This is a genomic window from Erysipelotrichaceae bacterium 66202529, assembly GCA_017161075.1.
Taxonomy (GTDB): domain Bacteria; phylum Bacillota_I; class Bacilli_A; order Erysipelotrichales; family Erysipelotrichaceae; genus Clostridium_AQ.
Genome location: CP046174.1, coordinates 2,710,557 through 2,941,242, shown reverse-complemented (window position 1 = coordinate 2,941,242; position 230,686 = coordinate 2,710,557). Strand labels below are relative to the sequence as shown.

General features: G+C 42.1%; 220 protein-coding genes, 11 pseudogenes and 1 other annotated feature (2 of these 232 only partly in view). Of the genes and pseudogenes, 199 read left to right on the top strand and 32 right to left on the bottom strand.

The window, feature by feature from the left end; all coding sequences use genetic code 11:
- Positions 1-1,333: the 5' portion of a GntR family transcriptional regulator gene (locus tag GKZ87_14075; GenBank protein ID QSI26532.1), read on the bottom strand. It extends 134 nt beyond the left edge of the window; 1,333 of the gene's 1,467 nt are visible here — the first part of the coding sequence; the start codon lies at positions 1,331-1,333; its stop codon lies beyond the left edge, outside the window.
- Between the two features lie 134 nt (positions 1,334-1,467).
- Here GKZ87_14075 and GKZ87_14070 point away from each other — a divergent pair, with 134 nt between their 5' ends.
- Positions 1,468-2,910 carry an EAL domain-containing protein gene (locus GKZ87_14070; protein ID QSI27976.1) on the top strand — a complete coding sequence of 481 codons (1,443 nt, stop codon included), beginning with the start codon at positions 1,468-1,470 and terminating at the stop codon, positions 2,908-2,910.
- Between the two features lie 114 nt (positions 2,911-3,024).
- Here the strand turns inward: GKZ87_14070 and GKZ87_14065 are convergent, their stop codons facing one another.
- Both GKZ87_14065 and GKZ87_14060 read right to left on the bottom strand, forming a co-directional pair.
- Positions 3,025-5,256: an EAL domain-containing protein gene (locus GKZ87_14065; GenBank protein QSI26531.1), complete on the bottom strand. Its 2,232-nt coding sequence runs from the start codon at positions 5,254-5,256 to the stop codon at positions 3,025-3,027.
- Positions 5,240-6,535, bottom strand: a complete 1,296-nt coding sequence (locus GKZ87_14060; GenBank protein QSI26530.1) for an extracellular solute-binding protein — start codon at positions 6,533-6,535, stop codon at positions 5,240-5,242. The genes GKZ87_14065 and GKZ87_14060 overlap by 17 nt, the downstream gene beginning before the upstream one ends.
- A gap of 412 nt (positions 6,536-6,947) precedes the next feature.
- Here GKZ87_14060 and GKZ87_14055 point away from each other — a divergent pair, with 412 nt between their 5' ends.
- Positions 6,948-7,688 carry a hypothetical protein gene (locus GKZ87_14055; protein ID QSI26529.1) on the top strand — a complete coding sequence of 247 codons (741 nt, stop codon included), beginning with the start codon at positions 6,948-6,950 and terminating at the stop codon, positions 7,686-7,688.
- Complete coding sequence (locus tag GKZ87_14050; protein ID QSI26528.1) at positions 7,682-8,068, top strand: PTS beta-glucoside transporter subunit IIB; 387 nt, start codon at positions 7,682-7,684, stop codon at positions 8,066-8,068. The genes GKZ87_14055 and GKZ87_14050 overlap by 7 nt, the downstream gene beginning before the upstream one ends.
- A gap of 357 nt (positions 8,069-8,425) precedes the next feature.
- Here the strand turns inward: GKZ87_14050 and GKZ87_14045 are convergent, their stop codons facing one another.
- Together GKZ87_14045 and GKZ87_14040 are read right to left on the bottom strand one after the other, a co-directional pair.
- Positions 8,426-8,656, bottom strand: coding sequence for a hypothetical protein (locus GKZ87_14045; protein QSI26527.1), 231 nt, complete (start codon positions 8,654-8,656; stop codon positions 8,426-8,428).
- Positions 8,657-8,945: 289 nt separating this feature from the next.
- Positions 8,946-9,170 (bottom strand): hypothetical protein, encoded by a 225-nt coding sequence (locus GKZ87_14040; GenBank protein ID QSI26526.1) that lies wholly within the window; start codon positions 9,168-9,170, stop codon positions 8,946-8,948.
- A gap of 253 nt (positions 9,171-9,423) precedes the next feature.
- On the opposite strand from GKZ87_14040, the gene GKZ87_14035 reads away from it, so the two are divergent.
- Positions 9,424-9,951 carry a YfcE family phosphodiesterase gene (locus GKZ87_14035; protein ID QSI26525.1) on the top strand — a complete coding sequence of 176 codons (528 nt, stop codon included), beginning with the start codon at positions 9,424-9,426 and terminating at the stop codon, positions 9,949-9,951.
- 73 nt (positions 9,952-10,024) lie between these two features.
- Positions 10,025-11,335 carry an MFS transporter gene (locus GKZ87_14030; GenBank protein ID QSI26524.1) on the top strand — a complete coding sequence of 437 codons (1,311 nt, stop codon included), beginning with the start codon at positions 10,025-10,027 and terminating at the stop codon, positions 11,333-11,335.
- A gap of 584 nt (positions 11,336-11,919) precedes the next feature.
- Here the strand turns inward: GKZ87_14030 and GKZ87_14025 are convergent.
- Together GKZ87_14025 and GKZ87_14020 are read right to left on the bottom strand one after the other, a co-directional pair.
- Positions 11,920-13,242: a serpin family protein gene (locus tag GKZ87_14025; GenBank protein QSI26523.1), complete on the bottom strand. Its 1,323-nt coding sequence runs from the start codon at positions 13,240-13,242 to the stop codon at positions 11,920-11,922.
- 410 nt (positions 13,243-13,652) lie between these two features.
- A complete protein-coding gene (locus GKZ87_14020; GenBank protein ID QSI26522.1) occupies positions 13,653-15,575 on the bottom strand; it encodes an aconitate hydratase in 1,923 nt (640 codons plus the stop codon).
- A 120-nt stretch (positions 15,576-15,695) separates the two neighbouring features.
- On the opposite strand from GKZ87_14020, the gene GKZ87_14015 reads away from it, so the two are divergent.
- The 6 genes from GKZ87_14015 (at position 15,696) to GKZ87_13990 (ending at position 20,050) form a co-directional block, all read left to right on the top strand.
- Positions 15,696-17,030: a citrate synthase gene (locus tag GKZ87_14015; protein ID QSI26521.1), complete on the top strand. Its 1,335-nt coding sequence runs from the start codon at positions 15,696-15,698 to the stop codon at positions 17,028-17,030.
- A 1-nt stretch (position 17,031) separates the two neighbouring features.
- Positions 17,032-18,027 carry an NAD-dependent isocitrate dehydrogenase gene (locus GKZ87_14010; protein ID QSI26520.1) on the top strand — a complete coding sequence of 332 codons (996 nt, stop codon included), beginning with the start codon at positions 17,032-17,034 and terminating at the stop codon, positions 18,025-18,027.
- Positions 18,028-18,283: 256 nt separating this feature from the next.
- Positions 18,284-18,475, top strand: a complete 192-nt coding sequence (locus GKZ87_14005) for an AAA family ATPase (protein ID QSI26519.1) — start codon at positions 18,284-18,286, stop codon at positions 18,473-18,475.
- A 31-nt stretch (positions 18,476-18,506) separates the two neighbouring features.
- On the top strand, positions 18,507-18,893 hold the full coding sequence (locus tag GKZ87_14000) for an AAA family ATPase (GenBank protein QSI26518.1): 387 nt from the start codon (positions 18,507-18,509) through the stop codon (positions 18,891-18,893).
- Positions 18,894-18,926: 33 nt separating this feature from the next.
- On the top strand, positions 18,927-19,520 hold the full coding sequence (locus GKZ87_13995; GenBank protein ID QSI26517.1) for an AAA family ATPase: 594 nt from the start codon (positions 18,927-18,929) through the stop codon (positions 19,518-19,520).
- Positions 19,469-20,050 (top strand): hypothetical protein, encoded by a 582-nt coding sequence (locus GKZ87_13990; protein ID QSI26516.1) that lies wholly within the window; start codon positions 19,469-19,471, stop codon positions 20,048-20,050. The genes GKZ87_13995 and GKZ87_13990 overlap by 52 nt, the downstream gene beginning before the upstream one ends.
- Before the next feature lie 428 nt (positions 20,051-20,478).
- Here GKZ87_13990 and GKZ87_13985 read toward each other — a convergent pair whose 3' ends face one another.
- Positions 20,479-21,726 (bottom strand): glutamate-5-semialdehyde dehydrogenase, encoded by a 1,248-nt coding sequence (locus tag GKZ87_13985; GenBank protein ID QSI26515.1) that lies wholly within the window; start codon positions 21,724-21,726, stop codon positions 20,479-20,481.
- Positions 21,727-22,521 (bottom strand): glutamate 5-kinase, encoded by a 795-nt coding sequence (proB, locus tag GKZ87_13980; GenBank protein ID QSI26514.1) that lies wholly within the window; start codon positions 22,519-22,521, stop codon positions 21,727-21,729.
- A gap of 614 nt (positions 22,522-23,135) precedes the next feature.
- Here proB and htpG point away from each other — a divergent pair.
- The 29 genes from htpG to GKZ87_13835 all read left to right on the top strand — a co-directional run bounded on the left by htpG (position 23,136) and on the right by GKZ87_13835 (position 49,575).
- The gene (gene htpG, locus GKZ87_13975) at positions 23,136-25,079 is read left to right on the top strand and encodes a molecular chaperone HtpG (GenBank protein QSI26513.1); all 1,944 of its coding nucleotides are present in this window, start codon (positions 23,136-23,138) and stop codon (positions 25,077-25,079) included.
- 430 nt (positions 25,080-25,509) lie between these two features.
- Entirely contained in the window at positions 25,510-25,836 is a 327-nt protein-coding gene (locus GKZ87_13970; protein ID QSI26512.1) for a DUF4234 domain-containing protein, read from the top strand.
- A 1-nt stretch (position 25,837) separates the two neighbouring features.
- Positions 25,838-26,242 carry a DUF2752 domain-containing protein gene (locus GKZ87_13965; GenBank protein QSI26511.1) on the top strand — a complete coding sequence of 135 codons (405 nt, stop codon included), beginning with the start codon at positions 25,838-25,840 and terminating at the stop codon, positions 26,240-26,242.
- Between the two features lie 562 nt (positions 26,243-26,804).
- Positions 26,805-27,374: a cupin domain-containing protein gene (locus tag GKZ87_13960; protein QSI26510.1), complete on the top strand. Its 570-nt coding sequence runs from the start codon at positions 26,805-26,807 to the stop codon at positions 27,372-27,374.
- A gap of 99 nt (positions 27,375-27,473) precedes the next feature.
- Positions 27,474-28,388: a glycyl-radical enzyme activating protein gene (locus tag GKZ87_13955; GenBank protein QSI26509.1), complete on the top strand. Its 915-nt coding sequence runs from the start codon at positions 27,474-27,476 to the stop codon at positions 28,386-28,388.
- A gap of 3 nt (positions 28,389-28,391) precedes the next feature.
- A complete protein-coding gene (locus GKZ87_13950) occupies positions 28,392-30,773 on the top strand; it encodes a formate C-acetyltransferase/glycerol dehydratase family glycyl radical enzyme (protein QSI26508.1) in 2,382 nt (793 codons plus the stop codon).
- A gap of 30 nt (positions 30,774-30,803) precedes the next feature.
- Complete coding sequence (gene proC, locus GKZ87_13945) at positions 30,804-31,610, top strand: pyrroline-5-carboxylate reductase (protein QSI26507.1); 807 nt, start codon at positions 30,804-30,806, stop codon at positions 31,608-31,610.
- 205 nt (positions 31,611-31,815) lie between these two features.
- Positions 31,816-32,730 carry a TSUP family transporter gene (locus tag GKZ87_13940; GenBank protein ID QSI26506.1) on the top strand — a complete coding sequence of 305 codons (915 nt, stop codon included), beginning with the start codon at positions 31,816-31,818 and terminating at the stop codon, positions 32,728-32,730.
- Positions 32,731-33,161: 431 nt separating this feature from the next.
- Positions 33,162-33,779: an HAD-IA family hydrolase gene (locus tag GKZ87_13935; protein QSI26505.1), complete on the top strand. Its 618-nt coding sequence runs from the start codon at positions 33,162-33,164 to the stop codon at positions 33,777-33,779.
- Positions 33,766-35,127, top strand: a complete 1,362-nt coding sequence (rlmD, locus tag GKZ87_13930) for a 23S rRNA (uracil(1939)-C(5))-methyltransferase RlmD (GenBank protein ID QSI26504.1) — start codon at positions 33,766-33,768, stop codon at positions 35,125-35,127. The genes GKZ87_13935 and rlmD overlap by 14 nt, the downstream gene beginning before the upstream one ends.
- A 197-nt stretch (positions 35,128-35,324) precedes the next feature.
- A complete protein-coding gene (locus GKZ87_13925) occupies positions 35,325-35,771 on the top strand; it encodes a GNAT family N-acetyltransferase (protein QSI26503.1) in 447 nt (148 codons plus the stop codon).
- A 308-nt stretch (positions 35,772-36,079) separates the two neighbouring features.
- A complete protein-coding gene (locus GKZ87_13920) occupies positions 36,080-36,436 on the top strand; it encodes a transcriptional regulator (GenBank protein ID QSI26502.1) in 357 nt (118 codons plus the stop codon).
- Between the two features lie 89 nt (positions 36,437-36,525).
- Positions 36,526-36,960 (top strand): pyridoxamine 5'-phosphate oxidase, encoded by a 435-nt coding sequence (locus GKZ87_13915; GenBank protein QSI27975.1) that lies wholly within the window; start codon positions 36,526-36,528, stop codon positions 36,958-36,960.
- 305 nt (positions 36,961-37,265) lie between these two features.
- Positions 37,266-37,763, top strand: a complete 498-nt coding sequence (locus GKZ87_13910; protein QSI26501.1) for a GNAT family N-acetyltransferase — start codon at positions 37,266-37,268, stop codon at positions 37,761-37,763.
- Between the two features lie 386 nt (positions 37,764-38,149).
- Positions 38,150-38,476 carry a helix-turn-helix domain-containing protein gene (locus GKZ87_13905; GenBank protein QSI26500.1) on the top strand — a complete coding sequence of 109 codons (327 nt, stop codon included), beginning with the start codon at positions 38,150-38,152 and terminating at the stop codon, positions 38,474-38,476.
- 15 nt (positions 38,477-38,491) lie between these two features.
- A complete protein-coding gene (locus GKZ87_13900; GenBank protein QSI26499.1) occupies positions 38,492-38,704 on the top strand; it encodes a hypothetical protein in 213 nt (70 codons plus the stop codon).
- A gap of 287 nt (positions 38,705-38,991) precedes the next feature.
- Positions 38,992-39,663 carry a response regulator gene (locus tag GKZ87_13895; GenBank protein ID QSI26498.1) on the top strand — a complete coding sequence of 224 codons (672 nt, stop codon included), beginning with the start codon at positions 38,992-38,994 and terminating at the stop codon, positions 39,661-39,663.
- Between the two features lie 88 nt (positions 39,664-39,751).
- Positions 39,752-40,666, top strand: coding sequence for an ATP-binding cassette domain-containing protein (locus tag GKZ87_13890; GenBank protein QSI26497.1), 915 nt, complete (start codon positions 39,752-39,754; stop codon positions 40,664-40,666).
- Positions 40,659-41,399, top strand: coding sequence for an ABC transporter permease (locus tag GKZ87_13885; GenBank protein QSI26496.1), 741 nt, complete (start codon positions 40,659-40,661; stop codon positions 41,397-41,399). Before GKZ87_13890 ends, GKZ87_13885 begins: the two co-directional genes overlap by 8 nt.
- 14 nt (positions 41,400-41,413) lie before the next feature.
- Positions 41,414-42,322 carry a sensor histidine kinase gene (locus GKZ87_13880; protein ID QSI26495.1) on the top strand — a complete coding sequence of 303 codons (909 nt, stop codon included), beginning with the start codon at positions 41,414-41,416 and terminating at the stop codon, positions 42,320-42,322.
- Between the two features lie 124 nt (positions 42,323-42,446).
- On the top strand, positions 42,447-43,223 hold the full coding sequence (locus GKZ87_13875) for a Cof-type HAD-IIB family hydrolase (protein QSI26494.1): 777 nt from the start codon (positions 42,447-42,449) through the stop codon (positions 43,221-43,223).
- A gap of 52 nt (positions 43,224-43,275) precedes the next feature.
- Positions 43,276-43,524, top strand: a complete 249-nt coding sequence (locus GKZ87_13870) for a DUF2700 domain-containing protein (GenBank protein ID QSI26493.1) — start codon at positions 43,276-43,278, stop codon at positions 43,522-43,524.
- A gap of 28 nt (positions 43,525-43,552) precedes the next feature.
- Positions 43,553-43,987: an NUDIX domain-containing protein gene (locus GKZ87_13865; protein ID QSI26492.1), complete on the top strand. Its 435-nt coding sequence runs from the start codon at positions 43,553-43,555 to the stop codon at positions 43,985-43,987.
- 173 nt (positions 43,988-44,160) lie between these two features.
- On the top strand, positions 44,161-44,502 hold the full coding sequence (locus GKZ87_13860; protein ID QSI26491.1) for a transporter: 342 nt from the start codon (positions 44,161-44,163) through the stop codon (positions 44,500-44,502).
- A gap of 344 nt (positions 44,503-44,846) precedes the next feature.
- On the top strand, positions 44,847-45,368 hold the full coding sequence (locus GKZ87_13855; GenBank protein QSI26490.1) for a methylated-DNA--[protein]-cysteine S-methyltransferase: 522 nt from the start codon (positions 44,847-44,849) through the stop codon (positions 45,366-45,368).
- A gap of 297 nt (positions 45,369-45,665) precedes the next feature.
- Positions 45,666-46,439: a 4Fe-4S dicluster domain-containing protein gene (locus tag GKZ87_13850; protein QSI26489.1), complete on the top strand. Its 774-nt coding sequence runs from the start codon at positions 45,666-45,668 to the stop codon at positions 46,437-46,439.
- An 11-nt stretch (positions 46,440-46,450) separates the two neighbouring features.
- Positions 46,451-46,813, top strand: coding sequence for a metalloregulator ArsR/SmtB family transcription factor (locus tag GKZ87_13845; GenBank protein ID QSI26488.1), 363 nt, complete (start codon positions 46,451-46,453; stop codon positions 46,811-46,813).
- Positions 46,810-47,574, top strand: a complete 765-nt coding sequence (locus GKZ87_13840; protein ID QSI26487.1) for a flavodoxin — start codon at positions 46,810-46,812, stop codon at positions 47,572-47,574. Before GKZ87_13845 ends, GKZ87_13840 begins: the two co-directional genes overlap by 4 nt.
- Before the next feature lie 849 nt (positions 47,575-48,423).
- On the top strand, positions 48,424-49,575 hold the full coding sequence (locus GKZ87_13835; GenBank protein QSI26486.1) for a DUF349 domain-containing protein: 1,152 nt from the start codon (positions 48,424-48,426) through the stop codon (positions 49,573-49,575).
- Positions 49,576-50,183: 608 nt separating this feature from the next.
- Here GKZ87_13835 and GKZ87_13830 read toward each other — a convergent pair.
- Complete coding sequence (locus GKZ87_13830) at positions 50,184-50,837, bottom strand: helix-turn-helix domain-containing protein (protein ID QSI26485.1); 654 nt, start codon at positions 50,835-50,837, stop codon at positions 50,184-50,186.
- A 379-nt stretch (positions 50,838-51,216) separates the two neighbouring features.
- Here GKZ87_13830 and priA point away from each other — a divergent pair, with 379 nt between their 5' ends.
- From priA to GKZ87_13725, 21 genes and pseudogenes are all read left to right on the top strand, one after another.
- A complete protein-coding gene (gene priA / locus GKZ87_13825) occupies positions 51,217-53,385 on the top strand; it encodes a primosomal protein N' (protein QSI26484.1) in 2,169 nt (722 codons plus the stop codon).
- Positions 53,386-53,396: 11 nt separating this feature from the next.
- Positions 53,397-54,176 carry a phosphatase PAP2 family protein gene (locus GKZ87_13820; protein ID QSI26483.1) on the top strand — a complete coding sequence of 260 codons (780 nt, stop codon included), beginning with the start codon at positions 53,397-53,399 and terminating at the stop codon, positions 54,174-54,176.
- Positions 54,173-55,420, top strand: a complete 1,248-nt coding sequence (gene rsmB / locus GKZ87_13815; protein QSI26482.1) for a 16S rRNA (cytosine(967)-C(5))-methyltransferase RsmB — start codon at positions 54,173-54,175, stop codon at positions 55,418-55,420. Before GKZ87_13820 ends, rsmB begins: the two co-directional genes overlap by 4 nt.
- 140 nt (positions 55,421-55,560) lie before the next feature.
- Positions 55,561-55,743 (top strand): AAA family ATPase, encoded by a 183-nt coding sequence (locus GKZ87_13810; protein ID QSI26481.1) that lies wholly within the window; start codon positions 55,561-55,563, stop codon positions 55,741-55,743.
- Positions 55,744-55,788: 45 nt separating this feature from the next.
- Positions 55,789-56,454 carry an AAA family ATPase gene (locus GKZ87_13805; protein QSI26480.1) on the top strand — a complete coding sequence of 222 codons (666 nt, stop codon included), beginning with the start codon at positions 55,789-55,791 and terminating at the stop codon, positions 56,452-56,454.
- The gene (locus tag GKZ87_13800; protein ID QSI26479.1) at positions 56,448-57,302 is read left to right on the top strand and encodes a hypothetical protein; all 855 of its coding nucleotides are present in this window, start codon (positions 56,448-56,450) and stop codon (positions 57,300-57,302) included. The genes GKZ87_13805 and GKZ87_13800 overlap by 7 nt, the downstream gene beginning before the upstream one ends.
- A gap of 108 nt (positions 57,303-57,410) precedes the next feature.
- Positions 57,411-58,691, top strand: a complete 1,281-nt coding sequence (locus tag GKZ87_13795; protein QSI26478.1) for a hypothetical protein — start codon at positions 57,411-57,413, stop codon at positions 58,689-58,691.
- Positions 58,692-59,067: 376 nt separating this feature from the next.
- Positions 59,068-59,247: pseudogene (locus GKZ87_13790) on the top strand (hypothetical protein).
- Between the two features lie 41 nt (positions 59,248-59,288).
- On the top strand, positions 59,289-61,325 hold the full coding sequence (locus GKZ87_13785) for a DUF1430 domain-containing protein (GenBank protein QSI26477.1): 2,037 nt from the start codon (positions 59,289-59,291) through the stop codon (positions 61,323-61,325).
- Positions 61,325-61,966, top strand: a complete 642-nt coding sequence (locus GKZ87_13780; GenBank protein ID QSI26476.1) for an ATP-binding cassette domain-containing protein — start codon at positions 61,325-61,327, stop codon at positions 61,964-61,966. Before GKZ87_13785 ends, GKZ87_13780 begins: the two co-directional genes overlap by 1 nt.
- 275 nt (positions 61,967-62,241) lie before the next feature.
- A complete protein-coding gene (locus GKZ87_13775) occupies positions 62,242-63,111 on the top strand; it encodes a DUF4261 domain-containing protein (protein QSI26475.1) in 870 nt (289 codons plus the stop codon).
- 226 nt (positions 63,112-63,337) lie between these two features.
- Positions 63,338-64,738, top strand: a complete 1,401-nt coding sequence (locus tag GKZ87_13770; protein QSI26474.1) for a TldD/PmbA family protein — start codon at positions 63,338-63,340, stop codon at positions 64,736-64,738.
- The gene (locus GKZ87_13765) at positions 64,731-66,062 is read left to right on the top strand and encodes a TldD/PmbA family protein (GenBank protein QSI26473.1); all 1,332 of its coding nucleotides are present in this window, start codon (positions 64,731-64,733) and stop codon (positions 66,060-66,062) included. The genes GKZ87_13770 and GKZ87_13765 overlap by 8 nt, the downstream gene beginning before the upstream one ends.
- Before the next feature lie 118 nt (positions 66,063-66,180).
- Positions 66,181-66,507 carry a hypothetical protein gene (locus tag GKZ87_13760; GenBank protein ID QSI26472.1) on the top strand — a complete coding sequence of 109 codons (327 nt, stop codon included), beginning with the start codon at positions 66,181-66,183 and terminating at the stop codon, positions 66,505-66,507.
- Positions 66,508-66,996: 489 nt separating this feature from the next.
- Positions 66,997-68,052: a 23S rRNA (adenine(2503)-C(2))-methyltransferase RlmN gene (gene rlmN, locus GKZ87_13755; protein ID QSI26471.1), complete on the top strand. Its 1,056-nt coding sequence runs from the start codon at positions 66,997-66,999 to the stop codon at positions 68,050-68,052.
- Complete coding sequence (locus tag GKZ87_13750; protein QSI26470.1) at positions 68,049-68,798, top strand: Stp1/IreP family PP2C-type Ser/Thr phosphatase; 750 nt, start codon at positions 68,049-68,051, stop codon at positions 68,796-68,798. Before rlmN ends, GKZ87_13750 begins: the two co-directional genes overlap by 4 nt.
- Positions 68,791-70,524, top strand: coding sequence for a Stk1 family PASTA domain-containing Ser/Thr kinase (gene pknB, locus GKZ87_13745; protein ID QSI26469.1), 1,734 nt, complete (start codon positions 68,791-68,793; stop codon positions 70,522-70,524). Before GKZ87_13750 ends, pknB begins: the two co-directional genes overlap by 8 nt.
- Positions 70,521-71,390, top strand: coding sequence for a ribosome small subunit-dependent GTPase A (gene rsgA / locus GKZ87_13740; GenBank protein ID QSI26468.1), 870 nt, complete (start codon positions 70,521-70,523; stop codon positions 71,388-71,390). Before pknB ends, rsgA begins: the two co-directional genes overlap by 4 nt.
- Positions 71,391-71,436: 46 nt before the next feature.
- Entirely contained in the window at positions 71,437-72,102 is a 666-nt protein-coding gene (gene rpe / locus GKZ87_13735; GenBank protein QSI26467.1) for a ribulose-phosphate 3-epimerase, read from the top strand.
- Complete coding sequence (locus tag GKZ87_13730; protein QSI26466.1) at positions 72,090-72,695, top strand: thiamine diphosphokinase; 606 nt, start codon at positions 72,090-72,092, stop codon at positions 72,693-72,695. The genes rpe and GKZ87_13730 overlap by 13 nt, the downstream gene beginning before the upstream one ends.
- A 308-nt stretch (positions 72,696-73,003) precedes the next feature.
- On the top strand, positions 73,004-74,629 hold the full coding sequence (locus GKZ87_13725) for a nucleoside kinase (GenBank protein QSI26465.1): 1,626 nt from the start codon (positions 73,004-73,006) through the stop codon (positions 74,627-74,629).
- Between the two features lie 460 nt (positions 74,630-75,089).
- On the opposite strand, the gene GKZ87_13720 is transcribed toward GKZ87_13725, so the two are convergent.
- Complete coding sequence (locus GKZ87_13720) at positions 75,090-75,281, bottom strand: 50S ribosomal protein L28 (protein ID QSI26464.1); 192 nt, start codon at positions 75,279-75,281, stop codon at positions 75,090-75,092.
- A gap of 487 nt (positions 75,282-75,768) precedes the next feature.
- Positions 75,769-76,710 carry an Rpn family recombination-promoting nuclease/putative transposase gene (locus GKZ87_13715; protein QSI27974.1) on the bottom strand — a complete coding sequence of 314 codons (942 nt, stop codon included), beginning with the start codon at positions 76,708-76,710 and terminating at the stop codon, positions 75,769-75,771.
- 559 nt (positions 76,711-77,269) lie between these two features.
- On the opposite strand from GKZ87_13715, the gene GKZ87_13710 reads away from it, so the two are divergent.
- The 16 genes from GKZ87_13710 to GKZ87_13635 all read left to right on the top strand — a co-directional run bounded on the left by GKZ87_13710 (position 77,270) and on the right by GKZ87_13635 (position 99,164).
- Entirely contained in the window at positions 77,270-79,042 is a 1,773-nt protein-coding gene (locus tag GKZ87_13710; protein ID QSI26463.1) for a cell wall-binding protein, read from the top strand.
- Between the two features lie 4 nt (positions 79,043-79,046).
- Complete coding sequence (locus GKZ87_13705; protein QSI26462.1) at positions 79,047-80,465, top strand: hypothetical protein; 1,419 nt, start codon at positions 79,047-79,049, stop codon at positions 80,463-80,465.
- A 174-nt stretch (positions 80,466-80,639) separates the two neighbouring features.
- A complete protein-coding gene (locus GKZ87_13700) occupies positions 80,640-81,896 on the top strand; it encodes a cell division protein FtsA (protein ID QSI26461.1) in 1,257 nt (418 codons plus the stop codon).
- Between the two features lie 22 nt (positions 81,897-81,918).
- Positions 81,919-83,016, top strand: a complete 1,098-nt coding sequence (ftsZ, locus tag GKZ87_13695) for a cell division protein FtsZ (GenBank protein ID QSI26460.1) — start codon at positions 81,919-81,921, stop codon at positions 83,014-83,016.
- 5 nt (positions 83,017-83,021) lie between these two features.
- Positions 83,022-83,468, top strand: a complete 447-nt coding sequence (locus GKZ87_13690; protein QSI26459.1) for a hypothetical protein — start codon at positions 83,022-83,024, stop codon at positions 83,466-83,468.
- A 267-nt stretch (positions 83,469-83,735) separates the two neighbouring features.
- Positions 83,736-86,309 carry an HAD-IC family P-type ATPase gene (locus GKZ87_13685; GenBank protein QSI26458.1) on the top strand — a complete coding sequence of 858 codons (2,574 nt, stop codon included), beginning with the start codon at positions 83,736-83,738 and terminating at the stop codon, positions 86,307-86,309.
- A 110-nt stretch (positions 86,310-86,419) separates the two neighbouring features.
- On the top strand, positions 86,420-87,754 hold the full coding sequence (locus GKZ87_13680) for a uracil permease (protein QSI26457.1): 1,335 nt from the start codon (positions 86,420-86,422) through the stop codon (positions 87,752-87,754).
- 86 nt (positions 87,755-87,840) lie between these two features.
- Positions 87,841-88,173, top strand: coding sequence for a hypothetical protein (locus GKZ87_13675; protein ID QSI26456.1), 333 nt, complete (start codon positions 87,841-87,843; stop codon positions 88,171-88,173).
- 100 nt (positions 88,174-88,273) lie between these two features.
- A complete protein-coding gene (locus GKZ87_13670; protein QSI26455.1) occupies positions 88,274-89,113 on the top strand; it encodes a radical SAM protein in 840 nt (279 codons plus the stop codon).
- A 17-nt stretch (positions 89,114-89,130) separates the two neighbouring features.
- A complete protein-coding gene (locus GKZ87_13665; GenBank protein QSI26454.1) occupies positions 89,131-90,096 on the top strand; it encodes a hypothetical protein in 966 nt (321 codons plus the stop codon).
- Positions 90,096-90,755 carry a non-canonical purine NTP pyrophosphatase gene (locus GKZ87_13660; GenBank protein QSI27973.1) on the top strand — a complete coding sequence of 220 codons (660 nt, stop codon included), beginning with the start codon at positions 90,096-90,098 and terminating at the stop codon, positions 90,753-90,755. Before GKZ87_13665 ends, GKZ87_13660 begins: the two co-directional genes overlap by 1 nt.
- A 129-nt stretch (positions 90,756-90,884) precedes the next feature.
- The gene (recG, locus tag GKZ87_13655) at positions 90,885-92,894 is read left to right on the top strand and encodes an ATP-dependent DNA helicase RecG (protein QSI26453.1); all 2,010 of its coding nucleotides are present in this window, start codon (positions 90,885-90,887) and stop codon (positions 92,892-92,894) included.
- 39 nt (positions 92,895-92,933) lie between these two features.
- Positions 92,934-93,617, top strand: a complete 684-nt coding sequence (gene rnc, locus GKZ87_13650; GenBank protein QSI26452.1) for a ribonuclease III — start codon at positions 92,934-92,936, stop codon at positions 93,615-93,617.
- A gap of 451 nt (positions 93,618-94,068) precedes the next feature.
- Positions 94,069-97,353 (top strand): hypothetical protein, encoded by a 3,285-nt coding sequence (locus tag GKZ87_13645; GenBank protein ID QSI26451.1) that lies wholly within the window; start codon positions 94,069-94,071, stop codon positions 97,351-97,353.
- A 147-nt stretch (positions 97,354-97,500) separates the two neighbouring features.
- Positions 97,501-98,829, top strand: coding sequence for a 6-phospho-beta-glucosidase (locus GKZ87_13640; protein ID QSI26450.1), 1,329 nt, complete (start codon positions 97,501-97,503; stop codon positions 98,827-98,829).
- 2 nt (positions 98,830-98,831) lie between these two features.
- Positions 98,832-99,164, top strand: a complete 333-nt coding sequence (locus GKZ87_13635) for a hypothetical protein (protein QSI26449.1) — start codon at positions 98,832-98,834, stop codon at positions 99,162-99,164.
- An 82-nt stretch (positions 99,165-99,246) separates the two neighbouring features.
- Here the strand turns inward: GKZ87_13635 and GKZ87_13630 are convergent, their stop codons facing one another.
- Positions 99,247-99,792: a hypothetical protein gene (locus tag GKZ87_13630; GenBank protein QSI26448.1), complete on the bottom strand. Its 546-nt coding sequence runs from the start codon at positions 99,790-99,792 to the stop codon at positions 99,247-99,249.
- 131 nt (positions 99,793-99,923) lie between these two features.
- On the opposite strand from GKZ87_13630, the gene GKZ87_13625 reads away from it, so the two are divergent.
- From GKZ87_13625 to GKZ87_13580, 10 genes are read left to right on the top strand one after another with little or no spacing between them, the layout of a single operon-like run.
- Positions 99,924-100,922, top strand: coding sequence for an FHA domain-containing protein (locus tag GKZ87_13625; protein ID QSI26447.1), 999 nt, complete (start codon positions 99,924-99,926; stop codon positions 100,920-100,922).
- Positions 100,919-101,422, top strand: a complete 504-nt coding sequence (locus tag GKZ87_13620; GenBank protein ID QSI26446.1) for a protein kinase — start codon at positions 100,919-100,921, stop codon at positions 101,420-101,422. The genes GKZ87_13625 and GKZ87_13620 overlap by 4 nt, the downstream gene beginning before the upstream one ends.
- Positions 101,382-101,633 (top strand): hypothetical protein, encoded by a 252-nt coding sequence (locus tag GKZ87_13615; GenBank protein QSI27972.1) that lies wholly within the window; start codon positions 101,382-101,384, stop codon positions 101,631-101,633. Before GKZ87_13620 ends, GKZ87_13615 begins: the two co-directional genes overlap by 41 nt.
- Complete coding sequence (locus GKZ87_13610; protein QSI26445.1) at positions 101,621-105,745, top strand: FHA domain-containing protein; 4,125 nt, start codon at positions 101,621-101,623, stop codon at positions 105,743-105,745. Before GKZ87_13615 ends, GKZ87_13610 begins: the two co-directional genes overlap by 13 nt.
- Positions 105,738-105,992 (top strand): hypothetical protein, encoded by a 255-nt coding sequence (locus tag GKZ87_13605; protein ID QSI26444.1) that lies wholly within the window; start codon positions 105,738-105,740, stop codon positions 105,990-105,992. Before GKZ87_13610 ends, GKZ87_13605 begins: the two co-directional genes overlap by 8 nt.
- 59 nt (positions 105,993-106,051) lie before the next feature.
- Positions 106,052-106,354, top strand: a complete 303-nt coding sequence (locus GKZ87_13600; GenBank protein QSI26443.1) for a WXG100 family type VII secretion target — start codon at positions 106,052-106,054, stop codon at positions 106,352-106,354.
- A gap of 10 nt (positions 106,355-106,364) precedes the next feature.
- Entirely contained in the window at positions 106,365-106,658 is a 294-nt protein-coding gene (locus GKZ87_13595) for a type VII secretion protein (protein ID QSI26442.1), read from the top strand.
- On the top strand, positions 106,636-106,854 hold the full coding sequence (locus GKZ87_13590; GenBank protein ID QSI26441.1) for a hypothetical protein: 219 nt from the start codon (positions 106,636-106,638) through the stop codon (positions 106,852-106,854). Before GKZ87_13595 ends, GKZ87_13590 begins: the two co-directional genes overlap by 23 nt.
- Positions 106,855-106,871: 17 nt before the next feature.
- Positions 106,872-107,786, top strand: a complete 915-nt coding sequence (locus tag GKZ87_13585) for an amino acid transporter (GenBank protein ID QSI26440.1) — start codon at positions 106,872-106,874, stop codon at positions 107,784-107,786.
- A 16-nt stretch (positions 107,787-107,802) separates the two neighbouring features.
- Positions 107,803-108,096 (top strand): DUF4176 domain-containing protein, encoded by a 294-nt coding sequence (locus GKZ87_13580; protein QSI26439.1) that lies wholly within the window; start codon positions 107,803-107,805, stop codon positions 108,094-108,096.
- A 35-nt stretch (positions 108,097-108,131) separates the two neighbouring features.
- Here GKZ87_13580 and GKZ87_13575 read toward each other — a convergent pair whose 3' ends face one another.
- The gene (locus GKZ87_13575) at positions 108,132-108,692 is read right to left on the bottom strand and encodes an HD domain-containing protein (protein QSI26438.1); all 561 of its coding nucleotides are present in this window, start codon (positions 108,690-108,692) and stop codon (positions 108,132-108,134) included.
- Between the two features lie 184 nt (positions 108,693-108,876).
- On the opposite strand from GKZ87_13575, the gene GKZ87_13570 reads away from it, so the two are divergent.
- Positions 108,877-109,878: a nucleoid-associated protein gene (locus tag GKZ87_13570; GenBank protein ID QSI26437.1), complete on the top strand. Its 1,002-nt coding sequence runs from the start codon at positions 108,877-108,879 to the stop codon at positions 109,876-109,878.
- A 56-nt stretch (positions 109,879-109,934) separates the two neighbouring features.
- Here GKZ87_13570 and GKZ87_13565 read toward each other — a convergent pair whose 3' ends face one another.
- On the bottom strand, positions 109,935-110,165 hold the full coding sequence (locus GKZ87_13565; GenBank protein ID QSI26436.1) for a NifU family protein: 231 nt from the start codon (positions 110,163-110,165) through the stop codon (positions 109,935-109,937).
- Positions 110,166-110,181: 16 nt separating this feature from the next.
- Positions 110,182-110,637 carry a divergent PAP2 family protein gene (locus tag GKZ87_13560; protein ID QSI26435.1) on the bottom strand — a complete coding sequence of 152 codons (456 nt, stop codon included), beginning with the start codon at positions 110,635-110,637 and terminating at the stop codon, positions 110,182-110,184.
- 112 nt (positions 110,638-110,749) lie between these two features.
- Here GKZ87_13560 and GKZ87_13555 point away from each other — a divergent pair.
- Positions 110,750-112,393, top strand: a pseudogene (locus tag GKZ87_13555) (glucose-6-phosphate isomerase).
- 108 nt (positions 112,394-112,501) lie between these two features.
- On the opposite strand, the gene GKZ87_13550 reads toward GKZ87_13555, so the two are convergent.
- The 4 genes from GKZ87_13550 to GKZ87_13535 all read right to left on the bottom strand — a co-directional run bounded on the left by GKZ87_13550 (position 112,502) and on the right by GKZ87_13535 (position 115,359).
- Entirely contained in the window at positions 112,502-113,614 is a 1,113-nt protein-coding gene (locus tag GKZ87_13550) for a tyrosine-type recombinase/integrase (protein ID QSI26434.1), read from the bottom strand.
- 139 nt (positions 113,615-113,753) lie between these two features.
- Positions 113,754-114,506, bottom strand: coding sequence for a hypothetical protein (locus GKZ87_13545; GenBank protein QSI26433.1), 753 nt, complete (start codon positions 114,504-114,506; stop codon positions 113,754-113,756).
- 1 nt (position 114,507) lies between these two features.
- On the bottom strand, positions 114,508-114,828 hold the full coding sequence (locus tag GKZ87_13540) for a helix-turn-helix domain-containing protein (GenBank protein QSI26432.1): 321 nt from the start codon (positions 114,826-114,828) through the stop codon (positions 114,508-114,510).
- A gap of 3 nt (positions 114,829-114,831) precedes the next feature.
- Complete coding sequence (locus GKZ87_13535) at positions 114,832-115,359, bottom strand: helix-turn-helix domain-containing protein (protein QSI26431.1); 528 nt, start codon at positions 115,357-115,359, stop codon at positions 114,832-114,834.
- Between the two features lie 141 nt (positions 115,360-115,500).
- On the opposite strand from GKZ87_13535, the gene GKZ87_13530 reads away from it, so the two are divergent.
- The 5 genes from GKZ87_13530 to GKZ87_13510 are packed head-to-tail and all read left to right on the top strand — an operon-like array spanning position 115,501 to position 116,979.
- Positions 115,501-115,719, top strand: coding sequence for a hypothetical protein (locus GKZ87_13530; protein ID QSI26430.1), 219 nt, complete (start codon positions 115,501-115,503; stop codon positions 115,717-115,719).
- A 31-nt stretch (positions 115,720-115,750) separates the two neighbouring features.
- The gene (locus tag GKZ87_13525; GenBank protein QSI26429.1) at positions 115,751-115,960 is read left to right on the top strand and encodes a hypothetical protein; all 210 of its coding nucleotides are present in this window, start codon (positions 115,751-115,753) and stop codon (positions 115,958-115,960) included.
- 15 nt (positions 115,961-115,975) lie between these two features.
- Positions 115,976-116,446: a hypothetical protein gene (locus GKZ87_13520; GenBank protein ID QSI26428.1), complete on the top strand. Its 471-nt coding sequence runs from the start codon at positions 115,976-115,978 to the stop codon at positions 116,444-116,446.
- A 4-nt stretch (positions 116,447-116,450) separates the two neighbouring features.
- A complete protein-coding gene (locus tag GKZ87_13515; GenBank protein QSI26427.1) occupies positions 116,451-116,726 on the top strand; it encodes a hypothetical protein in 276 nt (91 codons plus the stop codon).
- 4 nt (positions 116,727-116,730) lie between these two features.
- Positions 116,731-116,979 carry a hypothetical protein gene (locus GKZ87_13510; GenBank protein ID QSI26426.1) on the top strand — a complete coding sequence of 83 codons (249 nt, stop codon included), beginning with the start codon at positions 116,731-116,733 and terminating at the stop codon, positions 116,977-116,979.
- Positions 116,980-117,121: 142 nt separating this feature from the next.
- Here the strand turns inward: GKZ87_13510 and GKZ87_13505 are convergent, their stop codons facing one another.
- The gene (locus GKZ87_13505; GenBank protein ID QSI26425.1) at positions 117,122-117,757 is read right to left on the bottom strand and encodes a hypothetical protein; all 636 of its coding nucleotides are present in this window, start codon (positions 117,755-117,757) and stop codon (positions 117,122-117,124) included.
- Between the two features lie 65 nt (positions 117,758-117,822).
- Here GKZ87_13505 and GKZ87_13500 point away from each other — a divergent pair, with 65 nt between their 5' ends.
- From GKZ87_13500 to GKZ87_13250, 51 genes and pseudogenes are all read left to right on the top strand, one after another.
- The gene (locus GKZ87_13500) at positions 117,823-118,545 is read left to right on the top strand and encodes a hypothetical protein (protein QSI26424.1); all 723 of its coding nucleotides are present in this window, start codon (positions 117,823-117,825) and stop codon (positions 118,543-118,545) included.
- Between the two features lie 102 nt (positions 118,546-118,647).
- Positions 118,648-118,803 (top strand): hypothetical protein, encoded by a 156-nt coding sequence (locus tag GKZ87_13495; GenBank protein ID QSI26423.1) that lies wholly within the window; start codon positions 118,648-118,650, stop codon positions 118,801-118,803.
- Entirely contained in the window at positions 118,796-119,041 is a 246-nt protein-coding gene (locus GKZ87_13490) for a hypothetical protein (GenBank protein ID QSI26422.1), read from the top strand. The genes GKZ87_13495 and GKZ87_13490 overlap by 8 nt, the downstream gene beginning before the upstream one ends.
- Positions 119,042-119,053: 12 nt before the next feature.
- On the top strand, positions 119,054-119,761 hold the full coding sequence (locus tag GKZ87_13485) for a hypothetical protein (protein ID QSI26421.1): 708 nt from the start codon (positions 119,054-119,056) through the stop codon (positions 119,759-119,761).
- A gap of 11 nt (positions 119,762-119,772) precedes the next feature.
- Positions 119,773-120,618 carry a phage recombination protein Bet gene (gene bet / locus GKZ87_13480; protein QSI26420.1) on the top strand — a complete coding sequence of 282 codons (846 nt, stop codon included), beginning with the start codon at positions 119,773-119,775 and terminating at the stop codon, positions 120,616-120,618.
- On the top strand, positions 120,615-121,007 hold the full coding sequence (locus GKZ87_13475; GenBank protein ID QSI26419.1) for a hypothetical protein: 393 nt from the start codon (positions 120,615-120,617) through the stop codon (positions 121,005-121,007). The genes bet and GKZ87_13475 overlap by 4 nt, the downstream gene beginning before the upstream one ends.
- On the top strand, positions 120,985-121,311 hold the full coding sequence (locus tag GKZ87_13470) for a hypothetical protein (GenBank protein ID QSI26418.1): 327 nt from the start codon (positions 120,985-120,987) through the stop codon (positions 121,309-121,311). The genes GKZ87_13475 and GKZ87_13470 overlap by 23 nt, the downstream gene beginning before the upstream one ends.
- Positions 121,304-121,774 (top strand): hypothetical protein, encoded by a 471-nt coding sequence (locus tag GKZ87_13465; protein ID QSI26417.1) that lies wholly within the window; start codon positions 121,304-121,306, stop codon positions 121,772-121,774. Before GKZ87_13470 ends, GKZ87_13465 begins: the two co-directional genes overlap by 8 nt.
- Positions 121,774-122,151 carry a DUF1064 domain-containing protein gene (locus GKZ87_13460; protein ID QSI26416.1) on the top strand — a complete coding sequence of 126 codons (378 nt, stop codon included), beginning with the start codon at positions 121,774-121,776 and terminating at the stop codon, positions 122,149-122,151. The genes GKZ87_13465 and GKZ87_13460 overlap by 1 nt, the downstream gene beginning before the upstream one ends.
- A 177-nt stretch (positions 122,152-122,328) precedes the next feature.
- The gene (locus GKZ87_13455) at positions 122,329-123,150 is read left to right on the top strand and encodes a hypothetical protein (protein QSI26415.1); all 822 of its coding nucleotides are present in this window, start codon (positions 122,329-122,331) and stop codon (positions 123,148-123,150) included.
- 19 nt (positions 123,151-123,169) lie between these two features.
- A complete protein-coding gene (locus GKZ87_13450; GenBank protein QSI26414.1) occupies positions 123,170-123,310 on the top strand; it encodes a hypothetical protein in 141 nt (46 codons plus the stop codon).
- Positions 123,307-124,269, top strand: a complete 963-nt coding sequence (locus tag GKZ87_13445) for a hypothetical protein (protein QSI26413.1) — start codon at positions 123,307-123,309, stop codon at positions 124,267-124,269. Before GKZ87_13450 ends, GKZ87_13445 begins: the two co-directional genes overlap by 4 nt.
- Positions 124,269-124,589 carry a hypothetical protein gene (locus GKZ87_13440; GenBank protein QSI26412.1) on the top strand — a complete coding sequence of 107 codons (321 nt, stop codon included), beginning with the start codon at positions 124,269-124,271 and terminating at the stop codon, positions 124,587-124,589. Before GKZ87_13445 ends, GKZ87_13440 begins: the two co-directional genes overlap by 1 nt.
- 11 nt (positions 124,590-124,600) lie before the next feature.
- Positions 124,601-124,789: pseudogene (locus GKZ87_13435) on the top strand (hypothetical protein).
- Complete coding sequence (gene ssb, locus GKZ87_13430) at positions 124,786-125,247, top strand: single-stranded DNA-binding protein (protein QSI26411.1); 462 nt, start codon at positions 124,786-124,788, stop codon at positions 125,245-125,247. The pseudogene GKZ87_13435 and the gene ssb overlap by 4 nt, the downstream one beginning before the upstream one ends.
- A gap of 20 nt (positions 125,248-125,267) precedes the next feature.
- A pseudogene (locus GKZ87_13425) lies at positions 125,268-125,351 on the top strand (30S ribosomal protein S18).
- Between the two features lie 74 nt (positions 125,352-125,425).
- Entirely contained in the window at positions 125,426-125,614 is a 189-nt protein-coding gene (locus GKZ87_13420) for a hypothetical protein (protein ID QSI26410.1), read from the top strand.
- Entirely contained in the window at positions 125,607-125,975 is a 369-nt protein-coding gene (locus GKZ87_13415; protein ID QSI26409.1) for a hypothetical protein, read from the top strand. The genes GKZ87_13420 and GKZ87_13415 overlap by 8 nt, the downstream gene beginning before the upstream one ends.
- A gap of 338 nt (positions 125,976-126,313) precedes the next feature.
- Positions 126,314-126,739 (top strand): hypothetical protein, encoded by a 426-nt coding sequence (locus GKZ87_13410; GenBank protein ID QSI26408.1) that lies wholly within the window; start codon positions 126,314-126,316, stop codon positions 126,737-126,739.
- Between the two features lie 487 nt (positions 126,740-127,226).
- Positions 127,227-127,799, top strand: coding sequence for a hypothetical protein (locus GKZ87_13405; protein QSI26407.1), 573 nt, complete (start codon positions 127,227-127,229; stop codon positions 127,797-127,799).
- Between the two features lie 68 nt (positions 127,800-127,867).
- Positions 127,868-128,293 carry a hypothetical protein gene (locus tag GKZ87_13400; protein ID QSI26406.1) on the top strand — a complete coding sequence of 142 codons (426 nt, stop codon included), beginning with the start codon at positions 127,868-127,870 and terminating at the stop codon, positions 128,291-128,293.
- A gap of 430 nt (positions 128,294-128,723) precedes the next feature.
- Positions 128,724-129,524: a hypothetical protein gene (locus GKZ87_13395; protein ID QSI27971.1), complete on the top strand. Its 801-nt coding sequence runs from the start codon at positions 128,724-128,726 to the stop codon at positions 129,522-129,524.
- Positions 129,521-130,861 carry a terminase gene (locus GKZ87_13390; GenBank protein ID QSI26405.1) on the top strand — a complete coding sequence of 447 codons (1,341 nt, stop codon included), beginning with the start codon at positions 129,521-129,523 and terminating at the stop codon, positions 130,859-130,861. Before GKZ87_13395 ends, GKZ87_13390 begins: the two co-directional genes overlap by 4 nt.
- A 14-nt stretch (positions 130,862-130,875) precedes the next feature.
- Positions 130,876-132,420, top strand: a complete 1,545-nt coding sequence (locus GKZ87_13385) for a capsid protein (protein QSI26404.1) — start codon at positions 130,876-130,878, stop codon at positions 132,418-132,420.
- Entirely contained in the window at positions 132,420-134,093 is a 1,674-nt protein-coding gene (locus GKZ87_13380) for a capsid protein (GenBank protein QSI26403.1), read from the top strand. Before GKZ87_13385 ends, GKZ87_13380 begins: the two co-directional genes overlap by 1 nt.
- Entirely contained in the window at positions 134,071-134,265 is a 195-nt protein-coding gene (locus tag GKZ87_13375; protein ID QSI27970.1) for a hypothetical protein, read from the top strand. The genes GKZ87_13380 and GKZ87_13375 overlap by 23 nt, the downstream gene beginning before the upstream one ends.
- Positions 134,266-134,762: 497 nt before the next feature.
- A pseudogene (locus GKZ87_13370) lies at positions 134,763-135,386 on the top strand (hypothetical protein).
- A gap of 13 nt (positions 135,387-135,399) precedes the next feature.
- Complete coding sequence (locus GKZ87_13365; protein QSI26402.1) at positions 135,400-136,305, top strand: capsid protein; 906 nt, start codon at positions 135,400-135,402, stop codon at positions 136,303-136,305.
- Between the two features lie 2 nt (positions 136,306-136,307).
- Entirely contained in the window at positions 136,308-136,532 is a 225-nt protein-coding gene (locus tag GKZ87_13360) for a hypothetical protein (protein ID QSI26401.1), read from the top strand.
- Position 136,533: 1 nt separating this feature from the next.
- Positions 136,534-136,893, top strand: a complete 360-nt coding sequence (locus tag GKZ87_13355) for a hypothetical protein (GenBank protein ID QSI26400.1) — start codon at positions 136,534-136,536, stop codon at positions 136,891-136,893.
- Entirely contained in the window at positions 136,878-137,225 is a 348-nt protein-coding gene (locus GKZ87_13350; GenBank protein QSI26399.1) for a hypothetical protein, read from the top strand. Before GKZ87_13355 ends, GKZ87_13350 begins: the two co-directional genes overlap by 16 nt.
- Positions 137,222-137,614, top strand: a complete 393-nt coding sequence (locus GKZ87_13345; GenBank protein QSI26398.1) for a hypothetical protein — start codon at positions 137,222-137,224, stop codon at positions 137,612-137,614. The genes GKZ87_13350 and GKZ87_13345 overlap by 4 nt, the downstream gene beginning before the upstream one ends.
- The gene (locus GKZ87_13340) at positions 137,611-138,006 is read left to right on the top strand and encodes a hypothetical protein (GenBank protein ID QSI26397.1); all 396 of its coding nucleotides are present in this window, start codon (positions 137,611-137,613) and stop codon (positions 138,004-138,006) included. The genes GKZ87_13345 and GKZ87_13340 overlap by 4 nt, the downstream gene beginning before the upstream one ends.
- A gap of 3 nt (positions 138,007-138,009) precedes the next feature.
- Positions 138,010-138,477 (top strand): hypothetical protein, encoded by a 468-nt coding sequence (locus GKZ87_13335; GenBank protein QSI26396.1) that lies wholly within the window; start codon positions 138,010-138,012, stop codon positions 138,475-138,477.
- Between the two features lie 10 nt (positions 138,478-138,487).
- Positions 138,488-138,841, top strand: a complete 354-nt coding sequence (locus GKZ87_13330; GenBank protein QSI26395.1) for a hypothetical protein — start codon at positions 138,488-138,490, stop codon at positions 138,839-138,841.
- 38 nt (positions 138,842-138,879) lie between these two features.
- Positions 138,880-139,179 (top strand): hypothetical protein, encoded by a 300-nt coding sequence (locus GKZ87_13325; protein QSI26394.1) that lies wholly within the window; start codon positions 138,880-138,882, stop codon positions 139,177-139,179.
- A gap of 63 nt (positions 139,180-139,242) precedes the next feature.
- Positions 139,243-139,593 (top strand): annotated as a pseudogene (locus GKZ87_13320) (hypothetical protein).
- 717 nt (positions 139,594-140,310) lie between these two features.
- Positions 140,311-143,190, top strand: a pseudogene (locus GKZ87_13315) (hypothetical protein).
- A 12-nt stretch (positions 143,191-143,202) separates the two neighbouring features.
- Entirely contained in the window at positions 143,203-143,559 is a 357-nt protein-coding gene (locus GKZ87_13310) for a hypothetical protein (protein ID QSI26393.1), read from the top strand.
- Between the two features lie 10 nt (positions 143,560-143,569).
- Positions 143,570-143,836, top strand: a complete 267-nt coding sequence (locus GKZ87_13305) for a hypothetical protein (GenBank protein QSI26392.1) — start codon at positions 143,570-143,572, stop codon at positions 143,834-143,836.
- A complete protein-coding gene (locus tag GKZ87_13300) occupies positions 143,826-144,194 on the top strand; it encodes a hypothetical protein (GenBank protein QSI26391.1) in 369 nt (122 codons plus the stop codon). Before GKZ87_13305 ends, GKZ87_13300 begins: the two co-directional genes overlap by 11 nt.
- Positions 144,195-144,211: 17 nt before the next feature.
- Positions 144,212-146,410: pseudogene (locus GKZ87_13295) on the top strand (hypothetical protein).
- A 1,811-nt stretch (positions 146,411-148,221) separates the two neighbouring features.
- On the top strand, positions 148,222-148,632 hold the full coding sequence (locus GKZ87_13290) for a hypothetical protein (GenBank protein ID QSI26390.1): 411 nt from the start codon (positions 148,222-148,224) through the stop codon (positions 148,630-148,632).
- Positions 148,633-148,637: 5 nt separating this feature from the next.
- Complete coding sequence (locus GKZ87_13285) at positions 148,638-148,865, top strand: hypothetical protein (GenBank protein ID QSI26389.1); 228 nt, start codon at positions 148,638-148,640, stop codon at positions 148,863-148,865.
- A 13-nt stretch (positions 148,866-148,878) separates the two neighbouring features.
- Complete coding sequence (locus GKZ87_13280) at positions 148,879-149,706, top strand: CHAP domain-containing protein (GenBank protein ID QSI26388.1); 828 nt, start codon at positions 148,879-148,881, stop codon at positions 149,704-149,706.
- Positions 149,707-149,803: 97 nt separating this feature from the next.
- On the top strand, positions 149,804-150,358 hold the full coding sequence (locus tag GKZ87_13275) for an SIS domain-containing protein (GenBank protein ID QSI26387.1): 555 nt from the start codon (positions 149,804-149,806) through the stop codon (positions 150,356-150,358).
- Positions 150,359-150,375: 17 nt separating this feature from the next.
- On the top strand, positions 150,376-151,533 hold the full coding sequence (locus tag GKZ87_13270) for a hypothetical protein (protein ID QSI26386.1): 1,158 nt from the start codon (positions 150,376-150,378) through the stop codon (positions 151,531-151,533).
- 239 nt (positions 151,534-151,772) lie between these two features.
- A complete protein-coding gene (locus tag GKZ87_13265) occupies positions 151,773-152,285 on the top strand; it encodes a hypothetical protein (GenBank protein QSI26385.1) in 513 nt (170 codons plus the stop codon).
- Positions 152,275-152,586, top strand: a complete 312-nt coding sequence (locus tag GKZ87_13260; GenBank protein QSI26384.1) for a hypothetical protein — start codon at positions 152,275-152,277, stop codon at positions 152,584-152,586. Before GKZ87_13265 ends, GKZ87_13260 begins: the two co-directional genes overlap by 11 nt.
- A 257-nt stretch (positions 152,587-152,843) precedes the next feature.
- A complete protein-coding gene (locus tag GKZ87_13255) occupies positions 152,844-153,008 on the top strand; it encodes a helix-turn-helix domain-containing protein (GenBank protein ID QSI26383.1) in 165 nt (54 codons plus the stop codon).
- 217 nt (positions 153,009-153,225) lie between these two features.
- Positions 153,226-154,074, top strand: a complete 849-nt coding sequence (locus GKZ87_13250; GenBank protein QSI26382.1) for a DUF2262 domain-containing protein — start codon at positions 153,226-153,228, stop codon at positions 154,072-154,074.
- 252 nt (positions 154,075-154,326) lie between these two features.
- Here the strand turns inward: GKZ87_13250 and GKZ87_13245 are convergent.
- Positions 154,327-155,238 (bottom strand): annotated as a pseudogene (locus GKZ87_13245) (helix-turn-helix domain-containing protein).
- Positions 155,239-155,550: 312 nt separating this feature from the next.
- Between GKZ87_13245 and GKZ87_13240 the strand changes: the two are divergent.
- The 19 genes from GKZ87_13240 (at position 155,551) to GKZ87_13150 (ending at position 187,529) form a co-directional block, all read left to right on the top strand.
- Positions 155,551-158,184: a pyruvate, phosphate dikinase gene (locus GKZ87_13240; protein QSI26381.1), complete on the top strand. Its 2,634-nt coding sequence runs from the start codon at positions 155,551-155,553 to the stop codon at positions 158,182-158,184.
- Positions 158,185-158,895: 711 nt separating this feature from the next.
- Entirely contained in the window at positions 158,896-159,756 is an 861-nt protein-coding gene (locus tag GKZ87_13235) for a tyrosine-type recombinase/integrase (GenBank protein ID QSI26380.1), read from the top strand.
- 704 nt (positions 159,757-160,460) lie between these two features.
- On the top strand, positions 160,461-161,300 hold the full coding sequence (locus GKZ87_13230) for a hypothetical protein (GenBank protein ID QSI26379.1): 840 nt from the start codon (positions 160,461-160,463) through the stop codon (positions 161,298-161,300).
- Positions 161,278-161,463 (top strand): hypothetical protein, encoded by a 186-nt coding sequence (locus GKZ87_13225; GenBank protein QSI26378.1) that lies wholly within the window; start codon positions 161,278-161,280, stop codon positions 161,461-161,463. The genes GKZ87_13230 and GKZ87_13225 overlap by 23 nt, the downstream gene beginning before the upstream one ends.
- 41 nt (positions 161,464-161,504) lie before the next feature.
- Positions 161,505-172,868, top strand: coding sequence for a hypothetical protein (locus GKZ87_13220; GenBank protein ID QSI26377.1), 11,364 nt, complete (start codon positions 161,505-161,507; stop codon positions 172,866-172,868).
- 8 nt (positions 172,869-172,876) lie between these two features.
- Positions 172,877-173,377, top strand: a complete 501-nt coding sequence (locus GKZ87_13215; GenBank protein QSI26376.1) for a hypothetical protein — start codon at positions 172,877-172,879, stop codon at positions 173,375-173,377.
- 71 nt (positions 173,378-173,448) lie between these two features.
- Complete coding sequence (locus GKZ87_13210; protein QSI26375.1) at positions 173,449-174,069, top strand: hypothetical protein; 621 nt, start codon at positions 173,449-173,451, stop codon at positions 174,067-174,069.
- A 67-nt stretch (positions 174,070-174,136) separates the two neighbouring features.
- Positions 174,137-174,670 (top strand): hypothetical protein, encoded by a 534-nt coding sequence (locus GKZ87_13205; GenBank protein ID QSI26374.1) that lies wholly within the window; start codon positions 174,137-174,139, stop codon positions 174,668-174,670.
- A 4-nt stretch (positions 174,671-174,674) separates the two neighbouring features.
- On the top strand, positions 174,675-175,169 hold the full coding sequence (locus GKZ87_13200; GenBank protein ID QSI26373.1) for a hypothetical protein: 495 nt from the start codon (positions 174,675-174,677) through the stop codon (positions 175,167-175,169).
- 12 nt (positions 175,170-175,181) lie between these two features.
- Entirely contained in the window at positions 175,182-176,240 is a 1,059-nt protein-coding gene (locus tag GKZ87_13195) for a hypothetical protein (GenBank protein ID QSI26372.1), read from the top strand.
- Between the two features lie 151 nt (positions 176,241-176,391).
- A complete protein-coding gene (locus GKZ87_13190; GenBank protein QSI26371.1) occupies positions 176,392-178,185 on the top strand; it encodes an EAL domain-containing protein in 1,794 nt (597 codons plus the stop codon).
- 15 nt (positions 178,186-178,200) lie between these two features.
- Positions 178,201-178,365 (top strand): hypothetical protein, encoded by a 165-nt coding sequence (locus GKZ87_13185; GenBank protein ID QSI26370.1) that lies wholly within the window; start codon positions 178,201-178,203, stop codon positions 178,363-178,365.
- 227 nt (positions 178,366-178,592) lie between these two features.
- Positions 178,593-178,859, top strand: a complete 267-nt coding sequence (locus GKZ87_13180) for a hypothetical protein (GenBank protein ID QSI27969.1) — start codon at positions 178,593-178,595, stop codon at positions 178,857-178,859.
- A 444-nt stretch (positions 178,860-179,303) separates the two neighbouring features.
- Positions 179,304-180,821 carry a DNA methylase gene (locus GKZ87_13175; GenBank protein ID QSI26369.1) on the top strand — a complete coding sequence of 506 codons (1,518 nt, stop codon included), beginning with the start codon at positions 179,304-179,306 and terminating at the stop codon, positions 180,819-180,821.
- Between the two features lie 11 nt (positions 180,822-180,832).
- Positions 180,833-181,258, top strand: coding sequence for a hypothetical protein (locus GKZ87_13170; protein ID QSI26368.1), 426 nt, complete (start codon positions 180,833-180,835; stop codon positions 181,256-181,258).
- 586 nt (positions 181,259-181,844) lie between these two features.
- Positions 181,845-183,992 carry a diguanylate cyclase gene (locus GKZ87_13165; GenBank protein QSI27968.1) on the top strand — a complete coding sequence of 716 codons (2,148 nt, stop codon included), beginning with the start codon at positions 181,845-181,847 and terminating at the stop codon, positions 183,990-183,992.
- Positions 183,993-184,510: 518 nt separating this feature from the next.
- Positions 184,511-185,659 carry an aldo/keto reductase gene (locus GKZ87_13160; GenBank protein QSI27967.1) on the top strand — a complete coding sequence of 383 codons (1,149 nt, stop codon included), beginning with the start codon at positions 184,511-184,513 and terminating at the stop codon, positions 185,657-185,659.
- Positions 185,660-186,183: 524 nt separating this feature from the next.
- A complete protein-coding gene (locus tag GKZ87_13155) occupies positions 186,184-186,585 on the top strand; it encodes a cupin domain-containing protein (GenBank protein ID QSI27966.1) in 402 nt (133 codons plus the stop codon).
- A gap of 437 nt (positions 186,586-187,022) precedes the next feature.
- Positions 187,023-187,529: a hypothetical protein gene (locus tag GKZ87_13150; protein ID QSI26367.1), complete on the top strand. Its 507-nt coding sequence runs from the start codon at positions 187,023-187,025 to the stop codon at positions 187,527-187,529.
- A gap of 443 nt (positions 187,530-187,972) precedes the next feature.
- On the opposite strand, the gene GKZ87_13145 is transcribed toward GKZ87_13150, so the two are convergent.
- The 3 genes from GKZ87_13145 to GKZ87_13135 are packed head-to-tail and all read right to left on the bottom strand — an operon-like array spanning position 187,973 to position 191,517.
- A complete protein-coding gene (locus GKZ87_13145; GenBank protein ID QSI26366.1) occupies positions 187,973-189,391 on the bottom strand; it encodes an ABC transporter permease subunit in 1,419 nt (472 codons plus the stop codon).
- A gap of 37 nt (positions 189,392-189,428) precedes the next feature.
- A complete protein-coding gene (locus tag GKZ87_13140; protein QSI26365.1) occupies positions 189,429-190,637 on the bottom strand; it encodes an ABC transporter permease subunit in 1,209 nt (402 codons plus the stop codon).
- On the bottom strand, positions 190,627-191,517 hold the full coding sequence (locus tag GKZ87_13135; protein QSI26364.1) for an ATP-binding cassette domain-containing protein: 891 nt from the start codon (positions 191,515-191,517) through the stop codon (positions 190,627-190,629). The genes GKZ87_13140 and GKZ87_13135 overlap by 11 nt, the downstream gene beginning before the upstream one ends.
- 840 nt (positions 191,518-192,357) lie before the next feature.
- Between GKZ87_13135 and GKZ87_13130 the strand changes: the two genes are divergently transcribed.
- From GKZ87_13130 to GKZ87_13120, 3 genes are all read left to right on the top strand, one after another.
- The gene (locus GKZ87_13130) at positions 192,358-193,005 is read left to right on the top strand and encodes a hypothetical protein (GenBank protein QSI26363.1); all 648 of its coding nucleotides are present in this window, start codon (positions 192,358-192,360) and stop codon (positions 193,003-193,005) included.
- Between the two features lie 42 nt (positions 193,006-193,047).
- The gene (locus tag GKZ87_13125) at positions 193,048-193,905 is read left to right on the top strand and encodes a helix-turn-helix domain-containing protein (GenBank protein ID QSI26362.1); all 858 of its coding nucleotides are present in this window, start codon (positions 193,048-193,050) and stop codon (positions 193,903-193,905) included.
- Positions 193,906-193,983: 78 nt separating this feature from the next.
- Positions 193,984-194,484, top strand: a complete 501-nt coding sequence (locus tag GKZ87_13120; GenBank protein QSI26361.1) for an AraC family transcriptional regulator — start codon at positions 193,984-193,986, stop codon at positions 194,482-194,484.
- Positions 194,485-195,122: 638 nt separating this feature from the next.
- Here GKZ87_13120 and GKZ87_13115 read toward each other — a convergent pair.
- Together GKZ87_13115 and GKZ87_13110 are read right to left on the bottom strand one after the other, a co-directional pair.
- On the bottom strand, positions 195,123-195,836 hold the full coding sequence (locus GKZ87_13115; GenBank protein ID QSI26360.1) for a hypothetical protein: 714 nt from the start codon (positions 195,834-195,836) through the stop codon (positions 195,123-195,125).
- 32 nt (positions 195,837-195,868) lie between these two features.
- A pseudogene (locus GKZ87_13110) lies at positions 195,869-196,079 on the bottom strand (hypothetical protein).
- Positions 196,080-196,487: 408 nt separating this feature from the next.
- Between GKZ87_13110 and gpmA the strand changes: the two are divergent.
- From gpmA to GKZ87_13090, 4 genes are all read left to right on the top strand, one after another.
- The gene (gene gpmA, locus GKZ87_13105; protein ID QSI26359.1) at positions 196,488-197,240 is read left to right on the top strand and encodes a 2,3-diphosphoglycerate-dependent phosphoglycerate mutase; all 753 of its coding nucleotides are present in this window, start codon (positions 196,488-196,490) and stop codon (positions 197,238-197,240) included.
- 149 nt (positions 197,241-197,389) lie between these two features.
- Positions 197,390-197,860, top strand: a complete 471-nt coding sequence (locus GKZ87_13100) for a glyoxalase (GenBank protein ID QSI26358.1) — start codon at positions 197,390-197,392, stop codon at positions 197,858-197,860.
- 519 nt (positions 197,861-198,379) lie between these two features.
- On the top strand, positions 198,380-199,285 hold the full coding sequence (locus GKZ87_13095) for a MurR/RpiR family transcriptional regulator (protein QSI26357.1): 906 nt from the start codon (positions 198,380-198,382) through the stop codon (positions 199,283-199,285).
- Positions 199,286-199,383: 98 nt separating this feature from the next.
- The gene (locus tag GKZ87_13090; GenBank protein ID QSI26356.1) at positions 199,384-200,772 is read left to right on the top strand and encodes a 6-phospho-beta-glucosidase; all 1,389 of its coding nucleotides are present in this window, start codon (positions 199,384-199,386) and stop codon (positions 200,770-200,772) included.
- Between the two features lie 301 nt (positions 200,773-201,073).
- Here GKZ87_13090 and GKZ87_13085 read toward each other — a convergent pair whose 3' ends face one another.
- The gene (locus GKZ87_13085) at positions 201,074-201,874 is read right to left on the bottom strand and encodes a Cof-type HAD-IIB family hydrolase (protein ID QSI26355.1); all 801 of its coding nucleotides are present in this window, start codon (positions 201,872-201,874) and stop codon (positions 201,074-201,076) included.
- Positions 201,875-202,224: 350 nt separating this feature from the next.
- On the opposite strand from GKZ87_13085, the gene GKZ87_13080 reads away from it, so the two are divergent.
- From GKZ87_13080 to GKZ87_13045, 8 genes are all read left to right on the top strand, one after another.
- Positions 202,225-202,422, top strand: a complete 198-nt coding sequence (locus GKZ87_13080; GenBank protein QSI26354.1) for a hypothetical protein — start codon at positions 202,225-202,227, stop codon at positions 202,420-202,422.
- An 82-nt stretch (positions 202,423-202,504) separates the two neighbouring features.
- Positions 202,505-204,409: a DUF4118 domain-containing protein gene (locus tag GKZ87_13075; GenBank protein QSI27965.1), complete on the top strand. Its 1,905-nt coding sequence runs from the start codon at positions 202,505-202,507 to the stop codon at positions 204,407-204,409.
- A gap of 376 nt (positions 204,410-204,785) precedes the next feature.
- Entirely contained in the window at positions 204,786-205,196 is a 411-nt protein-coding gene (locus tag GKZ87_13070; protein QSI26353.1) for a DUF3788 family protein, read from the top strand.
- 95 nt (positions 205,197-205,291) lie between these two features.
- A complete protein-coding gene (locus tag GKZ87_13065; GenBank protein ID QSI26352.1) occupies positions 205,292-205,513 on the top strand; it encodes a hypothetical protein in 222 nt (73 codons plus the stop codon).
- A 158-nt stretch (positions 205,514-205,671) separates the two neighbouring features.
- Positions 205,672-206,067, top strand: coding sequence for a hypothetical protein (locus GKZ87_13060; protein ID QSI26351.1), 396 nt, complete (start codon positions 205,672-205,674; stop codon positions 206,065-206,067).
- 145 nt (positions 206,068-206,212) lie between these two features.
- On the top strand, positions 206,213-206,686 hold the full coding sequence (locus GKZ87_13055; GenBank protein ID QSI26350.1) for a GNAT family N-acetyltransferase: 474 nt from the start codon (positions 206,213-206,215) through the stop codon (positions 206,684-206,686).
- Between the two features lie 153 nt (positions 206,687-206,839).
- Complete coding sequence (locus GKZ87_13050; protein QSI26349.1) at positions 206,840-207,856, top strand: aspartate--ammonia ligase; 1,017 nt, start codon at positions 206,840-206,842, stop codon at positions 207,854-207,856.
- Between the two features lie 509 nt (positions 207,857-208,365).
- Positions 208,366-208,611 carry a hypothetical protein gene (locus GKZ87_13045; protein ID QSI27964.1) on the top strand — a complete coding sequence of 82 codons (246 nt, stop codon included), beginning with the start codon at positions 208,366-208,368 and terminating at the stop codon, positions 208,609-208,611.
- A 92-nt stretch (positions 208,612-208,703) separates the two neighbouring features.
- Here the strand turns inward: GKZ87_13045 and GKZ87_13040 are convergent, their stop codons facing one another.
- On the bottom strand, positions 208,704-210,368 hold the full coding sequence (locus tag GKZ87_13040) for a DUF814 domain-containing protein (protein QSI26348.1): 1,665 nt from the start codon (positions 210,366-210,368) through the stop codon (positions 208,704-208,706).
- A 350-nt stretch (positions 210,369-210,718) separates the two neighbouring features.
- On the opposite strand from GKZ87_13040, the gene GKZ87_13035 reads away from it, so the two are divergent.
- Positions 210,719-211,291 carry a guanylate kinase gene (locus GKZ87_13035; protein QSI26347.1) on the top strand — a complete coding sequence of 191 codons (573 nt, stop codon included), beginning with the start codon at positions 210,719-210,721 and terminating at the stop codon, positions 211,289-211,291.
- A 128-nt stretch (positions 211,292-211,419) separates the two neighbouring features.
- On the opposite strand, the gene GKZ87_13030 is transcribed toward GKZ87_13035, so the two are convergent.
- Entirely contained in the window at positions 211,420-211,689 is a 270-nt protein-coding gene (locus GKZ87_13030; GenBank protein QSI26346.1) for a hypothetical protein, read from the bottom strand.
- A gap of 194 nt (positions 211,690-211,883) precedes the next feature.
- Positions 211,884-213,215 (bottom strand): NADP-specific glutamate dehydrogenase, encoded by a 1,332-nt coding sequence (locus GKZ87_13025; protein ID QSI26345.1) that lies wholly within the window; start codon positions 213,213-213,215, stop codon positions 211,884-211,886.
- Positions 213,216-213,402: 187 nt separating this feature from the next.
- Between GKZ87_13025 and GKZ87_13020 the strand changes: the two genes are divergently transcribed.
- From GKZ87_13020 to GKZ87_12985, 8 genes and pseudogenes are all read left to right on the top strand, one after another.
- On the top strand, positions 213,403-213,630 hold the full coding sequence (locus GKZ87_13020) for a ferrous iron transport protein A (GenBank protein QSI26344.1): 228 nt from the start codon (positions 213,403-213,405) through the stop codon (positions 213,628-213,630).
- On the top strand, positions 213,627-215,738 hold the full coding sequence (gene feoB, locus GKZ87_13015) for a ferrous iron transport protein B (protein QSI26343.1): 2,112 nt from the start codon (positions 213,627-213,629) through the stop codon (positions 215,736-215,738). The genes GKZ87_13020 and feoB overlap by 4 nt, the downstream gene beginning before the upstream one ends.
- 218 nt (positions 215,739-215,956) lie before the next feature.
- Positions 215,957-216,430, top strand: a pseudogene (locus GKZ87_13010) (hypothetical protein).
- 227 nt (positions 216,431-216,657) lie between these two features.
- A complete protein-coding gene (locus tag GKZ87_13005) occupies positions 216,658-217,290 on the top strand; it encodes an isochorismatase family protein (GenBank protein ID QSI26342.1) in 633 nt (210 codons plus the stop codon).
- On the top strand, positions 217,287-218,768 hold the full coding sequence (locus GKZ87_13000; GenBank protein QSI26341.1) for a nicotinate phosphoribosyltransferase: 1,482 nt from the start codon (positions 217,287-217,289) through the stop codon (positions 218,766-218,768). Before GKZ87_13005 ends, GKZ87_13000 begins: the two co-directional genes overlap by 4 nt.
- The gene (locus tag GKZ87_12995; GenBank protein QSI26340.1) at positions 218,758-219,423 is read left to right on the top strand and encodes a hypothetical protein; all 666 of its coding nucleotides are present in this window, start codon (positions 218,758-218,760) and stop codon (positions 219,421-219,423) included. The genes GKZ87_13000 and GKZ87_12995 overlap by 11 nt, the downstream gene beginning before the upstream one ends.
- A 193-nt stretch (positions 219,424-219,616) precedes the next feature.
- A complete protein-coding gene (locus GKZ87_12990) occupies positions 219,617-219,979 on the top strand; it encodes an NINE protein (GenBank protein QSI26339.1) in 363 nt (120 codons plus the stop codon).
- A gap of 12 nt (positions 219,980-219,991) precedes the next feature.
- The gene (locus tag GKZ87_12985; protein QSI26338.1) at positions 219,992-221,032 is read left to right on the top strand and encodes a zinc-ribbon domain-containing protein; all 1,041 of its coding nucleotides are present in this window, start codon (positions 219,992-219,994) and stop codon (positions 221,030-221,032) included.
- A gap of 214 nt (positions 221,033-221,246) precedes the next feature.
- Here GKZ87_12985 and GKZ87_12980 read toward each other — a convergent pair whose 3' ends face one another.
- Positions 221,247-222,110: a carboxylesterase gene (locus GKZ87_12980; protein ID QSI26337.1), complete on the bottom strand. Its 864-nt coding sequence runs from the start codon at positions 222,108-222,110 to the stop codon at positions 221,247-221,249.
- A 97-nt stretch (positions 222,111-222,207) separates the two neighbouring features.
- Here GKZ87_12980 and GKZ87_12975 point away from each other — a divergent pair, with 97 nt between their 5' ends.
- The 11 genes from GKZ87_12975 to sbcD all read left to right on the top strand — a co-directional run.
- Positions 222,208-222,942, top strand: coding sequence for an imidazolonepropionase (locus tag GKZ87_12975; GenBank protein QSI26336.1), 735 nt, complete (start codon positions 222,208-222,210; stop codon positions 222,940-222,942).
- Between the two features lie 57 nt (positions 222,943-222,999).
- Positions 223,000-223,464 (top strand): DUF4352 domain-containing protein, encoded by a 465-nt coding sequence (locus GKZ87_12970; GenBank protein ID QSI26335.1) that lies wholly within the window; start codon positions 223,000-223,002, stop codon positions 223,462-223,464.
- 256 nt (positions 223,465-223,720) lie between these two features.
- Entirely contained in the window at positions 223,721-223,903 is a 183-nt protein-coding gene (locus GKZ87_12965) for an AAA family ATPase (protein ID QSI26334.1), read from the top strand.
- A gap of 45 nt (positions 223,904-223,948) precedes the next feature.
- Positions 223,949-224,320 carry an AAA family ATPase gene (locus tag GKZ87_12960; protein ID QSI26333.1) on the top strand — a complete coding sequence of 124 codons (372 nt, stop codon included), beginning with the start codon at positions 223,949-223,951 and terminating at the stop codon, positions 224,318-224,320.
- A 44-nt stretch (positions 224,321-224,364) separates the two neighbouring features.
- Complete coding sequence (locus tag GKZ87_12955; protein ID QSI26332.1) at positions 224,365-224,655, top strand: AAA family ATPase; 291 nt, start codon at positions 224,365-224,367, stop codon at positions 224,653-224,655.
- Positions 224,649-225,494, top strand: coding sequence for a hypothetical protein (locus tag GKZ87_12950; protein QSI26331.1), 846 nt, complete (start codon positions 224,649-224,651; stop codon positions 225,492-225,494). Before GKZ87_12955 ends, GKZ87_12950 begins: the two co-directional genes overlap by 7 nt.
- A gap of 254 nt (positions 225,495-225,748) precedes the next feature.
- Positions 225,749-226,003, top strand: a binding site (T-box leader).
- 39 nt (positions 226,004-226,042) lie between these two features.
- Entirely contained in the window at positions 226,043-227,077 is a 1,035-nt protein-coding gene (locus tag GKZ87_12945; protein QSI26330.1) for an ATP-binding cassette domain-containing protein, read from the top strand.
- Positions 227,071-227,751 carry an ABC transporter permease subunit gene (locus GKZ87_12940; GenBank protein QSI26329.1) on the top strand — a complete coding sequence of 227 codons (681 nt, stop codon included), beginning with the start codon at positions 227,071-227,073 and terminating at the stop codon, positions 227,749-227,751. Before GKZ87_12945 ends, GKZ87_12940 begins: the two co-directional genes overlap by 7 nt.
- A gap of 126 nt (positions 227,752-227,877) precedes the next feature.
- A complete protein-coding gene (locus GKZ87_12935) occupies positions 227,878-228,714 on the top strand; it encodes a metal ABC transporter substrate-binding protein (protein QSI26328.1) in 837 nt (278 codons plus the stop codon).
- Positions 228,715-228,916: 202 nt separating this feature from the next.
- Positions 228,917-229,681, top strand: coding sequence for a hypothetical protein (locus tag GKZ87_12930; GenBank protein ID QSI26327.1), 765 nt, complete (start codon positions 228,917-228,919; stop codon positions 229,679-229,681).
- Between the two features lie 45 nt (positions 229,682-229,726).
- Positions 229,727-230,686: the 5' portion of an exonuclease subunit SbcD gene (gene sbcD / locus GKZ87_12925; protein ID QSI26326.1), read on the top strand. Its footprint extends 171 nt past the window's final position; the window shows 960 of its 1,131 coding nt (coding positions 1-960); its start codon is at positions 229,727-229,729; its stop codon lies beyond the right edge, outside the window.

Genomic DNA, 230,686 nt, shown 5'->3' with positions numbered 1-230,686 from the left:
TTTGTTCAAGGTATCGTACTGCCTGCATGCTTTTGCGGTTCAGCTCATTGAAATCCGGATTCTCTCCCGGATAAAAGGAATAATAATATCCCCAGCACAAGATTTTGCTCAGCTCCCGCAAAATAGTCTGTAATGCTGTTTGCTGTACATGCTGTGTAACCAGCTCTGTCAAAGAATCCAGTGGAATGCGGTTATCATATTGCAGCTTTTTATGAAGCTGCCTGATGGCTGTTTTGGTGATTGCTGGAAAGGCGGAGCGTGCTGCGGGCTTCATCGTGAGAATCATCAGCTGCAATCCGCTGAGATAGCGCATGATATCATCGCGATAGGCTTTACGACTCATGCATCTAGCTGCTGTTTCATCATCCTGCATACATACCGTTGTACCCTTTACATTTTTTGTTTTTGCATATCCTAGCTCATTCAAGGACGCAAGAGACTTGCGGATTGTCGCAACACTGACATGGTAGTGCTTTGCCAGCTGTGCCTCACTTGGCAGCAGCGTCCCTACAGGAAGCTTACCAGTACCGATTTGATCAATTAGCTCTCTGGTGATCTGTACATGCAGATGGTCTCTGCCACGGTCGGAATGCCAGGAAAAGAGATCGTGCTGCTCTGTGATCTTTGGATATTGCATGGAGAGTGCATGCAGCTGAAGCTGTACCGCATGCTCTATGGAAGCATAAAACCGGGTAAGTCTTTCTCTGCTTTCCTGTGCCTGTCTGTTTACCATCGGCTCCTGTACCCAGGCAATGCTGTGAAACTGACAGCAATCCCGCACAAGCTGTGTGAACTGCTTTTCCTCAAAAAAATAAAGTGGTCTCGCATATAGCTCCAGGCTTGAAAACAAATCACGGAAAAACAGATTGTGCGTCTGATCCAGCAGAGCATAGAAAAAACGAAGCAGAGTCTTCCATCGGCTGTTCATTGGTTTATGCGCGTTAGCATGCAGTGTCCTTGACCACTGCTCCAGCATATAATCGGTACTGACCTGTGTACAAAATGTGAGGATTTGCGGCATCAGCAGGGTCATGGTCGCATAGACATCCAAAATGGACTGTTTATGCTCCAGCAGATAAGTGATCATGGCTTCCTTCTGTTCACGACTGCTTTGCTTATAAGCGACAAGAATGGGTTTGCGTTCTTCCGTTTGAATATAGCCTTCCTCTTTCAGGCGCTGAAGAACATCCCGTACAGTACGGATTCCCACATGGTACAGCTCACTCAGCCTGGTGATGGAGGGCATTCGGGAGCCGTATGGTAATTGTCCGCTGATAATCTGCTCGCGCAGATTCCGGTACAGGTATTCAAAAAGAGTTTCCTTTACTTGCATAAACTCACCTCGTTATCCATTGTATTTTATCATATTGTTATGCGTCTTACTATATGTATACGTACACAAAAATAATCTTGCGTTTTTGTTGTGCCATGATAAAATTCTGCTGAAAACAGACAGGAGGCAGAATGATGAAGGTATTTGGCTTACAAACGGGTAGGAATGATTTACTGCTTATCCTTTGTATTGCTGTGATATTCATAGTACTGCTTCTGCTTTATATGGGGATGCAGAAGCACAGATACCGGCTGGAGTGTCACAGACTCAGGGAAGCTGCAATTCATGATAACTTAACAAAGGGCATGAATCGCATCGGGTTTCAGAAGCAGCTGGAGAAGCTGCTTTCCCGGCAACCGGATATCACGGCTGCGCTGATTCTTTTGGATGTTGAAAATTTTAAGCTGATCAATGATCAATACGGAATGAAAGCAGGGGATGATCTGCTGAAGCTCATCTATGAAGCTATACAGCAGAATCTGCATCCCGGTGAATATGCGGCACGGGGAGAAGCGGATTGTTTTTTTCTGTTTTTGCGCACCTGTGACAGGGAGCTGATCCGGCAGCGAATCTGCAGCATACAGGATTTCATAAATAGGAAATCTGATAAGCTGTCAGTACCCATGGATATCCGGCTGAAGCAGGGAGCCTGTGTGCTGGATGGTACTCAGACTGCTTTCACTGTGCTGCAGGATCGTGCCCGCTTTGCGCTTCACCGGTATGTGTATGGAAAAGGATGTGTATATTACAGTGAAGAGCTGCTGCGTCCTATGCAGCGGGAAAAGCAGTTGAACAGCATCTTTCTGACATCTCTTCAACAGCACGATTTTCAGCTGTATCTGCAGCCCAAGATATCACTCAAAGAAGGTGTGTGCCATAGCGCGGAAGCACTGGTACGCTGGCAGCATCCGCAGCTAGGCAGCATCTATCCATCGGAATTCATTCCGGTTTTTGAAAAGAGCGAGCATATCCTGGCTCTGGATTGCTATATGTTTGAGGAGGTTTGCCGCTATTTGCACTCCCGTAGCAATGCAGGACTGCCGCCTCTGTCTGTCTCAATCAATTTATCACGCCGACATTTTCACGATTTGTCATTCCTACAGGACTATGCCGCAATCAAACAGCGGTATGGTATCGCCGATGCACAGATTGAGCTTGAACTAACGGAATCCATGTTGTTTAATCAGGAACAGATCGCTGTGGTACAGCAGGCGGTAGTACAGATGCATGAGCTTGGGTTCTGCTGTTCACTGGATGATTTTGGTGCCGGCTTTTCTTCTCTTGGCCTGTTGAAAAGCTTTGCTGTGGATGCCATCAAATTAGACCGGATATTTTTTGAGGATATTCACAATTCAAAGGCAAAGGATATTTTGCACTGTCTGATTGATTTGGCCCAAAGACTGCACATTCGCATGATTGCGGAGGGAATTGAAACAAAGGAGCAATTGGAATTTCTAAATTCAACGACGTGCGATATGGCACAGGGCTATTATTTTTCCAAACCGCTGCCACCTGCACAATTTGAAGCATGGCTTATACAATTCAACCAGCGTGCAAAAGTCAATGCTGGTAAATAGCCACCTCTGTATGTTACACAGGTATACAAAAGAAGCATTACAATCACCGCACTGGGTGTCGTAATGCTTCTTTACTTTGTCTGATAGAAATAACTAATAAGGCTTTTTTCATGCTCAGGAAGCAGCTTCCGCTTCCAGCCGCTGATAAAAATCCTCCACGCTGCACGGCTTTGCATAGATGAAGCCCTGTACCATATCACAACCGGTATCCTTCAGCATATCCAGCTGCTGTGTATATTCGATACCCTCAGCTACCACCTTCATATCCAGCTGCTTCGCCATGGTAATCATACTTTTTAATATTGTTTTGTTTCGTTCCACATGGCTGCTCTGATCGAAGAATACACGATCCAGCTTCACCACATCCACTGGCAGATCCTTTAAGGCGTTTAGGGAGGAATACCCGGAGCCGAAGTCATCGATGGAACAACAGAAGCCGTTTTGCCGCAGCTTTTCCAAAATATTGAAAATTTCTTTTGTATTCTTCAACAGTATGCTTTCCGTAAGCTCCAGCTCAATGATACCATCCGGTATATGATAGCGGTTTTTGATCGCTATATAGGAATCAGCGAAATCCTCCTGATATAAATGAATACGGGAAACATTAACAGATATCGGTACAATGCATTTCTTTTGTGAAATTCTCTCCTGTATCGTCTGACATACCGATGCAAATACAAACGCATCCAGCTTACGAATGAAGCCGTTCTTTTCAAACAGTGGAATAAATTCAGCCGGACTTGTGTAGCCACTGCCAGAGCGCTGCCAGCGAAGCAGCGCCTCACCGCCAAGGATTCTGCTGCCATCCAGTGAATACTTCGGCTGTATGACATGCAGGAACTCACCATCCTTCAAAGCCTGCTCCATGTGCTGCTCCATTTCCGCATCCCGCAACAGTAGCTGGCGCATTTCCTGGTTATAAAACTGCCATGCGGTTGCAGAATCATCGTGTATGCTCGTTTGTGCCATACGTGCCCTGTCAACAAGTGTACTGATTGTGCTGTCTGTATCAGCATCCTCCTGCAGGCAGACACCGATTCGTAAATGTATTTCATGGGCATGATCGATCCCGTTTGCTGTAAGCTCCAGAATCTTTTTGCACAGCGCAATGACTCTTGCACGGCTTTTATAAGGAATCAGCAGAATGAAATCATCCCCGGAAATGCGGCAGCTGATTGCCTCCTCCTGTGCAACACTGCGCAGAATATCCGCTACAAACAGCAGTACCTGATCTCCATATCCGTAGCCTTCCATATCATTCAAAAGCTTAAAGCCCATAATATCCAGATATAAAACAGCTACCATGCGCTCCTTATCCTTTAGCAGCAGTTGTCCGTCAAGCAAAAACTTTTCATACCGATACAGTCCGGTCAGTTCATCATAGAAGGCGAGCTTTTCAATTTCCTTTTGATGCTTTTTCCGGCTGTGATGATACAAAAATCCAATACCGGCCATACAAAGCATGATGAGCAAACATAACAGAATGCTCTGCTTGATAATGCTATCGGCCTGCTGCATGATGATGCGGTTTGGTATGATGGAAACAATATTCCAATTATCCCCGCTAAGCAAGGGTACATAGCAGAATATATAGTCTTCTCCCTGATACTGAAACTGAACAGCTCCGGTTTTGGAATCCTTTAATCGTGTTTTAAAGATATCCAGATCCGTTTGGTCATTACCCTGCAAATCGATGATATCAAACAGGTTCTGAAAGGTGCGGTTACTGTTTGGATGAAGGGAACGTATTACGACATCGCCCTCCTTATTTACCACATAGGAGAAGCCTGTCTGATCGAAAAAGGAAAGAGAAAAGCGTTCTGTCATCGTGGATAAGGGTCTGGTTTTCTGCGCCAGTCCTTCGGTTCCATCCTGAAAGGTGAAGCGCTCATAGACGCCAATCGTCTTTACACCTGTATATCCATCCAGAAACGGACTGCGAATACTGGTACCGCTTAAAGCAAGCATGGTATTTATCTGCTTTTGTTCCATACGGGGAATGGACTCCGGCAGATTGGAATAGGTATAGCCGCTAGCGAGATCACTGCAATAAAATGCTGTATTTTCTTCCTCGAAAATCTGAATGATCGATTGAATTGTTTTTTTATCCGATGCCTTTGTTTCCTTTAATTCCTTCACAAATAAATGCAGAGTATCGTAATCCTTTTCTATATACGTATCCAAAGCATGTGCACCCTGCTGTGTTACCTCAATGATATCCGTGACGGATTTTTCCCATAAAAGGGATTTAACATCTGATACAAAGGCAACCGAGGCTATCAGGATGCAAATGGCAGAAGCGATGGAAAATAAAATGAAAAAGGAATGTTTAGTCATTGCTTTCATGATATGCATCCTCTCGTATCTGTGTCAGCTGCTTTTGCAGATCCTTTGTCACGGTTTCGCTGTCCTCGTGCTGTAAAAGCTGCTGTGTACTGGATCGCGTAAGATTCCAGATTGGATAAATCAGCGTATCATCGGCACCTATCACACTTCTGCCATTGGTGAGATAGGGCCCCAAAGATTGAATTGCGATATCATCCGCCAACTGCTCATCCTTTAAAGGGCTGAAGGAGCTTTGACTGTTTACAAATTTCCAGAGGACATCCTTCTGTGTCAGATATTCCACAAATTCCTTTGCTTCCTTTACATGTGGACTGTCTGCATTCACACTGATTCTGGTATCAATATTGATAACCAGAGCACTGCCATCCTCCAGTATGGGATATGGATGTATGGAAAAGGTGAATTCCGGCTGTAAATCCCGCAGGCGCGGTGCTGCCCAGGCTCCACTGAGCATGAACGGCTGCTTCCCTTTTGCGAATAAAAGCAGGTCATCCTTTGTCTTTTCTGTTTTCAGGGCTTCTTCACAATCCACATAGCCGTGCTCAATCATTGTCTCCACAAGCTCGAAGCCAGGCTGCAGGGCCTTTGCCAGATCCTGCTCACCGCTGTTAAACTGCTGCAGCAGCTTATCTTTATCCTTTTGCTGATAGATGGGATACAGTCCCTTAGCCAGCACGACGGTTTTCAGGGAAATATCGTTGTTTGCAATGATTGGCGTTATTCCCTTCTGTTTAAAATAATCGCATACTTTCATAAATTCATCCAGATTCTCTGGAATCTTTTGTTTATGCTGCTTCAGCAAATCCTCATTGCAGTACAGACCGAACGCAGAAATCGAGGTAGGAACATAGTTTAAGGGCCCGTTTGCCTGCATTTGATGCTTCACAAGATCACTGAAGTTATCAAGGGTGGAAAGATCTGACAGGTCTGCCAGAGCCCCCTTTTTCTCCAGCTCCAGCATGGAGGCCTGATCGACCATGAAAATATCATCGCCGTTATGCGTGTCAATGCGTTTTTCAAGTATCTCATAATAGTCCGTACCCTTAATGCTTTCATATGTGATGGAAACACGGTTGTGCTGCTGCATATATGATTGCAGGCTGTCTTCTATAGCAGCGACATTGAGGGCTTCATATTTGTATCCGAAAAAAGTCAGCTTTGTTTCTGCTGACGATGCCTGTGTAATTTCCGGTTCATAGGTTGTAGCATTCTGCCGGCTGCACCCCGTTAAAAGAAGAACGGACAACAGGGATAGTAGTGTGCTGTTTTTCCAATTCATTTCCGTTCCTCACTTTCTAAAGCTGTCTGTAGCTACAGCTGGTAATATAGTTGCATGATGCCGGTTGTGTAAGTATTGTTTTAAACAATATTCTGTATGAAAATTGTAACATAGAAAGGCATTGAAAGCAATAAAACAGCAAGGATACTATGCTGTGAATGCAGGATAAGGTGCTTGTTCTGCGATTCAGAGAAAGCAGTAGCAGAGAATGGGTTCCTGTTGCCAGAGTGGTGGCAGCTTGTTCTTTTTTTGGAATTTTAAAGTGGCATATGCGAAGAAATTTTTTTGGCCGTGCTTTATGCATAAGGGGAATCGAAACGGATGCGTAACCGCTTTCTGTGATTGTACCCTTTCCTGCTTGCATCTGTGATTGCGTCATGCTATGATGGATTCATAGTGTGGGAGGAAATCTATGAATTACTATGTTCAGTGTAATGACGGTCTGCTTCAGGCACATGCCTGTGGCTATAAAGCCGTGGCTACGCCCCTTATTGTTTTGCATAACGGTATTCTGTCTGACAGGCGAAGAGGCAAACAGATCATCAGGAAGCTTGCGGCTTTGTACATCCGTTTCAGTCTGCAAAAGAAAGCTGTATCTGTCCCTGATTTGCAAAACGTAGTGCATATGGGTGCTATCGAGGGGAGTGTTCCTTGTGTGATATGCGATAGCATGCATATTAGGCTATGGGGCGGTTATTGTAATAAGTGCTTTTCACAGAAGGTGAGCGGATATAATGCGAACTCAGCGGTAAACAGTGTTACACGACAGCAGCTGTCAAAGCAGGCTGCATGCCTGTGGCGCGCATTTCGAAATTGTTTATGCACCCAATTACGCAGTCGGGATATGGATCAGATGCTTACATCAAAGCTTTTATCTTTCTGCGGACATCCTCGTGCGTATATTTACGGTGACCAAAATCCGTTAAAATTACTGCGCTGTATCTGCATGGTGGCAGCACGACTTGATTCACTGTTTACACAATGCGTGAATACGCCGCAACATAAGGCAACAGCCATCCTTGATTGGAAACAGCTGTGGAAGAAAGCGTCCACTGGCAGTAAGAAAATAAAACGCTGTCATTGCGAATATGAGGAAATTACACATCAACGAAAAGGAATACGAGCTTTTCTAAAGGAGGAACCCGTATGTTAGTATATGTATGCTGTGCTACAGGAAACACATCCGGTATGTTTTGTAAGCAGATTCAAAAGGCGAGTCTGCGCGAACAGATTTATGTCGAGGAAATTCATGAGCTTGGAAATCATCTGGAGGATGCCCTACGTGATAACGATCTTGTCCTCGCATATGGCTCAGCGGAGATACTGGATGAAAAATTTATTCGCCGCTATCATTTTGAGTATCATATGCAGGCAATCTGGCTGGCGCCGCAGATGCGGTATTTGAAGGATTCTATGAAAAAGAAGCTGAATTCCTTTGAAATCCCTATCCATGTCATCGATATGAAGACCTTCGGCAGAATGAATGGAAAGCAGGCTCTGCAGGATATTCTGGATGCTATGATTGAAGACTGACACACCATTCGATCTTGAATGAATAAAGTTTGCAGGGAAAGCTTTAACGAACACTTTGCCAGACCAAACAATCGCTCTATGGCAGATATGTGTATGAAAGAAAATGTGCAGACATTCGCGGATATGAACAGCTAACGAACTGATGCTGCAGGCAGTGGCTTTGCGAGGAAAAAAGACCTGCAGGTTATGCAGGTCTCAGTTTTGACAAACCACTTATTTTGAAAATTACTGTGATTTGAATTTTGAAAGAGGGTTAAAATAGTCGATATATGAGCTGTATCAGACATGTAACCCCCTAAAATCTTTTTGCTTTGAAAGTATTGCAGGAAGCATGAAAGGCTGTTAAAAAATGCCAGCTTAGTATCCGCAGCGGGCATTTTTCATGCAGCGGACAAACTCACGGGCACAGCGGTTTTCTCTGCTTCTGCGACGCAGAGCAGCACGCGCGATGCACTCTGCTTCATACAGAGCAGCGTTGTCGTTGTAGTAATCATTGTTGCAGCCACAGCTGTTATTCCAGCTTGCTTTGTTACATCCAAAATCATAGCTATCGTCAAATTCTCTGTTACATCCACAATTGTTACACATAATGAAATCCTCCTTTTTTTATTTTAATACCCTGGATATGCTTTCAGACATTGCTCAAGCCTACCGTATAGGTGCTGAGCAATCCGTATACAGAAATACAAGGCTTGTTTAAAAGCGTTGATAAAGCTAACATACTGCACCTAGTTATAGAAAGCTGTTTATGCTATGAAGAGGTGTATCTGCTTCGGCATACAGCCTACAGCCTGTGTGAAGTTCGCATATACGGCTTTGCCAACATAATATTCACTGGAAAAGACCTGCTCTTCACAGGTCTTTCACTCGTTGCAGCTTAGTATCCGCAGCGGGCGTTTTTCATGCAGCGAACGAATTCACGGGCACAGCGGTTTTCTCTGTTTCTGCGACGCAGAGCAGCACGCGCGATGCATTCTGCTTCATACAATGCAGCATTGTCATTGTAGTAATCGTTGTTGCATCCGCATCCACGGTTCCATTCAGTTCTTCCGCAGCCTTCGTTGAATCCAAACTCTCTGTTACATCCACAATTGTTATACATAATGAAATCCTCCTTTATTTTCTGAGATCATCTCTGTATCTCAATATAAGGTATGTGAATCCGCATTGCCTACGTAGGCGAACAGCGTTAAGAATGGAAAAGAATCCATAGGGCTTTGCAAGGTAAGGAAGCATGCCCACGGACGATTGACCATTTTGCCAGCATGATCTGTTTTCTTTGAAATGTAAAGTTTTTGTTTCTATTCCTGGGGAATCATATTATAATGATGATATAGGATACGAAGGTGTACAATATGAAAATTTTACTGATGTCGGATACGCATGGAGAACTGGATGCCGCAAGGAAAATTCTGGACCGGCATGCGGATGCCGATTTGAAAATTCATTTGGGGGATGTTGGATTCCCGCTTCAGGAAATATCTGAATGCAGCATTGTGAAGGGTAATCATGACCGGACACACCGGCTTCCTAAAAAATTAAGGTTTACCATTGAAAAGCGCAGCGTGATCTGTCTGCATGGCGATATCTTCGATGATGAAACCGTACAGGAGGTTCTGGCGATGAAGCATGTAGCGAGTGATGAAATTATGGAAGTATGCATGCGTACCCTGTATGGTAAGCTGGCAGCCTATGCGAAACGAAAGGGCTGTGATACATTATTTTTCGGGCATACGCATCATCAGTGCTTTATCGAGGTGGACGGTGTGATTCTGATCAATCCCGGCTCAGTATGCTACGGGACTCCGCAAAGCGGCTATGCGCTGCTGGAGGTACACGGACAGGAACTTCAGGCTGCACTTCTTCCTGTTGAAAATTGTTAATATTGTGTTATCCGTATCCACAAGACTGATTCCCTGTGATACACTGTTTTCATAAGAGAAAGGAACGAATCCTATGTTCACAAAAATTTTGACAAAACTTGGCTTTACCAAAGAGGAAACAAGCTGGATCCTGTACGATGTCGGCAATTCAGCACAGGTACTTACCACCTGCACGGTGATTTTTCCGTTACTGATTGCGAAAATCACACCAGGAGACAGCAGTGTGTATGTTGGCTGGGCAAATGCCATCTATGCCATTATTCTGGCAGTAATTTCACCGGTATTGGGTACCATGGCGGATTACAAGGACAAGAAAATGAAAATGTTTAAATTTTTCCTGTTCATGGGAATCTTTGGCGGCTTTGGACTGGCACTGCCATTTATTGATTATCGCATGGCTATCGTTATCTTTATCATAGCGATGCTTGGCTATAACGGTTCTATTATTTTCTATGATGCATTTATCGTGGATGTCTGCGATGATGACCGTGTGGATAAGGTCAGTGCAGCCGGATATGCCTGGGGCTATATCGGTTCCGTACTGCCGTTTCTGATTTTTGTAATCCCCTTTGCCCTGGTCACACTGCTGGGCGATCCGAAAACCGGTGATTTGGTCATTGGTTCCTTTACGTTGAGCTATCGTATGGCCTGTGGTCTGACAATGGGAATGGCGGTGTTGTGGTGGCTGGTATATTCCCGTCCCATGCTGAAAAATGTTAAGCAGAAAAACTATCATGAACCGGTTCCCCATGTTGTGCGGGAGTCCTTTGCGCATCTGTATCATACCTTCCGCGATGTGAAGAAGAATAAAAATATTTTTCTGTTTTGCATTTCCTATTTCTTTTATATAGACTGCGTTAATACCGTTATCAAAATGGCCGTATCCCTGGCAACAGAAATGGGAATCAGTGATGTCATGAGCCTGGTAGTTGTTATTCTGATCAATATTGTAGCCTGTCCATTCTCGATTCTGTTCGGCCGTCTGGTTGAGCGTGTAGGCAGCAAGAAAATGATTTATGCAGGTATTATCGGCTATGTCGGAGTTGTCCTGGCAGGCTCCTTGATTAAGACCTATCCATCCTTTATCTGGGTGGTAGCTTTACTGGTCGGTATGTTTCAGGGAGGAATTCAGTCAGTATCACGTTCCTATTTTGCCAAGCTGATACCGGATAAGGCAGATTCCAATGAATTTTTTGGATTTTTCTCTGTATTCTCCAAGTTCTCGGCTATTCTTGGGCCGATGGCGGTATCCATTATCATTATGATTACCGGTGAAACACAGTACGGTATTCTGGGACTGATTCCGATGATGCTCCTGGGGATGCTGTTTCTTGCTTTTGTCAAGGATCCGGAAAGTGAACAGAAATTCCATAAGAAAAAATAAGTATGAGGTACTCCCTGGTTCCTGTGGGTAAAGGAATCGGTGCTTATGTAAACAGAAAAAGTACGGATACGGTGTTGTTGTTATATCCGTTATTTCTAAGAAGCCTTCTTGTATACATAAATATATACAGGAAGGCTGTTATCTGCATAAAAACAGATGTTACAATAGCTGCTGTCAGATATCCGTGGATGGCAGCGTTTTGTTATGATTACATCTCATACAGAAATAGGGAAGGATAAAAGGATTTTGCTTTATGATTTATGTCATGAGCTTACTTAGTTGAATGTCAGACTATGAGATTTTCATCCATATAATATAGAGAATTGATATTGTATAGTACATTGATCTGGTTTTTAAATCCATATAATCGAGTATCGTATCAAGAAGCGGAGAGGAAAGCAGTATATAATTCGTCTTGGTTTGATATCAGAATGTTTGTAAAAACGAATGCTTGCATATGTGTACAAGTTTCTCCTGCCGCTGGTAACAGTCTTGTGGAAAAGCAGTGGCATATGGTCACGCGGCAATAAAAAGCTGTCATGCAGGGAATTGTAGCATGATTCCATACAAACAGCTTTTTTTCGTTATTCTTTTCTGGTGGGGTCTGCACAAATACCGATAAACAGTGGCAGATTCTTACCATCCATGTTGGTGGATATGATGTAAAGAAATTCCCGGTTCAGATTCAAATCTAAGAGCTTTGGGTGCTCAACATTGGCAGCTCCTGCAGTAGCCATCATCGTGTACGCACTCGCTTCCACACCCTCCTCGTTCAGGTCTATACTGGTTTCCTGCTGGATTCTGGATACAAACAGCGGCTTGGCATCGGAAATGCCGTCCAGCTCTGCCGTGGTGTCAAACAGGGAGCTCACCCCCATTGCTTTTATTGCATCACGCAGCTGCAGCTTGGAATGCACACGGAATTTAGGTAAAGACAGCTTCACGATACCAAATTCAGAACCACTTGTATCATCCTGAAACAGTTCCTGTATAAATCCCTTGCTTTCCAATAATTTTCCGGCTCCCTGTTCTTCCTTTGGAAGCACCAGTGTCAAGGTGGAGGAGTTGCTCAATGGCAGAGATGTGGAGGCATAGCGGTCATTATCAATAAAGGAATGAGTATCCATTTCTTTATGCATGAAATCGGCTGTCACATCCTTATCTGCAGTATGAAATACAGCCTGTCTGGTATCCTTCTTTTCAAACTCTTGATCAAAGCGCGCTTTGTAGTAGATGGCATTGAGAATCGCTGAGCGCATGGATTCGTCGGTCTGTATAGAAGGGGACAGCTCTCCATTTGTATGCTCCCGAATCCATGCCGCCATAAGGTCTGCGGTTTTTGTCTGTGAAAAGTCAACAGTATGCAAAGAAGCGTAATATTGTTTGTTCGCTGTCCGGATAAAGTCTTTTTTTACCGGGAAATCCTTTTGTATCCATAGGGAATTGGCAATCTTTAACTGTCCGCCTTCATTATCTGTATACAATCGGCGATACAGATTTCCCATATGATCGGCATTGTTGTTGGTCTTTACATGAAGCAGCGTTTGCAGCTGTTTTGCAGTCGTTCCTTCACTGGCCTGCAGTGTCAGCATCATCGGATAGTACAGGCTCATTGGAGAATAGCTTACATTTCCTTTTACATCGCGTAATATGGCGGAAAAGCTTTCCTGGGAAAAGCTGGTATATCCATCCAGCAGACTGCTATCCACCGGATTGTTATTGTCAATAGCGATGCGAGCGTCATAATCCTCGATTGATGGACTGTTTGGATAGCTGATATCCGCAGGCGCAGCGATTTTGGGATTTGGCGTTTCCTGTGGTTCAACAGCGTTCGATGGCTGCTTTTGTGTGGAGGAGCAGCCGGATAAAAGTAATATGGTGCAGAATATAAGCAATGTTTTTTTCATAGATTTCCCTTCTTTCCATCTGTAATACGATTTACATATATAAAATATTTCATCCCTTTCCTTTATTGTAACAGAAGCAGTACGGAATACAAGAACGTGCTGATGGTCCTGATGATTCCTTATAAAAAGAGAAGCAGAATATAAAAATATAAATAAAAAGGAGATATGAAGAAAGATAGAATATAAAGAGAGAATATGAAGAAAGGTTGTAAAAAAAAGAATATAAAGAAAGGATATGAAGAAAACAGATAAGGAAGAACAACGGGTATGAAAAAATAGATTTAAAGAAAAACAATTTCAAAGACAAGCAGATAATAAGAAAAACAGATATAAAGGAAATAGATAAAACAGATATAAATAAAGGAAAGCAGACAAAAAAGAGACTGTCCTATCGGACAGCCCTATGACTATTATTTTTGATTCTGCCGGATCAGATTCAACGTACCGCCGGCAAGAACGGTTTCTATATCACGCTGTGTCAGATTATGTGCAACCTGAAAGCAGGTATTCTTTGTGATATTTTCCACCTCAATCGGGGTATCTTCCGCTAAAGACTTCAGATTGGTAATTCTCAGCTCATCCATCTCGTCAATCCCGTCGTAATCTGCTTCTGTGCAGAAGGTGAGGGGAAGGATACCGAAATTGATCAGATTGGCCCGGTGAATTCTTGCGAAGCTTTTTGCGATGACCGCCTTGATTCCTAAATACATGGGAGCCAGCGCCGCATGCTCACGGGAGCTTCCCTGTCCGTAATTGGCACCGGCAATGATGAAGCCACCGCCACACTTCAGACAGTCATCATGAAAGCTTTCCTTCACATTCATGAAAATAAATTCACTTATTTTTTCAATATTGGAGCGATAAGGAAGTACCTTGGCACCTGCCGGAGCGATATGATCGGTTGTGATGTTATCATCTACCTTGATCATGACCTTTTTATCAATGCTGTTTTCCAGTGGTGTGTTGATTGGCAGTGGCTTGATATTTGGCCCGCGCACTACCTCTATTTCCGCAGCAGTTTCGGCATCCGGAACAATAATCATGGAATCATCAATCGTAAAGCTTTGTGGCTCCTGTGGCAGCTCATAATCTATGGTGCGTGGATCTACAATATAACCGGTTAGTGCACTTGCAGCTGCTGTCTCCGGTGAAACCAGACATACCTTAGCACTCAATGTTCCGCTTCTTCCATAGAAATTCCGGTTAAAGGTACGAAGGGATAAGGCGTTGGTGATAGGAGACTGTCCCATACCGATGCAAGGCCCGCAGGTGGATTCCAGAATTCTGGCACCCGCTGAAATCATATCGGAGAGACCGCCGTTTTTCGCAATCATGTTCAATACCTGGCGGGAGCCTGGAGAAATAACAAGACTGACATTAGAATCTACGGTTTTATTTCTCAGAATGGCTGCGACGCTCATCATATCCATATAAGAGGAATTTGTACAACTGCCAATGGCAACCTGATCCACCTTTAAGCCCAGCACCTCGCTGATTGGAAGGACATTATCCGGAGAATGCGGCATAGCAATCATCGGCTCCAGCGTATGCAGATCAATATCGATAACGGCATCATAAACGGCATCCGCATCTGCCTTCAATTCCTCGTAAGCATCCTCGCGGTGCTGCTTTCTTAAAAAGTCGCGTGTAACCTCGTCACTTGGAAATACCGAGGTTGTGGCACCGAGCTCAGCTCCCATATTGGTAATGGTGGCACGCTGTGGAATACTCAGACTGCGAACGCCATCTCCGCTGTATTCGATGACATTTCCCACACCGCCTTTTACACTCAGTATCTGCAATACCTTTAAAATGATGTCCTTGGAGCTGACTCCCTTAGTCAGAGCTCCATGCAGACGGACATTGATAATTTTCGGCATGTTGAGATGAAACGGCATACCAGCCATGGCACACGCAACATCCAGACCCCCGGCACCGATGGCCAAAGCCCCCATACCTCCGGCAGTCGGTGTATGAGAGTCACTTCCCAATAGGGTGGCTCCCGGCTTCGCAAAGCGCTCCAGGTGCACCTGATGACAGATTCCGTTCCCCGGACGTGAAAAACGGACACCGTGCTTCATTGCCACGGTTTGTAAATATTTGTGATCATCGGCATTTTCAAAGCCGCTCTGTAATGTATTATGGTCGACGTAGCTGATCGACAGATCCGTTTTTACCTGATCCACACCCATCGCCTCCAGCTGCAGATAAGCCATGGTTCCTGTGGCATCCTGTGTCAGTGTCTGATCTATGCGGATCGCAATGGGTTCTCCTCGCTCCATCACTCCCTCTACCAGATGCTTCTGTATGATTTTTTCGGTTATTGTTGGCATAACTTCCCTTCCTTTCTCGTATACATGGAATATTATAGCATGAAAAATGAAAATATTTCATTGAATTTATGAAAATTATGATATAATAGTGAAAGAATACTGTAAAAGGAGGCGGAGGAAATGAATGAGCACTTAAATTCTTTTTACCAGAAGGCAAGAGAGCACAATGACATCGCAAATGATCTGTTTCGCAGGTATGATATCAAAAAGGGACTGCGCAACGAAGATGGAACCGGTGTACGCGTCGGTCTTACAAAGATTGCGGATGTTGTCGGTTATAAATATGTGGAAGAAGTAAAAACAGACGATATAGGAAGGCTGTACTATCGAGGCATAGAGCTGCGGGATATTATCCATGGCAGAAATTATGAAACGATCTGCGGGTACGAGGAAACCTGCTTTTTATTACTCTTTGGCTATCTTCCAAAGGAGGAGGAGCTGAAAGAATTCTGTGCTTATCTGCGCACACATTATGAGCTACCGGATGATTTCTTGGAATCGAAATTTCTGCATATGCCGGGGAAGAATCTGATGAACCGCTTGCAGCAGGCAGTGCTTGCCTTATACGATTATGATGATGCACCGGATAATATATCCGTGGAAAATACGCTTGAACAGGGATTGAATATTCTAGCCAAGCTGCCTTCCATTATCTGTTATGCCTATCAGAGCAAAATGCACCGTTATAATAAGGAAAGCCTGGTGATACATCCAGCACAGGAGCACCTTTCCATTGCGGAAAATATTTTGTATATGCTGCGCAAGGATCATGCATTCAGCACTCTGGAGGCAAAGCTGCTGGATATGATGCTGATCGTCCATGCGGATCACGGCGGTGGAAACAACTCAACCTTTACCAATGTGGTGATATCCTCCACAGGTACGGATTTTTATTCCTCCATGGTCGGAGCCATTGGCAGTATGAAGGGGCCACGGCATGGTGGTGCCAATCTGAAGGTCAGTGGCATGATGAAAGCGGTTATTGAGGAAATCGGTTACTGTGAAAATGATATTGAAATCAAGGCGTTGATCTATCGGATCCTGCATAAGCAGTTTTACGATTACAGCGGTCTGGTTTATGGTATGGGGCATGCCATCTATACATTAAGTGATCCAAGAAGCGAGGTGCTACAGGAATATATTGAAAAGCTTGCCGAGAAAAAGGGCAGGGTCAAGGAATACGAATTTTACCAGCGCTTTGAGCAGTGCGCAAAGGAAGTTATTCTGGATGTGAAGGGTGTGAATGTATCCAGTAATGTGGACTTCTACAGCGGCTTTGTCTATAGCATGATGGGGATACCGGAGGATTTGTTTACGCCGTTGTTCGTCATGGCGAGAACGGTCGGCTGGCTTGCCCATAATATCGAAAACAAGGAATATGATGGAAGAATTATGCGTCCGGCTACCAAGTATGTCGGCAGTGTGAAGCAATATGTAAAGATGGAGGACAGATGAAATGAGAACAATAACAGTATTTAAGGGAGACGGCATCGGCCCGGAAATCGTGGATGCGGTTGTAAAGATTTTGGAGGCGGCAAAGGCACCGCTTGCATATGAGTTTTTTGAAGTAGGGGAAGCAGAGTATGAGCGTAATGGTAAGCTGATACCGGATGCGGCATTTGCATCCTTTGAGAAAACCCGGATGCTGTTGAAGGCTCCGATTACAACACCGGTGGGGAAGGGGTTTCGTTCCCTGAATGTTACACTGCGAAATAAGTATGATTTATATGCGAATATCCGTCCGGCAAAATCGAATACGGCAGTGAAGACACCGTTCGATCATGTCGATATTGTGACCTTCCGCGAAAATACTGAGGATTTGTATGTCGGTGTGGAGGAGCAGGTGGATGCGGATACGGTGCATGCGACGAAAATTATCACACGCAAAGCTAGTACACGCATCATACGGGATGCCTTTGCGTATGCACGTGCAAATGGCAGAAAAAAGGTTACCTGCGTACATAAGGCGAATATATTGAAGCTGAGTGACGGAATGTTTCTTTCTATCTTTCAGGAAATTGCAAAGGAGTTCCCGGATATCGAGGCAGATGATAAAATTGTGGATAATGTTTGTATGCAGCTGGTTATGCGTCCGGAAACCTTCGATGTCATGGTAATGCCAAATCTGTATGGTGATATTGTAAGTGACCTGACAAGCGGACTGATCGGTGGGCTGGGACTGCTTCCTAGCTGTAATTTAGGTACGGAATATGCCATGTTTGAAGCGGTACACGGCTCTGCACCGGATATCGCAGGAAAGCATATCGCCAATCCTACGGCCCTGCTGTGGTCTGCCTGTATGATGCTGGAGCATTTGCAGGAAACGGAATGTGCCGCAAATATTCGAAAAGCGGTGGATGCAGTGCTGATGGAAAAGAAGTGTCTGACACCGGATCTGCATGGGAGTGCTTCTACGGAAGCATATCGTGATGCTATTATAGCAAAGCTTTAAAGCAAGGTGATTGTTTATATATGCAACCGTTTGTATACTGGGAATAGAAATAACAAATAAATGTAAGGATTGATAATAAAGATAACCACAGCTTTTGGAAGGAAAAGGCTGTGGTTTTTACGACCTACACCAGAAATAGCATATAAGCTTTTTTTAGAAGCAGATCATGAGACAGAAAAATCTTGTTTTCAGGAATTTTCTGTGAAGATAAAAAGAAATAGGGTATAATGGAATAGAACAGGTAGGTGGTACAGAAATGAAAAAAGCAATCCCTATAGGAGTAAACAGCTACCGGAAATTACGGGAAGAAAATTATTATACGGTTGATAAGAGTAGAATGATTGCTGAATTTCTAAAGCGTAAGACGACGGTGACGTTGATTACTCGGCCAAGACGCTTTCACCGAAATATTGCCGATACCTTTGGTATCCGACAAGAGGCGCGCTAGTAGCGGGAAAAACAATCAATATGAGTAGACGGTGTCCGCCCTTGGTGTGCTCGCTAGTTTTTTTGATATTACAGAGGATTCAAAAGCTATCTTCCGGGATACGGAAATCATGAAAACAGAGTATGCAAAACAGCTTAATTGTTATCCTACCATTTTTTTATCCTTCGCAGATGCTAAGGGTTCAATAAAAACCATTACAAAATTTATAAAAATACAGATTGCAAAGGCATATACCCGTTATATGCATGTTCTGGATGATGTCAATATATTTGAAAAAGCACAATTGGAAGCAATTATACAGGGGTTGAATGATTTAGAAAGTGGAAGTCTGGATTCCATTGAGGATGCTATCAGCTTTCTATTGAGTAAATGTCATCAATATTATGGGAAAAAGGTGATGCTGTTTTGCGATGAATAGGCTAAAGCCCGCCTATGGTGTGATACGCCTTTTATCGAAGCACATACTGGAGGATTTTATGAAGAACTGCGAGAATCTCTTGCGGCGATATTGCATACATCACTAAAGACAAGTGATGATTTACAGTATGCAATGTTAACAGGTATACAGCGCGTAGCAAAAGAAAATGCACCACGGGTGGGCTTTAGCCTTTTTTCCGATTTAAATAATTTACTTGTCTGCACTGTTAATGATCACCGCTATGCTGAATACTTCGGATTTACTGAAGAAGAAGTAAAAAAGGCTTTAAAGGCATATGATTTACCGTTCACAGAGGAAATAAAGCAGATGTATGATGGCTATAATATGGGAGGCGTTGACATTTATAATCCCTGGTCTGTAATCAATTATTTAGATCATAAAAAACTGATGCCCTATTGGGTGAATACCAGCTCTAATAAAATGATGAGACAAGCGATGCAGAACTGTGATGTTTCATTTAAGGAAGGCTATGATGAATTGATTCGCACAGGCACTGTAACAGCTCTGGTGAATTTTGAAACATCTTTTTATGAGCTACAGGAAACTAACAGTTTATGGGGATTGTTTGCACCACAGGCGGGCAATGCCTTAATGCAGGATATTTAACAACATATAAAGTACTTGATGAGTTTATTGGGCAATACAGTCTACGGATACCAAACAGAGAAATAGCCAGAGAATTTCAATCACTTACCGCGTATTATTTTCATGTTGATGAAAGCAGTGTAGCTTATTTACTGGATAACCTCCAAAAGAAAAACTGGAAAGGATTTCTAATGTGTTATCAGGGAATATTAGTATCCGCTGTAAGTTATTTTGATTTAGTGAGTGAAAATTCCTATCATACATTATTGCTAGGACTGCTTATGCCGCTGGATAATAAATATGAGATTATCAGTAATAAAGAAAGCGGACATGGAAGAGTTGATGTTATGTTGAGAAGCAGAGTAAAAGGTAAACCATCCTTCCTTTTTGAATTAAAATTCACAAAGGATGATCGTGTTGACCTGAAAGCCTTGGCCAAGGAGGGGTATGATCAGATTTTGGAGAAAAGCTATTATCCGGACATGAAAAATCTGATAAGAATTGGTATTGCGCATCGGAGAAAACAGGCTGAGATATACGTAAAAGAATAAGCATGTAAATAGATGTGAAAAAGACCTCGATTAGGAGGCCTTTTTACAGGAGTGCAGTTGTTATCAGAGAAGCATGAGCTGCTGATCAGTTATAAAAGACTTTTATTTCTGATTGAGCCTGACACTTTTACTTCTAATTGATTTTGTGAAAGGAATAATGAAGAAAGAAAGCGTACAGACAATAGGGTCCTTTCTCACGTTAAGGTACAAGAAGTATATGAGATACAAAAGGATGGATAAACATTGGTTATTTTGTATTTCACGCTTCCTATATACCCGGAGTTGAGAAAGAATCAATAATAGGAGTACGCTTTCTTAATTTAATATAGTAAATCCACAGCTATGATATGGTGGGAATTTATTATTTGAATCAGGCTTTAGAAACTAAATATTTATTATTGTGATATGCTTTGGGAGAAGGATGCAGATTATGGTCGTATTTGACCATCCCCCAATATAATATATTTTTCTGTCGTTAGGGCCTGTAACCCCATAGGGCCTCTGGCATGAAGCTTTTGGGTACTGATACCGATTTCTGCACCTAATCCGAATTCAAAGCCATCGGAAAAGCGGGTGGATGCATTGGCATATACGCAGGCACTGTCAACCTCCTTGAGGAACTTTTTGACGGAGGTGTAATTCTCCGATATGATTGTTTCACTATGATGGGTGGAATAGGTGTTGATGTGAGATATTGCCTCCTCGAGAGAGGATACTATTTTTATAGAAATTTCCAAATCCAGATATTCCCGTCCGTAATCATCTTCAGTTGCTGGGATACAATCAGAATCCAGTGTACAAATCCATTGATCGGCATGTACTTTTACATGGTGTTTTTTTAATTCCTGAAGAAGCACCTGTATCTGTTCAGCCTTACAATCCTTATGAAATAGTACACTTTCACACGCATTGCATACACTCGTCCGCTGCGTTTTGGCATTTATGATAATAGGAATCACCTTGGCAGGATCAGCATCCTTATCTACATAGACATGGCAGTTACCGGTACCTGTCTCCAGCACTGGTACGGTTGCATTTTGAACTGTGTTGGCAATCAGACCAGCACCACCGCGGGGAATCAATACATCAAGATAGGCATTCAGCTTCATAAATGCTGTTGCAGTTTCCCGTGATGTATCCTCCAAAAGGGTGATGATCTCAGCAGGAAATCCGCAAGCCGTTACAGCCCTTCGCATACTTTGGACAATCGTCATATTGCTTTGCAGAATATCCTTACTGCCGCGCAGCATAACGGCGTTTCCAGCTTTCAAGGATAATACCGCTGCATCCACTGTCACATTTGGCCGTGCTTCATAAATCATGCCGACAACCCCCAGTGCAACCCGCATGGTACCAATCTGCAATCCGTTTTCAGTCGTATGCATATTGCTGATTTCTCCAATCGGATCCTTTAAAGCGGCAACCTGCTGTATGCCTTCGATAATCTGCAGCATTCGTGCTTCATTCAACTGCATGCGGTCAATCAGACCTGCATTCATACCACTGGTCTTTCCTTGTTCAACGTCCTTCTGATTAGCCGCAAGGATTGCAGGAATATCCTGCTTTAGCTGTTCTGCAATCGCTTTTAGCAGCTCATTTTTCTGGTTACTTGTCGCATTCATAATCTGACGGGATGCCTGTTTACAGGCGGCTCCCAGCTGGTTTAGCGTGTTCATTTACATACCCTCCTTAATATCAAACAGCGTGCCGCGATAATCATCACGTAAAATATCATATAAAATGGATGGCTGGCGTCCGTTGGCGATAATCATAGGAATTTGGTGCTCATTGGCGAATTGTGCTGCGGAAATTTTTGTAACCATTCCTCCGGTCCCCCGTGATGAGCCGGCTCCCTTTGCCATACAGAAAATGGAATCATCAATTTCCTTTACGACAGGTATCAGCTTTGCATCCTTATTTTTCATAGGGTCGTCGTTAAACAGACCATCTATATCAGAGAGCAGTACGAGAAGATCCGCATGAATCAGGTCGGCAGTAACTGCACTGAGTGTATCATTATCACCATAGGCGATTTCATCAACGGCAACACTGTCATTTTCATTTACGATAGGCAGGATTCCATATTCCAGCAGTGTTTCCAGCGTGTTGATTGCATTGGCGCGGAGTACACCGTTTGTGGTTACCGTCTTTGTAATCAGCAGCTGTGCAATGCTTTGTCCATATTGAGAAAAGAACTTATCATAGATAAACATCAGCTCACATTGTCCTACTGAAGCCGCTGCCTGCTTTTCCCTCATCAATTCGGGGTGCTTTTGCATCTTCATTTTAGCAACTCCTGCCGCTACGGCACCACTGCTTACTAGTACGACATCGATTCCGCGGTTTTTAATATCACTCAGTACCATAGCAAGTGCGTCAATGCGCTGAAAATTTAATCCTCCTCCGTGATGTGTCAGCGTGGAAGAACCAACCTTGACAACAATTCTTTTAGTTTCTTTCATATCTTTCATTTATTTACAACCCCTTTTGAAAATTGTTTCTTCTATTATACCCAAGAAGGCAGAAAGACGCAATGCTTTCTATATATTTTATATACGATGATAAAAATGCAGCTGAAGCTAACGAAGAGTGTAGTCAGAAAGCTGAAGTCAGGTGATTTCTTAAATAGAGCTGTGGAAAAAGGTGGTGGCATATACATTTATAATCGGTTGTTGTCCATATCACATAGGATGCCATATGAATTACGTCCGTCACAGTATGGTGTAATCATGTGAAGGTATTGTAAGGATTTGAATATTAGGGGCTTCTTTGTTTCTATCTGATTTCTTGATTCTATATCACTACTATAGTATTGCTTTATTCTATGTTTTCTGCATTTATAAGTGATAGAAATACGTAGCATTTATGAAATTTAACTCGTATATCCTACTTTCCTTTATCTGGATCGGTAGTGATATAAAAATATAACTATCATTTGCTTTATCAGCTCTTTACATATTTAATGATAGTCTGTAAGTATCAGAAAAAACAAATGATTTTAGCACTTTTGTATTGACAGTGCTAAAATTCTGTACTATACTGTTAGCAGACTTAAAGAGCGAGTGCTAACAGGAGGTAATTACGTATGGCGAGAAAGAAACAATTCAAGGCTGAGTCCAAACGTCTATTAGATCTGATGATCAACTCTATCTATACACATAAGGAAATCTTTTTACGAGAGCTGATCTCAAATGCAAGCGATGCAATCGACAAGCTGTATTATCAGGCATTATCTGAAAATCTGAGTGATGTGGATACATCCGGCTTTAAAATTTATCTGGAAGCAGATAAGGAAAACCGTACCCTGACAATTCGTGATAACGGTCTTGGTATGAATAAGGATGAGCTGGAGGACAATCTTGGAACGATAGCGAAAAGCGGTTCTCTGGCATTCAAGCAGGAAATCGAAGAAGCAGAGAAAAAGGATGATGTGGATATCATCGGACAGTTTGGTGTCGGCTTTTATTCTGCATTCATGGTTGCGAGCCGTGTAGATGTAACGACAAAGAAATACGGAGAAGAAACCGGATATCTGTGGAGCAGCAATGCCGTGGACGGATATTCTATCGAGGAATGTGAGAAGGAAGATTTCGGTACGGAAATCGTTCTGTATCTGAAGGAAAATACAGATGATGAAAATTATGATGAATATCTGCAGCAGTATGAAATCGAACGTCTGATTAAAAAATACTCCGACTATATCCGTTATCCAATCGAAATGTGGGTGGAAACCAGCAAACGTGTGGACGAACCGGAAGGTGAAAATGAGGATGCGGAGAAGCCAGCAGAGCCAAAATACGAAACCGTTAAGGAACTGAAAACACTGAATTCCATGATTCCGCTGTGGAAGCGCAGCAAATCAGAAATTACAAAAGAAGAATACGATGAATTTTATAAGAGTAAGTTTAACGATTATACAGAACCACAGAAGGTGATTCACACGAGTGTGGAGGGAGCGGTATCCTTTACCACGCTGATGTTCATCCCTGGCAAGGCACCGTTTAACTACTATTCTCAGGATTATAAGAAGGGGCTTCAGCTGTATAGCCGCGGGGTATTCATCATGGATAACGCTGAGGAGCTGATTCCGGAGCACTTCCGTTTTGTGAAGGGTCTTGTGGATTCCCAGGATTTGTCTTTGAACATTTCCCGTGAGATGCTGCAGCATGACCGTCAGTTAAAGGTAATTGCAAACCGCATTGAAAAGAAAATTAAATCCGAGCTGCTGCTGATGCTGCGCAATGACCGTGAGGAATATGAAAAATTCTGGAAGAACTTCGGACTGCAGATTAAATTCGGTGTATACAATGACTTTGGCGCTAACAAGGAAACACTGCAGGATCTGCTGATGTTCTATTCCAGCAAGGAGCAAAAGCTGGTTACACTGGATGAATATATCAGCCGTATGGAAGAAGGTCAGGAGCATATCTACTTCATGAGCGGTGATAAGGTGGAGCTGATTGACAATCTGCCACAGGTTAAGAAGGTCAAGGAAAAAGGCTATGAAATTCTGTATCTGACAGACAATGTGGATGAGTTTGCACTCCAGGCACTGATGAACTATAAGGAAAAAACCTTCAAGAATATTTCACAGGGTGATTTGGATCTCGACAGTGAGGAAGAAAAGAAGGAATTGGAGAAAAAGGCAGAGGAGAACAAGGACCTGCTCACCGGTATTAAGGAAGTGCTTGGTGATAAGGTTAAGGATGTCAAGATTTCCTCCCGTCTGGTGGATGATCCGGTATGCCTGAGCAGTGAGGAAGGCATGTCCTTTGAAATGGAAAAGGTGTTAAGTGCAATGCCGGAAGGTAACCCTTATGGCATGAAGGCTTCCCGTATTCTGGAAATCAATCCAAATCATGAGATTTTCAACGCACTGCAGAAGGTATATGAGCAGGATAAGGATGCTGTTAAGGATTATGCAGACTTACTGTATGATCAGGCATTGCTGATCGAGGGCTTCCCGATTGAAAATCCAACTGAATTTTCCAAGAAAATCTGTGATTTCATGGTAAAGGCAAGCAAATAACAATAAGTAAGAATATACGTATTAGATTATATGAAGAAAAACCTGTTCCAATCTCGATGAAACAGGTTTTTTTTCTGGATACATCATCCTGTTTTAGTTACACCTTATCCCTCCAAAAGAAATTACGAAAGCAAATGATAAGCTGGAATAGCAGAAAATGATAAGCTGTTTTCGGTAGGCGTATTCGTAAGCTTTAGCTGACAGGGGATGAGCATAGCTGAAGCATAGGAGCAAAATAGTAGCTGCTGTTCTATATTTGAATACGATATCTCCTATATAATATATTATTAGCCATAAGCTGTAATTGGATATGTTATGCATAAAAAATCATGAAAAGCTCCCCAGCAGCATAATTCTATGATACAATGATGTGGCTGCGGCGTTACAGGTGTTTCACCGCATTGCCCCATACAAGGAGGGAGGTATTTGTATGAGACGAAGAAGTATAGCAAGTATTATTGTATTATCTATTATCACCTGCGGAATTTACTATCTGGTTGCCTGGGTACAGATATTCAGTGATATCAATTATGCCGCAAGGGAAAACGATACGGCAATCACTGATCTGCTGCTGTCTATTGTAACCTGTGGAATCTGGGGAATCTACTGCTTTTGGAAATATTCCAAAAAGCTGTATGACATGGGAGCGGAGGATAACAGCCTGATCAATGTTTTATTATCTGTGCTTGGGTTTCCAATCATTTCCCTGTGTATTATGCAGAGCAGTATCAATAATCTGATCGATCGTTCATACTAGTATGAAGCGGGATGTTAAAAATGTACTGGGGACAGGGGTCATACTGTTCCTGGTGCTCTTTATCTTTGGAAATCATTGTCCCATAGAGAATATCGTTGGAATTCCGTGTCCTGGCTGTAATATGTTTTCTGCCATTTACTGGCTGCTGCAGAAAGATTTTACAGCTGCCTGGTTTTTTCATCCAGTGGTGTTTCTTCTGGTCCCCTATCTGGCAGTGATTGGTCTGCTATTTGTGCGCAAACGTGAACAGCTTACCAAGGGCATTGCTTTTCGCGTCCTGACAGGCATATTGCTGTGTGCATTGATTGGCGTATATGTATGGCGTATGCTTTATATATTTCCACAGTATCCCATGCAGTTGAATGAACATGCACCTGTCATACGACTCCTCAACGCAATTTTCTGATTCGCGGTCTACAGCTGTAATTCAGTATGGCTTCCTAACTTTGAGACAGGATGAAAACGGAGGGAATTGATAGTATCGTCCCATATGCAGAATAAAACCCTTAATAAGTGCTATGTATATATAATTGGATATATCCCATCCCTTTATGTTATGTAGGTTAAGGTGCATAGCAAAGCGTTATGTATATATAATTAGCATTATTCAGAACTTTGTTATAAATATGTGAGCAGGCGGCAGTAAAATAGAGCAGTTTGTGAAAAAAAGCGAAAGAAGAACAATAGGAAAATATGAAAATAGTCGATGAACATCGGCTTTTTTTGTTTACGATACAAAGACAAAATGTCTGCTTGTGAAAAAACTGATAACGGTTACACAGATATCCGCAAATTTTAGCGATATTTAAATTAAATAAGGTAAAAATGTGGTCATATAACTTGCTTACAAGGTAAAAATGTGCTTGATTTTATGAAAAAATACGAAAATTGAGGTAAATTATACTTAAAAATATAGACAGGCTCACTTGTGAAATATATAATAAGCTTGTAAAGAGGTGTTGCTGTATATGAATAAAAACATTGGAGAACTGATTAAACAGAAGCGTACAGAAAACAAAATGACGCTAAAGGATATCAGTGAAGCGACAGAGCTGTCCATCGGCTATCTGTCCCAACTGGAACGCGGTCTGACCTCCATTGCTCATGATACCCTGAAAAAGGTCGCAAAGGCATTGGGTGTTGAAATGACATATTTTATGGAACAGCCCAAAATAAAGGAAAAGGCGGTTCTGCGAAGCTATGAGAGGGAAATCCTTCGTATTGAGGGAAGCTCCATCATTGAATATGCCATGACGAATATGGCTGACCGGGGGGAAATGCTGCCAAAGCTTGTGGAAATTTTACCGCAGAAGGAAGTGGAGGAATCGCTTCCGTATCCGCATGAGGGAGAAGAATTTGTCTATGTGCTGGAGGGAATTTTAACGCTGCAGATTGAGGATGATATCTGTGATTTATATCCGGGAGATTGTGCGCATTACAAATCAACCAGAACGCACAACTGGAGCAATCAGACCAATAAGAGCGTAAAATTTATAACCATCAATACACCGAACCTTTTTCAGGAAGCAGGGCAGTGATATGAGGAAGGCTGTGATGCAGCTGAGGGCAGGAAACAAAGCTCTGTATTTCTGGCAACAAGCAAACCATGTACAACACATGGAGAAATGGAGGGGAGCATGAAAGAGCCAACCATAATCAACATTCAGAAATATTCTGTACATGACGGAGACGGCATCCGGACAACGGTTTTCTTCAAGGGCTGTCATCTGAATTGCTGGTGGTGCCACAATCCGGAAAGTCAAAGCTATTTACCGGAGCTGATGTTCAATCGCGAAAAGTGCAGTGGCTGCGGATATTGCCTCAAGGCATGTACGCATGGAGCTATTACGATAGAAGAAGATGGAATTGCCCATACGGATCCGGATACCTGTGTGCTTTGCTCTGATTGTCTGGATTATTGCATTCACAACAATCGTGAAATCGTTGGAAAAACATACAGTATCAAAGAGCTGATGAGCATCATCAATAAGGATGCCCAGTTTTATGAAGAAAGCGGCGGCGGTGTTACACTGTCAGGCGGGGAAGTCATGACGCAGGATATGGAATATCTGAGTGAGCTGTGCCGACAGCTGAAGGATAAGGGGTATAACATCGCGGTGGATACCTGCGGCTATGCGCCTCAGGAAAACTATGCGCAATTACTTCCGTATGTGGATACCTTCCTGTACGATATCAAAACGCTGAATGATGAAGTGCATAAGAAATATATGGGAAAATCCAATGCAGTCATATTGGAAAATCTGGAATTTCTCGCAGATCACAAGGCAAATATCAATATTCGTATTCCTGTGGTGGTGCCGGTAAACAGTGATGTTTTGACCATGAAGGATATCATCGCGTATTTGAAGGAGCGCATTGGAATAGTAAAGGTGAATCTGCTGCCGTATCACAATACGGGAAGCAGTAAATATGAAAAGCTGGGCCGTGTCTATCCCGCAGCGGATTTGGACGTACCGACACAGGAGCATATGGAAATGCTGAAATCTCTGTTTGAGGAACATGGTTTTCAACAGGTTAAGATAGGAGGATAAACAATGGAATGCAGAGGAATGAATGAACGTATCAAAAAGCTGAGAAAGCAAAGTGAAGAAACAACACCGCATATCTTTATGGAGCGGGCTATGCTCATGACAGATGCCTACAAGAAGTATGAAGGTGAGGTATCCATACCGGAGCTTCGCGCGCTGTCCATGAAGGAAATCTTTTCCCGCAAGACAATTACCATCGAGGATGGGGAGCTGATCGTTGGTGACAAGGGAGCCGGGCCACAGTCCACACCAACCTTCCCAGAGCTGTGCTGTCACACGTTGGAGGATATGCAGGTCATGAACGACCGCGAGCTGATTTGCTTTAAGGTCAGTGAAGAGGATATGAAGCAACAGGAGGAAACGATTATCCCGTTCTGGGAAAAGCGTTCCATCCGTCATAAAATTATCAATTCCATGTCCCAGGAATGGAGAGACTGCTACGAGGCAGGAATCTTTACAGAGTTCATGGAACAGCGAGGCCCCGGACATACGGTTGGCTCTGAAAAAATTTATGCGAAGGGCTTTCTGGATTATCAGCAGGATATTGAACAGGCAATTGCAGCACTTGACTTCCTGAATGATCCCGAAGCAATCGAGAAACGCGATGAGCTTCGCGGGATGAGCATAATGTGTGATGCCATCATGATTCTTGGTGAGCGTTACGCAAAGCTGGCAAGAGAGCTTGCGGAAACGGAAAGCGATGAACAGCGTAAGGAAGAGCTGCTGCAGATTGCCGCAAACTGTGATGTTGTACCGGCACACAAGCCGCAGACCTACTGGCAGGCGATCCAGATGTACTGGTTTGTCCATCTCGGTGTGACAACAGAACTAAATCCTTGGGATGCCTACTCTCCGGGACGTCTGGACCAGCATCTGCATCCATTTTATGAAGCAGATATCGAGGAGGGACGTCTGGATAAAACCAAGGCGAAAGAGCTTCTGGAATGTCTGTGGGTGAAATTCAACAACCAGCCGGCACCGCCAAAGGTGGGAATCACACTGAAGGAATCCTCTACCTACACCGACTTCGCTAATATCAACACCGGTGGAATTACACCAGATGGTGAGGATGGGGTCAATGATGTATCCTATCTGATTTTGGATGTCATGGATGAAATGAAGCTGCTGCAGCCATCCAGCAACGTGCAGATTTCCAGAAAAACACCGACAAAGTTTGTGAAGCGTGCATGTGAAATCAGTCGTAAGGGCTGGGGACAGCCTGCCTTCTACAATACCGAGGCGATTATTCAGGAGCTGCTGAATGCCGGAAAATCCATTGAGGATGCCCGCCGCGGGGGAACCTCTGGCTGTGTGGAAACTGGTGCTTTTGGACGGGAGGCCTATATTCTTCAGGGCTACTTCAACCTGCCGAAGATTCTGGAAATCACATTAAATAACGGCTTTGATCCGGTTGGCGGTAAGCAGCTGGGTCTGCCGCTGGGAGAAGCGCAGGATTTCAAGAGCTATGAGGAGCTGTTTGAGGCTTATAAAAAACAGGTTGAGCACTTTGCGGATATCAAGGTAAAGGGGAGCAATATGATTACCCGTATCTATGCTAAATATATGCCGGCACCATTCCTTTCCATCATCACGGATGATTGTATTACAAACGGCAAGGATTATAACGCCGGAGGTGCACGCTACAATACGAATTACCTGCAGGGCGTGGGGATTGGAACGATTACCGATTCACTGTCTGCTATCAAATACAATGTATACGATAAGAAGAACTTCACTATGGAAGAGTTGATGAAGGCCATGCAGGATAACTTTGAAGGGGAGGAAAACGTCCGCATTTATAACCTTGTATCCAGAAAAACTCCAAAATATGGAAATGATGATGATTATGCGGATGCTATTATGAAGGATGTGTTCACGTTCTATAAGAATACGATCACAGGACGTCCGAATATGCGCAACGGGCAGTGGAGAATCAATATGCTGCCAACAACATGCCATGTGTATTTCGGTGAGGTCATGCTGGCTTCTCCAAACGGACGGAAGGCACACAAGCCGGTAAGTGAGGGAATCTCTCCGGAAAAGGCAGCGGATGTAAACGGCCCAACTTCTGTTATCCGTTCCGCAAGCAAGATGGACCACCTTTCAACGGGAGGAACCCTGCTGAATCAGAAGTTTACACCAAGCGTGGTAGCCGGAGAGGATGGTTTGGACAATATGGCAAATCTGATCCGTTCCTATTTCAATATGGATGGACATCACATTCAGTTTAATGTCATTGATCGTGAAACGCTGATTAAGGCCCAGCAGAATCCGGCAGAATACCGTGATCTGATTGTGCGTGTTGCAGGATATTCCGACCACTTCCGTAATTTAAGCAAGGAATTGCAGGATGAGATTATCAACCGTACAGAGCAGAGTTTTGCATAGGCAGAAACAAAGAAAGAAGGAAAATCATTTATGAACAAAATCATTGGATTTATCGGCAGCGGTAATATGGGTGGTGCGATGATTGGGGGAATCATCAAGGCCGGACTGATTGGGAAAGAAAGCATCTATGTATCCGATATCAACGAGGAAAGTCTTGCACGTATGCAGGAAAGCTATGGTGTCAACACGACCACTGATAATGCAGAGCTGGCTAGTGTCTGTGATATTATCGTGCTGTCTGTGAAGCCGTTCCTGTATCCGGTTGTGATCAATCAGATTAAGGATGCTGTAAAAGAGAATGTAATCATCGTTGTGATTGCGGCAGGACAATCCTCTGCAACAGTTGCCGAATTGTTTGGCAGAGATATTAAAATCGTGAAAACGATGCCGAATACACCGGCGCTAGTTGGTGAGGGGATGTCTGCGATTGCGCCGGCGAAAAATGTAACAAAAGAAGAAACTGCGGAAATTACGGCTATTTTCAACAGCTTTGGAAAAAGCGAAATTGTTCCAGAGCATCTGATGGATGCGGTAACGGCTGTCAGCGGTTCCTCACCTGCCTATGTTTATATGATGATTGAGGCAATGGCAGATGCTGCAGTTGTGGAAGGAATGCCACGGCCACAGGCTTATAAATTTGCGGCGCAGGCTGTGCTGGGAAGCGCCCAGATGGTTCTTAATACCGGTAAGCATCCGGGAGAATTGAAGGATATGGTTTGTTCACCGGGAGGAACAACCATCGCCGCTGTAGCGAAGCTTGAGGAGACAGGCTTTCGCTCCAGTATCATGCAGGGTATGAAGGCCTGCGCGGATAAATCAAGAGAGATGTCAAAGTAAAACCGTTGTTGAGATAAAATTTCACAAAATACAGCTATGCGTATGTGCTGCGTAAGCTGTGATATGTCTGTTGTGCGCAATCAATAGCGAAAGAGTGCATATCTGATGGATGCGGGTATGTACTTCAATGAAAGATAAAGATACAACATGGAAATGAAACGATGAGAAGACGCAAGAGCGTACGTTGGGAGTTAAAGAGAAGATTATGGATATTACTACAATTATTATTGGATTGCTGATCGTGCTGCTGATCGGATACACTGCATTTTTCGCTTATGACCTGATCAAACACAAGGAGGAGTTTGAAGGGGATACTTCCTGGTGGAAGACTGGTGCAATCGGAGCACTGGTAAATTTCTTTGATCCGCTGGGGATTGGAGCATTTGCTCCGCAGACTGCTCTGTTGAAGTTCACAAAGCAGACAAGAGACAAGCTGATACCGGGAACGATGAATGTTGCCAACTGCATTCCGGTACTGCTGCAGGCACTGATTTTCACAACCGTTGTAAAGGTGGAGGCATGGACACTGGTTGTCATGCTGGCTGCTGCGATGCTGGGCGCTGTACTTGGTGCAGGTGTGGTATCTCGTATGTCAGAGAAGAAAATCCGTCTGGTTATGGGATTTGCACTGGCTTGTACCGCCTGCATTATGCTGGCAAGTTTATTAAACCTGATGCCGATTGGTGGAGATGCAATCGGACTGGCGGGTGGAAAGCTGGTAATTGCAGGAATCGTCAACTTCATCCTGGGCGCATTGATGACTGCAGGAGTTGGCTTGTACAACCCTTGCATGGTACTGGTATATCTGCTGGGGATGTCTCCGGATGTGGCATTCCCTATCATGATGGGATCCTGTGCGTTTCTGATGCCGCCTGCATCTGTGAAGTTTATCAAGGAGGGCGCATACAATCGTAAATCCGCACTGTCCATGGCAGTTTTTGGTTCGATTGCAACGCTGGTTGCATCCTTACTGATTAAATCGCTGCCGCTGGATGTGCTGAAGTGGATTGTTGTCTGTGTAACGGTATATACATCAACCGTTATGCTGCGCGCAGGCTTTTCCAAGGTGAAGGAGCACACGGCAGCTGCAAAGGCGGAGCCTGTGGAAATTGTAGATTAAGTAAAGAAAAGAGGTCATAGATCTCTTTTTTTCTGCTTGCACAAGAATGCTTTTATACGGATACACGCATATGGTGGTTTGCATGTGCTGGGGAATCGCTGACAGATTTTTAAAGCTCATGTGTCAGGATATGCCCATGATTGTATTGCGGTATTTTTAATGCAGAGTGTGTTATGTGCTATACTGATTCACAATGCTTTATCAGTTCCTTGTTCTTAAAAGAGCATTTGATGAACGCAGCAAGTAATTCGTATAGTGGGGTAGGTGGTTATCGTTTTGTACTTTAAGAATATTCAATTTAAGCTGTATGATTATAGATTCGCTGTAAGAAATAGCTTTGAGGATAAATAAGTTGCAGTATTGCCATAAGATTGCTGTCAAGCACAGGTCTCTTATAGTATAATAAATGCAGTGAGGACAGGTGTAAGGAAATGATAAAACATGTTGTATTTGATATAGGAAACGTATTGATGACATTTATGCCGGAGGCCTATTTTATCCGGTGGTTTCAAACAGAAGAAATAACACATAGGATATGTGAACGGATTTTCACGCATGAGGCATGGGAAAAATATGATCAGGGAATCTGGATGCTGGAGGATCTTTACGAAGTATATCATACCGCATATCCGGACATGGTTGAGGAAACGGATATCGTATTAAAGAATTGGCTGCAGCTGATGGAGCCGATGCACGAAAGCATTGCATTTCTGCGGGAAGTAAAGAGCAGCGGGTATGGTGTGTATATTTTATCAAATATCAGTAAGGATTCTGCGGACTATTTGAAAGAGACACAGGAGTTTTTCCCTTTGGCGGATGGTGCGGTTCTATCTTATGAGGAGAAAACAAATAAACCGGATCCTCATATTTTTGAGGTCCTGCTGCAGCGTTATCACCTGCAAAGCGGGGAGATTCTCTATCTGGATGATAATAAACATAATATTGAACAGGCTGCACGCATGGGGATTCATGGTATTCTGTTTACGGGTGAGGAATGTCTTGCTGAGGCGAGAGCGCTGTTGAAAGAGGGAAGCTATGTTAAAGAATAATCAGGTGGTTACCGGCATCATTCAGGGAATGGATGAAGCACATAATGGTATTTTGCGCTGCGGAAAGGATATTGTGCTGGTACGTCATGTTATGAAGCAGGAGGAGGTACGCGTTAAAATTGTAAAGCGTATTGCCAAAGGCTATATCGGGGAGGTTTTGGAAATTAAGAAAGCTTCCTCTGACCGTGTTCCTGTACAATGCCCGATTTATGCACGCTGTGGAAGCTGTCAGCTGCTGCATATGAGTACGCAGGGACAGCAAAAATTTAAAAATCGCAGTATGCAGGAGCTGTGCAGGAAAGCGAAGGGATTAAGGCTGCAGACAGAGGATATCGTTAGTATGGAAAAGCCCTGGCATTATCGCAATAAGATGATTATCAGCTTTCAAAGGGATAAGCAGCGGCGTATACAGGCCGGATTTTATGAGGAGTTTTCGCATCGTATTATTCCTTATAAGCAATGTCTGCTGCATCCAAAGGCTTGCGACGATGTTGTAGCAACCATTGTGGAGCTGATGGGGAGGCTGCGGATAGAGCCTTATGAGGAGGATACGCGAAGAGGTCTGCTGCGGCATGTGGTTTTGCGTTATGGTGCAGTGAGTAAACAGCTAATGGTTGTTCTTGTGCTGAATTCCCCTGTGTTTCCGGCAAGGAAGAATTTTATACAGGAGTTAAGGAAGCGGCATCCGGAAATCACGACTATTGTGCAGAATGTGAATACGCGAAAAACAAGTGTGGTTTTGGGTGATGAGGAACGGGTGCTGTATGGCCCCGGGTATATTGAGGATGTATTGTGCGGGATGACCTTCCGTATTTCTGCGAAGTCTTTTTATCAGATCAATCATGAGCAGACGGAGGTGTTGTACCGGCGTGCTGTTGAGCTGCTGAAGCTGAGTGGAAGGGAAACGGTACTGGATGCGTATTGCGGTATTGGGACGATTGGGATGTATGTTTCGCAGTTTGTAAAGCAGGTGGTCGGGGTTGAAATCAATCGCGATGCGGTGGAGGATGCGAGGATCAATGCCAAAATCAATGGGATCTCCAATATCCGTTTTGTTTGTGAGGATGCCGGTCGTTATATGACAAGGCTTGCGGCTGAGAAGAAGCGGCTGGATGTCGTGATTATGGATCCGCCAAGGAGTGGGAGCAGTGAGGAATTTATCAAGAGTCTGGTGCGCATGAAGCCGAGGCAGGTATTGTATATTTCCTGTAATCCGCAGACGCAGGTGCGCGATTTGCAGATGCTGGAGCGTATGGGGTATCGGGTAGATGGAAATATGGTACCGGTGGATCTTTTTCCGCATACATTTCATGTTGAAAGCATTGCTTTGCTGTCTAAGATAACATAAACTATTATTAAAATCAGATATCATATCTTTTGTGTATCACGGATATGAAATACTACAATTATGGATATACTTTTATTTTATAGAAATAAAGAAATGAAGATGATCAGAAAACAGTGGATCCCACATCATATACAAAAGCTAACATACTGAAAATTATGCGAGGCATCCAAGCGCAAGAATAGAAAAGGGAGGCAACTATGAATATTATTGAAATTGAAGAAAGAACTGCGACTCTTATACAACAGCTCCTTGAAATATGGGAAGCTTCCGTTAAGGCAACACATCATTTCCTTTCTGTAGATGAAATCGCGATGATTAAAGAATATGTCCCAATGGCAATACAGGAGATTCCGCATTTAATAGTTGCGGTTAATGAACAGCAGATACCGATTGCCTTCATGGGCGTTGCAGGTCATACGCTGGAGATGCTGTTTGTCTTTGCAAAGGAACGAGGACAGGGGTATGGGAAAGCCCTGCTGGAGTATGGAATGAAAACATATGCAGTTGACAAATTAACGGTAAATGAACAGAATCCTTCAGCAAAAGGCTTCTATGAGCATATGGGCTTCACCGTATACAAGCGAAGTGATATGGATGAACAGGGCAATCCCTATCCTTTACTGTACATGAAGCTGGATGCATAATCAGCTTGCCCGTCACAGCTATCATAAATAGCTGCAATATGCAAGCTTTGCTTATCTTCTTCATTTGTAAAGCATGATTCTACACTCAGATAACCTTCTTATACCATGCATAAAACACCATTCGAAACAGGAAAATGTCACACATCATAAAATGCTCTTCGAAAGCTTCGTGCTTTTTCAGAGCATGAACAGCTCTATTCTTTCGCAAGCTAAACACAGCTTCATAGATTTCCCTGTATCATTTGTATAAATTCATTTCATATCTGTACCTGCATACCATATAGAAAATTCAGAAAAGGGGAGATAGCGTGAAACTACGTAAACAATACACATGTCCATTAGAGTTAACACATGATATTACTAAGGGAAAATGGAAGCCAATCATATTGTGGCAGCTTGGCAAGAAAAAGCAATCTCTGTCTGAATTGAAAAAAGAGATTATAAATATTACACAGAAAATGCTGATTGAACAACTAAAGGAATTGATCGAGTATGGAATGGTAGACAAGCAAACATATGACGGTTATCCCCTGCATGTTGAATATTCGCTTACCAAACGTGGAGAACAAATGCTGATGGCAATTGAAATCATGCAGGCTATCGGCATGGAAATGATGCTTGAGGATGGCCGTGAGGAATTTCTAAAGGACAAAGGACTTTTATGAGTACTTTCAATACATAGTTACAAAAAAGTGGGTACTGTACAGGAGGAGAAGGTCAGGCTACAATAAGGAAAAGGATGGTGATTGTTATGATGCGAGACAGTGAAGCAACGATTGGAAAGCTGATTGATAAACAGAGCGTTGCATTTATCAGCTCCGTAGATCAGGATGGTTTTCCAAACACCAAAGCAATGCTTCCACCGCGAAAAAGAGTGGGAATACATACATTTTACTTTACCACGAATACATCTTCCATGCGAGTGGCACAGTACCGTAAGAATTCCAAGGCTTGCATTTATTTTTGTGATAAACGCTATTTCCGCGGAGTGATGCTGCTTGGAACAGCAGAGGTCCTTGAGGATCAGGAAAGTAAGGATATGATATGGAAAGAGGGCGATACCATGTATTATCCTAAGGGTGTGACAGATCCGGATTATTGTGTGTTGAAATTTACAGTAACGAAGGGGAGGTATTATTCTAATTTTCATTCAGAGACATTTGAAATTCCCTGCGCAGAAAAAGAATGATATAGCTGTATGTAGGATATCACATTCTGTTATTAAAAGAGCAATTTTCACGATGGAGGTATTCTACTACAGTGCAAGCAATAAGAAAATGGTTTTGTACAAAATTAACTGTACATTGCCTTTTTTGTTTTATATAATGAACATTATAGAAAGTGTAAAGGCTGGGACCGTCTAACACAGCACGCCGTTAAAAAGCATACACAGCATGCGACAACAAATGAAAGCATTACATTGTAGATTGAATACAACAAGGAACTTACAGACTAAAAGCAGCTTAGTCAACTATAAAAAGGAGGTATGTATATATGAGTAGTTCATACAGAAATAACAACGATATAAGAAAAGCGCTGTTGAATGAAAGCACTGTACAGATAGTGAGAAGGATAACAAGAGAAACGATACAGGCAATTTATCCGCATTATTATCCGAATGGAGCTGTTGATTTTTTCCTATCACATCATAAGGACGCAAATATTCGCCTTGACATCAAATCCGGCAGTGTCTATCTTCTATTCGATGATGAGGAAAGAGCAATTGGTACTGTTACAATCAAGGCAAATGAAATCTGTAGACTCTTTGTTTTGCCACAGCATCAGAAAAAGGGGCATGGACGCAGTCTTATGGAATTTGCAGAGCATGCGATTTTTTCACAGTATGATCGTTGCACACTGGATGCATCCCTTCCTGCAAAGGCAATCTATCGTAAACGTGGTTATCAGGAAACTGAGTTTCATGTGATCCAGACCAGCTCCGGAGATTTTCTTTGCTATGATGTAATGCAGAAGAAAATGCAGAATGAATAACACGGATCTTTCTCGAATCTGGGTATATGGGAAGCATAAAATACAAAATAATCGATGTTTTATATCTCATATCCTTCTTGTATCTTGACGTGAGAAAGAACCAGAATAACTGGCAGCTACAGAGGATATTTAAATGAGTACGTAGCATATCTGCTGCCTTTCTTATGATAAAGAAATTTACAGATATTATATATACAGGTATTTGTACAGAAAGCTTCACAGGCATACATCTTATATATCAATAGCAGTGTTGCTTTGATGAGGGGAAAAACAGCACAATATCATATTTTCTATACAAATGTTAAAAATCTTTGACAAGCTTCCAAAAAGCTTTGGTAGAAATAAAGCAAGGAAATAAGATATGATTACAAGCGAAAGGAGTCAACATGGACTTAGGAAAAAATATTTTGAAATCACGAAAAAAGCTTCAGCTTTCACAGGAACAGCTGGGTCAGCTGGTCGGAGTTACACGACAGACGATATCAAACTGGGAATTGAATGAGACCGTACCCGACGCACGGCAGCTGCTAGCTCTGTCCAGAGCCTTGCAGATTGGTATTGACGCACTTGTTGATAATGATATGCAAATGATGTTATCACAAAATGAACATGGCGGAGAAGCAGATAAAAAACGTGATTCTTCCAAAAGAATCCTATCTGTCCTCACAGTGATGATACTTCTGTTGATACTCGCATTCATCTCTGCCAGTTGATTAGGATGCAGCTATATGAAATTAGATAACACAAAGGGAACTACTATTACATGGATTATAATATTTACAGCGGCAATTGCTGCTGGAAACTTTGCGATGAAAATACTCTATGCCTTTGATTTGAATGTATGGATAGCGCGATTAGCCGGTGCTGTCGTGACTGCCATTTGTGGTCTGTTCCTGCAGCATACATGGATCGATCGTAAGAAGGGTAGCAAACCTTCTTAACATAGAAGTGGCGAGAGGAAAGAAACTATAAAGAAATGAAGGATGCGTAGTAAAACAGCCCTTATTCATTTTTGGATATTTCTATTTACGATTGCAGGGCTAATACCGTTGGTATCTGAGGTAGTGTACCCTTTATGCAGTCAGGAAATTCACAATCCCCTTTTTGAATAAGAGCTATCAGATTGCATGCTTCTTTTTTTTCAGCTTGTATGATACCATATATTTATATAAATATACCTGTATAAGGAAAATATGTGGTGACTTTCTATGGAAAATGTTGAGGAGGAATTATATTGAAAGCAATCTTGATTGTAGATGATGATATACATATCGGAAATCTGTTAGAGGAGCTTCTGAATCGTGAGGGTTATCTTGTATTTCGTGCCTACTCCGGTACGGAAGCAGTGCTTTTTCTAAAGGATACAACACCGGATCTAATCCTGCTTGATCTAATGCTTCCTGGTCTTAGCGGAGAAGAACTACTGCCATACAGCAAAGGCATTCCGGTTATTATTGTCAGTGCAAAAATCGATGTAGACGATAAGGTATCTCTTTTACTTAATGGAGCTGCTGACTATATCACGAAACCGTTTCAAACCAAGGAGCTTTTAGCACGAGTGGCTGTACAGCTGCGTAAAACAGACATACCGATAGCTTCCTCTTTGCTGGTATTTGATGAGATAACACTCAATACGGATACCTATACAACCACTGTACAGGGAATAGATGTGAAATTAACCAAAACCGAATATGCAATATTAAAGCTGCTGCTTCAGCACCCAGCACAGGTGATTACAAAATCGGTTTTGCTTGAGGGCATCAGTGCAGATACCCTGGATTGCAGTGAAAGCTCATTGAAGATGCATATTAGTAATCTTCGCAGAAAATTACGGGAAGTGAATGATCAGGACTATATTGAAGCCGTATGGGGCATTGGCTTTAAACTGAAAAAGTCGTAAATTTACGATTTCTTTACGGCTTCCTTTACCATTTTCTTTACCTCTTCCTGCTAGAATATACAGTATCATAATAAGGAGGATAACAGAAATGGAATATGTACTTAAAACAAATATGCTGTGTAAGCAGTATGGTCAGTTTCATGCATTGCGTGGAGTCACAATGCAAATCCCAAAAGGTGCTGTATATGGCTTTGTTGGAAAAAATGGCGCCGGGAAAACAACACTGCTTCGCTTGATTTGCGGTCTACAGCATCCGACATCCGGTGATTATATGCTGTATGGCAAAAAAAATACAGAAAAGGACTTTGCGCGAACAAGGAGAAAAATCGGAGCAGTCATAGAATCACCAGCTATTTATCTGGACATGAGTGCTGAAGAAAACCTAAAACAGCAATATCGAATCCTAGGATGTCCTTCCTTTGACGGTCTGCAGGATCTTTTGACACTGGTGGGACTAGGCAATACAGGAAAAAAGAAAAGCAGAGATTTCTCTCTTGGGATGCGGCAGAGGCTTGGAATTGCCATTGCCCTTGCACAGGATCCGGATTTTCTAATATTGGACGAGCCTGTGAACGGATTAGATCCACAGGGAATCATTGAAATACGGGAATTGATAGGAAAGCTAAATCGGGAGCATCAGATTACCGTTTTGATATCCAGCCATATTCTTGATGAGCTTTCGAAACTGGCAACACACTATGGCTTTATTGACAATGGCAGTATCATAAAAGAAATGAGTGCACAGGAGCTGCATGCAGCCTGCCGAAAATGTGTTCATATAAAAGTAACAAATATCAAGCCGCTTACCCACATACTGGATTCCATGCGAATGGAATATAAAATCATATCAGAAACTGAGGCTGATATATTTGCGGAAATCAATGTGACGAGGCTTGCGTTGGCCCTGAATAAGGAGGGGGCTGAAATAATTTCAATGAGCGAGCGGGATGAGAATCTGGAAAGCTATTATATGAGCCTGGTAAAAGGTGACTGCTATGCGTAGACTTCTATATGCCAATTGCAGCCGCTTATATGGTAGCAAAGCATTTCGTGTAACTTTGATATTGATGCTATGTTTGGAAGGTATCCTTAGTCTTTTACTACTGAGTCAGGATTCCACACGTATAGATCTCGCCTTATTTGTTTCCATACAGGGGATTGGCAGTATTATCTCTGTTAGTCTCAGCCTCTTTTATGGAACAGAGTATAGTGATGGAACCATACGCAATAAGCTGATTGTCGGACACAAAAGAACTGATATATATCTGGCAGGCTTTCTTAGCGGTGGTATGGGAATAACCATGCTTTATATGCTTTGGATTCTGGTCGGTATGATCTTCGCTGTTATCATGCAGATACCGGTAATGAGTACATTCAAGTGTGTTGTGAGTGGATGCATAGGGTGGCTTGCCTGCATTTCCTATTGTGCCATTTATAATATGATAGGCATGCTTTCTTCCAGTAAGGCAAAAACGGCTATTATTTGTATACTGAGCGCTTTTTGCTTGATGTTTGGCGGATTACTATGCTATTCTCTGGCCCGTCAGGGCTTATTATCCGAACCGATGAGGATGCTGTTTGAAGTGCTTTTTGATATCAATCCATATGGACAGATTTTTCAATTTATGACAGTAGAGCTGTCTGTATTATGGCGGCTAGGAATATATGCAATTCTTGTGATTGTTTGTGTGAATACATGTGGAATAGCTGTATTTCATAAAAAGGATATCAAGTAAAGGAGATGTGAAGAATGCTGTTACCATGGATATTATGCGGGATATTGGTGCTGCTTATCAGTATGCTGTTCTTAAAGCTGTTGTTGTTGAGAAAGGATTTAAAGGAAATCTGTATAGGACTTACAGAGTATACGTGCAGTTCATCCAATACCTTGCTTACTGTTGCATCAAATGATAAGCAGATCAGAAAACTTGCGGCGGTTTTGAACAAGCAGCTTGATCAGCTTCGCAAGCAGCGCCGACAGTATATTCATGGAGAGAACAAGCTGAAGGAATCTGTAACGAGTATATCGCATGATCTGAGAACGCCTCTTACAGCAGTCTGCGGTTATCTCGATTTGCTGGAACAGGAAGAAATATCAGATACTGCAAAACGTTACATCCAAATTATCCAAAACAGAGTCGAGCTGCTAAATCAGCTTACAGAGGAATTGTTTGAGTATACGGTAACCCTACTGTCAAAAGATGATACAGATACAGGGGAGGTTGTAGTAAATGAGCTTATAGAGGAAAGTATAGCGGGCTTTTATGCGGTCTTAAAAGAGCAGCATATCGAGCCGGTCATTAAGCTTCCACAAAAGAAGATAAAGCGCGTACTATCGGCCTCCAAGCTTTCCCGCGTGATGATAAATCTTTTACATAATGCCGTTAAATACAGTGATGGTGATTTGCAGATCATGTTATCAGAGCAAGGCGAAATCATATTCGCCAATACTGCGGCAGAGCTGGATTCTATTCAAGTAGCGAAGCTGTTTGACCGTTTCTATACCGTTCATAATGCAGAAAATACGACAGGGCTTGGCTTGGAAATATCACGTACCCTTATATATGAAATGGGAGGGAGGATGTATGCAGAATATAAGGAGAATAAATTATATGTCCATATTCTGCTTCCTCAAGTGAAGGCTGAACATCACTCATAGCCGCTACAGAACTTGTATAATTGCAGAAAATACCTGTACATCTCCTTTCTTGTTGACTATAATTGAAATGATAGCACACTGCTACAAGCAAAGCGTTCGTAATATTTATATAGGGAGAAACCAGATGAACAACATAAAAATAGCGTTTTTTGATATTGATGGTACACTGATTGCTATGGATAGGGACACAATGAGTGAACTGATGGAGGATACACTTTTACAGCTACAGAAAAACGGAATTATCCTCTGTATTGCGACCGGACGACCGCCTCGCAGCGTGCCGCAGTTTCCAAGAGTGAAATTTGACGCTTATCTGACCTTTAATGCATCCTACTGTTTTACTGCGGATACCGTCATATTCAAAAATCCGATACCTACAGAGGATGTACACAAAATCATAAGCAATGCAAAAGCAATACAACGCCCGGTAGTACTGGCGAATGTTGAAAGAAACGGGGCAAATGGCAGAGACCGTGATATTGTAGACTATTTTGAAATATCCAATCAGACAGTCGATGTTGTGGATGATTTTGAAAGGCTCGCCGATGAGGAAATCTATCAGATTATGCTGGGTGGAACCAAAAAGGAATATGCTTCAATTTTACAGGGAGTTACAGGAGCTGAAATAACTGCATGGTGGCCCCGTGCAATGGATATCATACCCTACAACGGAGGAAAAGGTCTGGGCGTCAGAAAAATTCTGGAATATTACCATCTGTCTAAGGATGAGGCGATTGCGTTCGGTGATGGAACGAATGATATCGAAATGCTGCAGGCTGTGGGGTGTGGTGTTGCCATGGGAAATGCAAGTGATGATGTGAAAGCGGTAGCTACAGACATCTGCCCGCGTGTGGATGAGGAAGGAATTACGCAGTACTGCAGGAAGCACCATCTGGTGTAAGGGGGAATCTGCTCAGATTATAACTGAAACAACATAAGGAAGGGTGGTTTCTATGGAGCTTATAAGAGCTGTCTTACCTGTTGCCGTAACAGGAATTGTGGCGGTCATCATGATTCTGATACTGAAGCACAGAAGAACAGCAGGGAAGCAATATGCGAAAACGTATATGGCAGAGGGACTCAGCCTTGGGATATGTCTGGGTGCAGCACTTGGGTCTGCCCTAGGCTCGGCTTACCTTGCTTATGCGATAGCGTGCTGTATGCTGCTGGGATTCATTATTGGGATGCGGATTGAGAAATAACAGCAGTATTAAAGGAGGATAAAAGAGAATGGAGAACATGATTCGTGTGGGAGTCGGTGTGTTGATTGTGCAGGATGGCAAAATTTTGTTGGGGCACCGGGTACGCAGTGGCGCGGATACCGGTGGTATTTATGAACCGGATTCCTGGTGTCTTCCCGGCGGTAAGCAGGAATACGGGGAAACGCTGTTTGAAGCTGCTGTGAGAGAAACGAAGGAAGAAACGAATCTTGATATTTCAGATTTAAGGATATTCAGTGCGGCGGATGATATTCAGCCTGGAAAGCATTTTGTCACAATACAGGTAATAGCCAGAGCCTGCAGCGGTATGCTGCGCGTCATGGAACCAAAGAAGCAGGATGAATGGAAATGGTTTGCTAAGGAGGAGCTGCCGACGCATATATACTCCCCCTCAAAAAAATTTATAGCTGCCTATGTAAAAGAACGGGGCAGTGAGCTTTCATAGGATTCCGCAAAGAAGGAGAACATCATGATAAAATCATATCTACATATAGCCGTGATGGAAGGAATGAAGACTGATACAAGCAGACAGCCTGTTGCAGTATGCCTGCATTCAGTTCATGGAGACTCGTATTTACCAAGCAGAGACAGGAAGCTGTTTAGAAAGGAGCTGCCAGCATGAGCCTGTATTTTAAAATCTGCTGCAGTCTTTCTGTGGGCATCGCTGTTGGAGTTTTAGCCGGTGGACTGAAACGGGCTTTACGTAAAAAGCAGTACACACAAAGACAGATTGATAAAAGTAAGAGAGTGATACACAAAGCTGCAGCCATCCTGAAATACATCACTTTTTGCGTTCTTTTGCTTGGCTTGCTTTGGTGCAGCTACTTCCTTGTGCTGGGAATATTGGAACCGGAAATGGCAGAGTATGCGAATAATATGTCAGAGCTGATCGTTGCAGTATTGAGCGTCATATCCATTATGTTTGCCTTTGTGGAATTTCTAAGGAGAAAGGAAGCTTAAAAAGGTAACCTAAACAGGCAGCTGTATTCACCGGTCTCTGAAGCTAACATGCTGTGGTGTATGACGTAGCTTTGTATAGGAAGCTTTCACTGCTAAAAAAACACCTCTTTCTACCATGCGGGTAAACGGTATGCAGCTTTCATAAAAAACATGTCAAGGTAAGCTAATGAAAATTTCCCTGCAGGAAATGATATCCTCTGCGATCAGTCAAAGGCGTCTATACGCTGAAGAAAATCACAATCTGTGGATTTGAATATTATGCATTATCAAATTGCGTAAGGAAAGCTGCTTTGCCTCGTATTCTAGTAACATCCATATTTCATAATAAGAAAAGGAGATTGCGTATGCTTTATAAAACAACGGTTGCTTCACCTTTAGGAAATATAACGCTGGCAAGCGATGGCATAGCGTTGACAGGGCTGTGGTTTGAAGGTCAGAAATATTATATGGGAACATGGAAAGAGCCTGCTGTAGAAAACAATGACTTGGCGATTTTTCATCAGACAAAACAATGGCTGTGCGCATATTTTGCCGGGAAGCAACCCGACATGGGAGAACTGTACCTTAAGCCAGCCGGAACTGTATTTCAAAAAAGAGTCTGGGAGGAGCTGTTGCGGATTCCTTATGGAGAAACTAGAAGCTATGGTGATTTGGCTGCCAGTTTGCAGATAAACAGCGCCCAGGCAGTTGGCAGTGGAGTAGCACATAATCCAATATCCATTATAATCCCCTGTCATAGAGTAATCGCAAAAAATGGTTCTTTGACGGGCTATGCCGGGGGAATTGAAAAGAAAAAATATTTACTGCAGCTAGAACAGGTGGATATGTCAGGTATGTTTTCACCGGATAAGAAAACCGTTTTATAGCGTATAAAAGAAAGCAGTGCAAAGACTATTGTGCTTTTTGATCCTGTTTGATTCTGATACGGGATCTTTTTACTATACGCATTCAAAGGAATGCATGCATTTGACAGTATGTAATAACCTGCTGAAACTCAAACTGCATATATTTTTATGAACTCCAACAGATGAAACAGAGAGCAGATTACGGGAAATCCTGATCCAACGCAGTACTCATATCGGTAACGATTTACTTTACCAATGCTGCAGGAATTTGTATATCTGGTATAATGGTTAACGGATGTTAACGAAAGGAGACAGCGTATGAGTAAACACAGTATAAGCATTGATTCGAAAGCATGCATCGGATGCGGTTTATGCGTTACAGACTGCCCTGCCAGTAATATTGTATTGCAGGATAAAAAAGCCTCTGTTATCGAGGATACCTGCATCATGTGCTCACATTGTGTAGCTATATGTCCCAAGCATGCGGTCAGTATCACAGGATTTCCAGAGGAGTCTGTTGAAAAAAGCACAATGCTTCGTCTGGATCCCCAGGAAGTGCTGGAGGTAATCCGTTTTCGCCGCACGATTCGTCAGTTTCAGAAGAGAAAGATCGACGATGCTGTTCTTGCACACATTCTGGAGGCTGGCCGGCTAACCCATACCGCAAAAAATCTGCAGGATGTTTCCTATATCGTTTTGGATAAGGAACGTGCGCATATGGAACAGCTGGCAGTTCAGTTTTTCCGAAAGCTGAAGCCGTTTGCAGATCGTTTCAGCTCTATGGCAAAAAGGACGACCATTCACGATCACTTTTTCTTTTTCAATGCACCGATAGCCGTGCTGATCCTTGCAAAGGATGAAATAAACGGAGCACTTGCGGCACAGAATATGGAATTTGTTGCAGAGGCTCATGGTCTGGGCGTTTTGTACAGCGGATTTTTTACGATGGCCTCCAAATATTCCCGCCGTCTGCGTAAGGCTTTACAGCTTCCAAAAGGAAAAAAAGTAGTCACAACCCTGGTGCTTGGCTATCCAGCTGTACGATATCAGCGCAGTGCACCGCATGAAGCTTTGGATATCAGCTATCGTTAGGAGGATATAATATGAATGAAGAATGTCAGAAACGGATTACCGCAATTACAAAGGGATTTGACTCCTGCAGAGCAGCGTTTACTGCAATCGGTGATGAAACCAGACAGGTGATTCTTCTGATTTTGATACAGAGTGATTTATCCGGTATACGCGTTGGAGAAATTGCACAGAAAGCATATTTGACCAGACCTTCTGTATCGCATCATCTGCAGATTTTAAAGGAGGCCGGTATCGTAAACATGCGTAAGGAAGGCACGAAGAATTATTATTACATCCGTGCCGATGATACCCAATGGAAGCAAATGAAGGAGCTGATTGGACTGATTTATGACAGTGTACTTCATATGAATGAGGAACAGGAGAAATCAATATGATACTATATTTTACAGGAACAGGAAACAGCGAATATACAGCAAGGCGAATCCAGCAGAAGACACAGGATACCATAAAGAATCTGTTTCCGTTTATACGGCAGCACAAAGCTGAGCCGATGCATTCGAAAAGGCCTTGGATCATCGTTACGCCGACCTATGCCTGGCGCATTCCCCGCATTGTTCAGGAATGGCTGCTTACTGCTGAGCTTACAGGAAATCCGGATATTTATTTTGTAATGACCTGCGGCGGATCGATTGGAAATGCAACTGATTATCTGAAGTGTCTGTGTAAGAAAAAGGGAATGCGGTACAGGGGCTGTATGGAAATTAAAATGCCGGAAAATTACATTGCTTTATTTGATACTCCGGACAAAGAGACAGCGCGCCGCATAATTACGGCAGCGCATAAGGATATGGATGAGGCTGCCCGCTATATCCAGGAGGAGACAGATTTTCCTGAGGTGGATGTTCATGCAAAGGATATCCTGAACAGTACCATTATCAATCCGTTGTTTTACCCATTGCTTGTGCATGCCCGCAAGTTTACTGCTACAAATGCCTGCATTGGCTGTAAAGCGTGTGAAGCAGCGTGTCCGCTTGGAAACATTAAAATGAAGCAGGGAAAACCAGTTTGGGGAACGCAGTGTACACATTGCATGGCATGTATCTGTACATGTCCAAAGGAGGCCATTGAATACGGAACGAAAAGCCAGGGGAAAACTCGTTATCTGTGCTCGCATGTACTGGCTGATGAAGAATAGAGAAGGATATAAACGATAACACCTATAAGGGGAAAAGATACGAGCTTTCTAAAATAGCGGTATATATCCGTCTGTTTAACAAGCGATTCTGGACTTCTCTAAAACAGGAAGGTATCGGATATAAAGGTTCCTTCTCACGTTAAGGTGCAAGAAGTAGATGAGATACAAAAGGATTGATAAACATCAGTCATATTGTATTTCACGTTTCTCATATACCAAGAGTAGAGAAAGAACCTATCACAATTCCTTCTTTTTTATAATATTAGCACCTATACAGCCCAAGCTGCATCATGAATGAAATCCCTTACTCTAAACACGGAAGGAAATCTATGGATCAGAGGATATACATATCTTTGAAGTCGGGTTTCTTGATAACAGCAGGGGTGAAGAGCATATCATATAAGCGCTAACTAGAATCAGTGTCAATACTGTACGTTACTTTACTGCTGGATAGCATGATACAAGCATATGATTTTATATAAAGGGGATTTGTATGCAGACACACATATTCTCAAAAGGACCAGCAAAACCATCTGTATCGTTTTGATAATGAGCGCTTAAAGTCAAATGCTTCTCTAAGTATGAGGCAAAAAAATTATGGTGATCCTAAACATATGAAGATAGAGAATGTGCTATACAGGTCATTCCTAAAGAAGAGGCATGTAAAACGGGTGATGTCCTGACAGGGGGATTTTCGGATATTTGGCAAAGAGAAGGAAAATTATTACATTTAAATGATAAAATCTGTATAAAATTTGAAGAAATGAATGACTTTTGAGCGTATTTGAGATAAAATCTAAGTTGATAGTGGGTGAATATTATAAATACCCCCATACTGGAGGAATACGTATGTACAATGATCATGATGAATTTGAAGTAAATGACTATGATGAGGACATCCGGCGCAGAGAGGCGCTGATTGAAGAAGCGAAGAATATTGAAATTTCTTCGGACTGGAATACAGTTTTCCGTGAAATTTCCGATTTAAAGAGAAAATGGAAACGGATTCCTTACTGGGATTCTGCTTATGAAGAGACCCTGATGGAACAATTTGACGGATATATGGATGCCTTTTATGCCAAACGGCGGGAGGGCTATGAAAGTAATCAGGCCATTAAGCAGGAATTGATTGAGCGGGCACGCAGTGTATCCGTGTCCAATAACTGGAATCAGGCAACAGAGGAAATGAATGAGCTGATGCAGCAGTGGAAGGCATCCGGCACGGCAGGGAAGGAAAGTGATGATGCCTTGTGGGAGGAGTTTAATGCGGCTCGCCAGACATTCTTTGATCGCAAGCATGAGCATTGGGAGAACATGCAGACAAAGTTCTCAAATGCAAAGGAAGTAAAGGAAGGGCTAATTGCGGAAGCAGCTGCTCTTGCGGATTCCATTGAATGGAATAAAACCGGTGAGAAATTCCGTGTGATGATGGATCAGTGGAAGGCGGCAGGTAGTGCAGGCAGAGAGCATGAGGATCGTCTGTGGAATGCATTTAATGAAAGCCGTCAAAAATTTTATGACAAAAGAAGCGCATATTATGACCAGCTGCATGAACAGCAGGACGGAAAATATGAGGAAAAGCGCAAGCTGGTAGAGCGTGCTGCTGAAATTGCACAGCGTAAGGAATATACCAGAGAGAATACAGATGTTATGAAAAACCTGAGTAAGGAATGGAAGGGCATCGGTTCCTGTGGAAAAGAGCGTGAGGATGAAATCTGGAAGGAATTCCGGGCAGTGATGGATTCTTATTTCGACGGTCTGCGTAACTGGAATGAACAGCGTCATGCGCAGTGGCGGCAGAGAATGCAGGAGGCACGTGCACGCAAGCAGGAGCTGATTCTGGATCAGCAGCGGCAGATTAAGCATATGCAGGAGGAAATTGTTGGTCTGATCGGACAGCGGGCGATTGATGATATGGAGGATCGTATCGAGGATAAAAAGGAATTTATTCGGGAGCTGGAGGAAGAACTGGCAGATATCGATAAATCCCTTGGAAAATAATATGCAATAAAGCATAACAAATAAAAATAGGAAAGCAGCAGGATAATGGTTCTTATCTGGTAACGGATAGGATATATCATCAGGGATAATAAAAGAAATGAGTACAGGATTTACTGATTCTGTACTCATTGGTTTCCTGATGATACCTAGCAGGTGATAAGAACCGAAGAAATCCATTGCTGCTTTTTTATGCATAACAGCAGTATATGCAATCCTTATTCCTGTATTCTTTTAATTGTTCGCTGGAAAGATAAAGAGAAGCCTTATAATTCGAAGTATGTTCTTATGGCATGAGAAATAAGTAACCAATGGGGGCCTTTCGAAAAAAATGCATAGATATAAAAATAAGGAAGCGGGTAATTTATGCGATATGGATGAAGAATGATGTTATCGTAATCAATATGAACGATACAATATAATACAGAAGTATTTATCTACATAAAATGGGTATAAGCGTTCATTGCCTCGTATTTGTGGCCATGTAAAAGCAGTGCATGACTTCATCAGTATAAGGTGATAAAAAGTAAAAGGATACCTGCGATTTGAATCCGTGTGTATCCTTTTCCTATATGCGGCAATTCATGAATATGTAGTGTTAGTTATGCGGGCTAACGCTGAGCGAGTTGTTGTTCATTTAACAGGATAATGCGTCCTCTGCTCAGTTTGAGAAGTCCTTCCTTTTGAAATTGCTTCAGCAAACGGGATACCACCTCACGGGCTGTACCGAGCTCATGTGCAAGCATATCATGTGTAAGAGAAAGTGATGTGGATTCCTGCAGCTGGCGCTGTGTCAGCAATGCCTGTGCCAGACGATGCTCGTTACTGGAAAACATGACCTCATACATCGTATTCATAACAGAGGAAAAGCGGTCTGCGACCAGTTCTGTGATAAAGTCCTTCACCTTGCAGTTAATCTCTGAAATTTTTTGCAAAATCTGTTTTGGTATAAGCAGCAGTGTTGTATCCGTTTCAAATTCCATACTGACAGTAAAGGTTAGTGAATGGATCATACATGCTGCGGACAATACGCAGATGTCCTGTTCCAATAGCCGGTACAGTGTGAGTTCCGTACCCTGTGGTGACATCATAAAAATGCGGGCCTGTCCGTTTACCAGCATTTCCAGTCCTGTGCATTCCTGATTACCATGATCCAGAATTTCTCCTTTATGAAAGCTTCGTTCGATGGTATAGGCTTGAAGAAGCTCCTGCTGTTCAATGGTTAAGTCCTTCCAGAAGGGAAGTGTTTCTATATAGTTTTGCATATCCTCATCCTTTCTTTCATCCCTATTATAACAGAACAGGCTTTTTACGGATACGGTATGCCTGTGTTTCCTATAGTATACGTAGAAGGTATAAAAGGCTATGCTGATAATGGTATAATACTGTATACCAATAGTGTATAAAGAATACGTAAGGGTTTGTCCAAAACGTATAAACACTGAAATTATCAGAAAGAAATTGTGATTACTATTATAAAACAAGAAAATAAATCGGAAATGATAGCATATTCTGGATACAGGATGCCTGAAGTACAGCTGTTTTACAATATGGAGCTTCCTGCAACTATGTAAATTTGGATAGCAGCATAGGATTCTGCAGAGGTTTGTGATAAAATAATACCATTCAGGCAGGAGGCGTCCTATGAAAATTGCACAGGTATTTGTTGAACATCCCATCATGCATTTAGACCATACCTTTACCTATGCATGCGATGGTTTTTCTTTACAGCGCGGTGTCCGTGTATCGGTGCCGTTTGGTAAGACCTCCATTGTCGGCTTTGTTATGAAGGTGGAAACCATCAGTGAACAGCAGGCTGCGGAATATGGCTTTACCATACGCTCTATTCACAAGGTGATCGATGAAGAGCCTCTGTTGAATGAGGAACTGCTTGCTCTCGGTCATTGGATGGCAACGACCTGCATTGTACCGGTGATCAGCTGTTTTCAATGTATGCTTCCGGCAAAGCTGAAGCCTAAATCCACACACGGGCATGCAAAGCTGGAAATCTGGGTACGCTATTGCAGGGATCAGGAAGGACTGACTGTAAAGCAGCGCAGTGCATTGGAGGCTTTAAAAACGGAAAAGGAAATGCTGCGTTCGCAGTTTTATCAGATATACAAAACACCGGCAAAAAAACTGGTGGAGCTGGGGCTTGCAGAGATATTTGAAAAAGAAGCACAGGCACAGCTGAAGCCACAGGAAATAACAGAGAAGGATATGAAGCTGAGTCCGGAGCAGCACCAGGCGCTGGAAGCATTAAAGCAAATTCAAAGCCATGAGATCGTTCTTCTGCATGGGGCAACCGGTAGTGGAAAGACGGAGGTGTTTTTGCAGTTGGCAAGGTCTGTCATGAACCGTGGAAAGCAGGTCTTGATTCTGGTGCCGGAAATATCTTTGACACCGCAAATGGTGAAACGTGTGACTGCGCGCTTTGGAAGCCATGTGGCAATCTATCATTCCGGTTTGAATGCTCAGGAAAAATATGAGCAGTATCAGCTTGTACGCCGTCATCAGGTGCAAATCGTTGTGGGAACGCGGAGTGCCGTATTCATGCCGTTTGATAATCTCGGCGTTATTATTATGGATGAGGAACACGATACCAGCTACAAGCAGGATTCAGCACCACGCTATCACTGCCGCGATATTGCTATAAAAAGAGGAGCGTTTCATCAGGCTCCAGTTGTTTTAGCAAGCGCCACACCGTCTTTGGAAACGTATGCCCGCGCAGTTAAGGGAGTATATCGTTTAATTGCTATGCCCAGTCGGATCAACGGCAGCTTTCCCCATGTAAAGCTGGTGGAAATGCGCAAGGCGGTAGGCCGGGGAGAAAGCTATCTGCTCAGCAATGAGCTGATGGCCGCAATGTATGAGCGGCTGCAGAAAAAAGAACAGATCATGCTGCTGCTGAATCGCAGAGGCTATACACCGATTCTTCGCTGTATCGGCTGTGGTCACGTTGTGATGTGTCCGCATTGTGAGGTGGCGATGTCCTATCATAAGGATGATAAGCAGTTAAAATGCCATACCTGTGGATATACGATGCCGGTACCGAATTACTGTCCCGCATGCGGAAGTGATACCTGGCGTTATCTGGGACTTGGTACACAAAAGCTGGAAGAGCTCGTGCAGATAAAGTTTCCGGATGCAAAAATTATCCGTATGGATGCGGATACAACGGGCAGAAAGCATGCGCATGAGGAGCTGCTGTCTGCCTTTGGCGATAAAAAAGCAGATATACTATTGGGAACACAGATGATTGCGAAGGGCTTGGATTTTGAAAATGTGACGCTGGTTGGCATTATCAACGGAGATGCTATGCTGAATCGCAGTGATTACCGCAGTGCCGAGCTGACCTATGATCTACTAGAGCAGGCATGTGGAAGAAGCGGCCGCGGCAGTAAGGATGGAGAGGTCATTATCCAGGCATACGATACAGCGCATTATGCTATACAGTGTGCGGCTCAGCACGATTACCGCACATTCTTTCAAAATGAAATGAAGTACCGCCATATTGCAGGCTATCCGCCGTATACGTATCTGGCATCTATGATTTTCTCCCACACATCTCAGGATGAGGTCGCAGCTGCAGCAGCCAGAGCAAAGCAGGTGCTGGAAGCACAAACTGGATTTCGTGTACTGGGACCGGCACAGCTGAATAAGCGAAAGGATGAAGTGCGGATGCGCATTTTGTTGAAGGGGAAGCAGCAGGAGCTGCTTGCAGGATGTGTCCGTATGGTTTATGATGCACATCTGGCGGCAAAGGCGAAGGCCAGACTGGATATTGATCTGTCTCCGGTAATGCTGGACTGAGGGAGGCTGTTATGAAAAAGAAAGAATGGATACCGGTGGTACTGGCACTGCTTCTGCTTGTCATCGGTGCACGATATGATTATCAGATTACCGATTTCCTGTATCAGCTGCTGCCGGTAACAGGAAGGATATTTGAACGCTTTTTACTTATTCCTGTCCAACTGATGACGGTTATTACAATGGCAATGCTGTTTCGTACCAAGAGAAATGCTTTTTATCTGCTGATTGGCTATGTGGCTTCCCTTTATATGCTGCAGGATGCGCTGCATTACTGGGTTTCCCTGTCGCATACAGAGATACAATTAGCGTTGTTGGCAGGAAGTGCATTCCTATGCGCTATGGTTCAGCTGATACTTCATTACACACCCTATGCGTGGATTCAGAAGCATTTATCATTTTTTGTGTTTTATACGCTGGTACTGCTGAGTGCGGTGTTGATTACCACCATCATCAAGGTGTCATGGGGACGCATCCGATACCGGGATATGCAGACGGCAACACAATTTTGTGTATGGTATCGGCCCTGCGGTTTATATGGAAACAACTCCTTTCCAAGCGGGCATACAACAGCTTTTACAACGCTGCTATGCTGGCTGCAATGGAAGAAAAATCCATATGAGAAGCCGGGTGTGCTACGCTATGTTTTGATTACGGCTTTGCTTATCCTCATGCCTGTCACCCGCATGATCATGGGCGCGCATTTTTTGAGTGATACCGCTATGGGATTTTTAATCACCTACAGCTGTTATATATATTACCGGCATTTTTTCAGAAAGAGAGGATATTTATGAATGCAAGAGGAATCGCCTTCGACATGCTGAAGGATATCTTTTTACACAAAACCTATAGTAATCTTTTGCTGCGCAAGGGGCTGAACAAGGCTAAAGCGCAGGATAAGGGACTTATTACGCAGATCGTTTATGGCACGCTGCAAAATTACCGGCTGTGCCGCTATCAGTGGATGGATTGTGTAAAGAAGCTGCCAAGCGATGAGGTATGCATAATACTGGATATGAGCGTATACCAGTTGCTTTATATGGACAAGCTGCCTGCTTATGCAATTATCAATGATGCTGTGGACATAACGAAAAAGCAGATTCATGTAAAAATGGCAAAGCTGGTCAATGCTGTATTGCATGCGGTGGAGCGTAGAGGGGAACGTGAGGTTACAGGCAAGCAGGAGGAAATTCTTGCCATCAAAACATCGCATCCAACCTGGCTTGTACAGATGTGGAAGGCACAGTATGGCTGGGATGTTACGCAGAACATATGTGAGGCGGACATGGAAACAAAGCCGAATGCCGCACGTGTGAATACATGGAAAATAACAAGAGATGCGCTTATGGAGCTGGATGCTTCCTTCCAAAAAGGATATTTGAGTGAGGATGCTGTTCTGTATGACACTTCTCTGGCAGCGACTCCATGGTATGAGCAGGGACTGCTTTCCATTCAGGATGAGGCAAGTCAGCTGATTGCCCGCATTGTGGATCCGCAACGGGGGGAGCAGATACTGGATGTGTGCAGCGCACCGGGAACAAAGGCTGATCACATGGCAGAGCTGATGCAGAATGAGGGCTGTATTGTATGTGGGGATATTCATGCACATCGGGTTGAACTCATAAAAGAAGGTGCTGTGCGTCTTGGCATCACGATTTTAAAGCCACAGGTTATGGATGCGACTGAGCTGAAGGAAGTTGAGGGTCTGCTTTTCGACCGGGTATTATGTGATGTACCATGCAGCGGCTATGGAGTATTAGCCAGAAAGAGCGATATCAAGGTTCATATGCAAAGTACGGATATGGACACGCTGATACCTGTTCAAAGGGCAATTCTTGCAAAGAGTGCTCATCATGTAAAAAAACAGGGAATTCTGGTTTATTCAACTTGTACGCTGAATAAAAAGGAAAACGAGAAACAGATACAGCTTTTTTTGAAGGAGCATCCAAATTTCAAATGTTTAGAGGAACGTACGATTTTTCCATTTGAAGCGCATACGGACGGGTTTTATATGGCAAAGCTACAAAGAATTTCGTAGGAAGCGAAGCATGACGTATCAAAGAATAAGAAGAAGCATAGCTGTTTGAAGTTTCCATGTTAGAGGCTGCTCTTACGTGGTATAATGAGCATATGAGGATAAGAAGCAGGATAGCGTGCGCCCAGATAGGAGTTGATCATATGAAGCGTTTACCAATCGGTGTTGAAAATTTTAAAGAGATTATGGAAAATAATTATTATTACATTGATAAAACAGACTTTATCAACGATATTTGCAATGAGAAGGTTGTTTTATATACAAGACCTCGTCGCTTTCACCGAAATAGTGTCGATACCTTTGGTATCCGACAAGAGGCGCGCTAGTAGCGGGAAAAACGTTGAATATGAGCAGGCGGTGCCCGCTCAGGCGTGCTCTATTATTTCTTTTCTATTAAAGAAAAGGAGCATGCGGATTTATTTCATGGCTTGAGCATCATGTCGAATCCAAAGGCTTTGACCTATCAGAATCGCTATCCTGTAATCTTTCTAACTCTGAAGGATATGAAAAATAATACATTTGAAAAACAGTTGAAAATGTTTAGTAAAATCATAGTCAATATAATCGAAGCATTTCCTGAATTATGGGACAGTGATAAATTGAGCAGTGCTTCTTTAAAGACGATAGAGATGTATCATGAAGGAGCACAGGAAGAAATCGATTTACAGGTATCCCTACAATTCATCGCACAATGCCTGATGCAGCATTATGGAAAGAAAGTAATTATTATAATAGATGAGTACGATGTACCTTTGCAGAGTGCTTATCTGAATGGGTATTATGATGATATGGTGAATTTTCTCAGAAATGTATTTAGCACTGCCTTGAAAACGAATGATGCATTGGAAAAAGGGGTATTAACCGGTTGTCTGAGAATTGCAAAGGAGTCAATTTTCACAGGACTGAATAATTTTAAAGTGAATTCCATCTTTGATGAAGTATCCAGACAGAGATTTGGGTTTACGCAAAGTGAAATAGATCTATTGCTTCAGGCGTATCATGCTGAGGAATACAAGGCTGTGGTAAAAGAATGGTAGGCGGTGCCCACCCATGGCGTGACGGCTATGAATTTGGCGGCTGTGATGTGTACAATCCCTGGAGTGTCCTGATGTATATGGATCGTTTCCTCAATTCCAGTAGAAAGATGCCGGAATCCTTTTGGGCGAATACGAGCGGGAACGATATCATTTATCGATACGTAAAGGAGGCAAATCCTCTCATGCGGGAGGAATTTGATGTACTGGCATCCGGCGGCATGATTGAAAAGCCGATCAAGGATGATTTGACCTATCGTGAAATGGATCAGATCAACAATGTGTATAGCTTTCTCTTGTATACAGGATATTTAAAGGTCGTAAGCTGTGTGAATGAGGAAGAAAAAAGATACCGTCTGATGATACCCAACAAAGAGATAAAACGGGTGTATGTATCCATATTCAGGGAATGGTTTGACGAGCAGGTAAAAAATAACGGAGCCACCTTTGTGGAAGCGTTGAAGCAAAAGGATATATCAGGCGCAACAGAGCTGTTAAATACTGTTTTATTTCAAAGCATCAGTTATTTTGATTACGATGAGAAATTTTATCATGGCTTGTTGCTTGGAATGATGAGCGAATATCAGGTCGTATCCAATCAGGAGTCAGGGCTGGGAAGAAGCGATATCACACTGCTGCCAATCAGCAGGCTATCCAGAGGGGTGCTGCTTGAATTAAAGGTCGCAAAGCGTGAAGAGGATTTACAAAAGCTGGCAGAGCAGGCGTGTAAGCAGATTATTGATATGAAATATATCGAAGGGCTAGAGCGAAAAGGGTATAAAGATATCGTTGGTTACGGTATTGCCTTTTATAAAAAATCCTGTGTGATTAAGGCAATAAAAGAAGTCTGAAGTATATAGGGAATAGCAAGTATATTATGAAAATGGTAGGAGAATCCTGCCTTTTCTTTATATCTGCAATATGTTATATTTAGTTTATAATAAATAGGAGGAAGGTATATGGGGTTTACAAATGATTATAAAAGGAAATTAAATATTCTAATACCGTATTATAGAAATAAGTATTTAAAAGAAACGAAGGATGGTAAGTGGCAACAAATTATGTTTTATATGAATGATGAAACAAAGCTTCCGATATGCTCTTCAAAGCTATATTGCGGTCTGGAAAAACAAAGCATGCTGGTAAGAGATGATATCTATAATTTTGCTGTAACAAAATTGCAAAAAAAGGCGGTAGAAAATACGGAGTGGAATCAGATAATAAATGATACAGCATACAAATTGTCAGCACTTATGGATTTTAGAAAGGAAGAGGAATGCATCTATGTATTAAAGAGTGCATGTAGAAAGCTTAGACCTTGTAAAGATGTTCTTTATTATGGCGAGGTATTGTGGTTATTTGAAATCCTATGTGTGTATTTCATAGCTAGAAATAACATGATTTCAGAAAAAGATTTTTATCATCTTGATGCGGTGACCGTCGTGTTCGAAAATGAGCTAAAACAACTAGCAATGTATTATCTATTTGTATATGCCAATCATCACGAAGATGAAAAAATAGCATATATACTGGATAAATATGATTATCATGCCTCTAAACTGCTGCCCAATCAATTGTTTGCGATGACTGAGGATTTGCGGAATGGGAAGATGTTAAGGGTTTTGGATACTGGAAAAGAATTAGAAGCAGTATTTCTGAAGACAGAAAATTGGATTCAGCTTTATTATCTATATACGAAGCTGTTATCAATTTATATCAATTTAGATCTTGAAATGGCAGAAGTATATATCAAGAAAATGAAATATATGCTGGCAGAGAATGAAGAATTAACTTTGAATCAAAAATATAATGGATATATGAATCTTGGTACTATTTTATTATATGCAGGTAAATATGAGAAGAGTATTGAATGTTTAAAGGAAGCTATAAAGCTTTCGGATATAAAGCTTGTGCGATGCGCAATCTGTATTTGTCATGCATATCGTATGCTAAACCATTCCATACCATTTGAATATTTAGAAATTGATGATATAACAAAGGGAGATACTGTTGATTGGATCGTATACGCTTTTTTTCACAATTTTAAAGTGGGAGACAGCGAAAATCAAAAGAAATATATAATAAAAAAGGTCCTGCCATTTCTTGAAATAAACGATAAGCTCTATTTGAAAATAGTAGAAGAAGAGCTTGAAGTACTATGTGAAAATGGAAAGGGTTATAAGGCAGTTTATGATTTCTATGCATATATCCGTAAAAAAACAAAAGAAAATCAGAGATAAAAGAGAAAAATAATAAGATTTTTTATGTTTTGGTAAAAAGCTTGTTGGTTATTAAAATTGAAGCTATACTTAGTATATAGCACAAGGAGAAATATGATAGCTGTTAAAAAACTGATTTTGTCACTTCTATGCCTGGCATTTATGTATTCAGGTACAGTTAATGTGGAAGGTCCAGGTATACAGGCAAGAGGTGGAGGTATTATTGTAGAAGAGTAAAAGGAGGAACGTGTGACCGCCATCTTGTGTAAACACGTAAAGAATTATGAAAAAATTATTTTTATCTTTAATCACAGGTTTTATGTTATGTACCATGAGTGTTGCGGCAGATGAGTTTACGCAAAGTTCATCTTTTCATACATACCAAGGGGGATATGTAACTTTAACACGGAAGCATTGGACTTCATATAGTGTTAATGGAAGAATTAAGGTAAAATCAACAATTAAAGTTACAAATCGAGCCACTGAAACAAACACAGGCACACAGTATTCAAAAATTGTTTCTAGATACACTGCAGGACCATATGATTATCATACACATGGAGGGGGGCAAGCATAGAACATAGACGGTACGAAATTGTACCGTTTTCTTGTCGCAATATGAAGAAAATTTTATTTATGCTAGTCTGCATACTGCAGATTCTTGTCGTTTTCTGCGTGAAATCAGCATACAATGAACGTGATTTATCTGATATACCGGGTTCCTTCGGACTGGAAAAAGAAAAAAAATCAACATTTTTTGAAGTAATGCCAAATATAAAGGGATATGATAATGAACAGTTTTTAAATGATCTTGTGCAAATTTCAAAAGAGTATAACTGTGCGGTGGAACGGAGTGAATATAATAATTCTGAATATATATGGTATCTATACAGTCCCTACGATATTTTCAAAATCATGGATATCAACAAAATTAGTGATAACGATATTACGTATGATAATCAAAAGCGATATGATACAGAACAAAACAGTCTGCACTTATTCAATCAGGATATTCGATTCATCATACGTCCTTTCAAAGATTTGAATCAGAGATTTCAGAATTTGGCTGGAGATTACAGGCTGTGGTATGATCAGGAAGAAGAAAAAAATGCATTTCTTGCGGATATTTCCAAGCAATATTCAAGTGCTATCCAGGAGTTAGGAGCTTTTGAAAGACATGAATTTACGTTATCAGCCTATCTTATGGAAAACATTATACCCATGTGCATAATAAGCTTTTTGCTGCTTGGGCTTCTTCTTATCATGCTGGTGAATCAGAAATTGAAAGCTATCGGAATATTAAAAAGCATGGGGATTTCAGGGTTACGAATAGGTAGAATACTGTATCAGAAGCTGTTTATTCAAATCTTTGCAGTATCATTTATCAGCATGGTCCTTGCTCATATTTGGATGATAGGTACTGTATCAAGACAGGCGTATGAGGCGATTCTTTTACTTTCCTTCTTCTGGATAGGATTTCTATTTGGTATTCTTCTCGTATTTGCAATCACCGTATTATTGATACTGCGCAGCCCTGTTTATGCATTTATTAAAAACAAAAATTTTACTAGGCGCTTTATGAATTTGAATTATATATATGGTGTTCTTTCACTCCTTATTCTCATGCCAATGTGTACGGCTGCATGGCAGCGGATGCAACAGAATCTTCCAACCCTTCAGGTACTTTTCAAGCAACGCAAAATGCTAGATTCCTATGTGTATGCGTTTGACTATCAAGACGGGTTTCGTTTTGATGGCTATGATGAAGCTTCCATTGAGGAAGACTATAAAAATAAAAAAACAATCCAAAATGATATGTATTATGTACATCTGAATGAATATGAAATGATAAACAAAGCTGGTGGAATCTTTTATCAAAAAGGTGTGATTCCCGTAGGTGAGAAACTGCAGCCATATGCGGAAGTGAATCTGAATTATATAAAACGATTTGCTCTCAGAATGCAGGACGGCAGTCGTGTGAAATTGAAAAATAAAAAGGATACCGTATATATTCTACTACCAGTATCTATGAAAAACACAGACGTCAGCGCTATTGAGACATATGATAATCAAATTGAAAAGCTGTATATTCAGGATGATCAATCAAATGCAGTAGATTTTTCCTTATTGGATAATATGCTGGAAACTACATCCCCTTTATTTTATGTTGTATACAGTGATGATGCCTTCCGTTTAGGTAAAAAGGTGGCAAATTTTGTATATCTGGATGTGAATCAACAGGATATTTTGACCTCTGTCCATAATGGAATAAATTTGGAGCTTGTTAACAGTAATGAACGTATTCAAGAGCGGTTACAGCTTCTGACAAAGGAATTGCTTCTACAAGGGGCAGTATTTATACCTTCCGGAATGTTAATTCTGCTGATTATGGCTGAGTATACGTATTTGTATCTGCTATCCTTTCGACAGCGCATTTTTGTTAGACGGGTACAGGGAACCTCCTTTTTCAGGGTTTACCTACGATTATTTACAGAGCTGAGCGCCCCTTTTGTATTTGTAATCGCATTACTTCATGAGCAGGAGGATTGGAAAATCACTTGTGTCTTTCTGATTGTTAGTTTGATTGCATCGATGCTGTTTGTATATATAAAGGATAAAGGTATACGGAAGCAAAGCAGGGAGGTGAATATCTGATGAAGTCAATCGTGTTAAAGAATATTACGCATATATATGGTAAGAAAACAGTTTTAAATGATTTGACAATCACATTGCCAGTCAAGCAAATGGTTGCCATATGCGGGCCAAGTGGCTGTGGGAAGACGACCCTTCTCAATATCATCGGTCTGTTGGAGCGTCCAAGCAAAGGGGAAGTGCTATATGATGAGATAACACTTTGTGCAAATAGCAGCAAAGCGATAAAGAAGCTTCGTTATACCATAGGTTTCCTGTTTCAAAATTATGGTTTATCGGATAATGATACGGTATTATGGAATATGATGAGTGCTATGGAATACGTAAAAGCTGGTAAGGAAGAAAAAAAGAGACGCATAGCACGGGCATTGGAAAAAGTCGGATTATCCGGTATTGAGGAGCAGAATGTTTGTCAGCTATCCGGGGGTGAGCAGCAGCGTATTGCATTGGCAAAGCTGATGGTGAAGCCCTGTGAGCTGATTCTAGCGGATGAGCCGACAGGGAATTTGGATGAAGAAAATCGAGATATCGTATTCTCCATCCTGCGGAATTTGAATCAGGAAGGAAAGACAGTGATTATGGTTACGCACGATCCAGTGCTTGCGGAGCGCTGTGATGAGATTATATGGCTCAATAAGAACTGAAAAAACAAAGGCATTGAAATTTCTTAAAATCATTTTTTTAGCGACTTATATTCAGATAAATTTACACAGTATCTTCGCTAAAATTTAACCTTTAAATAAATTTGAAAAGCTGAAACAAGAAAAAAACTGTATTAGCTTTTTTTACAGACATAAATAAGGATTACAAATATCTATGTAAAAGAGAAACAAAATACGGTATACTGGAGCTATTGATACAGGAAGTACGGGTATACGGACAACCGTACTGTGTACTTTTTTAGATAAAAGGAGAATGTATGGAAGATAGAAAAAGTATTTCCATGGATGCCTTCATGGAGGATTTTGCAAATGTATATTATATAAAGCTGTTGTTAAAGGAGCCTGTTGAAATCCGTAATGACAAGATTCTGGAGCTGCTGCTTCAACGCTTTAACAATGTGGACACCGTCGTGGAACAAAATGGTATGTATTCCTATGCACTAACGGATCATAAGGTAACCTATAAGGATGAGATAAAGGTACCATCGCAGCTCTTGATTACGCAGCCGATTGTATTTGACAAAACGACGTTATCAGATATGGTGTTGCAGCAATGCTGGACATGTGAGGATGTGGATGCACTGCTTAAAAGCTGTCAGTATGAGATCATGTTCTCTGATTTCATGGCTGGCGGGCTTCCTTTGCGCAAGCGTTGTGAAATACTGGCAGTCTTTGCGGATATCATGATGGAAATCTATCCGGAGGCAATCGCCATGTATTGGCCTCATGCAGGGAAAATTGTTCCCAGAGCTGCATGGATAAGCAGCGGCTGGAGTGATCCGGCTCTCCATTTTCTGGATGGCGGTGTGAATGTGCGTCTGTTTAACATCATGGATAGCCAGGATAAGGTTGTGGATACCACCGGATTTACCGCACTTGGTCTCTGTGATTTGCAATGCCATTTCCATGATCTGGATGTGAATTTTATAGTCCGGTATTTGTATAATTTTGCATCCTATTTGTATACATCCGGAAAAGATGTCATACGGGATGGCGATACCATGGATGGAAGAACTGCGCAGGAACGCTGGCGCTGTCAGCATGAGGATGCCCTGATCCTGCCAAAGCGGGTTGTGATTGACGTGAATCCTGGAGAGTTTGCTTCTGGAAAGCGCAATGAAGAGTGATGAATAGAATATTGAACTGCGAGCTAATTCACTGATAAATGATAACTTTAAAAAAAACCTGGATTGGGAATATAGTAAGAAAAAGCGTGAGAAGTATACAGAAATGAAGAATCGTCTTCTTCTCAATCATCTGCATTTTCGGGGAATCGCAAGCATCCCCATCTCCTTTTGATTGCAAATGCTCCTGCAAAAGGCGTATAATGATGAACAGATGAGAGGTGACGTTATGTTAGAGAAAAACATACTGGAAACCGTACTGGAAATTGCCTGCAGTACCGCAGGTGATTTTGCGGAAATCTTTGAAGAAACCAATTACAGTACGAGAATTTCCATGCTGAATGACGATGTAGAAAGTACAAACAGCGGAATCCGTTACGGCCTGGGTCTGCGGATTTATCATGGCTTGGAATCCGTATACGGATACACCAATGATACAGAAGAAGAAAATCTGAAGCAGTTCGCAGGAAAGCTTGCGGCCAGCCTTGGTGAACAGAAAAAGACAGCAAGCAAGGTGCAGCTGCAGGAGGTCTTTTATGAAAATGCGCATCCGATACGCTGTATTCCAAAGGATACGCCGCTGAAGGAGAAAGTGACGCTTATGAAGCGTGCCAGTGAAGCTGCCCGCGCTTATGATGAACACGTTAAAAAGGCGATTGTAAACTATCAGGATGATGAGCAGCACGTGGCAATATCCAATTCGGAAGGGAAATACATCCGGGATGTGCGCATTCGTACAAGAATGGCGGTATCTGCTGTCGCTGAGGATGGTGCATTGCGGGAAACGGGAAGCTGTTCTCCCGGCGGCAGTGAGGGAATGGAATTTTATGAAACGCACAAGCCCGAGGAAATCGGGAAAGAGGCAGCCCGTATTGCAATGACGATGCTGTATGCCGAACCATGTCCAAGCGGTGTCATGCCGGTCATTATCGACAACGGCTTTGGCGGAGTTATCTTCCATGAGGCCTGCGGACATTCGCTGGAAGCCCGCGGCGTAGCGAAAAATCAATCCAATTTTGCAGGAAAGCTCGGACAGAAAATCGCAAGTGAGTGTGTAACAGCGGTTGATGACGGCACAATTCCGAATGCATGGGGAAGTGCAAACATCGATGATGAGGGAAATTTTACCCGTCGTACAGTACTGATCGAAAAGGGGATTTTAAGAAGCTATTTGGTAGACACTCTGAATGGACGCCGTCTACATATGCCATCTACTGCTTCCTCAAGACGGCAATCCTATCAATATGAAACAACATCCCGAATGACGAACACCTTCCTTTTAAACGGAACGGATCAGCTGGAGGATATGATAAAGGAAACACCATACGGTCTTTATGCCAAAACGATGGCAGGCGGCAGTGTACAGCCAACCGGTGATTTTAACTTTGCAGTGCGCGAGGCATATCTGATTGAGGATGGAAAAATCACACATCCGGTAAAGGGCGCAACCCTTATCGGAAACGGTTCGGATACCTTATTGAAAATTGACCGTGTCGCAGGAAACCTGAAACGTGCCCAGGGTATGTGTGGTTCAACCAGCGGCAGTATTCCGACAGATGTTGGACAGCCGGCAATACGTGTCAGTGAAATGACAGTCGGCGGCAGTGAAGGAGGTAAGGGACATGCATAAGGAGCTGTGGCTGAAGGCAGCAGGGGATGTGGGAATTGAGGATTTGGAAATCTATGAACAGAAAAGCAGATCCACCTCCATTCGTTTATATGAGGGAAGCGTTGACAGCTATACGATCAGTGAGTGCAACGGTATTTCCTTACGCGGTATGTATGCCGGCAATATAGGGCTTTGCTTTCTTGAACAGGATGATGACAGCCTGATGGAGTATGCACTGCAACAGGTAAAGGAAAACGCAGAGGCGATTACCTGTAAAGATGAAGTGGAAATATATGCAGGGGATTCTTCCTACCCGCAGCTCAACCAGCGTACCTGTACCATTAAAGAGCAGCAGGATGAGGAAAAAATTCAGCTTCTGAAGGATATTGAAAAGCAGCTGCAGGAATCGGATGCCAGAATATCCCAGGTCATGAACACCAGCTATGGTGAGGTGGATGTTCAAATTTCCATTGACAATACAAAGGGAGTTCATTTGCATGACGAACAGCATATTGCCTTTATCAGTGCTTCCGTTATGGCAAAGGATGGCGAGGATACAAAAATCGCAAGTGACTGGCGGTATCTGTATGATGCATCTGATATAGACGCCTTCGCATTTGCGCAGGGGTTAAGTCAGAAGGTGCTTGCCAAGCTGCATGGTGAAAGCGTAAAAAGTGCAGCGTACCCGGTGCTGATCGATAAAGAGGCAATGGCTGATTTATTGCAGGCATTCAGCGGTATGTTTGACGGCGAGAGTGCGTATAAGGGGATTTCTCTTTTGAATGACAGTATGGGAAAGCAGATATTCAGTGACATTATCACGATTGTGGATGATCCTCTCATGGAGGATGGCTATAATTCCAGAAGCTTTGATGATGAAGGTGTTGCCTGCAGGAAAAAAACACTGGTGGAGCAGGGGGTATTAAAAAACTATCTGCATAATCTGAAATCTGCGAAGCTGATGAACGCTGTGTCAACAGGAAACGGGTTTAAGGCAGGCTATGCCTCCAATGTGGGGATTGCGCCAAGTAATCTGTATATTGAAAACGGAAATGCCAGCGTTGAGGATATGATTGCTTCAATGAAAGAGGGCATCATCGTTACAGAAATTACCGGACTTCATGCAGGATTGAATGCGATGACTGGGGAGTTTTCTTTGCAGTCACAGGGCTGGTATGTAAAGGATGGAAAAAAGCTTCGTCCAGTGAATCTGATTACGATTGCCGGAAACTTCCTGGATGCCATGAAGGATATCGCAATGCTGGGTAATGATGGCAAGCTGAATGCAAGCTCTATCGGATCCCCGAGCATATTGTTTACATCTCTTTCTGTCAGTGGCTTATAATAATCACCTTACATGCATTTTGATACACCTGTATAAATCACAAAATTTATCTTTACTGCAAGCAGAGCAAGCACTGTATAGCCTGTGTCTTCCCGCATGCAGTCAACCTTGTTAGGGAATGCGTAAAGAGAACGATAAATACTGGTATATGTATATAAACACAAAAATATATATGACTGAAAAAATTGCAATCTTCTATACGATAAAAAAATTTTATTATGAAAATAATAAAAACGTTGAAGTAGCATCAGGAATATTTTATAATAAGGACGCCAAATCCAGAGGCCGAAAGGCCGCAAGAAAGGGACAGAGTACTCGCAAACGTGACTCTGTCCCTTTTGACGTTGTAAGAGGTACCAAATCCAGGAGTTATGAAAATGAAATGGCAGTTACACCTCCTTCCCGCTGCAGTATCATCCCAGTATCTATGTATCTACCATACTGAGAAATCTGTCTACTTATGCCGCCGTCTATATTTCAGAATGATGTACAAGATGTTTCCTAGCTTCCGCAGCACTTATGGTGTAATGCTAATCAGTGCCATGAGAATCCAGAACATATATTCCATCCTTCCTCCTTTCACCTGGTGCATGAAGTAAGTGTTCTGCATACCGATGAACCTCCTACATACTTACATACGAAGAAAATATGCAAAACTCCGAAAAAAAATAAAAATTTTTTATTTCCATCATGAATAAAAAAAGAAAAATAGAAAGAGAAAAGAGTTTACTTATTCAATCTCAAATACATGCAGCTGCCTAACAGTTGCCCCTGTTATATGAGCCACTTTTCATAAATCATGGTATCCTTCCTTTCTGCCTTCTAAGTGAATTTCATTCCCCTCCATAGCATAGGATTCTGAAAACTTTATTAAGAAATGGAAACTCCTTGGTTCCTTCATGAAATCTATGGTAAAATAGGATACGGTGATAAAATGAAAAGTTTATATGATTTTACATATGATCAGATGGGCGATATGGCTCTGGAGCAGGGCTGGAAAAAATTCCGCGCACATCAGATCTTTCAATGGCTGTACCGGAAACGTGCAGTCAGCATAGATGACATGAGTGATCTCTCCAAGGATACCAGAGAAACGCTGAAGCAGCAGTTTTCCCTGACTCCTCTTGAACTGCGTGACAAACAGGTGGCGAGTGATGGAACGACGAAATATCTGTTCGCACTGGAGGATGGCTCTTTGATAGAAAGCGTGCTGATGCAGTTTGATTATGGCAAGAGCATTTGTGTTACCTCCCAGGTAGGCTGTAATATGGCCTGTGCCTTCTGTGCCAGTGGTCTGACGAAGAAAAAAAGAAACCTGACAAGCGGGGAAATGGTTGCCCAGGTACTGTATGTACAGCGTGATCTGGATACCTTTGATGACCGCTTGAGTCATATCGTTGTGATGGGAACGGGGGAACCGTTTGACAATTACGATAATGTGATGAATTTTCTTTCAACTGTCAACCATGACCGAGGACTTGGTATCGGTGCCCGCCATATTACCATATCCACCTGTGGCGTTGTTCCGAAAATCTACGAATTTGCCAAGGAGCATACCCAGTACAATCTGGCTATCTCTCTGCATGCGCCAAACAATGAGCTGCGCGATCGTCTGATGCCGGTTAACCGCGCCTATCCGCTGGAGGAGCTGATGGAAGCCATACAGTATTATGCAAGAGAAAACAACCGCAGGCTGACCTTTGAATATATTCTTCTGCGTGGTGTCAATGATCAGAAGGAGCATGTGGCACAGCTTGCCCGCCTGTTAAAGGGTCTGAATGCCTATGTGAACCTCATTCCCTACAATGCAGTGGATGAAAATGGATTTCAGGGAGTGGATCACGCCCATGCGATGGTGTTTTATGATGCACTGATGAAGCAGGGTGTCCGCTGTACGATTCGCAAGGAGCATGGTGCGGATATTGATGCGGCCTGCGGACAGCTGCGCGTAAAGCATTTGAAAAAAGAACAGGAAGGGAGCCGGTCATGAGTATGCGATATTATGGAGCGAGTCATGTCGGACTTCGTAGGAAGGAAAACCAGGACAGCATCTGCTTTCTGGAAAACGGCGAGCATGCACTGCTGGCTGTTGTCTGTGACGGTATCGGCGGCGGACTTGCCGGAGATGTGGCAAGTCACTTGGCAATCGAGCATATGAAGGAAAGCTTTTTAAAAATGAAGAAATGCAGCAGTGATGTACAGGTCAAGCACTGGCTGCAGGATACCATACAGGAAGCAAATGATTTGATTTTTACACAATCCACCCGTAATATGGAACAAAAGGGGATGGGTACCACGCTGGTTGGCATCCTGAAATGTGAAACAACCACGTATATATTCAATGTCGGGGATTCCCGTACCTATGGCTTGTATGCGGATGATTTTCTGGCACTGACAGAGGATCATTCCTATATCGCGGACATGCTGAAGCGGGGAGAGCTGAGCGAGGAGGAGGCAGCGATTCATCCCAATCGCAATATGCTTACCAATGCGCTTGGTATCTGGGATTCTGTACGTATTGATATCAACAAAATTAAAAATGATTACAAGGCTCTGTTGATTTGCAGCGATGGTCTGCATGGCTATGTCAGTGAGACAATCATTCGTGAAATACTGGAAAGCACCCGCAGCGTGGAGGACAAGGTTCGTCTTTTGATCGATAAGGCACTGCTTGCCGGAGGCTATGACAATGTGAGTGTCATCATCGTAGAACAGGATGGTGATAACCGTGAATAACAACAGTAAAATGATAGCGGAGCGCTATATGATCGTGTCCTCCCTCGGGGAAGGCGGTATGGCAGATGTGTATCTCGCAATCGATACCATCCTAAACCGTGAGGTGGCAATCAAGGTGCTGCGCGGTGAGCTTAGTAAGGATCCGGTAACACTGCTGCGCTTTCAGCGGGAGGCTAACGCGGTCAGTAAGCTGAACCATCCCAATGTCGTGGATGTTTATGATGTCGGAGAATTTGAAGGCCGTCATTATATCGTAATGGAATACGTACGCGGACGTACACTGAAGCAGTTGATTTCCCAGCGCGGGGCACTGCATCAAGAGGAAGCTGTGAATATCATGATTCAGTTGACAAGTGCTGTCCAGCATGCGCATGAAAATGATATTATTCACCGGGATATCAAGCCGCAAAACGTTCTGGTCAAGGATGATGGTACAGTGAAAATCACCGATTTTGGTATCGCTTTGGCACATGATACAGTACAGCTTACACAAAGCGATGCTGTTTTGGGAAGTGCGCATTACCTGGCTCCGGAAACGACACGGGGGGAGACACCGAGCAATCAGGTGGATATTTATGCGTTGGGAATCGTGTTTTATGAGCTGTTGACGGGCAGTGTTCCCTTTCATGGGGACAATCCCGTACAGATTGCAATGAAGCATTTGCGGGAGGAAATTCCAAGTGTCCGTGATTTTAATCCGACACTGCCGCAATCCGTGGAAAATATCATCATTAAGGCCACGGTGAAAAACCGCAAGCTGCGCTATCAGAGTGCCAAGGATATGCTGTATGATCTGCACCGCTGTCTGCTTCCGGAATATGCCCATGTTGAAAAGCTGGAATTTGAGGAAGAGCATCCGCAGCCGACGATGGTTATGGAGCAGCGAAAGCAAAAGCAGACAAAGAAAACAGAAGTGCGTAAAAAGCATGTAGAGCCGATCGTGGAGGAGGAAGAGGATGATTCTGCCAATAAAAAAATCACGAAGATCATCCTTGCGGTTATCATCGGCTTATGTGTGATTGGTGCTGCGGCATTTGTATTTATGAGCGGTATGTTTGATAAAGAGAAAATGATTAAAGTACCTGAGCTGTCTTCGTCACAAACACAGCAGGAAGCTATCCAGACACTTACCTCCAGCGGCTTTAAAAAAGATAACATCACCATAAAACGGGAGCTGAGCGATGATGTGGAAAAAGATCATGTCATCGGTGTATCACCAAACACTGGAGAGGAAATCGGTGAAAACTCCAAGCTGACGCTAACCGTATCCAGGGGTACCTGGTTTGTGGTAAAGGATTACAGCTACCGCTTGCCGGATGAGGTGGAGAAGGAATTGAATGAAAAGAATCCAAATATCAAGCTGAAAATCACCTATGAGCAACGGGCGAACACATATCCCGGCTATATCGTGGAACAAAGCGGTTTGAAAGTCGGTGATAAGCTGGATCCGGATAAGGAATATACATTAAATGTAACGGTCAGTCAGCTGATGAGCTGGAAAATCGAGGGTGTTGTTGGCAAAACGGCAGAGGAGGCTTTTGCTTTGATCAAAGAAAAGACAGGCGTGAAACCGATAGAGGATAATCGTTCCTATGATGCTTTAAGTGAAGAAGAAAAGAAAACCATAAAAAGAGGAATCGTTACAGAGGTGGATCCTGGTGAGGGAACGGAATATGTCCAGCAGATTGAAAATCCAAATTTTATAACGATACGGTTCTACGAATGACAGAGACAGGAAGAATCATTAAAATCGTATCCAGCCGCTATGAGGTACTGACTGCCGAGCATGAGCGCGTGTTGTGCGTGGCAATGGGAAAGCTGCGCAAGGCACACTCTCCGGTTGTCGGGGATTTAGTGGAATTTGAACGCTTTGCGGATCAAAACGGTATTCAGAAAATTCTGCCACGGAAAAATTCACTCGTTCGCCCATCCATTGCCAACGTGGATCAGGCAATCATCGTCATGTCCTGCAAGGACCCGGATTTTTCAACAACATTGATCGACCGTTTGATTTTCAGCGTATGCTATGCGGGAATACGTCCTGTCTTATGTATCACAAAGCTGGATCTCATTACGGAGCATGATCCGATTCATGAGGAAATTCAGCATTATATCGACAGCGGCTATGAGGTATATCAGAGTGGAAAGGGCTATGCCAGCGATGCTCTGGTTCAGGCACTGAAGGGGAATATCAGTGTGTTGACGGGACAAAGCGGTGCCGGGAAAAGCTCTCTGTTAAACCGCATAGATCCCGCCTTCCATCTGCAAACGCAGGAAATCAGTAAGGCCCTGGGGAGAGGGAAGCATACGACACGACACTGTGAGCTGCATGAAATTGCCGGAGGATGGGTAGCGGATACGCCTGGCTTTTCCTCACTGGATTTTACAAGCATGAATATTTCTGAGCTTGCGGCCTGTATTTTGGACTTTCAGGCTGTATCACAGGATTGCCGCTTCCGTGACTGTATTCATGTCAATGAGCCGGATTGTGCCATACGAGCTGCTGTCGAGGACGGGACGATCCGTAAGGAACGCTATGCGCATTATCTGGAAATCGTGGATATGATACAAAAGGCAAAGCCGCGGTATTAACGCATACACGCTATATACAATAAAAATAGTAAGGAGGATATATGTTATGAAGGAATTAGTAATTGCTCCATCCATTTTGTCACTGGACTATTCCAGGACGAGTGAGCAGCTGAAGGAGTTAAACGAAAGCAATGCCAAATGGATGCATTTCGATGTTATGGATGGACATTTTGTACCGAATCTGACCTTTGGGCCGGATCTTCTCAAAGGCTTTAAAAAAGCAGTGGATATGGTAATGGATGTGCATATCATGGTAGACAATCCGGATATGGTATCGGAAATCTTCGCTAAAGCTGGTGCGGATATCATCACCTTCCATCTGGAGGCTGTAAAGGATATGGATGCCTGTCTGGAATTATGCCGTAAAATACGTGCTATGGGAGTACAGGCTGGGGTATCGGTAAAGCCGAAAACCGGTGTAGAGGGATTGCTTGCACACTTAAAGGAAATTGATCTGATTTTGATCATGTCGGTAGAGCCGGGCTTTGGCGGACAGTCCTTTATGGAGGATACGCTCGAGAAGGTGCGTGTGCTGCGTGCACAGATTGAAAAAGAGGGATTGGATACACGGATTGAGATCGATGGCGGTATCAATAAAGAAACTGCAAAGCTGGCTGTCGCAGCAGGTGTAGATACACTGGTTGCCGGAAGCTATGTATTCAAAAACGGTATTGCGGAAGCTGTGGATGCGCTGCTGGCATGTCAAGGGTAGTTCTTGTTGCAGGCATGTGTGTAACAGTTCCCGTTATGGAGCATGCAGATTATATCGGTGTGGATCATGGAGCGGTATGCTGTATGCGGCAGGGAATTGCCATGCGCAAAGCCGTAGGGGACTTTGATAGCATCACCAAAGAGGAATTTGAACAGCTCAAGCAGTTTTGTGAAGTGGAAAAGCTGCCCTCTCACAAAAATGAAACCGATACCGAGGTAGCTATTGAAGCGGCGATGCAGCTTGGTTATGAGGATATCATTTTGTATGGCGGACTTGGGGGCCGTCTGGATCACGAGCTGGCGAATGTCCATCTAATGATTTACCGTGATCTGCCTTTAACACTTATGAATGATACAAACATTCTGAAGGTGCTGCATCCGGGTACCTATGAGGTAGAAAAACAACATACCTATCTGTCGTTTCTGCCCTTGGAGGATTCCTGTATCAGTGAGGAAGGCGTTGCCTATCCATTAAAGGAACGGATCTTAAAGGTGACAGACATCTATCCGCTTTCCAATGAAATCAATGGAAGAATTGCAAAAATCACAGTGCATTACGGCCGTGTGCTGATGATGCAGTGTAGAGATGCCTGATAAAAGCAATACAAGCAGTGTTTTTGCCCGCTTTTCTGTAAAACATTTATCATAATCAGACACAGCATCACTGATACGTGGTCTTGTGTCTTTTTTGCATTTGTGAACGCATTTCATCCAACAATATCCCGGTAAGCATATGAAGCTGCCTTCCTTTCTCTTTTGTTTTTATAAGGAAGCGGGTATAATAAGAGTACACATCACGAAAAGATGCAGTTTATGATAAAAGCAACAGAGGACTGTTTTCAGGAATGGAAATGTATGGACAATACCATATGCACATATACTGATGAAAAGGAGGTATTCCTATGCTGGAACTGAAATTGAAAAACGGGGAGCTGCTGCACTGTGAGGCGGGTACCTATGTTCATGAGCTGCTGCAGACATTACCGTTACAGGCTGTGGTTTATGCAGTTACGCTGGATGGAAAGCTGCATGATCTGAATTACCGTGTAAAAAGAAACGCTGTTCTGGATTTTATTTATGCCGACAGTGAGACAGGGAAGCTTATTTATGAGCGCAGCCTGAATTTCCTGTTCATCGTGGCAGTGCGCAGTCTGTTTCCGGATGCACATGTTCGTATGGAGCATGCCCTCAGCGGCGGTCAGTATTGTGAAATAGATAAGCAGAACTACTGTAAGCCACAGGATGTACGAAAAATCGAAAGACGCATGAAGGAGCTTATAGCCGCCAAAGAAGTGATTCACCGCCGCGTTGTTCCCACGGTAGAGGCACAGGCATATTTTGACCGTCTGGGAATGAAAAACAAAGCCAATTTGCTCGGCTGCCGGAAAAGTGCTACGAGCAGTATTTATACACTGTGCGGATATGAAGATTATTTCTATGGCATCATGCTGCCGGACACTTCCTATCTAACCCATTTTTCCATTCGTTTTTATGCCCCGGGAATCTGGCTTTCTGCCAATAACGGATTCCATAATCAGGCAAAGCTGTTTCATGTGTTTCAGGAATTTGAAGCATGGGGCAGGCTGATCGGTGTGTCAAATATTGCACAGCTCAATGCACAGATTCAGCAGGGACATATGGATGATTTGGTGCTGATGAGCGAAACCATGGTGGAGAAGAAACTCGCCGAGCTTGCTGCATCAATTGTACAGGGACATCCGCATACGAAATTTATATTGATTGCAGGGCCGAGCTCTGCAGGAAAAACGACCTTTTCTAGACGGTTGGCGATCCATCTGAAGATTCTGGGGAAAAAACCACTTCCGATTTCTATGGATGATTTTTATAAAAATCGTGAGGACTGTCCGAAGCTGCCGGATGGCAGCTATGATTTTGAAGGTCTGGAGGCGCTTGATCTGGAGTTGTTTAATGATACAATGCTGAAGCTGCTGCATAAAGAACCGGTGCATATGCCTGTCTTTAATTTCAAAACCGGATTGCGTGAATGGAAGGAAAATGCTATTCTTCTGGATGACGATCATATCCTGATTGTCGAAGGAATCCATGGTCTGAACCCAAAAACCTCGGCTGATTTGCCGGAGGAAGCAAAATTCCGTATTTATATCAATGCACTGACCCATCTGAATCTGGATGAGCATAATCGCATACCGACAAGTGATTACCGCCTGATCCGTCGCATTGCCAGAGATTATCAGTTTCGTGGCTGGAGTGCACAGAATACCATCCATTTCTGGAGGAATGTCAAGCAGGGAGAGGATCGTAACATCTATCCATACCAGGAGGAGGCCGATGCTATTTTCAATTCCTCCATGGTGTATGAAATGTCGATTCTAAAGAAAATCGTTATACCATTACTGGATAAGGTGCATCCGCAGGAGGAGCAGTATCTGGAGGCTAACCGTTTGAAAAAGCTGCTTGCCTATTTTGTGGATGGCAGTGAGGCTGCAGTGCCAAGAAGCAGTATTCTTGCGGAGTTTATTGGAAACAGTGTATTTGATGTGTCATAGAAGGCATATAAAAGACAGCTCTTTTCCAGGATGTAACAGGTTTGGATTATTTAACAGGTAAAAGACTGAAAAGCAGAAAGCAGTTATATTGTTTATTGTTAGGACTTCTCTTTGAGAGGTCAGATTGCTATTTGGAGGATGGGTGAAACGGTACTTTATTTAGATTCATGAGCCTTGTGAGAAAACAATATAATGCAGCATAGCATATTCAATAAGCTATGAGTTGAAACGTCGTACCTCAAATCATATACAAATGAAATAGGATATAGATGAAATAGGACATAGTGTATATAGATCAATAGATGAAATAATATTAAAGAGTATAAAGAAAGCAGACCGTTCCCTTGCATAAAGGTAACAGTCTGCTTTTATGGTATTTTATACTATAGTGGTATGCTTTATATCTAAAGGAATCTGAACAAAAAGAAAAAAACAGGTTTACCCTGTTTCATATTCACTCTTAGATAGCTTTTTTGTTTTTCAGCGTTTTTAATGCACGAGCACTAATACGGATCGTTTGAGGTTTTCCATCAACAACGACTTTAACTTTCTGTAAGTTTACATTCCAGTTACGACGACTAGCACGCATAGAGTGAGAGCGTTTATTACCTGATAAAGGGCCTTTACCTGTAATTGCACAAACTTTTGACATACCGTTTACCTCCTTCCGTACAATACTTTAAAACACAATTTGCTTAGATATCATACCATCTTATAATGTAAAATGCAACAAAAATTTTCAAAATTTATACAGCAATATATACAGAAAGGTTACTATTCACCAAAAAAAAGATAGAATTTAGGAAGAGCGTTATGAAAAGCGACTTAGAGAAAGACCTGCTATAGTCTTCTATGCCCTTTTTCACCCGATATGATAATATGAAAATACTTTCGTTGATATTTGCCAGTTTTTTTTGTGAATAGTTCCATTGTCTTATCTTAATGTTATGAATCACCTATATAGAATAGGTAATAAATGAATCTAAAGAGCATAATTACCTGCTTTTATTTATACTGTGCTGTATTACCTGATAAAATCAGCATATCTCGAGGCATTGTTTCATAAACATCTCGTATAGAACCTGCATAAAAAACTGTTTTCATTCACATAAAACAGTTTTTTTATGGCTTTATATGTATTATTTGTTGCCTGTAAGCTGATCCTTTAGTTCCTGCAAGGTATCACAGGTGAATAATAAATTGAATACAAGGTCGAGCTGTTCCGTTGTTAAAGAACATAACCATGTTGAGCAGTCTTCATGATATTTCTTTACCATTTGTCGATTTAACAGCGTTCTTTCCCCTTCTTTTTGTCCCTGTTTAATCCCCTGCTCAATTCCTTGTTCAACACCATCCTTGAAACTATCCAAAATGGCATTTTTTTCGCGCTGTTCCTGTATCTGCGTTGCCATCGCTATCGACCAGAGGTCTTCTGCATCTTGAAATTTTCTGTACTTTTCCATTACCTTCTTCACCAGCCTTTCCTCTGTTTTTAGTATACCATCTTCATCATTATTTTTAAACAGGAAGCACAGTTGTTCAAAGTCATTCAGCTTCTCAAATCCTTTGCGCTTGACGATTGCATTTATCTCCGGCAGATAGATGTAAATTCGCTTCATTAAACTGCGCTTACTTTCTACTTCTCCTTCCTCATTTCTCATCTGATAGGTATCAATTAACTTCTTCGTGTGTTCTGCATAGGAATCAAGAAAGATGATTTGATAAACAGGCAGAAGATCATAATACCTTTCTCCGCTATCAAGCTGATTCGATAACATTCTGGCTCCGTACAGTTCAAAGCGTTTCAACTCTGATTGCTTTGAATAGGTAGTCTGCATTTCGATGCCGTATTCTCTTCCTTCGCTGTCCTTCACACGGATGTCCAATACCATTTTTTTCTTTTTGAGAATAGCAGGATCCAGATTAGGATTTAATACGGTGCTTTCCTTAGGATGGATACCGGTCACTCGTTCAATAATGGTGTTACGGATAAACGCAGCATCTTCATCCTCTGTGCCAAGAGCGAACTTAAAAAAAATATCGTTATCATATTTTAATCGTTCCTGCACCTCTACCTTCATTTCTTTATTCTCTATTACATCTTTTGTAAGCATATTCTTCACATCCTTTCGTATACAGTCTTATGCTTTACACTACTACATACGTAAAGAAAATGTAAAACTCCTAAAAAATCAGAAAAATTCTTTATATATTTCATAATTTATATTATCAAGTGATGCTATTGTCCATTAAAAATACATCTGCTCAATTCTTTTACCAGACTGTTAACCAAGTCATTCATTTATGTATTATGAAATTAAAGCTGTTTCTTATATATCGGTGAACAATAATACAGGAAATGTTAAATCATAAAATTATACTAGGAAAGCTATGCAGCGAGATAAAAGATTCTGTTTGTTATATGGAAAAGGTGACCGTTTACAGGCGATATACAGGATGGAACAGCTAGTGATTACAATGTGATGCATAGCTGTTTAAAGGGAAATTCTTCCATAAAATTCTGCATTGCCGTATTCCCACAAAAAATTAAGAATTTCAAATAGAAATAAATTTGCATGTTCTTTTACTTTCTTATATAATTAGGCTGACGGGCTTTGTATGAAAAGGGAATGTGATGATATGAAGAAAAAAATTATTGCGGGTCTAGCTGTTCTGCTTTGCGGAAGTGTTTTGCTTCAGCAGGGATATGTCGGGGCTCAGAATACAACAGAAAAAGAGCCGGAGTCTGTTTCCTCACGGCTGCCGGAGGATCATGTTTTTAAGCGTATTGATGAGAATGGAAAAATCGTAATCGAAGATACTGCCAAGCTGGAAGCACAAACGAAAAAAGAGCAGGCAGCACGCGAGAATATGGCGAAAACCAGGGGCATTGGCGGCGCAAAGGACATAAAATACGGCGTTGTCAATTTCAAAACAAAGTCTGATTCCGGAAAGAATACCAGCTATACGGAAGTCGGTACCGGCTATTCCGGATACACCAATGGCTATTATGCGGCTGACGGCGCTTTCCTGGGATATGAAAGCAATGGTACCAAGGTGAAATTCATGCTGTCCGGTGTTGTCGGTCTGGTAGATGCCAGTGAGGTGGAAATTCTGGATTATGACAATGAGGATGTTGTACAGTCCGTTAATTACTATGTATGTAAAAACGGTGATATCATACATAATATTACCTTAAATATACGCCAGCCGTATTATACCAGCTCGTTAATGGTTGGGAAGCAGCAAAGCTATATGAAAAGCAATACGGTATACTACAGCTATGATGGGCATTATTTCTATACCAGCTTTCATCAGATGATCGATGATTACAGGGCGAATACGAGAAAGAATTCGATCAATGCATCACAGCCGTACTATAATTATTATCAGTATGTATCCTCACGTACAAAGACAGGCTTTACGGCTGAGGATTTAAACGGGTATGTAAAGAGCTACCTGGATTCCCTATATACTGCAAAGGATACTAAAATGTATGAAATGGGAAAATACTTTATTCAATATCAAAATACATATGGCGCCAATGCACTGGCATCCTTTGGCGTTGCAGTCAATGAAAGTTATTTTGGAACGAGCTCTATCGCAACCAGTAAAAACAATCTGTTCGGACATAATGCGGTAGACTCCGATCCGGGACAGGCAAACGGTTATTCATCACCGCAAAACAGTATTCTCGACCATGATAAATATTACGTCAATCTATGGTATTCAACACCGAAATATTCCACATATCACGGGGCATTCCTCGGAGACAAGGCAAGCGGTATGAATGTTTCCTATGCATCTGATCCATACTGGGGGGAAACTGCCGCACACTGGATGTGGAAGGTTGACAGCTACAGCAGCAGAAGTGATGCAGGCTCCAAGAAACTGGTCTTTAAGGATCAGGGAGCAATCAATATCCGCAAGGAGGCTTCTACCTCCTCCGCCAGTCTGTATACGACGCCGAAGAATGGAAACATGGCGTTTATAGTTCTTGACAAGGTTAGCGGAGAAACTGTGAGCGGAAGCAATGTCTGGTATAAAATTCAGTTGGATACACCGCTGAACAGTGCTAGAAGTGCGATTGATTACTCCGGAAATAGCTATAATTTCAATAGCAGCTACGGCTATATCCACAGCTCTCTGCTTTCTGAAAACGGCTATACGAGTGATTCCTCCGGAGGTAGTGATACAGGAGCAAACGATGCCTATAAGCTGGGGGATGTTAATAACGATGGAAAAATTACACCGGCGGATTACGTTAAGGTGAAAAATCACATTATGAAAAAATCAACACTGACAGGAAAAGCGCTGACAGCGGCAGATGTGAATAAGGATGGTAAAATCACTCCTGCGGATTATGTTATTATTAAAAACCATATTATGGGAAAAAGTACAATAAAGGAGTAATGCAATGACGAAATTCAAATCAAGGCTTTGTAAATTGGCTGCCGTATGTCTACTGGCTGTCGGAATCCTGAATGTTTCCGGCTTTCTGTATGCGGCGGGATTAAGTGTTACTGCCAGTGCAAGCACGATCTATGTGGGTGATAGTGTCACCTTTACGGTAAGTGCTTCCAGCGGTGCCGGTAATATCAGTGTCAGCGGTGCTGCAAACGGTACCTACTGGCTGGATAACAGCTCACAATCGTTTACAGTCACAGCAACCGCAGAGGGAACGCTGACAGTATCTGCATCTGGAACACTGGGCGACTACAATACAGAGAAGGATGTCGCTGTATCCGGTTCTGCATCTGTGCAGGTTGTAGCAAAACCGTCACAGACGCAAAATAACCAGCCTTCTGAAAAACCGGAAACACCGAAAACAGAAGAACCGCAAAAAGAAGAAAAGAAGCTATCCAGCAATGCCAATCTGGCAAGCCTGAGCTTGTCTCAGGGTACACTTAGTCCGAAATTTTCCGCATCGAAAACGCAGTATACCGTTAATTTAAACGGTGATGTCTCCAGTATTAAGGTATCGGCTTCGGCTGCTGATGACAAGGCTGTTGTATATGGTACAGGAACCAAATCGCTAAAACCGGGGAAAAATACGATCACGGTCAGTGTAGCGGCAGAGGATGGCAGTACAAAGGAGTACACAATCACTGTCAATGTCGATGAAACTCCGGTTGTCTTTGTGACCTATAACGGCACAAAGCTCGGGTTTGTCCGCAGTCTTGATGGTGTGGACAAGCCTGCAAAATCATTTGAAGAGGTGAAAATAAAAGTCGACGGCAAAGAGGTCAAGGCATGGAAAAGCAATCTTCTGAAAAAGACGGTTGTGTATCTGCAGGATGACAAGACTAAGGAAAAAAATTACTATATTTATAATACGGAAACAAACACAGTCGAAACACAGCTTCGTCCGATGGCGCTGTTGGGGAACAATGTCTTTATCGTAGATGTGCCAAAGGAGCTGCAGACACGCGAGGACATGACCTTTACAACTGTGAAGATTGACAAATACGAATTAAACGGCTGGAAATTTAACGATGCCGCTTTAGAGAACTATGCTCTGCTTTATGTAATGGATGAAAAGGGCAATATGGTTTACTATCAGTATGAAGCCACGGAAAAGACTCTGCAGATCTATTCTGGAGCAGCAGCGATCTCACAGACTGCTTATGATCAGTACCGCAAGGATGTGGCCGCTTCATTGAAAAAGCATAAAATGGTCATATATGGCCTGGGCGGAGGCTGTGTGCTGCTTGCCGGCTTGAGTGCATTCCTGTTCTTTCGACGGAAAAAGACAGTAAAATACCAAAAACGGCCTGTTTCCGGTTCTGGCAGGGATGCAGAAGCAGATACTTTAAGGAATATATCTGATGATTAAGAGAGGGAAAACCTCTCTTTATTTTGACCTTTACACACTGCTTTGAAAAAAAAGAAAAAAATTATGAGAAATCCTTGGAAATGGTTTTTAAACCGCTTAAATTATGATATCATATATGAGTATAAATGTACGCCCGAAAGCTGAAAGAGTCAGCGAATGTAAGGAGGTAACCTTATGAACAAAAAGGAAATATATGCCTCTATAGAAATAGCGGATCATGAAGTACGGCTGGTTGTCGGTGAATTTTATGAAACGCGGTTTAATATTCTAAGAGTGGAAAAAGCTCCCATACAGGGAATTGAAAAACAGAAAATCATGGATGAACAGAACGTTGTAAACGGTATTATCAAGGCTAAGAAACAGGCTGAGGATGCCCTGGGCTATCACATCGAACGCGTTCTTGCGGCCATCCCTTCCGTAAATGTACAGCGCCATAACAAAAAAGTTAGCGTTGTACCGGAGGCAAGCAGTAAGCGCATACGATTAAGCGATATTCAAAAGGGGTTGAACGAGGCAGTCAGCTTTAAGCCGGATCCGGAGCTGGAGCTGGTGAATATCGGCTGTGTCAAATACATAACAAACGGTATTACATCTAGAAAAATGCCGATTGATGAAACAGCAGAGGTTCTGATCATGAATGTGGATCTGCTGTATGCGGATAAAGAGGTAGTATACGCCTACGCACGCTGTATAGAAAAAGCCGGTCTGGAAATTCTGGATGTGTGTCTGGATTCCTATGCCATGGCAAATGAAGCGGCTGTGTTTGAACAAACGGTTGATAAATATGTCATTCAGATTGATCTGGCAAGAGATCATACAACGCTTTCTCTGTTTACACATGGTAAGCTTGTGAACTGTGAGGTTCTAGAGGATGGCTATGGTATATGGCTACAGGATTTAATGGAGCAGTACCAGCTGAGCAGTAATGTAAGCTATCGCCTGGCGCAGAATACCTGTACCTTTGATGTGGATACAGCCAAGGATCAGATTATTTATATCTGGTCTAAATCCGGAGAACAAAAGCAGATTAGTGAAAAACAGGCATGTGAGGCGGTTGTTCCGCATGTGAAAAACTGGATGCATATGATCAATGAAACCTGTGCGCCTATTATAGAAAGCGGAGATGTCCGTTATCTGTTAAGTGGGGAAGGCTGTGAGATTCCATCTCTGCAGCAGCTTCTGCATCATTTGAATGCGCCTGCACAGATTTATGTACCGCAGACCATCGGTGTCAGAGACTGTTCCTTTGTCACCTGCCTTGGATTGTTCTATAGCTGGAGGGAACAGATGGCGATAAGAAGGGACGATCGCGTCTGCTGTAATCCGCAGGAAGTAGAAGATACTATGGAAACGGTAACAAAGAAAAGCTCCGTCGATGAAGAAGGCGGATTTACTAAAAAACTGAAAAGCATTCTGTTAAGCGATAAATAAAAAGAGAGAGCGAGGAATAACGATGAGCGATTTACAGTTTGAACAGGTAGCAAATATTAAAGTGTTTGGTATTGGCGGGGGAGGCTGCAACGCCGTGAACCGCATGGTTTCCGAAGGCGTTAAGGGTGTGGAATTCTATGTAGCGAACACCGATCTTCAGGCACTCAATATTTCTCCAGTTGAAAATAAAATTGTCCTGGGACGGGAAGTGACCAAGGGACTTGGTGCCGGTGCAAATCCGGAAATGGGCAGACGTGCTGCACAGGAAAATGAAAACGAAATCCGGGAAGCTATCAAGGGAAGCGATATGGTATTTATCACTACCGGACTGGGTGGAGGTACCGGAACCGGTGCTGCTCCGATGTTTGCGAAAATTGCAAAGGAGGAGGGTGCGTTAACGGTAGGTATCGTGACCAAGCCGTTTACCTTTGAAGGAAAGAAAAGAATGAAATCAGCCGAGGACGGTCTTGCGGAGCTGAAGCAATATGTGGATTCCTTGATTATTGTATCCAATAACAATCTGATTGAGGTCATTGGGCGGCGTCCGTTGACAGAGGCCTTCCAGGCTGCGGATAATGTACTGCGTCAGGGTGTTCAGACGATCACTGATCTCATCGCTGTACCTGCACTGATCAATCTGGACTTTGCCGATGTGCGAACCATCATGGAAAACCAGGGATCTGCCCTGATTGGAATCGGTATGGCGGAAGGTGAAGACAAGGCTCGCGCTGCGGCTGAAAAGGCTATTCAGTCACCTTTACTGGAAGCACAGATTACCGGAGCAAGCAATGCCATCGTCAACATTACCGGTGGGGAATCCATTACGCTGTTTGATGCCGAGGATGCGATGGCGCTGGTTCGTGAAGCTGCAGGCAATGATATTGATGCGATTTTTGGTGTGGCAATCAATGAAAAGCTTGGAGATTCCATCATCGTAACCGTGATTGCGACCGGTTTTGACAAGGAAGAGGAAGAAGAGGAAGAAATTCCGGCTGCGACTGTGTTTACACAGCCTGTAACCCGGCCGAGTGCCAGAGTGCAGACCGAGGAAAAGCCGCGGTATCAGGAGCTGGAAGAAGATGACCGTGAAGGCATTCCATCCTTTTTCTCCCGTCGTTAACAACTATGAAATTTTATTATATTGATGACAGTATGCTGGCACGAAACGAATTTGCGACCTCTGTACTGCATCGTTTTGAATGCTGGCTGGAGCATCATCCGGCAGATCTTATTCTGGTCAGTGCGGCCAGAAAGGATAATCCCCAGCTGCGGCATTTTGTGGAAGCCATGCAGCACACCGTTGTCCTTGCCAGTCCTGCGCAGTTTGAATTTGAGGGAATCCGAGGAGATTTACGCGATGGATTTCTGTGCGTAGAGGGCTATACGGATATGCAGAGCTTCAGCGGCTCCTTTGTATCCTATGATACAGAGCGTGCTGTTTGTGAACGGATTTATCTGGAGCTGTTTATGGAGCATGATACATCTGATATGGATAGCTTCGTAGAGGAGCTGGAGGAAATGCTGAGTGAAAAGCTTTTAATGCTGCAGAAAAAGAAAACGATTTTAAGCTAAAGCCGCATAACCCGCTATATGAATATAAAGAGGTTTTCCTATCATTGCATGGCATACATGAAAGGAAAGCCCCTTTTTTATTATACACAGGAAGCAGGAAATCGCGGTATATACGCCATACAGGAAGGAATATGCAGACTTATCCTTCTGTAATCCTGAATACGCAGAGATCACATTTCTTTTTCCTGTCTGATTCAAAGAGGTTTTGTCGAAGTGCACATATATGCGTTTGAACAACATACATTGTGGTAGTGAAGGAGGGTGTATATGCCTTATCGAATGAACATACAGGAAGTAGTTCAGGAAACCTACAGTGATCTGGATAAAGGGCTGAGTGAACAGGAAGCTGCCGCCAGACTCAGGGATCAGGGAAAAAATGAATTACTAAAAAAGAAAAAGGAAACAATCTTTCAGATATTTCTGGAACAGTTTCAGGATCCGATGGTTATCATTCTAATCATTGGAGCAATCGTATCTGTCTTTTTAAAGGAATATATTGATGCTTCCATTATTCTGACGGTTATTGTGTTAAATGCCATCATTGGTGTCGTACAGGAATTTAAAGCAGAAAAAGCCATTGATGCGCTGGAAAAGCTGTCTACACCGAAGGCTTTTGTCATCAGAGACGGCTTTTTAAAGGAAGTCGATTCCAAGGAGCTGGTTGTAGGAGATCTGGTGGAGCTGGAGGTAGGAGGTTACATACCGGCAGATATGCGTCTGGTATCTTCTGTTAATCTGAAGGTGGAGGAGAGTACACTGACAGGGGAAAGTGAAGCGGTGGAGAAGGATGCGGCACTTGTATATGATGAGGAAATCAATATCTCCGATCAGCGAAACATGGTATTTATGTCCACCTATGTTACATATGGAAAAGCCAGGGGAATCGTCGTACGTACCGGTATGAGCAGTGAGGTTGGAAAGATTGCCCGGATGCTGGATGAAACACAGGAGGATATGACGCCGCTGCAGGTGCGTCTTGCGCATCTGTCCAAGATTTTGGGAATCGGTTCAGTTGGCATCTGTATTGCCATGTTTGTTGTTGCAGTATTGCAGGGCAGAGACCTTTTTGATATGCTGCTGTTATCCATATCGCTTGCGGTCGCTGCCATACCGGAGGGACTTCCTGCGGTAGTAACGATCGTACTGGCACTTGGTGTTCAGGTGATGAGTCGAAACAATGCAATCATCCGCAAGCTTCATGCAGTGGAAACGCTGGGCTCAGTAAGTGTCATTTGTTCCGATAAAACAGGTACTTTGACGCAGAATAAAATGCATGTCGTTTCTTCTTATGCCAACGGTGCTTTGCAAAATCGCAGTGAGGAGCTGCTGCGCGGCTTCTGCCTGTGCAACAATGCCACGGTGCAGAAGGATGAAATTCTCGCAGAGCCGACAGAGGCCGCTTTGATGGCATTTTGTGAAGAAAACGGAATGCATAAGGATGAACAGGATCTGGCATATGTCCGGGTGAATGAGATTAGCTTTGATTCCTCAAGGAAGCTGATGACAACGATACATCAGCATGGAAAGGAGTATGTAGCCTACACAAAGGGTGCTTTGGAAAAGGTATTGGAGCTGTGTACCCAGGTGCGTATAGATGGTACCACCGTGCGTATGAGCAGCTATGAGAAGAATCGGATACTGGAGGCGAGCCGCAAGGTAAGCAGTGATGCACAGCGTGTACTTGCCCTTGCCGTACGTACCCTGAAAAGTCCGCATGAGAGTGCCGTGGAAAGCAAAATGACCTTTATCGGCTTTGCAGGTCTGATTGATCCGCCAAGGGAGGAAGTGCGTGATTCCATTGCACTGTGTCATAAAGCGGGTATTCAGGTTGTTATGATTACCGGAGATCATCCGCTGACTGCCTTTGCCATTGCCCGTAATCTGGGCATCGCAAAGAGTGAGCAACAGGTGATTACAGGAAAAGAGCTGGATGAAATGGATGAGGAAACACTGGCACAGCATGTGCAAAGCTATTGTGTCTATGCCCGTGTAACACCAGAGCATAAGGTGCGCATCGTAAACGCATTTAAGAAGCATCAGCTGGTTGTCGCAATGTCCGGAGACGGCGTGAATGATGCGCCGAGTCTGAAAAATGCCGATATCGGTATTGCTATGGGAAAAAGCGGCACGGATGTATGCAAGCAGGCTTCGGATATGATACTGGCGGATGATAACTTTGCGACAATCGTTGAGGCAGTGGAGCAGGGAAGAAACATCTATCTCAATATTCAAAAGGCGGTTCTCTATCTGCTGAGCTGCAATCTCGGGGAAATCATGTCACTGTTTCTCGCTATCGTGTGTATGCCGCATGTCGTATCCACGCTGTCTGCGATTCAGATTCTGTGGGTCAATCTGGTAACAGATGCCTTTCCGGCATTGGCGCTGGGTGTGGATCCAATGGATAAATTTATCATGGAGGAAAAGCCGCGGGACCGCAGGGAAAGCCTGTTTGCACACGGGGGAATGATATTTACCATTATGAACGGTATGTTTATCGGTACGATCACCCTGGTTGCCTTCCGCAACGGTCTGGATGTCAGTCCCGCCAAGGCACAGACGATGGCATTTATGGTTCTGTCAATATCCCAGCTGTTCCATGCGCTGAATCTGCGTTCCCGTACACATTCCATACTTGAGGTTGGCATTATGCGCAACAAATGGCTGATTCTGACCATCGTATTTGGTGTAACACTGCAAATTGCCGTATGCCAGCTTCCTATCTTCAATATGCTGTTGAAAACCGTTCCTCTGGATCTGCGTGCATGGATCATGGTTCTTGGAATGTCCTTCAGTATCATTTTAATCAATGAAATCAGTAAGTGGATAGCCAAAGAGAGGTAGCATGCAGCCTGTGGATATGGTATACTACTCCTGTTGACCATAGGCAGGTACATATGACTCTGGTCCTGTGTACCTGCTTTTTCTGTGGTCGTTTGAAAAGGAGTAGATGTATGAAGCATTTTGAAGAACATGTAGAGGATATTTCACTCATTTTGGATGAGGAGGAATGCTCGGATACAAAGCAAACAGATATGATACTGGATGTAAATGACAGACCGCCGCTTTTGCAATGGCTGTTTCTAAGCTTTCAGCATGTGTTTGCGATGTTTGGCGCAACCATTCTCGTACCGACGCTGACAGGACTTTCGGTTTCAGTAGCCTTATTTGCAAGCGGTGTTGGGACACTGATTTATACCTTTGTGACCAAACGCAGGGTACCGGTCTATCTGGGAAGCTCTTTTGCGTATATCAGTGCGGTTGTAATCGCCATAAAGGCAATGGGGGGCCGTGTGGATGCTGCGCAGACAGGACTGATACTGGTTGGACTGATTTATATCGCTGTGGCACTGATTGTGCGTGTAGTCGGTAAGGACTGGATTGATAAGCTGCTGCCGCCGATCGTTATTGGCCCGATGATTGCGGTGATTGGTCTGGGGCTTGCGGCTAATGCTGTCAGCAACGCACAATTTATCAAGGACGGGGATCCGCGTGCGATGCTGGTTGCCATCGTTACCTTTCTGATTGCGGCGCTGATTTCGACAAAGGCGAAGGGCTTTTTCAAAATCATACCGTTTCTGATTGCCATACTCGGTGGTTATCTTCTCTCATTATGTCTTGGTCTGGTGGATTTTCAGGCAGTTATTCAGGCCGACTGGTTTTCCATACCGGAATTTATCCTGCCGTTTAAGGTGCCGGGCTTTCAATCCTATAACCTGTATTTTGGCCCGGAAACACTGGCCATTCTTCCAGTCGCACTGGTTACGATTTCCGAGCATATCGGTGACCATACCGTGCTTGGGAAAATTTGCGGACGTAATTTCTTAAAGGATCCGGGTCTGGAGCGTACGCTGATGGGAGATGGTATCGCAACCGCGGTTTCCGCATTTCTCGGAGGGCCTGCCAATACGACCTATGGTGAGAATACGGGTGTCATCGGCATGACAAAAATCAGCAGTGTATATGTGACCAGCGGAGCTGCTGTGATTGCCATCCTGCTTTCCTGCGTTGGAAAAATATCTGCGTTTATTTCAACGATTCCAGCCTGTGTGCTGGGTGGTATGAGTATTCTATTATATGGTGTCATCGCCAGCAACGGACTGCGTGTTCTGGTAGATAACAAAATTGACTTCGGAAAGCAGCGCAATCTGGTCATTGCTTCTGCCATGCTGGTAATCGGTCTGGGTGGTGCAATCCTGCCGATTGGAGGCTTTATGACACTTTCCGGAACCGCGTTATCTGCACTTGTTGGAATCGTATTGAATCTGATTCTGCCAAAGGCATCCTGATATACAAGCTCTCATCCTGTGGATGAGAGTGTTTTTTTTATAAAAAGGGTATGGGAACTGCTTAATCTTTGTTATAATTTATACATATGAAGAAAGAGCCTAGTGCATCCCTTACACCAAAGGAAGCAAAGAAAGAAAAGCAGAGAAGAAAACGGCAGAAGCACAGGGAGCAAGATATTCGAGCATTCTACAGTGATGCATCACGGGAAGACCTGTTATTTCGCTTTATGAAAAAGTTTTCCATGAATAAGCAAACGGCAATACAGACCTTGCGCATGTACGATATTCCCGTAACGAATAAACAGCTTTCCTATGCAGAACGACAGAGAAGAAAGATCAAAGCAGCGAATATGGCAAGGAGTCATGCGGAAAAAGAACGCAGAAAGCGTGCTGTACTGGAGAATGAAGCGCAACGGTAGGAAGCCAGGGTCTGTCAACGGTTTTATGAGTCGGGTGAAATTCTGAGTATCGATGATTATCAAATCATCAGGGATGAAATTTTTTAGAAAGGAAGAATGTATGCGACTGAAACGAATCTACATAGAAATAACGAATACCTGTAATTTGTCCTGCAGCTTCTGCATTCAAAATCAAAGAGCACCCCGTAGAATGAATGCCCAGGAATTTCGTCATGTCATTCAGGAAATCAGACCCTTTACAAAGTATGTTTATCTTCATGTGCTGGGAGAGCCACTGTCTCATCCCAATCTGAAGGAATTTCTGAATATTTGTGAGGAGTTTGACCTGTATGTGAATCTGACAACCAATGGCACGCTTTTAAAGCAGGCAAGAGATGTTTTGATTAACAGCAGGCTGCGTCAGGTCAATGTATCCCTACACAGCTTTCCCGAGCATGAGCAGCCGCAGTATCTGGAGCATGTATTTGCTGTGTGTGAGGAGCTGGCACAAAAGGGGATACATATCAGCTATCGTTTGTGGAGCGTACAAAACGGCCGCTTATCCAAAGAGAGCGCATATCTGTTACAGGTACTTACTAGGCGGTATCAGATTGCACACCCGCAGGAATTTGAACGGCGTATGCGCCTGGATTTGCAGGAGTATTTGCACCTGCATCTGGAATCGGTATTCACATGGCCCTCTCTTGCACATCCGTATGTTTCCGATACCGGCCGTTGTCTTGGAATGAAACAGATGTGTGCTATTCTGAGCGATGGCACCGTGGTACCCTGCTGTCTGGATTCCGGTGGTACTGCTGCTTTGGGAAATATCTTTACACAGCCCTTCTCCTCAATTTTGCATGGAGAGCGTGCCATGCGGATACAGAAAGGGTTTGACAGTCACAAGGTCGTGGAAGAGCTGTGTCAGCATTGCAGCTACCGGCTGCGTTTTTCAAAATAGAAAGGAAATGGAATACAATGGAAGAAACGATGATTAAGGAACAGGAGCTTTTTCAAAAATATGTACAAATACTGGTGAAACAAAACAAGGACAAAAAAGACGCTGAAAAGCTGTTGCTGGATGAACTAATGCATACAGAGGAGCTGCTTCCGGAATTGCACATTCTTGAAAATGAAGCAGTTGTTGAGCATATTTTAAGGGCTGCAGTTTATGATGCTACATCTGATGCAGGGGTATTGGATGTATCCATGCTTACAGACTGCCTCAAACGCCTGGAGTTTGAAGCTGACATTTCCGAAGAAGAAGCTGCGCAGGTGGTGGAGAATTTTATCTCTTTGCTAAGAAGACTATTGAAGCAGAAGCAGACAAATCGTGTTGAGAAGCTGACAGCTTCCGATGAGATACGGATAATGATTGAAAACATGGTTAATGAATTGGATATGCATATAGGAAACTATGAAAAGGATTATGGTCATGCACAGGCACTGCTTGTTGATGTATTACGCTGTGTACAGCTGGATGAGCTGACAAAAGGAAATTATGAGCGTGCTTATGCAGAAATGTTCGCCAGAGCCCAAAACAGAGCAGCTTGCAGCCATTGCTTCGAAAGCATGATACAGCACTCTCCTATGGATGCCAATCTGGTTTATGGATGGCTCTTGCAAAATCTGGAATGGAAGGAATATGCTACTTGCAACACAATCATTGCACAGGGACTGCAGCTGGAAGATATCGAATATACTGATCTTTTCCTGGAAATAGCACAGGAGATTGCGCAATTAACTAAGGATGATGCAAGCTATAGAGAATGGAAGGCGCAATATGGGAAAAAGCGAGCAGCGCTAAAACGTATGCAAGCATCAATCCTGCCGCTGCCAAGGGAGGCTTATCAGGATGCGAAGCCGAATAAGCCCTGTCCATGCGGAAGTGGAAAGAAATTCAAGGCATGCTGTGGCAAGCTGATAAAAAAGCTGGATGCATGATGGATATTCTTGTAGGAACGACAAACCGCAATAAGGTGCTGTCTGTGGAAAGCTATCTGAAGGGGTATGCTGTGAACATTCTGACACCGGGTGATCTTGGTCTGCAGGTGCAGATCAATGAGAATGGAAAGACACCGATTGAAAATGCAAAAATTAAGGCGCTTGTTTATTATCGTGCTTCTCATATACCAACAGTTGCCTTTGACAGTGGTCTGTATTTTCTTGATCTGGATGATGAAGACATACGCCAGCCGAAAACACATGTGCGCCGGGTAGATGGCAAAACGCTGAGCGATGAGGAGATGATTGCCTACTATAGCAAGCTCGCATCACAGTTTGAAGGACGTCTTCTGGCGGCATACCGCAATGGCTGCTGTGTGGTGTATGATGAAAAGCATATATATACGTATATGGATAACAAGGAAACCGCACGAGCCTTTGCATTTTATCTATGTGATAAACCGCATGAATTACGTACCCCCGGCTGGCCGCTGGATTCCATATCCATTGACGCAAGGTCAATGAAATATTTTCATGATCTGGAAAAGGATGGGGATGATGTAAGCCGAGAAAACAGTGAACCAAAGGAGGATGCACAGCAGCTTCATGATTATGCTTTTCTTCGCAGCTTCTGTATCAAGGCGTTTCATTTACAGTAACTGCTATGTTAGCTTTCTTATAGGGATGTCTTTTCCCTTTTGGACAGGGAATTTGTGCATCCTTTTTGCTTTCCTGCAAAAAGATGGAGTATTTCATGGTATAATAAACTGCGAAAAGGATGCGTGATCATGGAATTAAAAGCATTGCGAATATCAGAAAAAAAAGCAGAGGTTCTCAATAGCATGCAGATTGAAAAGGCAGAGGATCTGTTGACCTGTTATCCGTTTCGTTATGAGAATCTGGAAGCGAAGCCGCGGGATACCTGGGAAAAAGAGGATAAGGTTATTTTTGAAGCTGTCATAACAACAAGGGCACGTGTAATCCGCTTTAAGGGAAAGCAGAGTGTAACCCGCTTCAAGGTGACTATGGAGGATGAGGAATTTGATATTTCTCTATTTAACCGTCCGTGGGTTTCTGCTTTCACTGTGGGAAAAGTGATAACGATTATTGGTAAATACGATGGGGGCTGCCGTGTTACCGCTTTGCAGTATAATTTTAAGCCGATGAAGGAGCAACTGGGAATCCATCCGGTATATAATGTTCGTGAGGGTATTACGCAAAAGGAGCTTGTCCGCTATATTGATAAGGCATGGCAGGCTTTGCAGGATGCTCTGTCGGATGTGATTCCCAGTCCATATCTGGAGAAATATCGTCTGATTCCCCGCAGACAGGCATTATACTTTATTCATCATCCCGTCAGTATGGAGGCGGTGAAGCAGAGTCTGCGGCATCTGAAATATGAGGAATTTTTAAAATTCCAGCTGAGCATGCAGGCGATGAAAGCCCGGGATACCTCCATGGTGAAGGGAAGTGCCAAGCAGTTTCTGATGGAGGATGTTATGGATTTGAAGCATTCGCTGAATTTCTCCTTGACGGATGATCAGAATAAGGTGATTGAGGAAATCCTGCATGATTTAGCGAGTGATAAGGTGATGTATCGTATGGTACAGGGAGATGTCGGCTGCGGAAAAACAATGGTGGCTGCCTTTGGACTGTATGCCTGCGTACTTGCACATAAGCAAGCGGTATTTTTGGCACCTACGGAGATTCTGGCAAAGCAGCATATGCAAAATCTAAAAAAGCTGTTTGCGGATTTTGATATCACTGTGGAGGTGCTGTATTCCAGTTTAAAGCCGGCACAGAAAAAGGATGTGCTCCAGCGGCTGAAAAATAATGAAATTGATATACTTGTCGGTACGCATGCCCTGTTTCAGGATGATGTGGAGTATTATGATTTAGGAATGGTAGTAGCGGATGAGCAGCACCGCTTTGGAGTTGCACAGCGTAAGCGAATGCTGGAAAAGGGAGAAAAGGTTGATTTCCTACTGATGAGTGCGACACCGATTCCCCGGACACTGGCGATTTCGTTGTATGGGGATATGGATGTTTCCACAATACAGGAGCTCCCTAAGGGGCGTTGTGAGGTAACGACAAAGCTGGTTTCCAGCCGTTCCATGGGGCCGATTCTGGAGGATGTACTGGAAAAAATAGATGAGGGAGATCAGTGCTATGTGGTCTGTCCTGCCATCGAAAAAAATGAGGATATAGATATTCGCAACGCCACAGATATATATGAAGGAATGCGTACTTCTTTAGGGCGGCGGTACCGTATCGCCCTGTTACACGGGAAAATGAATGCACAGCAAAAGGATGATGTCATGGAACGTTTCCTTCAAAAGGAAATCGACATTCTCGTATCCACAACGGTGATTGAGGTCGGGGTGGATGTAAAGTATGCCAATATCATGGTGATTTATGATGCGCATCGTTTCGGCCTGTCGCAGATTCATCAGCTACGAGGACGGGTCGGCAGAGGAACACGGCCGGGGTATTGTTATCTGTTAAGCAATACGAAGGATCCGGATTCCCTGCAGCGGTTGAAAATCTGTGAACAGACAAGAGACGGCTTTGCGATTGCCCGGGCAGATTTGCAGCTACGTGGGCCAGGAGACATCCTTGGTACCAGACAGAGTGGTGTTCCCGGCTTTATTCTGGGCGATGTGATTCAGGATGCCAATATTCTGGAGGTGGCGCGTGAGGATGCTGCTGAAATTCTTACGCAGCTGGAGGCTGCAGGCTATGAAGAAATAAAAAAGTATGTGGAGCAGACAGTTGGGAGTGCCACATATCTGGATTAGTGGTATAATATACAGGAAAACAAGAGGAGATTATACGGAATGGATACAATATTTGAATGGTTAAAGGATAGGAATATCGCCTATTCTGATAAAACACTGATTACACAGGCACTGGTGCATTCCTCTTATGTGAATGAACATAAGTCTTATGCGCATGATAATGAGCGTCTGGAATTTATGGGAGATGCTGTGCTGCAGCTGTGGACGACAAAGAAGCTGTTTCTGCTGGAGCCGGAGCTGAGTGAAGGACAAATGACGACACTGCGTGCGCAGCTGGTTTGTGAGGAGGCACTGGCGGAGTATAACCGTCAGCTTGGACTGGGAAAATATCTGATGCTTGGTGTCGGTGAAGAAAAAACCGGCGGAAGACAGCGGGATTCCATCCTTGCCGATATGTTTGAGGCACTGCTCGGTGCTGTATTTCTGGATCAGGGTATGGCTGCAATCGACATTATTCTGTCAGCTGTGGTAACACCTGCCATCAGCCGTCCGAAAAGTGAAAAGGTGATTGATTATAAGACAAAGCTGCAGGAATACATACAATCGGATTCCCGTAAAACGGTACATTATGAAACCGTCAATGTTTCCGGGCCGAGCAATAAGCCGGAGTTCGAGGTTATCGTTATGCTGGATGATATCAATCTGGGACGTGGAAAGGGCTTCTCCAAGAAGCGTGCAGAGCAGATGGCAGCCAAGGATGCCTTTGAAAAAATGGTAAAGTAAGGGTGTCATAATAGAATCACAAAAACAGAAGATTCAAGAAGGATTATGGATGAAAACATCTATAGTCTTTTTTTGTTATGTTAAACATAGCAAATACCTGCTAATAATAGAAAATGTAGCGTCAGCGGACATAACGGAATTGAGGAGCAACGGATAATAATGATAGACTCTTTATAGAGCATAGTCTCCGATCTGCATATGCTGATCCGTTTATGAAAAGGGTGTTATATGAGTGAGCCTGCTTCTATCGGATAGGGATATGGATGGGTTTTATATGTATAAGTATACGTTCAGAGATAGAGAAAAAAAGGGAAGAAATCGAAGAAAATATCGTAAAAACACAAAAAAAGATAGCATTTTGATATAAAAAACGGCTATCCCAAAACGTATACCTAAGGAGATATGAAGAAAGAAAAAAGCATTTCATCATATGGGAAAGAGAGGAAATAGGATGATGAGTAATAAGAAAAAACAAACTGCCGTGGTGGCAGTGGCTACGGTATTGAGTGTCTCTACAATGATGAATCCGATTGTTATAAATGCGCAGGATGTCGTACATGAGGAAAGCAGCCAATCATACGAAAGGAAAGAGGCACCGGAAATCATCCCTCCGCAAGATTTAAAAGCAAAAGCTGGCACACCGCTAAAGGAGATAAAACTGCCGGAAAACTGGACATGGGAGGATGAAACAGCAATCCTTTCAGAAAATAGGAAGGACTATGCGGCGCGCTTTGCAGTAGACGATGAATCATATGATTATACTAATGTAAAAAGCTATCATGCAGAAGAGCATTATGTAGAAGTATTATTGCCAATCACAATAGAAACAGAGCATAAGGAACAAGAATTATCGGACATTGAAACAGCAAAACCGGATGTATTGATAGAATCTGTAGCACAAAGCATACAAACCAATGAAATACCGACAACGTATGCGGATACAGGTGATGTCGCAATCGATCAGACGAATTTTCCTGATGATGTATTCAGCGCATATGTAGCAAAACAATTTGATACAAACAAGGATAACGTCTTATCCGCAACAGAAATTGCAAGGATAACATCTGTATCTATTTCAAGTGATCCAGATTTAAAAAGCTTGACAGGAATTGAGCTTTTCCCTAATTTGGTAAGTATAAATATTCACGCAACAGGGCTGGAACGTCTGGATGTCAGTCAGAATAAACAGTTAAAAAAATTGGACTGCAGAAATAGCTCTGCTTTGACAGCTTTAAATGTACAGGGGGCAGATGCTCTGGAAATCTTAGATTGTAGCCAAACAGGAATCACTGCACTGGATGTCAGTCACAATCCTGCATTGACAATGTTGAGCTGTTCTTATACTTCCATCTCAGAGCTTGATGTCAGTAATCATACAGCCTTAACCTCCTTGGATTGTACGAAGTGTAAATCTTTGACAGCCTTAAATATTGAGGGAGTCAGTTCTTTGGAAACATTAGAATGTACCCAAACAGCAATCACTACACTGGATGTCAGTCAGCATCCGAATTTAAAAACCTTGGATTGCGGTAATAATAAAGCATTACAGACCTTGAATATCGAGAATGCGAATGCTTTGGAAACCTTAGCTTTTCAACAGACAAGCATTGAAGCACTGGATATCAGTGCCAAGGCTTCCTTGACAGTTTTAAATTGTTCTTATACGAAGATCAAAGCGTTAGATGTCAGTCAGAACAAAAAGTTAAAAGAATTGGCATGTGGGGGTAACTCTGCTTTGGCTTCTTTAAATGTGTATGGAGCGGATGCTCTGGAAACTTTAGACTGTTTCGGCACAGGTATTAAAGAGCTGGATGTGACCGGTAATCCTTTATTGACATCTTTAGATTTCCAGGGTACGCGGATAGAAACACTGGATCTCAGTCAGAATACAAACTTAATTACATTGTCCTGTCAACAGACATTTCTTACAAAACTGGATCTCAGTCAAAATACCGCTTTACAATCATTGTATTGTCAGCAAACAAAGCTTACAGGACTTGATCTTTCCAATAATAAACAGTTAACTACATTGTATTGTGTTTATATTCCATTAGCATATCTGAATCTTCCCACCGATACAGCACTTACCTCAGTAGATATTCCTACTGAGGAAGCTTCAATAACAATCAATGTCAGTGGCGATACCTTTAATCTGAATGAAGCATTTCCGGGAATTGATTCCACCAAGGTAAACATTACCAGCGGTGCTACTGCATATGATGATGGTACAGGTATCGTTGGGGGATATGTGAAAGGTACACCGATTCAATATACGTATGATTGTGGAATGGATAAGAATGGGAATGCAAAAACCTTGAGTGCGAAGCTATATCTGAATATGTTAGAGCCCAGCAGCATTTCAATTACTTCTACATCAGATGATTTAAGTAAGGGATATGATGGAGCAGCTGTGACGCCAAGCATCAGCAAAACAGGAAGTACAGGTGCAGTGACCTATACATGGAAAAAGAAGCTCAATGCTTCAACATGGGAAGATCTCACGACAGCACCAATCGCAGTTGGAACATATCAGGTAACTGCCCATTTGGCGGCAGATAATAACTATCAGGCAGCGGATTCCTCTCCGGTTGAATTTACCATTTCCAAGGCAGACAGCACGATTTCTGTTACAGAAAGTTTAAATAAGGACTTTGACGGAAGTGCTGTTAATGATACACCAACAGTCAGCAAAACAGGAAGTACAGGTGCAGTAACCTATGCTTGGGAGAAGAAAAATAATCGTGGTAATTGGGAAAACATTACGGCAGCACCAATGAATGCGGGAATTTACCGTGTCACAGCAACTGTTGCGGCAGATGACAATTATAAGAGTGCAGCTGCTACAAAGGAATTTACCATTTCACAGGCTGAAACGAGCTATACTGCTCCAAAGGATTTGCAGGCTGTCTATGGACAAAGCCTTAAAGATATCACACTACCGACTGGTTTTGCATGGACGGATCAGACGCTAGATGTTGGCAATGCAGGTATAAATGAATTTACGTTGACTTATACGCCGGAGAATGATAATTACAAGCCCGTGACAGATATCAAAGTCACAGTAACCGTAACAAAGGCAAAGAATGAACAAGCAGCGCCGATTTCATTAGAGGGCTGGATATATGGTGCAGCACCTTCTGCTGTCCGTGCAGGATTCCGCTTCGGGCAGCCACGCTTCCTGTACAGTGACAGAATGGCTGGAACGTACACAGATACCGTTCCAACTGCTGCCGGCACTTGGTATGTGAAGGCTGTTGTGGATGGCACAGACAATTATGAGGGTGCAGAAAGTGAAGTTGTTTCCTTTGTGATAGAGCCAAAGAGTGCAGAAACAGACAATCAGATAAAAGTACCAGAAATGAGTACTGATACGAGGCTGGATGATTTGGTAATCAAAGACGGCGATAAGGTTCTGGTACAGGGTACGGATTATGACGTAACACAAATCCAGGATGGAAATAAGGTGGTCGTTACGATCACGTTTAAGGGCAACTATACAGGAACGGTTGTTCAAGCATATACGAATGAAAAAAAAGATAAGGATATGCAGATGGATTCTTCTGATACACAAAAAGAAGCAGGAAAAAATGAATCAGATAAAAAGGATACCCTTAACAATGCAAATCCGGAAACGGTGCCTACAGGGGATACTACAGCTAAAGGTATATGGACAATGTTCATGCTGTTTGCTGCTAGTGTGGGTGCCTTTATGAGAAAACGTTTCGTTAAGAAATAATGAAAAAAGAATGAGCTTACGGAGAATGTTGCTTCTGACATTCTCTTTTCTATAATAGAAATGAAAACGGTATCTTTTCTTATTTACGGATAAAGTAAGTCATGGTATAATGCTTTTGCAGTGGTATATACCACTAAGGAGGACGAGATGAAAAAAGATCGTGTAAAAATCGTGACGATAGGAGGCGGCTCCTCTTATACGCCCGAGCTTGTTGAAGGATTTATTCGACGTTACGACGAACTTCCAGTCAGTGAATTATGGCTGGTCGATATCGAAGAAGGACGAGAAAAGCTGGAAATCGTCGGTGCTCTTGCTCAGCGCATGGTAAAGAAGGCGGGATTACCGATGAAGGTGATTCTTTCCTATGATCGAAAAGAAGCATTGAAGGATGCGGATTTCGTAACGACACAGATGCGGATCGGACGCCTGCCTGCCCGTGTTCTGGATGAACGGATTCCGTTGTCCCATGGGATGATTGGACAGGAAACCAATGGTGCCGGAGGGATGTTTAAGGCATTCCGTACCATTCCTGTCATTCTGGATATCGTTAAGGATATGCAACAGCTTTGTCCGAATGCATGGATGATCAACTTCACAAATCCGGCAGGTATGGTAACCGAGGCTGTACTTCGCTATACAAATTTCAAAAAGGTCATTGGTCTGTGCAATGTTCCTGTGAATATGGTTGCCGGTATTGCCAATATTCTCGGAGTGGAGGAAAACCGGGTTACCATGCAGCTGCAGGGCGTCAACCATCATATCTTTGCGACGGATGTTTTCCTGGACGGTATAAGCGTCATGGATGAGGTTGTGGAGCGCTATGCAAATGTAAAACCAGAGGATGTGCTGGCGATGAAGAATTTCATATCCCTGCCGTATTCTCCTGCCTTTATCCGTGGCCTGCATGCTATTCCATGCCCGTATCATAATTATTACTTCTTCACCAAGGAACAGCTGGAGGAAGAACAGGAGCAGTTTGCGCAAGGTAAGGTGCGTGCGGAGGTCGTTTCGCATGTGGAAGAAGAATTATTTGAGCTGTATAAGGACGAGCATCTGGATGTTAAGCCGAAACAGCTGGAAATGCGCGGGGGCGCAAAATACAGTGATGCAGCGTGCAATCTGATTGCATCTATTTATACGGATAAACGCGATATTCAGTACGTGGATGTGCAGAATAACGGCTGTATCAGCAATCTGCCGGATGAAAGTGCCGTCGAGGTTGCGTGCATGATTACGGCCGACGGGCCAAAGCCGTTGGCTACCGGAGAGATGAAGCCTACAATTTCCGGAACCATTCATAATATCAAGGCATTTGAGCGGATGGTTGTAGAGGCTGCGGTTACGGGAAACCGTGATTTGGCAGTTACGGCTTTGAATATGAATCCTCTGTGTCCGAGTGATAAGCTGGCAAATATCGTAGTGGATGAACTGATTGAGGCACACAAGGAATATCTGCCGCAGTTTACAGGGAAGTAGCTATGAAGCTGCAGGGGAAGAACATTTATATCCGTAATCAGACAGCGAATACGATTAAGGATCTGTGCTTTCTATATCCGGGAAGTGCAAAGCAGTATATGGTGAAAAAGGTGCCGCCGCATCAGCATCAGCTGGAATTTATTTATGATTTCAGTATGGCACAGGCGCAGGATCTGGCTTTCTTTTTCAAAGAGGATGAAGAAACGAAATATATTTTTCATAAGGAGCTGGATGAGGAGCATCGCAATCAGCCGCTGTATGTATACATAACGATACAGGATGGCAGGCGGTGTGTGCTGCGCGATCCTCGCGGTAAGGAATTGTATCAGGATTAGAAAAAAGCATACGAAAAAAGAACATGTCATTGCCTGAAGCTACGCGGCAAGCATGTTCTTTTTATATGTATCTATTATGACGTTAGTGTTGCTTGTGCAGGCAGGCGTATAGATAAACGGACATAGCCATTGGAAAGAAAATTTCCAGCAGGGTGGATACACCTCCGTTTAACAGATACAGCAGCAATTCAAAAACAACGAGCAGGGCATAGGGTCTTACGGCTTTCTGAAAAGCGGTTAGGTTCATCGTAAACAGGTAGGTCAGGATATGGCAAATGATAAGCACATAGACGATTGTGGAGCCCATGGCAAGACGGGTATGCCATTTGGATAGCTCTGCATATTCATAGGGAGCATAGGGAAGCAGCACGGATATCACCATTCCCAGACAGCATAGGGTCAGTAACAGCTTTGTGGGTACGCTGTGATAGCCGATGTTATGCATCCAGCGTCTGGTATAAATAAAAAAATACAGTGCGGCACTGGCTGCCCATAAGACCAGATACCAGCGCATATGCAGGGCATTTCCCAGATGTGACAGGTTTTGCGATAACGGCCGGACAAACCATAGTGTATTGAGGTTGATCAGCCATAGCGCGACAATCGACAGCTTTTGATAACGATGCATAAAACATCTCCTTTACAGCACTCTATTATACCATTCGAAATATGTGAAAAAATGTGAAATCATGAAATTTTTAGGAGTTTCATGTTTTTTTTACGTATTTACTAGTGTAAATAGCAGATGAGGTGATAAGAATGGATGCTTTATTGAAGCACATGGAAGTAAGAGAGGATGGCTTTCTGGAGGTGGTATTGAAACGGGCTAAGGATTTTGATGAATATATCTTTCAGCAGATACATAAGGATGAGCGCTGTTTGCTGTGTGTGCGTGATCCGCGCAGTAAGACCAGATTATACTATGATACCAAGGGCTATCTCACGCTGCAGGAATATCTGCAATCGCATATCTTTGAGGAGAATGAGCTGGTGCCGTTTCTGATTTATGTTTTAGAGGATATGGTAAAGGTCAATGCAGGAAAGCCGGTATCTATGAAGCTGGAGCATGTGTTTCTCAGCTATGACGGCGGACGGCTGCGTTTTCTTGTTCTTCCACTGGTCGTGGATAACTGGTTGTTTCAAAAGGAGGAGCTAAAGCAGTTTTTACAGAAGCTGCAGGAACAGATTCGCGTAACACAGGATTATGCGGCGCTGGGCTATCTTAGCTGTTGTATGCGTAATGAGGAGCTGACGCTGCCTCTTGTTTTACAGGGACTGCATGATTTGCAGATGCGTCAGGCAAAGCCGCCCGGCTTTCTGGAGAAGCTGTTTCATATCACGAGGGAGGAAGCCTTTCAGGTACGTGATCTGCCTGCGGCAAGAAGCTTTCGTGTACCGGAATGTGCAGTTGCGGAGGAAACGGCTTTATATGAAACACAGCAGGATATTGCAAGCCCCACGCAGGAGCTGCTTGCACAGGACTGCTGCTGTCTAGTCGATTTGAAAACATGGAATACAATTCGGGTGGATAAGGAACAATTTACCATCGGACGCGCGAAGGATAACGATCTGGTGCTTTCCGGCAGGACGGTTTCACAGCACCATGCAGTTATTGAACAGGGGATTTTGAAGGATTGCGAAAGTGCAAACGGTACCTTTTTGAACGGAGAGCGTGTGGAGGCATGTGAGCTGAAGGATCAGGATGTAATTCGTTTTGCGAATGTGCAGTTTCGCTGGCAGAAGGAGGAGGCAGCATGAATTTGCGCTATCGAATGTGCGCCTGCTTGTATCGGGGTGTTATCAGCGAGGTGTTTCTTGTACAGGACATTGTGACCTTGCAGCTGTATGCATGGAAGCGTATCCTGTCTCATCATCCCAGATTTTCGGATGCTTATCTGCATACGATTTATCAGCGTGAGGTATGTATGCTGGGGTGGCTGCAGCATCCCAAGATTCCGCATCTGATTTCTGCGTTTGAAGAAGCGTCCATGCGCTGTATTCTGATGGAATATATTCCCGGAAGCCCTCTGTCAAAGCTGCAGGGCTGTACAGAGGAGGCACAGCGTTTATCCTGGTGTATACAGCTTGCAAAGCTTTTGCGGGATTTGCATGAACAGCAGATTATACATCTGGATATAAAGCCTGCGAATCTGCTGTATTGGAAGGGCAGTGTTTATCTGCTGGATTTTGCGACTAGCCGCTTTCTGCAGGAACGTGATCCTGTGGCTGCGGCTTCTCCCCGGCTATTCTCCGATTGAAGCAGGTACAAAAAGCTGTGATGAGCAAAGTGATATTTACAGCTATGGCAGAACGTGTTATGTCCTGCGTCATGGCTGCTTTCCGGAGGATAATGCTTGCGGGGATGCTGTGGATGCGTTGTTTCTGCGCTGCTGTGCACTGGATAAAAAGCAGCGTTGTTCCAGTATGCAGGAAATTGTAGAGGAATTGAGACAATTATGCATAGCGTGAGAATCAGCGTATTACAGAAGGAGAGAATTCAGCAGTTTCTGTTGACAGCGCGGCAGCAGGAGGCAGTGCTTCTTTACCAGCATAACGAGATAAAGGTACAGGCGGTATGGCAGATGAATGGATGGCGGTTTTCTGTAAGTAATGCTTCCTCTGTGCTGTATCGTCTGCATCAAAAAGCGATAGAGCCGGGTATTTCTTCAGTATTCTTCATCGAAAAAGCTCCTGTGCGGTTTCATGTGGAGGAGTGCTTGAAGGCTGCTTTGCAGTTTGAGGGATATGCCCTAACGCGGGATGAGATTGGTATCGGACGCTCTGCTGCACAGGATATCTGTCTTTGTGATGCAGGCGTTTCCATGGAGCATGCCTTGTTGCGAAAGTGTGATCAGGGATGGGAGCTGCTGGATCATGACAGTACCAACGGCTGTTATGTAAACGGGCGCCGCATACAAAGTGCCCTCGTTCAGCCACAGGATGTGATCTGTCTGGGAACTTTGTCCTTTATCATGGGGAATAACTGCGTGTTTCTGCCTTATGGTAAGGCAACAACAAAGCTTGCTGCGTGTGGATTTGAACAGCATACGCAAGAGGAGCCTGTTATAAGCCCGGCGTTATATCTTGAACAGCCACCGTATCCGTCACTGATGCTTGAAGCTGAGCTGCCTTTAGCAAAGGCTTCACAGGAAAATCTGCCTGCTGTTTTTGTACTGGGGCCATCAATAACGATGGGCTTGTCATCGACTGCTATGGGTATATTTTCCTTCTGGCTGGCAGCTGAACGCAAGCAGGATCTGTTATCAGTGATTCCCACGCTTCTGATGTCGGTCAGTATGGCTCTGGGGACGATTTTGTGGCCGGTATTGTCAAAGCGTTACGAGCGTAAGCAGCAACGCAAAAAGGAAGAAAAGCGCCGTTATGTATATTCCTGTTATCTGCTGGAGCTGAAGCAGCGCATACAGGAGTCTAGGAAAGAGGAAACGGCATATTTGCGGCAATGGTATCCCTTAACTGCCATACAATGCGAGACTTATCTGGCTGGGAAGCCGCACCGTTTGTATCCCTGCGATAAGGAGGGCTGGGGGCATATTGTTCTCGGTCAGGGGCAGCGTCAGGCACAGATTCAACTGCAAATACCGCCGGTTTCCTCTATGGCGCAGGATGTATTGTTAGATAAGCTGCAGGCGCTGCAGCATATGGATTATCAGCTGGAGGAGGTACCGGTTGTTGCGGATATAAGCAGGTGTCATTCCTTATGCTTACAGGCAGAGCGGGCAATCAGCATTGACTGGCTGCTGAGCATTCTATTTCAGCTTGTAGTTGGCCATACAGCACAGGAATTTCGTATCTGTATTGCGGCTGAGCGGGAACTGCTGTCAAAAGAAAAGCTGTTTTGTCTGCCGCATTTGTTTGTCAGGGAACAGCGTCTGTTAGCATGGGATGTGCAAAGTGCAAGACGCTGTGGTTTGCTGATAGAGCAGCTATTGGAGGATACCTCGGTTAAGGCTGTTCTGGTATTCCTGCTGGAGCCCGGACTTGCAGACAGCATGAAGCTGAAATCGCATGAAAAGCTGCATATCCTTCGTTGGAGCGACTCCTTGCATACTGCCGCGGATATCCGGCTGCAGGTGGCGGATAACAGGGTGAACTGGGAGAAGCAGGCTGCTTCCTTTACACTGGATGTGTGTCCTGCAAGGCTGCGCCGCAGAGCCTTTCTTCAATGCTGTGCACAGCTTCCTGCACAGGCATATGCAATGGAAGAAAAAACACTTGGCTTTCTGGAGCTTTTCCATTGTCGAAGTGTGGAGGAGCTATCCATCGCATCCCGCTGGAGGCTGCATGATGCTGCAGGAAGCTTATCGACGCGGATCGGACGTACAGTGGATGGAAAAGAGATTTGCCTGGATGCGCATGAGCATAGTCACGGTCCTCATGGTCTGCTTGCCGGCATGACCGGCTCGGGGAAAAGTGAATGCCTTTTGACCTATCTGCTGTCTCTGGCTGTCACGTATTCCTGTGAGGATGTGAGCTTTTTGTTAATTGATTTCAAAGGAGGGACCATGGCAAATGCACTGGCAGCGCTGCCCCATACTGCTGGGATCATCACCAATCTGGATAAAGGAATCCTGATGCGCTGTCTGTGTGCGATCGAAGGCGAGCTTACCCGCAGACAGCGGCTTTTGGCAGATACCGGAGAACGTATGCATATCAGCGGTATGGATATCGACAAGTATATGCGGCTGCGAAAGCAGGATACAGCGTTAGCGGCAATGCCGCATCTGTTTATCGCTGTGGATGAATTTGCGGAGCTGAAGCAGCTATTTCCGGCAGTCCTTGATCATCTTCGCCAGTGTGCCCGCATCGGAAGAAGTCTGGGAATCCATCTGCTGCTTGCTACACAGAAGCCCTTTGGTGTGGTGGATGAGCAGATTTGGAGCAATGCCCGCTTTCATCTCTGCCTGAAGGTTGCCGATCGCAATGACAGTATGGATATGCTGAAAAAGGAGGATGCCGTTCATTTACAGCAGCCTGGACAGTTTCTGCTGCAGGTGGGGCAGGACGAGCTGTTTTTACAGGGACAAAGTGCATGGACGCAGGCTCCCTATGATCCGGAAAACAGACATACATCCATAAAGCAGCTTTCCTATATTGATCAGGACGGTATTCTGCAGCATGCAAAAACAGCAATGAAGGTGGTGGAACAAACGGAGCTTGAGGCAATTTGTGATGCTTTGCGCGGAATGCAGGTGGAGCCTGCCGCAGCTTTGTGGATGCCGCCGCTGAACAAGGATTTGCGTCAGGAAGCCTTGAAAGCGGATAAAGAAAAACTGGTGATAGGATTGATTGATGATATAGCACATCAGCAGCAGCTTCCCTTTTATCTTTCATTAAAGAGCGGGCGAAATTTTGCACTATGCGGAATGGTTGGCAGTGGAAAGGCAATGTTTGTGGAAACACTGCTGCAGGGCTGCCTGCTTCATGCGGCCTGTATGCTGTATCTGTTTGATTTTGATAAGCCGCTGTTTAAAAAGTATGCTGCTTATGAGCATGTTGCAGCTGTATTTCAAAGAGAGGATGCGGAGCGTATCATCAGCTTTCTCAGCTTTATGAAAAGGATGATACGGCAGCGCACAAGGCATAGTGATACACGCAGTGTACTTTGTATTTTACATAACTATGAGGTGTTTCATGAGCTGTATGGCGAATATGAGGAGGAGCTATTGTATGTGCTTCGTGAGGGGAAGAAATACGGAATTATTTTCTGTATAACGACCTCCGCTCTGCATCAGCTTCCGATGCGTGTGCAGGCCTGTATTGAGGACTGGTATCTGTTGCAATGCCTGCAGCAGGAGGATTACAGCTATATTTTCCAGCATGAGCTGTCCTGTGTGCCTCTTAAACAGCCTGGCTGCGGATTGTTGAAATACAAGGAAGAGGTTTGTATGTTTCAGGTTGCAGTCTATCAAGAGGCGGCATGGATGCAGGCTTCTACAGCACCGACTCCTCCACCGTACTGCATTCCCTTACTGCCAGCCCATGTGGCGCATGGCATAAAGGCGAAGCAGGGAAGCTTTCTGGGACTTGACAGCAAAAGCAAGGAGGAGATTTATCACCGCTATCCGAAGGGACGCGCTTTGTTTCTTCTGGCAGCCTATCGCTTCTGTGATAGCTTTATAAAGCTGTTTGTAAAGCAGCTGATGATATCCGGAAACGTACATATTTACAGCAGACATGAATTTGCCAATCAAAAGCCGGAATCCTTAAAAGCCCTGTTATCCCTGCTGGAAACAGAGCAGGAGCAGTTTGTGATATGGCATCAGCTCGATGAGCTGGATATTGAAGCAGATTTGATGAAAAAGCTGCTGCAGCGTACCAATCTGCACCATATTTTTCTGGAAACCATGCCGCATCTGAGTGCCTATCCCCTGTGGGAATGGTATGCGCCGATCTGGCTGGAAGCAGATGTGTTATGGATGGGGAAAGGTTTTCAGGAGCATTCCTATGCATTGAAAAAGAATGCCCCGCTGGATCGCATTCTGAAAAGCAATGAGGCTTATTACTGGGAGGAGGATGCATGCACAATACTTCAATTATGGGAGGTCGAAGAAAATGGATGAAAGAGTACTGGTGGAGGTGTATGTACCAGCGGCAGGGAAATACCTGGAGATACTGCTTCCTGTTCAGGCACAGCTGCGCTCCCTGCATATCTATGTTGCACAGCTGCTGGAACAGACCTGGGGTCTAAAGGAAAACAGTCTTGCGGGCTGCTGCTGGTATCTGGAGCTGCAGGACATCCTGCCGGATTTTCAATTAACAGTACAGGAAGCAGGCATCCGCAACGGGGAACGCATCGTTCTTTTATAGCAGGATGAAAAGCATTTTGCTTCAACTGCTTACAAGCGCATGGCGCAGAAGGAGGGTATATGAGTATTAAAATACAGGTGGATCCGGCTAGACTGGATACTGCCGCAGGACAGATTGATCAGCAGACGCTGTCGTATGAGAAAAATTATCGCCGTCTCTTTCAGGAGGTGGCAGCGATGGGCAGCGGCTGGCAGGGAAAGGATAATCAGGCCTTTGTATCACAGATTCAGGGCTTTGAAAAAGACTTTCAGCAAATGGCTGCACTCATGCGTGAATACGCAGCCTTTTTAAAGCTGAGTGCAAAGACCTATCGTCAGACACAGGATGAGCGCGCACAGATGGCCCGCCGTCTGGTAAACTAGGAGGTATCGTATGGATCAGTTGCAAATCACTCTGGCACAGGTCACACAGACCGCGGCCAGTATACGTACACAAAATCAACAGCTGAATGCCTGTCTTCAGGAGATCAGTACATCTATGAATCAGCTAGCTGCTTACTGGCAGTCTCCGGCTTCGGAAAAGATACGATCCCGCTTTCATGGAATGCTGCCGGTTTTTGACAATTATCGGTCGATTGTCGAATCCTATGCAAAATTCCTTGATCAGACGGTATCTACCTATCAAAGCATGGAGGCACAGCTGAATGCCAGTGCCGAAGGCTTCTAAAGCATTCATCCAGACCACGGCAGGCAGCTATCAGCAGCAGCTATATTCCCTTAAAGCACAGCTGAAGCAGCAAAATGTCATGCTTGCAGCTGCAGCTCAAGCGGCAGAGCTTCCCTATATTCAGCGACAGTACCGTAATGTCCTGAACAATATACAGGAGCAGATTGTACTATGTGAACGGCTGCGGATGATCTGATATAAGGGTCATTCCGTATGATAAACATACATACTGGAAAGCTGCAGCAGCTCCAGCAAAGCAGCACAGCGTCATGGAAGCAGAGCAGCAGGCTGATTACGCCCTTATCCCGGCTGCAGACAGTACTGGGAAAGACTCCCGAGATTCTTCGTCTGCAAAGCTTACAGCAGCAGCTTCAACAGCAGCTTTATCAGCTGCAGGCTTTTTATCATGATTCCATCAGGCAGTATGAGCATGCAGAGCAGTCCTTACTGAAGCAGGCAGCCCAGCTGCGCAGTATCGCTCCATCCAGTGACAGTGAATGGCAAAACCACTGGTATACAAAAGCGGATATCGGAAAGCTGTCCCATCGCACGCATACCACCTTTGGAAACGGCAGAACCCTGATTGATTATGCAAAAAACGGTATCTGTGCCGGTATCTTCGCCGGCTTTGATGCTGTTCGCTACCAGGTTGGGTATGACAGTAAATATGCACAGCTTAATGGTTCCCTCGCTGTAGGCAGTGCTCACATATCGGGGGATGTGAAGACTGTATTGTATGAGGATAAAGCATGGAATCCCAGGCTTGAATTTTCAATCGAGGCAGAAGCTGTTGCTGCGCAGCTCAAGGCGGGACTGCATGTCGGCACCTCCTTTATTAGCGGGGATGTAGAGGCATCCGTGGGGGTCGGTGTTGCAAAGGGAGAGGCAAAAGCTGTTATTTCCAAGGATGAGGTCACGCTAAAGGGGGAAGTCGGTGTTGCGGCAGTGCAGGGAAAGGTAAAGGGCAAGCTGTCTCTGTTTGGCGTGGATGTCACACTGACCGGTACCGGTGAGCTGGGGGCAGCAGGCATCGGAGCAGAGTTTTCCAGTAAAACAGGGGAAGTGGAATTTGGCGGTAAGGCATCCCTGCTGGCAGGTCTGGGTTTTAAGGTTAAAATCAATTATTGATAGGAAGGTATAACATATGAAAAAGGAAGCATTACGAAATATTCTGCCCATAGGCAGTGTTGTCACCCTGCAGAAGGGGCGTAAAAAACTAATGATTATCGGACGTATCCAGGAGGATCAATACACCAATACCTTGTATGAGTATGCGGCTGTTTTGTATCCGGAAGGAGTACTGAATGCGTCAGAGCTGTATATGTTTCAGGGAGAGGATATCGACCGCATTTATCATGTCGGTCTGCAGGAGGAAGAGGAATTTGCCTTTCGCAGCTTCATGGAACAAAAATTGCAGGATATGAACCTGCTGGAATAAAAAGACAGGGATTCCTCATGGAATCCCTGTTTATACTAGCGGATACTGAACGATAAAATAGCAGCTAATGAAATTGCAAGTCTGGAATACCGCACCCTTCTTCCACCCTGCAGCAGAATTTCACTGATAGCACAGTATTTATCAACGGCCTGTAAAATCCAGCCCTCTTTCGTTTTTGGACAACGCAGCGTCATCGGCCACATATGATGAACGATGGCATCCTCGATAATGGCATTGACAGAGGTAGCCTTGCGGGCATTCTCCAGGGCAATTTGCGGATGAACCGCACAGTGCCTGCCTTCAATCGGGCGATCCTCCTTATCCAGGTTACGCCAGTCATAGTGATAAAGATCATGCAGCAGACCGGCTCTTGCCGCACTGCAGGAATCCAGATGGAATCTGCGTGCAATCAGAAATGTATAGTAGGAGACATTCAGCGAATGCTGAAATCTTGATGTGTTCATATGCTGTGTGAATGCTTTCAAATCCTGCACACCGTCAAGGTGCAGTAAATCTGAGATACATCCCAGGTATTCCTCTGCCAGATCATTGTCGGCATTATTCAAATCAATTCTGGAAAAAATCGCTTTTTGCATTCCATGACCACCTTTTTTCATTACATCCACATTACTTTAGCACAACTCTGTAAAAAAATCATGTGAACATTTTGTGATTTTTAAAATCATAAACAATACATACTATGCAAAGACCTCAAAATAGGGTATCATAAACAGGCAAAGGCACCCAATCAGGTGTCTATTATAAGGAAAGAGGGAGCATATGCCGGAATTTGAAAAGGTGATTGTCCATGTTCTGGACTGTGAACAGAATACATGTATTATGAGTACCTCCTGTATGCAGGAGCTGCAGCCGGAGGTTGAAAAAATGATGCAGACAAAGACCTCAAAGGTCTTTTCCAGCGCATCGAAAAAAAGCGGGAAATTTAAGGAAAGCAGTCAGGTAAAGCACTGGCTGGACAGCTATAAGCTGCAGGAAATCAGCTTTGAACAGCTCAGTGAGCGGCTTGCGCAATACATTTTTGACGCTAAGGTACGCTGTGCGCTGTATACTCCCAGCGATCTTTTGATTGCACAGGTCATGGAGGAGGGCCGCCGCTATCTGCTGGTCATTGACAATGCCTACAGTGAAGGCATCACCCACACACTGGTACAGGAGGAAAGCGGCATGCGCAATGAAATCATACCCTATCGTACACTGCTGTCCTCCTCACTTGTCAAATCCGACAGGGCCTTTCTTGTGGAATTAAGCGATTATGCACTGCATTGTGTAGAGAGCAAGGTGGAAATAGAAGCGGAAAAGGTAAACTTCTTTGCGGATATCATATTGGAAAGTACGACAGCGCCTTCTTATAAGGAGGCGGTATCCTCCCTGGCAAAAATCACCGAGGAAATCAGTGAGAAATATGATATGAATCAGATGGAAGTCGTTCCGAAAATGAAAAGCATCATCAAGGAAAACATCGAGCAGCAGACACCGATTGAAATTGGGGAGGTCGCTGAGTTGTTATTCGCAGAAAAACCGCTTGCCCGGGACGATTTTAAGGAAGAGCTGCGCAAGCAGGGCGTTGAAAAGCCGATCGAGGTCGAATATGTAAAGCCTGCACGCTCGGATAAGGTTCAAAAGATCAAAACGGATAAGGGAATTGAAATCATCATACCGGTTGATTATATGAATTCCCGTGATTTTGTCGAATTTAAAAACCAGCCGGATGGAACCATTTCCATACAGTTGAAAAATATCACCCGCATTACAAGCAAATAACAGAAAAAAACACGTACGCAGATTTCTCATGTACGTGTTTTTCGATTTTCTCATGCTTACTCGACGAGCCTTACGCCGCTGACACCATCTACCTCATCCAGCAGGATCGCTTCAATACCGCCCTGTATGGTATCGTCGATGGACATGCAGCCGACGCATGCACCCAGAAGCCGTACGCCAACGATGCCGTCTTCAAAGGAAACAAATTCCACGTCACCGCCGTCACGCTGTATGTATGGACGTATTTTTTCTATGGTCTGCTTGATTTCATCTATCTTTGTCTGCATCCTATTCCTTCTTTCTCTAATGGATAAGCTGATACATGGACAGGGACACCAGTATGCCCAGCAGGATACCTCCAAGTATTTCGATAAATTTGTGACCGAGAACACTTTTGATCTTCTCATGATAGATCGGATCATTGAACTTCAGTCCCTTCAATGTTTCCAGATCGCTGATCAGCTGCTTTGTAAGCTGTATATTTCTGCCTGCATAATAGCGTACATTAGCGGCATCATAGATCACAATAAAGCTGAAAACGCAGGTAATTGCGAACAGGGCGGAATCAAATCCTTCATTCATACCTATCGCAATCGTCAGGGCTGTTACCGTGGAGCTATGGGAGCTTGGAAAGCCTCCGCAGGCGATGCACTGATGCACATCCAGCTCTTTGGTACGGAAATAAAGCACGATTGGCTTTAAAACCTGGGCGATGACATTTGCCAGAAGGGCAGCCACCAGGGGGTAAATCGAACTCATGTCTGTATCACCTCATATAGTTCAGAGTGCATTTTGCGCTCTCTGCCATATTATTATAACACAAAATCAGAAAAGATATGATATAATAAGCATGATGAAATGAGGTGAGTGGATGCATTATATGGTTGGAGAGGTCGTGGAAGGTGTCGTTACCGGAATCAAGCCCTACGGCGCATTTGTTTATCTGGACAGCAAGCACAACGGATTGATTCATATTTCAGAAATCAGTGAGCGCTTTGTGCGCGACGTACACACGTATGTCAAGGTCAATGAACGGGTAAAGGTGAAGATTCTGGATGTTGATGAAGACGGCATGCATTTCAAGCTGTCCTTGAAGGCTATAGAAGCAAATAAAGCTCGTTCCATGCGAAAACGCAGATTCATCCATGAGCTGCCGCCGATGAATATTGGGTTTGCTTCCCTGGCAGAGCATCTCGATACGTGGATTGAAGAGGCAACAAAGTAAAAGGAGAAAACGCATATGATGAAATTAGACACAAAGCATGCATTTTTGAAAGAAGACATTTCAAGTTATCAGGACATCGTTACCAAATGTCATGAAGATCTCCACAACAAGACCGGTAAGGGAAATGATTATGTCGGCTGGGTGGAATGGCCGAATACTTATGACAAGGAAGAATATGCAAGACTGAAAAGCGTTGCGGCTGGTATCCGTGAAACATGTGATGTATTGATGGTCTGTGGTATCGGCGGTTCTTATCTGGGAGCCAGAGCTGCTGTGGAAATGATCAACGGTATGTACAGCAATAAAAAGCCGGAAATCATTTTCTTTGGTAACACATTCTCATCCACCTACATTGCGCAGGTCATGGACTACATTAAGGATAAGGAAGTGGCAGTAAATGTTATTTCCAAATCCGGTACAACAACAGAAACAGCATTGGCATTCCGTCTGTTAAAGCAGTTTATGGAAGAAAAATACGGCAAAGAGGGAGCCGCAAAGAGAATTGTTGCGACTACGGACAAGGCAAGAGGTACGCTGAAGACGATTGCCGATAAGGAAGGCTATGAGACCTTTGTCATTCCGGATGATATCGGTGGACGCTTCTCTGTAATCACACCGGTAGGTCTGTTCCCGATTGCAGTAGCCGGTATTGATACGGATGCAATCATGAGCGGTCTGAAAAAAGCATATGAGGATTTAAAGGATCCGGATCTGAACAAGAATGATGCATATGCATATGCAGTATGCCGCCGCATTCTGGAAAACCAGGGAAAAGATGTGGAAATGCTGGTAAGCTATGAAACACAGATGACGATGGTTGCGGAATGGTGGAAGCAGCTGTTCGGTGAGAGTGAAGGAAAAGAAGGCAAGGGAAATCTGCCGACAAGTGCTAACTTCTCTACGGATCTGCATTCCCTGGGACAGTTCGTACAGGATGGTAAAAAGGTTCTGTATGAAACACTGCTGTTAATTGACAAGCCTGCACTGGATCTGACATTTCCGGAAGATGCGGATAATCTGGATGGTATGAACTATCTGGCAGGAAAATCTGTAGACTGGGTAAATAAGATGGCGTGCCAGGGAACACTGGAAGCCCATGAGGAAACAGGAGGCGTACCGAATCTGATTCTGACACTGGATGATATGAGTGCGGAAAGCTTCGGTTATATGTGCTATTTCTTCTTTAAGGCATGTGCAATTACCTGCTATATGCTGGACATCAATCCATTTAATCAGCCAGGCGTGGAGGTATATAAAAAGAATATGTTCCGTCTGCTCGGTAAAAAATAAAGAGCCTTATAATATAGAGAAAACGCCCAGAAATAGGCGTTTTCTTTTCTTGTTAGAACCCCTTAATCGGTGCAGTAAGTTACACACAAGTTACAAGTAAGTTACAAATTATTCAATCAATTCTATTGCTTTCCTTAACTGCTCAACATCTTTGTGTGTGTATACATCCGATGTTACATCCCTGCCAGAGCTATGACCTACAATTCTTTTTAATGATGTACTATTCGCATCGGCATTATCCATTTTGGTTATGAATGTATGTCGTGTTTCATGGATTGTGTGATTCATACCAAGCTCCTTCATAATTGGACGAAATATTCGATTCAAATAATTATGATATTCCATTTGAGCATTCTGCTTATTTGTAATCAAATATTCATTTTCACATTTAATGGCGTGATCATATCTTTCTTTTATGATAGGTTTGATTTTTGTATGAATAGGTATTAAACGGTTTCTTCCTGCTTTAGTCTTGTTTCCACCACGCATAGTCCAATTCACTATATCAACATTCGATGTTTTAACATCCAGTAATTCTTGTATTCTCATACCCGAATATAATAAAACCAATATTACATCAACCCCATAACGATCTTTATTTTTGAATAATAGGTCAATTTCATTATCCGTGAATATGCTTTTTGGTTTAGGATCATCTTTAATACCAAGGTCAATATAGGATGCATAATTTTTATCTACTATGTCGTTCTGAATAGCTATTTCAAATATCATGGAACATAGGTCTTTTGTAGCTTTTAAGGTAGGGTAACCAACTTCTTTCTTTTTCATATAATCGAAATGATGCTGTAGGTGAACTGTTTTGATATTCATAATAGGAATGTCATGAAGAGGTTTCAAGTGTTTCATACACGAACGATATCTTTTTTTAGTGCTTTCGCTAACGACAAGTTCTCTCCGCTTATATAATATTTCATATACTTGTGTGAATGTAACCTTAGACATATCTTCTTCATAAGGATTTTTAAGATAATTATATAATGCTAACTTAGCATCCTCTTCTTCCTCCCAGTATCCAAGATAACGGAATATCTGGCGTTTATGTGGCTTTCCATCCTCTCCCTCAATCAATTCCCATTTATCAGTAATCTTTGCGGTCCACGGTTTTCTACGATTACCAGGCAGCTTATAAACCGTTCCTTGACCATTGGCGTTCTTGTATCTTCTCGTTGTTGCTGTTTTAGGCTTTCTTCCTCTTGCCATGTTTATACCCTCTTTCCTTTTAATTTATTTTCTGTTAGAATAGGGTATAGAAAAAGTATCGTCTTGTGAGGACATAATTTTTCTATACTGCGGTATTGGTAGTACCGCATGGCACCTGGTGTTGGTAGCACCGGGTGTTTTATTTTTTATACTTATCTTCCAGTACTGAGAACGAAGTTTTTATCTCATAATCTCTAATAAGATGAATCATCATTTTAAAACAAATATCATAAACAGTTATCAGATCTTTTTTTGTTATCTGTATTTGAGATTCGTTTTCATGTCTAACGTGAAAGTTATTGACAATGAAACTGATATCTTTGTACAAGCTATTATTAATACCTTTATATTTTTTAGAGTTATTCTCTATATAGTCATAAATATGTTTTAGTAATATTTTTTTCTCTACTAAATCGTTTTCTATTGCAAAATCATTATAACTAAGAAGATAATCACTAATAGTTTTAGAATTTTCTAAAACTGAATCAACATCGGCATCACGTTTCACTATTATATATTTATCTTCTATTCTACTAAGCTGATAATTCATTTTCTCCAATAGTCTTGCAATATTAACTGCGATATGGCTAATGTTCTCAAATTCGTTCGGTGGAGTGTTTTCAATGATAAGTTGAAACATATTTGCTAAAAATTGCAAGACATAAAATTTTTCTTCATTGCTGCAATCTTCGATATTAAAAATACCGATATCACCTAAATATTGTTGCCAATCGAATGCTGTACCTCTATATTTCCATTTCGTAAAAATTTCGTCTAAGTAAAACCAAAAATTTCTTCTGTGGATAGTTGCACTGTTTAATGCACTTAAAATTCTACTATATTCTTCGTCAAAATCCACTCTACGTTCAATATCAAATATACTTTTAACCATGTTATGAATTCCCCTTTTTATATTTATCAATAAGTATTAAATCATCAATATAGCTTTGAACTCTTTGTATTCCTTTATCGTTCAATATATCAATATTATTTAAAGTAGTGGTCTGTGGTTTCTCATCCCATCCCATAAGGTAAGCGGGAGTAGTCAACAAGGCTTTTGACAATGTCTCTAACACTGTTGTTGGCATATTTTCTATATCACCGTCTTCATATCTGTATATCGTCGCTCTATTTTTTCCTGTTGCTTTTGCTAGAGCTTCAATAGAAATATTAAGTTCTTTCCTTCTTAAACGTATTTTTTCTCCCAATAACATAAGTTACTCCTTAAAATATTTCTTGTTTAAATCATCAATGTAATCTATCACTTTATTTTTTCCAGAGTCATTAAGTTTGGAAATGAGTTTTATAATTTTTTTTGATTTTTCATCTTCTAATTCATATTCAATATCTCCTGACAATAAATCAACATAGCTCACATTAAAGTAATTTGAAAGTGTTTCAGCCTCTTGCTTTGTGGGATTTTCTGTATTTTCTAAAAATCGTTCAATCTTTTTTAGGCTTATTTTGGTTTCAGCAGCCAAAATTTCAGAATTTATATTTCTGAGCAACATCAATTTTTTTATATTGGTAGAGAATTTTTGCGGTTCTCCCCAACCCATCAAATATGCTGGGGTTGTGTTTAATGCAGCAGCAAGCTTCGCTATTTTATCACGTCGAACATTGACAATCTCTCCGCTTTCCCATCTCAGAATCGTTGCTTTGCTGACTCCTACTTTTTTGCCTAATTCATCCATAGATAGGCCTAGTTCTTTTCTTTTCTTATAAACAAGGTCTTTGAATTCCATACGTTACACCTCCCTTATGTGTATATCATATAATAGGGGTAACGAAAATGCAACAATAATTTCGTAAAAGTTGCGTATCCGTATTGACTAAGAAGCAATTATGTTGTATTATGGTTACGTAAACGGAACGGAGGTGAGACTATGGATACAGTTTTTGATGAAACGGCGATGAGGGAACTGTTGATTAGAAAGCATAAATCAATTAGTGGATGGGCTTCTTATCTTGGAATCAGTAAGGTTACTCTATACCGTAAAATGAGCGGGGAAAGCGACTTTTGGAGAAATGAAATCAAAGCAACTTGTGAATACGTCCAAGAACCATCACTAGATTATATTTTTTTTGCTAAAGAAGTTACGTAAACGAAACATATAAAAGAGGTGGTATGATAAGATGTTTATATTACAAATCGGTTATTTCATAATATTTGCTCTATGGCTGTTTTTAGGAATCTCACTCTCATTCATTGAAGGTGAAAACAGTATAAATAAGAAATATTCAGGTCAATCGAGATTCAGTAAAAAAGAAGAGGGAAAAAATAGAAAATTTAGAACCCTGTTCTACTTACTTACTCTTATGCTGGGACTTCCGCTGGTACTTTAAGAAGGGAGTGGTTATATGAAGGACATCGAAGTGCAAGCATTACACGAATTTCTTTCCTCATTAAATTCAGAGCAATTAGAATGTTTACAAGATGAATTAGAGGGATTGCATAAGTTTGCTGTTCTAAAAGAAAGAGCGAGTAAAAAGTGTGAGAATCAAAAAGATTCCGCTTCTTATGAAACTATCTATGTTGTGTTACCTAATGGATGCCTGGGTTACATTTCATCAATATGCACGTGTGATGAGTGTGAAAGACGTGGAGAAACAGAAGTATTCGTCAACAATATAAATGGTGAATACCTTGACTGTATTAGATTTAGCGAATTATTCGATAGAAATATTATTTTGAATATAGGACACACGATTTATGAATTAACAAATCAACACTCGCAGGAAAGCATCAATCGTATGATTGCTGAATTTTATCAGCAGGAATTATTAAAAGCTACTACCAATAGCAAAGAAACCTCACAAGACAAGGAGTGATAATATGTCAAGAAATACAAGTCCATGTACACTTACACCAGAAGAAGCTGGAGAGTTTCTGGGGATTGATGCCCAGACGTTACGCCTATGCCTGAGAGCTGGATATTATGGCGATATCGGACATGCAGTGAAGACGGACCCAAAAAACGAGTGCTTTACATATGAGATAAGCAAGCATAAAGTATTTGACCATTTGGGGCTAGACGTTACTGTGGAAACGCAAACAGCATTGCAAATGGTGAGAAACGGAAATCCGCCATATAAGCAGGAAAGGCGATAAGACAATGAAATACCGTAATGTAGCAATCATAGCATTTGCGTTATTGGCATCATTCACGACTGGCTATTACCTAGCGGATAACAAACCTTATTCGTACACAGAGGTAGATACAGTAGCCATTAAGGCTTACATATTAAAAGAGATAGACTTAACGCCTAAACAGCTTGAGCGCTTGGATATGAACAATGATGGATGCATATCGTCACTTGATTATGTAATGGTCAAAAATCGCATAAAAAAAGATGCTCCATAGACTTGGCGGTCAGAGCATCTAGCGGTAGAACCTTTATAAAAAGATTCATCTTCATTATAAGGGATACCAGTAAGAAAAGCAAGGGAGTGAATTATTTTGAAAATTGATAGTTGGATTATAGCGATGTTTGTTTGCTGGATACTTATTTATTTAATGAGTAAAGAACACTCATAATTAGAGCTGCTAAACTTATACTCGAAATCGCAATAGAAGAAAATGTTTCAGTGCCAATTGTATTGTGAAATAAACGGGTACTTATTAGATATGTGACAAAACCTATAAAATATGCAATTAAAGCTAAGAAAAAGATAGGCAAAACAAACGTTTCGAGTATATATGTCACCTTATCCTTTTGTTTCATTAAAGACCACCTAGTTTTTATACTTGATGTAGGTAGAGATAAAGTGTGTTTTAATGCTTCGAAAGTGTTGCTTACATATATGTTTATTTCATTATATATACATTTGATACGATCATAGTTATTTTCGTTTAAATGCACTTGCAATTCGTTCGCTAATTCAAATAGATCGGTAGTAATGTATTTGTAATTATCAGCGATTATATGAGATAAAAGCGTGTTTAAGTCTTTGGCATCTGCAACGGATATTTGGCTGTGTCTGTCTTTATATTTAAAGAATTTGGATAAAGGAACGAAAATATTATCTATTTGCGATGTTAATATTAGGCGTTTAGTTTCTGATAGCGTATTGCGTTTTGTAATGATATACGTTCCCATAGCTGAAACAACAACCGCGACTAATTCGACAGGAATTTTCACAAAAAAACCACCCTTTCTTTAATTAACATAATCATATCACATAATTGTCAGAAAGGAGACAATAAATGGAATTACAAACATTCAATAGTACACAATTCGGCGAACTCAGAACAGCTGAAATCGAAGGAAAGATTTATTATTGCGGTAATGATGTCGCAAGAGCATTAGGATACATACGCCCGAGGGATGCAGTTGCTCTACATTGCAAGGGGGCGGTAAAACACCGCACCCCTACAAATGGAGGAGTGCAAGAACTAAGTTTTATCCCCGAGGGGGATGTATACCGCCTTGCAGCAAGAAGTAAACTGCCACAGGCAGAGAAATTTGAATCATGGGTATTTGATGAGGTATTACCGCAAATCAATCATACAGGTGGATACAGAGTACCTAAGAATCCTATGGAAGCATTACAGCTTATGTTTGATGCTCAGAAAAATACAGATATGCGTGTAACGAATCTGAAAGAAGATGTGGAGAATCGTTTTCAGGACTTACCTTTAGTGGGGGATGAGCCAGAAGAAATTGTATCAGAGGTAAATGCAATCGCCTTGAAGCTATTGGGCGGTAAAAAATCGAACGCCTATAACGACAAATCGCTGAGATCAAGAGTGTACCAGGATATATGGCATGAGGTTAAGCACAAATTTGGTGTGCGAAAGTACAAAGCTATTAAACGTAAATACATACCGAATGTAAAAGCGGTATTAGAGGCATACACATGCCCTCAGAATTTGCTGGAAGAAATACTAGCAGTAAATCAGCAGGATACATCATGTGGGAATACATAGTAATCAGTCATGCGGTAATAACTATATACCTGGTAATCAATATGTATAACACTCTGCGTATGGGGGTCATATGCGACCCGGTAGTTTTACTGGAGGTACATCATGATAGACATGTATAAATGGGTTGATGGCCATGACCCATACAGGAGAACGCCAGATAATTATTATGACGAAGTTGTATCTGATGATGAATCAGCAGACCAGCAGGCAGAAGACGTGGAAGAAAAGGAAATAGGAAGGATTACTGAATATGAATGACATTATGAAGAAAGTCGTTAAATGTCCTAAGTGTGGGCGGAGTGAATATTACGGTATGCTGCACTGGAGAGACGGCAAAGAAATGTGTCGTGAATGCATTTACGACTTATGGGAAAGTGAAGGGCCTTGGAAAAGAACCCCAAGTGATGAAGTTTTCCCTATCTATGAGGATGGCAAAGACTACACACATATGACTGCCGCAGAACGCAGTACTAAATCAACACAAGAAATATTTTAAGGAGGAAGAGTTATGTTACCAGCTATTAAAATCTGGAAAATGGACTACAGTTTTATCATCGAGAATTATCTGAACCCTGCGTTATGGCAGAAAACATGGACGTTGTTTGAGTATAAGGATTTTGTTGTTACTATCAGACTAGCAAGAATTGAAACAGAAGATATGAGAATTATATTTCGATTGAACCTGCGGGATAATGGCAGATTGATTACATGGGGAGATCAAGAGGATGTTGGATATTCCCTAAAAAACAGTAGCATTGCATTTTTAATTAAAAGTATAAATGGATCTATATTTAGGATGATTAGTTATCATGAAAGGCATCATACTCTCGAAGATTTACCTGTATATAAAGAAGCCGAACAGCAAGGTGAGAGAGAAATAGAAAAATTAACAGCCTTAGCATCTGAATTTTTGGACGACGAAGGCGTTGAAAATGATGATATCAGAGAGGCGTACATCGACAAGTATGTAGATGATAACAAGCAAAACGACGAATACATTCAGAGGCTACGTAGTGCATATGAATATCATTTACTGACTGACTTTTACCTTGTATTTGCGGAATCGATTGGTGACGACGCAAAATATCAAACGGTTATGGACAAGCTGGAAGAGAACGAGATTGAAAATGTCTTGAAAGAAATCAATCAGTATAAGACATACATCGAAACTGACGATTATCAAGAGGAAATGAAAGGCCTCTTGGAAGAAATTTAGGAGGCAAAAGGATGAACGAAAATAAAGACGAAATCGCTGTTGTTGAATACAGCGTCGAAGGAAGCAATATCAAACTTACCCCGAGTATTGTACAGAATTTCATTGCAGGAAGTGATGCAGGAGAAATTACAATCCAGGAGTTTAAATTCTTCTCGGAATTGTGTAAGGTCAGAAAGCTCAATCCATTTACAAAAGAGGCATACTTAATCAAATTCGGGAATCAGCCTGCACAAATGGTAGTCGGAAAAGATGCTATCTTGAAAAGAGCCATCATGAACCAGAATTACGATGGAAGAGAGCAGGGAATTATTGTGAAACTTCCGGATGGTACTGTTGATTTTAGAAAAGGAACATTCCGTTTAAGTGATGAGGAGCTTGTTGGTGGATGGGCTAAAGTATATCGCAAAGATATCACTCATCCGACAGAAATTACAGTATCCTTTGATGAAGTTGCACAGCGCAAAAAGAATGGAGAGCTTAATAGCAACTGGTCTACGAAAGGCGCAACAATGGTAGAAAAAGTTGCACTGGTGAGAGCATTAAGAGAAACCTTTGTAGAAGATTGCGGAGGTATGATTGATGCTGATGAGGCGTGGGATGTATCGGAAATCAATGGAAAACCACAAATTCAAAAGGCGAAAAAGGATGAGCATCTTGAAGATGTAACTGGACGGTATGGTAAATTACGTAAAGAGCTTACTGCAAAAGAATATGATTTCCGAAGCAAAGAAAATAACGATTTTATAACGATGGCAGCTGGTATCGCCACACAGGATATCAGTGTGTTAAACGTGGATCAATTAGAAAAATTGTGCGATATCTATGAGAATATTTTGGAACAGGAGGCCAATGCATGAATCTACTGAAAACTGATAACAGCCTTACGATCGATGCGGAGCGTAAGATTATTGCATTTAAAGAGGCTACGGAAGCTATCAAAGAACAGGAAAACGAGTTTAAAAACCAGCTTTTGCAGGAAATGAAAAAGAGAGGAATCACCGGTTACAAGGATGAGAATATCACTATCTCGCTGATACTGGAAGGAGAATCTGAGCGTTTCGACGCAAAAGCATTTAAAAAGAAATTCCCTGCGATGCATAAAAAGTTTGCAAAAATAACTCCAATAAAAGAGCATGTACGATTAAGCATAAAAAAAGGAGTAACATCAGATAACATGGTCACGGAAATTACGCCAGAAGTTGAACAGATAAAGGTAGTTACTAATGGTGAAATCGAAGCGTTCTAGAGCCTGTGCAATACCGATGAAAGTAAAAATGATTGTTTGGGAAAGGGATAATCATAGGTGTATTCATTGTGGATCACCTTGTGCTAATCCAGAGGCGCATTATATTCCAAGAAGTGACGGAGGATTAGGGATAGAGCAAAATATTGTGACAGTATGTAGGGATTGCCACAGAAAGATGGATCAGACAAAAAAAGAAATTAGAGAGCCGATTTTAAAGGACACTAAACGGTATTTGAAATCACAGTATCCAGATTGGGATGAACGCAAATTGAAATACGATAAATGGAGGTGGCTGCATGAATGAACGCTTATACCTGTTCAATCCCTTCCGAATTAAGGAATGGGAAAACATACAAATTAAAGAGCAGTTGGATGTGCTTATAAGCAGATATGAAGTGGATGCATGTGCGCCTAGTCAGTACGCTGGAAATATCGAAAATCTAGCAAACCAGTTATATCTTATCGGAGAAATGACTGCCCGTCTTTATGAAGAGGTTAATGTTATGAAAGCGGATGTATCTAATGAAGAAAACCTGCAAGTATATAAACAGCGTGATGTATATGAAAAGACACATGATGGGAAACCACCTGCTATGAGTTATTTTCAGGCGCTTGCAAGTGATTTTGTCAAAGATAAGAGAGTTGCATTAGCAAAAAAAGAAAGCGACCTTAAGCGTTTTAAAATCGCTTATGATAGCATCGAGGCAAAAATGAATGCAGTGAAAAAGAAAATGGAAGCTGTACGGTTTGAGGAATTTGGTGGTTGATGATTAACTACCCAGACGGACGTAAGTATTCCTCTGCACAAACGCCGCCCACAAAGCCTAAGCGGAGCAAATACGGGGCAATCAAAACAGAGGTGGATGGGATAAAGTTTGATAGTAAACATGAGGCATCCAGATATAAAGAGCTGCGGTTACTTGAGCAGGCAGGGGAGATAACCAATCTCCGCCTGCAGGTGCCGTATATACTCTTCCCAGAGGATGAGCACGGAAGAGCATTAAAGTATATTGCAGACTTTGTATATAACGATGATACAGGCACTCTAGTGGTCGAAGATGCAAAGGGACACCCTACAGATGTATACAAGATAAAACGCCGCTTAATGGCAGAATTAAAGGGCATTAAGATAAAGGAGACATGAAATGAATTGGGAAGAAATGAAAAACATCGTAGAGCAATGTGTGCCAGAACAGCTGCTCAAAGAATATACGATATGTGTCGAAATAAGCTGTGCAAACACGAATGAAACACGCATTGAGATAGACAACAGTAAATGTGAGATTTTTGTCACAGAAAGCTAATTTAAAGGAGAGGAAATGTGTCAAAACAAGGATACATAAAGCTATACAGACAAATTGCGGATACACCCATATGGGCTGATTCAGACAAACTAAAGCTATGGCTTATGTGTCTGATGAAAGCGACACATGATGAAAAAACACAGGTGGTAGGCAATCAAATAATAGAGCTAAAGGCAGGGCAGTTTATCACTGGCAGATCAGCTCTTTCCGACGAATTTAATCGTGATGTGAAGAAAGACAGACGTGTTGATGGGCTTACACTGTTTAGATGGCTTAGCTTGTTTGAAAAAATGGAAATGTTGAACATCAAAAAAACTAATAAATACTCATTAGTTACTGTATTAAATTGGGATAAATACCAAGGACAGCGAACATCAAATGAACAACAGTTGAACAGCAAGCGAACATCAGTTGAACAACAGTTGAACACAAACAAGAATGATAAGAAAGAAAAGAATGTAAAGAATGATAATAAAAAAACATATAAAGGTGTGGTTGACTCATACACCCAAAGTGCCGAGCTGATTAGTGCGCTGAATGATTTTGTTGACATGCGAATCAAAATGAAAGGATTCACCGTAAGGGCATTAGAACTGGCTTTGCAAAAGCTAGACAAGCTCGCAAGTGATGACGACATGAAAATTGCTATTGTGAATCAAACTATAGAGAAAAGTTGGAAAGGATTCTTTGAGATAAAACAGACACAAAGCGCATATACAGGTTCTGCAGAAAAACAGCTACCAGAATGGTGGGATAATCAAGATTCAATCGAAACTAAAACTGATCTTGATGAGGAAGAGCTCGACAGAAAAATTGAGGAACTCAGAAATAGTTTATAACGAGGAAGGAGAGAGATAAGTGATTGAAACAAAAAAAGATGTCATAAACGCTATGACAGAAATATTACAGCACTTTCCACAGTTTTCACAGGAATGGAATAGCATTACAGATTGCATTAACTGGCTGAAAAACCAGGAATTCGAGGAGGACGAAGAATGAGATTAAATGGGTCTATGTTCCATGATGCAATGACTATAAACCACATCATGATTGATGGAAAACAAGTAAACGTCCATAATTCAGAGATTGATTACGGCATCATTAGCCAGTATTTATTAGAGGAAGATAGCGGAAAGACAGAATTTACATTAAGCAAAAAAGACTACCAGACTTTATCCATGTTGAGTGATTTTGAATTAAAAGTTAAGGATAGTAAAATACACATTAAAACAGCGAACGGAAATATTCTCCTCGCTAACATGAAGGAAGAGAAGATTCCGGATACAAGTTTAGGTGACAATACTATCCAGTTAAATGTAAAGCCAAGTGATTTCGCTTCCGGCGAGAAATTTGTTGGGAACGATAAAGCGCATATCCAGTTGAATGGCGTGAATATCACACCAACCGGATATTTAATATCTAATTCAAAATGCATCTACATGCGCAAAGCGGATACAGGAGCCACAGAACCGATCTGTGTACCGAAAGAAGCATTTAAGTATATCAGCTCTGCAGAAACATGCATGACGGATGGGAAGAGAGCTGCGTTCATCGGTCCGCAAGGGATATTTTACATATCACTCATCGTCGTAGCGATGGACATGCCAAAATTTGATACGAAACAAATTTGTGCTGTGGCTGCGGATAAAAAGCAGTTCTTAGATACGCTGAAAATGCTAAGAGGATATTCTATTGAGGTACAAATGATTTTCGACGGTGGACTGCATCTTTTGGCCAAGTCAGAAACAAACGAATTTGACATTGTTGTAAAAAGCGAGTTGGCAAAAGGAAGTAAATTAAATGTCAAATTGTATATTGACGATGTGCTAAAAATCGTAGAACTGGAGGAAGAGAATAAGATTGTACTAAGCTTTAACGACAGAATGATGATTTTTAACAAGGATGAAACCACAGCAGTATGTGCATATATAAATCAGCTAGATAGGGAGGTAGTGTAATGGATCTTATGAGTATGCTTACAGCGAAAACGGCTGAGGAAAAGCCGAAAAAGAAAGAAAAGAAAGCTGAGAAGGTTGCTGTAAAAAAAGAAGATAAGGAAAAAGGTAAGAAGTACAAGTACCCATTTGAAATCTATCTTGCAGCTGAGAAAAGAGATGTCTCACATATCTTTGAAGAAGGTACAGAGTATACGACGGATGAAATCACCAAGGCAATGCTGCAACATGGATTTTATGAGTTCTCGGGAAATGTAACATACGATTACATGGAAAAGGATAACGTGCTTGTACCTGTGTTCCAGCAGTACAAGAAAGGGTAAGTATGAAATATCTATTTGTAATTGTGTGGAGTGATATTGGGTTCAGCGTTCGATATTTGATTGACGGGAAAATATGGAGAGAATACGAATATGACATAAAAGAATTATTGGATGTGAACATCGGAGAATACGATAAAAGTATTGAAATTGTTGGAAATATCTATGAAAATCACGGAATGTTAGAGGTTGGTAAGGTATGATAAACAGAACGATATTAGTTGGCCGTCTTACTAAAGACCCAGTGCTGCGCAAGACTGCAAATGGATCCAGTGTCACAAGTTTCACATTAGCTGTAAATCGTAAATATAAACAGGAGGGACAGCCGGATGCTGATTTTATCAACACGGTTGCCTGGAATAAAACTGCGGATATCGTAGTGCAGTATACACACAAAGGCTCTTTGGTTGGTGTGGAAGGAAGAATCCAGACACGCAGCTATGATGACCAGAGCGGTAAACGCGTGTATGTAACAGAGGTTGTCGCTGAGAGCGTACAGTTTCTGGAAAGCAAAAGTGCTGCTGCAAGCAATGCTTATGTACCTGACTATGAGCAGGGAAACAATCAGGGCTACCAGAATGACAATGGTTCTCAGTCCTACTCCAATGACTTTATAAGCAGCGATACATTAGATATCGCAAGTGATGATTTACCATTTTAATGGTAGAAAGGAGATTTTCTATGGCATTCAAAAAACAGCGTATGGGACGTAAAAAAGTATGTTACTTTACGAAAAATAAAATTGAAAGCATCGACTACAAGGATGGCGGAATAAAAATTGATATGAAAATACACAGAGCTATTTGCCAACAATGTAAAGAGTTAGGATGGACGGAATAATGAACAAATATTGTCCCGATTTAACATCACACGAAAATGTAAAGGCAATGTTAATAGGCACTGGTGATTTTACACGGCCTGTACTTCGTCGTTGCATTGAAAGTCAATGCGCAGCATATAAAAAAGGAAAATGCATGAAATATGATAATACAGTAGCAATTAAGAAAGGAAACGGTGAAAATGAATGAACTTACAGAATTAGCATACAAAGGCGGAGAATCATTAAGCACTATAAAACTTTTAAAAGAAAGCTCAATAATAGGCGATACTGAAATCACTACACATATGGATAGTGGGGAGAAATTGGTTTTTGATCCATTTGCGACACTTGATGATGTCATACTTACATTTGCAAAAATGGCTGTTTGCTTTCTAACAGAGAAAGAGATTCTCTTTGTACAGGCATCACTAATGGGGTGTATTGATCAGATACCATCTGATGATTTTATAGAGTGCATGATAAGTGTCCCTGCAAAATTTAATAAAATGAGAGAATTGTGGATTGATGAAGATAGGAAAATTCTAAATGAACCACATGGAACGGAGTAGCGGAGATAGAATATGAAAAAATACAATAGCATAGACGGCCGCATACATACAAACAGCCGGTTGTGGTTTATTATCAGGATGGCAATAAGGAGGACGAAAAATGCAGAGAAAAGGCTTAGAAAAAACGTACAACGTTAAAATAGAAACAGGCTATATGTCAAGTAAAGGGACGGTGTATATCCTTCACGAGGGAAATCTAATGCTGCTATTCGAGACAATAAAGGAGCTGCAGGAATATCTGGAAGAGGTATACTCATGATTGATATTGCACTTGCAGCAATGTTGTATTTTACATTTATGATGATATATTTCATAAATCAACGAGAGGAGCAATAGACATGCTAACCGTAAAAGATAAAATTGAACAGTTTAAAAGAGAATGTAAGAGCGTAGAGTATTACACAAAAGCTATACTGGTCTGCAATGAAAGGATTGAAGAATATGATGTTATACTTACCGGTTTAGTGTGTCCGAATGGCAATGAAGAACCTAAGTGTGAAAACGCAAGGGATCCATATGCATCTGATAAACTGGAACCATTGATGAAACAGGATGAAGTGATACGAGAAAGAAACGATTACATAAGAAGAATAAATGATGTAAACCGAAAAATAAGCATGATAGAGAATCCTGTTGAGAGACAGTTGATCGTGGACTTGTTCGTTGAAAAGAAATACTATAAGCGAGTAATGGAAGATTATCATTATAATGATCATTCAGCTATGCTAAAGTTTGCAAATAGAGTAATCGCTAAAATTATTTAAAATGGACACAATGTGCCATGAAAAATGTGATATTATGATAGCGTAGAAGTACGGGGGATGAGGCGCAACGCTCTTCCTTCTGCTTCACTTTCCCCTTGAGGTTTACTTACGCGGCATCTTCGGATGCCTGCCGTAATCTACAGACGATTCCCCCCACCCATATATCGTCTGTAGATTAGGGTAAGTAATCTTCCTATCTATGTAAATACCCTTATGGACTTTTAGCTGAGAGAGATTAGCGACTGACTGAAAATCAGTAGAGCATGGTGCGTTACCATGAAAGTCCACCAAAAAGATATCAAAGCAGGGATATACCTCATATTGTTGAGAACACCTGCTAGATATATTGGTTGCCCTGGTGGCAGAATAACCAAAAGGAAAAGCGGTAAGGAATCCTAAGCGGACTTACCTGCGTAAAGCGTCTGGAAAGGGCGCTTTTAATTTACCTCTTTTTAATGTAAAATAAAATTACATGGAGGTGGGGTTTATGATGAGAACTAAAGTGTATGTGGATGAAGTGTTCAAAAAAAGATACATTGGATATTTAGAAGATGGAAAAATATACAAGGACACTGGAAAATTTTCTGATGAATGTGTAGGTAGATATGGAGATGGCAAGGTGTATTTAGAGAAATTACTTTCAAAGGATGTTTTAGCACTATACGATTGGGAATATTTTTATTTTGAAACAAGATTTGATAAAGAGCCTGTTGCTTATCTGAAAGATGGCAAAATATATAGAAAAGAATATCCACACCATTGTATTGGCTTATATGAAGGCGCCTACAATCCAGCTTGTATAGCTTTATTACTTTGTGATTTTCCAAAGCAGGAAACGGAAGTTATTCATCCTGTAACTATAGATTATGATGAAAATTATAGTAACACAAAGAAAAGTCTTGAAGAAAATCAAGATGAAGATGATATGAATGTGTTTTTCGGCATTATAGCAGGTGTTATTATACTTATAATTGGTGGTTTCGTCATAAAAATGATATTGTCTTCAGAAATATTTTGGATACTTGTTGCTATAGTTATATTTTTTGTGACATGCGTTTGAGGGATGTTCAAATAACAAAAGTGCAAATAGAATGCACTTTTCTTTAACCCAGAAAGGAGCTGTACGAAATGAATTATGTAAGCTTTATTTATCATCGTTTATGTAGTAAAATACAAGTAAAAAGGATGGTAAAGAAAATGGGTGTGTATGATACGGTTAAAGCGACTATCAAAGATGCGGTGGTAGTGGCTCAACAATCAGATAATGCTGATTTGTATCGAAAAGTTCTTGATTCTTATATGGCAGCGGTAAGTCTTATGGAAGAAAATATTGAGTTGAAAGACAAAATACGAGAACTAGAAAGAAAGATAAATGAGGAGAAAGATGTGATTCTAAGAGGAGAAAGCTATTATAGAAAACTGCATAATGGAAAGGAAGATGGGCCATGCTGCATGCACTGTTGGGATAATGAAAAGAAACTTATACATTATGCACTTGCAGGTGATTTATATTATTGTCCTAAATGTATGTTCAAAACGCGTATGATTAAGTAAAGAGCTACAAGGCTCTTTTCTTTTACCATAAAGGACGGTGTTAAAAGAATGAAATACAAATACATATGCGATGTGCTAATCAGCATAGGATGCTTATTATTCAACGCTTATCTTGTTACATTGACGTTGTATATGTGTATCAACTACTCTTTATGGTGGATATTGTTATTGATTTTCTGTGTTACTCCGGAGGATTTGTATGATCACAGTATGTAAAGACTGCCCTAAGCGCCACCCAGGATGCCACGGAGCGTGCGAATGGTACAAGGCAGAGCGTAAGGCCTTAGATAGGGAAAACACACGTAGACGCAATGAGATAGCTACTATATGCAGTATTAGCGATAAATATAGATAAAAAGAATGAGAGGTAGGTGATATATTGGAAAAGGACAATAAAGCTAGTGATGCGTACAAAGATTACAAAAAAGGCATGAAGTATAAAGACATAGCTGACAAGTACAATGTATCACTAAACACTGTAAAATCATGGAAACGAAGGCAGTGGGTGGATATCGAAAAAGGTGTGCAACCTAAGAAAAAAAGTGTGCACACAAAATGCACCCCTAAAGTTGACAGTAATGCACCACCTAAAACAGAACTGTTACCAGAAGAAATAGAAACATTGAACAATGAGGAGCTGACAGAGAAACAGCGCCTTTTTTGTTTGTATTATGTAAGATGGTTCAACGCTACAAAGGCATATCAACGGGCTTATAAATGTGATTACTTTACAGCACTAACGGCAGGACCGAGATTGTTAGGAAATGTTCGGATAAAAGAAGAGATACAGCGTATCAAGGACGCCAAGATAAAGCAGGCCATGTACACGGCAGAAGATTTCTTTCAGAAAATGATGGATATTGCTTATTCTGATGCAACAGACTTCCTTTCTTTCGGCAGACGTAAAGATAAGAAAACAGGCTTAGAATGCAACTATGTTGATTTCCTTGACAGCTCAGAAGTGGATGGGACACTTATCCAAGAGGTAAAACAAGGCAAAGATGGTTGCTCTATCAAACTTATTAGCAAAGAATTTGCATTGAAATGGCTGGATAAGCATTACAGCGAAGCCACAGACCTACAGAAAGCGCAACTGGAGCAATTAAGAGCTCAGACGGATAAGTTAAAAGCTGATAATGATACAAGCACAAATGAAACAGCACAGGATGCTATGGATGCTATTACAGGCATAGTGGAGCAAATGAAACCGCTAGGTGATGATGAAACATGACGCAACCTATGTTACTGCTATCTCCTAAGTTTAAGGATTTCCTGTGTGTTGATACAGAACGGGAATTCCTGGAAGGAGTAACTGCATGCGGAAAAACTACAGTGGGAATATTCAAATTTATGTGCAAGGTTGCAGCATCAGATATAAGATTTCACGTTATCGCTGGAGCTGACCTTGGGACAGTGGAAAAAAACGTTATCAATGGTGAACGAATGCTCCTTGATCAGTTTGTAAACGTAGCAGATTATCACCCATCAGGGCGTGGTAAGATACGCCTGCCTCATATTGAGTACAAAACGAATAAAGGCACAAAGATAGTATATATCTGCGGATATGATAACAAAAAGCGCTGGCAGAAGGTTCTTGGTGGTCAAGTAGGGTGCGTGTATATTGATGAGGTAAACATCGCTGATATGGAGTTTCTGCGAGAGATATCACATCGCTGTGAATACATGATGACCACATCCAATCCGGATGATCCATCGCTCCCTGTATATGATGAGTTTCTCAATCGTTCACGGCCATTAAAACGATATCGCAAAGATTATCCAGAGGAATTGTTGGATATGCTGAATCAGCCTGCAGAAAAAGGATGGATACACTGGTATTTTAATTTCAATGACAACGCAGCGCTTTCACAAGAAGCTATAGAACGTAAGAAAAAAGCCGTGGCCCCAGGAACCAAAATGTATAAGAACAAGATTCTTGGACTACGTGGGCGTGCAACAGGGATTGTATTTCCGAATTTCAACAGAAGTAAGAATGTCATATCAAAAGCTGATGCAAAGAAATATATGTATCGGTATTTTACTGTTGGTGTCGATACATCATATTCAGCAAATAGCCCTGATACGATTGCTCTGTTGTTTATCGGCATCACGATGTGTGGGAAGGTCATCATACTGAATGAGGAAGTATACAACAATGCTGATCTTAATACACCACTTGCACCTAGCGATGTTGTTAAAAGACTTATAGATTTTCTGGAAAGGAACAGGAAGGAATGGGGATTTGCAAAAAATGTATTTGTTGACTGTGCAGATCAGGCTACGCTTACAGAACTATACAAATATAAACGTTCGCATCCTTGTATCTATACATTTAATGATGCGTGGAAGGAAACAACCATTATAGATCGCATTCATATGCAACAAGGATGGATATATTTTGGCGATTACTTGGTGGTTGAGCATTGTACAAACCACATAAGGGAGCTAGAGGTATACAGCTGGCAGGATGATAAGTATGAACCGGAAGACAGAAACGACCATACGATCAATGCCAGTCAGTATGGATGGCTGCCATTTGTGCAGTATATCAATTCAACTAATCCATAGGAAGGAGGCAAGCAATGAAAATTTTTAATAAAGCAAAAAATGTAATAAAAGCATGGTTGGAGATAACGCCGGCTCAGAAGAACATATATCATCTGAATGAAACATTCAATTTTGAATCAAATGCAATTAAAAATCGAATTTGGATGCGAGGTGATCCAGAGGAACTGGATGAATTTTATAAACAGCTGGAGCGTGATAATTCATACTTCTGGGCAGCAAGCCCCCGCATCAAAATACGTAAGATTCATTCCGGACTGCCGTCATTGATGGTGCAGGTCCTTACTGATATCGTAATACGAGACCTTAACGGCATTGAGGTTGAGACGCGGCAAACGGAATGGGATGATATCAGCAAAGATAACAATTTCAATGAGGTATTACGTAAAGCAATCAAAGAAGCGCTGTTCATTGGGGATGGCGCTTTTAAAATATCGTTTGATAAGAAACTGACACAATATCCAATTATAGAGTTTATACCTGGTGACAAGGTGGAAATCGTCTATGAACGTGGGCGCTTTGTCGAATGTGTATTCAAAACGGAATATAAACATTTACACAAACGATATGTTCATTATGAGCATTATGGTAAGGGATATATTAAAAACGTTTTAACAGAATGGGGCATGAATGACCCGTTACCGTTGTCAACAATTCCTCAGACCGCCAATATTATCGATGTTTCCTTTGCTGGATATAAATTGCCTGATGAAAAAGGTGAGAATGAAGTATACGGCCAATTTGCGATGGCGGTACCATTTAAGATTAAAGACAGTACAAAGTGGGATAATCGTGGGGAAAGTATTTTCGATAAAAAAACGTCTTCCTTTGATGGATTGGATGAAATTATCAGTCAATGGGTAGATGCTGTAAGAGCTGCCAGGACAAAACAATATATTCCAGAAGCACTTATCCCACGTGATCCAGAAACTGGACAGATGCTGCAATTCAATCAGTATGATGATAGATTTCTAATGATTGAAGGAAACATGAAGGAAAAAGGTGAAAATCAAATCAATGTCACACAGCCTGTTATCCCTTCCGAAAATTATCTACAATCTTATATTTCTTTCTTAGACCTCTGTTTGCAGGGGGTTATATCGCCATCCACATTAGGAATCGATACAAAAAAGATGGATAATGCAGAAGCACAGAGAGAAAAAGAGAAAACCACGCTGTATACAAGAAATATTGTTATTGAGGCGATACAAAAAACACTTCCTGAAGTGATAAACTGCGTTATCAAGGCTTTCGATACTTACACAAAAAATGCGAGTGGAAACGATGTCGATGTTACAGTTAATTTCGGGGAATACGCAAGTCCATCATTTGAGGCAACAGTGGAAACCGTTGCTAAAGCAAGGCCAGGCAAAGTTATCATGTCAGTTGAGGCGTCGATCGATGAAATGTATGGTGATAGCAAGGATGACGAATGGAAGGCAGAAGAAATAAAACGGCTACGTATCGAAAATGGCGTCATGGAAACACAGGAACCCGTTATATCAGAATTTGATGATTTAGGTGGAACAACACCTACACCAGAAGATTATGAGGGTGAGTGATGGCTAAGAAAGAGAAAGACCCATACGCATTAAGAGACTTATTTTCCGAAATGGAGCTAGAACTTATGGCTTCACTACGTAGGAATTTTATAAACCATAAAATGGAGGAGCGAGCGAAAGGCTTTAATTGGGAAATGTGGCAAAAGGCTAAGCTGCGCAACCTGCAGGAGTACCGCAAGGAGACGACCAGCGTCATATACAGGTTTCGAAAGCGTATCACACAGGCAATCGAGCAGGTCCTGCGCGATCACTTTAGCGTTGGCGTGCGTAGAGCTGATATCAAATTGCCACAGGATGGAGTCAATACAGGACTTCACGGTGAAGCGCCGCCACAAGAAACGCAGTTTTTCGGTGTGAATAAGAAAAAGCTCGATGCACTTATCAAATCAACAAAAAACGATTTTGACGACGCACAGAAAGCTGTCTATCGTAAAATGGATGATGTGTATCGGCAGACAATCTTTAAGACTGAGTTTCAATTGTCCAGTGGAGCGATATCACTCGGTAAGGCAATCGACAAGGCTACAGAGGATTTTCTTGCTAAGGGCATCAACTGTATAGCATATAAAGATAAAGCCGGTGAAATCATACGCTATGTCAATATCGCTGATTATGCAGAAATGGCACTGCGTACAGCAAGCCATAGAGCAACTCTACTCGGTGAGGGTAGTAAACGCGACGAGTTAGGTGTGCACCTAGTCTTTGTATCAACGCACGCAAACTCCTGTAAACTGTGTTTACCTTGGCAGGGGCAAATACTCATTGATGACGTCTTTAGCCATCCTAGTGAGGATTATATTGCGAAATACAAAGATAAATATAAGTTGCTGTCCGATGCTATCAAAGCTGGGTTGCTACATCCTAATTGCAGGCACACGCTTGCGACGTACTTTGAGGGTGTGACAAGGCTGCCAAAACTGCAAGACCCAAAAAAGGCGCTGGAGAATTACAACAATGAGCAGAGGCAGCACAAACTGGAGCGTGAAATTAGGAAGCGTAAGAGGATACTTGCTGGAATCGTGGAGGATGGAGACCGAAAAGAGGCGAGGGCTAATCTAAGACAAGCCCAGAAAAATCTCAGGGACTTTCTGGAGGCGCATCCTGAATTTAAACGTAATCAGCGGAAAGAAAAAATTTATGGTATTGCTCCGAAGCTTGGTAGCGGCAATGGGGGCGCAGCTGGTAAGTCTAAAGGTGAATACGTGGAAACCATTACTCCATCAGAGATTGACAAGTACATCGAAAAGTACGAAAATGAAATAAAGGATTTGCCGGTTGAAAATGCTTATGTCATCCAAGAGGATGGCAAAGTCTTAAAATATGTAGGTAAGGAGGTAGCTGTAGCCTTTGAAGATGCAATACTGAAAAACGCAACGTTATTGCATAATCATCCCATTATCACCGAAGAGCCAAGCAATAGCTTTCAGGAGGATGATTTTGCATTTCTGCAGAATTTCGGAACAGAGATAAAGCGGTTGAGAGCCACTTATGGCAATATGCGTTATGAAGTAGAGGTGCTAAAAGACCTCAGTAAGGTATCATACCGGGATATAAAACTAAGAGCAAGCATGGACGTGGATATATTCGCTGAATTTGTTGATTTTGGAGATTTAGCCTTTGAGTTGTTGGATAGGGAGGGATATGTTAGATATGCAAAGACAAAAATTGAATAAAAAGCAGCAAGAGCTTTGGGATGAATTACAGCGTAAAACTGATGAGTTTTACGACAGTATCCCTGAAAAAGAAAAGCAGAAGTGGCCTAATGGAGATTTATATCATCCTCTAAGAGTCATGGAGCAAGAGTATTTAAAAAGAATAAGAGAATTAGCAGACGAGCACCCATAAATTGGATGCTTTTTTAGTGGAGGTACATTGTGAAAAAGGCAAACAGGAGTCAACGAAAGATTATGCAGGAACTTGATTACAAGATTGACGAGTACTATAAAACACATGACGATGAAAGTGATAAATTATATCGCATGCAAGCACACTATCACAAGAAAATTAAAAAATCTGGCAAAAGTGAGGTATGATCATTACTTTGCATAAAGTGTCAGTGATATTTACTACGATTTTAAATTACAATGCAGGACGTTAAAAATAAAAAGTGTCTGCATTTTTTTGTGGGAAGACAGAAAATGAGGTGAAGCATGTGAAAGACCCACCGCAGCGGAGTTTCCGTATTTTTGCAAATGAAAGGATGGTGATGATATGGCCTGTAAAAAGAAAGGAAAAGGCGGACGTAAATAATCTGTCTTTTATTATGCCCAACCATGACAAGGCTTTAAAAGGTGCATGTCCGAAAGGATAGGGGAGTACACCCGAATAAACAGGAGGAAAAAATGAAAAAGTATTTACGTTACCCTTTAAATATTCAGCTGTTCGGCGATGACGGAGGGACCGGATCAACTGCTGGTGCGCAGACAGGAGCACAGACGACAACAACGTCACAAATTGATTATGATAAACTAGCTGAGGTTGTGTCAAAGCGTTCAGCATGAACAGAGGATAAAGTGCTACAGGGCTATTTTAAACAGCAAGGTTTGACGCCAGAACAGGCCAGTGAAGCAATGAACCAATATAAGCAGGCACAGGTAACGAAGCAACAGGAAGAGGAACAGCGCATTCAGAATATGCAGCAAGAAAACGAAAAACTGAAAGCGCAGATTCTTGATGCGCAGATAGATTCTAAGATTGCTGAATTGTCTGCTAATCTTGGAGTGCAGGCAGATAAGGTGCCATTCCTTAACAAACTGGTCGATCGTTCTAAAGCAACAAAAGAAGATGGAACGCTAAATGATGATAACATCAAGGCGGCTGTCGAAACAGTATTAAAGGCTTTTCCTGATTTCAAGTCTACCACACAGGCAGGAGGATTTCAGCAAATTGGTGGAGGAAGTCAGGGAGCAGGAGGAAATGGTGTTGATGATCAACTTGACAGCATTTTCGGAGTAAAGAAAAAATAGGAGGGCTATATAAATGGCAGAATTAAATTATGTAACACAGTTTTGGCCACGTATCATTGAAATGTACGGGCACTTACTAATGTCTAATGAGTTGTATAATACAAATCAGGACATTCAGATTATCAACACAAAAGATATCCGGTTACCAAAAATCACAGTGTCTGGTTATAAAGACCACAATCGTAAGACGTTATCGTTTAACACAGGTTCTTATGGTAACGACTTTGAAACAAAGACACTGGACCATGACCGCGATATCGAATTCGCGATTGACCCAATGGATGTTGACGAAACAAATCAGATTGTTTCCTTGGCAAACATTCAATCGCGTTTTGAGAAGACGCAGGCTATTCCCGAACTGGATTGCTACACGTTCTCTAAGTTGTATACAGAGGCGAAACGTTGTAATGCAAATATTAAAACAGATGTTTTGACTACAGCAAACATTTTGAGTGATTTTGACTCTAACATTGAAATCATGGAAGAAACAGGGGTTCCTTTGGAAAGAGTCATCATGTATTGCACTCCAGCGTTTAAAACAAAGTTAAAGAATGCCGAAGGGATTCAGCGCACTTTGGAGGTGTCTGGTGGCACAAAGAATATTGATCGTCGTGTACGCTCGCTAGACGATGTTAATGTTATCAAGACAGTGCCAGCAAGCCGATTAAAGACTGCCTTTGACTTTACTGAGGGGTTCCAGGTAGCGTCTGCCGGAAAGCAGATCAATTACATTATGATTGATCCTGAGGCACAGGTATCACGTGTTAAATATTCCTACATTAAGGCGTTTACACCAGGACACGATAGCCGTTGTGCAGATAAATATCTGTACCAGAATCGCCGTTTTAATGGTACGTTTGCCTTGTTAGATGACTTACTCAAACAAGGATGTATCATCAATGCAGAAGCGGAGGGATAAGTATGAAAGCTTTAAAAGACAATAAAGAGTACACCATTGCCGAAGAGCAGAAGCATGCTTACCTCGAAGAAGGATTCGATATCTATGGTGATGATGGAAAATTGCTGGAATATTCTCCGAAAAAGAAAATTGAGTACAATAAATATGCTGCTTTGGAGAAAGAAAATCAGCAGTTAAAGAAAAGAATCAAGGAATACGAAAAGGAACAAAAGGAAGCTGGGAAATAGCATGTATGTTACACCCGAATACTACACTGCCGAATACGGCGGTACACTCATATCACAAGACGAGCTACCCAAGGCTCTAAAGGATGCGGAGTACAGCATCGACCATCTTTGTTTTGGCCGCATTAAGGGTAAAGGATATGATAATCTCTCACCCTATCAGCAAGAGCTCATAAGTCGTGCTGTCTGCTTGCAGGCCGATTACATTAAACAGTATGGATCGTATATCAATAGCCCGCTAAAAGGCTATAGCGCAGGGAGCACAAAGGTCGAGTTGGCAAATGTGACTTATGGCGGTATCAGCACTACACAGGAGATAATCAATCTCCTTGAGGATACAGGACTCAGATGTCTGGTGTTGTAATTGCGTGCCCCTTCCCGTTTCCTTCACACGAAGCTACGACACGTATCACCGTATATCAGGAGCAGGAAACAGAAGACCAGGGGCCCATTGAGACAATTATTTATGATGGTCTGGCGATTTACGACGAAAAGTCAAAGATTGTGTACGGCAAGGACAGCAAGCAGATATCTCTCAGCGGTATGCTTATCATACACGGCGATGTTCAGGCCTTGGAGGGCAAGACAGCTTTCCAGGGCTTTGTACAGATCGGCACGGAACGAAAACAGATATACGCTGTCCGAAAGCCAAGGCTGCTCGGTGTTATCTACAGCATAGAGATTGATCTATTATGAGAGTTAAGAGTATAAAGGTCAAAATCAACAGGGAAGCAATGACACAACTTGACAAAGCAAGGATACGAGCCCTCGTGCTCACAGCGCATGCGATGCTCTTCGATATTGTCGATAGAGGTGTAGTGCCCAAAGACATTGGAGAGCTAGAACGTAGCGGCTTTGTGGATGATGGTCATATTGATACTGAGCTAGTATCAAGCATTGTATTTGACACACCATATGCGCGCCGATGGTACTTTAACTTAGATGACGCTACATTTCAGCGTACTAAAAATCCGAACGCCCAGGATCACTGGATGGACTACTACCTGGATGGCGAGGGGAGACAGTTGGTCGTTAATACTTACTGTAAGTTTCTGCAGCAAGAAAGCGGAGGGCTTATCACATGATGACTTTAAAAGACGTCAAGGACTGGCTGAAAACGCGGGTCTCAGCGGATGTCTGGAAGATAGGTACTTACGATACATCCAATGATAAAACGGTCTGTGTGCGTAATCTAACGAGCAATCGAGGTGTGTTAGCTGTAGGTGGTCTACAAAATACAACCACCGCTGTCAAGGGCGTGTCCATCGTCATCCATTGGTCTAAGAATCCCGATGAAACAGAGCGTGTAGCGCAAAGTATACAAGCTCTGTTTTACGGGCAGCATCCGGTCATTGGTGATTACCGAGTTGTTAAATGTGATATGAGGAGCGACGAGCCAATCTCCGTCGGAACGGATGGAGAAGGCATCTATGAATATGTAATTGAAACATGGCTCACATACGAGCGAAAGGAGTAATTTATGGCAAAAGTAAAATCAGGGGCTTTCCCTGTATTTGATTTGGGTTTCAAAGTTGGTATCAAGGGACTGGCTAGTACAGATGAAGATATGGTGACCATTAAAGATATGGAATCGTTTTCGCTGGCTATCGAAGGAAATACACAGAAGTGGAGTACCTTGGACATGGTGGGATGGAGCAGAGCATTGATGACCGGTAAAGGGTTAACAATCTCTTTAAAAGGAAAGCGTAATGTCGGTGATCCAGGGAACGACTACATTTCATCCATTACCTTTAAGGATGGTCTGGACTGTACAACGAAAGCATCTGTGGATTTTCCCGATGGATCAAAATTGGAGTTTAACTGCGTGATTGACATTAAGTCATTTCTCGGTGGTGAGGCGCAAGACGTGGCACCATTGGAGTTTGATATGATTGTAGATGGCAAACCGATATTTACAGAGGCACCAACCACACCAGCTGGTTCTTAGGAGGTAAAGTATGGCACGAGAATACAATATTATTGAACGTTTGAAACGTCGCAATGAAAAGCCAACTGTGGTATTAGATGATGAGCACAAATATCCGATCAACACGAAAAAGACTAATGTCTTGTGCATGATGGCGTATATCCGGAAAACAGAGAAAAGAGGAAAGGAAGAATCAGACCCTGTAAAAGATATGGAAATGATGGACCATATCATAAAGATGGGGCTTGGCGAAGAAGCAGCTGCTTACATCGCTGAGCAGGATTATACCTTTGCAGTTATCCGGGATATTATTGAGGTCATTATGGCTGCAATCGGAGACGAAGATACAGGCTTTGAAAAAGAGGATAAGACCGAAAAAGAGTAACTGACCATTGGTATGACCTATTTGACGACTGGGATTTAATCGAAGCGTCATTTGCTATGCAGTATCCATCCAAGGATTTATTTGCTGTCGGTGATGATGATATGGAATGGCGTGAATTTGTCACTCTATTATCAGGTATTATGCCGGAAACGCCACTAGGTCAAATAATAAAAATACGGGCTGAGGATGATGACGATATCTTACAACATTTTACACCAGAGCAGCATCGTATCCGTAGTAGCTGGCGTAATCGTCAATTCCAGGAGACAATCAAAAGATCAGATAAAAAAGAGGTTATGAAGCAAATGAAGGCTATGTTTAAGTCTATGGCAGCATAACCTTTTTCTTTTTATAGGAGGGCAGGTGATGGTATGGGAGCAACAAGCGCAGGGTCTATACAGATGGATCTGGAGATAAAGTCAGACCTTGACAAGGACATACAGGCTGAGTCAAGCAAAATAGCTGATAGGATACGTAAACAGGTGGATGCAATGAGTGGCGATATGTTTAAAAACTTGCGGCAATCTCTTGTAGCAAGCCTTGACAAAATGAATGAATCTGTAAAGGCAACGCTTGACCGCACTAAACTTGAAATGCAGGCTTTTGTTGAGCAGATGGCGGGCATGGTTAAACAAATGTCTGGTGTGCAGATGCCTTATCAACAAGCGCAAAGTGACACAGAGCCGAGTACAACAGCTTCGCGTGGGCCCAGCGTAAGAGGGCCGCCGGTATCCATACCAAAGATTAAAATGCCTAAAGTGAGTATGGCAATGGATACTGCCTCAGTGCAGGCCCAAATGACAAATATTAGCAATCAAATATCTGTTACCACGGAAAAGGTTTCCGCACAAAAAGCACAACTGCAGCAGTATTATGATGAGCTCGATAACGTAAATGATATCCGAAGCAGTTTTTCCACTATACGTAATGAGATTACTCAGAATCAACAAAGGATAAAAGAGCTCACCGGTACAGCAGCAGAAATGAAAAACGCTACGAGAGAAGCGACTACGATATCTGGTAAAATCGCTTTGAATGACCAGTTAAAAAACGTGGATGCTGAAATCAAAAAATGCGTTGGTGATATAAAATACCTGAAAACGCAACTGGAGCAGTTATCTGGAGTGGATACAGGGCGTGTAATCACCACGCTAACATCCAAAATAGCGGCTTTAAAAAAGGCTATATCTGGTAATGAATCAAACTTAACGAATATGAAAGCTGCCTTTGATGGATTACAGGAGTCACAAGCACCAATTAAATTTCCTGATTTTCCTGAATTGGCATTACCTATTTCAGCAACTGATGGCTTTTCTTCTATAGGGGAAAAGGTGGCTTCTACTTCCGGAGTGTTTGCAAAAGCAAGAGCAGCTGTTGATTACTTTGCTGAAAGCATCGGCGGGTTAAAAGGTAAGCTTGTCGGAGTATCACTAAAAGGACTGCTAAGTGGACTTAACCTAGTTACTAATGTCGCCAGAATGGCGGGTAATGCTATTGTACAGTTTACAAAGCGTTTGGCATCATCAGCATTGCATAAGTTTAGCAATGGGCTAAAATCAGCAGGAAGGAGCGCTGTATCCTTCGCTGGGCGATTACTTGGCATAGGCTCAGCAGGTAAAAAGGCCTCTAACGGTCTAGGACGCGCCCATATGGGTATAGGGCGATTGATTAAATCATTTACAATCTTCTCACTGATTTTCCCACTGGTTAGCCGTGGCATTATGGCTTTGGCGCAAAATATCGGTGCAACACTCATGACAAATACCGCGTTTGCAAATAGCCTAAACCAGATACGCTCAAATCTGGCAACAGCGTTTACACCTATCTTTCAGGCAATCATGCCAGCCTTAAATGCGCTCATGTCCGCACTGGCTACAGTAACCGGTTATATAGCGGCCTTTATGTCTGCTATTTTTGGTAAGTCCATGTCAGCAACAAAGCAGGCTACATCCGGCATCTATGCAGCTAAAGATGCAATGGGCGCCTACGGCTCATCAGCTGATAAAGCAGCCAAAGCGTCGGAAAAAGCTCGTAGGTCGCTTATGGGATTTGATGATATTAACAAACTGGACGATAAGGATGATTCAGCCGGTTCCGGTGGTGGAGGGGGCGGCGGGAGCGATATGCCTGTTTACACACCAACCGATGTCGATGACGGCCCTATCAAAAAATGGGTTAAGCAGCTCAAAGACCTATGGACTAAGGGTGATTATGCTGGTATCGGTAAACTCATAGGTCAACAGGTCAATAAGGCTGTGGCGTCGTTTACAGACTGGATATCTTGGGATAACTTAGGTAAGTCGATCACTGAGTTTTGCGACGGATTTTGTGAGCTCTTTAACAGTTTGATAGACACAATTAACTGGGAAAATATCGGGCGTATGTTTGGTACTGGGATCAATACTATTGCCAACACTTTATATTTACTGTTTACCGGTATCAACTGGGAGCGGATAGGTAAAGCTCTGGCGCAGGGACTTAACGGTCTTGTGTACAGCGTTGACTGGGATAAGCTAGGGCGTACTTTTGGGTCGTATGTGCAGGCTTGCATAGATGCTTTATACGGATTTGTGACTACTGCAAATTGGCCTGCTATCGGTAAGGCTCTAGCAGACGGAGTTATGGGGGTTATAAACGGGATAGACTGGGGTAAACTTGGATCGGCACTATCCAAAGGAGTACGGGGACTAGCTGCGAGTGTAAAAAACTTTATTGCTAACATTAAGTGGTACCAGTTAGGTAAGGATGTATGGTACTTTTTATCTAGTATAGACTGGTCAGGCATTATCGAGGATCTAGCATATCTAATAGGACAGTCAATCGCTGGAATAGGTCAATTCCTGTGGGGATTTATAGAGGATGCCGTAAACAGCGTTGTAAAATACTGGTCCGGGATATTCAAAGAGACAGGCGGGGACATCATAAGCGGTTTATTGTTAGGCATAGTTAGGGCTATTGGCGACATAGGTTCTTGGATAAAAAAGCATATTGTTGACCCATTTGTTAACGGATTTAAGAGTCTATTCGGGATACATTCGCCGTCTACGGTAATGGCAGATATGGGTAAATATCTCATTGAGGGCTTAAAAAACGGTATTGCAAAGACCATAAAAGGGCTTGTTACCGCGATACCAAAACTATTTTCTGGCCTTGTCAAAGCTATAGGCAACGTATGGACAGATATAAAAAAGAAAGCAGGCAAAGCCTGGGATGGTATCACGAAGTCCTTAGGGGATACATGGTCTAATCTCAAAAAAGGCGCAAGTGATATCTTTGGTAAAATCGGAGATAAAATATCTAGTGTTTGGAATGGATCTGATAAAGACACAAAAAGTGCTTGGGGTAACATAAATGGTGTAGTGGCGGATTCCATCGACTCCGTGAGGGATACCGTAAGTGTTAACTCAGAAAAAGCGGGGAAGGCCATAGAGCAGAATTTTAACTCTGCGAGAGATTCACTCATAGGCGCAAACCGCGGTATGGGTAACGATACTAAAAATGCGTGGGGCCCCCTTGTAACTTTTGTATCCGATAAATGCGGATCTATCAAAAACGATATTTCACGTACTTTTAAGGATTCAAAAAATACTGTAGACACAAACAGTAAAGGCATGAAATCGTCCGTAACAAGTAATCTAAGTGCTACAAGTAAATGGATAGCGGGTACGATGTATGATGATATGTATTCAAAGGCTAAAAACATGATGGAGAAATTTAAAAAGGGGTCTGGCTCTGTGAACGTTAAATCGACAGTGCAGTCTTGTGTAAATAAAGCCACATCATGGTTGAGCGGTCTTGGTGGCAACTCTTACACTTGGGGCGGTCACATGATATCAGGGTTTGCTAACGGTATACAAGATTATGCATACAAAGTAACTAACGAGGTCAAAAAGGCAGCAAATATCGTAGCATCATGGCTGCATTTCACCCGTCCAGACACTGGCCCTCTGCGTGAGTACGAGCAATGGATGCCTCATATGATGGAGGGGCTCGGCAAGACTTTGGCAATGAGCACGCCGAAGTTTATTGGTCAGGTCAAGAGCTTATCTCAATCCATGTCAGGGGCAATGCAGGCAGCGCTGCAAGAGCCTACAATCGCATTTGCGGGCGAACGTAACCTGAATGTACAGCATGAGTGGAAAGAGGCTCATGACGAAAAGCGCGAGGTGTCTATGGCTGATGTCGTGGAAGCAATAAAAGACCTACGTCAGAAGTTTGATGAGGTTACGCAGGCTGTACAAGATAAAGACACTACAGCGTATATCTCGCCGAAAGAATTGTTTGAGAGTGTCACAGACGAGCATAACAAGGACGCTCGTAAAAACGGTAAGAGCCGTTTTGACTTATAAGGAGGTGCGGGTATGGCAATACTCACAGCAAATGGCGTGGCGCTGCCTGCGCCTACCGTCATAAAAATTGACAACGAGATCATATGGTCGAGCAACACTGGACGTACGTCAAGCGGTGCTATGGCTGGTGATGTTGTTGCCGAGAAAAAAACAGTAACGATAGAATGGGGAGTGCTCCAAGAGTCAGATATGAGTAAAATCAAAAAAAATCTGATTGCAGGGTTCTTCCCTTTTGTTTTTAACGGTGGCGGAGGGGCAAGCCTCTCAATCACATCATACCGGGGTACGATCAATGAGGAGCACATAGGGCTCCTAGGTGATGGCATCTATTGGTACAAAAAAGCGACTGTAAAAATAATACAGCAATAAGGAGGATTTTATGGCAGTAACTACAAAATCAAACAAAAACATCGAAATCACAAAAGACATTATGGTGGATAATGTGCCAGTAAAACAGATAAAGGGCGTGATCAATACCGGCAACCCAGAAAATGCGGTTGTTACAGATTACACTAGCAATCAGACTTTGTACAAGGCTAATCGCGAAGCAGTACGCACAGCTGCGTCAACAGCAGAAGATGAAATTTATGCGGAACAGGATGCAATCATTGCGGAGCTGGCAGGAGGTAACAAGGATGCAGCTTAAAAATAAACAGATCGTAGATGCGCAGCCCGCGCTTGGCAAGATGCTCAATACTGCACTTCCAGCAAAGCAGTCTTATCATATTAAAAAGACGTTGGAATCCGTTAAAAAACAGGCTGTATTTTTGGAGGAGCAGCGCTCTGAGCTCATAAAAAAGCACGGCGTTGAAAAGGACGGAAATTACCTTATACCAGATGGTGACATCGAGGCGAAAAAGAAGTTTTTTGATGAGTATAAGGAGCTGTTAGACCTAGAGGAAGACATCGACGTGCGTCAGCTTACCCTCGATGAATTGGACCGTGTGGAGCTTACAGCGAATGAATTAGAATCAGTTGAATTTATACTGAAAATCGAAGAATAGCACAGGGAGGTGGTACGATGATAACCACATCCGATAAGTATAAAACGGTGGTCTCTAAATCAGGCCGCCACTTCCAGCTGAAAATTGACATTGCGGGCACCGAATATACAGGCATAAAGAGTTTTAAAATTAAAGGCGGAACCAACTCATCCGAGCAAATCACTTTTGGGGACACTGTGTCGTCTTATATTGAATTTATCCTTACGGATGTACCAAAAAACACCATCCTAAAAGGCCGCCAAGCGATACCATACATTGGCTTGGAGCTGGACGATGGTACGGTAGAGTGGATAAAAAAAGGTGTATATAACCTCGATAAACCGGTGCGCTCAGGTGAGTTTATAAAACTTACCGCATATGATAACTTTGCCCTTTGCTATAAAGGTTTTTTTACTGCCTTATCCGGCAATCAAAAAATTGTGTCCATTCTGCAGGAGCAATGTAAAAAGATAGGCATTGAGTATGCAGGCGGTGCGGATGATGTAACTTATAATGTTGATAGCCTGCAAGGGCTTACCATCATTGAGGCTATAAGTGTGCTTGCCGCTTATTGTGGTAAAAACGCTATAATGGACAAAGACGGCAAGCTCAGGCTGGTATGGTATACCGATGCAAGTCTTACCATATCCCCGAGTCGATTTGCGGATCCATTAGAAATGGATGAGGAAGATACTTATATAAATCGGTTGGACTGTACGATTGACGAGGAGCACTCTGTATCCGCAGGGACTGGTGTGGGCATCTATTTTAGCTGTCCAGGAATGACCCAGGAGCGTATCGCTGTCCTGTATAACCGAATAAAGGGTTTTACGTATAGAGCTGCCAAACTAAACTGGCGTATGGCTCAGCCTGATGTTGAGGCAGGCGACCTCGTTCGGGTGATGGATAATGCTGGTAATGCATATGCTATCCCGCTGATGGACTATGAGTTTAATTGTGATGGTGGATTTTATGGCACCATAGAGTCCAAAGGTAAAACTGAGCAGGAGCAGGATACAGGTTACAAAGGGCCCTTGCAGACAAAAGTAGATAGAACTTACTCTGACCTCGTAAGCACAAAACAGGTCATCACAGATAAGATAACAGCCTTTGAGGGAGAGTTTGAGACCATAAACACCAATTACCTAGAGGTCAACAAAAAGCTCGCAGCCCTGGATGCTGAAATTGAAAATCTGGACGTGACTGAGCTTACCGCTAAGGTTGCGACCATAGAAACATCCTATGTATCTAAAGAGTACGTACAGGAGCTGTACGCCACTAAAGCTGAGGTACATGTACTGGACGTTGACCTAGAGCGTGTCAACACTCTGCTCGCAGGCAGTGTGACAGTTGGCAGTACGCAAACCATAGTCTTAAATGCTGATAACACCACAATATCTAACGCGCTGATAAAATCGGCCATGATTGATAGCCTATCAGCTGATAAGGTCACAGCTGGCACGATTGATGCGAGCAGCATACACTTTAAGTCGCAGTCGGGTAGGTTAGATATCTTTGGTGAGACTTTGCAAGTCAAAGATGCAATCCGCACTCGCGTACAAATAGGCAAGGATGCATCCGGCGATTACAATATGTATGTCTGGGACGAGGCAGGTAAATTGATGTTTGATGCGACCGGCATAACATCGTCCGGTATACAGCGGCCGATTATTGTCGATAGCATGGTGGCCAATGATGCAAACATATCGGGTGATAAAATCAACATCACCTCGCTGGTCAAAGAGATTAACGATGGTAAAGAGGTCATAAAGTCCAGTCATATCTTAGTAGACGGTGCTAACCAGTCTCTATCCGTGGTGTACAACACTATCACCGGTGACATAAGCACTCTGAGCACAGCGTTGTCTATGGAGCAAGGCAAAATCTCATCGTTGATTACCGATGTATCACAAGCTAAAGGTGATGTATCAACATTACAAACCAATTACAGCAGTCTTATGCAGACCGTAAATGGTATCAATAGCACAGTAGGCGAGCATACCTCCACATTGGAAGGAGTGGCATCGAAGCAAACGACACTCGAACAAAGCGTAAATGGATTGACCGGTAGAATTTCATCAGTTGAATCCACTGTATCTAGTACATCAACTAAACTCAGCTCCTTGGTTGCTGATGTTAGCGGATTTAAAACTACGGTAAGCGATACATATGCTACCAAGGATATTGTAAATAGCATAAGCTCAACGATCACGCAAAAGGTAGACAGTTTATCAGTGAGTATCATGGAATCATATAATCGAATAAATCTCATAGAGAATTCTGATTTTACAAACGATACAGCTTGTTGGAACAAATCATTAGCATCGACATGTACAGGTGGCAGAGCATTGACATGGGGGAGCAGCACAGGGCGTGCTCTTTGGTTAGAATCTACTGCGTTTGGCGGAACTTCGAGCAGTAGTTGGAATCAACGTATAGACATCGGACGTAAGGTAAAAGGATTTTACATATCTGCGGAGTTTTTGACAAATTCCGATTATGTGGCAGGGTCTACAAATCCGCTTGCAACTTATATCATCAATATATATTATACCGATGGCACCAGCAGCTCAGGATCTGTTAGAGATACTTCACATAAATGGGTGCGGGTAGGTAAGTTTGTTGAAGTTGAAGATAAAGAAGTAGAGTATGTAAGAGCATATCTATATGGTAGAGATTTCAAAGGGCGCATAGCTTTTAATAGACCTTTTCTCTGTGAAGCAAATTCTGCTATTGACTCATCCTACTGGGCGCCGGCACAATCAGAAGTAACAGGCAATATGAGCGTCGTGATCAACTCTGGAGGATTACGTGTCAATAATGGCGCGTTGTCCATTTATAACAATGCAGGGAGTAGGGTGCTATATGGCGATACGAACGGAAATCTAACGATGACAGGGACGATTACCGCCACCTCAGGTAAGATTGGCGGGTTTGATATCAAGTCAACAAGACTGATAGGTATAAATGATGGTAAATATACCGTAATGCAAAGTGCCGGGATGTATGCCTTTTATGCAGGTAGCACTGCTGAATCTATGACAGGTGCTCCTTTTTATGTAACACATGCAGGTAAGTTGAAAGCTGATGATGCACTGTTAACCGGATCATTTACGAGTCTAGGAACAGAAAACACAAAAGTAGTTATAGGGAATGGCCGCATGGATTTGTTTATCAATAACAATCATTGTGGTGGAATCGCATCAGCTTACAGCAGTAGTACTAGTAGAGGTATATTACTGTCGGCTGATACTGGCGCAAAGTTTTTATCATTGGGACAAACGGATATAAACGGCGATGGTGGTGCATCATGGTATACACTTAATTTCGGACTTAACCCATCCGGTTGGACGGAGCGACATATATTTTTAGGATCATCAAACTTTCCGGTGCAACCTAGAAACGGAAAAGGTTATGTGGTAGTTTCTAATGTTACTGGCGGTGGATTCCGAAACATTAGGCAGATATATCACGGACACCCTGATTCCAGTACAGATTATTTGCAATACGAAGATGTCACAGGATCAGATTATTATTGTAAAACATCGTGGGTGTCTGATGCTAAACTTAAAGCAAATATTTTGGACACTGATGTATGCGGAATTGATGCGATAAGGAGATTCAAACATGAATCCTTCGTCTTTAAAAAGTCGGGATTTAAAAGGTCAATAGGTTATATAGCACAGAATCTGCAAGAAATAGATCCGCAACTCGTCGAAAATCTAGGTGGGACGTTGGCAATAAATCCGGAAGTTATAATACCGTATATTTCTAAAGCAGTGCAAGAACTTGATTTTATTGTAAAAAACAATGAATTATCCGTACTGCGAGATATAGAATATATAAAAAATAAAAATCGTGATTTAGAGAGGAGGGTGGATACATTGAGGGATGAAGTAATGCGTTTGAACAATGAATTATTTGATACAAAATCCGCTTTATCTGCTTTACGAAGCTGAGAAAGGAAGTGATCCTAAGGTATCTCGTTTTCAAGGGTGTACGTCAACACCCTTTTAAATATGCTCATAAGAGCGAAAGGAGAAGAAATATGGAGACGCTTTACACTGTTTTACTGGCAGACCTCAGCATGGTGCTGGTCTGCTACGCTATTTTACTGCTGGCCTTTGCGGCCAATGTGGTGCTGAGCTTGTATCACAATATCAATATCACCGGAGAGCGCTTTGATGCTAAAAGGCTATGGCAGGGTGTCAAAAAAGCCTTGGTGCTGGTCTTTGGTACTATGCTGATGGTTGCAGCTGTAGACGCAGCCACAACAATGCTGACGCAGTATGTGCCGGATATCAATGACCAGGTTCATGATCTCATCACCGTGGCTATGATTGCCGCTACGATCGGTGTAGCAGCATGGCGCTATATCAAGGATGCATACAGTACGTTTATCAATATCCTTAACGGTAAGCCCTCAGAGGTCGCAGCTGCGGTAGATGCAAAGGAGTAACTAAGATGTCAGATGCTATTATTATCGCCTTGATTGGTGGTGTATGCACTGCTATACCATCTTTAATCGCAACTATCATAATCAATAATAAATCTACTGCTGTCATGCAATACAAAATTGATGATCTAACTAAAAAAGTAGAAAAACACAATAATGTTGTAGAACGTATGGCGGTTGCAGAAAACAGTATCAAGTCAGCACATCATCGTATTGATGATTTGATGGATAAATAGGAGGAAATCAAAAATGGCATTTAAGAAAAGAACAAGCCTGTCCGGTTTGACAGGCAGTGAGTGGATGGATTGGGCTGTACGCAGAACTGGTGTGAATATGCCAAATTGCTTTACCTACGCTACAGCCCGTATCAGCGAGATTTTAGGACGTGAGGAGTATTTGGATAGCCCACGGGTAAACGGTGCACAGGAGTTATGGGATAACTATTCAAACGGCTTTAAACGCTCAAAATATGCTGTAGAGGGTGCACTCATGATCTGGCAGTATGGCCAGTATGGACATGTGGCGGTATGCGAAGAAATAATTGATGCTAATACTGTAGCTTGGTCACAGTCAAATTATGGTGGCAAAAATTTTGAGTATATCAAAGGCAATCCTAACGGATATAAGGGAATGCACTTTCTGGGATATCTGGTACACGATAAGTTGCCAAAAGCAGAGGCAGCGAAACCATCTACCAGTAAGCCTGCAACATCCAGTATCAAAGCTGGTAGCAAGGTTAAAATCAAGTCCAGCGCCACAAAGTATGCTACAGGTCAGACAATCCCTGCGTGGGTTAAAGGTAAAACCTATACAGTCCAGCAAGTATCTGGCAGTAAGGCATTGATCAAAGAGATAACATCCTGGGTTAAAACATCCGACCTACAGGTAACTGGTAATGCAACAGTGATTGCCGTCGGCAAAAAGGTCAAGGTAAAAAAGACAGCCAAGACCTATGCAACAGGGCAGGATATCCCATCATTTGTAAAAGGTGCTACATACACTGTAATGCAAATAAGCGGCGAAAAGGTATTACTGAAAGAAATTATGAGCTGGGTAAGGAAAACAGACTTAGAGTAAAAAACTATCCTACTTCTCTTGATTGAGAGGTAGGATTTTTTTGTTGTAAATATATTTTAAAATGTTACAATATAGACATGGATAGGGGGAGTTACATATGTCTAAATATTTAGATTCATACTTAAAAAACGAAATCAAAGTATTAAATTGTATCAAAATTCCAGATTTGGAACATATCATAAGTGTTTTAGAACATAAAAGGAAGCAGAAATCTTCTATATTTATTTGTGGTAATGGCGGAAGTGCTACCACTGCATCACATTTTACTTGTGATTTAAACAATTTAGAAAAATTCAAAGACGGTATAAAATTCAAGTGTTTTTGCTTAAATGATAATATAGCACAACTCACTGCAACAGCAAACGATATTGGTTATAATAAAATTTTTACGAGAGCCTTGAGTAATAGAGCATCATCAGATGATATTTTGATTTTATTATCAGCAAGTGGAGATAGTGAAAATATCGTGGATGTAGCAGAGTATGCAAGAGATAGCGAAATATACACCATAAGTATATCTGGGTTTGATGGTGGTCGAGTTGCCAAGATAACAGATCTAAGTGTAATAATACCTATAGATAATATACTGATTGTAGAAGATATTCATTTAGTTATAAATCATATGATAGCTAATTATTTTAATCGAATATAAGAAGGATCAGTCATAAAATGATGGAGCTAATTGATCTCATATTAGGAGCAGTCTTTGGGGTATTGTGCGACCGTATTTATATTGAATTTGTCTTACCATTTTTTAAAAGCTTACGAATGCGGAAAGACCAAGCAACATCAAAGAAGTTATATTTCTCAAGAAAAACAATGGATTATATTTTGAGAACACATAAAAATGATTATGTATATAATTGTAAAATTGGAGAAACATCAATTAGCATACCTTTTATTACGACTTTGTTGTGGGAATCATTAGATATTGATGTTTTAGAACATGAGAACATAATTACATATGTGAATACAACGAAATGTAATTATCCGGTTCATGATAAGCTAATAAAAAGAAAACAAAAGCAAGGACTGAATCTATTTGATGATCCCAGTTTATTTGTTCATAGCATATCTTATGATAAAAATCATTTTGAAGTACAGGCTGGGCAATATTCCTATTTCCAGAGAATCTCATATGTATTTGATTTCAGAAAGGAAACATATAATTGTATTTTCAGCCACGTTAGAACGAATGAAAAATTAAGGAAAAAATATTTAAAAAATATAAATGGGAACTATGTACTTTCAGATAATGTGATCCCCTTTGGTTGTGATACAGTTTTTGTTATCAAAATTGATAATGAATATAAGATATGCATACACGAGAGATCAAAAGAAACAGTGAATTATCCTGGAGCATATATGGTTGTTCCTTCTTTCGGATTTGGATGCATAAAAAATATCTCAAATCCGTTACTATATTCTTTTTTGAGAGAGTACTGTGAAGAATTATTCAATAGAGCAGAGACAAGCTCTGAAGATAATCATATAGATCCATTTTGGTTTTATAAGCAATATGAAGAAGTTGCAGACATTTTAGAATTGATAAAAAAGAACGAATTCTATATTCATGTAATTGGATGTGGATTTGATGCGATTGAAGGCTTTTTCAATATTTCTTTATTAGCAATTGTAAAGGACGATATGTTATCAAAAAAAATATACAATAACTGCATTGGAAATTGGGAAACCGCTAATCATAATATTAAATTCGTATCAATAAAATCTAAAGAACTAGAAGCAATTTTAAAAAGAAATTGTTATTGTCCTTCTACAGCTTTTTCTATATCTAGAGCCATAAAAATAATAAATAGCATGATGTAAAATTATATATAACTCTTAATTTATTCTGATTATAATGCGCTTATACATACAAAAGTAAACAAAGCAGTATTTGCGGCACTTGATCACCTTTGCGTGGTCTTTTGATATTATACACAGGTGAATGGGGAGAGCCTATATAAAAAGGGGGTTAAATATTGCCATTATTTACCAGACCTTTTTTAGCGTGATATATTAGCGTGATATATATTACAATATTATCCTGCAAAGGAGGCCTATACATGAGGAGAATAAGCAGAAAAAAGGCTTGGAGTATATTGTCAAGTCATAGTGTTGTAGTCTTAGGGCATGGGGAAGCAACAATCAAAGAAACAAAGGAAGTGATTAAAAAGACAGTTGAATTAGTACCAGATGTTATTGAAAGTATGATTGAGAAAAGCAGCATTTATGCAGCACAACATACGGATCAAGCCATTATATGGGATGATGGAAATGAAATGGAGTTTAGATGTCTTTTAGATGCTTTCTTAGATGGTGATATTTTATATTTTAGAGAATATAGCGAAAAGAATCCAACTACTACAGCAGTGCATGTTATAAATTTGGAAGAAATAAAGGATACTACGGAGATAGACAATGGGGAAGTAATACAGTTGCTCATCGAAATGATGGATATAGAAGACGATTATGATGATCTGATATCACTAAACGAATACATAGAAAATGAGGGTATGGCAGAGGTGCTGCTAAAGCTAGCAAGAATCTATTGCATGAACATAATGAATGTTAACTGATGACTTGCTTAAAGAAATTAACGATAAGGAAATCGTTATAATATTCTTTTTTTGGAAAAATATGGATTTGAAATCAGCTCACTTATTAGGATATAAAACTGAAAAACAGATAAAAGCGATAGATATGTCCAGAAAATGCACCGCTACAGTAAAAAATGGAAAAATTATCCTGCGAAATAGGAAAATATTGGTAAATAAAATATCAAATATTTACCGAGATTGCCATATACATAATCTTATTTATATCTTGGGAGTGGATTTTACATGTACTTTATATATTTTTGATAGCAAAAAGAGGTAAAATGCCTCTTTTTTTCTCCGCAAAAGTATATATTTACCTAAAAATAGTTGATTGCGAAAAACCGGGTTTCTGATTTTATGTGAATTTTATGTGATAGCTGCGATAAATAAAGGCTTTTTTGCATGTCAATACCCCTTGAAAAATTAACTGTTCATAGACCGTCAACTTGTTTCAGAGCGCCCAAAAGTAATTATAAAAGGTATATAATATAGTTACAACGCGTTGGTAAATAACACAAGAAAAGCGAGGATAAATAAATGAATATTGTTAAACAAAAAAGAATTGAAAAGGGGATCAGCGTGGGTGAAATGGCAAATAAACTATGTATTACTAAAAGTAATTATATAAAATATGAGAATTCATTACGTGATATAAATGCTTTTATGTATATGAAAATATGTCTCTTATTAGGGATCGAATAACATTGCATTAACCATAATTTTGGAATTTAAAGAACGTGTAAGTTACACGAAAGTTACAAAATAGTGCTATACTATAGTATATAAAGGGATGTTTCGTCTTCTCGGTAAGAAGTAAGACGATACCTACAAAGGATTTCATAACTCTTTGAAATCACAGGGATGTTTCCAATCAATGGAGATATCCCTCTTTTTTGTAAGAAAGGACAGGGGAGAGGCTATGCTGAAGGAACGGGCAGAAAAAAAGAAATTTAAAGAGGGCTTTGCGAATGAGGTAAAAGAAATCTATGCACTGACGCAGGATGACGTATACTCGGCAAGATTGAGAGGTGAGCTTTGCTGGACAGCGGGAATCCGTCTGCTTGCCTTTGTGGATGTGAAAAGCGGGGAACTGAAGCAGGAGAAAAAGGTTGTACAGTGGATGCTGAGTGAAAAGGAAAACCATAAGGTGGGGAAGCTGCATCACTTGAAAAAGGAAACGATTTATCGCCTGAGGGTACGGGAATCGCTGCCGCAGAAAAACATATGGACAAACGAGGAATTGCCGCAGGGTGCCCGCTTTCTGCTGGTGGATGTGCTGGAACGTGATGTCAAACAAAAGCAGCTGCAGGAAATTTTGAATAAATACCAGACACCTGTTGTAATGCGGCTTTCAGATCGCTGTGAGCTGCAGCTGAATCGTTCTCTGTCTATGTTTCAGGGACAGGATATGTGGAATGGAAAAACGATAGAGGTCACACTGGATGTGGATAGAGAAAATGAAGAATGTGCAGAAGCGGCGCTTTCTATATATCAAAAGCTGAAAAAGGATGAGCGCGAATGGGATGAAGAAGCCCGCAATTATGCTGCGCAGGAGCTGCTCAGCTGTGCAATCGACTGGCAGCAGGAGGAGGAAGCTGAATTGAATGCAGAAGGCTTTATCCGCCGTATCCAAATAGAGACTGTCAGTATATCGCAGGAGGGTGATTTTGAATTCTATTATAATGATGACGATATTTTTGCAGGACATGTCATCATTGTCAGCGGAAATATGGAAAAGGGCTGTACCTATGCAGAATTTGCAGGGTAAAATCTGCATTTAGAAATCTATATAGAAGGTTCCAGCTGCAATAGAAAAGGACTCTTATCCTGTTAGGCTTTCTCAATTCCGGTATATGAGAAACGTGAAATACAAAAGAATTGATATTTCTCAAATCTTTTGTATTTCATTATCTTCCTTGTACCGTAAAGTGAGAAAGAATCATCCGGTTTCATAACCAACAGGATAAGAGTTTCTATTTACGTATGATGGCAGAAGGCACTTTTCAAGTGCTTCTCTGCTTTATTTTTTACGCATATGGATGCCACTGATGATTCCATATGTCACAAGCCATGTGACAGGGATGATCATCCAGCCTATTCTCCAGGCATCCTTACCCATCAGCATCCCCGCTCCCACATATAGGATAGAGGCACAGCCGATTGTGACATAATACAGTCAGGAAAAGCGTTCCCCTTTCTTTTTGCGGTGGTATTCCTCATTAATGATCAACAGCTCATAGGTATTCATTGAGCAGCCTGCATGAATAAACATATAAACCGCAATGGAAATCAGCAGCAGATAGACGGGATCCATCAGCCCTTCTTCAAAATACAGTACTTCCTCACTTAGAATGGCGATGATACAGGTAAGGAAAATCAGCAGCAATCCTCCGATAATTAGCCGCTTGTATTTACGCTGCAGCCTTTTATTTTCCTCCTTCAGCTCCTGTAAATGATCATGATCAAAATACAGCGGTTCCTCCTCCAGCTTTTTATAATCATCCCGCTCGAAGGCAAGGGATACGAATATCGCAATGCCTGCAGCGATGAAAAGCATGGAAAAAACACTCATCATATTCTCCATAGACGGTAATAGCAGAATCGGCAGACCGGAAAGCATGCAAAGCAGTGTACCGCCGGCGATTCGTCTGGTTGTTCTTTTTTCCTGATGCAAATAGCCCTGTACACACTCCCGGCTTGCATAATATCCCGGCTCCTGCGGCAGCGACTCTCCTCCCTCATCCTTTAATAGATAATCCATGGACACGGAAAAGATATTACCAATCATCAGCATTTTTTCCGTTTCCGGATATCCCTGATCGTTCTCCCATTTACTGACTGCCTGTCTGGATACATGCAATCGGGAGGCAAGCTCCTCCTGTGATATCCCGCTCTCTTTTCTAAGCTTCTGTAATTTTTCTCCAAATTTCATCTTGTTCACCTCACACATATACTAACAAACACCGTGTATTCACACTACCAAATACCTCTTGCGTTTTGTCAACCTTACGTTGCATTTCCTGTTTTCTATAAGAAGTATAGCATATTTTTCCTATATCTGCTGTTTCTATCCAAATACAAAGTGAAAACTCAGATGCGGTATATTTGATAAGCTAAAAGCATACAGATTAAAGAGTACTTTGTGAATTGCATAACTTTTTAACTAGCACTAGGAAAATACATGAAAATGATGTATAATATTAGATATCAAATGTAAACGATTACATAAGAGGAGGAATGCTTAATGGGCAAGAAGTATGTTTACCTGTTTTCAGAAGGAAATGGGCAGATGAGAGAGCTGCTTGGCGGTAAGGGCGCAAACCTGGCAGAAATGATGAACCTCGGTATGCCTGTACCTTTTGGTTTTACTGTTACAACAGAGGCATGTAACCAGTATTATGCCGACGGTGAGGAAATCAATGAAGCAATTCGCAAGGAAATCTTCGATTATTTAATGAAATTGGAAGAACTGTCTCAAAAACAGTTTGGTGATCCGAAAAATCCGTTATTAGTATCCGTAAGATCTGGGGCGCGTGCGTCTATGCCAGGAATGATGGATACCATTTTAAATTTAGGACTGAATGATGAGGTTGTAGAGGGTGTAGCCAGACTGACGGATAATCCGCGTTTCGCATATGATTCCTACCGCCGTTTTATTCAGATGTTCGCAGATGTTGTCATGGGTCTGAACAAAGCGAAGTTTGAAGAGATCATTGATGAAATGAAAGAGAAAAAAGGTGTCGAGCAGGATACCGAGCTTGATGCGGATGACATGAAGGAAATGGTGAAACGCTTCAAGAAATTTTATAAGGAATCTCTGGAGGAGGACTTCCCATCCGATCCAAAGGAACAATTATACCGTGCTATTGAGGCGGTATTCCGCTCCTGGAATAACCAGCGTGCGATTTTCTATCGTAAGATGAATGATATTCCTGGTGACTGGGGTACTGCTGTCAACGTGCAGATGATGGTATTCGGTAACATGGGGAATGACTGTGGAACCGGTGTTGCCTTTACCCGTAATCCTAGTACAGGAGAAAACAAGCTGTATGGTGAATTCCTGATGAATGCACAGGGAGAGGATGTTGTCGCAGGTATCCGTACTCCGCAGACCATTGATCAGCTGAAGGAAATTGCTCCGGCTGCCTATGAGAAATTTACAGAAATCTGTGCGGCTCTGGAAAGCCACTATAAAAATATGCAGGATATGGAATTTACCATTGAAAAGGGTAATCTGTTTATGCTGCAGACCCGTAACGGTAAGCGTACGGCAGCTTCTGCTTTGAAGATTGCCTGTGATATGGTAGATGAAGGTATGATTACAAAAGAAGAGGCCTTGATGATGGTGGAGCCGAAGCAGCTGGATTCCTTACTGCATCCGCGCTTTGATGATGCGGATTTAAAGAGTGCAAAGCCGATTGCCAGTGCATTACCGGCATCACCAGGTGCAGCCTGCGGACAGATTGTATTCTCTGCAGAGGAAGCAATCGAAGAAACAGCGCTTGGTCACAAGGTTATTCTGGTACGTCTGGAAACATCCCCTGAGGATATCGAGGGTATGCATGTATCCGAGGGTATTCTGACAGTGCGCGGTGGTATGACTTCTCATGCGGCTGTAGTTGCCCGTGGTATGGGGGCATGCTGCGTATCCGGTTGTGGAGATATTAAAATCAATGAAGAAGAAAAATACTTCGAAGTAAATGAAGAACGTTATAATAAGGGCGACTTTATTTCTCTGGATGGATCTACCGGTAATATTTACGGTCGTAAGATTAAGACGGTTCCTGCTGAGATTTCCGGTGATTTTGAGCGTTTCATGGGATGGGCGGATGAAGTCCGTACCCTGAAGGTCAGAACAAATGCAGATACACCAAAGGATGCAGAACAGGCTGTGGCATTCGGTGCAGAGGGTATCGGTCTGGTACGTACAGAGCATATGTTCTTTGAGGGTGACCGTATCAAGGCTGTTCGTGAAATGATCGTATCCAAGACAGAGGGACAGAGAAGAAAAGCTCTTGCCAAGTTGCTTCCTATGCAGCGTGGTGATTTTGAAGGAATCTATGAAGCAATGCATGGACTTCCAGTGACAATTCGTTATCTGGATCCGCCTCTGCATGAATTCCTGCCAACCAGCTCCTATGATATTGCACAGCTGGCAAAGGATATGAATATTGATCTGGAAGAATTGAGAAATGTAATTACTAGTCTGCATGAATTTAACCCTATGATGGGTCATCGCGGATGCCGTCTTGCTATATCGTATCCGGAAATTGCAGAAATGCAGACAACGGCTGTAATTGAAGCTGCAATCAATGTGAACAAAAAGCATCCGGAATGGAAGATTGAACCGGAAATCATGATCCCGCTGGTTGGCGATAAGGCAGAATTGAAATATGTTAAGGATATCGTAATTCGTACAGCGGATGAAATCTTAAAACGTGAAGAGTTTGCGATGAAATACCATGTTGGAACCATGATTGAAATTCCGCGTGCTGCATTGCTGGCTGATGAAATTGCCGAAGAAGCTGAGTTCTTCAGCTTTGGAACAAATGATTTGACACAGATGACATTTGGGTTCTCCCGTGATGATGCCGGTGGTTTCCTAAATGATTACTATGAAAAGAAGATTTTTGAACAGGATCCGTTTGCCAAGGTTGACCAGAAGGGTGTCGGAAAACTGATTGAAATGGCTGTAGCTGGCGGAAGAAAAACGCGTCCGGATATCAAGCTTGGTATTTGCGGAGAGCATGGCGGAGAACCAAGCAGTATTGAGTTCTGTCACCGTATGGGACTTAGCTATGTATCCTGCAGTCCATTCCGTGTACCGATTGCCAGACTTGCTGCAGCACAAGCCGTGGTCAAGGAAAGAGGTCAATAGATACATATCACGTACATGATAGTACAGACCCTGTATTAGAGAGTGCAAAGTATGTATCGGAAGGTGCAGAATATGTACTGCTTATAAACCTCATGATTACAAGAGCTGTTGCTATGCGTTATGCAATAACCTTTCCTGAAGTGACACATGTGAAACGATGGAAGGATCAAAAAATGGCGATATATATAGGGCTTTTTGGAGATGTGATTTGAAATCACATCTCTTTTTTGCTGTTTTTCATGTTTTTATATTATGCACTTTGACATGATAAAATATGAAATCCAAAAAATGTACCAAAAGGTACACACTTGTATTTTTTTGAAGAAAACTGGCTGACAGGCACATAAAAGCATTAAGAGTAATAAATGTTAAGGTTGATAAAAATCGATATATATATTTAAAGCAGTGGGAATTCAAATGAAGGACATTCGTATATGCTTAGGTTTGAACCGAACTGATTCCTCAAAATTTACAAAGATAAATAAAGCTTATTTATATCTTATCTTCAAATATGAAACCTTATTAGAAATTTCAAAAAAATATAATGGAGTCATAATCAGGTATATCGTTTATCTATATTGCTATATGCATGTAAAAATTAAATTACTTTTGAAGAGTTATTTTATACACTATAAATTTCCAATTATTGCCAGTGAATACGATATAACAAAATGCTATGATAAGATTAAAATATCAAAGGAGCTGGATAGGATGAAGAAGACGGTATTGAATAAGAACATAATGGGGAAATTCAAAGTATATTTATATGGTGAAGAAAGAAGTAAGGCAACGATTGAAAAATATATGAGGGATATCATGCACTTTTATGAGTATCTGCCTGAAAATGATAAAGCAATAACCAAGGAAAGACTTGTTGATTATAAGAATAGTCTGTCTGAGGAATATAAGGTATCTAGTATCAACAGTATGCTTGTCGCACTAAATGGTCTGCTTGATTACTTGAAGCTGGGAAATCTGAAATTGAAATTGCATAAGGTACAGCGCTCAGCTTTTTATGAAGAGGAAAGGGAATTGACAAAAGTTGAATATAAGCGCTTGCTGGATACAGCCTTGAAGAGAAATGATAAACGTTTGTATATGCTGTTACAGACGATATGTGGTACAGGTATCAGAGTATCCGAGCATAAATACATAACAGTAGAGGCAGTGAAAGAAGGAAAGGCAGTTGTACGAAACAAGGGAAAGACGAGAATAGTGTTCCTGCCAAAGAAGTTGAAAAGATTATTAAAGGATTATTGTAAACAGGAAAACATATCTGCAGGGTCAGTGTTTGTCACAAAGAGTGGAAGACCGATGGATCGCAGTAATATCTGGAGTGCTATGAAAAAACTATGCCGTGATGCCAGAGTTGATGATACAAAAGTATTTCCACACAATTTACGGCATTTATTTGCCTTGACATTTTATCGTCTACAGAAAGATGTTGTAAGATTAGCAGATTTATTGGGTCATGCCAGTATCGAGACGACAAGGATCTATACTACGATAACAGGTAGAGAATGTCAAAAATCACTTTCAAAAATGGATTTGGTGATAGCACTAACGATATAAGCTCAGATAAAAAGTATTTGATATAGTTTAGAAAAATCATAATATGTACATGCCTGAGAAACGAAAGGATAAAGCGTAAAGAGCTTTTAGATAAATATTTATAGGATATATGTTTTTTCTTATTTATCTCTATACCACATAATACGGATTATGTGGTATAGAGATAAATTACACATGAATTTTATTTAATTCCGATTATTCAGTACATTGAAATAATGCGATAAACAGGACACTTTAAAGATGAATCGATAGCTCTCTTTAATGAAGCGAATCTCATCTTTATCACATTTTATCAGTAAAATTTTACAATAGCAATGCATTTTCGTGAACGGTTGCTCACAGGAGTGAATTGTTATAAATCATCACTTTTGTACTCGTGTGTGAATTTTTACATAACAAAAACAGAATAGCTGTGATATCTTAAAATACTGTATGTTTATATCCCTTCCATCTCTTAAGAATGTCCGTGAGGATTGACTTCAATTAAGAGATTTTTTTTATTTAGGCTAGTCTTATATGAAATTCAATGCTTGAAAATCCTCAATACCACATAATCCGTATTATGTGGTATTGAGACATCGTTATTAGAATAAAAGTAATTCGAAATGTAATAGAAATCGAAATATAAATGAAATGGATGTAAGGCTCTCTCCTATGATAAGAATGGGATGCGTGCTTACTACTTTTAACATGGAGGGATAGCGATGCTGAAAAAGAAGATAGAAGAATGCATATTTCTGACAGATAAAATCATGACTGATCATTATCGTGGAAATGACGATCTGCTGAAATCACATATAGGAGAGAACTGTCTATGGATCGGATCTTGTGACAGTGAATATTATTCTGGAAAAGCCAAGGTCATAGAAGTCTTGGAAGAATGGCTGGGAGACCTGCCTTTAATAACCCTATTTTCAAAATCATTTGAATGTATCACACAAGATCGATATAGCTGCACGATCGTAGGACGATATGTAGGAGCTACCGATGAATCCAGCGGAGAGATATTCAGTGATAAGCAGAGAGTCACCTTCTGCTGGAAGGAAGTGAAGGATGAACTGCTCATAGAACATATCCACGTATCGAATCCAATGAAGAATATTCCAGCAGAGGAAGTGTTTCCGCATGATGTTGGAAAATATACGAAGCAGTATATGACGATGTTGATCGAAAAAGAAATCAAAAGTATGGGAAGCATCTGTGTCAGAGACAATGAGAATGTCAATCATAAGATCCTCATCGGAGAGATCATATATTTAGAGGCGTTCAATAAAGAAACGCTCATCCATACCACACATGGCGATATCTGTGCAAGACTGCAGATGGTGATGGTGGAAAAGATCATCAATGATGAGCAGCCGGAGCTTGTCGTGCGTGTGCATAAGAGCTTTTGTGCAAGCCGGTATTATATAGAGAGTATCTGTCGGTATGAATTGAAATTGTACGGGGGACATAAGGTACCGGTTTCAAGAAGCGGCTATCTACAGATAAAGGAGCAGCTTCAATTGAAGGAGGCGTATTATGACAGAGGAAGCGATGAATAAGGGATATACACATATGGACTATCGGAAAGCGAAGATCATCCATCTCGTCGATCGTTCACAGGAAGAGCGTTTCATCTACAAGGGAAGAACGATCACCAAAGAAGAGGCTGATGAGATTGTAGAAACACATCTGTTTGTCAGCGTAAAAAGTCCAAATAAGTGAAGCTTTGTGGGAAATGGAAAGCAAAGGGATAGAGGTGCCTTATGAAACAGAGAAAAAATAGCAGAATTGAAAAAATAAGAATGAAACTGGCGATCGTCTGTATCGTGATGACAGTTATCGTGTCACAGATGCCGATGCCGTCGTTCATCCATGCAGTATCCGATATTGCAGATGTCACGCTGGGCAGCGCAACGAAGGAAGCTCAGACGATTCAGATCGAAAACCCGAAGGAGGATATCAAACGATTCGTCTTGAAGCAGGACGGCGAAATCATTGAAACGAAGGATGCAGTTGATGGTCTTACGTTTGATGTCTATACAAACGGTACCTATGATCTGCTGGGCTATGATGAACAGGAGCTTATGGTAGGGGAGCAGTCTGTGACTGTGGATACCTTTGAGGATATGGAAGCTGAAGAGGATCCATCCACCCATCAGGTAACGATCCTATCCAGAAATAAGGATACATACCAGATAAAAGTCAGTGGCACATCGGAAACGGTCATCGAAGCAACGGAAATCAGGCATTGTGTGTATCAGGCTGTTTTCGATGTAGAGAAAAATGGCTCTTATACATTTACAGCAGTAGATATGGATGGAAAGACCTTAAAGGAAATGACATTGGAAATAACAGATATTCCCAAGATATCAGAATCTGGAGAAATTATCCTGAGTAATGAAGATGATTTGGAACAGATCGTTTCTAACCCGGAAGGGAATTTTGTTTTGACTCAGGATATTGAAGTAAAAGGAGATCCTTTAAAAGGGGTCACTTTCAAAGGAACTCTGGATGGTCAGGGCTATGTGATCAGCTGTTCAGATACTCTTTTTGAAGTGCTGGATCATGCAACTATAAAAAATATCGTAGTAAAAGGACAGCTTGCCAATATCAGCCGTAATTCGATACTGGACGGTACAGGGTATTACATCGAAGGCAATGATACGAAACAGGATTATGCAGTTATACTGAACAGTGAGAATACAACGATCCAAAACAGTTTCGTCATGATGAATGTGGAAGGAAGAAATGTCGTAGGATTTGTGCTTGCAGGGACAGCCGATATTAAGAACAGTTATGTTTCCGGTTATCTGAGTGGAGAGACAGTATATGGCTTTGGTAAAGACACTGATGTAGAGAACAGTTATAGCAGTGCATCTCTGAGCGGAGAAAAGCGTACCCTGTTTTCAGATGGAAAGCGGACGGACTGCTTCTATGATGCACAGATCAATGATCTGGAGGATGCAGATGCGCAGCCATATCTCAGTGATGAGATCACATCTGGTACATTGCATAAGGAAGCATTTATAGAGAAAAAAGGGAGCTATCCGCAAATCAAAACAAGTATAGCATGGGAAGAACAGGCACAGAAGACAGCAGACCTTAGTGTCGTGCGTGTAGAATCTGAAAGCAATCTTTCTGCAATGACAGATAGTGTTCGTGCACCTGAACAAAACGAAGATGATATCAAATGGAATAGAAACCTTGTCCGCTCTGTCAATAGAAATCATGAAATGAATGGAGAGATGATCGCATCCGTAGATGATATGCAGAATCGATTCATGTTACGTGCAGCAGCTGCATCAGTTACTATTTCAGCAGGGGAACCAACGACATCTTCAGAAACAGAGATTACCTATCCAGTGAAGATGGGAATCTATTATATCATACAGAAAAGCAGTGATCCGGCACCAAAAAGTCCAAAAACGCATAAAGCCGCTATCGAAAGCGGATGGAAGAGGATGTACTGGGACGGAAGTTATACAGTAAGTGGGCTGAACTGGAATACACGGTATACCGTGTATGAAACAGAACTGAACAATGTAAAAGAAAGTAGTACGATCACAACAAAACACGGTAAGAATAAAGGGACATTACAGCTAAGCGGAACGTACGATATAGGAAATACGATGACCGCCACACTGAGCGATACGAATACGATGCAAGGTACTATGTATTGGGAATATGCCGATACATCCGATGCAACAACGTGGACAGTCGTGAAAACAACGCCAATGAGTGGTACAAAGAGTACGGATACATATGGAGTTACCACTGAACTCTCAGGCAAATACCTAAGAGCACGCTTTGAAACAGATCCAGTAAGCGGTTATACAGGAATACTGCAGGATATCAGCAGCCACAGCGTGAAGGTAGAAATCACCCAAATTGAAATCGTGAACAACAAGCCTAAGACAGCAGGCCAATATACGCTGACAGATAAGCTGAGTGTAAAAATAACACCGGATAAGCTGAATGAAGCCACCTATGCATGGTATCAGGAGGGGAAAACTGAAGCGATTGGAACTGGTATGAATTATACGATCAAGGGGAGTGATATTGGAAAGAAGCTGTATGTCAAGGCAACAGCCAAAGCAGATGGAGAATTGACAGGTACGGAAGAAAGCAATCATACGACAGCAGTCCAAGCCATACAGTGTACAACACCGAATGCATCTACTATGCTTACAGTTATCACATCAGATGATATCACAGTGAAAGTGAAGGTCAGTGCATCAGATGGATTGTACCGTATAGGAATCCAAAAGGATGGTACAGGCGAAATTAAAGAACACGCTGTATTCTTACGTGGGGGCAGTGAAACGACGATCACCGGACTTGATCCAAATACGAAATATCAGCTGTATATCAAAGAGATTGGCGAAGAGGGCTATACAGATTCAGTGTGGAGCAGCGACAGCAAAGCTTTCACTACAGATAAAAGACATGTACAGGGAGATATTGCCATCACTGGAGATCTCATTTATGGAAAGACGCTGACAGCTAAAGTCACGAACACACCAGCAGAGCAAACAGGAGAAGTCAGCTGGTATCGCCTGAACGCTGATGGCAGTCGAAATGAGAGTACAAAACACACAGGCGACAGCTATGTACTTAAAAAGGAAGATGTCGATCAGAAAATCGAATTGGTATACAGTGGAACGGGAATCTATGCAGGAGAGATCAGCTTTATAAGTGATGAAATCAGCAGAGCGGAGAAAGCAGCGCCAGCACAAAACCTAAGTTTTAGCAGTCACAATGATACAACGATAACTGTGAAGATGCCAACAAATATGACAGGAGAGCAGTATATCATCGGACGCAGTACCATGGAGAACGGAGTTCCTGTAGAAGAGGTTGATAGCCGCAATGAAGTGAAAATCCTGAACTCTGGAGAGACTTTTCCAATAACCGGATTGGAAAGAGATACGACGTACTATTTTTCTGTACGCTATGCCCAGTCAGCAACACATCAGAAATCTGATTGGACAGCACAGAGCATCATTGCAAGTCAAAAGACGGATAAGAAGGAATTCATAGGATCGATCACGTTCAGCTATCCAACAAACGATCTGTTAAGAGGACAGACATTGACAGCAGAGCTTGGACCAGAAGATCCCGGCTTCAACTATCAGGGAGAATGGACATGGACAAAGATAGCCAGTGATAAAACAGAAACATCAATCACCAATTATACATTGGCAGCTAACAGAGGATCAACAAGCTATGTGATCCCAGACGATGAACCATATGGCACTACCTATAAAGTAACCTTCAAAGCCACGGTAGGCTATGATGGAAGCACTATACCAGTAACGAGTTCACCGGTAACTCAGCAACTGAAGTCCCAATATACGAAACCGAATGCGAATGATATCGTGATGGAACGAATCGATGACATGAGCTTTAAAGTCAGAATGAGCAAGGGAGAAGGACAGTATCAGTTTGAATATAAAAAGGCAGATACAAATGCTTTAAATTCACTCAGCGGCTGGTTCGATGTGAATGTGTTGGGGAGTAGTACGGATGGCTATACACCTGTAGGAGATCCGGTTAATAGTAATGTAGATGTCATAGTAGAGGGACTTGACAGAAATACGACTTATACAGTCAGAGTGAAGAGAGTCGAAGATGACGGAGGATTAGAAAGTCCTTATGCATATAGTGATAGCGAAGCAGGCAGGACGATCACAACAACAAAGACGACCATTACAGGATATGTCACAATCGATGGCACAGCAAGGTATAACGAGACGTTAAAAGCAACCTATCATCCAGCTGTCTATGCATCAAAAGGAGGAAGTAATTCTGATAGCGAGGGAACGTGGCAATGGTATCGTGGAAATACAGCGATCACAGGCGCAACTAGTGATAGTTATACCATCAAGGAATTTGATGATATAGGGAAGACACTGAAAGTAAAATATACCATGCCAGCCAACAACGATTTTACGGGAAATGTAGAAGAAACAACGGAAGCGGTAACGAAAGCTTCACCAGATACATTAGGCGAAGAAGGTGTAAAAATTACCTTCTCCACAGAGCAAGAAAGTTCAGGAATTCTAGAATTACAATTCCAAACAACTACTTATATGTCGAGCTTTGGATACTATCGTGTACAAAAGCAAGGCGAAGCAACACCATCGTATCCAACTTCTGCCGACCTTGGCACAAGCTGGCGACAAATAACTGGTAGAAAAGTGCAAGTCAGAACGGATTATACCGGAGCATCTCTTGAATCAAATGAAACGTATGTCGTTTACTATGTAAGTACAGCGACACCTACGTATCTAGCATCCTCGATGCAGGAGCTTCGCCATAAGATGGGAACGAAACAGCAGACAGGGAACATCACGCTGAGTGGTAATTATGTAGAGGGGAAGACGTTAACAGCCAAACTAAACAGTCCTAACAATAGTACGGGAACATGGAAATGGTATAGCAGTAAGGACAAATATAATGGTAGTACTGTAACAGCAATGCCATCACTAAATGATACAACAAAGTGGACGGAGCTGACAGAAGGCTACACGCCAATGAGCAACAGCCTAACAAGCCAGTTGACACTGACAGACAGTCTGTTTGGAAAGTATATTAAGGTTGAATTCGTGTCAAATGAGGAATCAGGGTACAGTGGAACAATTATGAATCCGACAAACAATGATGGATTCGTAAAGAGGATCTATGATGAAACGATTACACTTACGAGTTCAACAACAGATGGAAATGGAAAGCCAAAGGCCTATGCCGGAACGACACTGACAGGCACTGTGAATAACAGTGTGGAAACAACATTGAGTAGAACAACAGCAAGCTTTAAGATAGGAAGCAGCTCTGTGACCGGTAATATAAGTGGAAACAAATTTACATATACAATTCCTGTAACTAGTACAAGTACTTATGCAGATGGAGCAGAAATAATTGCAGAAGTCAGCAAGCCAAAAGTACCAAAACTATATGTAAATAAGAATCTGACTGCATTAGATACTACGAATTTAAACAGTAAAAGCGGCACAGGAGCTACCAGTACCTACTTTACATATGCACGTGGGATTCCTATTAGTAGTGTGCAGGATATGGAGAACTTTCTAAAAAAAGGTACAGGGTACACTGATAGGTCTGCTACATATATAATTACTAAAAATATCAATATGTCGTCTTCATCAATAACTCCTAATAACGTTACAGCAGCCGGAACTTTTTACGGGACATTAAATGGTGATTACCATACGTTAACAGAAATGAAAACATATATAACGAGTTGTTTGAATAACGGTACTATCAAAAACCTGATTATCAATAATTCGAAAGCGAGTACTCCTACTGCTGCAGCATCAACTGACGGATGGCAATGTGCTACTGCGGTTGTTGCGTATACAGATGGGACAGCCCCGCGAATAGAACGAGTTTTGCTGACACAAAGTGATTTGCATGGTAAATATGATGGTGGTGGAATCGTAGGAAAGAATAATGCATCTATGCTTTATGTTGATGAGGTTGTAAGTGCTGGTTCGATAATAAGAAATGAAGATAATACACATTATATGGGAGGTATAGTAGGCTATAATGTCACCAATTTAACAGTTACAGATTCTTATTCAATAAACTCGACAATTATTGATCCATATCCAAATTCATGGGGAGGAGGAATCGTAGGTGGTACAGGGACAGGCAGTGCATCAAGAACGATTTTGACTAATACATTTAGTTCTGGAAAAATACCAGTTACTGACAGATCCGGTGGTTTGATTGGTGTTGATCAAAGAAGTCGCTATGATGATCCACGAACAATCACGAATTCATATTACGACAGTGATATAGCAGGTACCACCTATCCATATGAGAGTGGAAAGAGCGAATCGTATACAGGAAAAAGATTACCAACTAGTGAAATGATTGGAAATAAACTACAAAGTAAATACGGTAGTGATGGAACATGGATTTATACAAACGGATATTATCCTAGATTATCATGGGTTGCCAATCACCCTGCTACAAAGCTGTATTCAGCTACTCGAGGAGCATTCACGAGTGTGGATGGAGCTACATCAACGACTGATTTATTTAATGGAAATGTTTATGGTGTCATCCAAGTACCTGCAGAACTCCAAAGCAATGGATATTCAGTTACATCCAATAACTCCAGTATACTGAAAGTTGGAACAAATGGAACGCTTATTCCGAAAAATACAGGAACTGCAACTATTACAATCAGCTATACTGATTCTGAAACAGGTACATCAGCATCCAATACGTATGATTTTACGGTTAAGAGTACAATAAATGAAATGGGAACAGTTACAATCAATAACACTAGTCCAAGAATGTATCAAACATTAACAGCGAGCTGCTCAACGAGTGGAGTTAGTTATCAATGGTATCGCAGAAAGAGCGGAACAACAGAGACAACAGCCATCAGTGGAGCGACCGCATCAACCTATAGCGTGAAGGCAAATGATGTTGGCTATGAGCTGACGGTTTTGGCAAAAAAAGGTGGTTATGCCTCTACATATGCAGCCTATACCAATACAGTCACAACATCTACTTCAAGTGCTCCTACTATTGTTTCTGGTTCAATCACTGACAGTCAGGCTACTATCAAAGTGAATGGAGGAGACAGCACTCTAAGGTATGAATTTGCCTATGAGCGAGCCGACGCAAATGCCAAGATTATCATTGATGGAGACTATTCCTATACAGAACAAGTGAAAATAGAGAATCTGGCAAGAAATAAATCATATCGTTTCTATGTACGTGTTGCAGCAGGAGACGGCTATGAGGCAGGAGCCTGGAGTCCAGCGGCAACGGCTACAACACAGAGAACAAATGTGACAGGAAATGTAAATCTGGGACCTGCAGTCAATAACGGTTCCGACCTGACCATGGCGATTGATAAGATCAACGGGCAAACAGGAACATGGAAATTAGAGCGATTGAATGCATCAAATGATACAGTAGTTGCTACAATCAACAACAACTATTCCGGTAATAACTCCTGTAGCTATACATTAACAACTGCGGATGTTGGATATCGAATACGAGCTACCTTTACAGGCTCCGGTGATTATCAGAGTAATAAGACAGCGGCAACTGCAGTCATAAAAAAATCATTGACATCTCTTCCAGCGGATGAGGGAGCCTTCAGCAAATCTTCAGGAACCGATACGAAGCTCGTGGTCACGACACCAAATAAAACAGTAAGTAAGATCGATGTTGGGGTTGCTGATTCTGTAAGCGGAGAGCCTAAGGTGATTACGGCTACTGGGGGAACTACACCGGGAAGCAGTGTTACAGTACCTGATCTATCTAGAAACAAAGAATACTATTTCAGCTATAGGATTGCAGAAACAACAGGTGCAGAAGCGAGTCCATGGAGCAAGCGTACGCCGATATCAACGGAAAAGACGTCAGTGCAGAATGGAATGGCGATAACAGGAACGCAAAAGGTAGATCAGATGATCGTGTTCACATTACCGGATACAAACAAGCCAACAGGAACGTGGGTACTTGAAAGTACAAAGAGTGGAAAGAAGGTTACGATATCACCAGAGCTCTATACTGTTGATCCGGTAAAGAACACGCTGAGCTATACGGTACAGCCAAAGGATACAGGCGGAACATTAACGGCGACCTTCAATGGGACAAAGGACTTTACAGGAACTGCGACAATAATAACTGGGACGATTAGTAATGCTTCACAGAATACTACGACAGATATGCCGTCAGATTTGAATGTGACAGAAGTCAGTGATAATTCCATGAAGGTGAGTGCTAACAATGGTGCAGTCAGCTATCAGTTTGCATACCGAAAAACAGGTGAAGGAACATGGCATTTGCTCAATGAATCGGTAACAGCTGGTACTGCAGTGTCGATTGAAGGACTGGAACGCAATACATCCTATATACTGGCTGTCAGAAAATCCGCAAAGACAGGATATGATGCAAGCGATCTTAAAGAGATGCAGACAGTATTAACCGCAAAGACAAAACTGAATGGTCTCGTTGATTATGTGAAGGTTGTCAATGGTGTGGAAACGGCACCTAAGGTCGGTGTGGCTGAGGTGAACCAAACGTATAAGGCGACCTATCATAAGGGAAGTTATCCGCAGACAGCAGCTGATGATACGGCAGGCCACTGGCAGTGGTATGCCGGAGATACACCAATAAAGGGTGAAACATCAGCTACCTATAAAGTTGCACCGACGAATGGAAGTCCGGAGATATCTGTTCGCTATATTGTAAACGATGCCTCTGATTTCTCAGGGGAGGTCATAGGAAGAGTCGGTACACTGACGAAGCCTTTATATGATGCACCATCTTCATTACCGACAGTGACCGCATTGGCGGAGGATGGAGCTATTAGAAGCAAACTGCAGATCACGAATACTGAAAAAAATATCGATGCCGTCTACTATTATGTGCAGAAGGCATCCAATCAGAAAGTACCAAAGCTTATCTTTGCGAGCGATGCGGATCTCCATACTTCAGGTGAAGGCACATGGTTCAAGGCAAGCAAGGATGTAACACTAATACTGGATGCCAATACGGACTATGTGGTGTATCTGGCAAAACTGGAAGATGGAAGCCATCAGGCCAGCGGTGTTGTCTCTCAAAGAGCGGTGAGAGCGAAGAAAGAAGATTTAAGCAATATCCCAACTGCGAAGATTACAGAAACGAATGCAGATATCTGGAAGGTTGAGGAAACAAAAGAACTTCGTCTCAGCAACCATAACGAAGCTCCAAGCGGTATCTGGCAATATTATGTCAGCCCGGATAAAACAAAGGATGATAGCTGGATCAATATCACAGCACAGATCAAGGCAAGCAATACATCTAAGGATGGTTATACAGCAACGACTTTCTCCATCCCCGTTAAATATAACGGCTATTATGTGAAGGCGGTATTCAGCGGCAGAAGTAATTATGAAGGCAGTCAGACGTATGTGTCAGAAAAAGCACTGATCGGAACACAGATCAAAGGACATGCTGAAATCACAGATGGAGATACCAGCAAAGTTCTGGTACCTGTAGAAGTCAATTATGTATTCGCAAAGGAAGCCGGCAAAGATATCATAGATGAACAGAGTGGACAGTGGACCTGGTACCGAGTAAAGGATGGTAAGACAACGCAAATCATGAAGGAAGATGGAACGCCATACGGAAAAACCGGAAGAAGCGATAGCTATACACCGGGTAAAGATGATGTTGGCGCTAAGCTTTATGCTCGATATAGCAGTGCAAGAAACGGCATCTATTCCGGAAGTGTCCAAACAAGTCAACTGTCACCGATCGAGCGGGCACCACAGAATACACCAGATGCACCAACACGAAAACAAATCCGTGGAATCATGCTGCAGATGAATCTGCCGACAAACTATCGGATCGATGGAACGACGATTCCGGAAACAGTGCTGAAATATCGTGTAAAGGGAACACTAGACTGGACTACTAATGAAAAAGGCGAATCATGGATTGGAAAAGGATCGGATAAGCTAAAGGCCAATACGACATATGAAGTATGTGCAATGTATGAAGGTACAAGTGAATATTTTCCAAGCGAAGCTTCTATAATCACAGAAGTGAAGACAGGGAGTATCCCGTTAGAGGAAAAGAACTTGAGTATTGCACAGAATGATGTACTGGAAGCAGGTCAGTCGATTACCGCAACCTACAGTGGAGACGGCTATGATGAAGGAGTCTTCACGATCGAGCGAAGTGATGGAACAGTTATAAAAGAAAATCAGAACGGTATAAATGCAGGTACGAGCACTTCCTTGCTATATGCAAGTACGACAGCAGATATCGGAAAGCGTATCGTTGTCAGATACAGTGCGAAAGAAGATGCCGCAAACTATGGCGGCAGTGTTGAAAAGAGCAGCCGTGAAGTCGTGAAGGCAAAGAATACAGCAGCAGCGATAGTACCAATCATGGAAACGGAACTGGATACGAATCTGTATGTGACCAATGTAAAGGATACACAGGAATATATCCTGCTGGAAAGTGAGGAAAATATCGCAGATAAGGAAGAAAGCGACTGGACACCACTCAATGCAGACAGTACAGGTAAATATGAATTTACACATCTAAAGAGAAATACCGCTTATGTGTTGTACACACGTCTGGCTGAAACATCAACGTATACAGCGGGTACTCCAACAGCATCCGCATCCGTCAAGACACTAGCATATAACGATGCGGGAAGTATGGAAGTTCTCAATAGAAATGACGGCAGTGCAGCAAGAAATGAAAGCAGTGAGATCACTTTCCCTCACAGTCTGAAAAAGGGAACCATAAAAATCGATGCACTGAGCATCATGAAAGGCAGTACATCACTTCATGTTCAGCCAGTCAGTGTCTTTGCAGAGGATGATGGCAAGGCAACAAATATTACTATTGAAAAAGGAAGCAAGTGGGCAAATGAGAATTTTGGTCTGCTAATAAAGGTGTATGATGCATCCGGAAATCTGCTTGTGAGCGGTGAAGCAGGCGATAGTATGACTGTGCCAGATACTGCAGCGAAGATGACGGTAGAGGTCTATCGAGCCAATGCTGTTTCAGATGGTGGACCATATACATGGAGTCTGACACTGGAAGACAGTGAGAAGGAAACGGCTGTGTATCAGGGAACAGCAACAATGGTCACGCAGCTGAAGAATCTGTCTCCTATCAAGATCGACCTGAATCTGAAAGGACAGCAGATCACACAGAGTACGAATGATGCTAAAGTCAGCAATCATCTAAACTATATGCCAGTGACATTGAGTGTCGATCAGAAAGTCACGAAGGGAACAGGCTTGCCATCGCTGATGGGTACTATGGATATCGGTCTTGGTCAGATCAAAAATGATGAAGCCTATCTGAAGCTGAGCACTGACGGCAGTGACTACAATAAGCATGCAGGAGTATGGTTCACGACAGAGGGTACGAGCAAGACACAGCCGATCTTTGATCTTGGATATAAAGGCAGTGGCGGCTTCTATATCAGTGGAGCTGTCAGTAAAGAACAAAGCTGGCCATGGGATGATACTGGAGGAACAAGAAAAACGGATCAGGCCTATCAGATCAGCTTTAAGACAGCGATCTCAGAAAGCGATACAAAGCAATATGAGGATAGAGCGAAGAAGTGAGGGATGAGATGAAAGAGAAGAAACAGATGAAATGGATCGGGATCATCCTCATCCTGATCGTACTTGCAGGAGGAGTCCTTGGCTGGGCATTTCTGCATGATAACGGTTTTCACTTCGATCAGGCGGCAGAGGATGGCAGTCTGGATGGCATGAGTGAACAGGAAATAAAAGACATGCTGAACGACAAGGTCGACAAGAGTATGCTGTCGATCTCGATCAATGCAAATCCTGTATTTGAAAACGGGAAGAGTAAAGGTTCTTTACGTATCGAAAATTCACCCGGTAATAACTATAACATTCGGGTGAGGATCGTAAAGGACGAAGACCAAAAGGAGATCTACTACAGCGAAGGTATCAAACCAGGACAGGTGATCAAAGAAGATCATCTGGATGAGACGCTGAAAAAAGGGAACTATGCCTGTACAGCGATATTCGAGGCATACGATACAGAAACGAATAAAAAGGTAGGTGAAGCAAAAGCACAGCTTAACATTGTAGTAGAAGGATGAGTGTCATATCCCATGAACAGGAGCGGGGATGTAAAAGATACGCTGTCATGAGAAAAGGAAGGGTACAAAACATGAAAAAATTATTGGCGATGAGCATGGCTGTTATGATGATGCTTGGTGTAACAAGCGTATCAGCTGCAGAAGATGGAGACACAAAGACAACAGGGACAACAGACACAGAATCAAATCAGAGTGGAGAAATGTGGGCAACCTTATCTGGAGAACCTTTAAAACAGATGAAGGTGACCGTTCCGATCCGTATGGACTTTGCTGTTTATCATGAAGCTGATAAGACAGATGGAGTTAATACATTTGTAGCAGGAAACTATAAGATCAAGGTGGAAGCAGATTCAGAAGTCGGTGTAGAGCTGACAAAGATCCAGATCCAGAATGCAGAAGGTGGCGCATGGACACTTGTGGACAGTAATGATATCGCAACAGATACTGCAAACAAGGAGGATGTAGCGTCTATGAAGACCGTTGCATTGAGCATTGCGGGATCAAAGATGGCGTATGGATCAGGAGTGGATATCACAAACTTTAATGTTGGAGTAGGAGCTGAAAAGTCATTAAATGTGACAGGAACACCAACATCCGCAAAATTAAAGGGTACAGGTGATGCGGCAGCCGCATTGAACGGAACCGCAGAGCGAGCATTCGATGTAGTCTATACGATCAAACAGGTAAAATAAAACAAATGAGCACGAGATATCGTGCTCCTGAACAAGGAAGAGAGTACTCTCTTTCTTATTCAGAAGCATGAGGCAGGGAGAGTATATGAAAGAGAATAAGAAGATAAAAAAATATGGATTTCTGATAACGATCCTTTCGATCCTTATCGTGGCAGTCATCGGCTGGTCATTCTATGAAAAAGGTGGATTACAGTTAGATCCGAAGCAGGAAGAAGGCACATTGGATGGAATGAGTGAGAAAGAGATCAGAGAACTGATGGAAAAGAAGGCTACAGAAGGCGAATTCATCATATCCATCAATCAGGAGCCAAAGTTTCCAGATGGAAGCAGCGAGGGAAGTTTGCGCATCGAGAACAGTCCGCAGAACCGCTATCTGATGGTCGTTGCGATCTTTGAGAGAAAGGACGATGGGACACAGGGGAAAAAGCTGTATGAGAGTGGTGCGATCAAACCTGGCAGCAAGATTGAACAGGATAAATTGGATGTGAAACTGAAAAAGGGCAGCTATCCTGTACAGGCAGTGTTTTCCGCCTATGATGTAGAAACAAAAGACTATGTGGGAAAAGCGATCGGAGAGCTGACGATCGTCGTTGAGGAATAGCGGAATGGATAAAAATAAGAGGGAAATAATACTGATCATTTCTATATTACTGTTTGGAACATCGCTGGTCATGTATAAGCTGAGCTGGAGATCAGAGGAGGGCCTGATCAGGGAAGGAGAAAAGGGAGAGCTTCCTGGTATGAGCGAGGATGATATTTTGAAGATGCTGAACGAGAAGGTGGAAGAAGGCAGCTTTCAGATCAATATCAACAGCGAGCTGAGCTTTGAGGATGGAATAGCAAAGGGAGACATGAGGATCCTGAATTCACCAAACAATCACTATCTTCTGGTCGTAGAAATGTACCTGAAGGAGGATAACAAAAGAATCTATAAAAGTGGTGCAATCGAACCAGGATATTATATCGAACAGGATACCCTGGATGTGAAGCTGGAAAAAGGAGATTATCCGGTAAATATCCATTTCAAGAATTATGATATCAAGAGTGAACAGTTTGTTGGCGAAGCAGTCGCTGAGAATGTCATACATATAAAACACTAGGAGGTGTAGAGAATGGGAAAAAGGGTAAGTGTTCTAATGATTCTGATGATGATCTTCTGCATGAACATGAATTCGATCTACGCAGAGGATCATGATCAGAAAAAAGATACAGTTGAAGAATATTATGAAGAGGTGCAGTCAAATTTGCCATGGAAACAGGAGGTCAAAGGAAGTATGTATGGGTATATGCTGGGCGTGATTAAGAAACCCGATCCTGTGCTTCCTGAAGATCCTGATCAGCCACAGGTGCCAGATCAGCCGGGAGATGATGATATCATCATTGTCGTGCCTACAGATCCAATTAAACCGGTAAAGCCTGGATCTGGAAATGAAGCATCAAAGAATGATGCATCATCAAACTCAGGTAAGGATACAAATAAACAAACAGATACAACAGATACAAATCAGGATAAATATTCTGAAGCGTATAGGCAGCAAGAGCTGGAAGGAGCCGGATATTACTGGAATGACAGGACAGGGCAACTGACCATAAGCAGCACGCTGTTATCAAAAGCGAAGGCAGATAAACAGGATATCTATCTATATGTAGAAGCAGAGCAAAGGTATCGGATCCACATCGTATATGGAGATATCAAGAATACAGATAGGGATATCACGATCGATTTGAGCAAATGCAGGCATTTGACTAAGATTCAGAAAATCGCAGGAAAGGATGCAATATGGATCCTGCAGTGTGAACAAGCTCCTATAGGTATGAGGGTATATGTCGCAGTAATGGTACCGGAAAGCTGGTTGGACAAATATCTGTATCATTATACGTATGAGGATGGGAAGTTCGTTCTGAAAAAAATGCTGCTAAAAGCAGATAAGGATGGGTATGTAGAAGTCCTGTTAACACCGGAAACAGATCAGGTGATCACAGATAAGCCAATACTGCAAACAGATTTTCTAGATTGGGTGAAAGGACTTTTCGGTCAGAATGAAAAGGTTGATCCTACATATGCAGCGATCGCTGTCGGTAGCTTTACGATAGCATTAGGCGGACTGTCTTATGTATTCCTGAGAAAAAGATGGAGAACGAGAAAGAACGTTCCTGATGAAAAAGAATAAAGAAAAGCGGAAAGAGATAAGCGTGACATACATCATCAGCTTACAGCTTCACCTTATGTATGCAGGCATGTGCTGTGACTGCTTTTTAAGGATAGTATAGCAGTGCAGGATAATAATATGGAAGCATCGATAAGCAAAGCATGAAGCAGGAGTGATAGATGTGGGAAAAACGATAGAGAAGCAATTGGAGGTACTGACACAGCGGCTTGCCGAGCTTTATTATATAAAACGCGATCATACAGGACTTTCCGGTTTTTTATCTGATAAGGTCAGCTGGATCAGAACCGGAGTAAATGAAATCTGCTTCAGTAAAGAAGATGCAGCAAGAATCTTTGCAGAAGAACTTAATGTCTATGATGGCTATTTCCTTATCAAAAAGTCATGGTATCATGCTGTTGCGATCGATCAGAACTGTGCTGTTGTGATGGCAAAGCTCACTGTTGAGACACCACCGGATACGCATTATCTTGTTTCCATGCCGTTACGTTTTTCTGTAATCTGGGTGAAGGAAAAGGAATTATGGAAAATCGTTCATATCCATGATTCTATAGCAGATAAGAATATGCAGGAGGATACTTATTTCAATATCGACAGAGCAAAGAGTGCGTATTCACAACTCAATGACAAGCTCATTCAGGCTGTGAACACAGATGCATTGACAGGGATCAATAACATGCGAGGCTTTATCAATGATACAGAACAGTTATTTCAGGACTATCCAAATGAATCTTATGCGATCGTCAAATTCGGTATTAAGAATTTCCGTTATATCAATAGAACGAGTGGATATAAGATGGGGGATAAGGTCTTACAGACGATCGCAAGATACCTGAGCAAGATGTGTCGTGAAGGAGAAGCCTGTGGCCGTATTGAAAAGGACATATTTGCCGTGACGCTTCGTTTCTATACAAAGGATGAGCTGTTATATCGTCTTGAACGTGATATCAAAGAGAAATTGAATGATAACAGGATGCGTAATGAGTTATATATGGAAATCCATTTCACAGGAGGGGTATATCAGCCACAGGATATACAGCATGAGCATGTGATCGATATGTTGGATAAGGCATTGATCGCACAGCAGAGCATCCCTAAAAGCCTTGCAGGAAGTCATCTGTTTTATTACGAGAATCATATGATGGACGCGATGATCAATAAAAACAAGCTACTGGAATCGGCAGTGCCAGCCATGCAAAAAGAGGAATTTATCTTGTATATTCAGCCACAATTCGATATCGATACGAGAGAAGTCGTCTCTGGTGAAGCATTATGCAGATGGAAAAAAGCAGATGGAGCATTTGTATTACCGAATGAATTTATCCCTGTTTTCGAAGAATATGGAATGATCATCAATTTTGATTTTCATATGCTGGAGATGCTCTGTAAGAAGCTGCGCTCATGGATGGATCAGGGATTAGCGATAAAGCCGATATCGGTAAATCAGTCCCGCCTGCATATAGGAAATCAAACATATTTTGAGAATTTCTGTGCAACAGTGGATCGATATAAGATCCCACATGAATATATCGCTTTCGAGTTGACAGAATCTGCCTTTGTGGAACAGCAGGATGACATGCTTGATCTAGCTATACAATTACACAAGCGTGGTTTCCTGCTTGCAATCGATGACTTTGGGACTGGTTATGCATCCTTGAACTTTCTAAGCGTTGTTTCTGCGGACATTTTGAAAATCGATAAGTGTCTGCTGGATGGGATCGAGAATAGCAAGAAAGCAAGATCGATCATAGAAAAGACGATCGAACTCGCACATGAAATCGATATGACAGTGATCTGTGAAGGGATCGAAAAGGAATGCCAATTGGAGTATCTCAAAAAGATCCATTGTGATATAGGGCAGGGCTTTCTAATCGGACGACCAATGATAGCGGAAGGATTCTCGAACGAATATCTTGGAGCACAAAGCGGAGAAGATGAAATCGTATAGGAGAGGAAGCGTGAAATGAACATATTCAAAAAGAAGAAAGCGATCAAAAAAGGAAAGATCATTGTGGATCATGGAAATAACGACATTCGAATCTATCAGACGCCGCAAGGTCTGGTTCATATGGAAATCGATAAGGAGAATAAGAAGGACAGGAAGCTCGATCATGATTCCTGTCAATAGTATGAAGTTAAAACAGGCCTAAAGGATATTTCATCGCATTTAGGATGTTATTAAAATAGCAGGAGGATGAAAATATGGAATCTGAAAATATGATCGTTATAGAATCACTATCGGATTTAGGAAAGGATCTGGCAGAGGTGAAGGATGCGCTGAATCATTACAAGGAAGAACATAGCATTCTTTATATAGATGGAACAGAGGTGCAGCCGAAATTCCTTTTGCTGTTTCTGGAGCATGTTCTGTCATTGCAGAGAGAGAAGATAAAAAAAAGTCAACGAGAGGGGATCGAACTTGCATTGCGTAGGAAGCATGAGGGGAATGGAAGATATGGCAGACCTAGAATGATCCTACCTGAAGACTTCCATGAGCGGGTCAGTGAATGCTTTAAGAATAATTATCCATTGAGTGACTATTACGATGAAATCAAAATGAAGAGATCGACATTTTATAAATATGCGAATAGGATAAAAAAGGAAATGCTTTCAGGAAAATAGAAATGTGAATGAAAGCAAGTGACAACATAAGAGTCAGATGTTTGTCTGATTGATCATGAAAACCGGAAGGACTCGTGCGTTTTTTAGGCGAGTCTTTTATAATACAAATCGAGGTCTGATTGATGAAAGCCATATCGTATCTCTGATTATCTGGTATTATGTGATGAATCTTCCAAAGCATTTCTTCCAGAACTATATTTTTTAAAATCATACAAAAAATTCGCTGAAAATATGATAAAATAAACAGACCTTGCATTATCCCGCAAGCAGAAGTATATAATTGGTGCTATTTTCAGGCTATCATGTGAAGCAGACAGACTGCATGGGAATGTGCATGAAAATTTTGTACATAATAAGGAAATCCGGTCGCTGTTGCGACAGGTAAGGCGATTTGTTCTATGATTTACGAGCCATGCTTATGATAGCACTTAGGGAGGTGTTGAATTGGAACAAAAAAGAAACATCTATATGGCAATTGATTTAAAATCATTCTATGCATCAGTTGAATGCATAAGCAGAAAGCTGGATCCCTTAACTACGAATCTGGTTGTTGCGGATGTTGGGAAAACGCAGAAAACAATTTGTCTAGCAGTAACACCCTCCCTGAAAAAATTCGGAATATCCGGAAGAGCCAGACTTTTTGAGGTTATACAAAAGGTTAATGAAATCAATCGTCAAAGAAAACGAAAGGCTCCCGGGCATGCCTTTACCGGTGAATCCTATGATGAAACGGAATTACTGCAGCATCCGGAATATGCTATGACCTATATCGCAGCGCCTCCCAGAATGGCGCATTATTTGGAAATCAGCACGGAAATCTACAACATATATCTCAAATATATATCCCCCAAAGACATTCATGTATATTCCATCGATGAGGTCTTTCTGGATGTTACAGGGTATTTGAAAGCCTATCAGACGTCACCGCGGGAGCTTGCCAAGCGTATGATTCTGGATATCCTGAATACAACCGGAATTACTGCTACAGCCGGTATCGGTACCAACCTGTATCTTTGCAAGGTTGCGATGGATATTGTTGCCAAACGAATCCGGCCGGATGCGGATGGTGTGCGTATCGCACAACTGGATGAAATAAGATACCGAAAATTATTATGGAAGCACCAGCCTCTTACCGATTTCTGGAGAATAGGAAAAGGAATTTCAAAGAAGCTGGCACAGATTGGTTTGTATACCATGGGAGATATAGCAAAATGCTCCTTGGGAAAGCCGGAGGATATCTACAATGAGGATCGCCTGTACCAGTTGTTTGGTATCAATGCACAGCTTTTGATTGACCATGCATGGGGATATGAGCCCTGCACAATGGAGGATATAAAGGCATATCAGCCACAGCATACGAGCATCTCAACCGGACAGGTGTTGCATTGTCCCTATGATTATGAAAAGACAAGACTGGTCATTAAGGAAATGCTGGATTTGCTGGCTCTGGCACTGGTTGACAAACAACAGGTCACAGATCAGATTATTCTTTCTGTCGGCTATGATATAGAAAACCTAGATAAACAAAGCTATACGGGAGAGGTGACAACAGATCGTTATGGACGTAAAATCCCAAAGCATGCACACGGTACTGCTAATCTAAAACGGCATACGGCCTCCTGCCGACTGATGAGTGAGGCAGTTATGGAATTGTTTGACCGTATTGTAAATCCGCAGCTGACGGTGCGACGGATTCATATCAGCGCTAATCATATACTGGATGAACAGCAGATCCCTGCTATGGAGATGAGGGAACAAATGGATTTATTCACCGATTATGAGGCGCTCACTCAACAGGAGCTGCAGGAAAACAAACAGTTAGAGAAGGAAAAAAGGTTACAGCAGGCTACTCTGCAAATCAAGAAAAAATATGGGAAAAACGCAGTATTAAAAGGAATGAATCTGGAGGAGGGGGCGAATACCATCCAGCGAAATAAAACCATAGGCGGTCATAAGGCGTGAAAGGAGACAGGATGAAAGCAGACGACATTCACAAATATGATGATATTCTTTACCGCGAGCATCCAGTTTCTAAAAAGCATCCGCAGATGTCAATTCGTGATAGGGCGGCTCAATTCGCACCTTTTGCCGCTTTGACCGGACATAAGGAAGCTGTTCAGGAAACACAGCGATTGGTAGAACAAAAAAGAATTCTGGATGAGCATCAAAAGCTGATGCTTAATGAAAAGCTGCAGGAAATCACTTTACGCATAAAAGAAACACCTAATATACGGGTGACATATTTCCAGGCGGATGAGCGAAAGGATGGCGGCAGGTATCTTACTTTGATTATGCGTGTGAAGCGTATAGACGAGTATCAGAAACGGCTGGTATTTACGGATCGATCCTGGATCAGATTGGAGGATTTATATGAAATAGAGCTGCTCTCTGATTCATAAATACAATGCATGACAGCAAGGGAAATATGATCTGTACATAGCTTATCTATATACATGCAAAGACTGTCCATGGAAATAATACAGGCAATGCTTTTTCACTATACAGCTTTTTTACAGTCTGACAGACAGCTTCGTATCTGCCAAGTATGACTGGTGTTGATAAGTGATTTCCATCGTTAAAGAGAAATATTTTTCATATGATGTTATCTTTATGGTAATAAATATAATGTAATTTTATAATTTTTTTGAAAAAAAGATAAAATATTTCATGTTATGTTATAATGGATGAAAAGGAACAATGAAACATAAAACGCTGTAAGCTCATTGCTGGTTTGATTGAACGTGATCTTATTATCTTGCGTCATTCATAATAAGATGCAGGCAGATAGCTTCGCATTCTTTATCAAACCGTCAAAAGCATCATCGTAACAGCGGTTTTCCAGGAACTTGGAATAGATTAAAATTAGGGAGGGTCGGTATGGAACAGGTAAAGCAGGAGAATGATAAGCTGGGCAGGATGCAGGCACAGATGATAGAGGAGCTGCCAATAGCGGTAAGCAGACACTGCCTGGATCAAAAGCTGACCTTGCTTTGGGCGAATACGGAATTTTATCAGTTGACCGGTGGTGAGAAAGCTTTTCCCTCTGCTGGGCTCAAGGCTCTGTTTTCGACAGATTTACAGGAATTTTACCAGCTTCGGGATACATTGTTATCGGCAAAAGTACAGGGACTCAGCCGTATAATGCAGCGTATTGGTATCACTGTAAACGGTAAGCGTGTATGGCTATGCGCTTCTGCTGTTCTCAAGCAAGGAAATGATGATTCCTATGAGGTAGTAATATGCTATACTCCCATTCAGGAACCTATGGAGAAGCAAGAGCGGATTGTACAATCAGAGAAGGAAATGACAGAAAATTTCAAATGGATGATGTCAGTGTATAGCGGAAATGTTTATATCAGTGATATGGATTCCTATGAGCTTTTATATGTGAATAAGCATGCCTGTGACACCCTGCAGACAAGTGCGTCCCAGCTATTGGGAAGAAAATGCTACGAGGCAATCCAGGGGCTGGATGCACCCTGTCCGTTTTGTACCAATGCGCATTTGAAAAAGGATCAGACCTATGAATGGGAATTCTACAATCCCAATCTGAAACGAACCTTTATGATCAAAGATCGGATGCTGGATTGGTTTGGTCACCGAGCACGCATTGAGCTTTCTTATGATATGTACAGTGAGGAATATAAGCTGGCGAAAAAGGATCAGGAGCGTGAAGCGATTTTAAAAACCATTCCTGCGGGTATGGTGCGCATTGACGCCCGGGACAATAATACGATTTTGTGGTATAACGGCATATTTCTGGAAATGATCGGTTATACACCGGAGCAGCTTGAGGAAGAGCTGCATTATGGCTGCAGAAGCTATATTCATCCAGATGATATAGAGCGTATTCTTTTACTGCGCAGCAAGCTGAAAAAAACCGGCGATAATGTTGTGCTTGAGGCCAGAGCCTATAATCGCTTTCAGGAGGAGCGTGTCTGGACAGTGACACTTTGCTATGTCAGTGGTGAGGATAGCTGGGATGGAATACCATCGCTGTACAGTACCGGTCTGGATATTACCGAGGAGCGAAGACAATTGGAGCGGCTGCGTCACAAGGCGGAAAAGGATGCCCTGACAGGAATCAATAACCGCGATGCGATGAAGGTGCAGATCAAAAACTATTTGCAGGAGCAGCCGGATACCATGAACGCACTGATTATGATTGATACAGACAATTTCAAGCAGATCAATGATACACTGGGACATATTACCGGCGATCTTGTGCTTAGCGAAATGGCAGCCGGAATGAAGAAAATCGTGCGGAAAAGTGATCTCGTAGGACGAGTTGGCGGTGATGAATTTACTATATTTATTAAGGATATTTCTTCACAGCAAACTGCTGAGGAAAAGGCAGAGGAGCTGTTATCCATGTTCCGGCATCTCTTTATCCGTGAAAAAAAGCCGTTGAAGGTCACCTGCAGCATGGGAATCGCTCTATATCCAAGAGACGGGAAAAGCTTTCAGGAGCTTTATGAATGTGCAGATAAAGCGTTGTATCAGGCTAAGCTGCATGGTAAGAACAATTATCACATGTATGATCCAATGGAGCAGAGTACGCTGGAGCTTTTGAATAACTCATCACTTGGTGCAGCCATTGATTCTGAGCAGCGATATGCAGAGAGTCCGGATAATCTGGCACGCTATGTTTTCCGTATTCTTTATCAATATGAAAATCTGGATGAAGCTATTCAACTGGTGCTAGAGGTCGTAGGGAAGCAGTTTGACGTCAGCCGTTCCTATATTTTTGAAAATACGGAGGATGGCAGGCGCGGAGCAAATACTTATGAATGGTGCAATGAGGGAATCACTTCACAAAGGGGGCAGCTACAGGATGTAGAGTATAGCGCTTGTGGAGATTATGAATCTCTGTTTAAGGATAATCATGTCTTTTATTGCAGAGATATAACTGTTCTTCCTTCTGTTTTGGTGGATTTGTTTACAGATCAGGGTATCCATTCCACCCTGCAGTGCGCATTTTATGATAGGGAGATATTTAGTGGCTTTGTAGGCTTTGATGAATGTACAGGGCATAGATTCTGGACAAGGGAGGAGATTAGCTCATTGTCTCTGATTTCGCAGATACTGGCTATTTTCCTAAAATTAAAGAGAATGGAAAATCGCAATCGCTGATGCAGAAAAGGCAATTCCAGGTGGAAACTCTCATGGGATGACACATTGAGGTGCATCAATGCAAGCAAAACATATAAAAATCGGTAAGCTTTAAAAATCCTCTGTTAAGGGGATTTTTTATTATGGTATACATGGTATGGATGCTATCAGATGGGGTAGGGTTAAAAGGATAAGTGAAATCTATCTCCAATAAAGCAACAGTATGTTATGATAAGGTGATTTCGATAGCTTGTTGGGATTGTAAAATAATAATCACTGGCTTTCTGTACTTGGGGGCATGAGCACCGTCATGGTATGGAACTGGGAAGTGAATGCTATCGGTTTGTAGCTTGGAAGCTGTGCGGTTATCATTACTGTAAATACGGAGGCTTTATGGAGATAGGGTTATATAGCCTTAATTTTGGGAGAAGCTTTGAAAAGGCTTTAACTGCACACGGATATGAGCTTATTTTTTCTTTGATAATACTTGACCTGGAGTGAGCTTCAGGTGATATACTGAAGGAAAAAGGGAGGTCATGATGATGCAAATGCGTATCATAGAGCGATGTGGAATAGCGGTAAGTGAGATTGGTTTAGGCTGTGAAGGCTTTCATGAGGAAGGGATGCAGCTGAATGAGCTTTTGACACTGGCACAGGAGCATGGTGTCAATCTGATTGATTTGTATTCCCCTGATCCAGATATGAGAAAGCGTCTGGGCAATGCGCTTCAAAAGCAGAGGGATGAATTTATCATTCAGGGACATCTGTGTTCCATCTGGAAACAGGGACAATATCAGCGAACAAGAGATTTAACAGAGGTTAAGGACGGCTTTCAGCAAATGTGTGAACAGCTGCAGACAGATAAAATTGATATCGGAATGATTCATTATGTGGATGCTATGGAGGACTGGCAGCTTGTATTGGATCACGGTATTTTGGATTATGCACTGGAATTGAAGAAGCAGGGGAAGCTTCGTGCAGTAGGGATAAGCTCTCATAATCCCCTGGTCGCATATGAGGCAGTTTTAAGCGGACATATTGATGTCCTGATGTTCAGTATCAATCCCTGTTATGATCTGATGCCTGCCAGTGAGGATGTGGAGGAGTTATGGAACGATGCCAATTATGAGAAAGACATTTTGCATATGGATCAGGATCGGGAGCGTTTGTATGAGGTCTGCCAGAAAACGGGGGTAGCAATCACTGTGATGAAAGCCTTTGGCGGCGGGGATTTGCTGGACGCTGCCTTATCTCCGGCAAAAACAGCGCTCACGGTTAAGCAGTGTCTGCATTATGCTTTAACCAGACCAGCGGTGGTATCTGTAATGGTGGGCAGTCACAGTATTCCCGAATTTAAGGAATGTCTGGCCTATGAAGCTGCATCGGATGAGGAAAAGGATTATGCACAGGTTTTTGCCTCCATGCCAAGGGTCAGCTGGGAGGGACATTGTATGTATTGTGGGCATTGCGCACCCTGTCCCAAGCATATAGATATTGCGATGGTCACCAAGCTGTTGAATCTGGCAAAGGCACAAAAGGAGTTGCCGGAAACTGTACGTGAGCATTATGCAGTGCTGAAGCATACGGCACAAGATTGTATAGCCTGTGGTGCCTGTGAAGCACGCTGTCCATTTCATGTCGCTGTTCGTGAAAATATGAAGGCAGCTGTGCAGATTTTTGGTATCTAGAAAGAACCGGTGCGTGTATGAACACAGCTTCGGTTAATGAAAATAACAGGCAGGTGTATGGATGCACGGGCTGCTTTATACTTTTATAAATATCGAATCGTAATAAAATCCGTATTCCTGACAGGATATAAAAAATGTTTGTAAATATAGTATGTTTTCCTGCAGCTGCCAATTCTTTACGTAAACAGCTATGCAGCCGCATACATAGGAAGCAGCTATTGTAAAAAGCTATCTTCATTGGCACTTCCTATTTTGTCAGCGGTATGAGAGCCAGAGTATCATGCCTTTCAGGTATTCTATAGTATGAAATACAGGTATTGGACATTTCCTGAATCAGGCGGTAAGATAGGTCTGTAGAAAAGGTGCTGCATACTGGTTGATCTGACAGCTTACTGAAGGTGATATCGCAAAGATTTCCTGTGCAAGCTGGTTTCTGAGTCAGTAAGGTACAAGGAAACGGGAGTCTTCTGTCTGCGTTTCAAGCTGCAGCACAACCGGAAGGAGCGTATATACGTATGGAAAAAATGAAAATGGATTTGCCAAAGCTGTTTCCTGTTGGAGAGGAAAATACAGCCTATGCGAAATATTTTATTGGAAAAAGCTATTTGCGGATGCTTACAACTGAGCCGCTTGGAATTGGTAATGTGACCTTTGAGCCTGGTTGCCGCAATAACTGGCATATTCACCACCGCGGCGGACAAATCCTGCTTGTGACAGGGGGACGTGGCTGGTATCAGGAATGGGGAAAGGATGCACAGCAGCTGCTTCCTGGAGATGTTGTCAATATCGCACCAGAGGTAAAGCACTGGCATGGTGCGGCAAAGGACAGCTGGTTTTCCCATCTGGCGATTGAGGTGCCAGCTGAGGGAGCAATCAATGAATGGTTTGAAGCAGTAAGTGAGGAAGCGTACCAAAAGCTGAAATAAAGGAAGCAGAGTATCTGAATGTTACATAGTATACAAGGATGGAATGTATGGCAGTAAGCTGTTTCCATCCTTTTCTCTGGCAGTGAATTGTATATGTAAAAAAGAATTATAAGATAAGCCGGTTCTTATAAGCATTATTTTCACACATAGGAGTGAAAACGGACAAGGAAGCTGGTGAAACACCTGGTACTGCTGTATAAAACAGCAGCTTTCAGAGTACGTATAATTTGTGATGTCAGGAAATTCCATTGACTTGCGGGGAAGGGTATGTAATAATTACTCTGTACAGCGAACTGCTGATGTGTATCCTTCAGCCTGTTTAAAAATATTTCTGCAGGATACTAAAATGACTCACTTGATAGAAACCGGCTTACTAGCAACCGTATGCAGGCCGTTTGTATCATGCTTTACAGCCAAGAAGGAGAACCATCATATTCATGAAAACCATTTCAATCGTTTTAACCAATTATCCCAGCCATTTATCCAGCTTTATGGAAATTGTCTACGGGTATGAATATACACATGCATCTATTTGCCTGGATGCGATGAATGAGAAAATGTACAGCTTCAATTATAAGGGCTTTTGTATGGAGACAGTTTCCAAATACAAGCGCCATGGGGTAGAAAAAAGCATCAGCTTTCAGCTGGAGGTTTCTGACGCAACCTTTGAACGTATGCAGAAAAAAATCGAGCAGTTTGTCGAGAACCGTGAGGATTTCTGTTATTCTAATATTGGCGTTGTCTTCTGCTTTGCACATATTCCGTTCAAACGGAAAAAGCATTATTTCTGTTCGCAGTTTGTAGCGGAAATACTTTCAGAATCCGGTGCGTTAAAGCTGAAAAGAAGACCGTCCCTGTATTTGCCGAATCATTTCTATAGAGAGCTGCAGGAGGCAGAGACGCTGCAGGAAATTCAATATGATATATTACCGGAAGTCGCATAAAACACAAAATCAAAAAAGCAGTCTTTATTTTTATTCCTAACGGGATTTGCTTTCATAGATTACTTATTATATAACTCTGTAACACCATTACAAGTATATTGAAGATATAGTGTTCATAAAGCATATCACAATAGAATAGATATCAGTCTTATAAATCTCTTAGGCCTTGCTAAACAATCAACAAGGGAATAAAAATGCTGAAAAACTTAGATTTTAATAGTTTAATTAGGGGAAAATCATTACGAATATGCCACTGTAAGAGTGGTTTTTTTATGATAGGAATCTTCTTTTACTTTTAGCAAGAAGATTATATAGCTGTAGCAAAAATAACAGCTATACACTTAACTGTAATCTATACGATAGTAAAATAATAGTGAGCATATATGAAAGAAAGGCTTACCTTTCATAAAATTAGTAGTCCTACCAGCTGCTCTTTATAAAAATCATATATCCTTTTTCTTTAATTTAAGTCCCGTTAATGCTTGAAAAACCAATATCAAAACTGTTAAAAGGCATACTCCTGTTAGAAAGGGATATGATGAGGTACCTGCAATCACTTCTGTAGCTGTTTTATAAGAAAATGGATGAAATTGGTAGACTGGGCTAGTATTCGATACAGGTGTTGTTATATATCCAAGAATGCATATCAATAGACTCATGCTTAGACCGATTATTTTTGAATTCACAAAAGTATGAATACACATAATCATGGAATTGATGAAGATTACAAACAATATAAATACAATCATTGCGAGGATTAAAAACTTGCCTAAAGAAATATAATCTAGAGACATATCTGGAGATCTCCCTGCTGTCCATGATGCTCTGTCACCACCGTATAAAGAATGCCGGATCAAGCCATTGTAATGAAAACTGCTATAAAGCGTGCCATTTTCTACCATTTTTTCCATCACTTCGATATTGTTAAAGGATAAATGAAAAGAAGTTAAACCATCCTTAAAGTATAGCGTTGGATAAAACAGCATTTGATATTTATCATATAAACCAAAACATAAGGATAGTAATGCAGCAGGCAACATAATAACAAGAAAAGCTACGATGCTGTTTGCTATTGTTTTCGCAAAAATATAATAATTTCTCATGTTAGGTATACATAACAGATTTTTTATTGTTCCTGTTTCTTTATCATAGGAAATACTGTCAAAAGCTAATAAGCATATCACCAGAATACCATAAAGAGGAACAAGATTTTGTAATGTCTGAAAGATTATACTAACACTATCTACCTTGTAATGATTGATCGGTGCTAAATTTTTATCCAGAAGTTTATCAAATAACCTAGCATAATACTGTGCATCCATAAAAGGGCTAACACTTAAATCAGGATTATTGAGGACGTCTAATTCCTCTGTATCATGCTTTAAATCCGGAACGTTAATATATGATAAATTCCGTTTTTTTATGATGTCATCTACCTCTTTATTATATTTTGTATAATATTTGTAATCATAAGTATTTTGCGGCTTGTAATTCTGCGCAAGACGATATTCATATATAGCATTCAGTAAATTCATCTCATTATATTTTTCCCAGTCATGATCCTGTTCTGCCTGCAATCCTGTTTTAATAATTGATTTCCATTGATTGATAACCTCATGACACTCATGTTCATCCTTATAAATATTGCCGCGGTTCTTATCTAAATTTAAAACCCATTCATATATTTTTAATGAATTCAGTGATTCCTCAAGATAAACCTTACCATACACATCCTCTTTTTTAGAAAGATTATAATTGTTTACTGTCATGACAACTGTCATAATAAACATAAGCAGGATAGCTAATTTAGCCTTCCTGGAAATCAAGATTCTTTTAATTTCATAGCGTATATATAGTAACATGCTTTTTCTTATCCTTTCTGCTTTATCTATTACATCTTCAGTTTTTCAAATCTAAATTTATAAAACGCTTACTACACAGTAGTGTTGTAAGAACAATTACAGCAATATTTATAAGAAGGGGTGGTAAGATATTTGGCTGTACCTTTATAAGCTCACTGATATACAAGAATCCAATAAATGGAAGCTGTACAATCCATGGACTGGAGATGCTGAAAAGATTATATATGAAAAAAATACAAAGAAAGTAACATGCGATAGCAGTTATTACAGATGATATAGAGCTTGTAAATGTGGCTATATAGATAAACACGATATTCATAAATACAACACTGCATACGAGAAATAAAATAAGCTTCAGGAAATGGATATAGCAAGGCTCTATAGTGCCATTGCCGGCTATATACGGATATAAACTATTGCCCACATCTGTCTGAATACTGAAAATAGAAAAGCCAGTCATCATACATATCATTATAATGAATATTGATAGGGAACTGCCTGTTATCATTTTTGCAAAGATGATTTTCTTTCTGCTATATGGACATGTCATATACATTTTATAGCTGCCGCACTCCATCTCTGCAGCATATAAATCAATCATTATCAATAATATGATAAAGATAAGATAGATTAGCATTCCGTTATCAAAAAGTATCGTAAGATAATTCCAGCCGTTCATTTCATAGGGGCTTGAATATAAAAATGAAATATCAGGATCAGCATCTAATTTCTCCTTATTTGTTTGCAGTAATGACTGCATGATCAGGATTTCGTTTTTTAATTCTTTGATTTCCTCATCTTTATTGGAGTATTGAAAGACCATTCCCGTATAACCCTGCTCCAATCCTTCTATAAAGTTTAAATTTCGTTTAATTGTATAATCTGTAATGATTTTATCAGAAGCATAACTGTTTCCTTTAACTGTATAAAAACTTAGAAGTAGCTGACTGTATTCTGTTTCTTTATCCCAAAAATCATATTGCTTCTTTAAATTCTTCCTTTCTGCTGATTTCATGCCGGACTGTTTAAGAATATGTTCAAGGGAATCCAAGATGCTGCTAGCTTCTCTTACTTCATTTTTCAGATATGATGTTTTTTTATTAACATAATTTTGATCTTTTTGCTGATTGGAAAATCCTATGAAAAGAAAGAAGAAAATACAGGAAATGATAAGCGCGGTGTTTTTTTTATGTTTGAATATCTTAAAATATTCAATTTTTATGAGATTTAGCATACTAATCACCATAGATTGATTTATATACGGCTTCCATATCGATTTCTTCCTTTTCAATATCTAAAATATCAATATTATGATGAACTAGTATCCGGATGATGGATTTCAGAGGCAGTGTGGAAGATACAGCAAAAGTAATTTTATCTTTGGTAATTGTTGTTTGTAGAGCATCAGCCATATCCTTCAAGATACAAACAGATTTGTTATTATCATTTGTAACAATGCTATATCGCTCACTGATATGAAACTGCTCAGGTTCTATGATTTTTCCATTGTTAATACAGATAATCCGGGTTGCTATCTTTTCGATTTCACCTAATATATGTGATGAAAAAAGAATGGAAGTATCCTCCTTTTGAACAAGCTGCAGTAAAGATTCTCTTAACTCCATTACGCCTTTTGGATCAAGACCATTGATTGGTTCATCCAGAATAATTAAATGTGGTTTCCCTAGCAATACTATACCTAACGCTAATCTCTGCTTCATTCCCAGGGAATACTCCTGTACTTTATTTTTTAAAGAGTCCCGTAAAGCAGTGAATTCAATGATTTCCTGTAATCTTTGTGTAGAAACTTTTCTTAGCTTAGCAAATATTTTCAGGTTATCAAGACCACTCATACCCGGATATAGTCCAGGATTTTCTATCAAGGAGGCCTGGCAGGACAAGGCTTTTTCTCTTTCTTTTAGGATATCATACCCGCAGATTTTAATTGTACCTGAATCTGGATATAAAAGATTGTTAATGCATTTCATTGTAGTGCTTTTACCTGCACCATTTGGGCCTATAAAGCCAACGATTTCTTTTTTATAAATAGTAAGGTCAATGTCTTTTAAGACATGATGCTTTTTATAGAATTTATTTAATTTAACTACTTCTAAAATTTTTTCCATATAGGTACCTCGCTTAATATCGTAAGGGAATCTACTGATTATTTAAGTTTATAATATGATGGAAACAGTTGTTCCATCTGCTAGTCTATGCTACCTCGATAATATATTATATACAGAAGCTGGATGAATCTGTGTGTAAGGTACGGTGATCATCAAAATGATTTCGCTTTTATATACCTAAATATTGTGTTTACTGATGCTTAGTTTTATAAAGGCAATGAAGAATGAAATGCTTGATTTTTAAGATTTCATATTATCTGAGAAATCCAGCTAACAGTTGGTGATTTCTTTCTATTGCAGTTTCGTATTCCGAAAATAGTGTTATCTTTAGAATTTTTTGTACATGCTTACTTTTAATCTTAGCATATAACTTAGTATATAACATAAAAAAGAAAAAGAGTCAATTTTATTTGTATGCGCTTACAGCGAGCCTTTATAGTATTTACTTGTGCATACTTTTTATTATATCTCTAAAGAGGATATTCATTACCATGTTTTCATAATGAGAAGCTCCTATTCACCATAAGTATTATCACCAACGGTGTGTTTTGTTTCCAGCAGAATAGGGATATCAATGAATGGTATCAACGTATTCTAGATTGATTGCTTTTTAATAAATAATAAATCATAACAAGAGATATCGGCTTTTATAATGAACGGCGTTTTTTCCTTGTGAGCTCCTGCGGCATCTGTTACAATATGGAGTAGTTGCAAAACATAGCTTCTTTTTACAGACAAAAGAACTTGTATATGCTGTCTATAGTCCAGGGAAGCAAATGAAAATCGCTATCATGATAGAATGTGACAATAGCTTACGATTCAACAAAGGGGAGTGACGGTATGAGAAATAAACATGTGCAAGAGCTGGCACCGGAAAAGCTGCTGCAATACGGGTGTATTCAGGAGAAAGACACCTATCGCTGTATTCAACGACTAAAGACTGCGGACTTTTATGCCGTTATTACCTATGAGAACCAAAAGCTTCGTGCAGATGTGTATGATGCACAGCTTCAGGAATTGTATATGCCATTTTATGTAAAAACTGCAAATGGCAGCTTTGTTAGTGCAATCCGTGAGGAAATAGATGAGCTGATGGAAAAACTGGTACGGGCGTGTGCAGAGGGAAATTCTTATCGCAGGCGCATTCTGGATTATGTGGAACAGCGTTATCACAGCGTTCCTGAATTTCCGTGGAAAAGTGCTCCCGAGCATGGAACGTTGAAAACCCCTAAGGGGAAGTGGTATGGTGTTATCATGCATATTCCATACAGAAGTATAGGGATTGATGCGGATGGTATGACAGACATATGCAATCTGAAAAACGACCCTGCCTATATCCGTGAGCTTGTGGATCATGTATGCTACTTTCCTGCCTATCATATGAACAAAACATACTGGTTTTCCGTCTTACTGGATCAAAAGCTCTCCTGGAAGCAGCTGCAGAGGCTGATCGATGAAAGCTACCAGCTAGTAAATGAAGCAAAATAAAAATTTCACATAAAAACGAGCACATAAAGGAGCAGGGAATGCATGGAATGGATTGAACGATTAAATGAAGCGATGACTTACATAGAAGCACATATACAGGATGAAATCCGTTTAGAGGAGGCTGCGAAAATTGCATGTACCTCATCATATAATTTTCAGCGTGTGTTTTCCTATATGACAGGAATACCTGTATCGGAATATATAAGAAGAAGGAGAATGACTCTTGCTGCAGAGGATCTGCGGCTGGGGAATGAGAAAATTATTGATATCGCATTACGCTATCAATATGCTTCACCAACAGCCTTTAACCGTGCATTTCGTTCTGTGCATGGTATTGCCCCGTCTCAGGTCCGCAAGGAGCACGCTGCTGTAAAAGCATATCCACCACTTTGCTTCCAGTTAAACATCGCAGGTAAAAAGGAGCTGCATTACCGCATCGTACGAAAAGAAGAATTTCGTGTCATGGGCGTATTGCATGAGCTGGATCATAAGTTGGAAAAAAACTATGAAATAGTTCCGCAGTACTGGCAGGCTGCAGGCAGAACCGGGATCATTGAGGAATTGGCTGCTTATATGTCGCAGGAGGAGCCCAGTGGACTGTTGGGGATCAGCCTGTGCGGGGATACTGCGGATTGGAAATTCTGCATCGGTGTTATCAGTGATGAAACGCTTAACGGATATGATACACTGACGATACCAAAAGCCTCCTGGATCGTTTTTGATTGTGCAGGGACACATGCCTCTATACAGGAGCTGGAACGAAGAATCTGGACCGAATGGTTTCCAAGCACCGGGTATTCGTATGTAAACGGCCCGGTTATGGAGGTGTATCTGGATTCTGATCCCCGGCAATCAAGACTGGAAATGTGGCTGATGATAAAGGATGAGGATAACTCTTAGCTTCGGACACAAAAAGAGAGGATGAGTAATGGCTTATCCTGTATAATTATTTATATAACACAGTAGGAGGAATCGTTTATGAGTGAACCGTTTCGTATTGAGGAAAGAGAAAGCTTTCGTGTTGTTGGATATGCAATACATACGACAAACAGGAGAAAAGAGGGACGCCGTGCCATCCCGGAACAATGGAATACATTTCGTGAACAGGGATTACAGGAGGAATTGATGTCCAAAATGAACCAGGAGCCCAAAGGGCTGTTAGGAATCAGCGTGTATAATACAGATCCTGACGATCAGCGCAAGTTTGATCATTTGATTGCGGTTTCCAGTACCTGTGCAGCCGGTGAAGAACTCGTAGAATATACAGTACCAGCCAGAACATGGGCAATTTTTCCATGTTCGGTGGAGACGATTGGAAAAACAGAGGCACAGGCGATTACAAAATGGCTTCCGAAATCCGCATACCGGCCGCTGAACACCGGATATATCACCGGAAAAATGAAAACCGGAGCACCGGATATTGAATATTATGGTAGTGCCGGGGAAGTCGAGGTATGGGTTGCAGTTACAAAAAAATAAGCGGTAAGAAAAGAAAAATGTTAAAGAGCTGATTTGCAAGGATTTTGGTTGCACTTCGGCTTTTCTTTTCCTATGGCACTATCTATAAATAGCGGTAAAGGATTTTGACAAAGAGCTTAATATAGGGAATACCTAGCATGATACAGTTATGATAACGGTGGTAAAGAGCGTGTTATCTATTAGCACTAATTTATGTTAGCCAATAGAAAGCGATGCTTTTATAATTATGGTTTCTGATATGCTTGTCTTATTCGCTAATATAAGAAATATGTTACTATTCACCGATAAAAGATAGAATTAAGAAAGAGCGTTATGAAAGGCGCCTTAGAGAAAGACCTGCTGTAGTATTTCTATGCTCCTTTTCACACAATATGATTATATAAATACTTAATTAACACTTGCCAGGTTTTTCGGTGAATAGATCCGTTATCTTATCTTAAAGTTATGAATCAATATTAAATAGATAACAAATGAATCTAAAGAGCATGATTACCTGCTTTTATTTATACTTTGCTGTATTCCCTGATAAAATCAGCATATCTCGAGGCACTGTTTCATAAACATCATGTATAAGACTTGCATAAAAAAACTGTTTTCGTTCACATAAAACAGTTTTTTTGTGGCTTTATATGTATTATTTATTGTAGCTGATCCTTTAGCTCCTGCAAGGTATCACAGGTGAATAACAAATTGGATACATGGTCGATCTGTTCCGTTGTTAAAGAACATAACCATGTTGAGCAGTCTTCATGATATTTCTTTACCATTTGTCTATTTAACAGCGTTCTTTCCCCTTCTTTTTGTCCCTGTTTAATCCCCAATTCGATTCCTTGCTCCATTCCCTGCTCGATTCCTTGTTCAACACCATCCTTGAAACTATCCAAAATGGCATTTTTTTCGCGCTGTTCCTGTATCTGCGTTGCCATCGCTATCGACCAGAGGTCTTCTGCGTCATGAAATTTCCTGTACTTTTCCATTACCTTCTTCACCAGCCTTTCCTCTGTTTTTAGTATACCATCTTCATCATTATTTTTAAACAGGTAGCACAATTGTTCAAAGTCATTCAGCTTCTCAAATCCTTTGCGCTTGACGATTGCATTTATCTCCGGCAGATAGATGTAAATTCGCTTCATTAAACTGCGCTTACTTTCTACTTCGCCTTCCTCATTTCTCATCTGATAGGCATCAATTAACTTCCTGGTGTGTTCTGCATAGGAATCAAGAAAGATGATTTGATAAACAGGAAGAAGATCATAATACCTTTCTCCGCTATCAAGCTGATTCGATAACATTCTGGCTCCGTACAGTTCAAAGCGTTTTAACTCTGATTGCTTTGAATACGTGGTTTGCATTTCGATGCCGTATTCTCTTCATTCGCTGTCCTTCACACGGATGTCCAATACCATTTTTTTCTTTTTGAGTATAGCAGGATCCAGATTAGGATTTAATACGGTGCTTTCCTTAGGATGGATTCCTGTCACTCGTTCAATAATGGTGTTACGGATAAACGCAGCATCTTCATCCTCTGTGCCAAGAGCGAACTTAAAAAAAATATCGTTATCATATTTCAGTCGTTCCTGCACCTCTACCTTCATTTCTTTATTCTCCATTACATCTTTTGTAAGCATATTCTTCACATCCTTTCGTATACAGTCTTATGCTTTACACTACTACATACGTAAAGAAAATGTAAAACTCCTAAAAAATTAGAAAAATTCTTTATATATTTCATAATTTATATTTTCAAGTGATGTTATTGGCAATTAAAAATACATCTGCTCGATTCTTTTACCAGACTGTTAACCAAGTCATCCATTTATGTATTATGAAATTAAAGCTATTTCTTATACATCGGTAAACAATAACAGAAATATCCAAATATGTGATATGTATGAATCAGAATCGATAAGAACGGCTAGGCAAATGCATTGACAGACGCAGGCTTCAAGCATATACTGTTATTAGTTAGATTAAGATAACTTTATATTAAAGGAGGAGTCACAATGAAGCTCGTATTGATTCGTCATGGAGAAAGTGAATGGAATAAAGAAAACCTGTTTACCGGATGGACAGATGTGGATTTGAGTGAAAAAGGACATGAGGAGGCTAAACAGGCCGGCATATTGTTAAAGCAGGAGGGGTTTGATTTTGATATCTGCTACACATCTTATCTGAAACGTGCTGTGCATACATTGCAGCATATACTCGATGAAATGGATCGCGTTTGGCTGCCTGTTGTAAAAACATGGAAGCTGAATGAGCGTCATTATGGAGCGTTACAGGGCTTAAATAAGGCCGAGACTGCAGAAAAATACGGAGAGGAACAGGTAAAGGAATGGCGGCGGTCTTTTGCTGTTCTGCCACCTGCTCTGGATGCAGAAGATGCGCGAAGTGCAGCCTGTCAGGAAATGTATCGCTGTGTCGATCCGAAGGAGCTTCCCAGCTGTGAAAGTCTGAAAACAACGATCGACCGCGTTGTACCATACTTTAATGATGTGATTAAGCAGGATATGCTGGAGGGAAAGCGTGTCATCATTGCAGCACATGGAAATTCCCTGCGGGCACTTGTGAAATATTTTGATAAAATCAGTGAAGAAGACATCGTGAACCTGAATATACCGACCGGCATCCCTCTGATTTATGAATTTGATGCGCTGGGTAATCCTGTCAGGCATTATTATCTGGGGGATCAAAGGCTATTGCAGCAGAAAATGGAGGCAGTCGCAAACCAGGGGAAACAAGCAGTTCATGTATAACAGGATATAATGGTATGTCAGTGTAAAAAGAAGATCCGAAGCTGATGAAACGGCATTGCTAAAAAAACAGGAAATGCTATGTCCTGTTTATACAATTTCTCTAATATGATGTATGGTATACTGTTATTATATAACGAGGAGGAAACCATATGAAATACATGGGAAGCTTATATGCAATAGATGACAAAGAGCGAACTATTGCCTTCTATAAAGAAGTGTGCGGTCTGCGTGTCATTCAGGATTTTGGTACCAATTTTACGATGACCGGGGGTATTTGTTTTCAAACTAGAGAGAGCTGGAGCGGATTTCTGGATAAAGAGCCGAACGATATCACCTATGGGGGCAATGATGCAGAGCTGTATATGGAATGTGAGGATTTGGATACGTTTGTGGAAAATCTGATGAAACGCGACGATATCAGTCTGATTCATCCAGTCAAGGAGCATGCATGGGGACAGCGGGGGATACGTTTCTATGATCCGGATCAGCATATCATTGAAGTCAGCGAACCACTGCCTACTGTGGTCAAACGCTTAACACAGCAGGGAATGAGTCTTGAGCAGATTGCAGAAAAAATGGGCTTATCCTTACGTATGGTGACCCGTATGCTGAACAAGTAATCTGCAAAGACTCCTATATTCCTTATTTATAATGAAATAGCAGGGAAAACACCTGATAAACAGCAGGCTAATAGATGCAAAGCTATCCAACATAAGGATACCTTTGCATCCTTTTCTATTCCCGTTTCCTTTTTTCTAAACAGCATGGAATGCATTTGAGCCTGTATTTCTAATTCATATTCTAGCTATTGCTCTCAATCATATCGCAGAAGGGAATACAGCATAAGCATTCAGCCCTTCTGATTGTAAATTCTCTATACTATTTTGTATAATGATAGCCTGAATCCGGCAGGCTTCCTGTTCCTGATCCTTCAAGTGCTGCTATGGCAAAGCAAAAAGCAATGCTATAATGAAGGAGAGCTTCACGATACACGAAAAAGAAAAGGGATGTATTTTGTGTGAACTGCTTGTGAGGCGTTATGAAAATATTGAGGCATTTTCATAATTACATGGCTTCCCTTTTACAGGGAAACGGCACAATCTCTATAGCGGAATCTACAACAGGAAAGGAAGTATATTATGACACTGGAAAAAATGATTCACTGCTGTACAAATCTAACACCGATGGAACACGATATTGCTGACTATGTGATAACACATGAACAAAGGCTGCTGCATAGCACCATTCAGGAGCTGTCAGAAGAACTGTTTGTATCAAAATCAGCGATTCATCGCTTCTGCCGTAAGCTCGGCTTCCAGGGCTATAAGGATTTGAAGCTGGCAGTTGCCAGAGATTCCACAGAGCGTATGGAAAAGGATGAACTGATCAATGTCAATTATCCATTTCAAATGGAGGACGGGCCAAAGGAGATTGCTCTGCAGCTGGTTAAGCTGTATGAGCTGACCATACGCGATACATTGGAATTTATCCGTCCTGATGTGCTGCAGGAGATTGCCGCTGTTCTTAATCAGGCACAGGTGATCGATGTGTACAGCCATTCCCACAATCTGAATGCCGCTCAGAATTTTCATGATAAAATGCTGACAATCGGGAAATGTGTACAATGTCCGCAGGATTTTTATGAGCAGCGGCTGCAGGCACTGGCTTGTGACGAGCATCATGTCGCAATGATACTGTCCTATTCCGGCAAGGCGTTTTTTATTGAGCCGCTTGTGAAAAAGCTGTATGAAAAAAGAATACCAATCGTGCTGATCGGTAAAGCCGGCAGCAACCACTATCCGCAATATATCCGCTATCATGTGGAAATCACAGATAAAGAAAATCTGCAGGATCGAATATCGCAATTCTCCTCCCATATTGCCATGCAGTATATGCTGGATGTTATCTTTGGCTGTATCTACAATCAGAATCGATTGCAGAATATGGAATATTTGCGTGCTTCCATCGGCTTTATGGATGACCGGGATATTGAAAGAGAACGTATACAGCACGCAGAAAGTGTCAGAAATGAGGAGGGATTATAACAATTTCAGGGAAAAGCTTTCTGTTTTATAGCAGCCTCTTGTAATTCACAGTGCAGGTGAATACAATAGGCATATACGATAACAAGAGGTGAAGCAGGATGAAAGAAGGATTGAAGATTGTAACGATCGGAGGCGGCAGCAGCTATACTCCCGAACTCATGGAGGGCTTTATCCGCCGTCAAAAGGAGCTGGGTATTCGTGAAATCTGGCTGGTGGATGTTGAGGCTGGTAGAGAGAAGCTGGAAATCGTCGGGGAGCTGGCGCAGCGCATGTGGGATGCAAGCGGTTATACTGTTCGTGTGCATCGGACACTGAATCGCAGAGAGGCTTTAAAGGATGCGGATTTTGTTACCACGCAGTTTCGCGTAGGACAATTAGAGGCCCGTATAAAGGATGAGCGTATTCCGTATTCTTATGGAGTATTGGGACAGGAAACAAATGGGGCAGGCGGTATTTTCAAGGCACTGCGTACCATTCCTGTAATTCTCGAAATCGTAGAGGATATAAAGCTGCTATGTCCGGATGCATGGCTGATCAACTTTACGAATCCAAGCGGAATGGTCACGGAGGCTGTTTTGAAGCACAGTGGCTGGGAGCGCTGTATCGGTCTATGCAATGTTCCAGTGATTGCCATGCAGAAGGAATATGAGGCCATCGGGTACAGGCGAGAGGACCTAATTTATCAGTATGCCGGACTGAATCATTTTCACTGGCACAAGGTGTTTGACCATAGCGGACACGATATCACGGAAAAGCTTATTGATGCTATGCTGTCCGGTAAGGATGTTGGTCTGCCTGCCAATATTGCTGATATCTCCTTTTTTCCGGAACAGCTGCGGCAGATGAAGCTGCTTCCCTGTGGTTATCACCGCTATTATTATCGCGCTGAGGAAATGCTGGAACATGGCTTGAAAGAATATGAGACGATAGGGACACGCGGAGAACAGGTAAAGGAAACTGAGGATGCACTGTTTACCCTATATAAAAATCCAAAGCTGCATGAAAAGCCAAAGGAGCTGGACAAACGGGGAGGTGCCTATTACAGCGATGCTGCCTGTGAGTGTATCAATGCCATTTATAATGATAAGCATATTCCGATGGTGGTCAGCACAAGGAACAACGGAGCGCTATGTGATCTGCAGGATGACAGTGTTGTGGAGGTTACCTCCTATATCACGGCAAAGGGTGCGCTTGCAGTTGCCTGGGGGAGCTTCGACAGTGCACAGCGGGGCTGGCTGCAGTGTATGAAGGCGATGGAGGAGTGTACCATTCAGGGGGCAATCAAAGGAGATTACGGGCTTGTCTTGCAGGCGTTTCAACTGCATCCGCTCATTCCCAACGGAGCGATCGGAAAGCGTATACTGGATGAATTACTGCTGGCACATAAGGCATATCTTCCGCAATTTGGGGATGTGATTCAACAACTGGAGGAACAGGGGATCACAATTCGGGATAAAAAGGTACGGGACTTGTGTGATAGTCTGTAGGAACAAATCCAAAGAAATACTCCCTGTATATAAGCTATGATCAGCTTGTTTTGCGAGATATTGTCTGTACGTAAGACATAATGAACTGATTTTGCGAAACAGATAGAACAATTAACGTATGACAAATGAAAAGATGCAGCCTTATCCTGTGCACGGAAGGGCCTGCATCTTTTTACTTTTATCCTTCTACAAGATACCCGATTACGCATAAGGCATACTGGTTCTTTTCCTAACTCAATTTTATAAACAGCGCATATAAAGTGGCAGTAAAAAATCCTATCGTTGATAATGCTTCAATCAGCTACAAAATATGCTTATGCAAATACCATGCAACACCGTTTTCCTCATTAGACAAGGTTTCAGCGTCCGCATGCGCTTTGGTATCCATAGTCCCGTTGCACATCCATACCCCGTGTCCAACCTCCTTCAGCATTTCATTGTCATTGCTTGTATCACCAAATGCCAGAACCTCATCCATGGTGATTCCGATTTCCTTACACAGATGCTGCAGGCCGCTTGCCTTATTCACCCGTTTATCCACAAATTCAAATAATGTGGGATCGGATCGAAATGCAGCGCATGTCGGCAGATCAAGCTCTCTTGAGCGTTGCTCCACACGTTCCATATCTTGCGGGTGACATTCCACAATCAGCTTTTGTCTTGGCTGGTTACACAATGCATATAAATCTGTAACCTCTTCATCCTCATGATAACGGGCAGCGTTCGCACGGGTCACTTCATCCCCTTTGTTTACATAGCGCTTTTCCCTTTCAAATATCCAAAAGCGTACAGGCAGGTCATGATACTGATCCATGATCTGCTTTAAAACTCCTCCATCCAGCATAAAGAAATGCTTCTCTGCTTTCTTTGCGGTATCATATATACTGCCGCCATTCATACCCAGAACATAATCTACAAGCTCCTCCATTCCCCACTCCCTGATGAGAGATAGAATCGGATATAACGGTCGTCCGCTGGCAATCGCAAAGGACATACCGGCTTCTCTGGCTTTGCGAATGGCCTCCTTGTTTCTGTCACTTACAAATTTCTTCTCATTTAACAGTGTACCATCCAGGTCACTTACAATCAGTTTATAATTCATATCATCACCTGGGGGAATCATATCATAAAAAGGTTTTCAGGAAAAGATGACAATCTGAATATATTGTTATAGACATAAAGGAAGCTGGTGTTATTCGAAGCTGCTAGTTGCTGTATACCGATACATAGAGGGAGTGCATACAAGAGTTATCCGTTAACAAATATCTGAAATGAGGTTATCATTCACAGGCAATAAAAAAATAGAGAACTATCAGTAAATGAGGAAATGATACTATACGATTTATTATTTTAACACCATATTCTAATAGCTTCTGTGAAAAACATATGCATTACCTGACGGTGAGTAGTAATGAAATAAGAGTGTAGAATACGGTTTTCGATAACGCATTTATGCAGCGTTTGAAAAGAACTGTATCCGCTATGCTGAAGGAAGCTAACGGTATCGCCTTTAACATGCATCAGTTGGAAACTGATGATGAATGTCTGCTGCTGAAAAATAAGCTGTATCCATACTTTAAAACAGAGATATTGGAAAAGCATGAAGGCTCATCTCAAGAAGCAATACGGTTGATTGTTAATACTGTATAAAGAAAGCACAGCTTAGGTCAAAATAGCCTAAAGATTGAAGCACCGGAACCAATAGCTGTTATACTGAAGCATGGTGATGGCAATGAAGCAGGGACAATTAAAGATTTTCTTCGGCTATTGTGCCGGAGTTGGAAAGACCTATGCAATGCTGGAAGCAGCACAAAGTAGAAAACAGGAAGGTATTGACGTGGTGATCGGCTATATTGAAAAGCACGATCGAAGTGATACCATAGCTCTGATGCGGGGATTGGAATGTATCCCTTTGAAGAAGATCGAATATCATGGCGTACGGCTTGCAGAGTTTGATTTGGATGCAGCTTTACATCGTCATCCACAGCTTATACTGGTGGATGAGCTTGCCCATACCAATGCACAGGGCTTACGGCATCCAAAGCGTTACAGCGATATCCAGGAGCTGCTGCATGCCGGTGTTGACGTTTATACGACAGTGAATGTTCAGCATCTGGAAGGTCTGCAGGATATAGTTGCAGGAATCACCTGTGTTCAGGTACAGGAGCGGATTCCGGATGATGTGTTTGATGATGCAGACCAGGTAGAGCTGGTAGATATCGAACCGGATGATCTTATCGAGCGTCTGAAAAAAGGAAAAATCTATCACAGAACAGAAGCACAAAAAGCCCTTCATAATTTTTTTGTGCGGGATAATCTTATCGCCTTGCGGGAAATTGCTCTTCGCCGATGTGCTGATCGCGTCAATAAACGCGTTAGTCTAAAGGATCGCAAATCCACAAGAGAGCATATTCTTCTCTGTCTGAGTCCCTCAAAGACGAATGGCAGGGTTATTCGTACTGCTGCGCGTATGGCTAGTGCATTCTTTGCGGAATTTACTGCAATCTATGTGGAAAATGTGAATGATGATGAGCTATCCAGAGAAGATCAGGAGCAGCTGGAACAAAATCGACAGCTTGCCCAGCGGTTTAATGCAAACATTGTAACGGTAACCGGTGAGGATATCGCTTCACAAATCAGTGAATATGCAAAAATCAGCGGTGTATCAAAGATTGTGATCGGGCGTTCCTCTCCACGACGTCATTCCCATGCAAAAACGCTGATTGACCAGTTGACAATGCTGGCTCCAGAGCTTGATATCTATATCATACCGGATGCACAGGTGCGTAGTAAAATTAGGAAAAAACGATATTTTCATACACGGTCCCGCTTTGTTCATCGGGATTTCTGGATAACTGTATGTATCTTTATGGCAGCCACTTTTATCAATATCATCATGTATCATCTCCAGTTCCCGGAAGCAAATATCATCATGGTTTATCTGCTGGGAATCGTACTGATATCCTATTTCACCAATTCCCGTATGTATGGTTTGTTGGTATCTTTGTTAATAGTTGGCTTATTCAATTTCTTTTTTACTGCGCCGCGGTTTTCCCTGGAGGCTTATCATCCTGCTTACATCATGACATTCGCAGTTTTGTTCATCGTATCCTTTATCATCAGCACACTGACCAGAACCATGCGTACCCAGTTAAAGGTAAATGCCATGCAGGCACATCGAATGGAAATTCTGCTGGAAACCTCGCAGCAGCTTCAGCTTGCAGAAACGATGGCACAGCTGGCGGAGGAAGCGGTACGGCAGCTATATAAATTATTGAATCGTACCATTATTATATACGGGGTAAAGAATGGCAGACTGCAGGAGCCAATCATTTATCATGAACAGCTGGATGAGGAGGAAGAGCTAAGCTTTTTATCAGAGAATGAACGTTCTGTTGCACAATGGGTTTTTATGAATAACAGAAAAGCTGGAGCTTCAACAAATACACTGCCGTATGCACAGGCTCTGTATTATTCCATAAGGAAAAAATCTGAGGTATATGCGGTAGTCGGGATTGCCTTAAAACAGAAGGAGGTTTTACCTCCCTTTGAGCGAAGTCTGCTTACTACGATGTTAAATGAGATTGCCCTCGCTATGGATTCCATGAGAAAACAGAGTCGTAGAAGGAAAAGATAGAACAGTGAATGTTGAATAAGCAGGGCTTACCGTACGCAAATAGAAACTTGTGCAAGTACTTTTCTATATGTGTAAACAGGCCGGGGCAAACAGCAGAATCAGGAAATGCATATAAAATAAAGATAATGTATAGGGAAAATAAGATTGCATATAAAAATATGAAAAGTATATAACGTATAGATAGGCATCTGATGTTTAAAATAAACAAAGCATATGAAATATTTAAAACCTAGGAGACGTATAAGAAAAAGAAAGGTTTCTGAAATATCAAAGCATAAAAATGTATATGAGATATTGGAAAATAATGACGGATGCTGTTGCAAATGGTATAATGAAAACACAAAAGCTTTATTAACGAGAAAGGAAGGTAAACACGATGTATGAGAGAATGCTGAACAAACAGGAGCAGCCAACATTTTTACAGATGTCTGCCTACTGCGGAGTCAATGCGGAATTGTTTACAAAATTGAATACATGGCTGTCTGAAACATGTAAAACAGAACAGAGTATCACATTTCCCTATGGAAATCAGTATGGCTGGGGAATTGCACATCGTAAGAAAAAGAAGCTGATATGCAACGTGTTTGCAGAGGCAGGAGCATTTACAGTCATGATGCGTCTCTCCGACCAGCAATACGCTTCGCTGTATGAACAACTGAAGCCCTATGCAAGGGAATATATCGACAATAAATATCCCTGTGGGAACGGCGGCTGGATTCACTACCGTGTAAGTGATGAGCAGCATATGGAGGACATACAGAGGCTGCTGTATTTGCGATGCTTCTAATATAGAATACTAGGCCTTGTGGTCAAATATAACAGAAATCATGAAAAGAAAGCTCTATCCAATATTTATAAATAAGAAAGCAGGAGGATTTCAATATGCTGTGTCCGTATTGTGGCAAAGAAATGAGAAAGGGGTATATACAGGCGGCCTCCCATATCATCTTTTCTGAAAAAAAACACCTGTTAAAGATTTATCCGAGCAATGCTCAGGATATACAAATCGCTGAGCAAACTTTGGTACCGGCTGCTGTTTCAGCATATTATTGTACGCGCTGTGAAACGTTTATAATCAATGGTGAGGATATTGCTGACAGATAGCCCCTGATGGAAAATACCGGAAGTGAACGAGCTGAATGCTTTATCTGAAAAAGCATGTAATCTTTGTACAGCAGATGATTGAAATACATATAAGAGAACAAGGATAGGTGCTGTATATCCTTTTTTCTTGTATGTATGCATGACGAAAGAGTGCAGATATGATAGAATACAGACAGAAGAAGGGTGATGATGATATGGAGAGCTTTGAAGAATGGTTAGATTTCATTTTATGCACACCGCTGCCCCAGGATATCATGGCTGTGAATTTCAATCTGTATGAGCAGGAGGACTGGCAATGGTCAGTTGAATTTGCCGGTACGGAGGACTTCGACGCAAATGATTCAGATTGGGCGTGTGAAGAAGTGTTCGTGACAAGAGAAACACCGTATACATGGATTGAGGAAGCTGACTGGAATCAGATTCTTATGGAAATGAGTACAAAGCTTACAGAATATCTGCGCAATGGAAAATATGCTGATAAGCTGAAGGCATATGCCGGTGTTGGTGTCGGCTTTGTCGATGGGGATATTCAAATCCTCTATGAGAAAAAGTAGATAGTGTCAGATTCACGAAGCGCTGAATACGTTATGAATTGTGAATCATATATATGCATCTTGGGAATCACGTTAACTGCATGCTAAAAAATGCTGGAATGCAGTAGAAACTGTTTACAAAGCTGGGATTTGTGCATACTATACCATGGTGATCAATATGACAGTTATGGTGCGTCCCTGGGATGTGGAAGATGCCATGGAGCTTCACAGCCTGTCCATGCATCCTTATTATGTAAAGCAAAGAGTGTGGAAATATTTATATCCGGATACATTTCTGAATGCAGTATCGACAATACATTTTTATCAGAGTGCAGATCCTCAGCGGTATCTGTTTCGTGCAGTGGAAAAGGATGGGAAAGTGTGCGGCTTTCTGGAGTGTGAAAAGAAAACGAGCAGCAGTGCAGAGCTGTCCTACTGGCTGGGGGTGGAATTCTGGCATCAGGGTATCATGCAAAAGGCAATTCATGATTTGTGTGTGGAGGCTTTTGACCAGCTGCAGCTTTTGTCCATATATGCACTGGTAGAAAAAAAGAATACAGCATCGATGCATGTGCTGGAAACAAACGGCTTTCAAAGAGAAGAATTCGGAAAGCTGTATCTGTTTAAAAAATATAAATAAGCGATTAGAGAACATCATCGTTCTCTATTTTTTTGGTATGGATGAAAGATTCTGTAAGTGATTTGGAAATTATTGAAAAATATTTCAAAAAAAGATATATTTTGTAAATAAAATCATGTATAATGAATAAGTATATGAAAGAGGAGTGAAGCTATGGCAGTTGAAGATCTGGTCATACCAAAATATTATGAGAACAAGCTGGATATCATATCCACAGAAATCGCCATCAAATACGTGAAGGATCTGTTTGAACGACGGTTAGCGCATCATTTGAATTTGATGCGTATATCTGCTCCACTGTATGTTTCAAAAAGCAGCGGTCTGAATGATGATCTGAATGGTACGGAACGTCCAGTTGCATTTGATATTATGGAAATTGAAGGGGAAGACTATCAAATTGTACATTCGCTGGCAAAATGGAAGAGAATGGCATTGAAACGATATAATCTGAATGTCGGCAAGGGAATTTATACGGATATGAATGCAATTCGTCGGGATGAGGTGCTGGATAATCTGCATTCCTGTTATGTGGATCAATGGGACTGGGAAAAAATTATCAGCAGAGAAAACCGGACAATGGATTTTTTGAAAATGACAGTGCGCAATATCATGAAGGCTCTGAAGGAAACGGAGAAGGAACTGGATATCGTATATGAAAACCTGATGCCGTTTATCCAGGAGGATGTGTATTTCATCACCACGCAGGAATTAGAGGATCGTTTTCCGGATTTGACGCCGAAGGAGCGGGAATATGAAATCGTAAAGCAGCATAAAACGGTGTTCCTTATGAAAATCGGTGATACGCTGAACAGTGGCAGGAAGCATGACGGACGAGCACCGGATTATGATGACTGGTCATTGAATGGAGACATTCTGCTGTATTATCCAATTCTTGATACGGTGCTGGAAATTAGCAGTATGGGGATTCGCGTCGATGCGAAGGCATTGGAGGAGCAGCTGAAAAAAGCAGGCTGTGAGGAACGCAAGGAGCTTCCATTTCATAAGATGCTGCTGCAGGATGAGCTTCCACTGACCATTGGCGGGGGAATCGGACAGTCAAGAATCTGTTTAATTCTGTTGAATAAGGCACATATCGGAGAGGTGCAGGTATCACAGTGGAGTGATGCAATGCGTGAGGAATGTGAAAAGCATAATATTGTATTGTTATAGGACATGTTTGTGTCCTTTTTCTTTTCCCTGTTTAAAAATCGGCAGGAGGATGAAGACATGTAGGGAAAAATAAAAACAGGATGAAAACGGAATGCGGGTATTAGGCTTTGCCTATTGTCCTGCTATATGAAATATGGTATAGTATCCATACATAGATAACTTTCAATAGGTATCGGAAAGGTGCTCATTTGATGAAGCAATCATATAAATATATGACAATAGGGATGATGCTTGCCTGTATTGCCTATAGTCTTTTCTTTGTTGATCAGGTTTCTGTAGCCTTATCCTGGATTCTGTTTTCCTGCTTTCTTCTCTATCTGTATAGGGAATGTCAGCAGAATGCGAAGGAGCGCATAAGGCTGGTAATCGGAGCTTATTTGCTGAGTGCGCTGCTGAGTGCAGTATTTATCGGCATAGGAGAAGGCGTACGCGGATATTTTATATGGGATAGTGTATTACAGGGAGTTATGGTTTATCTGGCGCTTGGTCTGGTAATTCTTACTGCATTTCTGATTCTGCAGGAATTTCTTCCTAAGCTTGCACAGGTGGTATTGCTGATTCTTGCGGGCCTGTACGTTATCAATAACGGGCTCTTCAGCTATATGCTTTCTCCTTCCATTGTAATGATGGGGAAGGCGGCAACAGATTATATTCTGCCATGGGATCTGATGGGCATTGCACTGGGGATATTCCTTGTAGAGCTCATCGTATTTGCCGGTATTCAAATCTTTCGCAAGTATTGGCAGAAATACTAATCCTATGGTAATAGTTATCAGCATATGAAAAAAGCTGCGTGCAATGTGATATCATGCGTGCGCAGCTTTTTTATATTTACATTATCGGAATTCTAATGCTTTTTCTGTGTTGTCAGATGCTCATCCATCAGCCGTTGGATACCGGCAGGTTCCGGATCAATGTAAATCGTTTTGTAGCTGGATAAGGAAACGAAGCTGCCCTTATTGCCGGGTATTTTCTTCAGCTGCCGAATATTGCAGTAATTCACAGGGACGCTGGAGGAATAACGGCCGTTGCTATACCAGGCGGCAAGCATAGCGGCATTGCGCAGTATTTCTTCCTTTGGATGTTCGCATGTTATGACGACATGGGCACCATGCAGATCCTTGGCATGCAGCCAGGTATCGCTTTTTTTCCCTAACCGCCAGGTAACATAATCATTTTGTAAATTGTTTTTGCCGACATAAACAAGCACATCATCAAAGACAAAGGTTTCATAATGCGGAAGCTCCTGCTTCTTTTTCTTGCGAATCCGTGTTCTGGCAGCCTTGACATAGCCCTGTCTGGCAAGCTCTTCACGTATCTCCATAGCATCCTGCACGGTTGCCTGTTCCAGCTGTACCTCCATGGACTCAAAATAACGGATTTCCTTTTCACACAGCGCAATCTGTTCCTGAAGAATGGACTGTGCGCGCTTGCTTTTATGATATTTCTGATAATAGCGGTTCGCATTTCCCTTGATATCAAAGCGCATATCCAACGGTATTCTGACATCCTCTCCTGTTTCAAATGATGGCAGGGTAACGACCTCAGCGCGTTCTATACTGCTCATATAGGCAAACAGCAGATCCCCGTATTCTCTGTACTTTTCACAATCCATTGCTTCCTCCAGCGTTTGCTGCAGCTTGGGATATTTGGATGTGTTCTTATGCAGCTCCTTGCGTACCGCACGAAATAAATCTCCGCTTTGCTGCTTGATACGAACCTTTTCCTCTTTCTGGAAAAACAGCAGATCCATCCCCTTCATCAATGGATATTTCCGTGCTTCCACACCCAGATGTGTCAAGGGAATACAGTGGAAATATGTCTTATCCGCAACATCGCTTAGAAAGAGCTGATCAGAGGCAGCAATCAGCTGCATAACCTCATCGAAGGACTGGCCGTTCGCCATTCGGTACTGCATTTCCTTTGATAGTAAAGGCGAAAAGCCGTGAAACTGTTTGGTAAAGGATTCCTGCAGATCGATATGATCGTAGTGAAAGGGATCCTGCTTTCCTGTATGCGGTGCAGGAAGCTGGAATACGGCTCCCGGATGAATGGTACGCCGGTTGTTTTCAAAAGGCGGTATGCGCTTGAGGGCATCCAGAATGCGTCCGTCTTCATCAACCAGAATCATATTCGCATATTTTCCCATCAGCTCAATATATAAATGGCGGTCATGAATATCGCCAAGCTCATCTCTGGCTTCAATGACCATATGCAGAACACGGTCAAGTCCTACCTGTTCCAGAGAACGAAGGATTCCTCCATCGATCTGCTTTCTCAGCAGCATAAGAAAATTGTTCGGAGTTTCCATGGTTGTATAGGACTCCTGTGTCAGGTTAATGCGGTTATATACGCTATGCAGGGATATCATCAGTCTGCGTGTACCCTTTGTTGTCCGTATGGTAAACAGCAGCTCCGTATCGCTGATCTGCTGTAGTTTTGTCAGCTTGGCAGGCAGAAATTCGTGAAGCTCCTTCTGTACCTGGTGAAGCAGTAATCCATCTAATGCCATAATCTCACCTCGTTGCTACATTATACCATATATGAAATAGAATTGCTGTATGGATTTGGGACAGAAGCATCTGAGTAGCTGTTTAACCGGCAAAGCTGAGTATGTACTTTCTGCTTGGTTGTTATGAAGCTAAACAGTTTTCAGGAAAATAAAGTGCATATCCTTTCTCCGGTTTCTGATTATGTAAAAGATATGTGCATGCCGTTTTCTTGTATTTCCTTATTCATCACCTCCTGTTTCTCAAAGATTCGTAACTATTTTATGTGAAAAGCTTAAAAAAGTTGGAAACCCGTTTGACAAGCATGGATTCCGCTAGTAAAATGAATGTAAGAATAGTAAGGGGTGTGCTCATGAAAAAAGGTTTATTGATTATTATCAGCGGGCCAAGCGGTGTAGGAAAAGGAACTGTGCGTAATTGCTTTATGAATGATGAATCCCTGAAGCTTGCGTATTCCATTTCCATGACAACCAGATCACCGAGACAAGGTGAAAAGGACGGCGTCGATTACATATTTACAACGAAGGAAGAGTTTGAACAGGCAATTCATGACGGCGAACTTTTGGAATGGGCAGAATTTGTAGGCAACTACTACGGTACTCCGATGTCACAGGTAGAAAAGCTGCGTAATGAAGGAAAAAATGTTCTGCTGGAAATTGAGGTGCAAGGCGCTACGCAGGTACGTGAAAAATGTCCGGAGGCATTGACCATTTTTATCATTCCACCGAGCATGGAGGAGCTGGAAAAGCGTATCCGCGGTAGAAGAAGCGAGCCGGAAGAAATCGTACAGCAGCGTTTGGCAAAGGCAAGCAAGGAAATCAAGATGGTGAACAACTACAAATACATCGTTTGCAATGATGATCCGCAATTAGCGGCAGATATGATTTCTACCATTATTAAGCGGCACATGGAGATTGATGAATAACACACTGTAAGGGTGTGTTTTTTTTCGAAAAGCGCGTCTACGACAATGGATGCTTAGAAACAGGACTTTTGAATAATTCAACCAAAGCCTTGGCATACGCAAGGCTTGTGAATAAGCGCTTTATTCGCTTATGAAAATCCCACATACTCTGCTGTCACCAGCAGAAACGTACGCCGGTATGTAAAATCGCCCAATGTATTACCGGTGTCATAATCACGCACATCATTCTGAAAGGTATAATATGGTTCACCAAAAACAGACGGTTCCATACGGTTGAAATAAACAGCCGGATTGCGGCTGATAATCAACGCCTGCAGCTTCATGGCACCAAAGGGTGTGCAGATACTGTACAAAGCATATACACCTAGCATTGCATATACCATATGTTTCTTCTTCATATGTTCACCTCACGGCTACAGCATACCATATCAATAAAACAAAGAGTACGACAGTAAGAAATTTGTATAAAGACTGTAAGGAAAAAGTAAGAGACTGCGTTTCTCGGCAGTGCCACCAGCAGATCACAAAAAAACGGAAGACTTCCGTACAAGTGTGCACAAAGTCTTCTCCGTTTCTCTTTTTTATATGGAAATTATACGATTCCCTGATCAATCATGGAATCCGCAACCTTGATGAAGCCTGCGATATTTGCTCCGGCCATATAGTTTTTACCAAGACCGTATTCCGCTGCTGTTTTTGATACCGTACGGAAAATGTTTTCCATGATATCCTTCAGCTTGGCATCTACCTCTTCAAACGTCCAGGACAGACGTGCGGAGTTCTGAGACATTTCCAGACCGGAAGTCGCAACACCGCCGGCATTGCTTGCCTTACCAGGAGCATACAGAATCTGATTTGCCTGTAATACCTCGATTGCATCCGGTGTTGTCGGCATGTTTGCCCCTTCGCAAACTGCGATACAGCCGTTTTTAATCAGTGTCTCTGCATCGCTTTTATGCAGCTCGTTCTGTGTTGCACAAGGCAGTGCGATATCACATGGTGTATTCCAGATGCTTTCTGCAGCATGAAACACAGCCCCCTCTACAGCATCTGCATATTCCTTAATACGTCCGCGTTTAACTTCCTTGATTTCCTTCATGACATCCAGATTAACACCGTTTTCATCCACGATATATCCACTGGAATCACTCATTGCGATTACGGTTGCCCCCAGCTGTGTTGCTTTTTCTGCAGCGTATATAGCTACATTGCCGCTACCGCTGACAACGACCTTTTTACCCTGGAAGGAGGTACCGTTATCCTTCAGCATCGCCTCTGTGAAATAGCATAAGCCGTATCCAGTTGCCTGTGTTCTAGCCAGAGAACCACCCCAGTTCAATCCCTTACCAGTCAGAACACCGGTAAACTCATTACGGATACGCTTGTACTGGCCGAACATATAACCAATCTCACGTCCGCCGACACCGATATCCCCAGCCGGTACATCTGTATCCGGTCCGATATATTTGCACAGCTCTGTCATAAAGCTCTGGCAGAACCGCATGATTTCCGCATCACTTTTTCCTTTCGGATCAAAGTCACTGCCACCTTTACCGCCTCCCATAGGAAGTCCGGTCAGGGAATTTTTGAAAATCTGTTCAAATCCCAGAAATTTGATAATGGAAATATTTACACTTGGGTGAAAGCGAAGTCCGCCCTTGTAAGGCCCGATGGCGGAATTAAATTCCACACGGAATCCTCTGTTTACCTGCAGCTTACCGCTGTCATCCACCCATGGTACACGGAAGATGATCTGGCGTTCCGGCTCAACGATTCTTTCAAAGACTCCTTTTTCGATGTATTCCGGATGTTTATCTGCGACCTTTTCCAGTGACAGCAGGACTTCATCGACAGCTTGGATGAATTCTGCGTCATTTGGATTGCGTTTGACGACTGCTTCTTTTACATAATCTAGTTTAGCCATAGTAATTTCCTCCTTTAGCCTGTTTCTATTATATACGCAAACCTTAAAAATGAAAATAAAAAAATGAATTTTTTCATACTTGTGAAAATATATTCATAGGCATTGAAAAATAGAACCATAATTCATCGTCTTTTTCTGACGGTGTTTTATTCAGCTCCCATATACACTATATGACAGGTGATGAATAATGAGACTGTGTGATGTACAGGTAGGAGAAAATACAGTAGTAACCGGTATGCATATGAGAAAAAAGGATGCGGATCGTCTGTTTTATCTCGGTATATATCCAGGTGCGCATGTACAAAAGGTACGCTTTGCGCCGATGAAGGATCCCTGTCTGTATTTTGCGGCAGGGAATCAGATCATTCTGCGAAATCAGGATGCGGCTTGTATTGAGGTGGAGGTGATAATATGAACTATCATGTAGCGTTTGTCGGTAATCCGAATGTCGGTAAGAGTGCATGGATCAATGCGCTGAGTGATGCAGATTTCAAGGTTGGCAACTGGCCGGGTGTCACGGTTGAGAAGAAGGAAGCATTTGTGCAATGGGGTGAGGATACCTATCATTTTGTAGATCTTCCCGGTACCTATTCCTTGGAAAACAGCGGAAATGAGGAAAGCATTACCGCACAATATCTCAAAACAGAAGCAATCGATCTGATTGTTAATGTGCTGGATGCGACAAATCTTGGACGAAACCTCATGCTGACACTGCTGCTGCGGGAGCTGCAGCTTCCCATGCTGCTGATTTTTAATTTTATGGATGAGGTGAAGGCATACGGCATTCGTATTGATACGGCGGCTTTGACGAGACGGCTGGGAATACCGATTCTGGCATATTCCGCGTTTGACCGCAGCCATTACAAAGAGGTGCGCAAAGCGATACAAAGACAGGTGGTACAAAAGGCAGTGTTTTATCATCCGCTGCTGAGTGAGGGGGCGGATGCATGCTACAGTGCTGTCTATAATTATATTGAACAGCATATCCCGGCTTCTGTGGAAGCGGATCAAATCCGTATTCATTATATGAGTATGGGCTGTCTGAGAGGGGATGCGCTTGTATGGAAGCAGTTTGCCGCATGGCATATGGATACTATGGCATTGCATGAGCTGTGTCAGGATATGGATGAGGAGGTGCTGCGCAGGGAGAACTGCCAAGCGGTAGAGTCACTGATGCGCCATGTAGAGGAGGATCAAAAAAAGCGCTATGCAAGAAGTGAGCGTATTGATGCGCTGGTTCTGCATCGATGGCTAGGACTTCCGTTATTTCTGATCGTCTTTTCCTTTCTTTTGCTGTTTGTCTTTCAGGCTTCGGCGCCGTTGAATGATTATATCGGTTATCTTATACAGGATGTATTGGCACGCTATGTAGCCTGGGCATTGCAATGGGCACCTTCCATCGTGCGGCAGTTTCTGCTGCAGGGCATCCTTGCCGGGGTAGGCGGCGTCCTGGTGTTCGCTCCGCTGATGGCGCTGCTGTATTTTGTATTGTCCGTATTAGAGGAAAGCGGCTATATGGCACGAATCGCATTTCTGCTGGATCGTCTGATGCATTCCTTTCATCTCAGCGGCAAGAGCTTTGTCTCTCTTATGCTGGGCTTTGGCTGCAATGTACCCGCCATCTATGCAACGCGGACACTGGATAATGAACAGCAGAAGCGGCTGACGGCACTGCTTGTGCCCTTTATGTCCTGTGGTGCCCGGCTGCCTGTCTATGTACTGTTTGCCTCTGCCTTTTTTCCAAATAAGGCAGCACTGATGATGCTGAGTATATATGGCATCGGAATCCTCATGGCACTCATACTCGCACTGATCGCTTCCCGCTTTCCAGTATTTCACGATGATGCACTCATGGTGCTGGAGCTGCCTCCCTATCGTCTGCCTTCTCTGCGTGTTGTGCTGCATAAGGTGAAGGAGGAAGTAAAAAGCTATGTGCGAAAAGCGTGTGGAATCGTCTTGTGGGCCATGGTCATATTATGGGGACTGACGTATTTCCCTACCGGAGAGGTGGAAAGCAGCTTTCTGGCACAGGGGGCAAGGCTTGTACAGCCTGTGTTTGCGCCGCTTGGCTTCGGCGACCGCTGGGAATGTGTGGCTGCACTTCCCGGAGGCATCATCGCAAAGGAAACCATTGTAGGCTTTTTTGATACAGTACTGCAGAAGCCAAAGCAGGAGGAAGCAATATCCGTCGATATTGCAGGGGATATTCGTGATATTGTATACAAAGGGGGAGCTGCCCTCAAGGATAGTGCAGGCTTCCTTATTCCAGCACGTGGTTCACTTACGGCACAGGATGCACAGCAGGTTTCACATATACAGGCACTTTGGCAGGGAAGGGATGCCGGAATTAAGGCATTCAGCTTTATGGTTTATGTGCTGCTTAGTATTCCCTGTATCATGACACTGCAGGCGGTGTATCATGAATATGGGAAAAAACAGCTGCTTATGACCCTGGCTGTCATGCTGGTGGTGCCTTATCTCTTATCACTCTTTGTCTATCAGTTTTTCTCAATCTTTCTATAAGGAAAGCAACGGATTGCATACAAACAGGCTCTTATGCTAATTAAGAATAGCGGATAATTTAGAAATACAGGGAAGCTGTCACCAATAAGTGATTCAATGCCTGTATACCGCAAGCAATACTGCTGTAAGAGCATAAGAACCCTTTGCCATGGTATGCTTTCCGTTTTTCTTTTGCCGCTTTTTCCTGTATAATGGAAAGTAAAGGAAGGGGCAAATGTATGAAATTATTATTTAAACAGCGGATGTTTAGCTGGTTCGACAGCTATGACATATATGATGAAAACGGGAATACAGTTTATACGGTGGAGGGAAGGCTGGCCTGGGGACACCGGTTGATAATCTATAATGCATATCAGGAACAGCTGGGAGAAATCAAAGAAGAGGTCTTTACCTTTCTGCCACGCTTTCGCATGTATATGAATGATGCTTGTATCGGCTATATAGAAAAAGAATTTTCATTCTTCCGACCAAAGTTTCATCTGTCCTGCAATGATTGGACGATTCATGGAAATTTTATGGAGTGAGAATACGATGTAATCAGCGAATCCCAGGGCATCATCATGCAGGCCAGCAAGGAGCTTTTTCATGTTACGGATACGTATGTACTGGATATCCGCCAGCAGGGACATGCACTGCTTTGTCTGATGATCGTCCTTGCCATAGATGCGGCAAAATGCTCCAAAAATAGCTGATTCTGTGTGTTTTATCTTTCCTACCGGATGCAATGTATATTCTCCCTTTATATTATGCAGGAGAGGCTGTCAAAGCGTTTTTTTTCTATCGGTATACTTCAGGTATTGTTCTATAATGTGCGTACAGCATATATAACAGGGAATGAAATTTTTCGCATTCTGTTTCAAATTGAAGAAAAAAAGACTATAATAAATATCGTATAAGTAAAATTTTAAAGGAGATTCCCATGGCTAGAGTAAGTGAACAGTTTTTAGAAGCATACGCACCTCTTTCAATGAAAGAGCTGAAGGATCCCATCGTATTTGTTGTGGATATGATTGAAGGGTTCGTGCATACGGGGGCTTTGCATGATGAAGCAATCCATGAGGTGACCCCCAATATTGAGAATCTGATCAGGGATGCACAGCAGCGTGTTATTTTCATTGCCGATTCCCATCCACCGAAAACACGTGAATTTATTTCCTATCCCTCCCATTGTGTAACAGGGACGATAGAAAGTGAGGTCATTCAGGAATTAAAGCCGCATGTACAGGAGCTGATGCGGAAAAATTCTACAAATACCTTTACATGTCCGGATTTTCAAAGCTTTCTGAAGGAACGCCTGGATGATTACCGAGATATCGTAATCACCGGCTGCTGTACGGATATTTGCATTTTGCAATTTGCTTTATGTCTGAACGCATGGCTGAATGAGCATAATAAGACAGAGCAGCGCATTCTTGTGCCGCTGAACTGTGTTGATACGTATCATATTGACGGTATTCATGATGCAATATCCTGTAATGAATTCAGTATCCGCAATATGGAGGCAAACGGTATCCGCATTGTTTCCGAACTGGAAAGAGAGGACAGCCTATGAAAAGCCTGGATTATAAATTCGATTTCCGTGATGAGCGCAATTTAAGCCTGGTTATGGATTTTTATGAGCTGACCATGAGTCAGTGTTACTTCAATTCCGATCACAAGGATCGTATTGTCACCTTTGATCTGTTTTATCGCAGAAACCCGGATAGCGGAGGCTATGCGGTATTTGCCGGACTGGAGGAGATCATCGGCTATATTCAGAATCTGCATTTTGAGGACAGTGATATTGCCTATCTGCGTTCACTGAACCGCTTTACGGATGAATTTCTCGATTATTTGCGCCATTTTATTTTTACCGGCGATATCTATGCAGTGAAGGAGGGAACCCCGGTATTCCCTTATGAGCCGCTCATTCGCGTAAAGGCGAAAATCATTGAGGCTCAGCTGCTGGAAACCGCGATGCTTTTGTGTGTGAATCATCAAACGCTGATTGCGACGAAGGCAAAACGAATTGTCCGTGCTGCACAGGGCAGAGCCATTATGGAATTCGGTGCCCGTCGTGCACATAATTTCGATGCGGCCAATTACGGGGCAAGAGCCGCCTTTATTGGCGGTGTTGCAGGTACGGCAACCACCTATGCCGGGCAGAAATTCGGCATGCCGGTACTTGGTACTATGGCACATTCCTTTGTGCAATCCTTTGACAGTGAATACGATGCATTTCTGGCATATGCGAAAACCTATCCTGATAGCTGTACTGTATTGCTGGATACCTATAATACGCTCAAGAGTGGTCTTGTGAATGCCATTCGGGTCGCAAAGGAATATCTGGAGCCCAACGGCTATCGTTTGCAGGGTGTGCGTATTGACAGCGGCGATATGGCATATCTGTCTAAAAAAATCCGCAAGGCTCTGGATGAGGCGGGTATGGAGGACTGCAATATCGTGATTTCCAACTCTCTGGATGAATATCTGATCCAATCCCTGATTTCACAGGGGGCGCAGATCAACAGCATGGGGGTTGGTGAAAACCTGGTTTGCAGTAAATCCGCACCGGTATTCGGCGGTGTATATAAAATGAGCTCTATCTTTGACGGAGATACGATGATTCCAAAAATAAAGGTCAGCGAAAATGTTGAAAAGGTAACCAATCCCGGCTATAAAGACCTGTACCGCATCTACGATAAGGAAAGCGGCAAGGCAGTAGGGGATATTATGACGATTCACGGGGAGGCACTTGATCCAAACAGGGATTTGACGATTTACCATCAGATGAACAGCTGGAAGAATAAGACCATAGCAGGTGGCAGCTATATTCTGCGCGATTTGCTGGAACCGATCTTTTTAAATGGAGAGTTGGTGTATGAGGTACCGGATCTTCAACAAATCCGCACCTACAGTGAACAGGAATTTTCCTGTATGTGGGATGAGATTTTACGCTTTGAATATCCGCAGACCTATTATGTGGATCTCAGTAAGCAGCTGCTGGAGCTGAAGCTGAAAATGCTGGAGGATGTAAAGCATGCCGGATAAGTTGGAACGCCGTGAAAACCTGCTGAAGAAGGTTCTCTATATCTGTGCGGCAATTTATATCGTTACACTGGTATATGCCCTGTATCACAACTTCATGATTCAGGACTATAATGCACTTGGAATGGGCTTTGTGGCGATGCTGACACCACTGATTGTACCAGTGGCATTCAAGCTGCTGCATTTTAAGCCGGTTTATGAAATCTATATCGTATCGACGGTTTTTACGTATTTCGCATCACTGATCGGAAGCAGCTATCACTGGTATTCCTATCTGGGCTTTGATAAGGTACTGCATTTTTCAAGTGGCTGGTTCATTACCACACTGGCGGTAATTTTGTATTTTTATCTGAAAAAGACCAATACCTTTCCGGATAAGAAGGATTATCATGTGTTTCTGGTGTTTATCAATGCGGTGAATATCGCGGTTGGAGAAATTTGGGAATTTTATGAGTATGCCATGCTGATCTTCTTCAACAATGACTGTATCAATCACTATACGCAAGGAGTGCATGATACAATAACCGATGTTTTATGTGCAACTGTGGCAGGTATCCTGTTGACACTGCTGATTATGCGCTATCATAAAACAGGCAAGGGAAATTTCTTTACAAACGTTTATGAGAAATTTTATGAGCGTAATATTGCGGGAAAATAGACAGAAACAGACAAATTTCGGTCAATCGGAATTTACAGCTGCCGCTGTATCATATTTTCACATATACTATTATTAAAATGGAAGCAGAGTAAAGCTTCTGTTTTTATAGTCCTGTGGAAAATGCGTAGTGAAATGAATTGCACAGCGAACAAGTTCACTGTATAATATTAGAGTAAGGTAAGGAGAGAACATAATGAAATGTAAGCAATGTGGTGCAGAGATTGAAAACAGCAGATGCTGTCCATACTGCGGCAGTGAGAATACAGATTACGATGTAGCGATGGATGCAGTGCAGCAGGAAGCAGTAAGACAGAAGAAAACAGAGCAGGGAAAAGGACGAGAAATTCATGACAGTGATAAAAGCAAAATGGTGACGTTTTTGCTTGCCTTGTTCAGCGGTCCCCTGGGCCTTCATAATTTTTATACGGGAAAATGGGGACGTGCGTTGCTATATATGGTAACTATGGGTTTTTTTATGCTTGGCTGGTTTTATGACCTGTTCATGATAGCTACCAATAAATTTAAGGATGCAAACGGTGATTATATTGTACGATAGGAGGATAAGCTAATGGGATTCAGTGATCTTTTGATGGGGCAATTTATTGATGTAATTGAAAATGATAGGGACATGAATAACCTGATTGTTTTAAAATATCAGAGAAATAGCCGTGATAATGAAATTAAGCAGGGGGCAAAGCTAATTGTCAGAGAAAGTCAGGCTGCAGTATTTATGAACAAGGGGGAACTGGCAGATGTATTTTCCGCAGGCTCCTATACACTGAATACGGAGAACCTGCCGATTCTTTCCACACTGCAGAGCTGGAAATACGGCTTTCGCTCCCCGATTATCAGTGATCTGTTTTTTGTCAGCCTAAAGGCACTGACAGATAACAAGTGGGGAACGAAGAACCCGTTTATCATAGAGGATCCTACTTTCGGTGTGGTTCGAGTACGCGGTTTTGGAACATTCTCTCTACGGGTTGTGGATGTTGAGAAGTTCATGCGCGAACTGGTTGGTGTACAGATGATCTATCAGACAGAGGATGTAATTGAGTTTGTACGTTCAATTGTGATTGAAAGTCTGATTGATGTCATCGCCGAGGAAAAAATACGTGTTGTAGAGCTAGCAAGCAAGCTTCGTGAGATTTCCGAAGCTGCCAGAGACAGTGCGAATGAGAAAATGGAAACGATGGGAATCAGTCTGCTGATGATCAATATTGAAAATATCTCGCTTCCCGAGGAGGTTGAGAAATTTATCGATGAGCAGTCAGGAATCAATTTAGTCAGTGGAAATATGCAGAATTTCCAGCAGTGGCAGCAGTCTCGGGCAATGCGGGATGCAGCACAGCAAAGCGGAGGTATTGCAGGACTTGGCGCAGGATTTGCCTTTGCCCAGCAGATGAATACCGCTGCTGCACAGCCGCAGGAGTCGGTTGTCAAGGAAGTGATTCGTATCAAATGTCCGAACTGCGGAGAACTGAATAAGGAGGAGGCTAAATTCTGCTGTGAATGCGGGGCCTCTCTTATTACGAAGAAATACTGCCCGCAGTGCGGGGAGGAAGTAGAGGCGGATAGTAAATTTTGCAGTACCTGCGGACAGAAATTGTAAGCCAGTAACAGTGTTACCAAAGCCTTGTACAGGAACCATAGAAAAGAAAAGGAGTGTTTTTTCGCCGTTAGGAAGCAGCGGCAAAGAAATACTCCTTTTGTATACAGGTAGAAGCGGAAAGCCGATTTATCTATGATGTCTGTAATATGACACTGTATTAAAACCAAAGTATTCAAAAAATGTGACAAAGCTGCGCATTAACACCGCCATCTATTTAGCGGCTATCAGTACTCTGTTTTTCAGCATCCTCTTCACGAAAGGTTTTCAACCCTGGATCCTGCGGCTGTAAGGCGTGTTCCCTCCGCTTTTTTTCTTCCAGTAATGCAGGCATGATATCCGCTGCCATTTCCGGCTCCTCATCCGGCAGCAGAAGCCCCTGGAAAAACAGCTTCATATTCTGATAGCAGGTCCAGCTGACACCTTCATCCATCAATAGGCGGTGATGCCCTTCATGCAAAAGAATCAGCTTTTTGCGGGTATGGGGCAGCTTGTTATAAGCCCATAAGGAGCTTTTTACAGAAATGACCTCATCCATATCCCCATGAATCATACAGACCGGACATTCCACGAAGCCGATATATTTTTTCAGATTCTTGACAAGCTCGGTAAAGGCGCCGTAAAAGGAACGCGGGAGCTGTATTTCCTCCTTTTTTTCATTTCCCATCAGCGTAGATGCGGATTTCGTAATGACACCGGTGATGATATCCACATTCATATAGCTGAACGCAGGAGCCAGAAGCAGCAGCCGTTTCACAGAGCAAACGACAGCCAGGTAGGAGGCAATGACACCTCCCATGGAAAAGCCTGCCAGGTAGATATCTCTGCCGCTGTCCTTATAGGAATCGACAACCTCCTTGGCTCTGGATACCCACTGCATCCAGTCATGATCCTGTTCGTCAAACAGATCATACATATCAAACTGCACAATATCAAAGCCGTCCTGCCGACCCCATTGTGCAAAATTATCAAACTCGTTGCTGCGCCTTCTGCCATAGCCGTGAATGGTTATGATCACCGGTTTTTGTTCCGTAAGCGATGGTTCTTCTTTTTTTAACAGATGTTTCAGCCAATCCAGCATATATCTCACCTCTTCCTGTTCAATTATATCATAATTCTTTTCCCATCCGGTGATTTTTGACGTATAATAAGAGAAGTCAATGCGAGGGATGTCTGCTATGAAACATGCTACACTGCTAATCATAAATCTGGAAAGGGTATATACCATGGATAAGGTCAACGGACTTCCCGTTGTTTTTCAGCATGCCTTTATTGCGGTTCATCATGATAAAATCCTTGCGGTAGGCTGTGGCCATTGGCAGGAATATGCAGATAAGGATACAAGGATTCTGGATGGCAGAGGACACATTGCAGTGCCTGGATTTATCGAGGTAGAAGCGCAGCTGACTCCCCTTGATAAACGGGACAGTGTTCGCCTGCAATTAGAGGAATGTATGCAGTATATGCATCATGGGACACTGACGCTGGCTCATCCGGCACTGTATCCCTCTCTTACCGCACAGCCGTATATTGAAATTACAAATCCGATGAGTAAACAGCTTCCAATCGTCTATCCGTATGTGGAGCTGGAAAAAAAGAAGCGGACATATAGCGGCAGGTTTTGTATCAGCGCTGCTGGGAAATATCCCATCCACGATCAGTTGAGTGCTGCACAGCTATTGGGTATTGCAGAGCGCTATGACAGCTGGCAGCTGCTACAGGCACTGACCTGCTGGCCGGCACAGGCGCTCAACCGAAAGGAGCTGGGCTGTATTCACAGACATGCGCAGGCTGATATTCTGTTGTTTGCACATAGCGATATTCACGCTCTGTTTCATACGCTTGGGGCACAGCACCTTTCCCAGGTGATAAAAAAAGGCATCCGCGTCTTTCCAAATATTCTTATTTCATGAGGAAATTCGACAGTTTTCCGGTTTCTTATCATATAGTATGGTAGAGAGGTGAAAACAATGGAAATCATTCAACATGAACAACAGAAGCATAATATTCTCCTGACCTCGGATTATTGTCCGAATCAGGCGATGATCAATGAATTTCAAACCATTTTTTTTACATGCAAGCTGCAGCGGATCGAGCTGTGCGGAAAGGAGCTTAAAGACTTTATCGTTGATGACGGCGCAAGGTTTATAAAGCTGCATGTGACAATACGGAATATAACCAATGAAATCCTGACCATGTATAAGGATGACTTCATGATAACCTTTGATAATGAGGGCCCCTTTGAGGCAGAGGATAATTTTGGTATCCGCAATCAGCTGCCAGATGAATATGCCCTGAAGCCGCAGGAGGAAATCAACGGCTGTCTAATTTTCATCATAGCTTCTTCAACAAAGAAAATTATGCTGAGCTATACGGAATATTTTGATGATGAGAGCGAAGGAAAGACATATAAGCTGAAATATAAGATCGGCTGATAGCAGGATATACAAATGCAGTAGGATAAGAAAAAAGGCTGTGCCTTACAGATAAGGTGGTTCTGGCATTCGCAGCTGCAATCATGAAAAGATACATAGCATTGTCACAGTGGTGATGCTATGTTTTTATAATTTGGAGGTAAGGGTATTTTAATGAGTGAATAAACATATCAATACGAAATAATCTAAGGATTATGCAGTTGTAAACCGCTTGTTTACAGGATATAATAGGCATAAAGGAACAGGAACTGATACTATGCGGGCATTGCCAATTGGAATAGAAAATTTCAAAGAGCTGATAGATAAGGATTATTATTATGTGGATAAAACTTTATTTATTAGGGATGTGTTAAAACAGAAGGTGGCACTATACACACGGACGCGCCGATTTCACCGAAATAGTGTCGATACCTTTGGTATCCGACAAGAGGCGCGCTAGTAGCGGGTAAAACCTTAAACATGAGCAGGCGGTGCCCGCTCAGGCGTGCTCTATTATTTCTTTTCCATCAGACAAATGGAAAATGCTTATTTGTTTAACGGATTGAAAATATCAGAACATGAGAAAGTAATGCTATATCAGAACAGGTATCCGGTAATTTTTTTGTCATTAAAGGATATGAAGGATATATCCTTTCAGGATCAACTGAATAGCTTTCAGATAATTTTAAGTGAAATCATAAGTAAGAATGAGGAATTATTAACTAGTGAGTATTTGGATGAAATGGATATAAATTTATTAAAGCAGTACAAAGCAGGAACAGTAAATAAGGCACAGCTTCAGAATGGCTTAAGATTTTTGAGCATGTGTCTGGAAAAACACTGGCGGCAAAAGGTTATCCTTCTGATTGATGAATAGGCGGTGCCCACCCATGGCGTGATGTACCGTTACAGAGTGCTTATCTGAACGGATATTATGATGAAATGGTAAATTTCTTGGGTAAAATATTCAGTGCAGCTTTAAAAACGAATGATGCATTGGAAAAAGGGATTCTTACCGGATGCTTGAGAATTGCGAAAGAGAGCACACCGAAGGCGGGCTTTAGCCTTTTTACAGGGTTAAATAATTTTAATGTCTACTCTATTTATGATGATCAATCCTGTTCGAGCTTTGGCTTTACGCCAGAGGAAACAATGAAATTGCTGAAGGATTTTAATGCAAAGACGTATGAGTTTACAGTAAAGGAATGGTAGGCGGTGCCCACCCATGGCGTGATGGATATCTGTTTGCTAATCAGGAAATATATAATCCTTGGAGCGTTTTGAAATATATGCTGAATATCACGCAGGGAAATGATGAGCCTGCATCCTTCTGGGCAAATACAAGCGGCAATGATATCATTTACCGCTATATTCAACAGAGTACTGCGGAAATGAAGCAGGACTTTGATATACTATCAAATGGTGGCAGGATAGAAAAGGTTATCAAATCAGAACTGACATATCGGGAAATGGATAATATAGAAAACATTTATAGTTTTTTGTTGTTTACTGGATATCTAAAGGCTATTAGGAAAACAGCTGTCAATATCTATCAGCTTGAAATTCCGAACAAAGAGATACGTTATATCTATACAACTATATTTGAGGAATGGTTTCGGCAGCAGATAGAAATACATAATGTCTCTTTCATAAACGCGTTGTTAAAGGAAGACATAGAACGTGCAGATGAAATTTTGAATAGTGTATTATTTGAATCTATGAGCTATTTCGATTATGATGAGAGGTTTTATCATGGATTCGTGAATGGCATGCTACAGGGAGTTACAAATAGCAGCATTTATTCCAATCAGGAATCTGGTTTAGGGAGATATGATATCGCCGTGCTACCTGCGTATAAGAAAAAAAGAGGGTTGGTGCTGGAGCTGAAGGTCGCAAGCAAAGAGGAAGAAGTAGAAAAAACAGCGAACCTGGCGTGTGAACAAATCAAAGCTATGAAATATATAGAGGGTTTGAATAAAAAAGGATATACAGACATTGTCGGGTATGGAATCGCCTTTTATAAAAAATCATGTATGATTATAAAGCTGTAATCAATTTATTTACACAGAGAAAGGATAAAAAGATACGCCTTAATTGTTACTATTCACAGCTCTTTTGAGAATATAAAAGCTTTAGCATAGGAGAGGAAATGATAGGAATATTTTCTTTAACTTCATATGCTTGTTTCATAGCGAATACACTATGATTTGGCTGTGAATAAAAATCCTCTATCGTGTAACAAAAAGAAAAAAGTGAAAAATGCTTGACGATTGCATGAAAATAAAGTAACATAATGGACAGATAAACAATGACGTGGAAAAGAAGAGTAAGCAGGTATGCTTTTGCAGAGAGTTTCCGTTTGGTGAGAGGAAATAAAGAGGAGCTGCTGAAAATGGTCTTGGAGTCGCGCAGTCGAACAAGGTAGGCTGCGACGTGTTCGCTCGTTACAGCGATAGGGTATAACTTTCGTATAGCATACGAAAACGTACTTGATGAGGTTTTCACCGCGAGGTGGAAATAAACTTAGGTGGTAACACGAAATGCAGCTTTCGTCCTATGGGATGGAGGCTTTTTTATATGGCTACAGGAGGATGAGGACATGATTAAGTTGGAACATGTCAGTAAGACATTTGACAGCAAAGCAGGGAATGTTCATGCGGTGCAGGATGTCACACTGACGATACAGGACAAGGAAATATATGGTATTATCGGCTTCAGCGGCGCCGGTAAATCGACACTGGTACGCTGCATCAATCTGCTGGAACGCCCAAGTGCGGGAGCGGTTGTCATCGATGGACAGGATATCACGCAGATGCGGGATAAGGAGCTGCGTGCGATGCGTAAGAAAATCGGAATGATATTTCAGCACTTCAATCTGATGCGCAGCCGTACGGTTTATCAGAATATTGCATTCCCGTTGAAGGGGAGTGGATTAAGCAAGGCAGAAACGGATATGAAAATCCGCAAGCTGCTGGAGCTAGTGGATTTGAGTGACAAGGTGGATGCCTATCCATCCCAGCTCAGCGGCGGACAGAAGCAGCGTGTGGCAATCGCACGTGCACTGGCAAATGATCCCAAGGTGCTGCTATGTGATGAAGCGACAAGCGCACTGGATCCGCAGACGACAAAAAGCATTCTGAAGCTGCTGAAAAAGGTAAACGAGGAGCTGGGAATCACCATCGTTCTGATTACGCATGAGATGGCAGTAATCAAGGAAATCTGCGACCGTGTGGCAGTTATGGAAAACGGCTATGTTGTGGAGGAAGGAAGCATCCTTGATATCTTCTCCAAACCAAAGGCAGAGGTAACACGAAGCTTTATCGCATCCACAAGCAATGCACACCGTATACAGGAAATGCTGGATGCAGGTGCCAGTGTTACCAGACTGGAAAACGGACAACGCATGGTGAAGCTGAATTATGATTCTGTCAGCACCAGCAAGGCACTCATTTCCGAGATATCCAGACTGTTTCTGGTAGATACGAATATCATTTTTGGAAATGTGGAAATTATCAAAAACACACCGCTGGGTGATTTGATTGTTATACTGAGCGGTGAGGAAGCAAATATTGATCAGGCACTTGCCTATCTGAAGGAGCATGAAGTCGGTGTGGAGGTGATGAAGGCATGCTAGAATTTCTAAATACGATTATTCCTAATATTATGAGCAAGCTTCCGGATTTCTGGACAGCAATAATGGAGACATTCATCATGCTGGGTGTTGTCGGTGCGATATCACTTCTGATTGGAACTCTGTTCGGTGTAATTATGGTCGTAACGAAAAAGGATGGAATCTTACAAAATAGAATCCTGTATTTCATCATCGGAAAGATTATCGATTTCTTCCGAGCGATTCCCTTTATTATTCTGATCTTTATGATTTCACCGATGACGCGTGCAATCGTAGGTACTACGATTGGATTGCGTGGAGCGATGCTGCCGCTGGTCATTGGTGCTGTTCCTTTTGTGGCACGCCAGATTGAAAGTGCCCTATCCGAAGTGGATTACGGTCTAATTGAAGCCAGTCAGGCAATGGGATGCTCTCCGCTGGAAATCATATTCCGTGTATACCTGAAGGAAAGCGTGCCAGGCATAATCCGTGCCACAACAATTACGCTGATCACACTGATTGGGTATATCGCCATGGTTGGTGCAGTCGGTGGCGGTGGTCTTGGTGACTTCTGTATCCGTTACGGGTATAATGCCTTCCAGTTTGATGTCATTTATGTGAGTGTCATCGTATTGCTTCTGATTACCTCACTCATTCAGGGAATCGGAAATCTTGCGATTCGTAAAACAACACATTAGGCTGTAAAGGGAGGGACTGATATGTTGCGCATGCTGAAGCAGAATTGCCGGATCTGTCGAATGTGCCGCTCACAGATTTGGTGATTTATAAACAATATATATAATATAGAAAGACGAGGGTAAAACATGAAATTAAAAACATTAGCTGTAGGTTTATGTACCATTGCATTGCTTGCTGGGTGCGGATCCAAGGGAGATAATACCGGGAAGAGTGAAAAGGAGGATAAGACGATTCGTATTGGCGCAAGTGTTACGCCGCATGCGGAAATTATCCGTCACATTCAGCCGGTTTTGGAAAAGGAAGGCTATACCTTGGACATCAAGGAATATACGGATTACAACAAAATGAACCAGGCGTTGGCAGACGATGACATGGATGCAAACTTTTTCCAGCATCAGCAGTTCCTGGATAACTGGACAAAAAATGCAAATGCTGAAGATAAGATTACAAGTGTATTCACTGTTCACTATGAGCCGATGGGTATCTATTCTGTGAATCATAAATCCTTAAAGGAGCTGGCAGATGGACAGAAAATTGCGGTACCGCATGATTCTACAAACGGTGGCCGTGCATTGATGCTGCTGCAGGAAAACGGCATAATCACTTTAAAAAAGGGCAAGGGTATCGATGCGACAAAGCAGGATATTGAAAAGTACAATAAAAAAGTGGAAATTGTAGAAATGGATGCAACTGCCTGTGCTACAAGTCTGCCGGACGTGGATTTCTCCGTTATTAACGGAAACAATGCACTCCTTGCGAAGGTCAGTGATAAAGTGATGGCTTCTGAATCCAAGGACAGTGAGGCTACAAAGAGCTTTGCCAATGTGATTGTTGTTCAGACGGCACATAAGGATGATGAAAAAATTAAGGCACTGATCAAGGCTTTAAACACTGAGGATGTAAAAAAATTCATTGAAGACAATTATGACGGTGTTGTTGTACCTCTGGTACCAGTAAAATAAGATAGAATAGCATGGAAGCAGGTGTGTACTGCAGACCATGCTTTTCTTTATTTTGCTTTTATATCCGGTTTTGATTCGTTGATATCCCATATCAATAGATGCTTTCTTTGTGTAAAATGATGTGATTTGCGCCCGGAATGACAAAAATCAGTGGCTTTCCACTATGAAAAACAGTATAATAGAGGGTACATAAGGAGGGCATATGAAAAACATTAAGACATATCTGAAAAAGAACGGCTTTTTTGTATTCTTACTGACTGTCATACTGTTGATAATCATTGCCTTATCCGTCTATATCTTTGTGAATACGCAGGAGCAGCGGGAACCGGCTAAGCCGGCAGTGACTACCCCGGCGCCTGAACCGGCAAAGAAAACAGCGGAAATCACGCAGTTTGAAGGAGAATATCGAAAGGATCTGAAATATATCGATGTTTCCTGGAGCTATGAGAAGCATAATTCCTCTATCAACGGTGTAGGATTGTATATCAATGATACCTATGTGGATAATGTACTGGATTACAGCAGCTATCAGATTTCAAAGGATGCGTTTCATTATCCGACAGGAGAAAACGTATTGAAGCTGGTGTTGAATCTGAGTAATGGAAAAACAGTGGAAAAAACAACCAAGGTATTTGTCAACTATGTCGTCAGCATGGAACAGCAGGTGAAACAGGCTGGTAATGCAACAGAGGTTACCTTGATTTATCAGTATGATGAAGCGCATCCTGTGGATGTTCCCAGTATTTTTATTACGGATGCCAGCATTGTGAGCGGGGAAATCAAGTATATCGGCACAAAGCGCAAGACGAAGGATGGCAGTGTGTTTGCGGAAACGACATATCAGATAAACTGGCCGGAGGCAGTGGTGACCTATCAGCTGTTTGATGTTCGCTGGTCTTTTAAGGACATACAGTACAGTAAGGATTTTCAGGCAGAAAAAGGAAAAGCAGGTCAGGGGAACGAGTAGGGCAGAGCAATCTGCCCTGTTTTTCAGGTAAAGGAGGAGATGACAATGCGAATCTTGCATACAGCGGACTGGCATTTGGGAATAGATTTGTACAAGCTGTCAATGATAGAGGATCAGCGCTGGTTTAAGCAGCAGCTGAAAACGATCGTTGAAGAAGAAAACATTGATGTGATCCTTGTAGCGGGAGATGTATACGATACCGTTCTGGCAAGTAAAGAGGCAATCGAAATATATGATGATATCATGTATATGCTTTGCATGGAGCTGAAGAAAAAGGTGATTGTCATCGCAGGCAATCATGATTCCGCAACCCGTCTGGCATCACTGTCAAGGCTGTTGAAGGGAATGGGTCTGTATGTGGTTGGCAGTCTGCAGGAGAAGGTGGCTGGCATTGAGCTTGAAGACTGCATGATTTACCCGATTCCCTATTTTCATGTGGAGCAGGTACGAAAGGCCTATGATGTGGATGTGCATTCGCAGGAAGAGGCTTTTTCCTGTATCTGTCAGGATATTCTTTCGCATGCGGATAACAAGTATCGCCATATTGCCATGGCGCACGCCTTTTTGGCGAATGCGGATGTGTGCGAGAGTGACCGGTTTGCGAATGTCGGGGGAGCGGATCTGGTTCCTTCGAGTATATTTGACGGATTTTCTTATACAGCGATGGGACATCTGCATCGCAGACAGCATGCGGGAGGTCGTGTCTGGTACAGTGGATCACCGCTTCCCTATTCTTTTTCAGAGGCAAATCAGCGCAAGGGGGTGCTGATTTATGACAGCAAAAAGGATGCGATAGAGGAGCATGACATCACTCCCTTACATCCCCTGCATGTGTTGAAGGGAAGCTATGAGGAATTGAAAAAAGGGATGCTGGAACAAGGCGCAGAGGCGACTTCCTATGTTAAAATAGAGGTAACGGATTTACCTGTTTCCTATGAAATGCTGGAATATTTTCGTCAGGGCTATGAGAATCTTCTGCAGCTGAGCGGGAAAACCATGGAGCAG

Bases quoted from the DNA above. Each gene is read 5' to 3' on its own strand.
- GKZ87_14070 (QSI27976.1), top strand. From the start codon at position 1,468: ATGAAGGTATTTGGCTTACAAACGGGTAGGAATGATTTACTGCTTATC.
- GKZ87_14065 (QSI26531.1), bottom strand. From the start codon at position 5,256: ATGAAAGCAATGACTAAACATTCCTTTTTCATTTTATTTTCCATCGCT.
- GKZ87_14060 (QSI26530.1), bottom strand. From the start codon at position 6,535: ATGAATTGGAAAAACAGCACACTACTATCCCTGTTGTCCGTTCTTCTT.
- GKZ87_14055 (QSI26529.1), top strand. From the start codon at position 6,948: ATGAATTACTATGTTCAGTGTAATGACGGTCTGCTTCAGGCACATGCC.
- GKZ87_14050 (QSI26528.1), top strand. From the start codon at position 7,682: ATGTTAGTATATGTATGCTGTGCTACAGGAAACACATCCGGTATGTTT.
- GKZ87_14045 (QSI26527.1), bottom strand. From the start codon at position 8,656: ATGTGTAACAATTGTGGATGTAACAGAGAATTTGACGATAGCTATGAT.
- GKZ87_14040 (QSI26526.1), bottom strand. From the start codon at position 9,170: ATGTATAACAATTGTGGATGTAACAGAGAGTTTGGATTCAACGAAGGC.
- GKZ87_14035 (QSI26525.1), top strand. From the start codon at position 9,424: ATGAAAATTTTACTGATGTCGGATACGCATGGAGAACTGGATGCCGCA.
- GKZ87_14030 (QSI26524.1), top strand. From the start codon at position 10,025: ATGTTCACAAAAATTTTGACAAAACTTGGCTTTACCAAAGAGGAAACA.
- GKZ87_14025 (QSI26523.1), bottom strand. From the start codon at position 13,242: ATGAAAAAAACATTGCTTATATTCTGCACCATATTACTTTTATCCGGC.
- GKZ87_14020 (QSI26522.1), bottom strand. From the start codon at position 15,575: ATGCCAACAATAACCGAAAAAATCATACAGAAGCATCTGGTAGAGGGA.
- GKZ87_14015 (QSI26521.1), top strand. From the start codon at position 15,696: ATGAATGAGCACTTAAATTCTTTTTACCAGAAGGCAAGAGAGCACAAT.
- GKZ87_14010 (QSI26520.1), top strand. From the start codon at position 17,032: ATGAGAACAATAACAGTATTTAAGGGAGACGGCATCGGCCCGGAAATC.
- GKZ87_14005 (QSI26519.1), top strand. From the start codon at position 18,284: ATGAAAAAAGCAATCCCTATAGGAGTAAACAGCTACCGGAAATTACGG.
- GKZ87_13990 (QSI26516.1), top strand. From the start codon at position 19,469: ATGGGGATTGTTTGCACCACAGGCGGGCAATGCCTTAATGCAGGATAT.
- GKZ87_13985 (QSI26515.1), bottom strand. From the start codon at position 21,726: ATGAACACGCTAAACCAGCTGGGAGCCGCCTGTAAACAGGCATCCCGT.
- proB (QSI26514.1), bottom strand. From the start codon at position 22,521: ATGAAAGATATGAAAGAAACTAAAAGAATTGTTGTCAAGGTTGGTTCT.
- htpG (QSI26513.1), top strand. From the start codon at position 23,136: ATGGCGAGAAAGAAACAATTCAAGGCTGAGTCCAAACGTCTATTAGAT.
- GKZ87_13970 (QSI26512.1), top strand. From the start codon at position 25,510: ATGAGACGAAGAAGTATAGCAAGTATTATTGTATTATCTATTATCACC.
- GKZ87_13965 (QSI26511.1), top strand. From the start codon at position 25,838: ATGAAGCGGGATGTTAAAAATGTACTGGGGACAGGGGTCATACTGTTC.
- GKZ87_13960 (QSI26510.1), top strand. From the start codon at position 26,805: ATGAATAAAAACATTGGAGAACTGATTAAACAGAAGCGTACAGAAAAC.
- GKZ87_13955 (QSI26509.1), top strand. From the start codon at position 27,474: ATGAAAGAGCCAACCATAATCAACATTCAGAAATATTCTGTACATGAC.
- GKZ87_13950 (QSI26508.1), top strand. From the start codon at position 28,392: ATGGAATGCAGAGGAATGAATGAACGTATCAAAAAGCTGAGAAAGCAA.
- proC (QSI26507.1), top strand. From the start codon at position 30,804: ATGAACAAAATCATTGGATTTATCGGCAGCGGTAATATGGGTGGTGCG.
- GKZ87_13940 (QSI26506.1), top strand. From the start codon at position 31,816: ATGGATATTACTACAATTATTATTGGATTGCTGATCGTGCTGCTGATC.
- GKZ87_13935 (QSI26505.1), top strand. From the start codon at position 33,162: ATGATAAAACATGTTGTATTTGATATAGGAAACGTATTGATGACATTT.
- rlmD (QSI26504.1), top strand. From the start codon at position 33,766: ATGTTAAAGAATAATCAGGTGGTTACCGGCATCATTCAGGGAATGGAT.
- GKZ87_13925 (QSI26503.1), top strand. From the start codon at position 35,325: ATGAATATTATTGAAATTGAAGAAAGAACTGCGACTCTTATACAACAG.
- GKZ87_13915 (QSI27975.1), top strand. From the start codon at position 36,526: ATGCGAGACAGTGAAGCAACGATTGGAAAGCTGATTGATAAACAGAGC.
- GKZ87_13910 (QSI26501.1), top strand. From the start codon at position 37,266: ATGAGTAGTTCATACAGAAATAACAACGATATAAGAAAAGCGCTGTTG.
- GKZ87_13905 (QSI26500.1), top strand. From the start codon at position 38,150: ATGGACTTAGGAAAAAATATTTTGAAATCACGAAAAAAGCTTCAGCTT.
- GKZ87_13900 (QSI26499.1), top strand. From the start codon at position 38,492: ATGAAATTAGATAACACAAAGGGAACTACTATTACATGGATTATAATA.
- GKZ87_13890 (QSI26497.1), top strand. From the start codon at position 39,752: ATGGAATATGTACTTAAAACAAATATGCTGTGTAAGCAGTATGGTCAG.
- GKZ87_13885 (QSI26496.1), top strand. From the start codon at position 40,659: ATGCGTAGACTTCTATATGCCAATTGCAGCCGCTTATATGGTAGCAAA.
- GKZ87_13880 (QSI26495.1), top strand. From the start codon at position 41,414: ATGCTGTTACCATGGATATTATGCGGGATATTGGTGCTGCTTATCAGT.
- GKZ87_13875 (QSI26494.1), top strand. From the start codon at position 42,447: ATGAACAACATAAAAATAGCGTTTTTTGATATTGATGGTACACTGATT.
- GKZ87_13870 (QSI26493.1), top strand. From the start codon at position 43,276: ATGGAGCTTATAAGAGCTGTCTTACCTGTTGCCGTAACAGGAATTGTG.
- GKZ87_13865 (QSI26492.1), top strand. From the start codon at position 43,553: ATGGAGAACATGATTCGTGTGGGAGTCGGTGTGTTGATTGTGCAGGAT.
- GKZ87_13860 (QSI26491.1), top strand. From the start codon at position 44,161: ATGAGCCTGTATTTTAAAATCTGCTGCAGTCTTTCTGTGGGCATCGCT.
- GKZ87_13855 (QSI26490.1), top strand. From the start codon at position 44,847: ATGCTTTATAAAACAACGGTTGCTTCACCTTTAGGAAATATAACGCTG.
- GKZ87_13850 (QSI26489.1), top strand. From the start codon at position 45,666: ATGAGTAAACACAGTATAAGCATTGATTCGAAAGCATGCATCGGATGC.
- GKZ87_13845 (QSI26488.1), top strand. From the start codon at position 46,451: ATGAATGAAGAATGTCAGAAACGGATTACCGCAATTACAAAGGGATTT.
- GKZ87_13840 (QSI26487.1), top strand. From the start codon at position 46,810: ATGATACTATATTTTACAGGAACAGGAAACAGCGAATATACAGCAAGG.
- GKZ87_13835 (QSI26486.1), top strand. From the start codon at position 48,424: ATGTACAATGATCATGATGAATTTGAAGTAAATGACTATGATGAGGAC.
- GKZ87_13830 (QSI26485.1), bottom strand. From the start codon at position 50,837: ATGCAAAACTATATAGAAACACTTCCCTTCTGGAAGGACTTAACCATT.
- priA (QSI26484.1), top strand. From the start codon at position 51,217: ATGAAAATTGCACAGGTATTTGTTGAACATCCCATCATGCATTTAGAC.
- GKZ87_13820 (QSI26483.1), top strand. From the start codon at position 53,397: ATGAAAAAGAAAGAATGGATACCGGTGGTACTGGCACTGCTTCTGCTT.
- rsmB (QSI26482.1), top strand. From the start codon at position 54,173: ATGAATGCAAGAGGAATCGCCTTCGACATGCTGAAGGATATCTTTTTA.
- GKZ87_13810 (QSI26481.1), top strand. From the start codon at position 55,561: ATGAAGCGTTTACCAATCGGTGTTGAAAATTTTAAAGAGATTATGGAA.
- GKZ87_13800 (QSI26479.1), top strand. From the start codon at position 56,448: ATGGTAGGCGGTGCCCACCCATGGCGTGACGGCTATGAATTTGGCGGC.
- GKZ87_13795 (QSI26478.1), top strand. From the start codon at position 57,411: ATGGGGTTTACAAATGATTATAAAAGGAAATTAAATATTCTAATACCG.
- GKZ87_13785 (QSI26477.1), top strand. From the start codon at position 59,289: ATGAAGAAAATTTTATTTATGCTAGTCTGCATACTGCAGATTCTTGTC.
- GKZ87_13780 (QSI26476.1), top strand. From the start codon at position 61,325: ATGAAGTCAATCGTGTTAAAGAATATTACGCATATATATGGTAAGAAA.
- GKZ87_13775 (QSI26475.1), top strand. From the start codon at position 62,242: ATGGAAGATAGAAAAAGTATTTCCATGGATGCCTTCATGGAGGATTTT.
- GKZ87_13770 (QSI26474.1), top strand. From the start codon at position 63,338: ATGTTAGAGAAAAACATACTGGAAACCGTACTGGAAATTGCCTGCAGT.
- GKZ87_13765 (QSI26473.1), top strand. From the start codon at position 64,731: ATGCATAAGGAGCTGTGGCTGAAGGCAGCAGGGGATGTGGGAATTGAG.
- GKZ87_13760 (QSI26472.1), top strand. From the start codon at position 66,181: ATGCGTAAAGAGAACGATAAATACTGGTATATGTATATAAACACAAAA.
- rlmN (QSI26471.1), top strand. From the start codon at position 66,997: ATGAAAAGTTTATATGATTTTACATATGATCAGATGGGCGATATGGCT.
- GKZ87_13750 (QSI26470.1), top strand. From the start codon at position 68,049: ATGAGTATGCGATATTATGGAGCGAGTCATGTCGGACTTCGTAGGAAG.
- rsgA (QSI26468.1), top strand. From the start codon at position 70,521: ATGACAGAGACAGGAAGAATCATTAAAATCGTATCCAGCCGCTATGAG.
- rpe (QSI26467.1), top strand. From the start codon at position 71,437: ATGAAGGAATTAGTAATTGCTCCATCCATTTTGTCACTGGACTATTCC.
- GKZ87_13730 (QSI26466.1), top strand. From the start codon at position 72,090: ATGTCAAGGGTAGTTCTTGTTGCAGGCATGTGTGTAACAGTTCCCGTT.
- GKZ87_13725 (QSI26465.1), top strand. From the start codon at position 73,004: ATGCTGGAACTGAAATTGAAAAACGGGGAGCTGCTGCACTGTGAGGCG.
- GKZ87_13720 (QSI26464.1), bottom strand. From the start codon at position 75,281: ATGTCAAAAGTTTGTGCAATTACAGGTAAAGGCCCTTTATCAGGTAAT.
- GKZ87_13715 (QSI27974.1), bottom strand. From the start codon at position 76,710: ATGAAGGTAGAGGTGCAGGAACGATTAAAATATGATAACGATATTTTT.
- GKZ87_13710 (QSI26463.1), top strand. From the start codon at position 77,270: ATGAAGAAAAAAATTATTGCGGGTCTAGCTGTTCTGCTTTGCGGAAGT.
- GKZ87_13705 (QSI26462.1), top strand. From the start codon at position 79,047: ATGACGAAATTCAAATCAAGGCTTTGTAAATTGGCTGCCGTATGTCTA.
- GKZ87_13700 (QSI26461.1), top strand. From the start codon at position 80,640: ATGAACAAAAAGGAAATATATGCCTCTATAGAAATAGCGGATCATGAA.
- ftsZ (QSI26460.1), top strand. From the start codon at position 81,919: ATGAGCGATTTACAGTTTGAACAGGTAGCAAATATTAAAGTGTTTGGT.
- GKZ87_13690 (QSI26459.1), top strand. From the start codon at position 83,022: ATGAAATTTTATTATATTGATGACAGTATGCTGGCACGAAACGAATTT.
- GKZ87_13685 (QSI26458.1), top strand. From the start codon at position 83,736: ATGCCTTATCGAATGAACATACAGGAAGTAGTTCAGGAAACCTACAGT.
- GKZ87_13680 (QSI26457.1), top strand. From the start codon at position 86,420: ATGAAGCATTTTGAAGAACATGTAGAGGATATTTCACTCATTTTGGAT.
- GKZ87_13675 (QSI26456.1), top strand. From the start codon at position 87,841: ATGAAGAAAGAGCCTAGTGCATCCCTTACACCAAAGGAAGCAAAGAAA.
- GKZ87_13670 (QSI26455.1), top strand. From the start codon at position 88,274: ATGCGACTGAAACGAATCTACATAGAAATAACGAATACCTGTAATTTG.
- GKZ87_13665 (QSI26454.1), top strand. From the start codon at position 89,131: ATGGAAGAAACGATGATTAAGGAACAGGAGCTTTTTCAAAAATATGTA.
- GKZ87_13660 (QSI27973.1), top strand. From the start codon at position 90,096: ATGGATATTCTTGTAGGAACGACAAACCGCAATAAGGTGCTGTCTGTG.
- recG (QSI26453.1), top strand. From the start codon at position 90,885: ATGGAATTAAAAGCATTGCGAATATCAGAAAAAAAAGCAGAGGTTCTC.
- rnc (QSI26452.1), top strand. From the start codon at position 92,934: ATGGATACAATATTTGAATGGTTAAAGGATAGGAATATCGCCTATTCT.
- GKZ87_13645 (QSI26451.1), top strand. From the start codon at position 94,069: ATGATGAGTAATAAGAAAAAACAAACTGCCGTGGTGGCAGTGGCTACG.
- GKZ87_13640 (QSI26450.1), top strand. From the start codon at position 97,501: ATGAAAAAAGATCGTGTAAAAATCGTGACGATAGGAGGCGGCTCCTCT.
- GKZ87_13635 (QSI26449.1), top strand. From the start codon at position 98,832: ATGAAGCTGCAGGGGAAGAACATTTATATCCGTAATCAGACAGCGAAT.
- GKZ87_13630 (QSI26448.1), bottom strand. From the start codon at position 99,792: ATGCATCGTTATCAAAAGCTGTCGATTGTCGCGCTATGGCTGATCAAC.
- GKZ87_13625 (QSI26447.1), top strand. From the start codon at position 99,924: ATGGATGCTTTATTGAAGCACATGGAAGTAAGAGAGGATGGCTTTCTG.
- GKZ87_13620 (QSI26446.1), top strand. From the start codon at position 100,919: ATGAATTTGCGCTATCGAATGTGCGCCTGCTTGTATCGGGGTGTTATC.
- GKZ87_13610 (QSI26445.1), top strand. From the start codon at position 101,621: ATGCATAGCGTGAGAATCAGCGTATTACAGAAGGAGAGAATTCAGCAG.
- GKZ87_13605 (QSI26444.1), top strand. From the start codon at position 105,738: ATGGATGAAAGAGTACTGGTGGAGGTGTATGTACCAGCGGCAGGGAAA.
- GKZ87_13600 (QSI26443.1), top strand. From the start codon at position 106,052: ATGAGTATTAAAATACAGGTGGATCCGGCTAGACTGGATACTGCCGCA.
- GKZ87_13595 (QSI26442.1), top strand. From the start codon at position 106,365: ATGGATCAGTTGCAAATCACTCTGGCACAGGTCACACAGACCGCGGCC.
- GKZ87_13590 (QSI26441.1), top strand. From the start codon at position 106,636: ATGCCAGTGCCGAAGGCTTCTAAAGCATTCATCCAGACCACGGCAGGC.
- GKZ87_13585 (QSI26440.1), top strand. From the start codon at position 106,872: ATGATAAACATACATACTGGAAAGCTGCAGCAGCTCCAGCAAAGCAGC.
- GKZ87_13580 (QSI26439.1), top strand. From the start codon at position 107,803: ATGAAAAAGGAAGCATTACGAAATATTCTGCCCATAGGCAGTGTTGTC.
- GKZ87_13575 (QSI26438.1), bottom strand. From the start codon at position 108,692: ATGCAAAAAGCGATTTTTTCCAGAATTGATTTGAATAATGCCGACAAT.
- GKZ87_13570 (QSI26437.1), top strand. From the start codon at position 108,877: ATGCCGGAATTTGAAAAGGTGATTGTCCATGTTCTGGACTGTGAACAG.
- GKZ87_13565 (QSI26436.1), bottom strand. From the start codon at position 110,165: ATGCAGACAAAGATAGATGAAATCAAGCAGACCATAGAAAAAATACGT.
- GKZ87_13560 (QSI26435.1), bottom strand. From the start codon at position 110,637: ATGAGTTCGATTTACCCCCTGGTGGCTGCCCTTCTGGCAAATGTCATC.
- GKZ87_13550 (QSI26434.1), bottom strand. From the start codon at position 113,614: ATGGCAAGAGGAAGAAAGCCTAAAACAGCAACAACGAGAAGATACAAG.
- GKZ87_13545 (QSI26433.1), bottom strand. From the start codon at position 114,506: ATGGTTAAAAGTATATTTGATATTGAACGTAGAGTGGATTTTGACGAA.
- GKZ87_13540 (QSI26432.1), bottom strand. From the start codon at position 114,828: ATGTTATTGGGAGAAAAAATACGTTTAAGAAGGAAAGAACTTAATATT.
- GKZ87_13535 (QSI26431.1), bottom strand. From the start codon at position 115,359: ATGGAATTCAAAGACCTTGTTTATAAGAAAAGAAAAGAACTAGGCCTA.
- GKZ87_13530 (QSI26430.1), top strand. From the start codon at position 115,501: ATGGATACAGTTTTTGATGAAACGGCGATGAGGGAACTGTTGATTAGA.
- GKZ87_13525 (QSI26429.1), top strand. From the start codon at position 115,751: ATGTTTATATTACAAATCGGTTATTTCATAATATTTGCTCTATGGCTG.
- GKZ87_13520 (QSI26428.1), top strand. From the start codon at position 115,976: ATGAAGGACATCGAAGTGCAAGCATTACACGAATTTCTTTCCTCATTA.
- GKZ87_13515 (QSI26427.1), top strand. From the start codon at position 116,451: ATGTCAAGAAATACAAGTCCATGTACACTTACACCAGAAGAAGCTGGA.
- GKZ87_13510 (QSI26426.1), top strand. From the start codon at position 116,731: ATGAAATACCGTAATGTAGCAATCATAGCATTTGCGTTATTGGCATCA.
- GKZ87_13500 (QSI26424.1), top strand. From the start codon at position 117,823: ATGGAATTACAAACATTCAATAGTACACAATTCGGCGAACTCAGAACA.
- GKZ87_13495 (QSI26423.1), top strand. From the start codon at position 118,648: ATGATAGACATGTATAAATGGGTTGATGGCCATGACCCATACAGGAGA.
- GKZ87_13490 (QSI26422.1), top strand. From the start codon at position 118,796: ATGAATGACATTATGAAGAAAGTCGTTAAATGTCCTAAGTGTGGGCGG.
- GKZ87_13485 (QSI26421.1), top strand. From the start codon at position 119,054: ATGTTACCAGCTATTAAAATCTGGAAAATGGACTACAGTTTTATCATC.
- bet (QSI26420.1), top strand. From the start codon at position 119,773: ATGAACGAAAATAAAGACGAAATCGCTGTTGTTGAATACAGCGTCGAA.
- GKZ87_13475 (QSI26419.1), top strand. From the start codon at position 120,615: ATGAATCTACTGAAAACTGATAACAGCCTTACGATCGATGCGGAGCGT.
- GKZ87_13470 (QSI26418.1), top strand. From the start codon at position 120,985: ATGGTGAAATCGAAGCGTTCTAGAGCCTGTGCAATACCGATGAAAGTA.
- GKZ87_13465 (QSI26417.1), top strand. From the start codon at position 121,304: ATGAATGAACGCTTATACCTGTTCAATCCCTTCCGAATTAAGGAATGG.
- GKZ87_13460 (QSI26416.1), top strand. From the start codon at position 121,774: ATGATTAACTACCCAGACGGACGTAAGTATTCCTCTGCACAAACGCCG.
- GKZ87_13445 (QSI26413.1), top strand. From the start codon at position 123,307: ATGAGATTAAATGGGTCTATGTTCCATGATGCAATGACTATAAACCAC.
- GKZ87_13440 (QSI26412.1), top strand. From the start codon at position 124,269: ATGGATCTTATGAGTATGCTTACAGCGAAAACGGCTGAGGAAAAGCCG.
- ssb (QSI26411.1), top strand. From the start codon at position 124,786: ATGATAAACAGAACGATATTAGTTGGCCGTCTTACTAAAGACCCAGTG.
- GKZ87_13420 (QSI26410.1), top strand. From the start codon at position 125,426: ATGAACAAATATTGTCCCGATTTAACATCACACGAAAATGTAAAGGCA.
- GKZ87_13415 (QSI26409.1), top strand. From the start codon at position 125,607: ATGAATGAACTTACAGAATTAGCATACAAAGGCGGAGAATCATTAAGC.
- GKZ87_13410 (QSI26408.1), top strand. From the start codon at position 126,314: ATGCTAACCGTAAAAGATAAAATTGAACAGTTTAAAAGAGAATGTAAG.
- GKZ87_13405 (QSI26407.1), top strand. From the start codon at position 127,227: ATGATGAGAACTAAAGTGTATGTGGATGAAGTGTTCAAAAAAAGATAC.
- GKZ87_13400 (QSI26406.1), top strand. From the start codon at position 127,868: ATGAATTATGTAAGCTTTATTTATCATCGTTTATGTAGTAAAATACAA.
- GKZ87_13395 (QSI27971.1), top strand. From the start codon at position 128,724: ATGAAGTATAAAGACATAGCTGACAAGTACAATGTATCACTAAACACT.
- GKZ87_13390 (QSI26405.1), top strand. From the start codon at position 129,521: ATGACGCAACCTATGTTACTGCTATCTCCTAAGTTTAAGGATTTCCTG.
- GKZ87_13385 (QSI26404.1), top strand. From the start codon at position 130,876: ATGAAAATTTTTAATAAAGCAAAAAATGTAATAAAAGCATGGTTGGAG.
- GKZ87_13380 (QSI26403.1), top strand. From the start codon at position 132,420: ATGGCTAAGAAAGAGAAAGACCCATACGCATTAAGAGACTTATTTTCC.
- GKZ87_13375 (QSI27970.1), top strand. From the start codon at position 134,071: ATGCAAAGACAAAAATTGAATAAAAAGCAGCAAGAGCTTTGGGATGAA.
- GKZ87_13365 (QSI26402.1), top strand. From the start codon at position 135,400: ATGGCAGAATTAAATTATGTAACACAGTTTTGGCCACGTATCATTGAA.
- GKZ87_13360 (QSI26401.1), top strand. From the start codon at position 136,308: ATGAAAGCTTTAAAAGACAATAAAGAGTACACCATTGCCGAAGAGCAG.
- GKZ87_13355 (QSI26400.1), top strand. From the start codon at position 136,534: ATGTATGTTACACCCGAATACTACACTGCCGAATACGGCGGTACACTC.
- GKZ87_13350 (QSI26399.1), top strand. From the start codon at position 136,878: ATGTCTGGTGTTGTAATTGCGTGCCCCTTCCCGTTTCCTTCACACGAA.
- GKZ87_13345 (QSI26398.1), top strand. From the start codon at position 137,222: ATGAGAGTTAAGAGTATAAAGGTCAAAATCAACAGGGAAGCAATGACA.
- GKZ87_13340 (QSI26397.1), top strand. From the start codon at position 137,611: ATGATGACTTTAAAAGACGTCAAGGACTGGCTGAAAACGCGGGTCTCA.
- GKZ87_13335 (QSI26396.1), top strand. From the start codon at position 138,010: ATGGCAAAAGTAAAATCAGGGGCTTTCCCTGTATTTGATTTGGGTTTC.
- GKZ87_13330 (QSI26395.1), top strand. From the start codon at position 138,488: ATGGCACGAGAATACAATATTATTGAACGTTTGAAACGTCGCAATGAA.
- GKZ87_13310 (QSI26393.1), top strand. From the start codon at position 143,203: ATGGCAATACTCACAGCAAATGGCGTGGCGCTGCCTGCGCCTACCGTC.
- GKZ87_13305 (QSI26392.1), top strand. From the start codon at position 143,570: ATGGCAGTAACTACAAAATCAAACAAAAACATCGAAATCACAAAAGAC.
- GKZ87_13300 (QSI26391.1), top strand. From the start codon at position 143,826: ATGCAGCTTAAAAATAAACAGATCGTAGATGCGCAGCCCGCGCTTGGC.
- GKZ87_13290 (QSI26390.1), top strand. From the start codon at position 148,222: ATGGAGACGCTTTACACTGTTTTACTGGCAGACCTCAGCATGGTGCTG.
- GKZ87_13285 (QSI26389.1), top strand. From the start codon at position 148,638: ATGTCAGATGCTATTATTATCGCCTTGATTGGTGGTGTATGCACTGCT.
- GKZ87_13280 (QSI26388.1), top strand. From the start codon at position 148,879: ATGGCATTTAAGAAAAGAACAAGCCTGTCCGGTTTGACAGGCAGTGAG.
- GKZ87_13275 (QSI26387.1), top strand. From the start codon at position 149,804: ATGTCTAAATATTTAGATTCATACTTAAAAAACGAAATCAAAGTATTA.
- GKZ87_13270 (QSI26386.1), top strand. From the start codon at position 150,376: ATGATGGAGCTAATTGATCTCATATTAGGAGCAGTCTTTGGGGTATTG.
- GKZ87_13265 (QSI26385.1), top strand. From the start codon at position 151,773: ATGAGGAGAATAAGCAGAAAAAAGGCTTGGAGTATATTGTCAAGTCAT.
- GKZ87_13260 (QSI26384.1), top strand. From the start codon at position 152,275: ATGTTAACTGATGACTTGCTTAAAGAAATTAACGATAAGGAAATCGTT.
- GKZ87_13255 (QSI26383.1), top strand. From the start codon at position 152,844: ATGAATATTGTTAAACAAAAAAGAATTGAAAAGGGGATCAGCGTGGGT.
- GKZ87_13250 (QSI26382.1), top strand. From the start codon at position 153,226: ATGCTGAAGGAACGGGCAGAAAAAAAGAAATTTAAAGAGGGCTTTGCG.
- GKZ87_13240 (QSI26381.1), top strand. From the start codon at position 155,551: ATGGGCAAGAAGTATGTTTACCTGTTTTCAGAAGGAAATGGGCAGATG.
- GKZ87_13235 (QSI26380.1), top strand. From the start codon at position 158,896: ATGAAGAAGACGGTATTGAATAAGAACATAATGGGGAAATTCAAAGTA.
- GKZ87_13230 (QSI26379.1), top strand. From the start codon at position 160,461: ATGCTGAAAAAGAAGATAGAAGAATGCATATTTCTGACAGATAAAATC.
- GKZ87_13225 (QSI26378.1), top strand. From the start codon at position 161,278: ATGACAGAGGAAGCGATGAATAAGGGATATACACATATGGACTATCGG.
- GKZ87_13220 (QSI26377.1), top strand. From the start codon at position 161,505: ATGAAACAGAGAAAAAATAGCAGAATTGAAAAAATAAGAATGAAACTG.
- GKZ87_13215 (QSI26376.1), top strand. From the start codon at position 172,877: ATGAAAGAGAAGAAACAGATGAAATGGATCGGGATCATCCTCATCCTG.
- GKZ87_13210 (QSI26375.1), top strand. From the start codon at position 173,449: ATGAAAAAATTATTGGCGATGAGCATGGCTGTTATGATGATGCTTGGT.
- GKZ87_13205 (QSI26374.1), top strand. From the start codon at position 174,137: ATGAGGCAGGGAGAGTATATGAAAGAGAATAAGAAGATAAAAAAATAT.
- GKZ87_13200 (QSI26373.1), top strand. From the start codon at position 174,675: ATGGATAAAAATAAGAGGGAAATAATACTGATCATTTCTATATTACTG.
- GKZ87_13195 (QSI26372.1), top strand. From the start codon at position 175,182: ATGGGAAAAAGGGTAAGTGTTCTAATGATTCTGATGATGATCTTCTGC.
- GKZ87_13185 (QSI26370.1), top strand. From the start codon at position 178,201: ATGAACATATTCAAAAAGAAGAAAGCGATCAAAAAAGGAAAGATCATT.
- GKZ87_13170 (QSI26368.1), top strand. From the start codon at position 180,833: ATGAAAGCAGACGACATTCACAAATATGATGATATTCTTTACCGCGAG.
- GKZ87_13160 (QSI27967.1), top strand. From the start codon at position 184,511: ATGATGCAAATGCGTATCATAGAGCGATGTGGAATAGCGGTAAGTGAG.
- GKZ87_13155 (QSI27966.1), top strand. From the start codon at position 186,184: ATGAAAATGGATTTGCCAAAGCTGTTTCCTGTTGGAGAGGAAAATACA.
- GKZ87_13150 (QSI26367.1), top strand. From the start codon at position 187,023: ATGAAAACCATTTCAATCGTTTTAACCAATTATCCCAGCCATTTATCC.
- GKZ87_13145 (QSI26366.1), bottom strand. From the start codon at position 189,391: ATGTTACTATATATACGCTATGAAATTAAAAGAATCTTGATTTCCAGG.
- GKZ87_13140 (QSI26365.1), bottom strand. From the start codon at position 190,637: ATGGTGATTAGTATGCTAAATCTCATAAAAATTGAATATTTTAAGATA.
- GKZ87_13135 (QSI26364.1), bottom strand. From the start codon at position 191,517: ATGGAAAAAATTTTAGAAGTAGTTAAATTAAATAAATTCTATAAAAAG.
- GKZ87_13130 (QSI26363.1), top strand. From the start codon at position 192,358: ATGAGAAATAAACATGTGCAAGAGCTGGCACCGGAAAAGCTGCTGCAA.
- GKZ87_13125 (QSI26362.1), top strand. From the start codon at position 193,048: ATGGAATGGATTGAACGATTAAATGAAGCGATGACTTACATAGAAGCA.
- GKZ87_13120 (QSI26361.1), top strand. From the start codon at position 193,984: ATGAGTGAACCGTTTCGTATTGAGGAAAGAGAAAGCTTTCGTGTTGTT.
- GKZ87_13115 (QSI26360.1), bottom strand. From the start codon at position 195,836: ATGCAAACCACGTATTCAAAGCAATCAGAGTTAAAACGCTTTGAACTG.
- gpmA (QSI26359.1), top strand. From the start codon at position 196,488: ATGAAGCTCGTATTGATTCGTCATGGAGAAAGTGAATGGAATAAAGAA.
- GKZ87_13100 (QSI26358.1), top strand. From the start codon at position 197,390: ATGAAATACATGGGAAGCTTATATGCAATAGATGACAAAGAGCGAACT.
- GKZ87_13095 (QSI26357.1), top strand. From the start codon at position 198,380: ATGACACTGGAAAAAATGATTCACTGCTGTACAAATCTAACACCGATG.
- GKZ87_13090 (QSI26356.1), top strand. From the start codon at position 199,384: ATGAAAGAAGGATTGAAGATTGTAACGATCGGAGGCGGCAGCAGCTAT.
- GKZ87_13085 (QSI26355.1), bottom strand. From the start codon at position 201,874: ATGAATTATAAACTGATTGTAAGTGACCTGGATGGTACACTGTTAAAT.
- GKZ87_13080 (QSI26354.1), top strand. From the start codon at position 202,225: ATGCAGCGTTTGAAAAGAACTGTATCCGCTATGCTGAAGGAAGCTAAC.
- GKZ87_13075 (QSI27965.1), top strand. From the start codon at position 202,505: ATGAAGCAGGGACAATTAAAGATTTTCTTCGGCTATTGTGCCGGAGTT.
- GKZ87_13070 (QSI26353.1), top strand. From the start codon at position 204,786: ATGTATGAGAGAATGCTGAACAAACAGGAGCAGCCAACATTTTTACAG.
- GKZ87_13065 (QSI26352.1), top strand. From the start codon at position 205,292: ATGCTGTGTCCGTATTGTGGCAAAGAAATGAGAAAGGGGTATATACAG.
- GKZ87_13060 (QSI26351.1), top strand. From the start codon at position 205,672: ATGATAGAATACAGACAGAAGAAGGGTGATGATGATATGGAGAGCTTT.
- GKZ87_13055 (QSI26350.1), top strand. From the start codon at position 206,213: ATGGTGATCAATATGACAGTTATGGTGCGTCCCTGGGATGTGGAAGAT.
- GKZ87_13050 (QSI26349.1), top strand. From the start codon at position 206,840: ATGGCAGTTGAAGATCTGGTCATACCAAAATATTATGAGAACAAGCTG.
- GKZ87_13040 (QSI26348.1), bottom strand. From the start codon at position 210,368: ATGGCATTAGATGGATTACTGCTTCACCAGGTACAGAAGGAGCTTCAC.
- GKZ87_13035 (QSI26347.1), top strand. From the start codon at position 210,719: ATGAAAAAAGGTTTATTGATTATTATCAGCGGGCCAAGCGGTGTAGGA.
- GKZ87_13030 (QSI26346.1), bottom strand. From the start codon at position 211,689: ATGAAGAAGAAACATATGGTATATGCAATGCTAGGTGTATATGCTTTG.
- GKZ87_13025 (QSI26345.1), bottom strand. From the start codon at position 213,215: ATGGCTAAACTAGATTATGTAAAAGAAGCAGTCGTCAAACGCAATCCA.
- GKZ87_13020 (QSI26344.1), top strand. From the start codon at position 213,403: ATGAGACTGTGTGATGTACAGGTAGGAGAAAATACAGTAGTAACCGGT.
- feoB (QSI26343.1), top strand. From the start codon at position 213,627: ATGAACTATCATGTAGCGTTTGTCGGTAATCCGAATGTCGGTAAGAGT.
- GKZ87_13005 (QSI26342.1), top strand. From the start codon at position 216,658: ATGGCTAGAGTAAGTGAACAGTTTTTAGAAGCATACGCACCTCTTTCA.
- GKZ87_13000 (QSI26341.1), top strand. From the start codon at position 217,287: ATGAAAAGCCTGGATTATAAATTCGATTTCCGTGATGAGCGCAATTTA.
- GKZ87_12995 (QSI26340.1), top strand. From the start codon at position 218,758: ATGCCGGATAAGTTGGAACGCCGTGAAAACCTGCTGAAGAAGGTTCTC.
- GKZ87_12990 (QSI26339.1), top strand. From the start codon at position 219,617: ATGAAATGTAAGCAATGTGGTGCAGAGATTGAAAACAGCAGATGCTGT.
- GKZ87_12985 (QSI26338.1), top strand. From the start codon at position 219,992: ATGGGATTCAGTGATCTTTTGATGGGGCAATTTATTGATGTAATTGAA.
- GKZ87_12980 (QSI26337.1), bottom strand. From the start codon at position 222,110: ATGCTGGATTGGCTGAAACATCTGTTAAAAAAAGAAGAACCATCGCTT.
- GKZ87_12975 (QSI26336.1), top strand. From the start codon at position 222,208: ATGAAACATGCTACACTGCTAATCATAAATCTGGAAAGGGTATATACC.
- GKZ87_12970 (QSI26335.1), top strand. From the start codon at position 223,000: ATGGAAATCATTCAACATGAACAACAGAAGCATAATATTCTCCTGACC.
- GKZ87_12965 (QSI26334.1), top strand. From the start codon at position 223,721: ATGCGGGCATTGCCAATTGGAATAGAAAATTTCAAAGAGCTGATAGAT.
- GKZ87_12950 (QSI26331.1), top strand. From the start codon at position 224,649: ATGGTAGGCGGTGCCCACCCATGGCGTGATGGATATCTGTTTGCTAAT.
- GKZ87_12945 (QSI26330.1), top strand. From the start codon at position 226,043: ATGATTAAGTTGGAACATGTCAGTAAGACATTTGACAGCAAAGCAGGG.
- GKZ87_12940 (QSI26329.1), top strand. From the start codon at position 227,071: ATGCTAGAATTTCTAAATACGATTATTCCTAATATTATGAGCAAGCTT.
- GKZ87_12935 (QSI26328.1), top strand. From the start codon at position 227,878: ATGAAATTAAAAACATTAGCTGTAGGTTTATGTACCATTGCATTGCTT.
- GKZ87_12930 (QSI26327.1), top strand. From the start codon at position 228,917: ATGAAAAACATTAAGACATATCTGAAAAAGAACGGCTTTTTTGTATTC.